The following is a 222,215-nucleotide window of genomic DNA, read 5'->3' on the forward strand; positions in this document are numbered from 1 at the left end:
CCGGATTGTTCTGCAGGATTTTTAGCGGCAGAAAGTACATCGCGTTGCCCGCATTGAGCGCCACGTCCTGGCCGTGGATGTGGTGCAAGGCAGGGTCACCGCGTCGAACCGACGCTTCGTCCTCGACGTCGTCGACGATGATCGTTCCGTTGTGAAGGATCTCGGGAATGCAAGCGTAGGGGAGATACTCTTCCGGATCCCGCATGAACGCATCGATGAATACCAGAAAGAGGACGGCACGCCAGCGTTTCCCCCCTCTATCGAGGAGCTCCCAGAGCGGATCCGAAAGCGCACACTGAATCGCCTCCGGATCGTACTCGAAGGTTGGCTCGCCGAAGTACGTCTCGAGATACGCCTCGTCGATTTCTCGTGGTAACACCTCGGTGATCGCCTCGTCGATCGCGGGCCGCCATTCGGCGAGCGTCTTCCGCATACGTTCCACCCAGACGGACAGCCCTCAAAAAGATTCAGTTCCGTTCCCGAACGTTACACATTCCTAACACACTTGAAAGACCGTTGCGTTCTCGGGACGTTCGGTATCCCGAACGTTCACGGGTCGTTCGCCTTCCCGAAGGATTACGCCCTCGAGTGCGTACGTGGGCCTATGAGTACGTGGATCGGTGAGACGTTTACGAGCGACGTCGGCTGGAACCATCTCGAGGACTTGGTCGATATCGGGAACCGAATGGCCGGAAGCGACGGGGAGCGCGAGAGCGCGGAACTAACTCGCGATAGGCTTTCAGCGGCTGGAGCGCGAAACGCGCGTCTCGAGGAGTTCGACATTCAGGGCTGGACTCGAGGCGGGAGTTCGATCAGTGCCGACGGTCTCGAACAGTCGTCGATCGCGCTGCCGCGAAGTCCGTCCGAGACCGTTTCCGCCGAACTGGTCGACCTCGAGTACGGACTGCCGGAATCGTTCTCGGACGCGGATATCCAGGGGAAGGTCGTCATGGTCAGGAGCGACATCCCGGACCACTACGAACGGTACGTCCACCGGCGGGAGAAATACTACCACGCCGTCGACCACGGCGCGGTCGGGTTCGTCTACCGCAACCACGTCGAGGGCTGTCTGCCGCCGACCGGAAGCGTCGGGACGCCGGCGGATCCGATCGGCGAGATCCCTGCTGTCGGCGTCTCGAGCGAAGTCGGCGCGCGCCTCGCTCGCCGGTTCAACGGCGACGAAGTCGAGGTCAGCGTCGAAGCCGAAACCGACGAGGCGACGAGTCAGAACGTCCACGCCGAGTTGGGTCCCGAGACCGACGACTGCGTGCTCGTGACGAGCCACGTCGACGCCCACGATATCGCCGAGGGCGCACTGGACAACGGCGCCGGGACCGCAATGGTGGTCGAAATCGCGACCGCGCTCGCTGGCCGCGAAGACGACCTCGAGACGCGCGTCGAGTTCGTCGCCTACGGCGCGGAGGAGGTCGGGCTGGTCGGTTCGGAGCATCACGCAGAGCGGGCGAATCACGACGATATCGTCGCCGTCGTCAACAACGACGGCGTCGTCGGCGATCGGACTCTCTCGCTAACGACCCACGGTTTTTCGGGCCTCAAGTCGGCGGTGGAGGCAATTTCGAGCCGGTACGATCACCCGATCGAGACGAATCCGGACCTCGGTCCGCACAGCGATCACTGGCCGTTCGTCCAGTGGGGCGTTCCCGGCTATCACGTCAAGAGCACGTCCGAAGACGTCGGCCGGGGCTGGGGCCACACCTTCGCCGACACGCTCGAGAAACTCGAGAAACGGAACCTTCGCGAGCAGGCCGTGTTGTTGACCGATCTCGTCGTCCACCTCGCGAGCGACGACGCGACGGTCGATCACAGAACCCCCGAAGCGATGGCCGACGAGCTCGAGGAACAGAACCTGGCCGAGGGGATGCAGATCACGGGCGATTGGCCCTACGACACGTAAGAAACCGGACCACATCCGCACGCTTTTGGTCGGGCCGCCGGAATTGAACCACATGGACTCCGTCGCATGGACTGCGGGCAGCGAGCCGGTTGTCGGCATCGTCGAGGCCGGCACGGATTCGTCGGACGGGAAACCAGAAACTCGAGTCTCGGATGGCCTCGAGGATCTCCTCGCCGAATACGACGGATCGGTCGTCACTGGCTCGGTCGAGACGGTCCGTGCGGCGGACCCGTCGTTCGTCGTCGCGCCGGGAGACGATTCGCTGTTCGAACTCATACAGGCGACCGATTGTTCCGAGGGCCCGATTCTTCCGGTCGATTGTGACCCGGGAATAGCCAGTGTTCCTCGAGCGGCCCTTCCGGACGCGATCAGAGCCGTTCTCGATGGAAACGTACTCGAGCACGAGCATCCGATCCTCAACGTCGATATGGGGAACGGAGAACCGCAACGAGCGCTGTACGATGTCACGTTGGCGACCGACGAACCGGCCCGTATCTCTGAGTACGGCGTCGAGAGCCGTTCCGAATCGGTCGCCCAGTTCCGCGCCGACGGCGTCGTCGTCGCGACACCCGCGGGCAGTCACGGCTACGCGAACGCCGTCGACGGACCGATACTCTCCTCGGCTGTCGACGCCGTCGTCGTGGCACCGATCGCCCCGTTCGATACGCACACGGATCGCTGGGTGCTTCCGGACGAGCGCCTGTCGCTCTCGATCGAACGAAACGAGGACGCTGTTGCTGTGTCGGTCGACGGCCGAACGCTCGAGACGATTTCCGCGGACAGACGCGTCGAAATCGCTGCTGACGGATCGCTCTCGACGCTCGTACTTTCGGATGAGGCCACTCTCGAGGAATAGTAAGAGCCGTTCCGACTGACTACATCCGCCGAGGCGCGGAAACGCTGCAAAAACGGCCAAAAACGACGCTAATTACGGAGATTCAGAGCCGTTCTCGTTAGCTGTTAAACGGTTCCTCGTCCCGATGATTGTCCGGGTTCTCGTGCTCTCGAGCGTCGTTCTCGCGTTCGACGGATTTGTGTTCGATGTCCTGGCGGCGCTGTTCTTCGTCCTGCCGTTCGCGAGCTTCTTTTTCTTCCTCGGTGAGTTCGTCGTCGTCCTCGGCCTCGGGATCCTCCTTTGCCAGTTCCACGTCTCGGCCGTGCTCGTCTTTTTCGGGCATAGTTGTCACCTCGTACCGTGAGTGTACCCTACTCCGCTGAAAAGGCCTTGGGCCTGAATGTGCAGACTCGCGTTTGATATCGGCGCTCTCGCGCCCGGTTTTCCCTCTTAGAACTCGCCCCGGCTCACCGCAAACTCGTCCCGACTCACCACGGTTCTCCGGACGCCAGATCAATCTCGCTGTCGCCTTTCTCCGACGGACAGATGTCCGCGAGCACGCAGTCTCCACAGTCCGGATTTTGGGCGGAACAGATCGCTCGCCCGTGATCGATACAGAGGTGCGTAAACTGTTGCCAGTCGTCCTCGGGAACGATTTCGATTAGGTCCTCCTCGATTCGTTCGGGATAGGTTTCTTCGGTGATTCCCAGCCGCCTCGAGAGTCGCTGGACGTGCGTATCGACGACGATCCCCTCGACGATATCGTGGCCGTGCTGAAGGACGACATTTGCGGTCTTTCTGCCCACGCCGGGTAGGTCCGTGAGGTCGCTCATCGTATCCGGAACCTCGCCGTCGTGTTCCTCGACGATCTTCTCGCAGGCGTTGCGGATGTACTCCGCTTTGTTGTTGTAGTAGGTGATCGAGTTCAGCGCCTCGGCGAGTTCCTCCTGGGGCACGTTCGCGTACGCTTCGGGGCCGTCGTAGGTTGCAAAGAGCGGCTTCGTCTCCTTGTTGACCCGCTCGTCGGTACATTGGGCCGAGAGGATAACGGCGATCAGCAACTCGAGGCGGTTCGAGTACCGAAGCGAAATCGTCGAGTCGGGGTAGGTCTCTTCTAACCGGTCGACGATCTCCTCGGCCTGCTCGGTACGAGTTTCGCGTGGCGTTCCCATAGCGACCGCTTGGACTCTCGGGCTTTCAGCGTTCGGATTTCGGGTCGGCTCGAGTCGCGATTTGCCCACTGGTTCGGCAGCCAACCTGCTAATAACGCATGAGTCGTAAACTCTACAAGATGTCTGGGGCAGATAAGCGGCTCCCGATCCGGGAAGAGACGTTCGAACTCCTCTCTCAATTCAAGGGATCTGACGAGACCTGGGATGACGTGATCCGGGACCTCATCGAGGCGCGGCAGAAACAGAACGCACAGGAGATGTTCGAACGAACCGACGACGACGAGTTCGTGTCGCTCGACGAAATTTGAGCGAATACCGTCTGCTGTCTTATCGGTCTACGAGAGGATAGCGGGTCTGTATTCGTGGCGTTTTGCAATTGACCAGGCTCATGGGTGGACTGCATCGAATGGTGTACTATTTCGCCGCAGCCGTTGCGAACGGACCATTGTCACTGACGTCATCGCCGAGTATCGGAGTCGGGACTCTCGAGCGTTCCGGCGTCGAGTTCGGCTTCGATCTCTCGAGCGGCCTGGACCATATTCTCGAGTTTTCCGAACGCGATTGCTCTCGGGAGGAGTTTCAGGCCGCAGTCTGGACTGATCGTCAGCCGCTCCGGCGGGACGACCTTGAGGCCCCGTTCGATGTTGGCTTTGATCTCCTCGACGGTTTCGATTTCGGCGGTGTGAACGTCGACGACGCCGAAGCCGAGGTTCTTGGTGAACGACGGCTCTTTGAACACCTCGAGTTGTCCGTAGTCGTCGTTGTTGAGCTCGAGGTCGAACTCGTCGACGGGGAACTCGAGGATCTCGGGATAGATCCGGGAGTAATCGCCATAGCAGACGTGCAATCCGAGGTAAACGTCCTCGGGAAGATCCCTGACGACCGTCTCGAGACACTCGCCGACGATCGCGTAGTCCTCGGGCGTCGTCGCGAGGGCGGCTTCGTCGATCTGAATGTACCGTGCGCCGGCGTCGACGAGCGTGCGAATTTCGGTGTTGACCAGTTCAGCGAGCTCGACGGCGAGTTCCGCATCGTCCTCGTAGACTTCGTTGAAACACCAGGTGGCGAGCGTGTAGGGGCCCGTAATTGGAACTTTGACCGGTCCGGAGGCGACCTCGCTGGTGAACTCGTATTCGTCGACGAGCCAGCTGTCGCCGTATTCGACCTCGCGACGCACGCTCGGCTTGTCGAAGTAGTTGTGCCCCCAGACTTTCACGAGGCCGTTGAACTCGTAGCCCTCGATTCGCTCCGCGAAGTACTCGACCATCTCGTTGCGTCGCATCTCGCCGTCGGTGACGACGTCGATGCCTGCGCGTTCGTGTTCTGCCGTGACGAGCCGAGCGGCGTCGTCTTTGGCTTGCTCCCACGCCGACCGGCCGAAGTCGTTAGCGGAGTCCTCGAACAGTTCTCGAGCGCGGTTGTGCCACGTCGGCTTCGGATGGGCACCGACGATGGTTGTCAGCAGGAAGTGGTCGTTCGGGTGATTCGCCGGTCTGAATTGGTCGCGAGGAGCGGGGGCTGTCACGGTTGTTCCTCCGGTAGTCTGATCTCTGTTGGTTCGGTTTCCGCCGGTTCGATCTCTGTTGGTCTACCCCTCGTTCGTTTGATTTTCTCCCGGTCAGTCGCTGTACGGTTCGGATAGCGATTCGGCTGGGCGATCCCGTCAGTTATCGGGTGTGAGAGCGTCCGACTTCTGGGAGCCTCCGATCTCGTTTGCTCCATACGTGTCTGACGTAGCACATAACTAAATGTAATACTAGGGGTTGAGGATATTACTAGTGCGTATCTGCCTAGTGGGTCCGGATGCTTCGCTGGCTCCCGATACTGGTCGAGGCGACTACACACTGATCAGTAAGCCACCTTCAGCCATTATTTCAGGCCAGGTTCACGACAGGAACTGCTTTCCGCACCATCCCGTGACCTTTAAGCGGCCGTCACTCACCAGTCTGGATATGAAAGCCACGGCCTTGGCCCACCCGATTCAGGGGCTGGTCAAGTATCACGGAATGCGCGACGATATCGAGCGACTTCCGTATCACGACAGTATCAGCGTCTGTACCGCACCGAGCCACACCAAAACGACGGCCGAGTTCTCGGCCGACTACGACGAGGATACGTTCGTCGTCGACGGCGAGGAACTCGACGGGCGAGCATACGAACGCGTCGACGCGGTCCTCGAGAAGGTCCGCTCGAAAGCCGACGCCGCTCACGCTGACCACCCGGTTCGACTGGTGAGCGAGAACGACTTCCAGACGAACGTCGGGCTCGGCTCCTCTTCCTCCGGGTTCGCCGCGGCCGCGATGGCTCTCGCAGACGCCGCCGGTATCGAAGCCGACCGCGAGGAAATCTCGACGATCGCTCGAGTCGGCTCTGCGTCGGCGTCTCGAGCAGTCACGGGCGCGTTCTCCCAGCTCTACACGGGGCTGAACGACGAGGACTGTCGCTCCCGCCGCATCGAGACGGATCTCGAGGACGACCTGAAGACGGTTGTCGGGCTCGTGCCGTACCACAAAGAGACCGAAGACGCACACGACGAGGCCGCCGACAGTCACATGTTCCAGGCCCGAAACGCCCACATTCACGGCCAGATCGCGGAAATGCGCGATGCGCTTCGAAATGCGGACTTCGACGCCGCGTTCTCCCTCGCCGAGCACGATTCGCTGTCGCTCGCAGCGACGACCATGACTGGCCCGTCGGGCTGGGTGTACTGGCAGCCGGCGACGCTCGAGATCTTCAACCGAGTCCGAAAGCTCCGCGAGGAAGAAGATATTCCGGTCTACTTCTCGACTGATACCGGCGCGAGCGTCTACGTCAACACGACCGAGGAACACGCTGATCGCGTGGAGGAAGAAGTCGCGGATTGCGGCGTCGAGACGATGGTCTGGGGCGTCGGTGGCCCCGCCCAGTTGCTCGAGGCCGAGGACGAGCAGTTGTTCTGAGGGGGCTCGAGAACGATACTGCCGACGACAGTTTTGGAGGTGTTGTGCTGAATACACAGCGCGTTTCGGTCACGACGCTCACCCGAGGACGCTGACGGAGACACATCGTGCCCTCAGGGTGATATCGTCGCCACTGCACCGAGTAGTCGTTGATCAATCTGGCTTTTCACTGTCATCAATCAGGGAAGAAACGATGAGCCGTTTGGTCCCACGCCGAAGGAGACCACTGGCTGCAGGTTGAGAGATATCCAGAGTAGCGGCGACTTCGCTGAGAGTTGCGTTCCGTGGGTCTTCGAAATACCCTGTGTCGAGTGCGACGAGCAGTGCCTCTCGTTGGCTATCGGTCAATCCTGCGTCCGTATCCCGTGAACTACCCCTGCCTACTCGCCAGCAGTAGCTGGCTCCTTGAGGCAGGGGCTTCCTGCTTCGACGACGCGACTTGCAGATACAGAAATTGTATCCACAGCGGTTGCAGTCTCCACAGGCGTTCGAAAATCGCTACGCGATTTTCGCAGCCCATCAGAACCGTGAGGTTCTGAGGACGTTGCTTCGGAGTGAACCACTCCTAGTTTGTCCAACCCACGCGATTTCACGTTCAACGCGGCGTTCCAATCCCGATCCACCTCGAACCCGCATGACGGACACGAGTGCTCTCGAACCCAGAGCGGTTTCTCAGTCTCTACACCACACTTGGCGCACTCTTTTGTCGTCCCATGTGGTTCGACCTCGACCACGTGACACCCGTTCTTTCGACCGTGGTGTGTGAGAACCGTGATGAAGTCACGCCAGCCGACTTCAGCCTTGTTCCGCGCATTGCCATCGGATTCGAGCATCGACTTCACGTTCAAATCCTCGACGAACACGGCGTCGTACTCCGTCGTGTAGAAATGCGCGAGTTTGTGCTTGTAATCGCGCTTCTTGTTCGACATGCGAGCGTGAACCGCAGCAACTCGACGCCGTTGCTTCTCCCAGTTGCGAGACTCGTACTGTTTGCGCGAGAGTGACCGCTGCTCGCGTTCCAACCGTTCTCGCTCGTTGGACAACTCGAGTCGTCCGATGGAGCGTCCGTCCGAGTCGTGGACGAAGTTAAGAACACCAAGGTCGAGGCCGACGGTATCTGCAGCGTCAATGTCGTCAGGGTTGGGCTTCTCGGATTCGTCTGTGCTGATGCAGAACGAGGCGTACCACGCTCCTGTAGGTTCTTTCTTTACTGTGACTTCCTTGATAGCGTCGTGCTCGGGAAGGTCACGGTGAAGGCGGATCGGAATTTCCAGTGTGTCGCCACGGACTTTCTTTAATCGGAGTATCGCTCGGTTTCGCGGGCCACTCTTCCTGTCGAGTTCGAAGCCCGACTGCCGATACGTAAAACTCCTGAACTCACGCGGCGACTTCCAGTTCAGCGAGCCAACATCGTATCCCTTGGCTTTGAGCTTGCCGAGGTTGTTGATGTTGGTTCGAATGCGTTCGACAGCTTTCTGCAACACGGTGGAGTAGACCTGTTTCAGATCGGTCCACTGTTGTTTGAGTTGCGGGAGTTCGTCTCGGACTTGCCAGACGCGCTGTCGAAGCGTTCCGTCGGCTTCTGGAATGTTGTTGAACTCGTGGAGTGCGTGGTTGTAGAGTTGTCGCACGATGTTTCGAGTCCAGTCGAGGCTCTCACGCTGTTCGGTCGTGGGAAAGAGTCTGTATCGTGGACTGTACTCCATGCAACTTGCTCTCTACTAGTGGTTGTGATTAGTTAATCGTTTTGATAGAGTTGTTTGAAAGTTGTGCGGTCGCTGTATCCCCGCCCTACTCGCTCACTCGCATATGCTCGTTCGCTCCTTGAGGACGGGGGCTTAGCGCCCTCTTTTCCAGCTAAAGATCGAAGTCGACGGGTTGCTCGAGAATCGATTCAACCGCGATCGGGCAACGGAGCCGTTCGGGATGGGCGGCGGGCTCGTCACCCGCGGACTCGGCGGTGCCGTCGAGATTGCCCGGCGAGCGCCCCTCGCCGTCATCGCCGTCGCGTTCTTGCTCGCGATCGGGGGTGCCTACGGTGCAACGGGCATCGATACGGAGTTCAACGAGGCGGATTTCCTGCCCCAGGATGCGCCGGAGTGGGCCGAATCCTTACCGGGGCCGCTGGCACCCGATACGTACACGATCGCCGACGATGTCGAATACCTCGGGGATAACTTCCGGGAACGGGGCGAAGGCACACAGACGCAGGTACTGATACGCGGCGACGTGACCGATCCGGAGACGCTCACGGTCCTCGAGGAGGCGTCCAGCGAGGCGAAGACGAACGGGACGATCCTCGAGAATCCCGACGGCGACGCCGCGATCGACGGCCCGCAGACGGCCATCCGTGAAATCGCTTCAGAAAACGAAACTGTCGCGACGGCGCTGGAGGAACGCGATTCGACCGGCGACGACCTGCCCGACGAAGACGTCGCCGGGTTCTACGACGTCCTCTTCGACGCCGATGCCGACCGGGCGAGCGAAACGATCTATCGGACGGACGACGGCGAGTACGAAACGAGCCGACTGGTGATCGACGTGCGCGGCGACGCAGCCGCACAGGACATCGCGGACGAGACGAGAAGCGTCGCAACGACGATAGAGACGAGCGGACCGGTGACGGCGATTGCCGCCGGGGGCCCAATTACGACGGCCGTCGTTCAGGATGCGTTACTCGAGACGCTCGTGCAAGCGTTCGCGGTCACGCTCGTCGTGATCCTGACGTTCCTGACGGTACTCTATTGGACCAGGCACCGCTCGCTCACGTTGGGTGCAGTAACGCTTACACCGGTCGTCGTCGCGCTGGCCTGGTTGCTCGGAACGATGGCGGTGCTCGAGGTGCCGTTCAACAGCGAAACGGCGGTCATCACGAGTCTCGCAATCGGTCTCGGCGTCGACTACAGCATTCACGTCGGTGAACGGTTCGTCGCCGAACGCGACGCTCGAGACTCCCTCGACGATGCACTCGTCGCGACGATCACCGGAACCGGCGGCGCGCTTCTCGGAAGCGCGGCGACGACGGCCGCCGGGTTCGGGGTCCTCGCGCTCGCACTCGCGCCGCCGCTCCAGCGGTTCGGACTGGTCACCGGCCTCAGCATCGTTTTTGCGTTCCTCGCGTGTCTCACCGTGCTTCCGTGTCTTCTCGTCGTCCGCGAGCGCGTGCTCGATCGGCTCGCATGACTACGCCTTCGAACCAGTCTCCCCACTCGGGGACTCGAGCGAATGGGTTTTTGAGTGATGGGGAAGCGAACCCGGCCTATGACTATCGACGATCCTGGCCGGTCGGAAACACACGGCAATTCTCCGGACGGGGGAAGTGATCCGAACTTGTCGAACCCCGACGATGTCCACCGGTTCAACTCTGATTCCGTCAATTCGGCCGAGACAAAACAGATCCGAGACGTCCAGAACGCACTCGCCGCCGCTGAAACCGTCGCGACGGAACTCTCCACCGTCGTCGATAACCGGACGATCGCCGTCCGAGACGATATCGAGGACGACGCGTTCTTTTCGACGAGCGACGGAGTCACGACGGTTACAAACCGGTACGACCTCGAGAAGGCCGTTCCGCTCGAGAAAAAGACCCAGTTTCGAGAGGTCGATCGATACTGGGTACACGAACCCTACGCGTTCGTCAGCGTCTTTCACTCGACTACCGAAAACGAGAAGAAATACTTCCTGATCGAGCCGCAGTTGAACGATCTCGAAGCAGCCGTTCTCGAGTTCCTCTCCGAAAAGCTCAGGACGTCGATCAAGTACGCCGACGAGGAGATCATGCGGAAATCGGAGAGACGTGACGTTATCAAGCGGGAAACCGGACGACTGCTAGAGCGATACGATCTCCTCGAGAGAGAAAACGACGACGGACTTCTCGAGAGTTGCCGAAACGACGCCGGGCTCCTCGAGACGATTCGATCGCTATTTCTCCGCGACCGACCGACTCGAGACCGATTGGACGACGAAGAACCGAACGAATCAGCCGAGTCGCGCGAACTTCGAGGGATCGACGTGCGTCCGGAACCGGCAGTTCTCGCGGACGATCGGGAAACGCTCAGCGAGTACCAGGTCGAGAAGCTCCACTACCGGCTGAATCGGGACTTCATTGGCTACGAGCGGATCGACGGGATCAAACGCGATCCCAACATCGAGGACATCTCAGTCGACGGCTACGACGCCCCGGTGTTCGTCTATCACGCCGAACACGAACAGCTCATTTCGAACGTCCGCCACGGCGAGGCGGAACTCGACGACTTCGTCGTCAAACTCGCCCAGCGGTCCGGAAACGGGATCAGCAGGCGACGACCACAAGTCGACGCCACGCTCCCGGACGGCTCGCGAGCGCAACTGACCCTCGGGACGGAGGTTTCGGACCGCGGAACGAACTACACCATTCGCCAATTCAACGACGTCCCGTTCACGCCGATCGATCTCGTCAACTGGAACACGTTCAGCCTCGAGGAGATGGCCTTTCTCTGGTTGGCCGTCGAAAACGGGAAAAGCTTGCTTCTGGCCGGCGGGACGGCATCCGGGAAAACGACGAGTTTGAACGCCGTCTCCCTCTTTATCCCCTCGAGTTCGAAAATCGTCTCGATCGAGGACACGCGGGAAGTGACCCTCCCGCAACGAAACTGGATCGCGAGCACGACGCGACCGTCGATCGCGACGGATTCGGCGGGAGAAATCGACGAATTCGACCTGCTCGAAGCGACGCTCCGTCAACGCCCGGACTATATCCTGATGGGGGAGGTTCGGGGCGAGGAGGGCCGAACGCTGTTTCAGGTTATGTCGACGGGTCACACTACGTGTACGACCTTCCACGCCGACTCCGTCGACGAAGTCCTCAAGCGATTTACAACGACGCCGATCGACGTCTCGAAGACGATGGTTACCGCGTTGGATCTGGTATCGGTCCAGACTCAGACTCGAGTGCAGGGTCGGACCGTCCGCCGAAACAAGGGAATTACCGAGATCAATCACTACGATACAGAAAACGACGAAATCAACGTTCAGGACGTCTACCAGTGGCGGACGGCGACCGACGACCATCGAAAGATCGGCGACTCGAACACCCTAGAGGAGATTCGCCTCGACCGCGCCTGGAGTCGAGAAAAACTCGAGAACGAACTGTTCGAGCGACGGGTCGTTTTCGCGTATCTGATCGAGAACGGACTGAACGCCTACGCGGAAGTCGCCGCGACCGTGCAAGCATTTATGACCGACTCGGACCGCGTCCTCGCTTTGCTTGCGAACAACCGACTCGAGACGGGGCTCGAAGAACTTCGCGAGATGGAGAGCGTACTAATCGACGGCAATCCAGCGGCTGACGAACGTATTACACGCCCGACACCGTCGCCGGCGACGGAGAGACGTGCGAAGCGTATTCTCGCTCGCGCCGACGAAACGGTATTCGAGGAGTATCGCGACGAAAATACGAAAGCGACAGCGAGGCGGCCATCCAAAACCGACGGCCCGGAACCGTCCGGTGGCCGGTCCCCTTCTCGGCCCCAGGCCAGTTTTCGCCCTGAACCGTCGCGCGAAGCGGGCGGGAACGAGCCATGACGGTCGAGGCAACCCGGGGTGTCGGGAAACGAGCGGTACGTCTCACGGCGCTTGAAACGAAACTCGAGCAGGCGGGGATGGCGCCAACGGCCGAGCGGTATCTCGCTCGAGCGGGAGGCGCTGGAATCGTGATCGGCCTCGTCAGCTTGCTGTTCGGTGCGGCGTTCGGTCATGTGCTGGTCGAAACGGAAACTGTCCGAAGAACGTCAACCACGGTTGCTGGAACGGGCCTCCTATTCGGAACGGCCGGCGCTGTAATCGGCTTCGGCACTATAATCGTTCGCCCGTACACCCGAGTGGCCGCCAGGAAGCGCGAGATCAACGCGCTCCTTCCCGACACCGTCTCGTTTATGTCCGCGCTGTCGGTCGGCGGCTTGAACCACCTCGAACTTCTCGAGGCGGTCGCCGACGCGGAGGACGCCTACGGCGAAGTCGCCGTGGAGTTCCAACGCATTCTGCGAGATGCGAAGCGCGTGGGGACGGATTATCGAAGTGCGATCCGAACCCAGGCACGCGAAACGCCGAGCGACGAACTGTCCCAGTTCTTGCTGGATCTGCTCTCGACGATCAACAGTGGTGGCGACATAGAGCGATTTCTCGAGGAGAAATCCGAGCGCCACGTCCAGACCGCAAAACAGCAACAAGGACGGACCCTCGACACGCTGGAGTTGGTCGGCGAACTGTATATGACGCTCTCGTTGTTCCCGCTTTTGGTACTGATCGTCGTCGTCGTGATGCAATTGATTCCGAACGCGTCTGTGACGGATCGCCTGCTCCCTCTGATCGTGTACGGACTGATTCCGGCGATCGGAATCGGGTTCTTGGTACTCGTCTCGACGGTAAAACGCGACGAGTACGGTGACGGGATGCTCGAGCTCCCGCGCACCAACCGTCGACGGGAGACCGAGGCAGAACAGGGGCTTTCGAATCCAGGAGCACTCGAGCGATTCGTGGGCGAACACCGGATCTTTACCCGGATACAGAACCGGGAGCACGCTTACAGGAGACGGAGACTCCTCGCGAAGCCACACCTGTTCTTTCGCGAGTACCCGCTCGCAACACTCGCATTGACGGTCCCGGTATCGATTCTCGTCGTCGGAGTCACGACGGGAATCGGCATCGTTGGGCTCCCCTGGGGCGGTAGTTCCGTCGATCGAATACGAGCGACGGTCGTCACCCTGTATATTCCGCTGTACCTCGTTCTGACCCCGATCGGGATATTCTACGAGTGGAACGTCTCACACCGTAACGCAATCCTCGACACCTTTTCGGAAGACCTTCGAAAGCTCTCGAGTGCAAATGATGCCGGGCAACCGCTCCTCGAGTCGCTCCAATCGGTTTCCCACACGGCTGGCGGAAGGCTAGCCACCGAGTTCAAAGTGATCCATTCCAAGGTCGCCTATGGGCGGCGTCTAGAGCAGGCGCTCATCGAGTTTGCAAACGGCTATCAGATCCCGAGGGTGGCTAGAACGACGCGGCTCGTGACCGAAGCTCAGAAAGCGACGAATCATATCACGCCAGTGTTACGGACGGCCGCAACAGCGAGTGAGAACCACGACGAACTCGAACGGGAGCGACGAGCACGGACCCGAATGCAGGTCACCATCATCGTCATGACGTTTCTGACGGTACTCGCCGTCGTTGCGATCCTGCAAACGCAGTTCGTCGAAACGATGTCGGGGCTCGAACTCGGAACTGCTACTGGCGCTGCAGGCGCTTCCGGTCAGTTGGCGGGTACCGACTCCAGTGGCAGCCTCGATTCCGGCAGGCTTTCGGTCCTCTTCTTTCACGCGGTGACTTTCCAGGCGATTCTTTCGGGATTCATCTGCGGTTACCTTCGAAACGCGGACCCGTTGAGCGGAGCGAAGTACGTGATCGCACTTTCGACCGTCGCGCTCTTCGGCTGGTCACTGGTGATTTGAGATGAACAGAACGCGATCTCTCCAGATCTCGAGCGGTGACGTGGATCGAGGCCAAACGACGCAGGATTTCGCCATCGGGATCGGAATCGTTCTGCTCGCGGTTGCGTTCGCGTTTGCGACGGTGCCAGCACTCGTCGGACCGGATGCCGTTTCGAGCGATGGCGACGCGTACGCACAAACTGATCGCGTCACAACGGTGATCGTCGACGACCTCGAGACCGGCGAAAATCCGAACGAACTCGACGGAGACCGACTCGAGAACGAGTACGAACCCGATGCGTTTCCGGAGCGGTTCGGGCTTCGAACGACCGATGGGGTTGCACTCGAGTCGGTAACGATCTCGCTGGAGACGCTCGATCGAGAAACCGAGCTCCTCAGGCGGGGAGACGGCAGCGTCGATGGGAACTCCGCAGTCACGGTCGAGCGCGTCGTCTCCGTCGATGGTGTCAGCGAGTGTGAAACAGCGTGTCGGCTCGCAGTGAGGGGAGGATACCGATGATCTCGAACCGTTCGAGGGACGACCGCGCGCAGGCGTACACGCTCGAGGGGGCCGTCGGAGCCACAATCGTTCTCGTTGCGGTCCTCGTCGCGTTTCAATCCGGGACGCTCGTGACGGCGCTCGAGGAGTCAGACGAACGCGATCGTCAAAATCAACTCCAACAGGAAGCCCAGGATGCGCTCGTCGTCGCAGCGACTGCAGACGGGAAAACGGGGGAGGATAAAACGGGTAACCTTTCGGCGTTCGTTCGCGCGTGGGATGGCACCCAGTTCTCGAGTGACGAATTCGAAAGCTACGTGCTCGGGGAGGTAGTGACCGAACAGTTCGGAGAGGCCCCACGGAACGCGGAATTTCGGATTTCCTTCGATTACGAGAACGAGAACGGTTCGATGAGTCACGAAACGGTGTACGAAACGTCCGACGAAGAGTCGGGTACGAACGCAGTCGCCGCGAGTAACGTAGTAACAGTATTTGGAGAGCAAGCGGCGACCGATGAATCTGATAGACAGTCATCGAATGGATCCGTACGTGAATCGGTCGGCGCCATCGTCGGTGTGGAGGTGCTCGTCTGGTGACCCGCTATCGAGACCGCGGGCAGTTACTCCTCGTCGGTTCCGTCGCAATCGCCGTTGTCCTCCTTGGAATGGTCGTCGTCTTCAACGGGATGGTATATACGGAGACAGCCTCCTCAAGCGCAGGAAGTCAGGACCGCGGCGCGATGCAGGCGACGGAACACGGGATAGTCGAGGGTGTGCGTCACATCGTCGAAACCGCCTGGAACGAAGACGAGTTCGAATTCGAAGCGGGCCTCGAGCGGGAGGTTACCGAGTACGTCGAACAGTATCGACGGGTCAACGCCGCCGGTGGGACGGCACTCGTCAGTGCGGAACTAGACGTAGTCGAAGACGAACGCGAACTCCGGCGATTCAGTGGAACTGAAATCGACGGGGACCTTCGGGTCGACGGCACGTTTTCGAACTTCGACATCGGGGTGGGGACGGATTCCGTTCCCGAGAAAATCGTGATTACGGTCGTTCCGCTCGAGGGAGATCCAACGGAACTCTCGCTCGCCCCGTCCGGCGACGGAGCGGTCTCGGTCGGAACGGCGGATGGGAATTCCTGTACGGTCGAAGCGAGCACCGTCGGACTCGATCTCCTCACGGGCGACGACGATTCCGAACCGCTCGGCTCGAACGACTGTGAATACGACGTCCTCGAGGCCGAAACGGCCTACGAATCCGTCACCGTCGATCCGACACACGATGCGGTGCTCGAATCGTACGACATCGTTACGGCCGGTTCGGAGACCCGAGTCCAAAACGCCGAGTCGACCGGCGTCGAGTTCGCCGAACTCACGCTTTACTACGACTCGAGTCGTCTCACGACTGAACGGACCCACACGATTTTCGGGGTCGGTGAGGGGCCGTGATCGCGTTTCGTCGCGACGGCCGGGCGGTTTCGATCGCGCTAACGTACGCGCTGACGCTCGGAATAACGACGATACTCGTCGGCGCTCTGCTACTCGGCGGTGGAACCTTCCTCGAGAACGAAACCGACCGCAGTGTGGCCGCATCACTCGAGACCACGGGCGAGCGCCTCGCAACCGAAATCACTCGCGCTGACAGACTCGGATCCACCGCCGGAACGACCGAATCGGTCACACTCTCACTGGAGTATCCTGATACCGTCGCCAATTCGCGGTACAGAGTCGGAATCGTCAACGACTGTGACGAAATCGATAGTGCACTGTCGGCGAGCGAACACTGTCTCGAGCTCGTCGCGCCCCGTCTCGGCGAGCCGGTGTACATCCCACTCGGAGTGCTTGATGCCAACGTCGATATGGAGGGCTCGGTTCGAGGTGGCGCGATTACGATCGTTCACGATGGTGACGAAGTCGGAGTCGAAAACCCATGAAACGAACTCGAAACGAGGAGGGGTGGCGAAGGGACGAACGCGCGAGTACCGAACTCGTTAGCTTCGTGCTCGTCTTCGGAACGATCGTTCTCGGAATTGCCGCGGTCTCCGTCGTCGGTTTTCAGATGGTACAACTCGAGCAGGACCACGGACAGTTACACCATGCTGACCGAGCTTTGGACGGTCTTTCGAATGATTTCGCCGATATCCTCCGAATCGACGGAGTGAGTCAGCGCGAGCACGAGTTAGCGGTTAGCGGCGGGACCATCGCTCCGGGCAAACCCGGACCGCAGATGGAGGTTGCTGTCGATCACACCGATGGAATCGATACCGAATCGTGGCATCTCGGTTCGTTTGGCTACGAAGATGGTTCCCGCGCGGTCGCGTACGAGGGTGGCGGCGTCTTTCGAACGGGAGAACCCGGAGAGCGGACGGTTCTTACGGAGCCGCGCGTCAGATGCACAGATGAGACTGCAATCATTTCGGTCATGACGATCGAGGAAGACGGCCGTTCCATCCAATCGGATGGGATCGTTTCGATCACTGCGACGGAAACGAAATCGTATCGAGAGACGTTTTCAGACATCAGTTCGTTCGAGGTCGGGATCGAGACTGATCGAACGGCCGATCGAGGTTGGGAGCGCGTCTTTGCTGACGGATGGACCGAAACCGGTGATCGCTGGACGTGTCTCGACTCGAATGGAACGGTTGTCGACAGCATTACCGTTCACGTCGTGACGATCGACATCGACTACGCACCTTCGGGATGAGTCCGTCGTCCGACTGCGTGAACGGCGAGATCCCCGTGTTCTCGACCGCTGGGGACTAGACGTTTCATACGGACGACTGTCAGTCAGTACCGGCCCACCCGGGGTTGCGGGTGGGTGCGGCGATAAACAGGGACAGCGGACCGTCTCAGTGGGGTCTCAAGCGGACCGAGGAACTCAAATCACGAGGAGTCCGGTTGATTCCGATAAATCCGGAGGTGCGAATCGGAAACCGAGAAGGCGGACTGTACCCTGGACGAAATCGTCTCCGACTTGCCGATAACGAGATAGCCGTCCGGTCGCAGCGATCGTTCGATGGTCTCGAGCATCGGGGTTTTGTACTCGCTGTCGATATAGATGAAGAGGTTTCGGCAAGTTGCGAGGTCGAACCCGGACTTGGGCTCGTCGTTTATCAGGTCGTGGCGTTCGAAGGTGACGGTTCGTTTGATCGGTTCGGTGACCGAGTAGGTCTGACCGTCTTGTTCGACGTAGTTCGAATAGTCGTCCAAAAACTCGAGTTGATCGGCCATATCGACCGTTCGGAGTTCCTCGTAGATCCCTTCTCGGGCGGTCTCGAGGGCGGGTTCGCTGATATCGGTTCCGAGGATGTCCACCGCCGATTCGTCGATTTCGGGATCGTCGTGAGCGAGCATCGCCAACGAATACGGTTCGCGGCCGTCAGCACACGCCGCACTCCAGACGCGTACGGAATCCCGACCATTCGACAACTCCCGAAGGACGGCACGGATGCCGGACCAGACGTCGGGATTTCGAAAGAAGCCGGTAACGTTGATGCTCATCGACTCGAGCAAGGCGACCTGTTCGTCGGGCGTCTTCCGGAGGTGATCCAGATACCCCTCGTACGTCTCGGAATCCGTTCGTCGCATTCGAGACGTAATCCGTCGATCCAGATAACTGTCGTTGTAGTGACTCGTCGCGAAGGAGAGTTCGGTTTCGACGTACTCGAGTAGCGCTTCGAACGGGTCCGTCGTCATAGCGTTCGGTCTCCGTGTTCGTCGCTTGCGGTTTCGATGACGAGTTCGCACGTCTCGAGGGAGAACTCGACGGTTCGTCCGTGGTTTCCGCCGACATCTTCGGCGACGAGCGAAACGCCGAGCGTCTCGAGTTCCGCTTTCGCCGTGGCGATATTCCGTTGGCCGACGCTGTCTCCGAGACTCTCGAAGTCGAACATATCGCTTCCACCGGCAATTTTGGCCTCGAGAATCGACTTGCGCCCTCCGGCCTCAATCGTTCGCCGTCGTAGCGCTCGCACTGCCGTGTCGGCGTATTTTCCCGGCTTATCACCGCTCGTCGTCGTCTCCGTACTGTCGGGTAACATTGCGTGTGCTAATCCACCGACCGCTCGGTCGCGGTCGTAGAGTGCGATCGCCAGACAGGATCCTAACCCGTAGGATTTGAAGCTATCGTCCCCGTCACCGACGATGGCATCCGAAATGCGTACCTGCCGCGGAACGGGTGCGTTCGGCTCAGGATTGGGCTGAGTCATCTGTGACCTCCGAGCAGTTGAAATCGTTCGTGACGTTCTCCGCTGCGATACGGTCACTTGTGCGTACCCGTTCAAGTACTCTTCCCTCGAAGCCGAAAAGGTAAACGGCGATTGGAGTTAGGTACCGCTAGCGTGGACCGTGCGGCGGATCGTCGTCCGACTCGTCCCCACCTTCGACGTCGAGACCCATTCGCTTTCGTCGTTCTTCTAACTCCTTGACCTGCCGGTAGTAGTAAGCGACACCGGCGCCACCGACGACCAAGACGACGCCGATCAATCCGAGAAACAGCGGAACGTCTCGCGTGTTGTAGTATCGCAACGAGATCGCGCTATCGGCGTTGTCCCACGTCAGTTGCTCCTGGTCGTCGACTACTTCCCGATCGTATCCACCCGGACTAACGCCGCCTAGCAGGAAGTTTGAGGTGCTGTGTCCCTCGGGAATGGTTACCTCGTAGCTTCCTTCCATATACATGCCTAACTGGAACGATTTGGAGTCCGAATCGCCGGAAAACGCGAGCGTTCCATTGCCGTCCGGTACCTTAATATCGGTACTCGCACTCTCCTGTTCGATATCGAGTTCCGAGCCCGTTAGCTCGGTTCCGTTCTCATGCCAGTACCGAACGGCGTGGACGTCCACAGCCCGGTCGCTATAGAGGGTTGATTCGGACAGCGAGAGTTCCTCGGTCCCGTTGAGGTCGTAAACGGCGCGATACTCGCCCCCACCGATCAGGCTCGCACCTTCGACGTCGATTGCGACATCTTTGTCACTCTCTCGCAAGTCCTCGTAGTCCTGTTCGCGGTCGAGTTCCTCGTCGGAGATGCCGCCGAAGAACATCGAACAGCCCGCAAGCGTCGCGAGCAGGCCAACGGCGACGATGCCGAGAACGAGACGTCGGTTCATGACAGATTAGGGGACGACACACCGGAGCTCTGCCGGTAGATACTCACCAATACTCGAGAGCAGGCCCGGCGGGTCGGTATCCTCCGGGCAGACCACGCTCTGCTCGAGCAGGCCGAGTCGTTCGACGGTGATGTAATCCTGGGCGTGACCGGCGCGGTTGAGCGTCGCCCGAACTTCGGCGCGGGTCGCGCTGTTGACGTTCAGCCGCCCGTCACCGCGGCTCCACTCGTAAAGCCGGTCGCGTTCGGCCTCTGCGAGACGCGAGGGCTCTGCATCTTCGTCACCGAACTCGCCGCCATAGACAAACCGTAGCGGCATGTGCTGGACGAGTCCGTACCGTTCGCGAATCTGGGTTGGAGAACCGGGACCGAGATCGAACTCTTCGGCCGGGATTCGAACCGGCTGGCCAGCGTCGAGGATGAACCCGTCTTCGTCCCACGAATCTAACGTTCCGACGTAGCTTTCGCCGGCTTCGAGATCGGGGACGATTTCACCGAACTCCTCGCGGAGGACGTTTCGCGCGACGACGGCGTCTTCACCCTCGATCGTTACCGAGGGGAAATCGTCGTGGCGCACGCCGACTTCGAACTCGACCTCGAGGTCGCCGATTTCGTTGTTGACTAGGGATCGGAGCGAATCCGTTGCTCGCTCGCGTGCATCACCGCTGACGTAGAGTTTCGTTGCGAGTATAACCATCAGGCGTCGATATTAAGTTCGTCTTCGAGGGCGGCGAGACGATCGTCCATTGCGTTTACGAGTCGGTCGTTGTCCATCGATTCGACTGGCGAGCCACATTCGGGACATTCGAAGCCGAAGTCCATCGCTTCGCCGAACTCGAAGCGGATCGAACAGATCTCGCAGAGATAGAATTCGTGGTTTCGTTCGTACTCCTGACGATCCTCGAGCGCGCCGTGGAGTCGGTGCATTTCCTCTTCTAGGTTCTCCGGGATGTTGTCGTACTGGAACGTCCAGAGGTAGGTCAGCCAGCCCGAATCCTCGTCTCGGAGGCGGCGGTAGGTCGCCAGATCGTTCTCGTACAGGATGAACAGTGCTCGACGGACGTCGTTGAGCTCGAGATCGAGATCTTCGGCGAGCTCCTCGTCGGTCACTTCCCCGTCCGGCGGTGCCGCCGCGACGGGCATCCCCGTTGGACCGACCAGCTCGTGTAAGTACTTCTGGATGACTGGATCCTCGAGCAGCTCCTCAAAAGCCATTAGCTACCCCTAATAGTATGCGACCATTAAGTCTTTTGAGCGAGGGCGCAGAGCCCGACAGCAGATGACTGGTGAAAGACGGCTGTGGTCGAAGGGGGACTTCCGAAATCACTCGTCGTCGACCGGTTCGACGCGCTTGCCGGTCGCCTGCGGGACGACCCGCCGATCGCCGTTTTCCCATTCCCGGTCGAACTCGCGGCCCTCGAAGAGCCTGTCGAGAAAGACGGCCAGTCCGGCGACTTCGGAATGTGGCTGATTGGTGACGCCGACGTTCCAATCAGCGGCTTCGTACACGTCGAAGGAGACCTTTTCGGAGCCGACGACGAGCAACAGCGGCGTTCCCTCTTGGCGGTGAGCGGTGCGAATGTCGTCTTCGACGGATTCGACGCGCTCGCCGTACATCGTCAGGTGGACGACCGAACCGTCCCAGTTCCGGATAATCGAGTTCGGAGCGTCAGTCAGTTCGACGTCGAACGGGCCGCCGAATCGATCCGTGATGTCCGCGACGGTCTCGAGTGACTGCCCGGCGTTATCGGGAAAAATCACGCGATCAGCACCGAGTGCGCGCGCCGTCAATCCGACGTGTGTCGTCATCCGTTCGTCGCGCCCGGGTCGGTGGCCGAGGCGGAGAACGGCGACTTCGGGCGATCCATCCATGGACGGCACTTGTGGCGTCGAATATATGTGGATTCGGATTGGGGCGCCCCTTCGCGGACGTACGGTTTCTCGAGCGGTGCCCGAACGCGTTTCAATCGGCGGTCGCGATCGACGCGCTCGTGATGAGCGCGTAGTAGGCGACGATTCCGGAGACCATACACAGGTAATAGGCCCACGTCGGCCCGTCGACGAACTGGAAGAGCACTTCGACGAGCGTCACCCAGACGACAGCGAACGCTAAATCGGTCAGGATACCCCAGCGCTCGTTTCGAGCCGTCTCGAGCCACTCTCGAACGCCGGTCACGATCGGCTCACCCTGGCTCTGAAATCCCCTTCGATAGTTTGTCTCATACGTGATGAATCCCGTTGTGTGTGGAAAAGCTTGCTTTCGGTGTCGCCACGATTCGTAATTCGACCCTTTCGATCCCCGCGACCGGCGAGTTATCGTCGAGACACGTGGGGTGGAGTCAGCCGCTTACGCGTCTTCGTCGCGGATGTCGACGACCATCGTCGGGATCGTCGTCGTTCGAAGCGTTCGCTCCGCGACACTTCCCAAGAGCGCGCGTCGAACCCCGCCGCGACCGGCGGAGCCCATCACGATCAGGTCCACGTCGTTGTCCTCGCCGTAATCGGCGATCTGTCGGTGGGGTTGACCGGCGACGATCGACTCGGTGACGTCGACGCCGCGTTCGGCCGCCTGCTCGGTGACCTCGCCGGTTGCGTCGCGCGCTCGCTCCTCGAGTTCGGGCATTTCGCCGAACTTTCCCTGTCGAATGCGATCGACCTGCTCGGCTCCGAGTCCGATGTCCATCGCGCTGGTATCGACGACGTACAGCGCGTGTACGTCTGCGTCGTATTTCGCCGCGAGATCGACTGCGTGGGAAACGGCGTTCTCTGCGACCGTGCTTCCGTCCGTCGGGACGAGTATCGTATCGTACATTGGTTTGATCTCGATTAATCGTCTGCTGGAGTGCCGCCGTCCGCGACGGCGTCTTCAGCTGATTCAACGTTTTGCATCGGCTCCGGACTGTGGCACTGACGAACGAGTCGTTTGACGTGCTGTGGCGGATTTTCGGTCACCAGCGACACGGCGATGATCGTCAGGAACGCCACCGGGACGCCGACGAGCGCGGACGATTCGGCGGGTATCACCGCCGCGACTTCCGGGACGATTGCCTCCTCAGCGCCGATAGCGTCGACGTACTGTGGAACGACGTCGTTCAGAATTGCGCCGAACGAGATCGCCAGACCGACGAGCATCCCGGCGATCGCGCCTTCTCGTGTGGTGTTTTCCCACCAGAGACCGAGGAAGAACACGGGGAAGAAGACACAGCCAGCGATCGCGAAGGCCATCGCGACGAGTTCCGCGATCAGTGCCGGTGGGTTGAGTGCGACGAGCGTGACGAGCACACCGAGTGCCACGATCGTCGCTCGGCCGACGATCAGCTGTTCGCGCTGACTCGCGTCCTCTTTGTAGAGGTTCGTGTAGATGTCGTGTGCTGCCGCCGAAGAACCGGAGATGAACAGTCCGGCTGTCGTCGCCAGCGCCGCAGCGACCGCACCGGCGGCGACGAGGCCGACGAGCCATTCCGGTAATCCAGCGAGTTGGGTCGTCAGGACGACGAGTGCGTCGGCTTCTTCACCGGTCATTTCAGTATAATCGCCGACGGTGTCTTCGTACAGAAGCGAGCCGAACGCACCGTATGCGGCCGTTCCCCAGTACAGCAGGCAGATGAAGAACAGGCCCCAGACCGTCGACCAGCGGGCGGTCCGCTCGTTATCGACGGTATAGAACCGAACGAGAACGTGCGGGAGCCCGCAGGTACCCACGATCAGGGTGAACGCGAGTGCGACCCAGTGGTAGTAGGTCGCTTCCGCGAACGGCTCGGTGAACTGCGCGTCGATGTCGGCCATCTCGGTCGTCTGCGCGCCGAACTCGATGTACGGAAGCACCGTTGACCAGCCTTCCGTGTAGCCGGTTGCGTAGAGGCCGATCAGGAACGCCAAGATGAGGATGACGTACTGAATGGCCATGTTCTTGGTCGTTCCGAGCATTCCCGAAAGCGCGACGTAGACGATGGTGACTCCCATCAGCAAAATTACGCCGACCTGGTAGTCGACGCCGAAGATGTACTGGGCCATCAGTCCCATCCCGCTTCCCTGGCCGATGGCGTAGACGAACGCGATCAACAGCGTGGTAAACGCCGCGATCGCGCGACCGGTCTCCGAGTAAAACCGGTCGCCGATGAAGTCGGGCGCGGTGTACTTTCCGAATCGACGGAACTGCGCCGCCATGAAGATGAGCAGGATGAAGTATCCCGTCGTCCAGCCGACGAGGTACGCCAATCCGAAGTATCCCGCTAACGCGATCGTCGACGCCACGCCGAGGTAGGACGCAGCACTCATCCAGTTCGCGCCGATCGCCATCCCGTTCTCGATGCTCCCGATAGAGCGACCGGCGACCCACAGCTCGTCGACCGCGGCAACGCGAAAGAGCCAGCCGACCGCGAGGAATAGGACCAGCATCGTGATGACCGTCAACGCCGGAACGAGTTTGAACTCACCCACGTCAAGTGCCGTCTCGAGGAAGATCGGCTCTATCATTCTTCACCTCCGTCGGCGGCCACCGCCGCGTCGGCATCGGCTTCGTTCCCGTGTTTGATCCCGTACCGATCGTCGAGACGATCCCGCTGCCAGGCATAGGCCGCCGACAGCAACAATGCACCGAGCGGAGCCATCACCGCGGTCAAGAAGTAATGAAGCTGGAAGCCCATCACCATCGTCTCGGTCATTATTTCCGGTGCGATCGCCGTTGCAGTTACCGGCCCGAAGACGAACAGGATCCAGGCGATAAACGAACCGATGATCACCTTCATGTGGTCGCGCATGAACGGAGTTGCCGGTTTGAATATGTTTATCTCCTTATCGAGGTAGTTTGCTGTCTGAACGCCGCCATCGGTTTCGAGATTCGTCTCTTCGTTCCCTTGTGAGCTATTATCTGTCATGTTTTGGTTTCGTGTTGTGTTCTCTTTGGTACGGTATCTCCAAAGAATCGAAGACGATTCTAGTCGTCTCGTCCGGCCGATGCGATTTCGTCGACAATCTCCGGATTACGAAGCGTCGACGTGTTCCCCAGTTCGTTTCCGCTCGCGATGTCTTCTAACAGTCGTCGCATGATTTTGCCCGAGCGCGTTTTCGGTAGTTCCGGCGTGAAGACGACCTCCTCCGGTTTCGCGATCGGGCCGATCGATTCGAGCACTCCTTCGACGACGCGTTCCTCGAGTTCGTCGCCCTCTTCGTATCCGTCTTCCGTGATCGCGTAGACGTAGACGGCTTCACCTTTGACCTCGTGGTCGCCGCCGACGACGGCGGCCTCGGCGATCCCTTCGACGCCGACGATCGCGCTTTCGATCTCCATCGTTCCCAGGCGGTGGCCCGAGACGTTGATCACGTCGTCGACACGGCCGAGAACGGTGATGTAGCCGTCGTCGTCGATCTTCGCGCCGTCTTCGGGGAAGTAGACCCACTCGTCCCCGTCGGGGTCCGAGTACTCTTCCCAGTACTCCTCGAGGAACCGCTTGTCGTTCTGATAGAGGGTCCGGAGCATGCCCGGCCACGGCTGGTTAACGGTGAGATAGCCCGCGTTTCCTGGCCCCACTTCGTCCCCTTCCGCGTCGACGATTCGCCCGTCGATTCCCGGAAGCGGCGGGCCGGCAGAACCGGGCTTCATCGTCCCGACACCCGGTAGCGTCGTGATCATCATGCCACCGGTTTCGGTCTGCCACCAGGTGTCGACGATCGGACACTCCTCGTTACCGATGTGTTTGTAGTACCACTTCCACGCGCGCGGATTGATCGGTTCGCCGACCGTCCCGAGCAATCGGAGCGAGGAGAGGTCGTGCTTCTCGGGATAGTCGGTACCCCACTTCATGAACGCCCGAATCGCCGTCGGAGCGGTGTAGAAGATGTCGACGTCGTTCTTTTCGACGAGTTCCCACATCCGATCCTTCTCCGGGTAGTCGGGGGTACCTTCGTACATCACCGAGGTCGTCCCGAGCGCGAGCGGGCCGTAGACGATGTAGGAGTGGCCCGTAATCCAACCGATGTCCGCCGCACACCAGTAGGTGTCCTCGGGTTCGATGTCCAGTACCGCGTGGCTCGTCCAGGCGGCGTAGGAGAGATAGCCGCCCGTGGTGTGTTTGACGCCTTTCGGCTGGCCCGTCGTTCCCGAGGTGTACATCAGGAACAGCATGTCTTCCGCGTCTCGAGAAACCGGCTCGACGGACTCTCCAGCGTGGGCTTCGACCAGTTCGTCGTAATCGTGTTGGTTGTCTGCGAGCGAGTGCTCGAGTTCGTCGCCGAGTCGATCGACCACGACGACGTCGGAGACCTCGTGGTCGACTCCCTCGAGCCCCTCGTTGGCCTTCTCGATGTGATCGAGCGCGTCCCCGCGGCGGTAGTAGCCGTCGCAGGTGACGAGGTACTCGCTGTCCGCGGAATTCATCCGCGTGGCCAGCGCGTCGGCCGAGAACCCGGCGAAGACGACCGAGTGCGGCGCGCCGATTCGGGCGCATGCCAACATCGCGATCGGCAGCTCCGGAATCATCGGCATGTACAGCGTGACGATGTCGTCCGCTTCGACGCCGAGATCACGGAGCGTCGAAGCGAACTCGTCTACTTCCTCGAGTAGTTCTTCGTACGTGTACGTGCGCGTTTCGCCGAGTTCGCCCTCCCACTCGATGGCGACGCTCTCAGCGCGTCCGTCCTCGACGTGACGGTCCAGACAGTTTTCGGAGGCGTTCAGTTCGCCGTTCGTGAACCACTCGTAGAAGGGGGCGTCGTCGTCCTCGAGAACCGTGTCGTACTCCTCGTTCCAGTCCAGAAGGTCGGCGGCTCGTTCCCAACACTCCGGCCAGTTCTCCTCGAATTCCTCGTAGATCCCCTCGTCTGCCACGTTCGCCTGTTCGACGAACGATTCCGGTGGCTCGAAGGATTCCTGTTCTTCGAGTCGCACCTCGAGATCGGCGTTCTCGTCTGTCATGGTACACCCAATCAATGATGTACCAGGGTACTAAACGGAGTATCTAGCTGTGTAAACTCGTCTCGCTAGAATATCATTATATTTCATTAATTTCTAACGCCTCACGGAACAATAATGGTGCGGATAGCCGTCGCGTTCAGCATCCGGGCGAAGCGAGAGCAAAAAACCGTCAGATAGCGTCGGGGAGCCCTTAGCGTCTGTTCGAGGAGAGTGCCACGAGTCTAGATACTTAGCACGGCAGCCGTCGACGTTCACTGAAAACGAATTCACGATCGGCGAACGCCGTTTCTCCGATCGCTATTCCCGTGGCGCGTCGAAAAACGTCCTGAGTAGTTCGTGTTGTCCCTTTCGCAGGTGGTTGTGCAAGGTCGGCGAGGAAACGCCCATTGCGTCGGCGACCTCCTCGGCGGTGCTTTCCCGAGGCCAGTCGTAGTACCCGCCGAAGTACGCGGCTCTAAGCGCAGATTCCTGTCGGTCCGTGAGTCGGTCCTCGAGTCCTTCGCGGAACTCGTGGGCGGTCTGGACGGTTCGTTCGGCTTCGCGCTTCCCGACGAGTTCCGACTCCGGAAACGCGGACCCCAATCCGTCGACGATCGTCCGCACGTCGGCCGCTCCCGCACACTCGGCGGCGATGGTTGCCGTTCCGTTGTCGACGACGGTCTCGAGAACGGTCACGCCGTACTCGGTGAGCGTCAGGGTGGGCGAGGATCCCTCGACGATGAACTCGACGCGCCAGCCGTCTTCGTAGGTCTCGATCAGACGACAGTCGTCGATACCGGGATCGGATTCGGCGAGTTCGAAAACTGACTTCGGGGATCCGTCCTGAAGTGTCACGTAGTACAGTTGCGTCGACTCCGAAACCGGAACGAACGAATCGATCTCGAATCGACAGCCGAGCTGGGACGACGCATCGACGAAAAATGATTGCTCGTCGCGACAGACGAACTCGAGTTCGACGACCGTATCTGACAACAGGAGGTCGCGACGGCGGACGGCGGCAATCGCGTATCCGACCTGCCGACCGATCGTCTCGAACCAGGCGAGTTCGTCCGCCTCGAACCCCTTTTCGCGTCCGGTCACGACCGAAAGCGTTCCGTAGACGGTATCGCCGTAGGACAGGGAGACACGTACGAGCGTCCCCTCGAAGTATTCCTCCTCGAGCGTTCCGGCGACGTCGGTTACCACAGCCTGCCTCGAATCGGCGGACTCCTCGTTCGAATAATCGGCCGAAGTAGCACTATCTGCGTCGGATTCCCCACTGTCGCTAGACTGCCAATCACCATCGGCGATCTCAGTACCCTCGGCGGACGGTGCGTCGGCTTCGTCGGAACGGACGGTATCGTCATCGGCCGATTCCGACGCAGTACGAAAGCGCTCGGCGTGAATCCGGTCGGTACCGCTTTCCCACTCGTCCGGAAGCAACCGGCTAGCCGCTTCGGGGTCGATACCGCTCGAGGTCCGCCACTCCCGTTGTCCAGCCGTTCTCGTGGTTCGGTCGATCCAGGCGAATTCGTACGCCGGTCCGTCGACGAGCGCCTGACAGCAAACGGATTCGACCTCGTCGTGTGCGGACGCCTCGAGAAGCCGGTTCGTGACTGCCCGAAATCGGTTCGTGACTTCGTTTACCCGCTCGACCCGGTCGCTTCTTGCCCGTTCGGACTCGAGTCGGTCGTGGTAGCTCGAGATGTCGTGGACGAAGAGCGCAAAGCCGTTTCGAGTACCCGTTTCGTCGCGCAGGGCAACGACGAGTTCGGTCGCACGGAACCGGCTCCCGTCCCGGTGGACGAACCAACTGTCGTCCTCGTGGGGAGAATCCGTCGTCGCCTCGGCGAGCTTGCGATCGAGCGCATCGGCGTCGCCTTCACCATCCGCGTAAAACGCCGAGACGTGCGTGCCGACGATCTCGTTGGCGTGAAAGCCAAACGTCGAAACGGCGCTTCGGTTCCACCGCTCGACGTAGCCATCGGCGTCGAGTCGGACCAGAGCACACCGATCGGTGGCGGCGAGCAACGATCTGACGATGCCGTCGTCGCCGACGCCTGTCGAGTTCCGATCGGATCTGCCCTCGTTTTCGGCCGGCTCGAACGCAGCCACGAGTTCTTCGTCCGTCGGCTCGGAAAGGTACGGTTCGAGGGCTTCGAAGCTCTGCCAGCCGCCGGCGGCCTTAACCACCCGCGGGTTGACATCGTCGCGAACCAGCGCCGACCGGGCAAAATAGTGACGCAGATCGCTCGAGGAAACGGACGAGAGAGACGAATCGTTCGCGCGTTCGCTCGCGCGGTCTGCAACGTCGGAGACGAGCATCTGGAGCCGCCTCGGCGTGACCGAAAAGATCCGTTCGGAGTCGGCGAGGTCGTTGCTCCGGACGTACCGCTCGAGATCGCGTTGGACATCGGTCGGGAGGTAGGCAGACCTCGCGGGACCGATTTCGGTCTCACCGCGATTCGCCTTTTCGCCGCTCGTCGCTTCGGGGACCCGAATCACGTACCGGGACGGATCGGTATCGACTCGATCGATATCGTCACTCGAGAGTCGGGCGAGTTCCGCAGGTCGGAGGCCTGCCTCTCCGCAGAGCCTGACGACGAGGGCTTCACGATACGTTTTGGCGGCCTCGAGAAGGCTCTCGTACTCGCTTCGCGCGAGCGTCGTTGATTCGGTCCCCGAGAGAGCCATATTTCGCGTTTTCTACGAGATCGAACATAGTTCTATTGGTATCTGTGGCCCCAGGACGGGTTTCGAGGAATAGCAGAACAGATGTTAGGATTATAGTTTCGCAAAACCAAACAGTGCGAAACACTCCTAGAGTCACGTCCCCTCCGTTACTCTCGAGAGGCGGACTGAATTTCGCCGACGATCTCGGGGTTTCGAAGCGCACTGGTGTCGCCCAGTTCCTCGCCGTTTGCCACGTCCTCGAGGAGCCGGCGGAGGATTTTTCCCGAGCGGGTCTTGGGTAGTTCGGGCGTAAAGACGATCTCTTCGGGGAGTGCGAGCGATCCGATCGCGGCTTCGATACTGGATTCGATTCGGGTACGAACGTCCGCTTCGTCGTCGACGTGGCGCTCCGTGCTCACGTACGCGTAGATCTCCGTGTCGTTCGAATCCGCCGTGCGCCCGACGACCGCTGCTTCGGCGACGCCTTCCGTATCCGCGATCGCCCCCTCGATTTCCATCGTACTCAGCCGGTGGCCCGAGAGGTTGATGACGTCGTCGACGCGACCGAGGACCGTGATATACCCGTCCTCGTCGACTCGAGCAGCGTCGCCGCTGAAGTACACCCACTCGTCGTCATCGGGTTCGGAAAACCGCCGCCAGTACTCGTCGACGAACTGCTCTGGCCCGTCGTACAGCGTTCTAACCATTCCCGGCCACGGCTGAGAGAGTGTCAGATAGCCCGCCTCACCGGGGTCGACGGGGTCGCCGCTCGCATCGACGACGCGCGCATCGATCCCCGGCAGCGCGGGTCCCGCCGCTCCGGGCTTCATCTCGGAAATTCCCGGCAGCGTCGAGACGGCGATCCCGCCCGTTTCGGTCTGCCACCAGGTGTCGACGATCGAACATTCCCCGTTTCCGACGTGTTCGTGATACCACTCCCACGGCCGGGGGCTAATTGGCTCGCCCACGCTCCCGAGCAGGCGCAACGAGGAGAGGTCGTGACGATTCGGATACTCCTCGCCCCACTTCATGAACGCGCGGATCGCCGTCGGCGCCGTGTAGAAGACGTCGACCGCGTTTCTGTCGACGATCTCCCAGAGCCGGTCGCGGTCGGGGTAATCGGGTGATCCCTCGTACATCACCGTCGTCGTCCCGAGCGCGAGCGGGCCGTAGACGATGTAGGAGTGACCCGTAATCCAGCCGATGTCCGCCGCACACCAGTAGGTGTCCTCGGGTTTGATGTCTAACACCGCGTGGCTCGTCCAGGCGACGTTCGTGAGGTAGCCGCCCGTGGTGTGGACGACGCCTTTCGGTTCGCCCGTCGTTCCCGAGGTGTACATCACGAACAGCATATCTTCGGCATCGCGGGAGACTGGCTCGACCGTTTCGCCGTAAAAGTCCTCGAGCAGATCGTGATAGTCGCGTTCGTTTTCGCCCAGTACGTGCGGGAGGTCGTCCCCGAGTCGATCGACGACGACCGTCTCGACGTCCTGATCGAGGCCGATAACTGCGTTGTCGGCCTTGCTCTTCTGGTTGAACGCGTCGCCCCGGCGATAGTAGCCGTCGCAGGTGATCAAAAACTCCGAACTCGCCGCGTCCATCCGGGTCGACAGCGCGTCGGCCGACAGTCCGGCGAAGACGACCGAGTGCGGCGCGCCGATTCGAGCACATGCCAACATCGCGATCGGCAACTCCGGGATCATCGGGAGATAGATCGTGACAACGTCGTCCTCCTCGACGCCGAGCGAGCGCAACGCGGCGGCACACTCGTTGACCTCGACGTAGAGATCCCGATAGGTGTAGGTCCGCGTCTCGCCGTGTTTTCCTTCCCAGCGAATCGCGACGTGGTTCTTGCGTCCCGACTCGACGTGTCGATCGAGACAGTTGTACGAGGCGTTGAGCCGGCCGCCGTCGAACCACCGATAGAACGGTGGGTCCCCGTCCTCGAGAACCGTGTCGTACGTCTCGTCCCACTCAAGCAATTCCGCGGCTCGCTCCCAGCATGCCGGCCAGTTCGCTTCGAACTCCCCGTACACGTCTGGGTCCGAGACGTTTGCCTGTGAAACGAAGGATTCCGGAGGGCTACGTGGTGTTCCGGTGGGTGCAGCGACGTTCCGGTCCCACCCGTTCGGATCGGCCATGTCTTATCTCAATCGACGGAAGTGAGACGAATAAACGTTCTGTCGATCTCTCCCTGTCTTGCCGGTTTCGGTCACTCGGATCGAATATCAAACGAGTGACAGTCTCAACAACAAAGAGAAAATGTGCCGCCAAATCGACGACGGTCGCCAACACCCTCGAGTCGACCCGTTGGCGGGTACAGGAGATACTGTTTAGTGTCCTCCAGTGTGATTTATTCCCATGGCAAACGCCGTTCTCGTCGCGCTTGACAGCTCCGATCCCGCTCGAGCAGCGCTCGAACACGCCTGTCGGAATCATCCGGACGCGACGATAACCGCCTTGCACGTGGTCGATCCCGCGGACCAGAGCAGTTACACCTCGATGACAGGCGCACCGACGGTCGAAACGCAGGCCACGAAACGACAGCAAGAAGAGCGCGTCGAGTCGCTGTTCGACGACGCCCAACGTCTCGCCGACGAGTACGGGGTCGTCCTCTCGACCGAATCGAGGACCGGCGACCCCGCAAACACGGTTGCGACCGTCGCGGAGGAGGGTAATTTCGACCTCATCGTCGTCGGCAGCCACGGCCGCGAGGGGATGAGTCGAATTCTGCTCGGGAGCGTCGCGGAGCGAATCGTCCGTCGCGCCCCCGTTCCAGTAACGATCGTCAGGTGAACGGATTTCGTCAGTTCGCGTGGCGAACGACGTACACGTCGTAGCGCTGATCGTTCGCGACGGGACTGCCGACGCTCGAGAGCGGTGCGATCACCGACCCTGCGTTCTCCGACCCGATGAAGACGACCGACGCTTCGATTTCTCCGGCGACCAGGCGGATCTCACGAACCACGTCCGTCGTCGCCGTTGCGGTCGGTTCGTCCGAATCCACTCGTTCCGTTCGGAACGTCGCTCCAGGTGCGACCGCGTTCGCCCGGTCGCAAATTCCGTTCGCGATAGCCTCGGGGTCGAACGGCTCTCCTCTGGTTATCCAACCCCGTTCTCGAGCGTAGTCTTCGTCGTCCGGAATCACCGTCAGGACGACGAGTTCCTCGTCCAGTAGCTCGCTGAACTCCGTCGCCTTCTCGAGCGCGCTGGTCGCCAGTTCCGATCCGTCGTACGGAACGAGTAGTGACATACAGCAGTAACTCACGACGGTGACAGTAAACCTTCGCCCTCGAACACCCCAGCTTCGACGGTTGGACCGCCCCCACCACTCTCGCTCCGCTTTTCCCGTTCGCTTCGAGGGCAACCGGGGGCCGCTAATTGGGTTCGATCTACCATCTGTATCCGGCGCTAATTGGGTTCGGTCCGAGTCCCGTCATCGTCGACCACGAGGACGGGCCGCTCCGAAAGCCGGACGACAGCATCCACCGTGCTCCCGAGCAGCGCCCGTCGGAACGACGAGCGCCCGTGGGATCCGACGACGATCAGTCCGATCTCGCGTTCGTCGGCGTACGCGAGGATTTCCTCGTGAGGCGGCCCGGTTCGAACCGACGTGGTAACCGAAACCCCCGCATCGGCGGCCGCCTGCTCGAGCGTCTCGAGCGAATCGCGGGCGTGCTCTCGAAGCCGCTGTTCGACCTCGTTGGGATCGACGAGCCCGCTGTCGTAGGCTGTCCGTGTTTCGACGACCGCGACGCCGTGGAGCGGGATATCGAGCGCTCGAGCGAGCGAAACCGCGTCCGTCACGGCGGCCGACGCGTCGTCGCTTCCGTCGGTGGCAACGAGAATCGAGTCGTACATGCCCGGAGAGATGGCCCGCGTGTTAAAAGAACCACGCGTCGATCACCAGTTCCGGGACGGAAGTTCGATGATGGCTGGTACGCGACGGGGCTACCCAAACGAACGACACCGCGACTGCGAGTCCGTCGATCGAACCGTTTTTGCAACGTCGGCGGATAGAGGTGTCCGATGGACGTACTGATCGTCGGCGCGGGATCGATGGGGACCTGGTTCGGCAGTGCCGTCGACGCCAGGGTCGCGTACACCGATGTCGACCCCGACGCCGCGGCGAAGGCCGCCGAGGCGACGGACGGTCGCGTCGCTGACCTCGAGGCCGAGGGAGGCTACGACGCAGTCTGTCTCGCCGTGCCGATGGATCACGTCGCCGACGCGATCGCGGAACACGCCCCCCGATCGGAGCGGGCGATACTCGACGTCTCGGGCGTGATGGAAGACCCCCTCGAGGCGATGAACGCCCACGCGGCCGATCTCGAACGCGTCAGTCTCCACCCGCTGTTCGCACCCGAGCGGGCACCGGGGACGGTCGCGGTCGTTCGCGAAGAACAGGGGCCGGTTACGGCGGCGGTACTTGAGGATCTGGTCGCCGCCGGAAACGACCTCCTCGAGACGACGGTGGACGAACACGACGAGGCGATGGAAACGATTCAGGCCTCGACCCACGCGGCGATCCTCTCGTTCGCCCTGGCCGCGCAGTCGGTCCCAGAGGGATTCGAAACGCCCGTTTACGACGGACTCCGAGACCTCGCCAAAACGGTGACGGACGGCACGCCACACGTGTACGGAGAGATTCAACGGACCTTCGGCGGCGCTGAGGCCGTGGCCGACGCCGCGGCGACCATCGCCGAGGCGGAAGGCGAGGAGTTCGAACGGTTGTACGAGAGCGCGGCCGAGCGGTGGCACGAGGGCGACCGAGCAAACGCGACCAGCACTGGCCCGACCGATTCGGGTCACAACGACGACAACCGAGGTGACCTCGAGTGAACGTAACCGAACGAGTCGAAGCCGTCCGATCGAACGCCAAGTATCTCCGGAACGTCAGACCGATCGATCCGGAGGAGATCTGCGAGTACATCGACGGCGCGCCACATCCCGCCGTCGTTCGACAGGACCTCCGCGAGCAGGCGGCCGACCTCGAGTTGCTCGAGCGAGACGACGGCACCTTCGTGCCGGTCGAAGACGATCCGATCCCACCTCGTCGTGAACCGGTTACTCGATTCCCCGAACCGTACGAACAACGCGTCGAGGACCACCTTGCGGATCGCTACGGGCCGAACTGGGCCGACGGTGCCTCTGGCGACCTGCTCCGGTCGACGATCCGCCGGTTCAAAGCCCAGTACCTCGAGGGTGCTCCCGTCGAGTACGACGAAGACGTCGCGGCTGGCTACGCGATTTACCACCTTCCCGGGTACTACGCCGCGACGCAGTATACGCTCGAGGAGCTGGCCGATCGCGGGTTACTCGGTCGGAATCTCCGCGTGCTCGACATCGGTGCCGGAGTCGGCGGCCCCGCGCTCGGACTCGCGGATTACCTTCCCGAGGACGCGTTGCTCGAGTACCACGCCGTCGAACCGAGCGACGCGGCCGCCGTTCTCGACGAACTGCTCGAAGAGACCGGTCGAAACGTTCACACGACGGTTCACCGAACGACGATCGAACGCTTCGATCCGGCGGCCGCGAGTAGCGACACGTTCGATCCGACTCGACCGGACGACGGCTTCGACCTCGTTCTCGCGGCGAACGTGCTGAGCGAACTCGAGGATCCGGAGACGGTTCTCCGATCCGCGCTGGAATTGATCGCACCTGACGGCGCGTTAGCGGCGATCGCACCGGCTGACAAACAGACCAGCATTCAGCTTCGCGAACTCGAGCGGACGGTCGAAGACAACTCGGTCGGTGCCGGGAACACGCTCGAGTGGTCGTCCGAGGAGGGTTCAGGTGCCGGAATGGATTCCGCTTCGGACTCCGATCCAGACTCCGACTCGGACACCATCACCGTCTACAGTCCGAGCGCCAGACTCTGGGAAGGCAAGCGACCGACCGATCGCGGGTGGTCGTTCGACGTCCGCCCGGATCTCGAGGTGCCGTCGTTTCAGCGACGCCTCGAGGACGCCGCCGACGAAACCGACGAGGCGTACTCGCCGGGCGAGTTCGTCAACGTCGACGTACAGTTTTCGTACTCGATCTTCCGGCGGGACGGCAAGCGGCGAATCGATCTCTCGCTCGACTCGAGTTCGTGGGCGAAGATGGCCGAAACGGATCGCCACGTTCCGAACCGAATCGATCTCGTCGCAGCGAAGCTGAGCCACTCGCTGAGTGACGACGACGACGGACCGAGCTCGAGCAACCCGCTGTTCAAGATCAGCGACGGGAGCGAACGCGTCGACCACTACGCCGTCTTGACCAGAGAGACCGCGATGAATCGCGCATTGTGCGAGGCCGAGTACGGCGAACTCTGCTCGTTCGACGGCGCGCTCGCGCTCTGGAACGACGACGAAGGCGCGTACAATCTCGTCGTGGACGAAGAGACCATCGTCGACCGACTCGTCTGAATCTCCCACCTCGGTTGCCATCTCGATATTGACCTATTTGTTTCGTCCAACTCGTCGGCGGGTCTCGAGGGCCCAAACGGTGGGCTTTTCGGTATCCCCTTCGAGCGAATCGATATGAGCGATTCCCTCGAGATCCTGGTAACGAACGACGACGGGATCGATAGCCCGGGCATTCGAGCGCTTTACAGCGCGCTGTCGGGGATAGCCAACGTCACCGTCGTCGCACCCGCATCTGACCAGAGCGCGGTCGGTCGATCCATCTCCCACGAAGTCGACGTGACCGAACACGAACTCGGCTACGCGGTCGAGGGAACCCCCTCCGACTGCGTGGTTGCCGGGCTCGCAGAGCTCGGCCCGAAACCGGATCTCGTCGTCTCGGGCTGTAATCGAGGAGCAAACCTCGGCGAATACGTCCTCGGACGGTCGGGAACCATCAGTGCTGCCGTCGAAGCGGCGTTCTTCGATGTCCCCGCGATCGCAACTTCGTTGTACGTCCCGACCACCCCGGATCGTCCGTTCGACGAAATCGAGGTCGAAGCTCGATCGTTCGGGGAGGCCACGCGAATCACGACATATCTCGCTGAAAACGCACTCGGGGCGGGAGTCTTCGAGCACGCCGCCTATCTCAACGTGAACGTCCCGCTTCCGGACGGACGGCCAGCGGACATCGAGATCACTCGCCCGTCGAAACGCTACGAAATGGACGCTTCCTTCAACGGAGATTCGATCCGACTTCACGACCGCGTCTGGGAGGATATGACTCCCGAGACAATATCCGATCCGGCTGGAACCGATCGAAATGCCGTCGTCAACGGGCGTATCAGCATCTCTCCGCTGACAGCGCCACACACGACGAACCACCACGAAACGCTCGAGGGGCTCGTCGAAGGCTACCGTAGCCATATTTCATAATTTCCTGATATTTTACGAGTCGCTGACAGTGGGACCAGACCCAGTAAGATTTGTAGCAGGGTCGCAAACGATTAGCCATGGCAACGGTCGAAATCGAATACTGCGTCCCGTGTGGACACCTCTCTCGCGCGATGGATATCCAGCGCACGCTCTTGACGACCTTCGGCGAGCGACTCGAGGCGGTCACGCTGAAGACGGGTGCCGACGGGATCTTCGTCGTTCGCTGTAACGGCGAAGTCGTCTCCGACAAAACGGAAGACGGCTTCGACGTAGATGAGGTTGTGCGAGACGTTCGCACACAGTTGTGACGACTGACCTGTCGGTAACGACGACCACGTAGTCACCTTGCACGTCGCAAGGCCGGCGGCTTTCGCCGTCGTGACCGTCACCGTAGGTGAGACCATTCATTGGTAAGAGAACACACATATGATACCCGAAAAACACAAAACCAAGGTAGAAGTACGTCCAACAGACGATTATCTCCGTGGAGGGTAATACGCATGGGATTTAACACACTCTGGACTCGACTGTCGTCTCTCTGGAGCGAATCCGACACGCGGACGACAGAGGATTCGTCAGCGGAAGGGGAGCGAACGCCGTCCGAGAACGCCGACGAAACGTTGAGCTACGCCGAGCAAGTCGAGTACGGAGTCGACGAACAGGAACTCCCCGACGAAGACAAAGTTCTCAGAATGCTCGTCAAACGCGGTGGGCGCGTCGACGAAAACACCGTTCTCGAGGAAACCGGGTGGACACAGGAACACCTGATGGAGGTCATCGACGGAATGGAAAACGAGGACGAGGTCAGCGCGCTGAGCGTCGGACGCAAACGCGTCATCTGCCGTCGCGGATTCGAACCCAAAGGGTACCGATCTCACTTGAACGAATAACTGGGGCCGAATTGGGCTGTATACCACGGTGCATACGAAAGGGCATTGACACGCAGACACTGAATCGCCGTCTCGATCATCTAACCGAGCATTTGAGTTGGCTGCTGACGAGCCGTATCGTATTTACACAAATATCGCGGAGAGCTATCGATTCACCCGGAAACAGCGATTCTGCAATACGAAACCGACGCCAATTGCAACGCACGCAATCGCCGTGACTATCAATTTAACGTGAATTTGAATCGAACGATACTTTCGGGAACGGTAAACGATAGCGCACTTACATGGACTATCGTTTCGAGCGCTCGGATATGTCACGACGATCAGCATCCACGAAGGCCATCGGCGTCTGTACCCACTGTGGCGCGTTCCACGCCGTTCGCAAACGCCCGAACGGCACCGTTTATGCGATTGGATCTCCGCAGGGCTGTCACTGTGGCGGGACGGAATTTAGTCTCCTCGAGGAGTGATCGAACGCCCCGCCATAGTTTGTGGCCCGCTCGAGTCGACCGCCCCACTATCGTCCGAGCCCGCTCGAAGGAGGTAACTGAACACGCTTATGCACGAGAGTTCTCTCGATACAGCTATGAACGATCGAACGGGGCGTCTCGAGTACACTCGAACGGAACTCGAAAACGCACCGACGACCAGAACGCGCGAGTACGAAAACGCCGATCTGGAGTCCGTTCATCGGAGGATCGAGGATCGTCTCGAAAATCGTTCCGAAGCGGGCGAACTCGAGGGCACCGAAGGGAGCGAGCGAGCGCCGCCGAGTAGCGTTCGATCCGAACTCACTGCTGTCGAGACGAGTGATGGTGTCCGCACGGCGGAGGGACGACTCTCCGCTATCGTCGATACCGCCGCGTATACCTCCCGTTCGTTTCGGTACAAACCGCGCGGACCCCACGGTGCCATGGCGATCATCGTCGGATTGATCGTTGCGCTGCCGACGATCTTCATTTCCCTGCTCCTCTCACTGTTCGGGTACTCCCTGTACCGATCGGAACGCGACGGAGAGATTCCGTTACGACGGTGGGAGTCGATCGACGTCCTCGTCACCGAATCGGCGAGTACCGAGACGGGAGCCGAAACCGACGGCCGCCCCGCGTCGGCCGTTCACGCAATCGGGGCAACGGAATCGTTCGTCGGTGTCGATACCGATCGACTCGTCGAGCTTCCCTGGGCCCACCGAAAGGCGATCGTCATGCAAGTCGAAGAGTGGTCGAAACAGGCACTGCAGGAAACCCCCGCGACCAGAAACGACGAAGACGTCTTCTTCGATTATCTGACGATGTGGCTCAAACGGAAGGCGAAAACGGACGTCGAGACCGTCGAATCCCTGCAGGCCGAAGTCGTTCGCGACCCGGCGGCTCGACGGGCATACACCGAGCGCGCTCTGGGCGAATCGGCCGAGCTCGAGGCCGAAGCAGGTAACGGAGACGCGCTACTCGCAGTCCTCGAGGACGGGCAGTAAGCGCGTTCGAACCAGGGCGATGATTGCGGTTCGTCTCCCGTTTACGGCACCATCACACGGCGACACCGTGTTGGGTTCTGGATCGATTTCTCGAGTTAATCGGCGTCTGTGCCCTCTCAGTTAGCGATGTAACTACTGAGCGTCCACCTGGAACAGCGATACTGTGGGATTCGAACCGAACTCAGACGTACTCGCTCACTTCGTTCGCTGTGTGCGACTGGGGGGTGCAAGAATCCCGCCACGCCTGTGCAGCCGAGCCACAGAGTGGCGAGCGAACCGGCATGGCGGGATTCGAACCACCTGAACTTCGCTCGCTATTGCTCGCTCGTTCCGTCGTTCAGGAATTCCGGGCCCCTTGCGGTCACTCACATTCGTTCGCGACCACAACGGGCGTGGCGGGATTCGAACCACGGTCGGAGCAAAGCTCCTCCCTGATTCGAATCCCGTTCCCGTCCGCTCTTCACGTCCGTTCGTCGCGGACGGGCGTGGCGGGATTCGAACCCACGATCAGAAGGTTAGGAACCTCCTGCCCTCTCCGCTAGGCCACACGCCCTACTCGAAAAAAGCGTTAGTTCGCCTCGGTTTCCGTGTCGGTTTCGACCTCGGCGTCCGTCTCGTCTTCGGACGTCACGGGTTCGGTGTCGACGAATTCCGAGTCCTCGTCCTCGTCTTCGATATCGTCGTAGGTACCCGTTTCGCGCATTTCCTCGAGTTCAGTTTCGACCTTTTCACGCCCTTTCTGGAATTCACCCATCGCCTCGCCCGTCGATCGAGCCAGCTTTGGAATCTTGTTTGCTCCGAAGAGCAAAATCGCGATGAAAAGGATCACTAATAGTTCCGTCCCCCCTGGAATGGGAGCAAACAGCGGTGCAATTTCGATTGCCATCTCTATGCGTGGCTTATCCGCTGGCAATTATAACCTTTTTGGACGACGCAGCTAGGCAAAAAACGGCTGAATTAGCGGTTCAGAAGACAGTGTCGGGGTACGACGCCTCGGGTCTCCTTTAAGATAGTGTCGAGCAAAGCGGTACGATTGTGCAATCTCACCGGCTGTGCCTCGCGGAAAAGACAGCGGGGCCGAGCTCGTTCTCCGAATCGAGACTGTCTGGGGAACGAAACTGTCTTTCCCTTCACGGTCTAAACTCCGGTGATGCCAGAAACCGGTGACACTGCACCAGACTTTACAGCACCGCTCGCCAACGGCGACATCGACTCCATCACGCTCTCGGACGCTCTCGAGAACGACGCACCGGTCGTCCTCGCGTTCTTCCCCGGCGCGTTCACCGGCGTCTGTACGGCCGAGATGTGTACGTTCCAGGACCGTCTCTCGGCGTTCGAGGACGTCGATGCGACGGTCTACGGAGTCAGCGTCGACTCCCCGTTCTCGCTCAACGAGTTCCGCGATCAGAACGACCTCTCGTTCGGCCTGATCAGCGACTTCGAAAAGGAGATCATCGACGACTACGACATCCGCATGGACTTCGAGGATCTCGGCGTCTACGGCGTCGCCAAACGCTCCGTCTTCGTGGTCAACAGTGACGGCGAAATCACCTACTCGTGGGTTACCGACGATCCGGGCGTCGAGCCGGAGTACGCCGAAGTCGAAGACGCGGTCGCTGACGCCTCCTGATCGACGCGGTCAGCCGCCCGAGACCGTTCGATCTCGACTTTCAGTAGCGTTCGAACCGTCGGAGGGCTTTTTTACTCCGCAGCCGACCACAGTGTATGAGCGAATCTTCACCTGCTGAGGACCCTCGCCGCGTCTACACCCCCGACAGGGATCACAATTTTCCTGACGAGAAGTGCAACGCAGTTCTCGAGTTTATCAAATCGGACGAAGAAATTCAGACCTACCTCGAGGCCCAGAACGTCAACGCGGTCGACAGGAAGCGATACAACGACCACGGTGCGAAACACATCGAGATCGTTCGCAACCGGGCACTCTGTCTGTACGATCTGCTCAAAGCCGGCGATGTCGATTTCAACGGCGCGCGCCAGCAAGGTCTCGACGAAGCGGACGAATCGGTGATCATCACCCTCGCCGCGACGCTCCACGACGTCGGTCACGTCGTTCACCGAGACCAACACGCCTATTACTCGATCCCGCTCGCGGCGGACATACTCGATCGGGTGCTTCCCGAGTTTTACGACGTCGCCGACAGCGTTCGTATGAAAGGCGAGATTCTCCACGCGATCATCTGTCACCACACCGCCGAAACGCCGCTGACGACCGAGGGCGGAATCATCCGCGTCGCGGACGCCCTCGACATGGAACGCGGGCGCTCGAGGATCCCCTACGAACAAGGTGGGCGCGGGATCAACACGCTCTCGAGTCAGGCGATCAAGCGCGTCTCGTTACACGAGGGCGATAGTCGGCCGGTCATGGTCGAAATCGCGATGACGAACGCCGCCGGCGTCTACCAGGTTGACAACCTCCTGAAAGCCAAACTCCGCGGGTCCGGACTCGAAGACCACATTCGCATCGTCGCGGTCAACACGAACGAAAACCACGAACAACTCGTCGAACGGATCGAACTGTAAATCCCTGCTCTCTCATTTTTCGGCGAACGTCTCCAATGTCCCCGAGACGTCGTGATACCATCCCGAATAGCGGGCAAAAACAGAATGCTGGGGCCTGCGGACTCGTGTACTTGGACCTACAGACCCTTGCTGGGACTACAGGCCGTGGCGGACTCGATTCGACTGTCGCCTGCAGAAATCCACTACTACGTCACCCGAGTCGATAGACGCCGTCGACCTTCTCGAGATGGCCGCGCTTTCGAAGCGTCTTGGTGATCGAAAGGACGGTCCCTTTATCGAGTCGAAGCCGGTCGCACAGCTCGTCGGCGGTCGCAGTTTCCCACGTTGCGACGGATAGGTAGACGAGTTTTGATTGGCCGGAGTCGATGTCGGTCGGAATCCGGACCGCTGTCGAGTCGTCCTCGAGTTGCGATTGGGTGCTCATACACGACACTCATGCAATCGACGATTATCAAACTATGTTACGACAGTTGTCGAAGTCTCGGGTCGCAGCGAGCGGGTCGAAAATTGAAACCGGCTTTATGAGCCCGTATACCGTGAAAACTGTCTCAGCAGTCGTAGAGCAATTGTCGTTTTCAATGATGGATCGTGAAAAACCGAGAACGGCGACGCGTCGATTCGATCTCGCCAGTCGCTCAACACGATATCTGCAGCCTTCGACAGGCCCTCTCTGCAACAAAAAGTGAAACCGCGTGACTACGTCAGTAGCTCCGAACCTTCGGTTCGTACTTCTTGTCCTCACCCTCGAGGATGACCGGTCGGTACCAGATCGACGGTTTGCCCGCGTTCCAGGAGACCAACGTGTGTTTGAGCCAGTTTTCATCGTCTCGCGTCTGGTTTTCTTGCCGCCAGTGGGCACCGCGGAACTCGTTTCGAACGAGCGCGCCGAGTGCGATCGTCTCGGCGACGTCGATCAGGTTCCGGGTCTCGTAGGTCATCTGCAGGTCGGTGTTGAACGTTTTCGAGGGATCCGCGACGTAGACGTCGCGGTACTCCTCGCGGCACTCGCGGATGATCTCGAGGGCCTGTTTGATCCCCTCTTCGGTTCGGAAGACGTTGACGTAGTCCGTCATCGCCTTCTGAAGTTTGGATCGGATTTCCGCGTGCTGAACGCCGTCGTCTTTGTTCATAAGCCGATCGACGCGCTCGGATTCCGTTTCGACGGCGCGCTCGAGAGCGCCCTCGGCGTCGGCAATCTGACCGGAGCCGTCGGCCGCGACGTCGTCGCCGATCGGCTCGAGGCCGGCCGAACCCGGCTGGACCGGGAATTCGGTGTCGTCTTCCTCTTCGACCGCATCGGTGTATCCGGTCTCGATTTCGGCCTCACCGAGGTCGCCACCCGCCGCGTGGTAGCCGGCTCGTTTGCCGAAGACGATCAGTTCGGGCAGCGCGTTTCCGCCCAGGCGGTTCGCGCCGTGGACCGAGACGCAGGCACATTCGCCCGCTGCGTAGAGCCCGCTAACGCAGGTTTCTCCGTTTTCGTCGGTCTCGATTCCGCCCATCGCGTAGTGCTGGCCGGGTTTGACCGGCATCGGTTCAACCAATCCGTCAGCACCTTCGAAGTCCTCCGCGAGGTGGAGGATGTTCTCCAGACGATCGATAATCCGCTCCTCGCCGAGGTGGCGCATGTCGAGGTGGACGTACTCGTCTTCGACGCCGCGGCCCTCGCTGACTTCCGTCAGCTCCGCGCGGGCGACGACATCCCGAGAGGCGAGTTCGCCGTCGTTGTTCGCGTAGCCGTGTTCGAACATGAACCGCTCTCCCTCGTTGTTGTAGAGGATACCGCCTTCGCCCCGGACACCCTCCGAGAGGAGCACGCCCGTCGAGGGAAGCGTGGTCGGGTGGAACTGGATGAACTCCATGTCCTCGACCGGAACGCCCGCTCGGTAGGCCATCGCGTGACCGTCGCCGGTACACGAGACCGCGTTGGTCGTGTGATCGAAGGCCTGACCGGGACCCCCAGTTGCGAGGATAACGCCGTCGTTCGCCTTGAAGCCCTCAATCTGTCCCGACTGGACGTCGTAGCCGACGACGCCGTGACAGGTTCGATCGTTCGGATCCGGCTCGTCGGAGGTCGCGAGGTTCATCACGTACCACTCGTCGTAGACCTGGATCCCTCGTTTGACGACCTGCTCGTACATCGTGTGGAGCAGGTGGTGTCCCGTCTCCGCACCTGCGTAGGTGGTTCGCGGGAAGGAGAGACCGCCGAACGGTCGCTGTGAGACGCGTCCGTCGTCCTCTCGAGAGAAGGGGAGACCCCAGTGCTCGAGGGTGATAGTCTCCTCGGGTGCATCCTGAGCGAGGGTCTCAACGGCTGGTGCGTCGCCCAGATAGTCCGACCCCTTCATCGTGTCGTAGGCGTGGAGTTCCCAGTCGTCGCCCTCACGGAGCGCCGCGTTGATACCGCCCTCTGCCGCGCCGGTGTGGCTCCGAACTGGGTGAAGCTTCGTGACCATCGCCACGTCCGCCCCCGCTTCGTTCGCCGCGACCGCAGCCCGGAGACCGGCACCGCCCGCACCGACCACGATAACGTCGTGTTCGTACATAGTTATTACCAGAATTTCAGGTTTTTCTTGACTGCCTCACGTTTGAGCTCCTGAATGTGCTCCGTGAGTGGGATGTCTTTCGGACACACTTCGGTGCAGGAGAACTGGGTCTGACAGCGCCAGACGCCGTGTTCCTGCTCTAAGATCCGAAGTCGGTGCTCCTTGATCTCTTCGTCCTCGCGCTCGTCCATCGCGAACTTGTACGCTTTGTTGATCGCGGCCGGACCGAGATACTGGTTGTCCCCGGCGGCGATGTTACACGAGGACATACACGCGCCACACCAGATACAGCGCGTGGACATCTTGACCTTCTCGCGGTTCTCGCGAGGCTGTCGTTGTTCCTCGAGTTCGCCCTCCGGCAGGTCCTCCTGCTGGAAGTACGGCTCGACGGCGTGCATCTGGTCGTAGAAGTGATCCATGTCGACGACCAGATCCTTGACGACCTCTTGATGTGGAAGCGGTTCGATGCGAACCGGCTGTTGGAGGTCCGAAATCTGGGTCTTGCAACCGAGTTGTTGCGAGCCGTTGATGAAGAAGGCGTCCGATCCACAGATCGCCTGCCGACAGGAGTGACGGAAGGTTAGCGACGAGTCGAACTCATCGCGCGCGAAGATCAGCGCGTCGAGGACGGTCATCCCCTTCTCGAAGGGGACGTGAAACTCGTCGAACCGAGGTTCCTGCTTTCCGCTTACTTCCGGGTCGTAGCGAAAGACCTTCAGGTGAACCGACTCGCCTTCGACGTCGGATTCGTCGACCGACTCTTCCTCGGCCAGCCCCTGTTCTTTTTTCTCGAGTCGCTCTTGCTGTGGCGACTGCTGTCCCTTCATTTCGGGATCTTTCGGTGCCTCTTGCGTTTCGGGTTGTTCTTGCTGTTGTGTACTCATTAGACGCTCACCCCGGCCATGACGATCGCAACGTAGATACCCTGGGCGACGAGTGCGACACCCGAGAGGGTCAAGACGGCGAAGACGACCTTTTTCGGGGTGCCGGAGAGTCCCTGGTTGACCAGCGCGTTGTAGATGCCGTTGATGCCGTGGAACGCGGCCGTGATCAGGAACAATACCATCGTCAGGAAGTATCCGACGTTTTCCATTCGCGCTTGGGTCCCCGCGAAGGTAACCTCTGCGGCGTGATTGACGAAGTGCAACTGGAAGAAGTGAAACGCCAGAACGACGATCAAGAACGCCGCGGTGATCCGCTGGAGCAACCAGCCGGTTCCGCCGGGCGTGAACGAAGAGTAGCGCTCTGCCATTAGAAACCCACCCCCTGAAGGAACGTCGGTACGCTCGCGACGGTAATGACGCCCGTCAATATCAGGGAGGCGTAGAAGCTCTTGTCCTGCGAATCGAGACCGATTCCCAGATCAACCATCAGGAGTCGTACTCCGTTCAAGATGTGGAAGACTGCGACCGCGAGCAGTCCGACTTCCAGTACTCGAATAATAAAGAGGCTCTCGAGTCCCTGGATCGTCCCCGTGTAGACGTTTACCTCCTCTCCGGCAAGCATCATCATCTGTCCATCCGCTGCACCGATTGCTGTGCTCAATACGGCGATGTGGGTAAACAGGTAGCCGATAAGCATCCACCCGGTGAACTTGTGAAAAATCCACGCCCACATCCCGGCCGAGAACTCCTTCCACCGACCGAAGTCCTCGATGAGACCGCGATTGTAAGACTGACTCATACACTCATGTGGTGGGTTAGCCTGCGGGGGTATAGAAGTTACTTCTTTGATTCCGAGGCAGGGACGGAAACGGGCAAAACACAACTCGGGCGAGAATGAATCCAAACCATCCCGGCTGCAAAACCGTTCCCGGGCAGACGGAGAGTTAGTTACGGATTAGGGAGAAGTCACGAATCACTCGAGGTGGCTCAACAGCGGATCGTCGTTGGTTCGCTCGCGCTCTAAGGCGGTACGAGTCTCCGGCTCGAGGCCGACGAGGTGACAGAGCGGGTTACCGGGATAGACCACGGGGTTCTCGAGAACCCCGACGATGAGGCCGGTGAACGGCGCTTCGACGAAGACGATGTCTTCTTCTTCTTTGAACGGATCCGTGATCGTACAGATCACGTCACCCTCCTGGACGAGTTCGCCGCGGCCGTGTTTCATGTCGACCATTCCGCCGGCGTCGGCGCGCAGCCACGTCTTTTCGTCGGTATCGTCGATGAGGATCCGCCAGCCGGGCCAATGAACGGACGAATCCTGGTGGAGTCCGAACTCGGCGAGTACGCTCGCGACGCCCGTCAGCGCGCGGTCGATGAGCGAGCGCTGGAATCGATGGGCTTCGCCCATCTCGATGGTGATCGTCGGAACCCCGGCATCCGTCGCTTCTCGTCGCAACGTTCCCGAGGGTCCCTGTCCGTCGATGATAACGTTCGAACTGAACGCGTTGGCGAGCCGGACGATATCGTCGTACTCCATATCCGCGCGGACGTGGAGCATGTTCGTCCGGCCTCGAGTCGACGTGTGAAAGTCTAGCCCGAGATCACAGGGTTCGATGAAGTTCGTAAAAATCTGGTGGGCCATCCGCCGAGCGCTGGTCGATCCGTCTCGGCCCGGAAACGAGCGATTGAGATCTCGGTCGTAGATCGGGAGGTACCGTTCCTGAGCCAAGAACCCGGGAACGTTCATGACGGGGAGACAAATGAGCGTCCCGTGGAGTTCCGTGTGATCCCAGTCGTGGGCGACTTCTCGAACCACTTCGATGCCGTTGAGTTCGTCGCCGTGGGCCGCCGCCGAGAGGAACACCGTCGGACCGGGGTATTGGCCGTTGACTACCGTCACGGGGATTCGAACGGGATCGCCGAGGTACGTTTCGCTGATGCCGTATCTGATGTTTACGGACTCGCCGGGGTCGACCCGACCACCGTTGTACGTGAAAACGTTGTTCGAACTGTCGTCGTCCGCATTGCCATCGGGCGGTTCGTCCGCTCGAGTGCCGGTCATGGTACCCCAGTCGGTTCCTAGTATAAAACGTCTACCGCTGTCCGAAGCCGCTCGCGAAATTTTCCATCGATGGCATATGTTTTGTACGAGGGCATGCTACTGGAGGACATGGACCTTCGTGAGGCGACCGAAGCCGACGTCGATGAGATCCGAGAGATCGCCCGAGCCTCGCTCAATTCGTTGTATACTAACTTTCTATCCGAGGAAACGATCGACGACGCGCTCGAGCAGTGGTACGGAGACTCGTTCGTCGAGGACCTAACCGACGAACACACCCTGTTCATCGTCGTCGAACGCGACGGTGAACTCGTGGCGTTCTCCCAGAGCGTGTTGGTCGGCCAGCGCTACGGCACCGGTCAACTGCTCTGGTTGCACGTTCACCCGGACTACCGCGGGAGCGGCGTAGGCGTTCGATTGCTCGTTCGAACGCGCGAGTTGCTCCTCGATGAAGGTGCGGATCAGGTCCGTTGTTTCGTCCTCGCGGACAACGAGGGCGGAAACCAGTTCTACGAGGATCACGGCTTCGAACAAGCCGGTCAGCGCGAGGTCGAAATCGGCGACGAAACGTTCACCGAGAACGTCTACGTCGAGGCCGAGATCGAGAGCGACGAGGAGTGGGACGCCGTCGATCAACTCGAAATCGACGGCGAGAACGTCTACGTAAGCTACGGCGAAGCGGCCCGCGGATCGAAATCACCGTTTTACTCCGCTTACGGGACCGACGAGTTCGAGGAACGATACGGCTGGCTCTGTGGCAACTGCGACTCGATCGACAACGCGATGGACACCATGGGCCGAATCGAGTGTAACAATTGCGGAAACCGTCGGAAAGCGACTCGGTGGGACGCCTCGTATCTATAGGTTACCGGACTACTTCTCCTCGCTTGGGCTGTAGGCGTTGCGTGTTCGCAGGTTCAAGAAATCAACCCGACTTCCGGTCGGTCCATCAGTTATCGTGGGAGTTCAATGTAGTACGATATTTCTGACTGTTGTCAGTCCATTACAATTGTCCGATCCGGACTGTGTTTCTCTATATCGATCGACCACCGGCTGGTTCAGGACGACATCTGACGGCTGGTTTACAACTGGATCGTTCGGCTGGGTCACGACTGCGTCGTACCGAACTCCACGAACTAATGAAAATATATTTGATACATGGATAGACAGGAGCACATCGTCCGAGGATTCAAAGCGACGCTCGTCGCTCGAGCCGTCTACATGGTCTCGAGCGCGCTGTTGATGCTCGTTCTCGCGAGGTATCTGCTCGACCCGGAAGGGTACGGCGAACTCTACTGGGCGATCGGCATTCTGGCGGTCGTGCAATTGTTCGCCGATGTCGGTCTCGGAAAGTCTGCGGCGAGATACGTCGCAGAGTACCGAGAAGACGATCCCGGGCAGATACCGCACTTGTTGCAGACGACCGTCGCGGCAAAACTCATCGTGATCGCTATCGTCGCGTACACGCTCTTGCTCTTTCACGACCAGATCGCAGTCGCGCTCGGCGATCCGGGAGCCGCGCCGTTTCTCGCGGCTGGCGTTGTCTACATCACAGTCAACTCTTTCAACGTCTTCGCACAGATCGTCTTTCAGGGGTACAATCAGCTCGTTTACAGCGCCGCGGTCCAAGCCATTGGCGGGGCTGCTCGGTTGGTTTTCGCCGTTGCTTTTGTCCTCGCCGGACTCGGTGCCCTCGGGGCGTTCTTCGGATACATCGTCGGTTACGCGATTGCAGCGGTGGTCGGCCTCGCGATCTTGTACTACAAATTCTATCTCCCGACCGAAGCCGCAGACGAGTACGAAGACGGACTTTCGCGTCGCTTGCTCGAGTACAGCGTGCCGTTGACGGCGACTCGAAGCGCGAACGTGATCGACAAGCAGATAGACATCGTCCTCGTCGGCTTCTTTCTCAACCCGGTCGCGGTCGCCTTCTACACGCTCGCCAAACAGATAACGGACTTCGTTCTCGCCCCGGCGGAGTCGCTGGGGTTTACGATTTCGCCGAACTTCGGGGAGCAGAAAGCCGCCGGGCAACTCGAGGATGCGCGTCAAATCTACGAAATGGCGCTGACGAACGCGATGTTACTCTACGTGCCCGCGGCGGTCGGACTCGCGCTGGTCGCGGAACCGTTCATGACGATGGTGTTCGGAAACGACTACGCGGGTGCCGTGCCGGTTATGCAGATCCTCTGTCTGTTCATCGTCCTGCAGGCGGTTACGAACCTCACGAGCGACAGTTTGGATTACCTCGGGCGCGCTCGGGCCCGCGCGATTGCGAAAGGCGCGACATCGATCGCGAATCTGGGGCTCAACATCGCGCTTATTCCGACGATCGGCGTCGTCGGAGCCGCGTTCGCGACGATCATAACGCACACCGTCTACGTGCTGGTCAACCTCTACATCGTTCACAGCGAACTGTCGCTCCGGCTCGGATCGCTTGCCCGCTCCTTCGGTAGTATCTGTGCAATCACAGGGGTAATGGCCGTTGCGGTCCTGCTGGTTACACCGTTGATATCGAGTCTGGTCATGCTGTTTGCAGCTATCTCGCTCGGTGTCGTCACCTGGGCCGTGCTCGCTATCGCGAGCGGCTTGCTCAACCCACGTCAGGTCCGATCGCTCGTCACGTGACGATCGGCGTCCGATAGATCGTTCGAATATCAACAAAGCGGTATCTAACCTCGAGACGATTTTTAATGGACGGAAAGACTATAAACGCTTTTGCAGGTAGTTACCGTTTTCCGAGTATGACTACTACGGATTCTGTCACGGTAGGAGTACTGAGCCTCCACACGAGTAAGGAAACGAAAGCGATACTCAACGCAGTCGAAGCACTCGGACACGGAACCGAGTGGCTGCGCGAGGAAAACACGAGCGTTCGGGTCGAGGATGGGACAGTCGTCCTCGAGCCCGAAGTCGACATCATCGCGAACCGAATGCTGCTCTCTAATACGGAACAACCCTGCGAGGAACTCGGCCTCATCAACACGTTCTCTCAGCTGGTTCCGATGCTCAACAGCCCCAAGTCGGTCCTTACCGCGATCCACAAACTCTCGACTGCGGGAGCCCTCGCCGCGAACGACGTTCGAGTTCCGAACGTCTTGCTCGCGCTGAGTAGCGACCGCCTCAACGCCTCGCGACACGACTACGGCGAGGAAGCGGTGTACAAGACGGCGATCGGAACCCACGGAGGCGGCACGTGGAAAGTCGGCCCCGACGATGCGGTCAACGCGAAAGTCGGTGATCGCTACGCGTTCTTGCAGGAACTCATCGGCGAACAGGACCAGCCGAACCGCGATCTGCGCGTCTACGTCGTCGACGGGGAGATTATCGGTGCGATGTACCGGTACGCACCGGACAACGACTGGCGAACGAACGTTGCCCTCGGCGGAAACGTCGAAGACGCCACGGACGACCTTCCCGAGAGCGCACGGGAGATGGCGATACAGTCCGCAAACGCCATCGATCTCGACTACGCGGGCGTCGACCTCGTCGAGGGCGACGACGGCTGGTACGTTCTCGAAGTGAACCCGACTGCCGGATTCAAGGGCCTACACGAAGCCACCCACATTAGTCCGGCACCGCATATCGCGAAACTCGCCATCGAACGAGCCGGCGGATCCGTCGACGACGAACGCGTCGAAGAGCTCAGCCGGACACTCGACGATACCGAACCGTCGGCGCGTCCGCCCGAGAAACCGGTGGCCAACGGCGAGCCGGCGACTATCGGCTACACCGAGGAAATCATCCTCTCGGGGACGAGCGGTTCGAAATCGGTTCTCGCAAAATCGGACACGGGAGCGACGCGCACGAGTATCGATACCAGTCTCGCCGCGGATATCGGTGCTGGACCGATCAAATCGGTCACTCGAGTGAAGTCGGGAAGTTCGAAAACGTCGAAGAGCCGCCCCGTGGTCGACATCGTCGTCGGCGTGGGTGGAAACCGCCATACGGTCACCGCGAGCGTCGAGGACCGCAGTCACATGGATTACCCCGTCCTCCTCGGCCGCGACATCCTGGAGAACTACCGCGTGGACGTGAGCAAACGGATCGATCGAGACGCGGCTGATACGCCCGAAGAAGAGGAAGAGTAAGGGCAATACCGATCTCGAGAGACGTAACGGACGGACTACTCGTTTATCGACCACCGCATATCCTGTTCTCTCACCCCTCGCGTATCGACCACCACTTCTGTTATTGCGTTCGGACGCGAAACTGCGAACGTGTGAGTGATCGTCGAACGGAGAGTGACCGCTGTCTCATGTGTACAACAGCGTTGGACGGATCGGCCGCCGAACCGATCACCGAGCCGTCAACCGAAACGGGTTCCGGCGATCTGTTTTGTTCAACCGGTTGTAGCGATGTCTACGACGAACTCGGTGTACCCGCCGAACGCACTAGCGCTACCGATGCCGGCGATACTACCGAAGAAGACGATCCAGCGGACGGAGGGAACGACGACCGGAGCGGAAACGAGATCGTTCGAACGTTCTTCCGCGTCGACGGGATGCACTCCGCGACGTGTGAATCGTTTCTGGAATCCGTCGCCGCGTCCCGCGACGGCGTCGAAGACGTCGCCGCGAGCTACGTAACGGAGTCAGTTCGAGTCGATCACGATCCCGCTCGTCTCTCGAGATCCGAACTTCGAGACGCGCTGAGCGGGGTCGGCTATACTGCGTATCGTCGTTCGGCGGCAACTGATGATCCGCCAACGGCGGGTGGGTGCGCTGATTCGACGGGTGGCACCCAGCGCTCGCGCGAGATGACCGGCCTCCGGAAACGCCGAACCGAAGATATGCTCGAGGTGCGCTACATCGTGGGCATCGTCTTCGGGACGTTTCTGTTGGTCCCCTACGTTGCGATCCTGTATCCGGTGTATCTCGCGTCGGTCACCGATTGGGGGATGCTATACCTGTACGAGGACGCCTTCACGAACCTCGAGGGACTGCTGTTTCTCCCCCCGTTCTTCGTGTTGACCGGTGCCGTTCTCTACTTGACCGGGATGCCCCTCCTGCGCGGGTCGTACGTCAGCCTCAAACTGCGGCGACCGAACACGCACCTTTTGGCGGCGCTCACGATAACTTGTGCGTACGTATATGGCACGCTATCGTTCCTTCTCGGGGGAAACGACGTGTACTACGATCTCACGATCATCGTCGCGGCAGTTGTGATGGCCGCGGTGTTCTACGAGGCGACGATCAAACGGCGAGCGATGAACCGACTGACCGAACTCACAGTTTCACAGGTGAACGAGGCCCGTCTGATCGAACCGGACGGGACGAGCGAGGTTCCCGTCGAGGAACTCGAGTCCGGAGACCGGGTGCTCGTTCGACGAGGCGAACGGATCCCCGTCGACGGCGTCCTGCTCGAGAGCCCGTGTACGGTGGACGAAGCGGTCGTCACCGGAGAATCGCTTCCCGTTTCGAAAGCGTCCGGCGACCGCGTCATCGGCGGCTCGGTCGTCACGAACGACGCCGCGGTCGTCCGGACGGGAGCGCGGACGACGAGTAGCATCGATCGACTGACGCAGGCCGTCTGGAACGTCCAGAGCGCGGATCACGGTGTCCAGCGACGGGCGGACAAACTCGCCGCGGTCCTCGTTCCGGTCGTCTGTGTCGCCGCCGTCGTCGTGGCCCTGGCGCACTTCGTTCTCGGAGCCAGTACGGCGACGATTTCGATGGCCGTCCTCCTGACCGGTATCGCCGCCAGCCCGTGGGCGATCGGCTTCGCGGCACCGATATCGGTCGCCTCGAGCATTCGAGACGCGACGGAACGCGGGATCATCGTCTTCGACGAGTCCGTCTTCGAACGGCTCCGCGACGTCGACGTCGTCGTCTTCGACAAAACGGGGACGCTCACGACCGGCGACATGACTGTGCTCGAGGCGGACGCTCCGGAATCGGTCCTGCAAGCCGCCGGACTGGTGGAACGTCGAGCTTCACACCCCGCAGCGGCGGCTATCGAGGCCGAGTTCGCGACAGGGTCGATAGCTCGAGAAGACGCCTCGAGACGACCCGGCGGCGGCTCCACTGACGAGCAACCGAACGAAAGCGAACGGCGAGTTCGCGACTTTCGAAGCCACGACACCGGCGTCGAGGGAACCGTCGATGGACGCACGGTACTCGTCGGCCATCCTTCTCTCTTCCGGGAACGAGGATGGGATCTCGACGAGCGACTCGAGGCTCGAGCCTCGAGCGCCCGAGAGTTCGGGCGGCTCCCCGTCGTCGTCGGCTCCGACGGGCGCGCAGAGGGAATCGTGATCGTCGGCGACGAACCCAGAGACGAGTGGGACGAAACGGCCTCCAAACTGAGCGATAACGGTATCGAGGTCGTGGTTCTCACCGGGGACGACGAAGCCGCGACCGACTTCTTCGATCGACATCCGGGCGTCGATCGGGTGTTCACGGGCGTTCCGCCGGCCGGAAAGACCGCGACGATCCAGTCTCTGCAAGACGAGAACTGCGTGGCGATGGTCGGGGACGGGACGAACGACGCCCCGGCGCTCGCCGAGGCTGACCTCGGCATCGCGCTGGGGAGCGGTACCGCGTTGGCCTCCGACGCGGCGGATCTGACGATCGTCGACGACGACCTGACCGCTGTCGAGCGGGCGTTCGCCCTGTCGACCGCCGCAGGTCGGCGCGTCACGCAGAACCTCGGGCTGGCACTGGTCTACAACGCGCTCGTGATTCCGTTGGCGGCGATTGGAGCGTTGAATCCGCTGTTCGCGACGACGGCCGTCGCGGCGAGCACGCTTCTCATCGCCGCGAACTCGTCGCGATCACTCCTCGAACAGTAGGCCGATTACTCCGCGGACCGGATTACTTCGCGGGCTAGATTATTCTGCAGATTCGTACTCGGCCCAAATATACCGCGTTGCGACAGATCGATACGGCCGCCACCGCTCGGCGATTTCACGCATTTCCGCTCGAGTCATCTCCGTGCCGTCACCGTACAGTTGTTCGATCCCGCGACGAACGGCGAGGTCGCCCAGCGGAAGGATATCCGGCCGTTCGAGGACGAACAGTAAGAACATTCGCGCCGTCCAATCACCGATTCCCTTGATCTCGGTGAGTTGATCGACGACTTCGTCGGCGGAGTGGTTCTGAAATCCCGCTCTCGAATAATCGTTTTCCTGAAACGCTCGAGCGGCGTTTTGCACGTACTCGACTTTCATTCCCGACAGTCCCGCATCCCGTAGCGCGGCTTTGTCCGCGGCGAGCACTCGAGCCGGCGTCACCTCGTCCTCGAGGAGGTCGAACACCCGCTTTCGAACGGCGGCCGCACTCGCCGTCGAGAGTTGCTGGTTGATAATGGAAATACAGAGGCGCTCGTAGGCCGTCCAGTCCGGTTCGATGTACGGATCGTGTTTGTCGACTATTTCCGCCATGACGGGATCCTGCCGCAGTACCTGTTCTGCTTCCTCCATCATCTGTGGTGAAACGGTTGGAGGGGTTGAGAAGCCAAATATGTCTCGGTAGCCGTTCCACTGCGGAGTGAGACGGGAGGAACGAGCGAGCCCACGAGTAACCGAACGATGTGGGATCTCGGTACCCCCGACTGCGTCGGATCACGATGAATCCGAACGATCGACTAGGAGAGGCATCGAACTTTTCAGCGAGAACCTCGTCGTCGAAGACGAATGCAACCGGTCGTTCACCTCGTCGTCGGCTACATCTGTTACGCCGCGTTTACGAGATGGCGCGACGGTCGAGCCCCGACGGAAGCGGGCGCGCTCGCTGCCGTCGTCGGTGCGGCGCTGGCCGACCTGATCGACAAGCCACTCGCCGCGGCCGGTGTGGTGCCGGTCGGACGAACGATCGGCCACTCGCTGCTTTTTGCCGTTCCGCTTATCGCCCTCGTCTGGGTGCTTGCCAAACGGTTCGACAGGAACGTACTCGGCGTGGCCTTCGCTGTCGGATATCTCTCACACATCGCGACGGATATCCCCTGGCACCTCGTTTCGGGGGACTACCACGAACTGGGTTTCCTTCTCTGGCCGATAACCGACATGCCGCCCTATACCGGCGTGAAGCCGCTCGGCACAGTTGCGGGCGTCGAGGTGACGACGCTCTGGCTCGAGGGGATCATCTTCGTCTTCGGTATCGGCCTCTGGTTGTCCGACGGAAGGCCGGGGATCGAGCCGATTCGTCGACGGCTCTTCGGATGAGAACACGCCAATATCGTCGTTCAGACTCCGTGTGACTTCTATTGGGGGTCGAAGCGACTTTCTGGGAGTCTCTCGCCCCCAGGCTCATCCTTCGTCAACGGCACCAGACTCCGTCTCAGGCGTCGCAGGCTCTTCGCGCGCGAGTCGCATCGCGTTGCCAGTTACGCCGAGACTCATTCCCATATCTCCGATGACGACGGCGTGGATCACGGTGACGATACCGAACGGCGCGCCGGCCGCGAGGACGGCCTTCACGCCGAGGCTCGCCCAGATGTTCTGTCGGATGACGCCGTTTGCCTTCCCCGACAGTCTGTAGAGGTACGGCAGCCGCGTCAGATCGTCGCTCATCAGCGCGATATCGGCCGTCTCGAGCGCCGTGTCGGTTCCCGCCGCACCCATGGCGATACCGGTCGTCGCCGTCGCGAGCGCCGGCCCGTCGTTGATGCCGTCGCCGACCATCGCGACGCTTCTCGAGGGCGACGAGGCCGCGAACGCTCCATCGTCGCCGGTGCCAGCGTCCGCCTCGAGGCGTTCGTCCGGCTCCGCGTCGCCGTCTCCTTTCAGGCGTCGGATCCACTCGAGTTTCTCTTCGGGCATGAGTTCGGCGTGATACTCGTCGATGCCGACCTCGCCAGCGATCGCCCGTGCGGTTCCCTCGTTATCTCCGGTGAGCATCACTACCCTAATTCCCTGTTCTTGTAACTGCGAGACGGCCCACGATGCCTCCGTCCGGACCTGATCCGCGACGGCGACGACTCCGAGCGGTCCGTCTTCCGTCCCCACGACGACGACGGTCTTTCCGTCCGCCTCGAGTTTCGGGACGACCTCGGAGAGGACATCGAGACAATCCTCGCGATCGCAGCTCGGGATCGATTCGTGGTCCCACTCGGCTCGTTCCGGTTCCGACTCGAGGACGGTTCCGCCGTCCGTCGCGTGGACGTGCTCGAGATCAGCCAGTCCGTCGAAGAGATCCGGTTTTCCGACGTAGTGCGTGACGCCCTCGAGATCCGCGCGAACTCCTCGTCCGGTGAGGGCCTCGAAGTTCGAGACCGCGAACTCGTCCGAGCTATCGGGTTCGTCGCCGACACCGATAGCGTCGGACGCCACCCCGCGTTCCGCCGCCGCCTCGACGATTGCCTCGCCAACGGGGTGCTCGCTCCGCCGTTCGATAGCGCCAGCGCGGGCGAGAACGTCGTCTTCGTCCGCCCCCTCGAGCGGAATCACGTCGGTGACGTCCAGCTCGCCGGTCGTGAGCGTTCCCGTCTTGTCCACCGCGAGGATCTCGCTTTCGCCGACCGCCTCGAGGTGGCGCCCGCCCTTGATCAGCACGCCGTTCCTGGCGGCGCTCGTGATCCCCGAGACGACGCTGACGGGCGTGCTGATGACGAACGCACACGGACAGGCGATGACCAGTAGCGTGAGTCCGCGGAGGAACCACGTGTTCCAAGACGCCGCGACCAGCAGCGGCGGGAGCACGGCGACGGCAACCGCGAGCACGACCACGATGGGCGTGTAGACGCTGGCGAAGCGGTCGACGAACTGCTCGCGTTTGGTCGACTCGCGTTCGGCGTCCTCGACCATCCGAACGATTCGGGCGATGGTCGAATCGTCGGCCTCGCTCTCGACGTCGACCTCGAGGTAACCCGATTCGGCGATAGTTCCGGCGTAAACTTCCTCGCCCGCGGTCTTATCGACGGGAACGCTCTCGCCGGTAATCGGCGACTGGTCGACCGCGCTCTGGCCGTCGGTAACCGCGCCGTCGGCCGGAATCTTCTCACCGGGCTTGACGACCACGGTGTCGCCGATTTCGAGCGAATCCACCGCGACGACTTCTTCCGTGCCGTCCGCTCTGCGAACGGTCGCCGTCTCCGGCGAGAGGCTCATCAACTCCCGCAGGGAGTCTCGCGCCCGGTCCATCGAGAACCGCTCGAGGAGCTCCGCGACGGAGAACAACACGGCGAGCATCGCGCCCTCGAAGGGATGGTGGGCCGCGACGCTGGCGACGATACCGGCGCTCATCAGGAAGTCGATATCGAGGCTCCGATTGCGCGCGGAGTAGTAACCGTTTCGAAGGATCGGAACGCCGGCGACGGCGACCGCGCCGATGAACAGCGCCTCGGAGAGGCCGTAGGTCCGGCCGAACGCGGTGATAAGGGCGGGGTCAAGCGCGGGAAGAAGGAACTCCAGTACCATCCCGACCGCGACGAAGACGGCACCGATCGCGGTTCCGAGCGCCCGCCGACTTCGCCAGACGTCTCGAGATTCGACGAGTCCGTCGTCCTCGAGCGGTTTCCCCTCGTACCCGGCGTCGTCGATGGCGTCGATGACCGCCGTCGTCTCGAGGCCGGACGCGCCGCTTACGGTTACGCGGCCGGAGGCCGGGCGGGTTTCTATTTCCTCGACACGTTCGACGCGCTCGAGCGCGTTTTCGACTTTGTTCGCACAGGAGGCACAGTCCATGTCCGGCACCGAGACGGTGAGTTCGGTTTCGTCGTCGGCAATAGCGTAGCCGGCGGCCCGCACGCGCGAACGTATCTCGCTCTCGCTCGCGAGGTCCGGATCGTACTCGACGACGAGCCGGCCGCTGGTCACCTGCGGTTCGATCGCCTCGATCCCCTCGAGGCGTTCGATACTGTTCGTCACCTTCCCTGCACAGGAGGGACAGTCCATCTCGGGAACCCGACACTCGAGGGTCGTCCTCGAGGTCGGCGACGTGGAAGGGTCGGTCATTAGGTCAGCCTAGGTGACGGTAGTGGATATTCGTTATTTGGCGTGCGCCAAATTAGAGGTTGGTTTCAGCCAAAGTGAGAACACGAATCTCGAATGCGGCTCCGAAAGAGACGGGCGACAGGTTCAGATTTCGGGTGCGAGCGCCTCGATCGAGGCGTCGGCGTCGACGAACGTCGTCGCGAGGGCGGCTTCGGCTCGTCGAAGGCGGTAGGACAGCGTCGACCGCGGGATATCCAATTTCGTCGCGAGTTCCGAGAGTTCGATCTGTCGAGGTGTCTCGTAGTAGCCGTGCTCGACGGCCGCTCGGAGGGCCGACCGCTGTGCGTCGGGCAACGAGGCTTCGGGGTCGGCGGTGGCGCGTTCGGGATCGACCTCCGTCAGCCGGATCATCTCCATCCCCGTGCACTCGCCGACCTCCTCGCCGAGCGCGTCGAAGAAGGTGTGGACGGACGCGCCGCTCGAGAGAACGATCCGCCAGCGGTATCGGTGCCCCTCGCGGTAGGTCTCGAACAGCAGTCCCTCTCCGAGGTACTCGAGCGCCAGGTGCGGGATCGACGTACAGACCGGCGTCCGATCCCAGTAGGTGTAGACGACGAGCGTTTCGTTCGAGCGGTCGAGGACCTGCGTCTCACACTCCGCGCCGCAGTCGTCTTTGACTAGACAGTCCGCGAAGTAGGTCGCATCCCGGTAGGCTTCCTCGAGTTCCTCGAGGGCCTCCGGCGACCCCGTCGCGTGATCGACTCGCCAGAGGCTATCCGGGGTGACGTGACACGAAAGCGAACGAATGGACGCGTCGGGATTGGCCGCGAGCACGTCCGCAACCGGATTCGTGTCCGGTTCGTACTCGAGGGCGAAGACGAATTCTCGCATACCTATTCTTAGGGGTCGACGGGAAAAAGGGTTCCCGGTGGTCGTCGTAGTAGGGGTGTGCTCTCGAGAACACTCGAGTGGGGCCGCGGGCTCTGGCGGTTCTACCTCGCGTACACGCAAACCGCCACGCACGCAGCGACGGCCGCGGCCTTTGCCATCTTCGGGCTGCTGGTCTTCGTCGACTCGCTCTTCGCAATCGTCGCCATTTCGGCCTACGTCGTCCCGCCCGTGGTTCTGTACGTCCTCGAGGACGAACCGCCGAGTAAGCAAGATCGACGTGCGGGCCGGGAGCCGGAACGACGCGACCAACGACACGGGGAGCAGCGACAGCCCCAGGAGCGGCCGGGTCAGGATCGAACCGTAGCGGGGCGAGAACGGACGGGAAAGCAACCGATCGGGACCTCGAGCGGAGACGCACCGTCCCAGGAGAGCGAGCGGGGTTCTCGAGTGGGATGGACCGAAGACGCCTCGAGCGCCTTCAGAGACGGGAATGGTGATACGGATTCGGACAGCGATGATGGAGATACAGACACGGACAGCGACGACGGTGACACCGACTCAGACAGTGATGACGGAGACATGGACTCGGACAGTGACGACGGGGACACGGATTCTGACAGCGACGATGGCGATACGGACTCGGACAGTGATGACGGAGACACGGACTCGGATAGCGACGACGGCGATACAGATTCGGATTCCTGACCGTATCACCCTATTAATTCACAGGATGGTCTCGACAAGTACAGGTGAAGTGCTCAACGGCTGTTTTAGTTAAAATATGCCGAAAACATCCAATATTCGGTCGATGTACTTGTCATACCTTCCTTCTTTCTCCTCATCTTCGTCGGGAGATTTTGTGCTTTTCCTGTCGCCGGTCATGGATGCACATTAGATATGAGATATCGTGACTGTTCTGGTGGTAGTCGCTGTTCACTTCACACGTTTACTCCCCTCTCGAGACGACATTATTCCTCGCCGAAAACAGTAGTTATATGACAATACAGGACGTGCCGTCAAATGGAAGCCAGAAACTCCACGGAAGGGGGCGCTCGTATTGAAATGCCCCGGGTGGTGATGACACCCGAGACGTGGCTTCCAACCCGGTCGAAGGGTTGTTGCCATGATTGGATATCTTCTCCGCGGGCTTAAACATCCCGTCCGACAGACGAATCGAAGTCGAACACACTGCGGTGGTATTCAAACTTCCAACAGAGGGAGATTGCCATGACCGCAACTACTGATAACTTGGTCGTGGACATCGTGCGAACACTCGAGGACCACGGCCTTCCTCGAGACTCCTATCAGCTCGGAACAGAGTTTGATCCGGAAGCTCTCGAACGGTTGGTTTGTTCTGCCGATCAGTCAATTGAAGTCCGGCTCGAGGTCCAGGGGATTCCGTTGGTCGTGACTCCCAACGAAACGCGGGTGCGTCGCGATGAGTGACGATGAGAAGAAGGGTGAGGCCGACGAGGCGGACTGTCCGTTTCCGCTCTGTCCCCGCTGTGGGGAACCCGTGCTTCTCGTCACGAGTCGCGGTCCGCACGACCACGAAGCCAACCCCTGTGGCTGTCGAGTGAGTGGAAACTTGCTCGAGTAGTTGGGGCCGCTCGAGGATGCTTTTTTGGGTTGGGTGGAATGTGGCTCGAGGTTTGGCTGGCAGGTGTTGGGATCGAGATCGCCGGACAGCCTTCGTGTAAGTCCCAACTGGCGGAGCCCGGCCACTGGATCGCGGCCAACCTCGCGAAGGAGATCGCGAGCAGATTGCGGTCGTGATAGACTTCGTCGATACTCTTCTCGTCGGGTGGAGGTTCTTCAGAACCCATACGCGATAGGACTCGAGGGAGTAGATCGCCATCAGGAATATCATAGTCTCGCATTGGCGAGACCACTGTTTAAACAGATTAGTGGTTATTAGGAAAGTGGACATGCCGATCCATCAGTTGGTTCAAGTTGGTAGAACGTCGGGCGGTGTTGTGCTCCCGAAGGGCGAACTTCGGTCGATGAAGAGGGTTATGTGAAAGATCATCCTGTACGGGTGACGAGAACAGATGAAGGGACGTGGGAAGTGTCAGTTATTGACCCGGATGATTTTCCGAAGAATACACTATAAGATCTAATAGAGCCAAGGTATTTTGATAAGAGAGTTTCAACAGTAACTGCATGGTTGACAAAACGATAGATGATCAGAAATCAAATACAACTGAAGATAAACAATCTACAACATACCAAAAGTCTTCAATTCAATACGAAGTAGCTCTTGAAAATGCCAATAGGGCAATTAATAGACAAGAATGGGTTCTTGAGAAATCGTATGAACATATGAATCGCCTTTATATTTTCTTAATGCTTATTGTTAGTGGATACGGTATCGTGCTACCATATGTATACGATTTCTCTGTCGATCTATCCTTATCTGAAGCAATGCTTGGTGCTATCGTAGTTCTCATCCCATTTCTGATTCTTATGCTATATATAGCAAATTCAAGGCTATTCAAATTAATACCTTTCTCACCGCAAGAGATGAGAGACGTAACACAATCTGGAAAATTGGAACCGAATATCTCTGAACGTCTTAGGACACTTGCAGCAGATGCACCCGAAGACTTCAGAATTAGACTTAAGGACAAAGCAGATATTATTTCTATAAATAATTTAAACATCCAGTATATAAAAAGGAAACTAGCTTACTTATATATATTTATTACCTTCTCTGTGCTATTGTCTCCGCTCGCCTGGATACTATCACTCTACATCTAGTACTCTGTATCCGAGATCGCTTCCTTTACAGTCAAGTGTGCCCGATACCCCAGTCTTTGAGGGCAAATTAGGGTTTCACTGAAAGTTGGGACTCGACAGGTGGGGAACGCAGAAGAGTCGGAGGCTACCTGCATAACGACATACGCCACTACAATTAACCCTACTATGGGTCCGAGTGGGAGGCCGCTCATTCCGAACACTATACTACCAATTCCAGTTTGGAGTAATCCTACCATGGTTGCTTTCAGTAACTTCGTTATTGAGCTAGCGATACTTTTGATCCAGTCATTCCTTCTGCGTGTAAGCCCCCGTGTGGATTTGAACCACCGGAACCAAGCTAACTGGTGTTGAGTATCGCGTGGCAGGTACTGGAATTGCTCTTCGTTCTACACTACTATCTTTATCTCAGAGCGACAAATATATGCTGATTACGAGTATCATCATCTCTTGTTGCTTCTCCTTTCCGGAGATCTATCCATAGAATGAAGGTGTTCGCGAAGCCGGTACTCGAGGACACTTTGTGGTGTATTGAGTCCCCTCTGCACATTTGTCTCGGCAATTACCTAGTCTGTCAGGACGAAGCTGAGTATTGGGGACAACGATTAGAGGTACTTCTCATGTCGTGATGCGACTTTTTTAGTTTCTGATTAAATTCGTCACCATCGCGACCCTCATGTACTCGTCGATGACAGTTCAGACAGAGCGCAACCACGTTCTCAGGGTCGTCAGAACCGCCATCACTCCGACGTGTGAGATGTTCAGAGGTCTTGAGGGGAAAGTGAATCACGTGATAATCGCGAGACGGGAGAAACTATGGATTTGACTGCTGATCCCTATAGCGCCTGCTATTGACTCCGATGGATTGTCACTAATGGAAAAAGATCGTGGTCCATAATACGATTTACATTTGACTTGCTTACGAACCCCGAGTCATCAAGATTGTCAAATCTGTTCTCTTGGCCAAGCAACTCGAGACATCTATCGGCAAACTCCGCCATTCGAAATGTTGATTGTTTCAAGAATCGATAAGGTTCGATAGCTGTGTGTTCGTGGATAGCTTGCATGCCATCTTCCGGATTTATGATTCCCCACTTAGTCACAGGATCATATTCTTCCTCTGAGTCAGAGAGTTGACGATAATATTTAGAAATTTTACCAATTTTATGACTATCTATCGTTTCTAAACTAATATGTTGTGAGTTCCAATCGGTTTCCCATTCCTCTTGAATAGTGTACCCGGGCCCACGGGTGATCACACCCTCTTGGTGTATTATATTGTTTCTGATTATGTGTAAAATCTCTATCATTGGATGGTTCTGATGTATATAATTATATAATTTTTCGTTGTGGTTTCTGAGTTTAGGTAGTAGGTGACGATCTCCTATTCGTAAATTAGTCTTCCTGTCAGGAATATCAATACTACACTCATCTCTTATATATAACGCAAGAACATCCGTGATACCAGTCAGGAGAGATACTCCATTATTGAAGTGGTAGCGTGTTCTCATATCTGTATGATTATCGGCCCCAGAATAGTACTGCTCTCCAACATTATCAATGGCTATAAATAGTGAATCAAATCTGTCCAGCATAGATCCTATATAGCCCTTACCCGAGCTATATTGTAAGAATATTCTTGTGAGTGACAAACTCCACAACATCAGGCCAATTTCATACGATCCGCTATGGTCATAAGAACGATAATATATGAAATCGTCTTGATTTCTCATAAATAATCCCGCTACTTCCCCTGCTTCCTTAGGCGTCACTATATGTAGTTGATCATCTGTTGATTTTCTTAGAGCACCTCCTGAAGAGGTTATATCTGATTCCAATCTCCGGCGATTTTTCAAAATCTCAGAGTTTGCTGTAATAAAAAATGCTTCTTCACCTTCTGGAAGATCACCCCTTATTCGATTGAATATGTTCACAAGTCGGAGTTCTCTACTTTCTATAGGATGCGGATTATCGATATTCTGTGTTGAATATTCTAATGGATGAAAAGACGTTGTTTCGGCTTTCTCCCCGTTCTGATCCTCATATATCACAGATATCAGATCATGACCTGATGATTCGCTTAGTGCTCTGACTCTGTTTGGTGAGTTATTGATCATAATTGGCTCAAGGGAACGAACCGATTCTCGAGTCGAGTCCGCATCAGTACGAATGAAGTTAAATTTCGGATAGTGCTTGTAATATACAAGCTTATCAAGTACATCTATCTGTGTATCATTTATCTGGTTCAGCGATTCAGCATCATACACAAAGGAAAATGAGGTCGTAGAACGTAGCAAATCTCTCGAATCCATTGATACCTATAATATACTCGTCTCAGTTAATGTTTTTCTTTATCACAAGCATCAAAATGCGCTATTTTCCCAGCCACTATGTCTGCTATCCTATTCACTGTTTTACCTTTACTGAATGTTCGCCCCTTCCAATTGATCGCACTCCGACTCATACCATTTTCGTGCTCTGCATTCAATACGCCGTCTGAAAACCCACTCAAATCGATAGAATTCTCAGCGGTCAACAAGCAACTTCACTTTGCATGATTCGATTAGAAATAGTGTGTCCGAGAACTACCGTAATCTCGGACGAAATTGACCCCTGAATCCCCTCGAGCCCCACCGAAAAAACTAGGTTTGCTCCGGTTTTTGTCCTATATGCAGAGATACCGGACACCATAAATCTCAAACAACACGAGAAGCGTGACGACATGAAGGTGTGGCTCAGTCAAGACGAAGTGACGGATCTTCTCGAGGCCGCCGATGGAACGCAGCAGCGACTCGCGTTCTCACTCGGTGCGCGGTGCGGGCTCCGCTCGCACGAAGTGCTCGATGTCGCTCCCGAAGACATTGTTGACACAGATGCAGGGACGATGCTTCGAGTCTGGCACGGGAAAGGCGATAGATTCCGTGAAACGCCTGTCCCGGGTAATCTGACGACGACAATTCGAACGATCGACGACGTTCGGGATGCTTCCTCGAGTACATCTCTCATCGAAATCGCGGGTACGCGCTCACTTCGGCGATGGGTACGATCAGTTGCAAATCAACTGCACGAAGAAACAGGTGATGCAGGCTGGTCACATCTTGGATTCCACGATCTCCGACGGACTTGGGCGACTGCGCTCGCCTCAGCTGATGTCGATGCACTGCTGGTGTGTGATTGGGGTGGATGGAACGATCTCGAGACGTTCTTCGATCATTATAGAGGAACTTATAGCCCGGAATCATAATGACGCGAACGAAAGAAAGTAGTGTGGTTATGAATGGCCGACTTCCTATCGTAACAGTACATATCAGCCCCGTAAAAGGTTACTAAATGGGGGTGCAAATCACCTACACAAGTTTAATAAGATGTGGGTGAAAGAGCCTACTAGGCCATGAGCAAGTTCATTCAACCAGAGGTAGCTGCTCTTGGTGACAACCCTGCCGAAAATAGTTTCCATGAGGTCGTTATGGTTGTTCAGGATGGTTGTGCTGAGGAGGCCCTACATCTTGTTAGCCAGAATGATGGTGAGGTTGTGAATGAACTTCCATTAGATATGTATCTAATTTCGATCCCAGAGAAAGCGATTACGCCGCTTTCGCAATCTAAATCTATTCGGAGTCTTCAATTTGAGGAAGATTTAGAGGTGCTTGCAGGGGGAAACGTATAACCCCTTCCGGTGTTGACGGTGGTGACGAAATCTACGACTTTATACTAGAGGCCCATATGTCTGAAGTTAATGCGCCAGAAACTGGTCTTAATGCTAAGAACGCGAAGATTGCCGTTATAGATTCTATATATGATGTTCCTGATTTTGTCGAACATGACTTTAGACCAACTGTTATCGATCAAGAACGGTATGTAAGTGCAACAAATCAAGATAGCACATATCATGGCACCCCTATTTTCAACATTATCTCCTCTATATCCAATGGTGCAAAGTTTTATTTGTATCAAGCTGTCAACCAGAGCGGGGAAATAAAATATGTGAATTTTTTGAAGTCTGTCGAACGAGCAATTGAAGAAAATGTTGACGTTATTAACCTTTCTGCAGGAAACCATCTACACGGCTGTAATGGTGATTGCCTATATTGTGTTGCTGCAGAAAAAGCTATTAATGAAGGAATTGCGTTTGTGGCTGCCGCCGGAAATGACTCTCCGCCTGGTCAATCTCCAAGAAATATTTTCTGTCCAGGATCACATAGCGATGTAATAACGGTTGGTGGATGTGTTACCCTCTGTGACGGATATGACGAGAATGGGGCAAAAACCACAACTAATCCAGGTCCAATCCTACTTCCAACTTTAAATGATCGCCCCAACCAATATACATTAGACAAACCACTTTGTGGGCAAAAAGGATGTACCAAGGACCCTCATTGTATCTCTTGTTCAACAGTAACTCCATGGGATGGCAACGTGTATAACACTGCAGAAAAACCAGAGGTTCTGGCACCAGTACACTTAATGGCTGAAACTGAGGAAAAGGAACCTCACTTTACTTTAGGAACAAGCTTTGCAGCGCCATTTGTGACGGGGGTTGTGGCAGCAATAATACATAAGTCAAGAACGCAATTAAATACGGAACTACAGTTAGATAGAATAAAGGAGTTACTTGTTAATACTGGCAATGAGGTCCCTAATTACCCACATCCAAAGTTAAATGCATTAGGGTGTGTGAAATCTGTAGAAGAAAAATCTGTAGAAGAAATTTCTTCTAGAACACAAAAACGTAATGTGAATGATTGACACGGATCCATCCGATTTTACTAAGAGAGTTTTTCTATTATATGGGGAGACGGCCAAGGCCGATTCTCAGCGTCAAGCCGGCCAGTAAGATATTCTTGGCCGTTGCTGGTGATCTCGTACATGCTACTTCCCTCGAAGATCGGAGCAAGCAAACCCGCTTGAGAGAGCATTTGACACCGCTCATTAACGCGCCCACGTGAAGCGTCGAATTTTATCACTCGAGACATGTGGCGCGGCGTCGACCAGGAGTCTTCCGCGAGGTGCTCTAAGATTCGCTCATCCAGCGTACACATCCAGCGGGCAGATTTCCGGTTGCTCATGATTCAGAGATCTCCGTAGCCGTTGGCCCATCTCTCAAGCCGTTCCCGTTGAGATACACCTCATTTTCAGCATCAAATTCTTCGTCGAGGTACGCTTCTCCTCGATCCGTAATCGTGTAGACTCCATTGCCGAGTGGAGTAAGTAGTCTATGCTCAGCGAGCTTCTTGCATCGCCGAGAAACGGAGGAATGTGAGATTCTAAGACCATCCTCTTCTGCTAATTCTCCTACTGGATTTGCACCTTCTTGCCGAATAATGTCGATCGCGCCGACGAAGCTCGAGACGAAATGCTCGACGAGGATCGATCTCGGATGCTCCTGAGTTACCTCGAGCGATACAGCCGCTCGAGCAGAGGCCACGTTATCGTCGCGATTCTCTGGCACACGGGAATCCGTCTCGGAGGCCTTCGAGCGATCGACCTCGACGACTACGAACCGGACGAACAGTGCGTTTGGCTACGCCATCGTCCTGAGTCGGATACGCCGCTGAAAAATCAAGGGCCGGCTGAGCGCCCGCTCGCGTTGGACGACTACTATACCGACGTAATCGACGAGTACATTCGGTTTCACCGGCACGATGTCGTCGACAAGTACGGGCGCGAGCCGCTCGTCACGAGCGACCAAGGGCGGCTCAGTTCCGGTCAGATCCGGTCGGAGGTGTATCGACTGACACAGCCGTGTCTGTACAAGGACTGTCCGCACGATCGCGACCCAGACGACTGTGAGGCTCGAGTCTACGGCCACTATTCCGAGTGTCCAAGTAGCCTCTCGCCGCATACGATCCGGCGAGGTTCGATTACCTACCAGCTTCGCGAGGACATCCCCGAGGAGATAGTCAGCGACCGCTGTGACGTTTCCTCAGATATCCTCGAGCGCCACTACGACCGACGAACAGACCGCGAAAAGATGGAACAGCGACGCGACTTCATCACCGATCTTTAAAGGAAAATGACTCACACGAACCGCGGAGTTCGCACTCCCACGAAGCGATGCATCGAAAAAGGCCGAGAGAACGTATTTCATGCGTTAGAAGGGATGAAACACTTAATTACGCATGGACTAGTTAGGATTTGAACCCGGGATTAGACGTTCCTGCTCGTTCGCTTCGCTCATTCGCGGGCTGCGAGTAATAGGGCTTCAAATCCCGGCTTCGACGACTATGTGCGCCGCTCGCGGATTTGCTCGCGGCGGAAAATAGTGGACTCGCGGGGATTTGAACCCCGGGCCTTCCCCGTGCCAGGGGGATGATCTACCACTGATCTACGAGCCCTCGTTCGCACTTACAGGTTTTCTGTGGGAATAGATAAACCCCTCGAATTGGAGAGGACTGCGCCAGTGACCCACACTCGTCTCCTCGAGCGGACCCCACCCAACGAGCCGGAGGTAGAAACCCTTTAGTCCCTAACCGAGTAGATACCAGTGGGAACCGCACGGCCGCAAATCTGACCCCGTCATCCGTTCTCTTTGGGTGACTCGAGATTGCGGAAGTGCAACCCGGCGAGAGCCGGACATATGCGGCGGTCAGTGCGTTTCCTATCCTCAACAAATGGCACGAATGCATACGCGCCGTCGAGGCTCGTCCGGATCGGACAAGCCGACGGCAGACGAACCACCGGAGTGGAGCGACGTCGACCCAGACCAGATCGAAGAGCGGGTCGTCGAACTATCGGAGCAGGGCTACGATCCGAGCCAGATCGGCATCAAGCTGCGTGACGAGGGCGTCACGGGCACGCCGATTCCGGACGTCAAACTGGCGACCGGCAAGAAGCTCACCGAGATCCTCGATGAGAACGACGCGAGATCCGAACTCCCCGAGGACCTCCGAAGCCTGATGACGCGTGCGATCCGACTGCGCGAGCACGTTCAGGAGAACCCACAGGACTACCAGAACAAGCGCGCGCTACAGAACACCGAATCGAAAGTGCGCCGACTCGTCGATTACTACCGTGGGAAGGAAGTCGAGCCCGACTTCACCTACTCCTACGACGTCGCGAAGTCGCTCCTCGAGGAGTAATCGTCCATGTCCACAGAGGGTCGTCCGACCGGAGCCGCACCCGTCACCGCCGACCTCGAGAGCGCGAGCTTCGTTCGTCTGGTCGCGCGACCGGACGGCGACGCGCTCGCCGCTTGCGGGGTCATCGCGGACGCGCTCGCCGAACGGGAGATCCCGTTTCAGGTGAGCGCCGTCAGGACGGTCGGCGAACGGACGACCCTCGCCGAGGATAGTCAGGACCGACCCCGGACCGATCGGACGCTCGTCGTCGGCGCGGTCGACGGCGACGCGTCCCGGATCGATCCGTCGGATCGACCGGCCACCCTCGAGGCCTGCGAACTCGCGCGCGAACTGGGTTCGACGCCGGATCCAATACTCGCGCTTGCGGGCGTCGTCGCCGCCGGCGTCGATCCCGGCGCCGGCGAGACCGAGTGGCTCCTCGAGGCGGCGCTCGATCGGGAGCTGCTCGAGGAACGACCGGGCGTCGCGGTGCCGACGGCGGACCCGATCGACGGGCTCGCCCATTCGACGCGAGTGCGGGCTCCGTGGTCCGGCGATCTCGAGGCGACTCGAGAGGCGTTTTCGGCGCTCGTCCCCGCGGAGGGGATCGACTCCGAAACGAGCGCGCTAGACGCGGAGACGCACCGAAAGATCGGCTCGCTCGTCGCGATCGACGCTGTCGGCACGCCGGAGGCTACCGACGGCGCTTCGAACGCGATCGCTCGAGTTCTGAGTCCGTACGCGGCGACGAACGCGTCGCCAGACGTACCGGAGTCAACTCGACAACCTGCACCCGTCTTCGAGACGATCGGCGGCTACGCTGACGTGCTCGAGGCGACGGCGCGTGGTGAACCCGGAACCGGTATCGCGTTGACGCTCGGCCACGACGCACGCGAGCCGGCGCTCGATGCCTGGCGAGACCACGGACGCGGCGCACACGCCGCGCTGGAATCCGGCTCGACCGAACGCTACGACGGCGTCTTTGTCGTCGACATCGACGACGGCCCCGTCGAGACGGTCGCCCGACTCACAGCGGCCTACAGGTCGCCTGAACCCCTTGTTCTGGCAGTCGGTGAGGGTGAGGCTGGCGTTGCAACGACCGACGCACGCCCCCTCGGGTCGGCGCTCGAGGCGATCACCCGCGAACTCGACGGCGAGGGCGTCGGGTGTGGCTACGACGTGGGCCGACGGCGCGGTTATCTGACTTACGACTCGGACGTGGACGAATCGACGATCATCGCGGCAGTACGAGGGCAGACATGACGAGGAAAGCGACGATTCGGACGACACACGACGATCCGGACCTCCTCGCTCGGGCGCTCGAGCCCGACAATACCGAGGAGATGGAGACGAGTGTCCAGCGCCGGGAAGACGGGACTCGAGCCGTCGTCACGCGGATCGAACGCGAGAAAACCGGCAGTTTACACTCGACGGTCGACGATTACGTCGTCAACCTCGACGTCGCTCGCAGTATTGCCGAGCGCACATCGCACAGTATCGACTCGCAGACAACCAACCGTCGGACGAACTCGAGCGCGGATGCGGACGAGGCGTCCCCACCCGCGACGAACTCCGACACCGACACGAAACACGAACCTAAACACAATGAGTGAACGATCAGTTTCACGCGCAAAACAGGAAAAGCGGTGGTACACCGTGCACGCTCCGGAGCAGTTCGACCGGGAAGTGCTCGGCGAAACACCTGCAGATGAACCGGACAAGGTCTACGGACGGACCATCGAAACGACGCTTGGCGACTTGACCAATACCGCCAGCGAAAACAACACGAAGCTCACGTTCAAGATCAACGACGTGGGAAGCGACAGTGCGTACACGGACTTCGTCGAACACTCCCTGACGCGGGATTACCTGCGTTCGCTGGTTCGACGCGGCGCCTCCAAGATCGAGGCCTACGTCACCGTCCTCACGACGGACGATTACCGCGTCCAGATCCAGCCGGTCGCATTCACGACGAAAAAGGCCGACGCGAGTCAGGAGAAAGCCATCCGAGAGAAGATGGTCGAGATGGTCGAGGAAGCCGCCCAAGAGCGAACGTTCGACGACCTGATCGACGGCGTCGTCGAAGGCCGACTCTCCTCGGCGATCTACGGCGAAGCGAAGCCGATCTACCCGCTTCGACGCGTCGAGATTCAGAAGACAACCCTCGAAGCGCACCCCGAAGAGGTTGCAGAGGAACAGGCGACGGCGGTCGATGTCGACGAAGAAGACGTCACGGCGGACGACTAACCAGTTCGAACCACGCCGTTGACCTCCCGTTCGATCGAATCGTTTTTTTGCGACGGGTCGGCTCGGGGCCGTTACTCGAACTCACTCAGTGACTTCGATGAATCCGACCATTCCGCCGTCTTCGTGCGGTAAGCAGACGTAGCTGTACGTTCCCGGGACCTCGAAGGTGTGCTCGAACGTTTCTCGAGTGCTAATGGCTCCGCCCATTTCGTTCCAGAACTTCTCGTCTGCCGTTTTGAAATCGTCGTACCCGCCGGAGGCAAAGTACTCCGCACCCTCTTCTTCGAATATGCGTGAATTGTACGCCGTGACCGTGTGGTCCGCTTCACTCGTGTTCTTCCAGACGACAGTCTCGCCGACGGGTATTTCGTACGTTTCGGGGACGAATTCGGTTCGAGTCATTCCGACGTCGCAGTTGTCGCCACTGCAGGGCTCTCCGAACATTCCGGATACCGTTGAACAACCCGCTAGCCCCACCGCGGGTACTGTTCCCAGGGTAGCGAGATAGGCACGGCGGTTCATAGACGTGAGTTAGTAGAGACTGAATATAAGCCCCCGGTTCGATTCCCAGTAGGGAGGTCTCGCGAATGCCACCGTTGCCCGACGCCGCTCGGCCGTCGACGAAACGAAAACACGTAAGGTAACTCCCCGTCGAATTCGGGAGTATGCTCCCCCGGTTCGTCGGTCGGCTCGGCGTCGCCGACGCAGTGACGATCGCAAACGCTGCGCTGGGCTTTGTCGCGGTCGTCGTCGCGTTCGTCGACATCGACCTCGCCGCCAGACTTATTCTCTTTGCCGCGATTGCAGACGGACTCGACGGCATTCTCGCCCGCCGGTACGGCGGAACCGAGGCGGGACCGTATCTCGACTCCCTGGCTGACGTGGCCTCCTTCGGCGTCGCCCCTGCGGTCCTCGCATTTGTCGTCGTCAGCGATGGGCTCGGGATCGGCTTCGAGACGGTCACGTTCGAGTTACTCCTCGTGACGAGCATCTGCGCGTTGTTCGTCGCGATGGCCGTCGCGAGACTCGGCATGTACACCGCTTACGATACGACGGCGAGTCACACGGAAGGGATCCAGACGACGCTCGCGGCGACGATTATCGGTGCCGCAATTCTCGCTCGCGGGCCCGCTACCGAACCGTGGGTCATTCTCGGCGTTACGGGGGCGTTCTGTTATCTCATGGTGTCCCGAATCCGGTATCCGGATTTGCTCGTTCGAGACACGCTGATCATGGGGGTCGTCCACGTGCTGGCAATTCTCGTTCCGAGTTTCGCCGGACGAACCTTCCCGTACGCACTGCTCACGCTCGGGATCGCATACATGACGCTCAGTCCGTGGTTCTACTGGCGCGAGGAGACGCAGTCGGATCCTCCCGACGCCGACGAGCCCGAAAACACGGAAATACACGGGAACGTGTAGTCGAGGTTCACGGTCCACTCTTCCCATCGAGTAACCGAACGGGTCGGTGGGCTCTGCATGGAAACGCTTAGGAGCGTGCTGACACGATGTCATCGTATGAACGCAGTCAGGAGGAAGACGGCGTCGTCCCGCCGGGTGATGGGATGAGCGACGAGGACGCTCCCGACTCCGAACCGGAACAGGCGGCTCTCGAGGACCAGATCGAATCGATTCGCGAACAGTTCGAGTCGATCGAGGCCGACATCGATCCGATCCGCGAGGATATGGAACCGGTCCGAGAAGGGATCGAACCGGCTCGCGAGACGTTCGAGGCCGCCGAGACCGAAGATGATCTCGACGACGTCGAGACGGAACTCGAGCCGGTCCGCGAAGATATCGACCCCGTTCGCGAGGAGTTCGACTCCCTGCGCGAGGAGTTCGACGATATCGAGCTTCCCGAACCCGAAACGGACGAGGAATCCGAAGCGGACGACGAGGAAGACGACGCTGACGACGAACCCACCGGACCGATCGCGGAACTCGAGACGGAACACGAAACCCTCGAGGAGGAACTCGATGCCGTCGAAGACGAGATCGACGACCTCGAAGACGATGTCGACGACATTCAGTCCGATGTCGACGACCAGCGAGGACCGTACGCCGAAGACGTTATCGGCGAGGTCGACGGTGCCAAAGGCGATATCGAGGGGACCCGCTGGACCGAAGAAGGCGAGGTGGAACTTCGCGAAGCGGTCGAGGCCGCCCTCGAGGAAATCAACGACGTTCTCGGCGCCGAAATCTCACCCGAGGACGACGAACCGGTGCTCGAGGCACTCCTCGCGACCCTCGAGACGGTCGAGGCCGAAATCGAGTCCGCCGAACTCGATCCCGACGAGGACGACGAGGAAATCGCCTCGCTCCTCGAAACGACCGACGCCCTCCAGTCGGATGTCGACGACGCGACGGCGTGGGACGACCTTCAGGTTCGCGAACAGCTTCGCCGCGAGGGGTACTACGACGTGCTCGATCACGTCAAGGATTTCCCGCCGGAGTGGCACGCGCTGAAGGTTCACGAGAAACGCGGCAACGTCGACATGGTCCTGCTCGCCCTCGAGTCGCTGGGCTCGGACTTCATGGAGGAACACTGCCTCGAGTCCCTCGAACGGATGGGCCCCGAGAAAGCGATCGAACCGATGCTCCAGCGCGCGAACCGACGGGACACCACCGCGATGTCGATCCTCGGAAAGATCGGCAAGGCCGACGAAGAAGTCGTCGAAACCCTCCTCGAGTACGTCGACTCGAATCCGCAACTCCAGCGCCCCGCGATGCGTGCGCTGGGGGAAGTCGGGAGCGAGGAGGCCGTCCAACCGATCGCAAATCAGCTGGCCGAAGACGAGGCCGTCGTTCGAAGCTCCGCCGCCCGCGCGCTCGGTCTCATCGGCGACACTCGTGCGATCGAACCGCTCGCAGAACGGCTCGAGGAGGACGACGAAGATACCGTCCGTGCGAGCGCCGCCTGGGCGCTCAACCAGATCGGCACCGAACGCGCACTCGAGGCCGTCGCCGGTGCGTCCGACGACCGAGCGTACCTCGTGCAGGCCGAAGCTGAAAAGGTCGACCTCGAGCCGGCGGCCTAACTCCCCGGTCCTAATCGTCTCGCCGTCGACCGCTGGCTGGCTCTGCTGTTTGTTCTTGCCGTCTCGGCCTCGATTTCGTCAACCAACAACCCGATCTGAGAGTTTAAATACGGATACGCGACCAGAACGAGTGATGCGCGTCCGGGCCCTGCTCGTCGCCGTCCTCGTTTGCTGTCTCTTCGCGAGCGGTTTCGCTGCCGTTCTCGTCGACATCCCCTCGATGATCGGTGATCGGCAGCCCGGAACCGATGCCGAAAGCGATACGCTCGAGGACGCTCCCGAACGGACGCAGACGGCAGTACCAACTAACGAAATACCGAGAACAGATACCACGACAACCACGCTCACGTGCCCGAAACACGCTCGAGCCGACGGCGCCCGCCGCGCCCTCGATGAGCCACGAATCGTCGAACTGTATCCCAACCCCACGACGTACGAAAACGCGGGGGAGTTTTTCGTCCTCGAGACGCCGCCGGAGACGCCGCTCGAGAATTGGACGATCACGGACGGACATACGACTGCAACGTTCCCGAACGAAACGGTCTCCGGGCGTATCGCGGTCACGACCGATGCGAGCGAAACGGCGGCGCTCACCGACGACGAACCGCTCGAACTCGACGGACATCTCCGCCTCGCGACCGAAGGAGATACTCTCGAGCTTCGAAACAGTACGGAACGGATCGATACGGTAGCCTACGACGATGCACCGGTGGCCGAGCGCTGGTATCGAAGCGACCTCGAGAAGAGTGAGACGGACACCTCGACGGCGGGAGTTAGCCAGGGCCACTGGTGGCCGCGAGATGCGACCTGTCTTCCGCGAACGAGTACCAACGCCGACGAAGCCACGGCGTTCGTCCTCCCCGACAGCCCCGATATCCCGCTCGAGACGATTCGCGCAGCCGAGGATCGGCTCGTTATCGCGGGCTATACCTTCACGTCCGAGGCCATCGCCTCGGAACTCCACAACGCCAGTGAACGAGGCGTCGACGTCGACGTTCTCCTCGAGTCGGGCCCGGTTGGCGGAACGCCGGCGCCGACCGAATCGATCCTCGAGAAACTCGATGACGGTGGCGTCGACATCCGCGCAATCGGTGGGGAGGGTGCGCGGTATCAGTTTCACCACCCGAAATACGCTATCGCCGACGAGACGGTGTTGGTCACGAGCGAGAACTGGAAGCCCTCGGGCGTCGGCGGCGACTCCAGCCGAGGCTGGGGGATCACCGTCGAAGACGAGGATCTCGCAACGAATCTCGAGACGGTGTTCACCGCCGATTTCGAGGGCTGGGATACGCAATCGGGAGCGAGCCATCGAGAAGATACCACGTTCGTCGACGACGATGACGAGGGAGCCCAAACCGATTATCCGTCGGAACATCCTCCCGAATCCGTCGGTATCGACGGCGTCGAACTCCTCGTCGCACCGGACAACGCCGAAGAGCGCGTCCGCGAACTGCTTGCCGGAGCCGAAGACGAAATCCTCGTCAAACAGGCTAGCATCGGCGGGCCGGACGTTTCGCTCGTCGAGGAAACGATCGACGCCGCCCGCCGCGGCGTCGACGTTCGTATCCTGCTCGACTCGTCCTGGTACGTCGAAGACGACAACGCCGAGTTGAAAGCCTCGCTCGAGCGAACGGCTACGGAGGAAGACCTGTCGCTCGAGGTAGCACTCGTCGAACCCGGCGACCGATTCGAGAAGGTACACGCAAAGGGAGTGATCATCGACGAGGAGACGACTATCGTGGGCAGTCTGAACTGGAACGACAATTCACTCGAGAACAACCGCGAGGTCGTTCTCGCGGTCCACGGCGATGAGCCTGCAACCTACTACCGGGCCGTCTTCGACGCTGATTGGGACGGAGAGCCGTGGTCGATTCCGATCGGTCTCAGTGTCGGTGTGATTCTGGCTCTGCTACTCGCCGCGGTCATCGGACGGCGATACGTTACGTTCGGCGATCGCGAGGTTTCGGCCGTCGGGAAACCTGACAGCACCCGAACCGACCACAACCGGTGTTCGGGGACTGAACAGCCGCACGAGCACAGCGTCCAACGGAACGGCGGTGACGTATCCGACTCGTCCCCCGTAGCCGATCGAGACGACACGGTACAGCAGTCTGATCGTCCCGAATGAGCTCCCGAAGCTGGATCGCGATTCTCCGAAGCTATCTCACCGATACCGAGTCTCGGGAGGAAGCTACCCGTCCGTATCACTGTGCGAGTTGTCACCGCCGGTTCGAACTGAACAGACAGTACTGCCCGGGGTGTGGATCGTATCGAATCGAGCGGGCCTGTTATGAGGACTTGCTCGAGACGGATTGAAAATCGGCCGAGCCGAAGTTACAGTTGTCAGTTTGCTGGCCCGCCGACTTCGAGCAGGCGACAGCAGTCGGCTTCCGGATCGAAACAGTCCGGACATTGCTCGGGGCGATCGATAATCGTATCGAGTCTGTCGGCGACTGTGTCGTCGATGACGCTCTCGAGGGCGCGTGCCTCGTCGCGAAATTCGTCGACCTCGAGGACGTTTGCGAGGAAGCGTTCGATGATACAGTACGTTTGGAGCGCCTCGTGGGCCCGATCGAGCCCCTCGTTCGTGAGACTCGCTCCCTTGTACTTTTCGTGATCGACGAGTCCCTTTTCCTCGAGTTTGCCGATCATCTCGTTGACGCTCGCGGGACTCACGCCGAGTAGATCCGCAAGTGTCCCGGTTGAAGCGGGGCCGTCTTCCATTCGCTGGGCGAGATAGATCGCCTTGAGGTATTGATCTGCTGTATTCATCGCCAAACCTTGGTACACTGCGTTAGTCGTCGATCGGTCCGACTCGCCGGTCGTTTGTAACAACTTCGTGTCCCGATCATGCTCGTCGCTCCATAATTTCTGTGACTTCCTCGACGCCCTCTTTTTCCTCCTCGCGAATCTCTCGCAACGTCTCGAGGACTCGATCTCGGTCGACAGCGAACGCCGCATCGGAAGCTTCAATCGCTTCGATGAGGTCGTCGTAGAATTTGTAGGCCGTCTCCTCGTTACACAGTTGGTCGTACAGGACGCCGTCCGTGTCCTCCGGCGGGCCGTACTGGGCGTCGACCAGCTTATTGATCTCTTCGTATCCGACCGTTTCCGCTTCGAGATCGTCGATCAACGTTTCGAGCCGATCGCGATGGTCGGCCGATTCCGTTGCGGCCTCTGCAAGTAGCTCCCTAACCTCTTTGTCGACCTCCGCGCGTTCATCGGCGGGGAGCGATTCGAGGTGATGGGCGGCGCGCGACTCGACGACTTCCTCGAGGACCACGCCAATTTGGAGGAGGCGGGTCAACTGGTGGTCGGTCGAGACACGCTGTCCCAGACTCATACACCTGTCTGGGTGGGCGTGTTACTTAACTTCCCGCTTCTTCGGTGAGACTCGTCGGGGTCCATCGCTAACTGGACGGTGTGACGAGCCACCAAGTGACGCTCCTGAAGCGATGTCGAATCTGGCGACGTGCGACGGAGAACGAACGAGCGTTCGAAAACGGCCGGGCGAAAACAAACCGCTTAGTTACGAAGTCGGGTTCGAACCAGCGACTCGAAGTCCTCCCGGAGTTCGTCGACGGCGACTTCCTCGAGGACGGGAACGAAGAAGCCTTCGACGAGCATGTTTCGTGCGGCTTCGGGCGTGATGCCGCGGGAGGTCATGTACAGAAGGTCTTCCTGGTCGACCTGCCCAACGGTCGCGCTGTGGGAGGCTTCGGTGTCGTGGTTGTTGATGATGAGCTTCGGTGAAGCGTCGGCCTCGCTCTCGTCGGAGAGCATGAGCGTGTTCTCGCGCTGATAAGAACTCGTGTCCCAGGCGTCTCGCCCGACGTCCTGGACACCCTCGTAGACCGATCGGGCGACGTTGTCGGTGACGCCGCGGGTGACGAGGTCCGCCGTCGTGTGTTCGGCGCGGTGCCAGACTTTAATGTCGAGATCGAAGTGCTGGTCGTTGTGGCCGTAGAACGCCCCGACGATCTGGCTCTCGGAGCTGTCTCCGTTGAGCTCCGTCGACGTCTCCGTCTTGGTCAGCTTCGAGCCGACGTTTCCTTCGATCCAGTTGACCGTGGAGTAGGTGTCGGCGTCCGCTCGCTTGACGGTGAAATTGTACGTCTCCTCGGAGAGGTCCTGCAGCGAACCGTACTGGACGTAGCTGTTTTCGCCGGCGGCGACCTCGACGATGCCGCTGTAATACTGTTCATCATCGAGTTCGGTCCCGGTAGACTGACGTTCGAGGATCGTCACCGACGACGATTCCTCGGTGATGACGAGCGTGTAGTTAAACAGCGACCGGGAGTTCATTTCGGTCCGGATCGTCACGTCCTCGGCGTCGACGCCTTCGGGGACGTAGATGACCGTTCCCGTGGAGAAAAGCGCGGTCGAGAGCGCCGTGAGATAGTTCTCCTGTGGGTCGACGATGGAGCCGAAGTGGTCTTCGATGAGGGCTTCGTGTTCGTCGACGGCTTCCGCCCACGAGAGGACCTCGGCGTTGTCCGGGCCGATCTGCTCTTTCTCTTCGGCGGCGTTCAGCGGATCGACGAGCGACTCGAAATCGAGCTCGTAGAGGTTGGTCCAGTTCTGGCCCGGCGTCCGGATGACGTCGGGCATGTCGAGCTCGTCGAGGGCGTCGAGGGCATCGAGACGGGTCTCTAGGAGCCAGTCGGGCTCCTCGAGGTTACCGCTGATTTCGCGTACCTGTTCCTCCGTCAGATTGGCGTGTACCTGCGTACTCATTAGTGATCTCGGAGTTATCCGAGGCTTCCCTCCATCTCGAGTTCGATCAAGCGATTCAGTTCGACTGCGTATTCGATCGGGAGCTCTTCGGTGATCGGCTCGATGAAGCCGGCGACGATCATCTTCTTGGCGTCGTCGTCGTCCAGTCCGCGGGACTGGAGGTAGAAGATGTCCTCGTCGCCGATTTTGCCGACGGTCGCCTCGTGGGCGACGTCGACTTTCGACTCCTCGATCTCCATGTACGGCATGGTGTCCGAGGTGGACTCGTTGTCGAACATCAGGGCGTCACACTCGACTGCCGTACTCGAGTTTTCCGCGCCGTCGGCGATGTGGACGAGGCCGCGGTAGTTGGTCCGGCCGCCGTCCTTCGAGACGGACTTGGACTCGATGGTCGAGCTGGTATCGGGTGCGTTGTGGTAAACCTTCGCACCGGTGTCGATGTTCTGGCCTTCGCCCGCGAATGCGATCGTGATGTGGGTGTCCGTCGCGCCGCGACCCTTGAGGATCGTACACGGATAGAGCATGGTCGCTTTCGAACCCATGCTGCCCGAGACCCACTCCATCGTGCCGTTCTCTTCGACGATGGCGCGTTTGGTGTTGAGGTTGAACGTGTTCTTCGACCAGTTCTGTACGGTCGAGTACTGAACGTGAGCGTCGTCTTCGACGAAGACTTCGACACAGCCCGAGTGAAGGTTGTGCGAGCCGTACTTCGGTGCGGAACAGCCCTCGATGTAGTGGACTTCCGAGCCTTCCTCGGCGACGATCAGCGTGTGCTCGAACTGGCCCATTCCCTCCGAATTCATCCGGAAGTACGCCTGAACGGGCATATTGACGGTAACGTCTTCTGGGATGTAGACGAAGGAGCCGCCGGACCAGACTGCGCCGTGGAGTGCGGCGAACTTGTTGTCGCTCGGGGGCACACAGGTCGTCATGAAGTACTCTTTGACGAGCTCCGGGTGCTCTTTGACGGCGCGATCCATGTTCATGAAGATCACGCCCTTCTCCTCCCACTGATCTTGCATGTTCTGGTAGACGACCTCGGACTCGTACTGCGCGCCGACGCCCGAGAGCGCGTTCTTCTCGGCCTCTGGAATGCCGAGCTTGTCGAACGTGTCTTTGATCTCGTCCGGAAGGTCCGTCCAGTCGTCGACGCCTTCACGTTTGTCGACATCCGGGCGGATGTACGGAACGATCTCTTCGATGTCGAGTTCGGTCAGGTCGGGCTGGCCGGGCCAGTCCGTCGGCATCGGCATCGCGTGGTACTGCTGTAGCGCACGCAGACGCCGTTCGAGCATCCAATCCGGTTCGTCTTTGTCCTCACTGATCAGTCGAACGACTTCTTCGGTGAGGCCTGCATCGGACTTTACGGCCGAGCGCTCTTCCTTTTTGAACTCGAAGCGCGCTTCGGTGTCAGTCTCTTTGAGGTGATCTTGTTCGGAACTCATGATTTGTATGTATTCGTGTTTACGGCTGTAGCGTTATTACCGTTGTTCTAGCTGAATTCGGTTACGCCGTCTCGTAGACCTCTTCTCGGACCCAGTCGTACCCCTTATCCTCGAGTTCTGCTGCCAACGAGGCGTCGCCGCTTTTGACGACTTTCCCGTCGAGCATAATGTGAACCGTGTCGGGTTCGACGTAGTCGAGAATTCGCTGGTAGTGGGTGATCTGGAGGATACCAGTTCCCTGCTCGTCACGAAGGGCGTTGATTCCGTTCGAGACGTCTTGGAGTCGGTCGATGTCCAGTCCGGAGTCGATCTCGTCGAGCACTGCAACTGCGGGCTCGAGGATCGCGGCCTGCAGGACCTCGTTTTGTTTCTTCTCGCCGCCGGAGAAGCCGGCGTTGAGGTAGCGCTGGGCGAACTGTTCGTCCATGTCCAGTTCCTCCATCTTCTCGGCGAGGATTTCCTGGAACTCGGCGACGCCGATTTCGCCGTCGTCGGCGGGGCCTTCCATCGGCGAGGTCTCGAAGCCTTCGTCTTCTTCCTCGGCATCCTCGGCTTCGCCTTCTTCGAAGAGTTCTTCGCGTTCTTCGATCTTCGCGTTGAGTGCCGTTCGAAGGAAGTTCGTCATCGTGACGCCTTCGATTTCGGCCGGGTACTGGAACGCGAGGAAGATACCGAGCGCCGCGCGCTCGTTTGGCTCGAGATCGAGGATGTTCCACGTGTGCTTGTCTTCTGGAATCTCGAAGTCCTCGCCGAACTCGTTTTCGTCGAGGTGGACGAGCACTTCACCCTCGGTAACCTCGTAGGCCGGGTGGCCGGCGATGACCTTTGCGGTCGTCGACTTCCCGGAGCCGTTCGGTCCCATCAGCGCGTGGATCTCGCCCGACTCGACCTCGAGGTCGACGCCGCGCAGGATCTGTTCGTCGCCCTCTGCCACTTCTGCATGCAGATTTCGGAGCTCTAAGCGTGCCATAGTACGAATACCTCTGTCGTCCAAAAGGTGGGTCGTGTGAGTGATAAGGGTTTGGTATCTAATTGGTTACGGTTCCGATTTCGGAAGATAATTTTTTGAAAGTGAAAGTGTTCCGGCGACAGCGCGCGTTTCGGCCCGAACGTTCGGCGGTCGCACAGTCACACCGCGACCCGATCACATGAAGTTGTCGAGACCTGTCTGCTCCTGTCCGGATTTGACCTCCTCCCACGAGACGTCGAGCGCCTCGAGGATCCGCTCGATCGGCCCCTTCAACGTCTTCTCGAGCATCGTATCGTAGTCGATCTCGAACTCGGGTGGGATCTGATCGTCGTACTCGAAGCAGATGACGTCCGGATCGCGCTTGAACGCCCCGTAGAGGGGATCGCGCCGCGCGTCGAACTCGTCAGCTTCCTCGAGGTTGCGGAAGAAGGACGGATCGACGCGGTCGAGATAGAGGCGTTTGGGTTTACTCCCCCGGTCGAAATTGGTTCCGAGCAGGAGGTTCGCGTACTTCGCGCCGCGCACCTGTGCGGTGTCGGTGTCGTAGTTATCGAGCCGTTTCCCGATGCCGCCCGGAATAGCGATCTCCTCGGGATTGACCTTGCCCGACTCGAAGTCCTCGATGATCCCGTTGACGTACTCCTTGACGCCCTCGATGTCGCCCTGGCGAACGATCATCTCGATGACCTGGTGTTGGACTTCCTTCGTGATCGGCGCGATGTCCGAGCGTTTGTACTCGAACCCGGTGATGTCGATATCGTCGACGTCTTTGCCCTCCTTCCAGACGATGTGGCCCGCGTAGCGTTTCTTCGTCCCGGCCTGGAAGAAGCGCCGATATAGCTTCTCGAACTCGATCTGGAAGCGGTGGAACTCTGCGTTCAGTTCTTCGCGCGCGAAGTCGTCGTATCGGTCGTTGACGTAATCTTCGATGTCGAACGATTGCTCGAGCGCCTCCTCCTTTGGGACCTCGGGACCGAGTTCCAACATGACCGAGTCCGTATCTCCGTAGGCGACGGAGTGGTCGAGTTCCTTCGATGCGGTTTCGGTAAACTCGATTACCTCGCGTCCCGTCGCGGTAATTGCCGCGGCCGCGTCCTTATCGTAGAGCCGGAATCGTTCCCAACCTGACACACCATAGAGAGAGTTCATGATAACCTTCACGGCCCCTTGTTGGCGGTCATACTGCTCGTATTCGCCACTTCCGGGTTCGTGTTCGTTTCGGAGCGATTTCTTTTCCTCTCGCTCCGCTAGAAGTTCGTTAATCATCTCCCGCATGACGCCGTCGGGCTTTTTCTGGAAGTGGGTCCCGGAGGGTGCGATATGAGTTTCACCGTCGTATTCATCGGGGTCGACCTTCGTTTCCGGCGATGCATTGATCGTCACCATACACATCGGGTACAGGCTCTTCAGGTCGAGCACGGTGACGTTCTCTTTGACGCCAGTAATCGGCTCGAAGACGGCCCCGCCCTCGTACTCCTCGCCGGCCTCCTGTTGGCCCTTCGACGGCAACGCGAACTGGCCGTGAGCCTGATGAAGAACGTACATGTCGACCGTGTCGCCGGGCGTCGGTGCGTCCTCGAGCTTACAGCCGACGAACGAGCGCACCTCGTCCCAGAAGGGAACGATCGACTGTTGGCGGTCGAGTTCGACGCAGAGTTCGACGTCCCGGAGGTTGTACTCGAGCAACCGCGTCGGGTCGTCCTCCCAGAGGTCGCCGATCGAGCCGGCGTACCGCTCCTTACCGACGCCGAGTTCGGCCTCGCCGACGGCGTCGAGTCTGTACGAATCGAGTTCCGAGAAGACCATCCGCTGGTAGGCATAGAGCAGGTCGAAGACGACGCGACCTTTCACGTCGGGGCCGCCCCAGTTGCTTCGCCAGACTTCGTTGACACGCGAGAGTCGATCCGGGTTCAGGTCGTAGTCGTGGTGAGGGCCTTCGAGTTCCTCGAGTCGGTCGAGGAAGTACGGACAGTCGAAGTCCTCGAAGTTCCAGCCGGTGAGGATGTCCGGGTCGGTTTCGTCGATGTAATCGACGAACGCCTCGAGCATCGCTTCTTCCTCCGAAAACGCGCGAACCTCGTGCTCGATCTCGCCTTCGATCGGCTCGTACTCGTCGATCTCGCTCGGAATCCGTCCCTCACCGTCCGGCGCTTCGAAGAGCCACATGATGTACTCGTCGCGGTAGGAATCGTGGCTCGTGAGACAGACGATGGGCTCTTCGCCGTCTTCGGGGAACCCGGCCCGGTCGTTGACCTCGATGTCGAACGTATTGACTCGCGGATCGGCCTCGACATCACTCGCGACTACCTCGTCGTGGGGGACGACGAGGGTCCCGTCGTCGTTTCGGCGCTCGGTTACCGTGATACCGCTGCGAATATCCTTATCGATGAGAAACCGGTTCGGGAACAACACGTCGGCCTCGAAGTGGTCGAACTCGTCTCGAACTTTCCCCACGTCTCGAGGCGTCTGTCCGAATATCTTCGTCAACTCCTCGCCGCGGATGCTTTCGTAGGGCTCGCCGTTCCGGTCGGTCTCTTCGCTATCAGTCAGCCGGTCGTACTCCTCTTCGGGCGGCTGGTCCAGCGAGGCCGTCGGTGCGTAGAAGTACGGCCGAAAGCCGAGAACGCGAACGTGCTCGAGCTCCCCGTCCGGCGTGCGCCCGAAGACGTTCATGATAACCTGCTCGTCGTCACCGTAGCCGTCGATCGTGTAATCGACCTGCATCACGGCGAGCTCGAGTTCGCCCGTGGCGTCCGGCAGGGTCTCCTCGACGACGTCGACCACTTCCGGGCGTTCCGTTCCCCCGTTACCCGCGACGGCGATCGCCTCCTCATCAGGCCGCTCGCCGGACTCGGCGGAAAACGAGTCGAGTCCGGTCTGTCCCGCGTCAGTCATGGTTGCTGATTTTGGAGCCGTCGGATAAAAACCCCCGCATACGGTTCTTCCGGCGGTCCAAAACGGGAAACAACGGCCAGCCGCTCCGATCGTCTCACCGAACGTGATATTGCTGAGGCAATAAGACATATAACTTGGTAACACATAGCATGGGCCAAGGTGATCGAAGTGTCCACCCGAGTTACCGACGAGACGACGGCCGACGCACCGAGTAGTGAACCCACGGGCACCGAAACGATCGAATCGTACGAAACGGACAACGGCGTGGTTTTTTATGACGCCGAGAACCCGCTCGCGTGGGTCGAGACGACGCGGACGCTTTCACTCAAAGAAACCGTTTGAACGGGTGCTCCGACCACGGTGCAAACAAATATCGAGTTACTGATCTGTGTGGGTGACGACGAACGCGAATCCTTTTGCCCTTCCTGTCCGTTCTCGTTCTTGTGGTGTTCGAGCGATCCGAAAACGAACCGGATGAATACGATCCGGAGGCGGAGTTCGAAGACCCAGAGAGCGACTCGATTACGATTCCCGACGTAACACCAGAAGAGCCCGAACATCCGACGGTTTCTGCGCCGGAGGTTTCGGTTCCAGAAGTCTCGACCGACGAGACGGACGTTCCGAAAGCAGTTTTTCAACACTTTTGGGCGATCGTTGTCGTGGTCAACGCCGCACTGCTCGCGTTCTCACTCGGCGTGATGTTGTTTTTCATTCAGGGAATGACGACCACCGGTGGCGTCCTCGCTGTCGGCGGCCTCGTCCTTTTCGGGCTCGCGTATCGGCGATACAGGTCTTTCCAATCCCAGGACCCCCTCGACTCAGAACCCTCCCCAGAGCGGTAACACACTACCTACACCATGAAAACCGTACGTGACGACGACGGAACCGACTACGTTCTCTTGAAACGATCGGACGATGCGAGTCTCGTCCGCGATCCGACGACCGGCAACGAATGTTACGTCCGAAACGACCGACTCGAGGCCACCGACCAGTCGCCGCTCGAGACGGCCGCGAACGCCGTCTCGAATCCAGTCCGAACGCTCGTCACGAACGTCCACGACGAGAGAACGCTCGGACTCCTGTTCGAACTCGTCGACCGAGGACCGACCCGTGTTCGGACGATCCTTGGTGATACGGACTTCTGTGAAAGCGACCTTCACGGAACGCTCGCCGTGCTCACGGCGGCCGATCTGCTCGCAGAAACGGACGTATCCGGCGAGCGCGGGTATCGCGTCACCGAAAACGGGAAGAACGCGCTCGAGGAGATTCGAACGGAGTGACGGTTGCCGGGCAAATCGCCAGTGACCCGCGCGATGAGACCAACTCGAATCAGCGCACCTTCGGAAAGCTCAGTCGGAACTGAGTAACGCGATTTCGGGCGGGTCGCCGCGCTCGAGTTGCGATCGGTTCGACGTCGCGTCTTTTTCGACGCGGACGAGTTCGTCCGCGGCGCCGACAAGTTCCTCGTCGTGGCTGACGACGACGATCTGTTCGACGCCGAGGTCGCGCATGGATTCGATCAGCGAAACGAGCTGCGTGACGTGGCCCGAATCGAGAAACACCGTCGGTTCGTCGAGGATCAGCGGCGGCATCGGTGCGGTTCCCTCGACGCCTTCGGCCAGCAGCCGGTAAATCGCACACCGAAGGCTGAGGTTGAACAGCGCGCGCTCGCCGCCCGAGAGTTGTTCGGGTTCGAGCGGTTCGCCGTCCTTCTGGTACACCGTCAGCCGATACTGGCCGTCGAGGTCGATCGACGCGTACGAATCGTTCTGATAGACCAGATCGAAGGTCTCGTTCAAGAGCCGCTCGAGCGTTTCGACGTTTCGCTGACGAAGCTCCGCCCGGAGGTCGCCGTAGGTCGCCTGGAGCGTCTCGGCTTCCTCGTACACCGACTCGAGGTTTTCACAACGCAATTCGACCGACTCGAGGCGCTCGCGCAGACGTTCGAGCTCCTCGAGTTCGTTTTCGACGCCGCCGATCGCGTTCTGTACGTCGGTTCGTTTCTCGCGTAGCACCGATAGTTTTTCGTCGACTTTCTCGAGGTAGTCCTGGGCGCTCCGCTTTTGCTCGCGAGCCTGCTCGATCCGTTGCTCGTCGAACTCGTCCTCGAGTTCGCGCTTTCGCTCACGCTTTTTCGAGAGCTGTTCGCGCCGCTCGTCGTTCATCGTCTGCCAGTCGTTGCGGCGACCGCGAGCGTTTTCGATTTCGCGGTCGATCTCCTCGCGCTCGTCGTCGATTTCGACGATCCGGTGCAAGTCCTCCAGTTCGGCCCTGATATCGCCACGCGTTCCGTTGATCTCGCCGAGTTCGCTTCGGGAGTCACCGATGGCTGCTTCGATGTCTTCTGCGCCTTCTCGCTTGTCTTCGGCCTTGGACTCGAGTTCGTCCGCGCCGTCGCGCAGTTCCTCGCATCGATCGCGCCGGTCCGAGAGCGTCTCGCGTTTCTCCTCGAGTAACTGCGCGACGTTTTCGCGGTTGTCCGAGAGCCGATCGACGTCGCGTTCGGCCTCGCGGAGCGTCTCCGCGCGATCGATTCGCTCGTCAAGCTCGTCTCGTTCCGCCTCGAGGTCCTCGCGTTTGGTCTCGAGTTCCGAGAGCGCCTCGCGTTTCTCCGCAAGCACGTCGACGTGTGGTGAATCCTCGACCGGCTGGCCGCACTCGGGGCACTTCCCTTCCTCGAGCAGCGTTTCACCCTCGTCGATCGAGCCCTCGACGGCCTTGATCTCGGCCGTCACGTCCCCGAGTTCCGAGACGATGGCTTCGCGCTCCTCGGCGATCGTCTCGCGGTGGTCGGCAGCTTCGCCGAAATCGATCGGCGCTCCCTCGAACCGCTCGCGCGCCGTTTCGATTCGCTCCTCGAGCGTCGAGAGTTTCTCCTCGCGCTCGTCGATCGCATCCTCGTCGTCGGCTACCTTTGACTCGAGGTCGGTTGCCTGTTCGCGTTTTTGCGTCGCTTCGGACTCGAGTTCGTCCGCTTCGGTTTCCAAGCGCTCTTTTTCGTTCGACCGCTCGTTGATTTCGACCCGAAGCGTTTCGAGGTCGTCGCGGAGCTGTTCGTCTCGGCCCTCGAGCGCGTCGATCCGCTCTTCGACATCGGCTGTCGTCTCGAGCGCTTGGGGCGGCTCGATCGACTCAACGGTGTCGTCGTCAGCGACAGCATCGCCGTCACCGTCGAATTCGGTGGCGTGGTCGATTCCGTCGAGGATGGTCTCGCGCTCGTCCGCGAGCTCGTCTCGACGAGTCTTTCGCTCGTCGATCGTGTCGCTCGCCTTTTCGCGTTTTCGCTCTGTTTCGTTGATTTTCGATCGAAGCGTCTCGATTTCTTCCCCGAGCGTCTCGATCTCCTCGCGCGTCTCCTCGTGGCGCTCGAGAACCTCCGTCGAAGTCTCGAGGGTGTCACTCGCGTTCTCCCGTTGGGATTCGAAGTTCTCGATCTCGTCGGTAATGTCGGTCCGTCTGGACTCGAGTTCGTTCAGTTTCTCGTGAAGTTCCTTGCCCTCCTTCTGGTCGACCTGGTTCCGGATATCCTCGAGCACGTCACGTTGGCCGTCCAGTACCGTCTTCACGCCCAATCGCGCGTCGCTCGCCCGTTCGCGGTACTCCTCGAGCGCGCCGAGTTGCAGGAGATCGTCGATCATGTCCTGCCGGTCGCTCGGCGAGGCGTGAATGAGCTTGTTTACCTCTCCCTGTCTGACGTAGGCGCAATTGACGAACGCCTCGGCGTCCATCCGCAGCAGGTTCGTCACCTTTCGGCGAACGTCGGTCGCGCCTTCGATCGTCGCGTTCGGCGTCTCGAGAACGCACTTGGTCGTCGTCGCTCGATCACCGCGGAGTTTCAGGTGGCGTTCGATTCGGTAGTCGACGCCGTCGTGGCGAAACGCTAGCTCGACTTCGGCTTCTTCCTCGCCGGTGGTGATCACGTCGTCCAGCGTGCGATTGTCCAGTGCCTTCGACCCGTAGAGCGCGAAGAAGACGCCCTCGAGGAGGGTCGATTTGCCGCTGCCGTTGACGCCGTGGACGATGGTGACCCCGCGCTCGAGGCCGAGGTCGGCGTCGCCGTAGCACTTGAAGTTTCGAAGCCGGATCCGGTCGACTTTCACGCGAAATCACCGAGTGAAGTAGTTCCCGAACCCTCCGAACCGTCCGTCGCTGATTCACCCTCTCGATCGGGTTCATCCGGCTTTTCATCGGTTTCGCCACCTCCGCAATCACCCGGTTCGCTCGAGGCATCGGCTAATTCGCTAGATGCATCGATTGGTTCGGCCGCTGTATCGACCTGTTCGCTTGATTCCGCAACGGCATTATCGTCGGGTTCACCTCCTTCGGTCGATTCGGCCTCCGGAGCGCCTTCGTCGGCATCCGCTGTATCGGTCGCATCAGTTTCGGCGGCGATCTCGTCGGCGACCGTCGTCACCTCCGAGGGATCGCGGTCCGGAGCCGGTTCGAACGCCGAACGGTCCTCCTCGAGGAGGTCTCGAACCAACCGTTCTGCGGTCTCGCGAACGTTCGAATCCGCGAGGTCGTCCCGTCTCACCGTGCGGTCGATGTTCAACGCCGCGTCGCTGAGTCCCAGGTCGCGGACCCGCTCGCGAACGGCTTCGTCGGGGTCCGCGAAGCTGACCGAAACCTCGTCGTCTTGGTCGGGAAGCTCCCGTCGGTCGTTGACGCGAGAGACCAACGCGCCCCGGTCGGTCGCCAACTCCTCGACGGTCGCGGGCGTGATCGGTCGCCCTTCTCCTTCGATAGTGACGATCACGACGGCGTCCTCGAGGTCGTACTCCCGAACGCGATCCTGGACTCGATCGATCCCTTCGCCCTCATTGAGTTCCACGTCGACGAAGACGAACGCTCGAGTATCGGCGAGACCGCGTCTGCGGATCGTCACGTCGTCCGCTCCGTCGTCTTCTGGTTTGTTCCCGTTCCCGGCGTCGAACGTGACGATGTTGTACCCTCGCTCTTCGCGCTCGCTGGCGCTCGCGCGCTCGGTGGATCCACAATAGGTCACCCACGTCTCGAGCACCTCGGCGGTATCCGGTTTGTGATTGTCGCCGAGCAAGAGGGCGTCGAAGTCGACGGTGGACTCCTCGAGGAGCCGTTCCGTATCCCAATCGGCGTGGGCGAACGGTTCGAACAGACCGTGGGTAACTAGTGCCGCGTGGTCCGTAGAATCGGGAACTGAGTCGAATTCGTACTCGAGGGCCTCTCGTCGCGATCGCGGGACGAAATCGAGTCCGTAGAGCGCGACGTCCTCGAGGACGTAGGGTTCGGTACCGAGTCGCGTCGCGAGGCCGAGGTCGGCGAACAGGTCGAGCCACTGGCCGTCGCGTTTCGACTCGTGGTTGCCGACGATCGCCAGAAACGGAATGTCTGCCTCCTTGAGCCGGCGGAGAACCTCGACCGTTCCCTGGAGATCTACCAGCCCCGGGCGTCGGTCGTGAAAGAGGTCGCCCGCGTGGATCACCGCATCGACGTCGTCTTCGATCGCGTCGTCGACGACCTCGCGAAACGCCTCGAGAAAGTCCCGTCGTCGCTCGGGTGCGTTGTACTGCTGGTACCCGATATGGGTATCACCCGTGTGTATCACCCGCGTCATCTACTGTGACGTTACTGTGGCTAGCCTAAATGGCTTCCGTGACCGGGGTAGAAGTGAACCCTGAAAGCTGATCGCAGGTAGAAATAGTAAGCTCGCCAAGAACGTCCAGAATCTCAGGATTCGATATCGAGCGTGTAAAGTCGCTTTCGTGCGTCCGAGAACGAGAACCGGGAGTCGATGACGTTTTCCTCGTCGAGTCGGTTCAACGCGTATCGAACCGTCCGTGCCGGAAGCAGAGTCTCGTCGGCGATCTGCTGTTGGGTCATCGTGTCGTTGTACTCGAGTACCTTCGCGACGAGTTTCGCACTCGGGGGGAGATCTCGAACGTCCTCCCAGCTTCCGCGGGGGTCGGCTTCCTGTCGAAACGGCTCTGAAGCGCTCATCGTAATACCCCATTTCGGATACAAGGTGATAATATTTTCTGTTTCAATAAATGCTCTAGAGTAATACAATCACCGCCAGTGTATCGACCCGAAGCCTCTTATGAACCAACACCCAAGAGTGGGTTGATGAGCGACACTGTGGACGACGTCGACCTCCCATACGACGAGGACGAGGCGTCCCAACAGGAGAAAATACAGTCGCTCGAGGACCGTCTGGAGATCCTCGAGTCGCAAAACGAGGAGATGCGTGACAAACTCCTCGACGCGAACGCCGAGAACAACAAATACCAGCAGAAACTCGAGCGACTTACCCACGAAAACAAGAAGCTAAAGCAGTCACCGCTGTTCGTCGCGACGGTGCAGGAACTGACCGACGAAGGCGTTATTATCAAACAACACGGAAACAATCAGGAAGCCCTCACCGAAGTCACCGAAGAGATGCGTGAGGACCTCGAACCGGACTCTCGAGTTGCCGTCAACAACTCACTCTCGGTCGTCAAGACCCTCTCGGGCGAGACCGACGTACGGGCTCGCGTGATGGAAGTCACCCAGAGTCCCGAAGTCGATTACGAGGATATCGGTGGACTCGAAGACCAGTTACAGGAAGTCCGCGAGACCGTCGAGATGCCGATGAAGAAACCCGGCATGTTCGATGATGTCGGGATCGACCCGCCGAGTGGCGTCCTGCTCCACGGACCGCCCGGAACGGGCAAGACGATGCTCGCCAAAGCGGTCGCCAACCAGACCGACGCCACCTTCATCAAGATGGCCGGCTCGGAACTGGTCCACAAATTCATCGGCGAAGGTGCCAAGCTCGTTCGGGATCTCTTCGAGGTCGCCCGCGAACACGAGCCTGCAGTCATCTTCATCGACGAAATCGACGCCATCGCCGCGAAACGAACCGAGTCCAAGACCTCCGGCGACGCCGAGGTCCAGCGGACGATGATGCAACTGCTCTCGGAGATGGACGGCTTCGAAGAACGCGGCGAGATCCGTATCATCGCCGCTACGAACCGCTTCGACATGCTCGATCGTGCCATCCTTCGTCCCGGCCGATTCGATCGCCTGATCGAGGTTCCGAAGCCGGACGAAGAAGGCCGCGAGCTGATCTTCCAGATCCACACTCGAGGCATGAACGTCGCCGACGACGTCGAGTTCGGTGACCTCGCCGCCGAAGCCGAGGAGGCCTCCGGTGCGGACGTCAAGGCGATCTGTACCGAAGCCGGGATGTTCGCGATTCGGGACGACCGAACCGAGATCGCGATGGAAGACTTCCAGAACGCCTGGGAGAAGGTCCAGGCCAGCTCGGACGAGACCGACGATGTCTCGAAAACGTTCGCCTGAAACGGTCTTTTGTTCCAGACAGTTCGGACGAGATCGAGTCGGTTACTGTACTAACTCGATTCCGTGCCGTGCCGATTTGCTTCCCGTGTTACTCTGATCGTCGCACCGTTTCAATTACCGCGTTTTCGACCGCCCGTCAGTCTCGACTCGATAGTATCTCTACTGTCGTGCTGGTAGCACCGATAGAACGTGTCTCGTGTAACGGAGTCGGTCGAAACGAATAGTGGTTAGCGAGCGATCGCTTCGATCAAAGCAGCGCGAAGATCTGCCACGGAATGAGAAACAGCAGGACCGTCAGGAGGACGAGAATCAGCAGATACCCCACACCCGTTCCTACTGCGGTCAGCCACGCCGGATGGTCGAACTCGCTGAGATCAACGGCCATACACGAATCCTCTTGGGAGATATGCATAAACGTACCGAATGTCCATGATCGTTACCAGCGACCTGTTTTCTGAGCCGTCGGTTGGAGGGCGTTCAAGGCCATGGCTGCAAAAAGCGGAGCGCGTTGCTCCAGGCAGTTCAGACGAGAGTTCCCGTCCGATCACCGCTCGAGCGATTGGCATCAGTTCCCAGACTCGGTTCCGGACCGTTTTTACCGCCTCAACCGCTACGTTCCGCCAATGACGAAGATCGTTGTGGTGGACAACCACGGCCAGTTTACGCACCTCGAGGATCGGGCGCTTCGCGATCTCGGCGTCGACTCGGAACTGATCGATAACGACACGCCGCCCGAAGACGTCGACGCCGACGGCGTCGTGCTCTCCGGCGGCCCGGATATGGATCGAGCGGGTCGCTCTGCGGAGTATCTCGAGAGCGACATGCCGGTTCTGGGGATCTGTCTAGGTATGCAGTTGATCGCCGAGGAACTCGGCGGCCGCGTCGGAAGCGGCGAGTACGGCGGGTACGCGGACGTTACCGTCGATCTCCTCTCGGCCGAGGACCCGCTTACGGGCTCGCTCCACCCCGAAACCCGCGTCTGGGCGAGTCACGCCGACGAGGTCAAAGAAGTCCCGGACGGGTTCGAACGCACCGCCTCAAGCGACGTCTGTGGGATCGAAGCGATGAGCGACACCGATCGGGACCTCTACGGTGTCCAGTGGCATCCAGAAGTCGCACACACCGAAGAAGGCGACGAGGTCTTCGAGAATTTCCTCGAAATCTGTACGAAAGCGTAACGTTCGCCTCGTTCCGAAATTTCGGTATTCATCGACTTCTGGTTCTGGCGGTTACGCTGTCGGCTTCCTGCCTTGGGTATTAGTCGCCCGGCTCGAGACTAACGTCGTACTCGTTGAGGTTTCTGTGCCCGTCTTCGGTAACGACCACCAAATCCTCGATTCGAACGCCGCCGACGGCGGGATCGTAGATTCCGGGTTCGATGCTGATGACGTGGCCCGGCTCGAGTTCGCCGCCGGACGGAGAAACGGTCGGCTGTTCGTGGATGTCGAGACCGACGCCGTGGCCCGTGTTGTGGATGAACCCCGTCTCCGTCGTCGGATCGCTTCGGAGGCTTTCGTAGCCCGCATCCTCGATGACGTCGCAAGCGACGTCGTGGACGGCCGATCCAGTCACGCCCGCTTCGACGGCCTCGAGCGCCGCCTCGTAGGCTTCCTCAGTCACGTCGTAGCGTCGTCGCTGTTCCTCGCTGGGTTCCCCGCGGAGGAACGTGCGGGTCATGTCGCCGAAGTAGCCCGTCTCCTTGTTCCGCGGGAAGATGTCGATGACGATCAGTTCGCCGACTTCGAGGGGCCCGCTACCGCGATTGTGAGGATCAGCGCCGTCGGCCCCGCAAGCGACGATCGTCTCGTCGAGTCCGCAGCCGTGTCGAAGGAGCGTGATTTCGATCTCCTCTTTGACGCGTTCGCTGGTCAGCGCTTCGCCCTCGTAGACGAGAATTCCGTCCTCGATATCGGCGGTCGCGATCAGTTCCTCGGCGACGGCCATCGCTTCCTCGTTGGCTCGCTGGGTCGCCTGAATCTGTTCGATCTCCCACTCAGTCTTGCTCGCGCGGATCTCCGTTTCGACGATTCCGTCGGATTCGACCGTTACCGAGAGTCCTTGCTCCCGAAGGCCGTCCGCCGTCCCCGTTGGGAAGCCCGTCGGAACGGCCACCGATTCGACGTTGTGGGACTCGAGAAACGCTGCGATGGCTCGAATATTTCCTTCGTAGGGGCCGTACTCCGCGACGAGCGCTCGATAGTCGAAATCGGCGCGGCGGGCGATCGAGTCGACCTCGGCTTCGTTTCGCGCCCGGCCGTACTCGAGTCCGGAAACCAGGAGGTGTACCCCGTCTCGTCCCCCGATATCGCTCGAGTTTCCCGCTGATTCTTCGCTGTCCGTCGTGACCAGCGTCTGGTAGGGATCCGGCGCTGTAAAGTCGGAGACGTATCGCTGGTCCGAATCCGATCCGTCCGCGTCGATGAGATAGCCGTCGATATTCTCGGCCTCGAGCACGGACCGAAGCGGTGAGAGATCGATATCCATAGCCGGAACTGTGGGGGGCGAGTACATAATTTCGAGGGTCTCGGAATCGGGAGAGTAATCGACGAATACAGAAATCTGTGCGCAGACGCTGGGGGAGTCAGTCGCCCTCGACTCGAATCCCCACTCTTATCAATAGACCATACAATCAGGATGTATGCACCGTCGACGTCTCATCGCGGCGGGAGCGACAGTCGCGCTCGCCGGTTGTTTCGAAACCACCAGTTCGGAGGAGGATCCGGCGAGTGACGAACTCGTACAGGAGGCGATCGACGCACGTGCGGAGATCGACGACCTCGCCGCCGTCCGGACGATGTCCGCCGAAACGCCCGAAGAGACCGTCAAGCGGACGGAACACCTCTACCAGCGCCCGCCGGATGCGCAGCGAAAGGAAGTCCTCGAGTCGACCGATTCGCGAGCACCGACGGGGACGGTTTCGGTACGAAACCAGGCGGTTACCTGGGACCACGATCCGACGAGAGAACGGGTTCTGGAACGACACCACCCCAATCGCATCGTCGCCGATCGGACGCGTCTCGTTCTGGAAACCTTGCTCGAGGACTACGACCTCGCATACGACGGAACCGACACGGTCGGTGACAGGGAGGCCCACGTCGTCGACGCCACGCCAAAATCGGACGACGACCTCGAACGATCCATCGAACTCCTGGTCGGTGAAACGGTCTACGTGATTCCGCTCGAAATGGCAGCCGATTCGGAGGTCGACGAGGCGGAAGTCGGCCGAACGATCTGGATCGACGACGAACATCGATACCCGATCAAAGAACGGACGCTCGTCGAAACGGACGAAACGGTTCTTCACAGTTTGACAGTCACCTACGACGAACTCGAGGTCAACGAGGGTCTCGAGGATGGAACGTTCACGTACGACCCGCCGGAGGATGCCGACGTCGAGTCGGTCGGGATGGAACCCGTCGGTGTCTATGACTCCCCGGACGCCGCTGAGGAAGTCCTTCCCTACGAGCTTCCGGAGCCGGACGTTCCCGAGGCGTTCGATCTGGATCGGATTACCGTCCTCGAGAAATCCTTCAGCACGACGGCGACGAGTTGGTACGTCGATACGAGCACGGCCGAGCGCGAACTGTTCGTTGCCGTCCGAGAATCGTCACGACACAACGAGAATGTACTCGAGCCGATCGAAATCGATGGCCACGAAGCGTATCTCCGCGACGGCGACATCGAGAGCATCTTCTGGGAGTGCGAGGAGCTGAGTTTCGAGGTATCGAGCCCGCACATTGGTGAACCGCTGGAGGATATCGCGTCGTCGATCGGCTGCCCGTAGCCGTTCGTGGAGACGGCGTATCGGTATCGGTATAGGGTGTCCACCCCACAGACCGAGCATGAACGTTACGCTCGCTCCCTCGAGTCTACGGGGAACGGCAACGGCACCGCCATCTAAGAGTTACACGCACCGTGCGATTCTCGCGTCGGGATACGCCGAGCAGGCGACGGTTCGCGACGCGCTCTGGAGTGCGGATACGCGAGCGACGGCACGGGCGGTTGAGCTATTCGGCGGAACCGTCGATCGCGACGACGACGGAACGCTCGAGATCGAAGGCTTCGACGGTACTCCCGAGATCCCGGCGGACGTGATCGACTGTGATAACAGCGGCACGACGATGCGACTCGTGACCGCGGCGGCCGCCCTCGCTGACGGCACGAGCGTACTCACCGGGGACGAGTCGCTCCGTTCGCGACCGCAGGGACCGCTTCTCGACGCGCTCACGGATCTCGGAGCCGAGGCCGAGAGCACGCGAAAGAACGGACAGGCACCGCTGGTCGTCTCCGGTCCGCTTTCCGGTGACAGCGTGTCGATCCCGGGCGACGTTTCCTCCCAGTACATCACCGCCTTGCTGATGGCCGGCGCGGTGACGCCGGACGGCCTCGAGATCGACCTCGAGACGGAGCTCAAGTCCGCGCCGTACGTCGACGTTACGATCGAAGTGCTAGCGGACTTCGGGGTCGACGCCGAAGCGACCGCAGACGGCTTTACGGTTCCCGGCGGACAGTCCTACGCGCTCGAGGGCGGTGAGTACGCCGTTCCCGGCGACTTCTCGTCGATCTCGTATCCGCTCGCGGCGGGAGCGATCGCGAGCCAGGACGGCATCCGCATCGAGGGTGCCAATCCGAGCGCCCAGGGAGACACCGCAATCGTTGACATCGTCGATCGAATGGGTGCGCATGTCGAGTGGAATCGTGACGACGGCACGATCAACGTCTCGAAAGCGCCGCTCGAGGGGATCGAAGTGTCCGTCGAAGAGACGCCCGACCTCCTGCCGACGATCGCGACGCTGGGTGCAGTCGCCGATGGGGACACCCGGATTACCAACGCCGAACACGTCCGCTTCAAGGAAACCGATCGCGTGAGCGCGATGGCCGAGGAACTCGGAAAGATGGACGTCGAGACGACCGAAACGCAGGATTCGCTGACGGTTCACGGCGACGAGTCGACGATTCGGGGCGCGACGGTCGACGGCCGCGCCGACCACCGGATCGTCATGTCGCTGGCGCTCGCCGGACTCGTCGCCGACGGCGAGACGACGATTCGAGGAGCCGAACACGTCGACGTCTCCTTCCCCGGGTTCTTCGACACGTTGTCGGAACTGGGTGCGTCCGTCGATCGATCGGAGTGATGGACCCCTCGAGGAAACCCCTCGCCCTGCTGTGAAATTCAGTCGGGAGGTGAGTTTTCGCGGCTGCTATCCACGGAGTGCGTCCGGGTTTTCTGAATCAGAAAACGGTAGACTGAGTTATATGGGTAGTACAGAAAGGAAGGAATGCCCATGAATTGGCTGCTGACGCGACCTCGGCCCTGGGGGTGCGAATGGATCGAAATTCGTCTTCTCGCGTGATACCCGAAACCACTTCCGCAAACGTTCCGAAACGAATGACAGGTTATTTTTGTACTCGAGCACTGATTGAGACTAATCGTCACCCAGCTTTCAACATATGAACGCAATCACAGCAACTGACCTCACGAAGCAGTTCGACGGCACCACCGTCGTCGACCGACTCGACCTCGTCGTCCCGCAGGGAACGGTGTACGGCTTCCTCGGGCCGAACGGAGCCGGAAAGACCACGACGATGCGAATGCTGACGACGCTGACGCGTCCGACCGCAGGGGACGCGACGATCATGGGCGAGTCGATCACCGACCGCGACGCCGTCCGATCGTCGCTCGGGTATCTGCCCGAAGATCCGCCGGTGTTCGACGAACTCACGGGTCGCGAGCAACTCGAGTACTTCGCGCGCCTCCGTGATATTCCCGCAGATACTGCGTCCGAACGGATCAATTTCTGGCTCGACCGGTTCGATCTCGCCGGTGACGCCGGTAAACGGATCGATGCCTACTCGAAAGGGATGCGCCAGAAGGTCGGCCTCATTCAGGCCTTGCTCCACGAACCTGAAGTCGTCTTTCTCGACGAGCCGACTTCCGGTCTCGACCCTCGAGCCGCACGGACGGTCCTCGACGTCATTTCCGAAGTTACCGACGAGGGCCACACCGTCTTTCTCTCGACGCACATCCTCTCGGTCGTCGAAGAACTCGCGGATCTCGTCGGCGTTCTCTATCAGGGTCGAATCGTCGAGGAGGGAGACCCCGAAAAGCTGACCGGGACGCTCGAGGCCGCCGAAGGCACGACGCTCGAGGACGTCTTCCTCTCCGTGACGACCGACCACGGCGCGCCGGTGATGGGTGAATAGGTGATGATGGTAACGCCGAAGCGATCGATACTGGGAACGGACGCGCTCGAGTCGAGACGACTGGTGAATTCGTTGTGAGTTCGGGGATGCGTTCCGCGGCGACGGCTCACGTCTGGACGATCGGTCGAACGGAGCTCCGCCGGCGGTGGCGGAGATTACGGGGTAACGAGTGGCAGTTACTTGCCATCCTCGTCGCGGTCGGCTTCGGGAGTCTGTTCGCCCTGCTGGGGATCGCAGCGCTGTTCTTTTTCGGACACAGCATTCAGGCGGGGGATATCGACGATCCGCTCGCCGTGAGTCGCATCGGCATCGTCTACGGGTGGTTGTTCGTCACGGGATTGGGCGGCTATCGAATCTACGCGACCGGATTAGATCCGGACCACTCCGACGGACTGCTGACGACGATCTCACACCGCGAACTCATCGGTGGCCTTGTCGTCGCGGAGTTGTTACTCTGGGGAATCCCGACGGTCGCTCTCGGCGGAATCGGTGCGATCGCGTTCGCCGTCGGCGCACAATCGATGTTCACCGCTCCGCTTCTCTTCGTGACGGTCTGTACGATCGTCGCACTCGGAATTCTCTCCGGGTTCGCGCTCGCCCTCGCCGTGAAAAATTCCGGCGCACGGTCGCGGCTACTCACTCGACTCCGAACGGTGTTTATCGGTCTGCTGGCAGTGGGCTACTTCGGCGTCATCTTCACCCAGTCGGTCGGTTCGGTACTCGACCCGCTCGTCATGGTGTTCGCCCAGACGCCGCTGGTCTGGTTCGGCGATCTCGCAATGCTTTCACTCAGCTCCGAGGCGTCGGTACTCCGCGGTTTCGGCGCACTCGCCATCGCCGTGGTCGGGGTGGCGATCGCACCGACCGCGCTCGGCCACCTCGCGAAGTGGCTCTGGTACACCGATCCAGTTCGCGTCGATCAGGGGAACGCAACCACGGATACACCGGCAACGGAATCGGAACCGTCGAAACTGGCGTCCATCGTTCCGCGCCCCATCTACGGGGTGGCTCGAGTCGACTGGGCTCGGGCCCGGCGCGCTCCGATCACGCTCTCGTTCGTGCTCTATCCGCTGATCCTGCTCGCGATGCCGATCACGACGACGGTACAGACCGGCAGTATCGGCGGTTCCTTGCCGATTCTCGTCGGCCTGTGTGGTGCCTGGATTACTGGAACTCTGTTCACGCTGAACGTGCTCGGAAACGAGGGGGCCACGCTTCCCGTAACGGTGCTCGGAGTCGAATCCGGTAAGACCCTGGTCGCAGGGCACGTCTTTGCCGGTACAATAATCGGCGTTCCGCTGACCGCCGCTGGGACGCTCGCGCTGGGCATCGCGAGTCCGATGTCGCCGGCGCTCGTGGCGACGTTTACCCTTTCGTGTGTCGTCCTCGCGCTCTGTGCGGGCCCGCTCGCCTCGGGGATCGGCACGCTCTTTCCGCGGTACGAAGAAGTGAGCGTCTCGCGGAGTCAGGAAGCGATCATCCCGAGTACGATCGCGTTCGCCGCGTTCTCGATCGCATTGTTCATCGTCGCGATTCCGACCCTATTCGCACATACGGGCATACTCAACGAGGCACTCGCCAATTGGCTCGGCGTGCAACCGGTCGTCCTCGGACTCGTAGGCGCGGTCGTGAGCGCCCTGATGGCGATCGTTCTCGGTGCGCTCTCGACGTACCGATCGTCTCGAGCGATCGAGGAGTTCCACTTCGACTGAGCGGATCGCTAATTTGCTCAACCGCACACGACCGCAGTTCTATGAATCCGTCACGGTCTCCGCCAGTTTATTCCGAGCAGTGATCGGCTTCGGCGTCTTCGCTGATCACGAGATCCGTTTCCGCGCCGACGAAGACGTCGGTTCGCGGGCAAGCGTCGTCGAACCGCGCTTCCTCGAGTTCGATCGGACCCTCGTCGTCGGTACGGAGGGGGTTCCCGTCCGCGGAAATCTCGAGTTCGTACGACTCCCGATCGAAGAGTTCCACGAGGACGTGCTGTTCCGGAGCAAGTCCGTATCTCCCGACGACCGACGTCTGCCCGCCAGTGTCGTCGGCGTTCCCGAGGTCGTATGCCACGGTTCGATAGTCGTCCGCGAGATTCCAGATCCGAATCCGGTGGCTCTCCCCCTCACCGAGGAGGCTGCCGGTTCGCGACGTTGCGACGGGGCCGTCGGGATCGTCCGGCGGTTCGGGCGTCGCGTCGGTGTTCTCGAAACCGGATTCGTCGTCCGGCTCGCTCTCGAGTCCGCCGTCGGATTCGTCCGAGTCGGAGCCGTTCACCGTTTCGATCCCGTCGCTCGAGTCGGTTGCTGGATCGGATTCACTATCTTCCGAGAGACAGCCGCTGACCGCGATCACTGTGCCACTGACTCCGGCGAGAAGCACGCGGCGTCGATTCATAACCCCAGGCTACAACGATGGGACGGTTATGTGTTGTGCGAATCACGCAAATTCGTGATTTTCAGGGAAGCGAATGAGTTCTCCGTGCGGATCGCTTCATCGAAACCTCGAAAATTCAGGCCAATCCTGTACCGCTAAGTGTCCGCGCCTCTGAGGTGCCGGTAATGAACGGCAACAGGTTCGGTCGCCTCTTCCAGGTGACCACGTTCGGCGAGAGTCACGGCGAGGCGATGGGTTGTACGGTCTCGGGCTGTCCGGCCGGCCTCGAGCTATCCGAATCGGACATTCAGGGGGATCTCGATCGGCGGAAGCCAGGCCAGTCGATGATCACGACGAGTCGAGGCGAAGCCGACGCCGTCTCGATCAAGTCGGGCGTCCAGGACGGCTACACGACGGGGACGCCGATCGGGATGGTCATTCAGAACAAAGATGCTCGATCCGGTAAGTACGAACCGTTCATCACCGCACCGCGGCCGTCCCACGGGGACTTTACCTACTCCGCGAAGTTCGGAACGAGAAACTGGGGCGGGGGCGGACGGTCGTCCGCGCGCGAAACCGTCAACTGGGTCGCGGCAGGAGCCATCGCGAAGAAGCTCCTCTCTGCACAGGGAATCGAACTCAAGGCCCACGTCAACCAGATCGGTGACGTGCAAGCGCCGGAAGTCAGCTTCGAAGAAATGCTCGAGCACAGCGAGGAAAACGACGTTCGTTGTGCCCATCCCGAAACCGCGGCGGAGATGCAGGAGCTCATCGAGGACTATCAAGAGGAAGGCGATTCGATCGGCGGCTCGATCTACTTCGAAGCCCAGGGCGTTCCGACCGGGCTGGGAGCACCGCGGTTCGATTCGCTGTCGGCCCGTCTCGGGCAGGCGATGATGGCCGTTCCCGCGACGACGGCGTTCGAGTTCGGGCTCGGCCGCGAGGCACGAGAGTGGACGGGGAAAGACCGAAACGACGATTGGGAGTTCGACTCAGAAGGGAACCCGACGCCGGTCGAAAACGACCACGGTGGCATCCAGGGCGGGATCAGTTCTGGCGAGCCGATCTACGGCGAGGTCACCTTGCACGCGCCTACGTCCATTCCGAAAAGCCAACAGACGGCCGATTGGGAGACGGGCGAACTCAAAGAGGAGAAAGTTATCGGCCGTCACGACCCGGTGTTGCCGCCTCGAGGCGTCCCGGTCGTCGAAGCGATGCTCGCGTTGACGCTCGTCGACTTCATGTTGCTGTCGGGCCGAATCAATCCCGACCGCGTCGACGGCCAGCCCGGAACGTACGACACAGAGTACCACCCGAGCAATCCGCAGAACGAGTAGCCCCGAGCCGTCTCGTCCTTTTACCGTCGACACTCGCTCGATAACTCGGTAACGTGTTGTCGGATTTACCTGCTATCCCGACTCGCTCTCGGTCTTCTCAAAATCAATCGATCAGTTATCTGCAAATCTATTGAACGAGTGTCCAATACACTTACGCATTCCCTGAAATTGGTTTTCGAACGGCAGGAATCTTCTACTTTTGATGAACCTTCCTAACGAATATGAGGGATTCTGGCATCTAAAGTGGATGGTTGTTCATTCTTCACGATAGATGCATGGCAATCTATAGCAAAGTCTTTAGGGACGGTAGACCGAAGAATCAAACACTGCTGGCCCACCGGCCAAGACATTACTATGAGCGATGACGAACTCATCTGGCGAATCGCAGGGGGTTCCGGGGATGGAATCGACTCGACGAGCCAGAACTTTGCGAAGGCGCTGATGCGCGCAGGCTTGCACGTATTCACACACCGACACTATCCGTCACGGATTCGCGGTGGTCACACGTACGTCGAGATTCGCGCATCGGCCGACGAGGTACAGTCACGAGGAGACGGCTACAATTTCCTGCTCGCGCTGGGTGACTCGTTCGCACGAAACCCACAGGAAGAGGCCTACTACGGAAACGAGGAGATCAAGCCGCTCTCGGAGAACTTAGACGATCTTCGCGAAGGCGGGATCATCGTCTACGACGAAGGGCTCGTTAGCGAGGAGGACGTCGCGGACCTCAATCTCGAAGAGCGTGCCGAGGAGAACGACTGGCACGTCTTCCCGATGGACCTTCGCGGTCTCGCCAAAGAACACGGCCGCGAAGTCATGCGTAACACCGCCGGTGTCGGTGTCACCGCGGCCCTGCTCGACATGGATCTCGAGCACATCGAGGACCTGATGAGCGACGCGATGGGCGGTGACGTCCTCGAGTCGAACCTCGATATCCTTCACGAAGCGTACGACATCGTTAACGAGGAGTACGAGTTCGAACACGATCTTCGCGCCCCAACCGGCGAACACGAAACCGAGCAGGCGCTGCTCTCGGGTTCGAACGCGATCGCGTACGGTTCGATCGACGAAGGCTGTCGGTTCATTGCGGGCTATCCGATGACGCCGTGGACGGACGTCTTCACGATCCTCAGCCAAAACTTCCCCGATATGGGCGGGATCGCCGAGCAGGTCGAAGACGAGATCGCCGCCGCAGCGCTCGCCGTCGGTGCGAGCCACGCCGGCGCGAAAGCGATGTCCGGTTCGTCGGGCGGCGGATTCGCGCTGATGAGCGAACCGCTCGGCCTCGCCGAGATGACCGAGACGCCGATCGTCCTGCTCGAGTCGATGCGCGCCGGTCCCTCGACCGGGATGCCGACCAAACCCGAACAGGGCGACCTCGAGTTCGTCCTCTATACGAGTCAGGGCGACTCCTCTCGGGTCGTCTTCGCACCGTCGACCATCGAGGAGTGTTACGACCAGACCCGCCTCGCGTTCCACATCGCCTACGAGTACCAGATTCCGGCGATCATCATCTACGACCAGAAGCTTTCGGGCGAGAACACGAACGTTCCCGTCGAGTTCTTCGACCGCGAGCCGAACCCGGATCTGGGTTCGACGCTCACCGAAGAGGAACTCAAGGAGGCAGCACACGACGCCTCCGGGAAGTTCCACCGGTTCGAACACGAACCCGACACGGACAACGGCGTCAGCCCGCGATCGCTTCCCGGCCAGAAGGGCGGTCGCTACCTCGCGACGGGTAACGAGCACTCGCCAGTCGGCCACATCAGCGAAGATCCCGACAACCGGGTCTTCCAGATGAGCCGCCGCATCCAGAAGCTCGACCACATCCGCGAGGAACTCGACGAGGAACACGATTCGAACCAGACCTACTTCGGAGACGAATCAGCCGACTACGGCATCATCACCTGGGGCTCCTCCCAGGGTGCAGTCGCCGAAGCCGTCGCCCGACTCAACGAGAACGGCCAGTCGGTCAAAGCGATCGGCGTCTCCGACATGATGCCGTTCCCGGAGACCGAGATGGTCGAGTTCTTAGAGAGCGTCGACGAGGCGATGGTCGTCGAGATGAACGCCACCGCCCAGTTCCGCGGCCTGATCCAGAAGGAACTCGGTCGCTACGGCGAGAAGATGACGAGTCTGCTCAAGTACAACGGGAATCCGTTCGAACCGGCTGAAATCGTCGAATCCGCCGAGATCAACCTCAACGGTGGCGAGGAAGAACCGTCCGCACAGGTACACATCGAACCCGCAGCAGGTGACTAACTCATGAGTGCATTCAACGCAATTGGCGACGAACGAGAGATCGACCGCGAGGAGTACACCCCAGGGGTCGAGCCACAGCCGACGTGGTGTCCGGGCTGTGGTGACTTCGGTGTACTCAAATCGCTGAAACAGGCCCTTCCGGAAGTCGGGCGAACCCCCGAAGAGACGCTCGTCTGTACCGGAATCGGCTGCTCGGGGAAGCTCAACAGCTACCTCGATACGTACGGCTTTCACACCATCCACGGCCGGTCGCTTCCAGTCGCCCGCGCGGCGAAGCTGGCAAACGACGGCCTCGAAGTGATCGCTGCCGGCGGAGACGGTGACGGCTACGGAATCGGTGGGAACCACTTCATCCACACGGCTCGAGAGAACCACGATATGACCTACATCGTGTTCAACAACGAGATTTTCGGCCTGACGAAGGGCCAGACCTCGCCGACGAGCCCGAAGGGTCACAAGTCAAAGACTCAGCCAGGCGGCACCGCAAAGACGCCGATCCGACCGCTCTCGATGTCGCTGACCTCGGGTGCGACCTACATCGCCCGAACCGCCGCCGTCAACCCGAACCAGGCAAAGGAGATCATCGCCGAAGCCATCGAACACGACGGCTTCGCACACGTCGATTTCCTCACCCAGTGTCCAACCTGGAACAAGGACGCGCGTCAGTACGTCCCCTACATCGACGTTCAGGAGTCCGACGACTACGACTTCGACATCACGGACCGCGGCGAAGCCGCCCAGATGATGCAGGAGACCGAAGACGTCCTCAACGAGGGGACCGTCCTCACCGGTCGCTACTACGTCGACGACGAGAGTCCGTCTTACCAACAAGAGAAGAAAGACCTCGGCCGCGTTCCCCAGGAACCGCTCGCCGAGCGCTACTTCGACGACGACGCCGAGTGGGAGCGGAGCTACGACCTACTCGAGCGCCACACGTAGAGTCCGAGCGCAAGCAGTTCTCTTTGTTTTGAACGGCAGTCAGTGAATCGGGACGTTGCGTCCTCGAGTTGCAGGTTTGCAGTCCAAATGCCCAACAATGAACAGTAGTTGAACGGCAAGCGGAACTAATTGCGAGTCCACGACTCAGTGGTGTAGTGATTCGGCGATTTCGAGCAGTGTTTCCTCCTCGAGTTCGGCGTCACCGAAGAGGTGGTAGTAGTGGCCGTCGTGTTCCCACTCGAGTTCCGTCCCCTGGTCGCTCCAACCGATCGTTGCGTCGATGTCGCCGATAGCTATTGATGAGCCGTCGACGGGTATCTCTCGAGGTCCGTCGCCGACGGCGACCTGGATATTGTGTTCACTGGCGGTTTGATAGAACTGCGTGATCTGTGTCCGATCTTCATCGAGGTAGGTCGCCCCCCGAATGGAGTAGAGGTCGAAATCGACCGGAATCGCTTCCGGATCGGGTTCAGGGACGTCGAAATCGACCGCAGCGTTGGCTTCGTCGACGCTGTCGTATCTCTCGGTTTCCGGAGGTTCGAATTCCACATGACCGGATCCTTCCGACGGTTCGAACTCGAATAGCTCGTCGTCGAAGGACTCGTCGAACGTGACGTTTTCGTAGCTCACGGAGAACTCGGTAGACTCGGATTCCATCCTGTACTCGAGCGGGAACAGCGTCTCCTCGTCGAGCCAAATCTCGATTTGCTCCGCGTGCTCGTCGCCGGCATCTTCGAGGCTCGTCTCGAGCGGAACCCGGTAAGTCGTCTCCTCGACCATGATATCGATCGACCGCTCGAGCGTTTCGTTTTGCGGTGGCTCGAAGACGACGCGGTAGGCGTCACGATCGTCAATGGTCGTCTCGTCGACCGACTGGATGTCGAATCGGTCGAAGTATCGCTCCTGTTCCTCGTAGATGCGCTCGAGGCGGCTCTGGTCGCTCGTTTGGGTCTCGTAACTCGTTACTGAACCCGTCTCGTTGTCCTGATGCCAGACCTCGTCGCCGTCGTTGACGATGACGTAGCCGGCGTCCGCTCCATCCGTTTCTCCTCCGACGGCCTCGGTTCGGCTCGTTCCATCGCTTCGGAGCCAGATGGTTTCCGTCGTCGATTTGGTCTCGGAACCGTTCGCAGTGTCCGTCGTGGTCTGCGTTTCAACCGTCGCCGAGAACGTTTCCGGTGGCTCCGTTTCGGCCAGTTCCTGTTGGACGTGTTCACCTGCGTCGTCACCGGTACCGACCAAGCCGGTACAACCGGCTGTCAGAACGACGAGTGCGAGTACGGCAAAAAGAACGATAAGACGGGACCGGCTCATGACAGGGTCATCTATGGGCGAGGGTTATTATTTCATCGAATTTGATCCCGAACGCCGGTATGAAACTCGACCGCTATCGTCGTTTGTTCTCCTCCCTTAGCACCCGATCGACTCCGCTATCGAAATGGCCGTCTCTTCGTCGAGATCCTCGGGCCCGCCGACGTAATAGCCGACTCCCTCGCACGTCCAGGTCAGTCTAACCGTTCCGATCGAATCGAGTCTATCGATGGTTCCCTCTCGGTCGCCGATCTGTATCGACTCGCCGTCGAACGCGAACGCGTCCGGGTCGTCAGTCGCTTCGACCGAAAGCAAGCTGTCGTCGGCTGTCATATAGGAACTCCGCACGTTCGTTCTGTCTTCGTCCTCGTGCTCGGAGACCGTGACCGTCTCGAGCTTGTATGACTCCGGCACGTACTCCGGGGCTTCGATGTCGAAGTCGACGGCTAGATCCGCCTGATCAACGGTTTCGAACTCCGTCTGAGTCGGAAGATTCACCTCCTCCACGGTTGTGTTTTCTGGAGGTTCGTATTCGAATTTTGTATCGTCTATATTAGGCTCGAACGTCAGGTCCTGATACTCCATCGTATAGCCTCCGTCGGCAGTCTCGAGTTCGCACTTGACCGGGAAAAGATACTCGTGGTCGAGCCACAGTTCCGTCCGCTCTGGATCGTCGGTCAGTTCCTCCGGAGTGGATTCTTCACCCGCGGATCCGACCGGAACGGAATAGATCGAGTCGCCCATCGCGATGTCGACCGAACGGTCGAGAGACTCGTTGCTCTCCGGTTCGAGGACGACGTGATACACGTCGTGTCCGTTAGCGGTCGTCTCCTCGAATTCTACGACGTCGAACTCCTCGAGTAACTGCTCGTTTGCCTCGTAGATCGCGCCGAGTCGATCCCCGAATGGGTCCTCCGAATCCATGACCCTGACCGTGTCCGCACCCTCGGTCTCCGTCCAGATCTGCGTTCCGTCGTCGACGCTCGTTACGGAGGTGTTGCCGTACTCGCTTTCACTGCGACTGGTTCCGTCCGAACGCATCCAGATCTTCTCGGTCACTTCGATCGTTTCGTTGGAGAACGTTGCTTCGGTCTCGAGCGTCGCCGATACTGCTTCAGGAGGTTCGGATTCGTTGAGTTCCTCCTGGAGTTCGTCTTCGCTCAGATCGTCGCCGATGATGCCTGCACAGCCAGCGAGGACGATCAGTCCGAGAGCGATGAGGAGAGTCGCTCGAAGCCGGGACCGTGTCATGAGGGCGAATTTGTAAGAGCAACACATTAACTATTCGACTCGTTTCTCGCTACTCTCGAGCGCCGTAACCGCGAGCGAATAGCTTCGAGACGTAACTTAGGACGAGCAGTGCGACGACCAATCCGGCGAGGGCGTACGGTTGGAAGCCGTAAATCATCTCTCGAATCGCGTAGGCAACCACGAGCACGCCCATGAGCAGAGCCGTACCGCCCGCCCATCGAGACGCGTACGCGGGATCGACTGACTCCTCGTACGCCGAGTGCAGGTCCGCACGCCCCTGAACGGCGATCAAGTAGCCGAGATATAAGATAACCACACCGCAGACGAGCCAGACGATACCGCTCACCAGATTGTAGTCGACCATTGGTTGTTCTGTGTTCACGGGAAGAATAAGTCCGACGGTGACATCACGAGCCCCAAACCGACAGAATAGGAAAATTGACTCAACATGAATGAGCCGAGGACGACTGCGACCTTCGATCATCAGCGATCCGTCGTTTCCAGATACAAAAGATATTTTTCTGCGCCAGCAAAACATACTCGTATGAGTACTCAGGGAACGCAAGATCGCATCCTCGAAGTTCTCGAGGAGGATGCGCAGGCGTCCTACGCCGATATCGCCGATCGGGCGGACGTCTCGAAACCAACCGTTCGAAAATATATCAAGCAACTCGAGGAGGAGGGTGTTATTATCGGATACTCTGCGGATATCGATCCGAAGAAGCTCTCGAGCCAAACGATCGCACTCGTCGGAATCGATGTCGCGAGCGAACGGTACGTCGAAGCGACCAACGATCTCAAAGCCCTCTCCGAAATCGAAGCGTTGTACAGCTCGAGCGGCGACCACATGTTGATGGCCGAAGTGCGAGCCGAGGACGGGGACTCGCTCGGGGAGATTATCTCGGACGAGATCCTCGAGATAACGGGCGTTACTGCGGCCCACCCGTCTTTCCTTCAGGAGCGTCTCAAGTAATTTCGACGCTGATTCGGGTAGTCACTCGTCTTCTGTCTCCTCGTTTCTGATGAATAGCGGCTTCGTCCTTTTCCCGACGGATCGCGTACGATCCCCATGGCGACCTATCAGCGAGAAACGCGGGTTCAGGCACCGCTCGAGGAAGTTTGGGCGTTTCATTCATCAGTTTCCGGGCTCGAAGCGCTCACGCCCGAATGGATGGGGCTGCGAGTCGAATCGGTAGTCGGTCCCGACGGGGAGACGGATCCGGACGTGCTCGAAACGGGAGCGGAAATTTCGCTCTCGATCCGCCCCTTCGACGTCGGGCCGAGACAGCGCTGGAGATCCCTAATCGTGACACGAGAGCGATCCGACGGCAGCGCGTTCTTTCGGGACGAGATGGTCGACGGTCCGTTCGAGACGTGGGTTCACACTCACTCGTTTTTCGCGGACGGCGAGGAGACGATACTTCGGGATCGCGTCGAGTACGCGCTTCCGTTCGGCTCCATCGGCGACTTCGCGACACCGTTTTCGTGGCTCGGCTTCGAGCCGATGTTTCGCACTCGTCACGAGCGAACGAAAGCACACCTTGAGTCCGATCGGTAATTTCGCCCCCCTTTTGAATGGATCCGGCGGCTTCGGGAGACGAACCAAACGGGTTTTGATGCCGTACTGGCTAGATATGAACTATGAACCGATCCGATGGCTGTTGGGTCTCGAGACGGGCATTCGTCGCAGTCGCCGGTGTTACTGGAACCGGCTTTCTCGCTGGCTGTTTGGACGGCGAAAGCGACGACGGAGCGGATGCCGACGGAGGATCCGGAAACGGGGACAGCGACGAGGTCATCGAACTCGTCGATCATCCAGGTGACGAGCCGATAGAACCCCCAGAAGGATACGTCTGTCCGGTCTGTAACATGCCACCAGCAGACTGGCCTGACTGGAATGCACAACTAGTCCACGGTGGTAATGAAGCCACTTTCTTTGATTCTCCTGGCTGTCTCTTTGCATATTACGCGGATCCAGAGGATCCAAACCACGGTGGACCTGATTCGGATATCACCGGTGGCTGGGTAACTGATTTCGAAACCCGCGACCTAACCGACGCAACGGAGGCCTCGTACGTTCTCGAGGATAACCATGACCGAAACAATCCACCGATGGACAGCCCAATCCCGTTCGCGGATGAAGACGATGCTATCGCATACGTCGAGGAGTACGACAATCTTTCAGAAGACGATATCGTCAGTCTCGATGCTGCTACCGGTGAAGCGGAAGGAAGGTATCCGTAACTGTTCCGTGCCCGTTTTTCTGTAATAGGGCTTTTTCCGGATTCCAGATTCTGTTTTCCAGACAATTCAATTTCGAATGCGACGTTCGGGTTCTCTCTCCAGTATTTGCCGTCATGTGTCGTTTTCGAAACGGGTTTGTTCCGACGGCGAAACCATCGAGCAGTGACAGTGCGAACGAACGTTCAGGCCACGCCGGTTGCCGCCCTCGCGTTCGCGGTGTTTGCCGCCAGTACGAGTGCGATCTTGGTTCGGTGGAGTACCGCTCCCAGTTCCGTCGCCGCCTTTTATCGCGTGCTTTTTACGACCGCCATCGTCGCGCCGATCGCGTTCGCGTCCCACCGCGAGGAGTTCGGTCGACTCTCGAGTCGTGACCTCGGATTCGCGAGCGTCGCCGGCGTCGCACTGGCGATCCACTTTGCGGCCTGGTTCGAGAGTTTGAATCACACGAGCGTCGCGGCGAGCGTGACGCTCGTTCAAACCCAGCCGATCTTCGTCGCGATCGGTGCCGCGCTCGTCCTCGGCGAGCGAGTCAACCGGCAAACGGTGATCGGCATCGTCGTCGCGCTCGTGGGAGCGACCGCGATGTCGTTCGGAGATGCGGGTCAGGCACCGCTTTCGGATGCGACCGCCTACGGCAACTCGCTCGCGGTACTGGGTGCGATCACCGTTGCGGGCTACGTTCTCGCCGGACGGTCGATTCGCCAGCGCGTCTCGCTTTTTCCGTACGTAACCGTCGTCTACACCGCCTGTGCGCTGACGCTTTTCGTCCTCGTCGGGACGCAGGGCCACGACTACGTCGCCTATCCGGCCCGCGAGTGGCTCCTCTTTCTCGGGATGGCCATCGGGCCCGGTATCTTCGGCCACACGATTATCAACTGGGTGCTGAAACACCTCGAGTCGGTCGTCGTGAGCGTCGCCTGGCTGGGCGAACCGGTGGGGGCGACCATCCTCGCGCTGGCGCTGCTCAGGGAAGTCCCCGATGCGGTCACCGTTGTCGGCGGGGTAGTCGTTCTCGCCGGAATCTACGCCACGACAGTCGAACGGGAAAAGCGACACAGCGACTCGAGCGGATAGTCTCCTGGAGCAGTTTTCAGCTCCCCCGCTCGAGTAAACCCCACCCTACAGCGTTTTGCTCCCCTTACGCTGTCCGAAATCACTTTCCTCGGCCAGGTGAAGTTGTACTCCGATCCTGTGTTCTGTCCGACAGAGGCTGGTATCGGTAATTTCCGGAACGTCCGGATACCGAGACGACGTTCGGATCGTTTCGGGACGACAATCGTTTTACCGCCGCTGAAGCCGTTCGTTGTCTCAGAGAGGCGCCGGATACAGCGTAGATACCCGATCAATAACTTACTGGGATTTTCTCGAAGGATCGGACACTCCGATGAACCGACGCACGTACCTCACGACGGCAGCTGGAATCAGCGCAGTCGCCTTCGCCGGCTGCGCCGAACTGGATAGTCCCGACGACTCTGAGGACGACGACGACGGTGACGAGCCCTCGGGCGATGACACGTCCGACGATGGAGACGAGGGCGACGACGAGACCGAGGACGTCGAAGAGTTCGACGATTTCGAGGATCTCGACGATTGGGAGACGATCGAAGGATCGCTCTCCGCGGACGAAGACCGATACTACACCGGATCGCAGTCCGCACACCTCGAAGCCGAAGCGGACGGACGAGTTACGATCGCACGCGAACTTTCCGACTCCGAAGACTTCTCAGGGATGAGCCCCGGACTCGCGGTCGAATCCGGCTCCCTTTCGGATCTCCTGATACAGTTGTTCGACGACGACGGCGACCTGTGTGCGTTTCGAAGCGAAGTCGGCGATATTTCGTTCACACGAACCAACTTCGGCGTCTCGGAAGTCGACGACGACGCGGAGCTGGCGGAGATCACCGAGATACAGATCACGATGTTGGGCGGCGAAGACGACGGCCGGGAAATTTGGATCGACGACCTTCACTTCGCCCCTCGTCCCGACGACGGGATGGTGATGATCCAACTCGACGGCGGCTACGAGAACCACTACACGGAAGCGCTCGAGATTCTCGAGGAGCACGACTATCCGGCGACCGCTTTCATCCCGCCCGGACGCATTCGCGAGGACGAGGAAGCCGAAGGCGACCGACTCACCGAGGACCAACTCGAGGAACTGGCCGACGCGGACTGGACGATCTCAAGCAACACGCACAACGCGCAGAATCCGACCGGACTGGACGACGACGAACAGGAAGAGGCGTTCGAAGACGCCGTCGAGTGGCTCGAGGATAACGGCTACGAGGACGGTGCGAAGTACGTCTCCTATCCGACCGGCAGGTACAACGAGCGGACGCTCGAGCTTTGCGAGGAACACCACGAACTCGGCTTCGCCGGTCGGTACGGGGTCGGCGGCTACGCGACGAATCCGGCGCTCTGTCCGCGAGTGTCGGATCCGTCGGCCGGAGACGTCGAGCAGTTACTCGAGTGGACCGCTGAACTGGGTGGCATTACGTCCCTGGCGTACTTCGAACTCGACGAGTCGCTCGAGGATTTCGAGGAGGCGATGGAGACGATTTCGGAGTACGAAGACGACGGCGAGATCACTGTTATTCAACCGGACGAAGTCGAAGCGGAGTACGTGATCGACGACTAGGGCCTTCTCGTATCTCGAGCGTAACGACATCTTCGCTCGAGTTGGTGTGACCTCGTCGATCCTCGGCGACGATCAGCAAGACGTTGGCGTCGATCCGTATCCGTCTCTTGTCCGACGACGGTGAAATGTGCGCTCTGCGTTCAAATCAGCGTTTGACCTACTTCGCCTGCGGCGGTTCAACTCCGCGACGCGCCGGTTGACACCCCTCGTGAAGCGGCGAGAGGAGACGGAGCGTATACACGCCAAGTATCGTCAGTCCGGCGGCGAGAGCGAAGAATACTGCTGGTCTCGCGAGACTGAAGGCCTCGAGCGTCGAGAGACCGAACCCGCCGCCGAACATCGTGAGGAGCATCCACGCGCTCATATCGTCGGGGACGGCCTCGAGAACGCGCGTGCGGTACCGCCGGGTGTACAGTACTCCACCGATGATCCCCAATGGAACCACGGGCCAGAGCCACCCCGGATGAAGCGTTCCCGTCTCCGTGGCGAGGAACCAGGCGAGAACTGGAAGGCCGACGGCGAGCGCGACGAACTCGCCCCTGCGGCCTCTGGGAACCGTCCAGTCGCCGTCTTCGTCGCGGAACCACTCGAGGAGCGGGAGGCCCATTACCGGTTGGTTCCATGCCGTCGGTGATGAAGGTTTTCGTCACGTAGGGTCGGTACACGAGCGAATCTCTCCACCATAGAATCGCCGACATGCATGTATCGCTCGAGCGCTCGTCGAATGGTTGCAGATCCGTTACTCGTCGTCACCGAAGTTCTATTACCTGTGTCGAGAGATACCGCTCGAGACTCGTAACTGTCTCTGCTGCGTCTCAGTTTCGTTCCTGTCAGAAGTTTAATTACCCACATGAGTTCTTAGGCAAAAAACTGTTCAAAAATAGCCAATATCCAGATCAGCGCGTGTGCTCCAACGACCGGAACAAGCGTTCGTCGTTTAAGATAGACGACGATGAAGATCGCAGTCACTGCTGACGTCTGTATCACATTTCCAATCGGCCATGTCGCAACGTGCGCAAGCGTGAAGACAATCCACGTGATGCCACCAGCAACGAGTGGACTTCTCGTATAGTAAAGTAACCGTTCGATTGCGTATCCCCTGTAAAGAATTTCTTCAACGACCCCGACTGTAATCGCCCACACAAGTGCTACTGCAAGGCCGGTTTCCGTATCCACAGCGGTCGTCCCTCCGGTGGCTGGGAGACCGATCGCCTCGAGAAGCGAACCAGCGAACATAAAAATCAATAGCGCTACGATGGTGACTCCGAGGAGGTATCCGAGATCAATCCACGCTGGCCGGCGAAATCCAATAGAAGAGAGGGGCTCCGACTCAACACTGAGAACGAGTCCGATTACCACGAGTGCGATCAACCAATAAAAGATAACTGCAGTCCCCAGTTGAAGTCCCGAAGCTAGTATCGAGAGAGCTGGGAGAGAAAACAACGAAATTACGAGTGTGATTGCAGTCGATACTGGCATGTTTTCGAGTGTTCGCAGTCGTCGTATACTTATCATTGGTATATCAATAACTCCAATACTGTTCAATCACGCAGAAAAACACAAATTCTGCTGGTAATTGGTTCAAGTACGAAGCCTCTTCCAACTCTTCGTCGACTCACACCGCTCTCATTCCTGACAGAAAATCGACTGCTCTATTTCGAGTCTCGACTATTGCGACTCGGTCGGCGCTTCCCCGTGAACGGGACGCTCCGCGTACGCGATCGGATCTCGAACGTCGTTGTTTCGAAACGCCTGCAGCCGGAACGCACACGAGTCACAGGTTCCGCAGGCGGGCTCGTCCTCCCGGTAGCACGACCACGTGTGTTCGTAGGGAACCTCGAGCTCGAGTCCTCGCTCGGCGATATCGGTCTTCGACCACTCGACGAACGGGGCTTCGATCGAAATCTCCGTCTCGGGTTTCGTTCCGACCTCGACGACGCGTTCGAAGGCGTCGAAGAACGCGGGTCGACAGTCCGGGTAGCCCGAAAAGTCTTCGCTGTGAGCGCCGATAAAGACGGCTTCACAGTCGTTCGCTTCGGCGTACGAAACGGCCATCGAGAGCAAGTTCGCGTTGCGAAACGGGACGTAGGTGTCCGGTATTTCTTCGCTGTCCATATCCGCGTCTTCGACGGCCATCTCCTCGTCCGTCAGACTCGAGGCCCCGATCTCGGCGAGGTGGCCCGTTTCGATCCGGAGGAAGTCCTCGACCGCGAGTTCGCTCGCGAGCCGCCGGGCGCACTCGAGTTCACGAGTCTCAGTCCGCTGGCCGTAGGAGGTGTGCAACGCGTAGATGTCGTAGCCGCGTTCGAGAGCCTCGTAGGCCGCCGTCGCGCTGTCCATGCCGCCCGAGAGGAGGACGACGGCGCGACTGCGGCGGCGGTCGCGGTCGGAAGTCGATTCGTCGGTCGCGTCGGTCTTCGTGTTGGAACACATAGTGGTAATAATAGTAATGTGCAGTTTTACGTCTCCGGGGCGTCGTTCCACAGGTCGACGTGGAGCCGCGGCGTGTATCGAAAGCCGTGATCCATCGCGAGTTCGGCGACCCGAGTCCGCGTCTCCGCGAGGCGCTCTCGAGTCGCGCCTTCGGGCATCAACAGAACGTCGTCGTCGGTGATCGGAACCGAAGATTCCGACCGAAGATCCTCGAGGAGCGACAGAATTTCGGGCATATCGTCCTCGCCCGTGACGACGAACTTCAACTGGAAGTCGGAGGACTCCAGCAGTCGGCTCATCGCCTCGAGATCGATTCGGTCGCGTTCGTGTCGCGACTCGAACTCGCCCTCGCCCTGGTTCACGACTCCCGCCTGTCGCCGTTTACCGTTCGGAGGTTCCTCCGGATTTTCGCTTCTCGGATCGCGTGCGGGCGTCGGGGTACTATTCTCGAGTTTCGGGCTGATCGACGCGAGATCGATCGGGGCGTCGCGAAAGATCGTTCCGTTGGTTTCGACCGTCGTGTGATACCCCAGTTCGTCGAACCGTTCGAGAAGCGTCACGGATTCGTCGTGAAGCATCGGCTCGCCGCCCGTGAGGACGACGTGGGTCGCCTCCTCGAAGGATTCGACTTCGGCGATAATCTCGTCCAGATCCATCCAGGCGTGAGTCGGTTCCCACGAGGTGTGATAGGAGTCACAGAACCAACACCGGAGGTTACAGCCGCTGGTGCGGACGAACACCGTTGGGACACCCGCGAGGGTTCCCTCACCCTGAAGCGAGTAGAAGAGTTCGTTGATAGGGAGCGCGTCTCCCTCCGACTTCCCGACAGCGTCCGACTCCCGCCCGGAATCGCTTTCTGCGCTCGAGGCGGGGTCAGCCTTCGAGCCCGGACCGGTACTCGAGACCGGCATTTTAGAGCTGCCCTCCGCCGCAGAGTTCGCTCGTTTCGCTCACCTGAACGGCGATTTCGTTGACCGTCTCGGGCAAGGCATCCTCGAGTCGGTTCTCGAGTTCGACGCTCATCACCTCCGCAGTTGGCGGATGCTCGAGGACGACGAGCGCGTCACCGTCGCCGGCCGACTCGAACGCCTCGACGAGCGGATCACCGGCCTCGAGCAGGAACATGTGGTCCCACTCTGAGATTACCTGGGTAATATCTCCCTTGTCGACGACCCAGCCTTCCTTGGTGAGCTGGCCTTCGACGGTGATGGCGACTTCGTAATTGTGTCCGTGAGGTCGCGAGCATTTTCCGTCGTGGTGGAGTATTCGATGCCCTGCACTGATCCTGATGGGGCGGTCGTGCCCGATTCGGAGTGTGCGTGTCGTCCCGACGATTCCGGATGTTTGGGAACGGCTCGTATTCACCGAAGCTCCGTCGGACTCGATTCGGCTGTTCATACCAGGAGATTATCTCGAGAATACTTAGTTCCTCTCCAAGCGGATTGCGGCCCAGTTGGACGACGGGTGAACGCCTTACGGGTGACGTTGGAGCGACGAGGTACCTATGGTCGCGTAGTCCGAACGAAGGGGTATGAACGCTGCAGTCGTAACGGTCGGCGACGAGTTACTCGCCGGACGGACGGCCAACACGAACGCGACGTGGCTCGCGGAGCAACTCACCGACCGCGGGGTGACAGTCGAGCGCGTGACGACGATCCCGGACTGTATCGACGACATCGCTCGAGTCGTAAACGAGTACCGCGCCGAGTACGACGCCGTCCTCGTCACCGGCGGGCTCGGACCGACTCACGACGACGTAACCATGGAAGGCGTCGCCGCCGCAGTCGGAAGCCGTCTCGAGCCACACGACGGTGCGCTCCAGTGGCTCGCCGAAGAAGGCGGCTATTCTCGCGAGGACCTGACGGACGGAACGGGATCCCTTCCCGTCGGTGCTCGGGTGCTCAACAACACGAACGGCGTCGCTCCAGGGGTAGTCCTCGAGAATATTTACGTACTCCCCGGCGTTCCAGAAGAAATGAAAGCGATGTTCGACGGGATCGTTGATGAATTCAACGGCGTCCGGACCCATCGCGAGGTCGTCGTCGCGAACGAACCGGAAAGCGCACTACTCGATCGACTCGCCGAACTCAGAGACCGGTTCGACGTCACCGTCGGGAGCTATCCCGGTGAATTCGTGCGAATAGCGATCGAAAGCACCGATCCACAAACCGTTCAGGCTGCGACGGAGTGGTTCAAAGACCGGGTCGAACAACCGGCCTAGCGATACAAAAACGCGAGCCAGACGACGGCTATGAGGAGGCTCACGAGCAGGACGCCCCAGCCGACGATAGTCATCGGGAGTGCCGGTTCCGCCTCGAGGAGCACGTGTGTCAGTGCAGTCATGCTCGATACTCCCGGCCCATCCCTCTTAACGTTTCAGAAAAGCGGTGAGCCGCGGTCGATCGGAGTGGTAGCCGGGCGAAAAGCCACACGGCTTTTGGACCCGACCCCCATATCCCGCCTATGGACTCAATCGGGTTCGTCGTCAATCCGATCGCGGGGATGGGCGGACGAGTCGGCCTGAAGGGGACGGACGGCAAACTCGAGGAGGCCCGCCGACGCGGTGCCAAACCGCGAGCGCCGGATCGTGCACGGGACGCACTCGAGGCGCTTTTTCATCTCGATTCGACGGTGACCATCTACACAGCGACGGGAAGTCTGGGCGAAGATGCGGCCAGAGCCGCTGGATTCGATCCGGACGTCGTCTTCGATCCCGACACTTCCGAAGAATCGGCGCAATCGGAACTCTCGGATACCGGCGAGACGACCGCCGAAGACACGCGGAAAGCGGTTCGGTCGTTTCTCGAGCGTGCTGTCGACCTCATTCTGTTCGTCGGCGGCGACGGGACCGCCGTCGACGTCGCCGAGGTTCTCGAGGAGGACGGCGGCGATACACCAATGCTCGGCGTCCCGGCGGGCGTGAAAATATACTCCTCGGTGTTCGCCGTTACGCCTGCCGACGCCGGTCGCGTCGCCGCCGAGTTCGACCGGGTCGAGCCGCGGGAGGTGAACGATATCGACGAAGAAGCCTACCGGGACGGCACGGTTCGATCGGAGCTAAAAGCGGTGGTCCCCGTTCCCGTTTCGCCCGAAATTCAATCTAGCAAGCAACTTGCGAGCGGTAACACTGAATCCCTCGCTGCCGGATATGCCCAAGATATCGATCCCGAAACGACCTACGTGTTCGGCCCGGGGAGCACCGTCGGTCGGATCGAATCGGAACTCGGCATTGATGCCTCCCCGCTGGGCGTAGACGTCTGGCGAAGTGGGGACCTCCTCGAGCGAGACGCAACGGAGGACGAGATTCTTGCGGTCCTCGAGGATCCGGTGACGATCGTCGTTTCGCCGATCGGTGGGCAAGGGTTTCTCTTCGGTCGCGGCAATCATCAGATTTCACCGGCCGTTATTCGGCGATCCGAAACGCTCGATGTCGTCTCTTCTGAGGCGAAACTCGACGGAATCGGGACGTTTCACGTCGATACGGACGACGACGAACTGGACGACGAACTTCGCGGTTGGATCAAAGCTCGCACCGGACGATACACTACCCGTCTCGTGAAGGTTGTTTAAGGACGAGACACGATGTTCTGAACAACACAATGATATTACGATGCAGTCGAATGTATTGAGTATATAGTCAAGATTAAGGTCGCGTCCGGCATAGGGAGCGGTATGGAAACGCGGAAAGTGCAACGACTTGGTCCGTCGACGCTCGCAATGACGCTCCCGGCCGAATGGGCGTCCGAACACGGCGTCGAGAAAGGCGACGAAGTATCGCTTCGAACGAGCGGCAAGGGAACGCTTACGGTAATGCCCGAGTCCGCCAACTCGGAAGAAACCGAAGCGATCATCCACGCCGACAATCTCGACTCCGAAGCCGTCGAACGAGCGATCGTCGCCCAGTACGTCCTCGGCCGACGAGTCATTCGAATCGAGTGCGAAGACGGGGCGCTCGAATCGGATCACATTAACGCGGTGTACCGTGCGGAAACGCAACTGATGGGCCTCGGCGTTATCGAAGAAACGCCGGAAAACATCTCCATTCGCTGCTCAGTCGATCCGGAGGACTTCACGCTGGATAGCTTGCTCGAGCGCCTCGAGCGAACCGGCCGGACGATGCGCGGCGAAGCGATCAAAGCGCTCGCCCACGGTAACCCGGACCTCGCACAGCGAGCCCTGAATCGAGAGCGCCAGGCGAACAAGATTTTCGTCCTGTTGCTCCGTCTAATCTTTACGGCCTACCAGAATCCGAATCTCGCTCGTGCGGTCGGTCTCAACAGCGGCTTCCCGCTGATCGGTTACCGATCGATCGCGAAGAACCTCGAGTTGACCGCCGACAACGCCGAAGACATCGCGGATATCGTAATGGAGACGAAGGGACACACGCTCGACATCGACAGCAGCGTCATGCGCGAGATCCGAGAACTGACCGAACTGGTCGACGAAATCACGTCCCTCGCAGTCGAATCAGCCGTCGAACGGGACTACGACAAGACGATCAGAGCTCGCAAGCTCTACCAGGACATCGCGGATCGAGAGGAAGAAATCCTCGCAGAGCTACCCGAGATGAACAACGACGATCTCCTCAAAGTTCGCGAAGTGCTGGTCAGTGTCCAACAGACTGCTGGATACGCCATGCGGAACGCAGAGATCGCCGCAAACCTCGCGCTGAACGAGGAGTCCGAACACACGACGATCAGATAAGCGAACGTCACGTTTCTCGGGGAGAAATTCGTCTTCTCCGCTTGCATTGATCCGCCCGCTGGCGAGAATCACCGCGAATGAGTGCAATTAAGAGACTTCACTCGAAACCGGTCCGATATGGCTACCCAAACGGAATCCGCGTCGGACAAAGGCGTCGGCCTCACGATGGCACTCAGCGCGCTCGTCGTCGTCGGTGCAGTTGCGATGATCGTCGGTGCGTACGAGCTCGGTGGTATCCCCGAAATCACGGCGGCTTGGGGCTTTGCCGCAGCCGTCGTATTCGGCATAATCGCAGTCGCCGGAATTCACATCTGGGATTAAACGAAGGGCGTCGCTGGACCAATCCGAAACAATCTTTCTCTCGTCCAACGCCCGAGTATCACGACGCTGACCCGTCACTGCTGGCGATTTTCAGAGTCAGAAGCTGATATCAGCCGTTAAGAGTTAAGGCCACCGACACCCTAAACGAAACACGGACGATGACCGACTACTCCGACGAAGAACAGCGCATTCTCTCCTATCTCCGTGAGAGTGCAGCCCGAGGGGAACAGTATTTCCGGGCGAAGAACATCGCCGCAGCAATCGATCTCTCTTCGAAACAGGTCGGCGCTCGTCTCCCCCATCTCGCAGAAAAATCGGAGGACGTCGATATCGAAAAGTGGGGTCGGGCGCGTTCGACAACCTGGAAAGTCACGCTCAGTTGAGTCAGTCGCCTATTTCACCGGCTTTTTACCCGTGAACCACGGAGAACACTTCACATGACAGTACGGGTCGATCGATCGTTCGAAGTCGACGCGTCCCCCGAACGCGTCTGGGAGTTCATTTCCGACCCGGAGAACCGAGCGCAATCTATCAGCGTCGTCTCCGAATACACGATCGATGACGAAGCTGACAGCAAAGCAACGTGGCACGTCGAATTACCGATCCCGCTGATCCGCCAGACGATCACCGTAAACACCGAAGACGTCACGCGAGAGCCGCCGAACTACGTCAAGTTCGTCGGCCGATCAAAAGTGATGGACGTGACGGGAGATCACAACATCGTCGAAACCGAGGACGGGGCGCGCCTCGAGAACCAATTCGTCGTCGACGGAAAACTCCCCGGCGTCGAGAAGTTCTTTAAGCGAAATCTCGACGACGAACTCGAGAACCTCCGACGCGCGCTCGAGGAAGATATTCGTTCGTCCAACTAATCCGCTATGACTGCCGATCAATCGGCAACAGATTCGATGCAAACCGACGACTCGACACCTGAATCGACGACCGAACTGGCACTCGCACAGATCGCGATCGAACCGGGCGATATCGACGGAAACGTCGAGCGAGCGAGTGCGGCGGTCGCTCGAGCGGCGTCTTCGGGTGCCGACCTCGTTGTGCTCCCGGAACTGTTCAACGTCGGTTACTTCGCCTTCGATCAGTACGAGCGCTACGCCGAACCGATCGACGGGCAGACGTTCGGCCGGATCAGGGACGCCGCCATCGATCACGAGGTCGCCGTCCTCGCCGGGACCATCGTCGAGGACCTCGGTGCAACTGACTCAGTCCCGACGCCAGCCGAGGCTGGACTCGCGAACACCGCCGCGCTGTTCGGGTCGGACGGTACCCTCGAGTTGGTCTATCGAAAACACCACCTCTTCGGCTACGAATCCGCGGAGAGTGAACTTCTCGTCGCAGGCGAACGGGTCGAAACCGCGGAAATCTTCGGATTCACCGTCGGCGTAACGACCTGCTACGATCTCCGATTCCCCGAACTGTATCGCGAACTGGTCGATGCGGGTGCCGAACTTCTCCTGGTCCCAAGCGCGTGGCCGTATCCGCGAGTCGAGCACTGGGAAACGCTCGCGCGGGCTCGAGCGATCGAAAATCAGTGTTACGTCGCGGCGGTCAACGGGTCCGGTTCCTTCGAGGACGCGGAACTAATCGGCAGATCGACCGTGTACGATCCCTGGGGCGTTCGTTTGGCCTCGAGCGGCGACGATCCGGCACTGGTATCCACGGCGGTCGATCCTGACGTCGTCGAAAGCGTCCGAACCGCCTTCCCCGCGCTTGAGGACCGTCGGCTCTAACCGAAGTAGTTCAAAAGCGGTTCGAGACGCGAACCCAAACCGAACGGAAGAACTGTAGAGCGCGATCCCAGACCGACCGGAAGAGCGGTCGAACCCGACTCCAGATGACAGATCGGGGGCGAACGACGGTCGGTTCCGAGACCGGGATCTTTTAGTTGCTCCCGCCCCGAGTACGAAATACCGGTTTACGACGCTTTTCTCGTCTTGACCGGTACTGCTCGTCTCCAACTCCGCCGAACGCCTCGAAGGACGGATCCACCGCTCGCCCACGCCTTTCGCCACCCACTCTTCGTTTCCATGATTCATCGTTCGTAGCGTGTGCGGCGGCGTCAGAAAAGCGGAATGCGGTTCGGGAAACGTGACCTGTCTATGCACCAAGCGTTCGATCCTCACTTTTGCAGATCGGCTACCTTTTCGACTTCGCTTCGGAGACGCGTCGAGTCGAATTGGTGATCGGGGCGCATTCGAATGAAATCGAGGAATTCTCGAGCCGAAAGCAGGAGTTCTGCGTTGTAGACGTTTGCCGCCTCGTCGACGGTGGCTCGGGCTCCGATCCGCGGCTCGAGGACGGCCATTGCGCAGGCGAGATCGTAAGCCGTGCTTTCCGGTAGTCGACCGTCGGAAACGCTCGTCGCGTCGATGACGTAGAGCTCGTCGTTACACAGCAGGATGTTTTCTGCGCGGAGGTCGCCGTGTGAGAGTTCGTTGGCGTGCATCGTAGCGAGCATCTCGAACAGTTCCGGCGCGTGGGGTCGGACGACCGAATCGGGCACGTCGTCGAGCGACCGGAAGTCGGGGAGGTACTCGAGGACGAGGACGCCGAGGCCGTTAACTTCGAACGACTCGATCGGCTTCGGTGCGTTGAGCCCCAGTTCTCGGATTCGTTTCGTCGCTTCGTACTCGTGTTCGACCATCTGGAGCGGCGTATCGAACCGATCGAAGAATCCCTCGGTTCCCGAGGAAAACGCCCCCACGTTTCTACCGGCCGTCAACAATCCGTGAACCAGCGCGTTCTGCTTCGAGACTATCTTGACGAACCACTCGTCGTCGATTACGCAGGGGGTCGATAGCCAGTTGTCCGCCTCGAGGAACTCGACGCGCACGACTTCTCGGTCGTACCGATCCACCAGCGTGTGGATAACACGCTCGATACGGCTCCACTCGACGGACCCACGTGCGAGCTGGCGGATATCCATGTGGTGACAGTGAGGGGTTTTGGGCTTATATGAGTCCCGAACTGTTGCCGATGGAAGATGTTTGGCCAGCGTCGACGGCCGCCCGCTTCCGGAGAGCAGGGAGCTGATTCGTTCTGTGAACGAGAGTGACCGTCATAACAGTATTATTTTCATGGTGGCGATAGAAACCCCGATCAATCATGTACGCTGTCGATGATCTCAGCGATGCGATCGACGCAACCCGCGAGTTCCTCACGCCGCTCAGAATCGGGTTCTTACTCAAACTCGCGCTGATCGTCTTCTTCGTGAGTAGTCTGGGGTTTACGGGCCCTGGAATACCGATGGGCGACATTGGCATGGTCACGGAGGACCCAACCCAAGACGAAGGCTGGGCCGAGTTCGAGGAGGAATTCGAGGCTGAGACAGGCGAGGAGTTCCCGATGGAGGAGCTGATTGCCGGCTTACTCGTAATCGGGCTGATATTCGCGGGGATCTGGCTCCTGTACGCACTCATCAAAGCGATTATGGAATTCGTCTTCATCGAATCCTTGCGTTCCGATGAGGTGCATCTCCGACAATACTTCAAAGCGAACCTCGGTCGAGGGCTTCGACTCTTCGGGTTCCAGCTCGGCGTGATACTGTTTTCGATAGCGATTGTGGCTGGGCCGCTCTACTACGTCGCAACGACCGGCGGCGGACTCGACCAGGCTTCGGGAAGCACCCTCGGCGCGTTCGTCGCCTACGGGTTCGTCGTCACGCTCATCTATAGCGCCGTTCTCCGCTTTACCTCCGAGTTCGTCGCTCCGATCATGCTCCTCGAGGAGCGGGGCGTGTTGAGCGCCTGGAGTCGCTTCTGGTCGACGTTCAAAGCGAACTGGACGGAGTACGTCGTCTATCTGGTGCTCGCATGGATCATCCTGCTGGTCATCACGATCACCGCGTGGTTCGTGATCGGCATCGCATCGTTCATACTCGCGATTCCGTTCGTGATTCTGCTGTTCATTTTGGTCGCCGTTCTCGCGGAGTTGGGCGCAATCGGCGGAATCCTTCTGCTCCTCTTCGTGATCCTCGGATTGCTCATGTTTGTGCTGGTGCTGTCGTTGGTCTGGACGCCGATTACGGCGTACTTCCAGTACTACGCACTCTTGTTGCTCGGCGATACCGACGGAGAACTCGATCTGATCCCGGACCAGCGCGCGTTGATTCGCGGGGACGTCGCAGGCGCGGCCGCCGGCGGCTCGGCAACCGGTCACGCGACGGACTCGCAGTGGGATGATACGGACGACATTTCAGACGACGCTGACGAAGACGAATTCGACGACGACGATGACGACGACCCGTGGTCGGCGTCGGACAGTCCCGACGCGGTCGACGGCGAAGACGAGTTCGAATGGTACGATTCGGGCGACTCGGACGGCGAATCCGGTCTTGACGGTGACGCCGAACGTGACGACGCCGACTCTGGCACTGACGGTGACGGTGTCGGTGGTGGATTCGGCGAGGGCGAGACGGACGCGGAAGACCCTGAAGAGTGGGACGCTGACGACTCGGACGACGCGGACGACGACGCTGAAGAATCGGACGACGCTGACGAGACAGACAACGACGACTCGGACGACCTCGACGACCGAGGCTGGTAGAGAGCTGGTCGTTCGCCGTTCTCTCAGGTCCACCGCCGCCGACTTCTTCCGGTTCCGAGCGACGAACATCACTCGAGTCGTCGGTGCGTTTATTGCTCGAGGTGGCAAGTATTGCGTATGGAAGCCGATCTGTCCGACGAGCATCGGATGATTCGAAAAACCGTCAGGGACGTCTGTACGGACGAAATCGAGCCGATTGCTCAGGAGATCGAGGACGAACACCGGTTCCCCGAGGAGATTTTCGACACGCTCGCGGATCTCGATATCATGGGCGTTCCCATCGACGAGGAGTACGGCGGACTCGGCGGCGATACGCTGATGTACGCCCTCGTCGCCGAAGAGATCGGTCGGGTTTCCGGTTCGGTAGGACTGTCCTACGTCGCGCACACGTCGCTCGCGTCGAAACCCCTCGAGTTGTTCGGTACCGAGGACCAGAAAGAACGGTGGCTTCGGCCGCTCGCCGAGGGCGAGTATCTCGGCGGCTGGGCGTTGACCGAACCCGAGAGCGGCTCGGACGCCTCCGATATGAACACGACGGCCAGAAAGGACGGCTCGGAGTGGGTGCTCGACGGGACCAAGCAGTTCATCACCAACGCGTCAGTCGCGGGTTCGATCCTCGTCAAGGCCGTAACCGATTCGGACGCCGGCTACGACGGCATCTCGACGTTCATCGTCGATCCGAGCGAAGACGACGGCTTCGAAGTAACGACGACCTGGGAGAAGATGGGGCTCAACGCCTCGCCGACCTGCGAAATTGCGCTGGACGACGTGCGTCTCCCCGCGGATCGACTGCTCGGGGAGGAAGGTGAGGGGTGGGAACAGACCAAAAAGACCCTCGACGGCGGTCGTATCTCCATCGCCGCGCTCTCGACAGGCTTGGCCCAGGGGGCCTACGAGCACGCGAAACGTTACAGTACAGAACGCGAACAGTTCGGGCAGCCGATTTCGAAGTTCGACGCCGTTCGCGACAAGGTCGTCGATATGTATCGTAAGACCGAGCGCGCGCGGTTGCTGACCCACAAAGCCGCCAGGAAGTACGATCGCGGCGAACCCGTCACGAAAGCCTCCGCGCTCGCGAAACTCGACGCGAGCGAAGCCGCTCGAAAAGTCGCCGAAGATTCGGTGCAGGTTCTGGGCGGTTACGGTTACACCACTGACTTCGCCCCACAGCGGTTCTATCGCGACGCGAAACTCATGGAAATCGGTGAAGGGACCAGCGAAATCCAGCACCTCGTTATCGGCAGAGAACTCGGCCTTTAAGCCGTTCCAGTCGATATCACGCTGTATCGATGGTGCTCATCCTCGTCGCCGGGTTGTTCTTGGTCGGACTCGGAATCGCGGGTATCCGGTACGCTCCTGCAATTCTCGAGGCACAGCGAGAACGCGGCGCGGCTCCCGCGAGGAGCGAAACGATCGATGACGACGACCGACTCCGGGCTACCAGGGGAGTCGGAGTCGTGTTCGCTGTCCTCGGGACGTCGCTCGTCGCTTATTCGCTTTTCTGAGTGGGGTTCCCAAAACTGAACGCTCGAGACTCCGAAGACGGCTTATTTTCGCCGATCGAACAACGAGAGCGCGATCGAAAGCGGCGACGAGGGGAGCGACTCGTCTTCCCTTCGGCGATACGAACGAGTCAGGTGTACCACCACCAGATAGCTGAGCGCCGAAAGCGCCACTGCGATGAGGAAGTTCCCGACGAGCAGGAACTGGATGACGGCGAATATCGTATCGATCGTCTCGTGGTCGACGAAGACGAGCTGTTCCGACCCGAGGAGAGCGCTTCCAAGTTGGAAGCTCGCGACGTACACCGCCGGTTTCACGAGCGGGTTCATACAGACGACCGCCGCGAACATCGCCGTCTTGCTCGCCCACGACCGCCAGTACGCGACTGCGATTAACAACCCGACACCGAGACCGCCCGTCGGCATCGATGTGACGAACAATCCGATCGCAAAACTCAGTGCCACTTCGTGTGGCGTATGATCCTCGGCAAACGCCGATGTGAGCTCGCGGCGAACCCGGTCGCGGTACACCGCCAGCCGATTTCGGATCATTCGGGCGTTGTAGGGTGATTCGCACCTGACGAGAAAAAGCTATCGAGTATCGAGAAAGAGCGGTCAGACAACGAACGTGAACGTCGAACGAGATGGATGAGCCGTCGAGTGAAGAAATCGGTTAGGGGAACGTCCCTGCCTCTTCGAACGCGTCGGCAACGCGCTGGACTGCGACCACGTACGCCGCCGTCCGGAAGGAATCGAGATCGTTCGCTTCGTAGGTGTCGACGAGGTCCGCAAACGCGTCGACGATGATCGCCTCGAGTTCCTCGTTGACCCGTTCTTCCGTCCAGTGGAACCGCTGTCGGTTCTGCACCCACTCGAAGTACGAGACGGTAACCCCGCCCGCGTTCGCGAGGATGTCCGGGATAATCAACACGTCTTCCTCGGCGAGTATCTCGTCGGCTTCGGGCGTGAGCGGCCCGTTTGCGGCTTCCGAGATGACGTCGGCTTGAACCGATTCGGCGAGGTCGCCGTCGATCGCGTTCTCGAGCGCCGCGGGGATCAGGAGGTCGACGTCGAGCGTGAGGACATCTTCGTTCGTAATTTCCTCGTCCGCGCCGTCGTAGCCGCTGATGCTCCCCGTTTCGTGTTTGTGTTCTTTCGTGGCGACCGGATCGATACCGTCGGAATTGTAGACGCCGCCGCTCGAGTCGCTCGCGGCGACCACGGTTGCACCCATCTCGTGGATCAGTTTCGCGGCGATCCAGCCGGCGTTACCGTAGCCCTGCACGGCGACCGTCGCCCCCTCGAGGTCTTTGTCGAGATAGTCGAACGCTTCGCGCGCGGCGAGAACGGTCGATCGACCGGTCGCTTCGACGCGCCCCTCGCTTCCCCCGGAATCGGGCGCTTTCCCGGTGATGACGCCCGGTTCGGTGGTATTCTCGAGGGTTTCATAGGTGTCTTTGATCCAGTTCATCTCCCGCTGACCCGTGTTCACGTCGGGTGCGGGAATGTCGCGATCAACGCCGATCAGCGGACGGAGTTCCTTGGCGAACGCCCGCGTGAGTCGTTCGATTTCGTCGGCGGAGTACTCGTCGGGGTCGATGACGATTCCGCCTTTTCCGCCTCCATAGGGAATCCCCACGGTTGCACATTTGTACACCATCCAGCCGGAAAGTGCCTTTACCTCGTCACGAGAAACTCCCGGGTGGTATCGAATGCCGCCTTTGTAGGGACCGCGGTCACCGTTGAACTGGGACCGAAACGCTTTGAATCGTTCGAGCGATCCGTCATCGAGTTCGACGGAGAGGTTCGTCTCGAGAACACGTTCCGGGTGTTTGAGGCGCTCAAGGACGTCGTTATCGACATCGACGTGAGAGCTAGCCTCGTCGATCTGAGATTGCAAACTTTCGAATGGGTTCGTTTGCTCCGACATGCGTAGCTATTTTTCCGAGTACGGGATAAGCGTAGCGAATATCTATCATGGGGATGAGTTACGAGATCCTCCCTTAATGCCTACATCATTGTATATTTGATAAATGGTCAGTTTTCGAAGTCTCTAGCGCCGGCTCGCTCGAGGATTCGATTCGCCCGTGCGATCAGCGGCGCGTCGATCATTTCGCCGTCGACCTCGAACACACCGCGACCGGCATCGTCGGCCTCGCGTTCGGCCGCAAGAACGTCACGTGCCCACTCGACATCCGCCTGATCAGGGACGAACGACTCGTTTATTGGGTCAATCTGGGCGGGGTGGATTGCGAGCTTTCCGTCGTAGCCCAACTGGATCGCGAATTCAGTCTCCACTCGCAAGCCGGACTCGTCTCCGAAGTCGATAAAGACGGTGTCGATGGCATCGACATCGTTCGCCGCTGCGGCGAGGACGACCCGCTCTCGAGCGTACAGGACCTCGGTTCCCTCGGCCGTTCGCGTTGCGCCGATGTCAGCCGAGAGGTCTTCGGCACCGAAGACGAGCGCCGTCGTTTGGGGTACGCTTGCGATCTCCGCCGCGGCGAGAACGCCCGCAGCGCTCTCGATAAGCGCAAATATTGGGAGTGCCGTCGCGCGCTCCTCGAGTCGATCCACGACGGACCGAACGTCCGTCGCCGAACTCGTCTTGGGAAGCATGAGACTGTCAAGCGTCAGCGACTCGTTGTCGGCACCGAACCCGGCATCGAACAGCGCCTCGAGATCGGCGTCGATCACCTCTGACTCGGCGTTGACCCTGACACAGACCTCACAGTCCGGCTCGAACTGGGAATCGGTGAGAACGTCTCCGACGTTCTGTCGGGCCTGTTGTTTCCGATCCGGTGAAACCGCATCCTCGAGGTCGAACACGATTACATCCGCACCGGAATCCGGCGCCGTTCGGAGCATCTCGGGTCGATCTCCCGGCGTGAAGAGTACGCTTCGACGAACCATACGAACTGTGTGTGAGTGGACGGATTGAAAGTATGGGTCGGAAGCCAACGGTGGACGATACTCCTCGTCGCACTACCGGCGAATTCCGCCCGGCGAACTATGGCACTACTCGGCGTGTCCTCTTGCATGTCTATCGAAAGCACGAACCCCACCACCGGCGAGACGCTTGAGACGTACGAGGGAGAATCGACCGCGGAGCGAGACGAAGCCCTCGAGCGGGCCGAGGAGGTGTTCGCGGAGTGGCGCGACGTTCCGATCGAAGAGCGACAACGGATGCTCGCGAGCGCCGGCGAGCAGTTGCGCGACAACGAGACGAAATACGCGGAACTGATGACGAACGAAATGGGCAAACCGATCGCCCAGAGCCGAGCCGAGGTCGAGAAATGTGCCTGGCTCTGTGACTACTACGCCGAACACGCCGCCGAGCACCTGCAGGACGAGCGAGTCGCGAGCGACGCGGACGCTCGAACGCTGATCAGCTACGAGCCCCTCGGGACGGTGCTCGCGATCATGCCCTGGAACTTCCCGTTCTGGCAGGCGTTTCGCTTCGCCGTTCCGAACCTCGCCGCCGGGAACGTCGGCGTCCTCAAACACGCCTCGAACGTCCCCGGCTGCGCTCGAGCCATCGAAGAGGTCTTTCGAGAAGCCGGCTGTCCCGAGGGTGCGTTCAGTTCGCTGCTGATCGGCTCCGACGAAATCGACGATGTCATCGAAGACGACCGAATCGACGCGGTCACGATCACCGGCTCGAGCGGAGCGGGCCGGTCGGTCGCCGAAACCGCCGGGAGTCAACTGAAAAAGAGCGTCCTCGAACTCGGCGGCAGCGATCCGTTCGTCGTCCTCGACGATGCGGACCTCGAGCTCGCGGTCGAGAAAGGGACCCAGTCTCGACTCATCAACTCCGGCCAGTCCTGTATCGCGGCGAAACGGTTCGTCGTCGTCGACGATGTCTACGACGAATTTCTCGAGCAGTTCGTCGAGCAGATGGACGGACGAGTCGTCGGCGATCCGATGGACGAGGAGACCGATATCGGTCCGCAGGCGCGCGAGGACCTCATGGAGACCCTCGACGAACAGGTTCAGGAGACCGTCGATCAGGGCGCGGAGCTACACATCGGCGGCGAACCGATGGACCGAGAGGGTGCGTTCTATCCGCCGACCGTGCTTTCGGACGTTCCCGAGGGCTCGCCCGCCGATCACGAAGAACTGTTCGGACCCGTCGCGACCGTGTTTCGGGTTCCCGACGAGGAGGCGGCCATCGAGAAAGCCAACGACACGCGCTTCGGGCTCGGCGCGAGCGTCTGGACCGAAGACGAGACTCGAGGCGAACGCGTCGCGAGACGGTTCGAGTCGGGACTGGCGTTCGTAAACGAACTCGTCAAATCGGATCCCAGATTACCGTTCGGCGGCGTGAAGGAGTCCGGCTACGGGCGCGAACTCGCTCGAGACGGAATCCGGGAGTTCGTCAACACGAAGACGATCTGGGTCCAGCACGGGAGTGAAGAAGACGGCGGATTAGTCGAATAATAGGCAATCATCTCGAGACTAACCGCCGGGCTCAGTTCGGCACGAAGCGCTGTTTCCCTTCACTCCGGAGAGGCGTCTCTCACTCCGAAGAAGGTACGCGATACCGTTTCGTTCCGAACCGTTGTCCACTGATCACGATCGACAGCGACGTAGAAACCAGCCCTCTGAATTGTTCATGTGACGGTGTCGCGCCGCATCCGTCCGCTTGAGTGACATCGATCAAGCTAAACTCACGATAGAGCTCTCCGGTCGCTCTGTCGAGTTCGTAATAAACGCCGCGTTGGTCGAGAACGGCGACCCGGCTGTCCGACCGGATCAGTCCTGCCGCCCTCGCAGTTCCGTCGTGACGCCAGCTTTCGGAGCGGTCGCCATCGTACGCGGTTAGCGTTCCGTCCGGTCCGCTCACGATCAGCGCGTCGTCAATCACTTCCACCACCTGATAAAATCCGTCGTCGACGTTTTCCTTGCCGTCCGCGACGCGCCCGCCGTCGAGTCTCTCTTCGATTGTCCCCGACTCGAGTTCCAGTCCGACGACGACGCCATCGTCACGAGGAATCCAGAGGTCGTCCGCGAACGAGACCGGCCTGTCGTACCAGCCGAGACCCTCCTCTAATGTGGTCTCCCACAGTTGGTCGCCCGTCTCCGGGCCGATACCGACCACTCTTCCGTCGCGGGTCGCCGCAACGACCGTTTCTTCGATCAGCGCCAGCCCCCGCGAAAGTTCGTCCGCCAGTTCGATTGTCCACCGGAGCGAACCGCCGTCCGCCGAAACGCCGACGACGAGATGGTCGGCCTCGAGATCGTTGTGGTCGGGTTGGTTCACCGCCGCAATGACGATATCGTCGTGAACGAGCACTTCCGTTCCCATATTACCGTCCTCGTCGTTACCGGCGTCGAACTCCCACTGCAGATTGCCGGTCGAGCGCTCGAGCGCAAACAGGGTATTCCCTCCGGTCGAAGCGAACACATGTTTTTCGGCTGGCCGCGGAGCACCGATTCCGCCGGAGAGTTCCCGTCTGGCCACCCACTTCAGCCCGCCCATCGAATCGATCGCAATCAGGCGAAACATATCCGTCTCGGAACTCGACCGAGAAATACCGGCACCACCGCCGATGAATACCGCCTCGTCATCCGCCACCGGCCGTGACCAACTTAGTTCAGCTGAGCCAGTATACTCCTGAGCGGGCTCGAGATACTCGGGACAGTCGGGACCGTCGTCGCGGAGGAACCAGTAGCCGCCAGCCGCCAACCCCGCGGAACCGGCACCGACTGCGCCGAGCAACTGTCGTCTATCGAGGGAGACCATACGGCAAAACGCTTCGACTCTCGTGAAAGTCTTTTGAAATTATACCGATAGATGACACCGATGGTCCGTGTATTTCAGTAGGGCTAAAAGCAGACGGTATCCGTCTACACCACGGTGGGAGAGGCGTTCTGACAGCACGAACTGTGGGGTCCCTCCGACGGTCCGGCCATGACTGACGACTCGGCGTTCGTCGTCGATACAGAGAAGGGGTTAGGCCTCTCGAAAGAAGGCGACCAGCCGTCGTTCCAGAGTTTTCCCCCTTCGACAGCGCCACATTGCCACTCTCGCGGCCCTCGAGAACGACTTGCAGTTGTCTCAACCGAGGCCACCGTGTCGAGCTTTTGCAACTGGAGGAGGTTTTACCACGTGAATTTTTCACGCCGACCCGCAACTCCTGTGGTATGAGCGGGCTGTACTACGAGGAGTTCGAGATCGGCGAGACCATCGAGCACGAGCGCCGGCGGACGATCTCCGAGAGCGACAATCAGCGCTTCTGTGATATGACGATGAACCAGCAGCCGCTACACCTCGATTCCGAATTCGCCGAGGACACTCAGTTCGGCCAGCGGGTGGTCAACGGGCTGTATACGATGTCGCTCGCCGTCGGAATCTCCATCCCGGAAACGACCGACGGAACGATCGTGGCGAACCTCTCCTACGACGACGTGGAGCATCCCGAACCCGTCTTTCACGGCGATACGATCCACGTCCAATCGACGGTAACCGAGAAGCGAGAAACGTCCGACGGCGACCGCGGCGTCGTCACGATGCACGTCGAAGTCTTCAATCAGAACGACGATCTGGTCTGCTCGTTCGAGCGAACGGTCCTTTCGAAAAAGCGCGAACAGGCTCCCTGAACGATCGGAGCGGATTGTCCTAGCCGTTCCGATCTAGCAAATCGCGAGACGAAACGTACACGACGACGGGCCGAATGGACACCATAGCAGCAGCGAGATTGAACGCACACGATGACACCTCCCAAATCAGACGAATCCGATGGAATCGTAATCAACTCGGAGCCCGCTGATTCACCCGGCTCGACGACGGATCTCGAGTGGCTGTCGCTCGAGGACGGCGAGTCAGTCCGCTGGATCGGCGGACCGGATTGGCGCACGATCACGCCGGTTGTGACAATCCTGTTACTACCGCTGAGTACGCTGGCGTTGTTCCCGTTCTCGGTATCCGCCGGGCTCGTCGCGATGGCGGTCCTGTCGATCGTGACGCTCCCGGTCGTTCTCTGGGCGGTTCTGCGCGTCAGTCGAACCGATTATGTCGTCACCTCGAGTGCGCTCTACAAGAAACGCGGCGTCTTCTCGAGGGACGTCAAACGGGTCGATTTCGAAAAGGTGCAAAACAGCTCCTACACCCAGACGGCGGTCGGGAACGTCATGGGGTACGGCCACGTCGGGATCAGTACCGCGGGCGGAGCTGGCGTCGAGATGCGCTTTGGCTCCGTTCGAGCCCCGAAACAGGTGCAGGCGATGATCAGTCGCTACCGCTCGGACGAGCAGGGAGCGGACGAACGGCCCGACGAGGAGGTTCTCGAGGAGATCCTCGCGGAACTCCGCGCGATTCGATCCGCCGTCGAAGACGCCGACGCCTCCAATGAAAAATCCCCGTCGCGCAACATCGCCGTCAGTCACGACGAGACGGAACTCGATAAGTGAACGGTAACGCGGAACCAAAACCGGAGTTACAGTTTCAACGGCGACCGCCTGATGGGGTCATAGGGTCGGTTGTGACTGTTTACCCGTTAGTCGCCAGAACGGGTGGCGACTGGCCGGAGATGACTGAGAATCCACCCTATCAGGCCTTCGCCTGCCACGTCCGAACCCGATCCGAGCTCACGCCGTCGACGCTTTCGGCGACGGCATCCGGGTCGGCATCGGAGAGGTCCGACACGTCCTCGATTCCCGCGTTCGCCAGCTTTTCGACGGTCTTCGCACCGATCCCCTCGAGCGCCTCGAGGTCCGATCCGCTGTCGGCTTCTCGAGCCTGGAACTCGCGGTAGTTACAGATCGGACAGCCGAGCTCCCACGGTTCGTCGCCGTTGTGAACGAGCAGTTCCGGAAGGTCGTGTTCCTCGCAGCGTTCGTCGGTGACCTCGATTTCGCCTCGGCGAGGGAGTGGGAGCGAATACTCGCAGTCGGGGTATCGGGTACAGCCGACGAGTCTCGAGCCGCTCTGGAGGGTTTTGACGGCGAGTTCGCCGCCCGCTTCGGCGGTTTCACCGCCTTCTCGCGACTCCTCTGGAGTCGCGCTGTCCTCTCCGCAGTCCGGACACGCCCCCAACGTCGGCCCTTCGCCGGCCTCTTCGGCCTTACAGAGCGCACAGCCGTGGACGAACGTCTGTCGACCGGCGAGCATCTTGACCTCGTTGAGGCCGTGGTCCTCGCACTCATTCTCGAGGATAAGCGGCTTACCCGTCGAGGGGAGTGGCAGTGTGTTCTCACAGTCGGGATAGCCGTCGCAGCCGACGAAATAGGAGCCGTGGCGCGAGCGCCGAACGAGCAGGTCCTCGCCGCATTCGGGACACGGACCGAGGCGCTTGTCGTCTTTGAGCGACTTGCGAAGCTGGTCGCCGATCTCCTCGCGAGAGTCCGCGAGACTCGCGAAGATATCCGCTAACATCTCTCGAGATTCGTTGGTGACCTCCTCGAGCGTGGCTTCGCCGTTTGCAATCGCGTCCATGTCGGCCTCGAGTTGGGCCGTCATCCCTTCGCTGACGACGCGGTCGGCGTAGTCTTCCGCGGCCCCGACGACGGCCATCGCGAGCCGCGTCGGCCGCGGCGGATCGCTCTCGATGTAGCCCCGATCGTAGAGCTTCTCGATCGTCTCGTGACGGGTCGACTTCGTTCCGATACCCAGATCCTCCATCGTCTCGATGAGCCGCGATTGGCCGTATCGACGCGGCGGCTGGGTTTCTTTGGCCTCGAGTTCGGCCTCGGAAAGCGAGAGTTCCCCGCCCACGTCGACGGCGGGAACGAAGTTCTCGGAGGTGTTGAAGTACGGGTAGACGTCGTGGTAGCCGGGTTCGACGAGTCGCTTGCCGTTTGCCTTGAGTCGTTCCTCGTCGTCGACCTCCGCGACGACCTTGAGGTGTTCCCACTCCGCGGGCTCGGCGACGGTCGCGTAGAAGCGCCGAACGACGAGTTCGAACACTTCCCACTCGTCGTCGCTCACGTCGCCGCCGCGGGACGGAATCTCTCCCGTCGGATGAATCGGCGGGTGGTCGGTCGTCTCCTCGTCACCTTCGGTCGGGACGATTTCTTCGTCTCCCTCGAGCAGGGATTCCGCGCTCTCGCCGAGCGTCGGGTGACCGACGAACTCGTCGAGCAAGGCGTCGGGCTCGAGATCGTCCGGGTAGACCGTGTTGTCGGTTCGGGGATAGGTAATGTAACCGGCCGTGTAGAGGTCCTCCGCGATGGACATCGCCCGCTTCGCGGAGTAGCCGATTGCGCTCGCTGCGCGAATGAATTGGGTCGTGTTGAACGGTGCCGGCGGCGAATCCGTCCGGCTTCGACCGTTGACGTCGACGACCGTGGCCGAGTCAGCGCTCGAGAGCGTCTCGTAGACTCCCTCTGCGGTCGACTCGTCCCAGACGCGTTCGGCTTCGTTGTCGTCTTCGTCGCGATAGAAGTACTGAGCTTCGAACGGCGCGGTCGGGTCCTCGCCGCTCTCGCCGTCGGCCTCGGCACCGTCGTCGCTGTCAGTTTTCGCCAGGTCGGCGACCAGTTCCCAGTAGGATTCGGGATCGAAGGCCTCGATTTCGCGCTCGCGGTCGACCATCAGTTTGAGCGTCGGCGACTGCACTCGCCCGACCGAGATGAAGTCGTTGCCCAGTTGGCCCGACGAAAGCGAGAGGAATCGTGTGAGCGACGCCCCCCAGATCAGATCGATGATCTGGCGAGCCTCCCCGGCCGCGGCGAGGTCGAAGTCGAGTTCGTCGGGTTCGTCGAACGCCGACTGAACCTCGTTTTCGGTGATCGAGGAGAACCGAACCCGGCGAATCGGGATGTCGTCGTTCGCTTCCTCGACGATCTCGTAGGCTTCCTTGCCGATGAGTTCGCCCTCGCGGTCGTAGTCAGTCGCGATCGTCGCCCGTTCGGCTTTGCGCGCGAGGATCCGAAGCGTCGCGACGATGTTCTCTTTCGTCGCGGTCTTTTCGACGCTCGCGTCGATCAACTCCTTGGGTTCGACGTCTCGCCAATCGGAGTACTCCGGCGGAAAATCAACCCCGACGACGTGGCCGGAGAGGCCGACGCAGCGCTTGCCGCCCCACTCGTAAACGTTCACTCCGTTCTTGCGACTCGAGTCCATCGACCCGCCGCTCAGGATTTCGGCGATTCGCCGCGCAGCGTTGTCCTTCTCCGTAATTATCAGCTCCACGGCCGCTCACCCCCCATAAGGAACTTCTCGAGCATGATCGCTCGGTACGACCGAGATTGGGATAACCCTTTCGACGAAATTTGCCCAAAACCGCAGGACTACGCGGGTATGCGTGCGATGTGCGCTCGCGTGCGCGAGGTGGCTCGAGATGAGGAGTACGTTCTCGAGACGGGATGCGTCGATTCACGAAATGTGAGGGGGTCGACGCCGGAACTCGAGTGCGGTTGCGGACAGTTATCCGTCTGGCATGCCTCTGCGGACCTATGACTCGCCGGATGACGGTTTCTCTCGACGACGACGCGGAGACGGCGCTCGAGACGCTCATGTCCCAGACGGACAACGGCCAGAGCGAGGTGGTTCGACGAGCGCTCGCGTTCTACGCGGCGAACTTCGAGGCCGCGAGCGGTCGCCCCAGCGACAACTTAGAGCAGTACTATCAGATGCTTTCTTCAGGCGAACACATCCTGCTCGACGTCGACTTCCTGCACTGCTTTCTCGAACACCTCTACGAGGACGGCGACCCGGATCCGGCGTTCGTCGAGGCCGCCGACCGCGTCTCGGACTACCACGCTCGCGAGTATGCAGAGCGATTCGACAGTGTGGAGGAACTCCTCGAGTGGCTGTCGTTCTGCGGATTTCTGGCCGTTCGAACCCAGGGCGAGGGCGTCTACCAGATCGTCTTCGCCTCCGAGTCGATCCGGTGGTTCATGACGCGATTCATCGAACGCAGTACGATCGACATGCCGGTCGATATCGAAATCGATCAGGGACTCTCGAAGGTGCTCATCACGGAACGATCGACGGCGGACGACGACGAGAGCTGATCTCGGCCGACGAACCTTGTGAGGCGAAGCCGAGTCGAGCCGATTCGGGTCGACAAGTCGATACCGTCCATCATACGCGTTCATACGAGTTCACAAAACTTCATACTAATCTCTCAAATACTATCGAAGAAATGCGTCCGTATGACCACTTCTCAACAATCCTTTTGTAGATTACAGAGAGGGATGTGAGTGTATCTCGTACATGGGTTTCATCGATCGGCTCAAGGCAATCGGTCCGGGAGCGCTCGTCGCAGCGGCGTTCGTCGGTCCAGGTACCGTAACGACTGCAAGTGTAATCGGCGCCGAGTACGCCTACCTCCTGTTGTGGACAATAGCGTTCTCGATTATCGCGACGATGGTTCTCCAAGAGATGAGCGCGCGGCTCGGTCTAGTCTCTCGAGAGGGACTCGGCGAAGCGCTCCGGAACGAGTTTTCGAACCCCTTCGTCAAGACGCTCACCGTCGGGTTGGTCGTCGCCGCGATCGGAATCGGGACGGCGGCGTTCCAGACCGGCAACATCGTCGGCGGTGCGGCGGGGTTGAGTACTATGACCGGCGTTAGCGAGAACATTTGGGGACCGATGATCGGTCTCGTCGCGGGCGCCTTGCTCTGGACCGGGAACTACAAATTGATCGAACGGGTGTTCATCGGGCTCGTCACCGTCATGGGGCTCGCATTCGTCGCTAACGCGATTATGGTTCGACCGGATCTCGGCGCGCTCTCCGGCGGGCTCGTGCCGACCGTTCCGGAAGGGTCAGCGTACCTGATCGCCGGACTCGTCGGGACGACCGTCGTCGGCTACAACCTGTTCCTCCACGCGAGTACCGTCCAAGAGCGTTGGGACGGAGCGAGCGACCTCGCGGAGTGTCGGACGGATACGATCGCGATGGTCGTCCTCGGCGGAATCATCACAACCTCGATCGTCGTGACCGCAGCGGCGGTGTTTCCGGAGGGGACGGCCATCGACGATGTCGGTGAAATGGCCGACCAGCTCGAGCCGGTCTTCGGCGGGTACGCGTTGACGTTCTTCGCGATCGGCTTGTTCGCTGCAGGCTTTACGAGTGCGATGAGTGCGCCGCTGGCGGGTGCCTACGCTACCGCCGGTGCGCTGGGGTGGGAGCGAGATCTCACGTCCACGCGATTCCGCGCCATTTGGGTGTCGATCCTCAGCGTCGGTATCGTCTTTTCGGCACTCGATTATAGCCCCGTAGAAGTTATCGTCTTCGCACAGGTCGCGAACGGTCTGCTCTTGCCGATCCTCGCAGTATTCTTAATCTACGCGATGAACAACGAGTCGTTGCTCGGAGAACAGACGAACAGCACGCTCCAGAACGTTCTCGGCGGCCTCGTCACGCTCGTCGTAGTTGGAATCGGTCTGCAGACGTTGTACGATCTTCTCGTCCTCTAATCGGAGCACCATCACTATCTATCCAGATCTCACATGAACGAATCAGACATGACGGACGCAGTTGAATCGCACCGAGCAACCGATGAATCAGCATCCTCGAGCCGGAACTACCATTCGAACGCGACCGACACTCGAGTCGGCGTCGACGTGGGTGGCACGTTCACCGACGTGGCGCTCTCGGTCGAGGATCGACTCGTTACCGCGAAAGTACCCACCACGGACGACCAGAGCGTGGGCGTCCTCGAGGGAATCGAGAAGGCCTGCGACCGCGCTGGCATCGAGCCGAGCGAGATCGACGAGTTCGCCCACGCGATGACCGTCTCGGTCAACGCCCTCCTCGAGCGCGGCGGAGCCAAGACCGCGCTGGTCACGACCGAGGGCTTCCGGGACGTCCTCGAGATCGGCAGGCAGGACCGACCCGACCTGTACGATCTCGAGGCCGAGAAGCCCGAGTCGCTCGTTCCGCGCCGTCGGCGGTACGAGCTCGACGAGCGAACGACGCCCGAAGGCGTCGAACGAGCGGTCGACGAGGAGGACGTTCGGGAACTCGCAGCGACCCTGCGAGAGTGCGATGTCGAGAGCGTGGCGATCTGTCTGCTTCACGCCTACGCCGACCCCGAGAACGAGCGAGTCGTCGCCGACGTGCTCCGCGAGGAACTCGAGGTGCCGGTGTCGGCTTCTCACGAAGTCCTCGCCGAGTTCCGAGAGTTCGAGCGAACCTCGACGACGGCCGTCGACGCCTACGTTCGCCCGGCGATCGACAGCTACGTCGGCCGGCTGGTCGAGGAGGCGACCGAGGCGGGCATCCCCGCGCCGCGGATCATGCAAGCAAACGGCGGCATCGCGGACCCCGAAACGGTCCGCGAGCAGGCCGTCACGACGACGCTTTCGGGACCAGCCGCAGGCGTGGTCGGTGCCGCCGCCACGGTGGACGACGACGCGGTTTCGGGGCTCGTCACCTTCGACATGGGCGGCACCTCGAGCGACGTTAGCCTCGTCCGCGACGGCGAAGCGGAACGGACGACCAACTCCGAAATCGACGGGCTCCCGATCCGAACGCCGATGGTCGACGTGAACACCGTCGGAGCCGGCGGCGGTTCGATCGCCTGGGTCGACGCGGGCAGTGCGCTTCGAGTTGGTCCCCGATCTTCGGGGGCCCAACCCGGACCGGCTTGCTACGGCCGCGGGGGAACCGAACCGACGGTGACCGACGCGAACGTCGTCCTCGGCTACATCGGCCCCGAAACTGCTCTCGGCGGGGAGTTCACGCTCGACGTCGAGGCCGCCCACGACGCCCTGGAACGGCTCGCGGACGAAGCCGGACTCGAGAACGCGCTCGAGGCGGCTCGCGGCGTCTACCGCGTCGCCAACGCGACGATGACCCGGACGATCCGCTCGGTCACCGTCGAGCGCGGCCACGACCCGCGGGAGTTCGCGCTCGTCGCCTTCGGCGGCGCGGGGCCGATGCACGCCGCATCACTCGCCGAGAGCCTCGAGGTCGACCGCGTCGTCGTCCCCCGTCCCGGCGGGGTTCTCTCGGCGTTCGGCCTGCTCGCGGCCGACGAGAGCTACGACGCCGTAAGGACGGTCGGCGTCGATCTCGAGACCGCCGATCCGTCCCGCCTCGAGGACGTCTACGACGGACTCGTTTCGGACGTGCTGGCCGACGCCTCCGATCCCGACGTGGCTCGGATCGAACGAACCGCCGACTGCCGGTACGCCGGGCAAAGCTTCGAACTGTCCGTCTCTGCAGGGGAGCAGTTCGACCCGTCCGCGGTCGCCGAGCGGTTCCACGAAGCGCACGAACAGGCCTACGGCTACGCGATGGACGAGGCTATCGAGGTCGTCAACCTGCGCGCGAGCGCGACCGTCGACGGCCCCGACCCGCTCGTCCGCCACGACGGCGAGAGCGACGCTCGGATCGGAACGCGGGACGCACACTTCCCGGACCACGGAACGCGGGAAACCGCGGTCTACGAAAGAGACCGACTCGAGCCGGGCGCGCCGGTCGAGGGGCCCGCGGTCCTCGAGCAAGCCGAGAGTACGACCGTCGTCCCGCCCGCGTGGACGGGCGAGATCCTCGAGGACGGAACGCTCGTCATGACGCAGGACCAGTCAAACGGCGGGGAATAGCTCGATGAGCCAACAGCAAACAGCCACACCGATGACCGACGACTCAATCGATCCGATCACCCTGGAAGTACTGCGAAACCAACTCGAGAGCGCCGCCGAGGAAATGGGCCAGACCCTGATCCGCGGGGCGTACTCGCCGAACATCAAGGAACGCCGCGACTGCTCGACGGCGCTGTTCGACGCCGACGGCCGGATGGTCGCGCAAGCGGAACACATCCCCGTCCACCTCGGCGCGATGCCCGAGTCCGTCGAAGCGGTGCGCGAACACGACCCGAAACCCGGCGACGTGTTCGTTCTCAACGACCCGTTCACCGGCGGGACGCACCTGCCCGACGTGACGATGGTCTCGCCGATCGCCCCAGAGGGCGAGATCGTCGGCTACGCGGTTTCTCGAGCGCACCACGCCGACGTCGGCGGGATGACTCCCGGGAGCATGCCCGCAGGGGCTCGAGAGATCTATCAGGAGGGACTTCGACTGCCGCCGATTCGGCTCGTCGAGAACGGCGAGATCCGATCGGACGTACAGTCGCTCGTCCTCGCGAACGTCCGTAACGCTCGCGAGCGCCGAGCCGACTTTCGCGCACAGCTCGCGGCGAACGAACGCGCCGAAGCGCGCGTCGCCTCGCTGATCGACGAGCACGGTCGAGATACCGTCCTGGCCGGGTTCGACGCCGTGATCGACTACTCTCGAGAACGTATCGTAAGCGAGGTCGAGGAGCTACCCGACGGCGTTTACGAGGCCACCGACGTGCTCGAGGGCGACGGGATCACCGACGAAGACATCAGAATCGAGACGACGGTCACGGTCGAGGGTTCGACGATAACCGTCGACTTCTCCGGAACAGCAGAACAGGTCGAGGGGAACCTGAACGCACCGATCGCAGTCGCTAAGAGCGCGGTCTACTTCGTCGTTCGGTGTATCACCGATCCCGAAATTCCGCCGAACGACGGCTGCTATGCGCCCGTATCCGTCGGCGCTCCCGAAGGATCGTTACTCAATCCGACCGCGCCCGCGGCCGTCGTCGGCGGGAACGTCGAGACGAGCCAGCGGGTCACCGATGTGGTCTTCACCGCGCTGGCGAAGGCCGCGCCGGACCGCGTCCCAGCACAGGGCCAGGGCACGATGAACAACCTGACCATCGGCGCTCGTGACGGCTCCTTTACCTACTACGAGACGATCGGCGGCGGGTTCGGCGCTCGATCCGGCGCGGACGGGATGGACGGCGTCCAGGTCGGGATGACCAACACGCTCAACACGCCGATCGAATCGATGGAGACCGAGTACCCGATGCGGGTCGAACGCTACGCCCTCCGGCCCGGAAGCGGCGGGGACGGGAAATTCCGCGGCGGACTCGGCCTCGAGCGCGCCGTGACGGTCGAAACCGAGTCGACGGTTTCCCTGCTCACCGAGCGTCGTCGCCACGCGCCCGGCGGCGTCGCGGGCGGCGAGGACGGCGCACGCGGGCAGAACCTACTCGAGTTCCCGGACGGTCTCGAAGTTCCTGACGGGGTCAAATTGGCTGAAAATGGCGATTCGGCAGACGAAACGGCGGTCGCCGCGAAGACGACGGTCGACGTTCCCGCCGGAACGACGGTGACGGTTCGAACGCCCGGCGGCGGCGGCCACGGCGATTCCGGCGATCGGGAGCAGGCCGCGATCGACCGCGATCTGGCGGACGAGAAAGCGTATCTCGACGCCGAGAAAGACGAGTGATTCGGACCCATATCCAACGGCGGTACCGATGACCGGAACCGCACCGGCCTGCTAGTCCCCTGGTCGAACACGACGGCGGAACCCGAGTTCGAGCGGACGACGGCCGATAGCGTCACGATCCATTTGGCGCGAATGGTCCTCGAGTCGGTCACCGTCGAGGAACTCGACGCGATAAGCGACGACGCGATCCGCGGCGGGAAACTGCTCGCACATGCCGACGTACGCGGTCGCCTACGCCTACACCATCGGCATCAGCTTTACGGGCCTGCTTCGACGGAGAACTCGAGGACCGACTCGAGGCCGATCTGGGCGTTCCCGTCGTGACGAGTACCGGGCAACGTTGTGGAATGTCGCCCGCATCGTGTCGATCGATATCGACGCGCCGGGTGCGCTCTTCGACGGAAGTTGAATCCCGGATTCGCTTTTCCAGCCGCTATTCGGCTACGGGGCTGGTCTCACCGGTTCCACGGACCCGCGGGAAGCCACTTTTCGATCGCGGGACTGAACTCGGCCGCCATCTGGGCGTCGTCATCGGTAAACGCGTCCGTCGTGAGGAGCGTAAAGACGTAGGCCGCCAGGACGACGATCGGGAGCAACGCGACGACGATGGTATCCGAGTCGATGAAATAGACCACCGGGGCCCCGGCGATCGTCGCGGGAATACCGGCGAAAATTATCTTCCCGAAGTCCTTCGTGAACGGGTGAACCCCGTCGAGATAGTAGAGTTCCCCGATGGTCAGCCCGCCGACGAGAAAGAGCGCCGTCGCCGACCCGATCGCCGCCCCCTCCATCCCGAACAGCGGGACGAGCGCCAGCGAGACGAGGAAGTTCGCGCCGAAGAGGACGAGCGTGTTCGCGAAGACGACCCGGGAGTAGCCCATCCCCTGGAGAAGCGTGCCGTCTGGTCCGCCGAAGGTGACGTTAAACAGGAACGCGAGCGCCAACAACGCGACGACCGCACTCGCCTCGCTGTACTGGGGCGTGTACAACACCGCGAGGTAGGAACTCGCGCCCAGCGAGAGCGTGATCGCGATCGGGAGCGTCAGCCCCGCAATCCACCGGGCGGCGACCCGGAACCGTTCGTTGACCAGTTCCGTGTCCTCTCGAGTCTCGGCGATCAGCGGTTTGAACACCGGAGACAGCGAGTTGAAGATGATCATCAGCCCGGAGCCGAGCATATAGCCGACTCTGTAGATCCCCACGTCGTCCGAATCGAGGAAAAAGCCGAGCACGAAGTAATCGACGTGGCCCATCAGGACGAAGACGACGCTCGTCATCGCCAACGGAACCGAGTAGGTCAACAACGGCTTCGGAGCGACGAACTCGAGTTTCGTCGAGAGCAGGTCCCAGGCCTTGTAGGTAAAGACCATCGCGCCGATCGTGATGGCGATAAACAGGCCGACGACGTACCCGGCGATCAGTCCGAGTAGGCCGAACCCGGACAACAAGAGCGCCGCGGTCACGGTAAACCGGACCAGCGGGCGAACGAGGTCGCGCATGATCACCCGGTACTGGAGCTTCTTGATGCTGTAATAGGAGGTGAGCAAGACGTTGTAGATCGCCAGCATCGGGATCGTCACGCTCAACAGCAACAGTGCGATCTGCATCGACGGCTCCTGAAAGAACTCGCCGACGTACCCGGCACTCGCCGCGAGCGTGAGCGCGACGAGCGAAGAGGTTACAAGAACCGTCGCGGTGACCTGCACGATGACGCCTTTGGCCTTCCCGTGTTCACCCTCGTCCAAGTACTGGGGAACGAAGTAGTCGATAGCCAACGGGAGTCCAAGATTGGCGAACACCTGCATGAACAGGATGACGGACGTCGCCAGCACGAATAGTCCGTACACCGATGGACTCACGAACCGCGTCATCAACATGACGATCGCAAACCCCATCGCTCCGTTGACGACGTTTCCGATGAAGGTGATACTCCCCTGTCTCGCCAGCGTCGACACGCCCGAATCGTGATCGCTCGAGCCGTCCACCCCGCCCGGGTCGCCGCTCTCCCCAGCGACAGCAAAGGAACGGTCCTCGACGTTTCGGTCCTCGAGATCCCGTTCGGCATCGTCGTTCGAGGAGTTGCCGGCTTCCGACCGGTCGTCTTCGAGATCGGTCGCGTCGGTTTCCGTGCGTTCGCCGTTTCCATTTCCGTCGGCCATCTCAGCACCTCACCCAGAGCGTCGATTTCCGGCGCTGTTTCGAAAGCGGGAACGCCTCGACGGAAGCTACCCAGACGTGGAAGCTATCACGGCTACTCGAAGGGGACCGCCCACTCGAGACTCCGGCGAAGGGTTCTTGCAATCGGGTGTGGTCCATGTGCTCGATCAGTTGTCTCTCAGACGCCGGTGACTGGCTCGAGTTCGTACTCCTCGACCTCCGCGGCGCGTTCGCCGAAATCGGGGAATTCAATTTCGAATCCCCACTCCTCCTCCGCGCTGACGTCTTCCTGAACGTTTTCGATGACGCTCTCTAATTCCTCTCCCTCGTCGTCGAAAAACGTCGCCCGAATCTCGACGTAGTTCAGCGTCCGATCCCCGACGTTTCTGGCGACTCCCCAGACGTAGACGCGTTCCTCCTCGGTTCCGGGATTGTCCCGGATCAGGCTATCCCAGATAATTTCGACATCCTCGGGGTCCTGTATCTCCTCGCCGTTGCCGACACAGCCGGGGAGACAGACCGCGAGCACGAGAAACGCGCGACGTTTCATCCTGCGGACTTTTGATCGGTGGTTCCTTGAGCGTTCTGGATACGTACTCGAGTTTTTTCGAGACGAAAACGGAATCAGCGATGAAGTGACGGTCGGCTGTCGTGTTACCGTGTGGATGTCAGGCGTTCAAAACAGCGGCAGTTCTCCGGTCACGCGGTCGACGATATCTTCTTCCGCCGGACCGACCGCCAGGGCAGTCACGGTCCCGGGCTCGAGTTGGGTGTGTCCCGCGTCGCGGACGATCGCTTGTGCGATCCCCCTATGTTCGGCGATTTCGGAGAGTTCGTGGAGTTCTCGTTCGCTGCTTCCCTTGAGAACGATCTTCTTCTGCCCGCCCGATTTCCACTCGCGACGGGTTCGTTTGTCGGCTTTCTCGTAGGCCGATAGCGAGGCGTGGGCGACCTGTGCGGCGAGTTTTCCCTGTCCCATCCCGATATCGGTCCGTGCGACGATGGCCTGTTTCATACCGTCCCTCTCGAGAGCGACCGATATAGGAACGGCGATCGGTTTCGATTCGTGCTTATCCGCCGGCCCGAACCCTGATGCTGGATCGAACCCTGATGCTGGATGCCGCTGTCACTACATATTTCACGGCGCAGTCGCTAGCGAGTACATGGATATTTCACGCCGTACGTTCACCGCAACGGCACTGACGAGCGCCGCTGTCGCCGTTGCCGGCTGTTCCGGCTCGAGCGAGGATGAAATAGCACTCGAGGGCGAGTCGGAGCTTTCGGTTCCGGTTGCGGGCGATCCGGACGCGGATGTGACCGTCATGGTCTTCGAGGACTTCTCCTGTGGCGGCTGTCGCAGTTTTAAACAAAACGTCTATCCGCAGATCCACGACGCGTACATCGAACCCGGCCAAATTCGGTACGAGCATCGCGATTTCCCCAGAACGATCGGTGACGAGTGGTCGTGGCAAATCGCCGGCGCAGCGCGGTCCGTTCAGGATCGGGGCGGCGACGACGCCTTCTGGGAGTTCACGGAGAACATCTACGGCGAGTTCGACGACTACTCGCTCGAGGCTATCGAGCGGGTCGCAGATGAAGCTGGCGTCGACGGATCCGAAGTCGTCGACGACGTGGAGGACGAGCGATTCAGAGACGAGTTAGAGGCCGAAGCGGATCGCGCCGAAGACGCGGGCGTCAGCGCGACGCCGACGGCCGTTGTCGACGGACAGACAGTCGACGAACCGACCTACGACGAGATCGAATCGGATATCGAGGACGCGCTGTAGCCCAGTAGTAACTCAGCAACATTTTCCGTCTGTTCTCTCACCCGTTGCTTCCTCGAGGCAGCCTTTCAGTGACTTTTAATCCCCTCCACTCGAGTCCTCGCACATGATCCTTTCCGACGCGGATATTCTCGAGCGCCTCGAGGAGGGCGACCTCGTTATCGATCCGATCGACGACTACGAACTCCAGATCCAGCCGGCGAGCGTCGACATGCGACTCGGACGGGAGTTCCTCGAGTTCCAGCGGACGAACATCCCCTGCATCCATCCGACCTCCGAGGGAGAAGTCGACGAGTACGTGACCGAGACGTATGTCGAGGACGACGACGACTTCATCTTGCATCCGGGAGACTTCGTCCTCGGCACGACCCACGAACGCGTCGAGATTCCCGCCGATCTGATCGCCCACGTCGAAGGGCGTTCGTCGCTCGGTCGCCTCGCGGTGGTCGTCCACGCGACTGCGGGGCTGTGCGATCCGGGGTATCGCGGGCAGATCACCCTCGAGCTATCGAACCTCGGCTCCGCACCCGTCGCGTTGACGCCGGGGATGCGAATCTCGCAATTGACGTTCACGGAACTCAAAACGCCCGCCGACCGGCCGTACGGAAGCGATCGCGGATCGAAGTATCAGGACCAGGACGGCCCGCAGGCCTCTCGAATCCAGAGCGACGACGAGTTCGGCGGCGACCAACTCGATCGAACGGATTGATGACATCGCTTGCCGTCCGAGTTTGGAGCGGTGGCCGACAGCTATTTTTCTTGACTAGTGTTTCTAGAGAACAAGAGTGATTCCTCCAGCCGACACCGACCTGCTTCAGGTTAGTGTTAATGCGCTCCCGTTCGAGGTCGCGTGGGTAGACTCCGCTGGCGTGATAATTTTTGCCAACGACTCGTGGATGGCGTTCGGAGACGCGAACAGTTCGAACCACGACACTCACTGGGTAGGCGAAAACTATCTGTCCGTCTGTCAGCAGGCCGACGGACCGACAGCTACTGCAGTCGCGGACGGCCTCGAGGCCTTGTTGTCAGGCGATCGGGAGCACTTCCGACTCGAGTATCCGTGCCATCCACCGGACGACCAGCGGTGGTTTCTCCTCGACGCGACGGCGGTAACCTACGACGGCGACCGATACGCCATCGTGAGTCACATCGATATTACGACCCGCAAGCAAGCCGAACTGCAACGGGATCGACAGATCGAACAGCTCGAAACCATCGTAAACGCGGTCTCTCACGACCTTCGAAATCCGCTCAATATCGTCGACGGCTACGCCGAACTGTTGGCGAACGAGGAGACGAACGCGGACGCAGTAGCGGCCATTCGAGAAAGTACCGACCGGATGATCGAGATGGTCGATTCGATACTCGAGTTCGCGCAGACACAACGCGTCAGCGCTCTCACACGGGTCGCGTTGGCAGATGTCGCAGCGAACGCGTGGGCACTAACGCCGACCGCCGACGCCTCGCTCGCGGTCGAATCCTCTCGCTTGTTCGTTGCCGACGAAGCCCTTCTGACACAGCTCTTCGAAGCCCTCTTTCATAACGCCGTCGAGCACGGCGGCTCGTCGGTAACTATCTGGGTCGGAGCGACCGAGGACGGAATCTACGTCGAAGACGATGGATCCGGAATTCGGCCTGCTAAGCGCGCCCAGTTGCAAAATAGCGATGTCTCGCGCGATGCGAAAACCAGATTCGGTCTCGAGGTCGTCCGAGCGATCGTGATCGCTCACGACTGGTCGCTTTCGATTACCGACGGCCGAGCGGACGGCGCGCGAATCGAAATTCGTGATATAGAGCCCACGAAAGTCGCGTGAACGGACGTTCGAATACTGGATCGTATCGGAAGGCGATCTTCGAATGACAACGAATCGGTCCGGATTCGAGCCGGCTCCACCCTGTTGGCTGGACACGAATCTCACAGCAGTGAGCCACAGTTATCCCGCAGCGCTTCCTAGGACGGGTCAACAGATGAAATTCGTCGAAGAGATAGTCGTCGAGGAGTTCTTGCCGACAGTTCGGTCGATGTTAGCCGGCGAACTTCGCGAACGGGGGCTCACACAGAGTGAAGTCGCGTCCGTACTCGGAATTAGCCAGAGCGCCGTTTCGAAGTACGCTCACGGTGACGTAACGATCAATCAGCTGGTCGCAACCGACGAGCGAGTCGAGTCACTCGTCGCCGAACTCGGGGAGGGGCTGGCGACGGGCGATACGACGCCGGTACAGGCGCTCATCGAACTCGAGATCTTGGTTCGCGAACTCGAACGCGGCGGCGACGTTCTCGCGCGGGTTCACGAGGAGGAAGTCCCGGAACTCGCCGAGTACGAATCGAGTTTTCGCGTCCACGATCCGGAAAGTGATCTCCGGGCGAGCGAACGCGTTCTCTCCTCGATCCGACGAGGGCTTCGAATTCTCGAGAACGCGAGCGGTTTTTCGGGACTGATTCCCGCGGTCGGTTCGAATTTGGTCGCGTGCACGCCCGACGCCGAGGGAGTGGACGACGTCGCGGGCGTTCCCGGACGTGTGTTCGATGTGAAGGGGAAAGCGACGGTTCCCGGCGGCCCGGAGTTCGGGGTTTCAGAACACGTGGCAACGGTGTTGCTCGCGGCGCGTCGACACGGTGCCGACGTCTCGGCCGCCGCGAACATCAAATACGATCGGGATATCATCGAGACGCTCGCATCGCAGGGACACGCGACTGCCGAGTTCGACGAGTCTTCAGACATCGCCTCGAGCATCGGTGGAGCGATCGACGCGAATCCGGATGCGACGGTCCTCTATCAAACCGGAGGAATGGGGATCGAACCGATCACGTACGTGCTCGGTCCGGACGCAGAATCAGTCGCTGATACGGTTCGCTCGTTAATTTAAGGGCGGCGGCTGACGTTGGAGGTAGACGAGGATGACCAACACGGGATCGGAAAACGCCCAGGCGTTCTACGGAAGGTGGTCGCAGTTGTACGACTTGCTCGCTCGCAAAACGCCCGGTATTACGACGCTCCGTCGACGAGCGACCAGTGCCTGTCGACTCGAGCCCGGCGATACGGTCGTCGAGATGGGGTGTGGAACGGGTGCGAACCTTCCCTTCCTTCGGGAAGCGGTCGGTCCGGAGGGCACCGTGGTCGGCATCGATTTTACCGAACCCGTCCTCCGGCGAGCTCGCGAGTTGACCGCACCGTACGATAACGTTCACGTCGTTCGTGGCGATGCGACGACGCCGCCGATCTCGGGCCCGGTCGATTCGGTACTCGCCACATTCGTCGTCGGTATGCTGTCGAATCCTGCCGGTGCGGTCGACGACTGGTGCGAACTCGTCGAGAGCGGCGGACATCTCGTGCTCGTCAATGCCGCCCGGAGTCGACGGTGGTACAGTCCGCCGGTAAACGCCGTCTTTCACGCGGTCACGGTTCTCTCGACGCCCCCGACGACGAAGCTCCGATACGACCGTCCGCCGACCGAGCGCCTGGACGAACGCATCGGAGCTGCCCACGATAAACTCCGAGAAAACGCCGTCGCAGTCGCCCACGAGACCCACGCCCTGGGTGTCGTGCGATTGACTGGTGGTCGCCTCGAATGATCCGTGCTATTCTACCGGTTCGACCGACTCGAAAACCACCGGACCTCAACCCCCTTTTTCACTCACTCCGTCGAATATTCTCGGTCGTGCTCGAGGCGACCGTGTCCCGCGACGAACTGAACCGAAACCGGTTCGCTCCGGTCGAGCAAGGCCACCATGACATCGCTAACCCGTTCGAACTCCGGGCCTCGCCCGACCAGAAACGGATCGGTTTTCCAGCGAACGAACTCGTAGTCTTCTAACACCGGCAGATGGCGGTGAACCAGTTGGGATCGAAGCTCCCGTAACTCACACTCGAGTGCGGGGGAGGTTGCGGCTTCGGGGAGTTCGACGAACTCCTCGGAACCGGCGTTCAGGAGCGAAACCAAGACCTGACGTCGTGGTTCGGCCGAGAGCGCGGTGAAAACGTGATCCCTGCGTTCGACACTCTCATTTTCATCCTGACAGGTGGATGTGGGCATAATACCTTATTGTATGATAATGACACACATAATAGTTATGTTTAATTGATTGATTTACCCGCATCTCGACGGTTGTGTCGACCCCCCTACTGAGCGAACCCGGTTCCGAGATTCATTCGAGTGACTCATACTCGAGAATCGGCTCCCGAATTTCGTCGGGGAGGGGTTCGGGTCGCTCGCTTTCCGGATCGAAATGGACGTTCGTCGTCTCGCCGGTCGCCACGACTTCCCCCTCGACGCGGAACTCGTAGGTCATCGTCCAACTCGTTTCGCCGAGTTCGGTTACCGAAACCGCGACCTCGAGGTCGTCGTCGAGCGAAATCGGTCGAGTAAACGAGAGTTCGAGATTGACGATGACGAGTTCGAACTCGGTAATGTCGACGCCTAGCACCGACTCGAGATACGCGAATCTGGCTTCCTCGAGATAGGTCGAATACACCGCGTTGTTGACGTGGTTTAGTCGGTCGATATCGCGAAACCGAACGGGGATCGACAGCGTAAATTCATCACTCATTTATAGTTGGTGACGGAGCCGTCCGTAAAATGTGCACCGGATTCACGAGACGCGAAACGGGCCGTCGCGCGGGACGCTTACCCACCCGCACAATCTGTCGTTCCGGACTCCTGATTGTGTGTTCGGGCGCGACGAACTCACGACGTCGGTATTCGGGGCACGGAAGAATTCGAGAAGCGGTCCGCCGTTCGTCCTCAGTTGAAACGCCTGTTAACTGTACAGCGATGCGTGCTCGTCACAGAAGACGGGGTCTCGAAGTTGGGCTTCGATCAAGTCCTCGTGATAGTGGGCGTTGAACAACCGGCATCCCTCCTCGTCGCAAAAGGGCTCTCCCGCCACGAGATAGTGAACCGCCTGAAGAACATACCCCTTCAGGGCGTCCGTCGTTCGGGGATCGTTCTCGATCAGAAAATCACCCTCGACGCGGTTCTCGAGCACTTCCCGCGGCGGCGTATCTCCTGAAAGCAGCGCATGGCGCTGTTGTTCCTTGTAGTAACTTTCGGGCTTTGCCGGCGCTTCGTATAGCCCCGGCACGGAGACGAGTCCGGGTTGACCGAGCACGTTCACCCGCTTGTGCCACCGGCCGTCGTGCTCTCCCCAGGTGCCGATCGCTCGATCGAGAATCGGCACGTGGAGCGTCTCGAGATCCCGTTCCTCGGGAGCCAAAGCGTCGTTGAGCGCCCGCTGGATCTGCAGGCCGTCGTAGAGTACACCCCCTGCACGGTCGGGCGACTCGAGGGCTCGCTCTTCGTATCGAATCGTGCCGAGCATCGTGTTGCCCGTGTCACGATCGTACGGAGAGAGCACTCGCGCCTCGGCGAAGCGCTCGGCAAGCTCGTCGGTGCGGTGAACGTCGAGAAATCGATCTCGCACGACGACATCTGCGCCGACCGACGACTCGAGGCGCTTCTCGAGCCAGTCTGCGATCTCCTCGACCTGCGCTTCGGCCGTCGGCACACGGTACAGGACGACTCGATTCATCGCCGGTTCAGTCGTCGGCGGGAGCCGCTCGAGAGCTCAGTTCGACGGGTTCGGCGTCGACCTCGAGCTCGTCGAGTGCGACTTGGGCGGCGCGTTTGCCGGAGACGAGCATGGCACCGAACGTCGGGCCCATGCGCGGCAGTCCGAACGTGGTCGCGGTGGCCATCCCGGTCGCGATCAGGCCCTCGTGGACGAGTCCGGTGTGTTCGACGACGGCGTCTTCGCTCTCGCCGACCCACATCGAGTCGTGGCCGGGCGAGTCGTGGCCGGGCGCGCCGTAGGTGTCGCTGTCGGTCTGATCCATGACCTCGCCGCGGTCGCGGGCGTCCTGGATGCCCGGCGCGTCGAGGACGCCGCGCTCGTCGAGCTTGGTGACCGCCATCGCGTCGTGACCCGTCGCGTCGATGACGAGATCCGCTTCGACGGCGATGGGATCGACGCAGGTGATCTCTCGAGGCAGGGCGTGGACGGGCGTCCAGTTCATGACGATGCCGCCGACGCGGTGGTTCTCTCGGATGACGATATCCGTAAACTCGGTCATGTTTTGCATCTTCGCGCCCGCGTCGCAGGCGGCCTTGATTAGACCGGAACACGCCTCCGGACCGTTCGCGACGTAGAGGTCTTCGCTGTCCTGGGACTCCTTGTAGGAAACGTCGAGTTCGTCGAGAACCTTCTGGGCCGGGCTCCGAACGGTGACCTTGTTCATCAGGAAGCCGCCGAGCCAGAAGCCGCCGCCCAGGTAGTTGTTCTTCTCGACGACCATTACCTTCACACCGCGCTCGGAGAGCTCCTTCGCGGCCGTCAGGCCGGACGGACCGCCACCGACGATGATGACGTCCGAATCCGAGAAGTCCATGAACTCCTCGGTCCATTCCTGTCCGATCGCTCGTGTTACGTCCGCTTCGCCGACGTCGCTGAATTTTTCGAACTCGCTCATACAACTAGGTAATAACACTGAGTAGTGAAAAGAGTATCGAGTTTCTCGGCCGGCAGTTCGTTCCCGGTTCTACTGCTTTCGATAACGGCCCCATCGCTTCCGAGCGGGCCTAAACGGTTTGAGAGTCGAAAAAAGGGGTCTCACTCCATCGATCCGTCGAACTCCTCGAGCGGCGGGACGGCCCCCACTTCCTGAAGGAGGCCCAGCGCGTCGTAGTTCGTCCACATCTCGGTGATTTTCCCGTCTTCGACGCGGTACATCTCCATCCCCGACACCGAAACCCGTTCGTCGGTCGGTTCGATGCCCATGAACGGTCCCTCGTGGGTCCCCTGGGCGGTGTATCGGAGCGCGACCATTTCGCCCTCGCCGATCACGGCTTCGACCTCGTAGGTGACGTCGGGGAATGCTTCTCGATAGGTCTCGACGTACCCTCTGTACTCTTCACGGCCCTGCTGTTCGTCACCCGCGGACGGATCGTGCAGGACGAACGTCTCCGCAAATATCTCGTCGATCGCATCGAGGTTTCCATCGGTCCAGATCTCCTCCGGGTCGCGCCGAACGAGCGTTTTCGGTTCTGTTGTCATTGGAATCCGCCGTCTCGCGGCCGACGCACTCGTCGGATTCGACCGACCGATTGGCGAAGCGCCGAACCGGTATCCTTCGAGTCCGCGGCCCTCAGAACGGCTCGGAGCCCTACCATCGACGAGCTTGTAAACCTAGCACGGCTCGAGCGCAGCAGGCTCGAATCACCGATTCACCAACGTCTTTTGACGTTCGAGCCGTTGGACTAACTATGATCGACGATCCGCACGGAACCCAGCCGATCGAGCGAGCCGGAGCCGACCTCGAGGAAGCCGGCGCGGCGATGATCCTCGTTCACGGTCGCGGGGCTCGCGCGCAGGGTATGCTCGAGTTCGCGAACGAATTCGCTCGCGACGATATCGCGTACCTCGCGCCGCAGGCACACCGAGGGACTTGGTATCCGAACTCGTTTCTCGCGCCGCTCGAGGACAATCAGCCCCATCTCGATTCCGCGCTCGCCAAACTAGACGACGTCCGCGAGACGGTCGAATCTGGGGGGGTTCCGCTCGAGAAGACGATACTCCTCGGCTTCTCCCAGGGCGGCTGTCTTTCGACGGAGTACGCGGCTCGAAACGCGGACCGATACGGGGGCGTCGTCGCGCTTTCGGGCGGGTTAATCGGACCCGAGGGAACGCCGCGAGACTACGACGGGTCGATGGACGGAACGCCGGTCTTCATCGGCTGCGGCGACCAGGATCCGCACATCCCCGTCGAACGAGTTGAGGAGTCGATTCGAGCCTTCGACGACCTCGAGGCCGAGACCGAGAAACGGATCTACCAAGGCGTCGGCCACACGGTGCTGGAGGACGAACTCGAGTACGTGCGCGAACTCGTCGACGATATTACGGAGTAAACGGGTTCTGCTCGCCGGCAGAGAGTGATCGGTTTTTGATCGGCGTTTTTCGTTACGGAGTCGATCGCTCCTGATACGTCACACGTGTAGCCAGAGCGCTGCACTCACGAGTATAATCGTCAATACCGCACCACCGACGATCGCCGTTCGTTCCTCGAGCGGGCCGGGGTGATAGGCGAGAAGCGGCAGTACGGCACAGCCCAGAGCAGCGCCGATCAGCGTCCCGATCCGCACTGAGCTATCGGTAACGAGCGAGACGGCGATGAACGCGACGAGCGCACCGACCATCGCGAGCAGCGTACTTCGGAGCGGAGACGGCTTCATACAAAGTGGTGAAAACGGGTCACTATATGATATGCGATATAGTTGTTACCTTCGAGCGATTCTCTCCACGTCGGATGTAGGCCGCCGCCTCGAGAACGAACCGATTTAGTCCCGGCGGCCAAAGCCGTTCCCAGTACGAACATGCGTCCTGCCCATCCAACCGAAGCCGCCGTCGGCATGGAGTATTACGTCAGCGACGCCGACGGGGTCGGCGGTCGCTTGCGCGACGCCGATGACCACTTTCGCGTGCGCGAACTCGAGCGGTTCTCGACCGAGCCCGTCGACGCGTCGACGGACGCCTATCCGCACCTCGTCTTTCGGGCGACGCTCACGGCCTGGGATACGAACGACTTCGCGTCCCAGCTCTCGGACGCGCTGGGAGTCAGCCGCGAACGAATCAACTGGGCCGGAACCAAGGACAAGTACGCCGTTACGACCCAGCTGTTCTCCGTCTACGAGACCGACCGGAACGAGTTGCCGAACGTGAACGGTGCCGAGATCGAGGTGCTCGGGAGGGCGGGCCGAGCGCTCGAGTTCGGCGACCTCGCGGGAAACGCGTTCGAACTCGTCGTCAGCGGCGCCGAGCGGCCCGAAAACGCAGCAGTGATCACCGACGAACTCGCCGAATTTGGTGGAACGAACGGCGGCGAGAAAGACGACGACGTGAGCGACGACGAAGACGGCTCGTCGATATCCGTCGCGGTCCCCAACTTCTTCGGTCAGCAACGCTTCGGAAGCCGTCGGCCCGTCACCCACAAAGTCGGCCTCGCGATCGCTCGAGACGACTGGGAGGGTGCGGTGATGGCCTATCTCGGTAATCCGTCCGAATCCGAGCCGGACGGGACCCAAGAGGCCCGTGAGTTCGTCGACGAAACGCGCGACTGGCAGGAATCGCTCGATCGGTTCCCGAACCGCCTTCGGTACGAGCGCTCCATGTTGCACGAACTGGCCGAACACCAGAGCCAGGAGTCGGGAGAGCCGGGGCCGGAGACGTACCGGGCGGCACTCGAGCGCGTGCCATCGAACCTCCAGCGGCTGTTCGTGCACGCGGCCCAGTCCTACGCGTTCAACCTGATGCTGAGCGAGCGCTTAGAGCGCGGCCTTCCCTTCGACCGACCGGTCGAGGGCGACGTCGTCTGTTTCGCCGATCGAGACGCACCCGAGGCGCTCGAATTGCCCGACGTCGATCGAGAACAGCGCGTAGACGAACGCCGCGTTCGATCCGTCACCCGCCACTGCGAGCGAGGACGAGCGTTCGTCACGGCACCCTTAGTTGGCACCGAGACGGAACTCGCCGACGGCGAACAGGGCGAGATCGAACGAGACGTGCTCGAGGAACTCGGACTCGAGCCCGGCGACTTCGATCTCCCCGGCGAGTTCCACTCGACTGGGACCCGGCGCGCGATCCTCGTTCGGACCGACCTCGCCCTCGAACGCGAGCCGTTGACGCTCTCGTTCGCCTTGCCGAAGGGATGCTACGCGACGGTCCTCTGTCGCGAGTATCTGAAAGTCGATCCAATCGAACTCGGGTAAGGTACACGAAGCAGTTCGAGAGACGACCATCCCGTCGCTTCCGAACGTGCCGTCCTTCTCGAGCGAAAGCGCGGGCGTTTTACACGAACGGCATCAAACGGGCACAGAGCCATGGAGTGTCGCCACTGCGCGTCGCCGCTCGAGAAACCCGGAGACTTCTGTCTGGTCTGTCGGGAGGAAAACACGGAGCGGATCGTTCTCGAGGCGGGTCGCGAGCGGGCGACGATCACGATGCTCACCGACGAGGCGGTTCTCGGCGAGACGACCATCACGACGGTTCCCGAAACCGGCGAGGAAGAAACTGTCGAGTTTCGGAACTTCGCGGAACTGATCGGCGACGAAATTCGGCGAAAGCGCCCGGAGGAAGTCTACGCTGCGGGCGATCGACCGGTTATCCGCGCCGTTCGAAACACCCTCCACCACACGTTCTACCGCGTCGACGACGAGGATCCCGTCGAAGCCGTCATCGAGCGAAACGGGGAGCGAGCGCTCGACGTCGTCGATTTGCCCCTCAAGGAGAAAATCGGCGGGAGCCACACGACGCTCATCGGCGGGCGAACGGGAATGCGGGCCATTCAGACCGTCGCGGGCCACCCGCACGTCAAGAAAGTTATCCCCGGACCGATCGACGCCGGCGGGAAAGGGTCGCAGTCGGGGTTGCGCGCAAAAGTCACTCGAGCCGACGACGGCGGAAACATTCGCCTCCTTTTGCGAGACGGCTCGAGCGTGCAGGAAAACCGGATCGTAACGACCGCTCGCGACCGAGAGATGGGAGAACGGGTTCGAGACGATCTCAACGACGTGCTCGACGAGGAGGAGTTTCAGTAGCTCGAGCGCGCACCGAACCACGTTGAGAGCGATCGAAGGAGTGTCAGTCGGTTTTCGCTCACCTCATCGCCGATCAATTTTCCGACTCGATGGAAGAGACAGAACCTGCTGGTTGTCAGTCACTTATCCGGCAAGCCGTAATTAGATGTAATTACGATGCTCGAGCGCGCTGACCTCATCCTGGCTGTGATTCCGATGCTCGCGATGAGCGGACTCCTCGTTCGAACGCTCATCGCCATCACCGGCATCGGAACGGGACTGCTCGCCGCACCGCTCGCGCCGGCCGGCTACCTGGCCGCACTCGGCGTCGTCGTCCGCGAACTGCTGTGGGCCCCCGTCGCGAGCGAGGAGGCGAACGGACGAGCGTGACTCAACAGCTTTATGAATCCGCTGGGGATAGTTTACGATACTATGAGCAACAACTCTGGGATCGTCGGTAGCGCTGGCCGATTCGGTGCACGCTACGGGCGCGTCGCCCGACGACGAGTGAGCGAGATCGAAGCCGACATGGAAAACGCAGCGGTTGACGGCGACGACGTTACCCGCGTCGGAACCGGGATCTGGAAGAACGACGAAACCGGCGAAGTGTTCACCGGCGGTGCCTACCGCCCACAGACGCCGGCCGGCAAAACCGTAACTCGATCGATTCGAGCCGCGCTGTCCGAAGACGAGAGCGAAAACTAACGACCTTACAGAGCCAGTTCACCATGAGCTACAAATGTTCCCGCTGTAAACGCGACGTGCAACTCGACGAGTACGGCGGCGTTCGCTGTCCGTACTGCGGACACCGAGTCCTTCTCAAAGAGCGCAGCCGCGACGTCAAAGAAGTCGACGCCCACTAACCGCGTGTCTTCTCACGGCGCAACTCTCGAGTTCGACTACGAGAGATCCTCTCGGGCGCGTATCGTCGCCGAAAGCGTTTCTCGCGAGATCGGCGAAATCGACGACGAACGATCTCGAACAACGATCTCCCGTACCGGTGGGACCGTCCTCCTCGAGATCGAAGCTGCAGACGTCGTTGCCCTTCGAGCGGCACTCAACACCTGGTTTTCGCTGATCGATATCGCGGAGGAAACCGCCACTGTCAGTGAACGATTCGTTTGACATCCCCCTCGCAGTGAACGGAGAGGGACCTTCGGTCCCTCAAGCAGTCGGGCGTAGCCCGACGACGGCGAGGCTTTCTCCTTGCTTCTCCGTAATCGAAGCCGATAGCGGCGGTCAAGACGAGGTGCAATCGATCTCCGAACGCAAAGCTTGGCTTTATCAGTCCGGAGGGCTTCGGTCGAGGTATGCAAGGCAATCTACCACCGGAAGCCCAGGAGAAAATCGAGGAACTGCAGGACCTTCAGGAGACCGCCCAGACGGTCGCCGTCCAGAAGCAGGAAGCCGAATCCTCGCTCACCGACGCCGAGAACGCACTCGAGGAACTCGAGAACATCGAGGGCGACACGACCATGTACCGACAGGTCGGCGAACTCCTCGTCGAAACCGAGTACGACGAAGCCGAAGACGACCTCGACGAGAAGGTAAACGACCTCGAGATTCGACTCGAGACCCTCGAGAAGCAGGAAGAACGCGTCCAGGACCAGTTCGAGTCCTTGCAGGGCGAACTCGAAGAGATGCTCGGCGGCGCTGGCGGCGGCATGGGCGGTCCGGCAGGCCCAGGCGGCCCAGGCGCAGGCGGCGCGTAAGAACGAATTGCGCTGAGGCAAGCGGATTCGACTCGAGACGAAATTCGGCCACGAACTCCCCAACTTTTGGGGCTTCATAACCCACAACAACTGAACCAGCAATGGACACAGATACGAAAGCGGAGTCAGAACCCGACCCGGAAACGGTCGTCCAGACTGCATCCGACGCCGCGGAAGGGCTCATTTTCTCGCGGTACAAGCAGTCGGCGGTCCGCGATTGTGACGTCACGGTCGTTTTCGAAGATGGCGTGTTAGAAATCGACGTCTACCTTGACGCACCCGAAGACGCGGACGACCCCGAAGCGGTCGCCGACGAGGCGGCACTGGCAGGACGGTCGGCAGTCGACGAGTTGTTCGAGGGGTAACTCGCGCTTTTCACCGGAGCGTCACTCTTGTCACCGGAGCGGCCTCGGCCGCATCGATCGGCGATGTCGAACCCGACTGACGGCCAACACTTATCCGCTGTTCTGTGGTGCATGGTGACGCAATGCCGGACACCCAGCCGAACGTCCTTTTGATCCACTGTCACGATATCGGTCAGCATCTCGGCTGTTACGAAGCGGATATCGAAACGCCGAACCTGGATTCGCTCGCCCGCGATGGTGCCCTGCTCGAGGAACACTACGTCAGCGCGCCACAGTGTTCGCCGAGCCGTGGCAGTTTAATGACCGGCCAAATGCCACACGTCAACGGGCTGATGGGGTTAGCACACGGAGAGTGGGAGATCGAGTCCGGTCGACGAGTGATGCCACAGTACTTTAACGAAGAAGGGTACGAAACGCACCTCTTCGGCCTGCAACACATCGCGCAGGATACCGACCGACTCGAGTACGAGTACGTCCATTCGGAAGGGAATCTCTACCCAGGCGTTTCGCCGGAGGTTCACCAGGTGAACCGCGCTCGCACGGTTTCCTCCGTCGTGTCGACGTTTCTCGAAAAGGAACTGTACGAGAACCCGTTTTTCGCGTCGATCGGCTTCTTCGAAGCCCACCGCGCCGAGGAGGAGAACGGACGATTCGGGTTCGAGACCGACTTTTACGGCTGTGACGATCCGGACGACGTGCAGCCGCTCCCCTACCTCCCCGACAGGCACGGCATTCGTCGCGACCTCGCTGCAATGCGACGGATGATATACGCCATCGACGATGCCGTCGGCACGATTCTCGACGGGCTCGAGGAGAACGGGGTCGCCGACGAAACGATGGTGATATTCACGACCGAACACGGCATCGCCTTCCCTCGAGCAAAGGGGTCCTGTTACGATCCGGGTATCGAGGCAGCCTTTCTCGTGCGATATCCCGGCGTTATCGAACCGGAGCAGCGCTACGACGAACTCATCAGTAACGTCGACGTGTTGCCGACGATTCTCGAGTGTATCGGGGCCGATATTCCCGATGACCTCTGCGGACGAAGTTTCTATCCACTTATTAGTAGAGACGGGGAAGAAACGCGAGAACGCGACGAGAGCTACGAGGAACGCGATCGGCTGTTCGCCGAGATCACCTGGCACGACATGTACAACCCGGTCAGAGCGATCCGAACGAAGCGATACAAGTATATCCGGAACTTCTGGCACCTGCCGAAAGTCTATCTGACGGCCGACATCTTCTCGAGCCTCGCGGGACGAGAAGTCCGCGAGGAGTTCGCGACCCCACTGCGAGCCTACGAGGAGCTGTACGACCTCGATAACGACCCGCAGGAGGGCCAAAACCTCATCTACGAACCGCAGTACGAAGACGTCCGTCTCCGACTCGCATCGAGGCTCCGAGAGTGGATGGAAGACACCGACGACCCGCTACTCGACGGGCCGGTTGCGCCGGGCGATTACGACGAGATGGTTTCGTGGCCGGAGCAGAACGAAAGCGACTGAGAGCGGGAGTTCGTCTGGCTCCGGCCGACTCGGTTTTCGGGATCATCCGGTTTACGAGACGCCCACGTGTACCACGAGGCGGATCACGAGACGATCCGAGTTATAGGACAATATGCTTCACCCGTCCGACCGATAGTTTCACGACTGCGTAGATCAGCGGAGACCCGATCATGAACACCCAGTTAACGGACCCTCGGACGAGCGCCTCGTACGCCAGAATTGTCACCCCGAATAGTAGCGCCTCGTACGCCAGAATTGTCACCCCGAATAGTAGCGCCTCGGCGAAATGCTCTCGCCGCTCGTGGTTTCGCATACACTGGACGTGTGATCCCACGATGATAACCGTTCGAGTCACTCGTCTGTTGGGGCAGATTCCGCAACTGAACGCACGGTCTCGACCGACAGCGACGACAGCGAGACTAATTCGCCATCCGTCTCAGCGGCGACGAGTTCCGAGAGCCCCGCTCGAGAGTCGTCTCCGGCGTCGACGACGACGACCGACGCACCGGCCGACCCGAGCCGTCGGGCCGCCCGCCGCGTCGCATCGGTCGGGCTCTCCGTTTCACCCGCGACGTTCGCGCCCCCGTCGGTGACGAGGACGACGACCGAGGCGTCGGATTCCGTCCGCTCGAGTACTGCTCGAGTCGTCTCGAGCCCTGCCGGAAGCGGCGTTCGGTCGCCGGAGGGGAGGTCCTTCAGATGGCGGGCGGCCAGCGTGACGCTGTTGGTCGGCGGCAGGAGCACGTCGGCGTCGTCTCCGGCGAACGCCACGAACGCGACCTCGTCGCGGTGCTGGTAGCTATCCCGAAGCAGGTCGAGGACGACACCTTTCGCCGTCCGCATTGCCGGGCGCATCGAGGCGCTCGCATCGACGGCGAAGACGATCGTTACCGCGGCGTCGCCGCTCCGGACGGATTGTCGGAGGTCTCGCTCTCCGACGCTGGATTCGCCGCGACTCGCCGCCGATCGAACGGATGCGGCGGCGTCGATCGATCCTGAATTCTCGTTCGCTGTTACGGGCTCAGTGCGAACGCGGGCCCCGCGGCCGTCGGTAGTTGGGGTCGTGCTCGCTCGAGAGCCGCCGGGCGCGTTTCCGGGCGTCTCGCGGGGATCGACCTCGAGATCCGGTGCGGCGGCGTCCCCGATATCTGTGCGTTGACCGGGGAGTAGCGGCGTCGCCGTTTCGTCGTCGGTCCCGTCGTCACCGCTCCTGCCGGTTCCGTCGTCACTGCTCCCGTCATTTTCGTCGTGACCGTCGTCGCCGCCACTTCCGTCTTCACCGGCCTCGGAGTCCGATTCTGTGTCGGCTTGCTGTCCAGTTGGTGTGGAAGACCCTGATTTGTTCTCTTCACCGTCGGACGAACCGTCCGCCGATGTCGGTTCCGGCGTCGATTCGGGCGTTCGCTCGCCTTCTCCGTCAGAATCGGTGTTGCAGGGAGAACCTCCTCGGTCTCGAGAGTCGCTCTTGTCGTCTCTGGACTCCTCACTTCCCTCTTTCTCGTTTCCCGCCTGCTCGTCGCTCCCTCTCTTGCTATCGTCAGAACCATCGCGATCACCGTGCTCTGCTTCCGCTTCGTCCTCACCGTCGGACGAGTCGTCGAACTCGTCTTCGAGCAACTCGTCGAGATCCGGCGTCTCCTCGAACGGCGTGCTTCGGAGCCGATGTGGGAGGGTATAGAACGCCGCCTCGTGAACGTCGGGTTCGATGACGGTCGTGCGGCCCTCGAGCGCCGCCAGCGTTCTGGCCGTTCGGGCCGTCGCGACGTCGCCGCGGTGGCCGTCGACGCCGGCCTCGAGACAGAGACGAGCGATGTCGGCTTTGAAATCGATCGGGAGTTCGACGGCCGATAACCGTTCTCTGGCGTCATCGAGGTCCCTTCGAAGCGTTCGAACGTCGTCTGCGTAGTTCGAGTTCGAGTCCGAGCTCGAGCCGTCGCCCTCGAGTCCGAGCGAGCGGTCGATAATCTCGACGCGCTCTTCGACCTCGCGACAGCCTTCGACGGTCGCCTGAAGCGCGAACCGATCTCGAAGCTGTGGCCGGAGGTCGCCCTCCTCGGGGTTCATCGTTCCGATGAGCGTGAACTCGGCGGGGTGGGAGACGCTCATCCCGTCCCGTTCGACGGTGTTGACGCCGGAGGCCGCCGCATCGAGGATCACGTCGACCAGGTGGTCCTCGAGTAGGTTCACCTCGTCGACGTAGAGGATGCCGCGGTGGGCTCGAGCGAGCAGGCCGGGATCGAAATCGGCCTCGCCGGCGAGCGCATCTTCGACCGAAAGGGTCCCGACGACGCGGTCCCGGGTGGCTCCGAGCGGGAGGGTTACGAGCGGAACCGGTCGCGTCTCGACCGGTAATCCCTCTCGAGACTCGTTCGTCCCGCGTCGGTTCGCACGCTCTCGACACTCGGTACACTGCAGACGCGGGTCATCGGGCGAACAGCCGTACGGACAGTCCGCGACGATCCGTTGTTCGGGAAGCAGGTCGACCAGTGCACGAACGGCCGTCGATTTGGCCGTTCCCTTCTCCCCGGAAACGAGCGCACCGTCGAGTTCGTCGTTGACGGCGACGGCGAGCAACACCCGCTTGAGGTCCTCCTGTCCGACGATCGCTGGAAAGGGCAGTGACGATACCTTTTTGTCTCCAGCGTTTGCAACCATGCTTGAGCTAATACAACAGAGGTTTAAAAACACGATGACATCTATCGGGATTTACACTGCGACCGAGAACGAGCTCGGCTCGATCGGCGAGGCCGCAGACCGCCTCGAGGGCGTCGACCTCGTCGTCAGGTCCGAGTCGGATCTGGACGACGAGACGTCGATCGAGGCGTTCGTCGACGAGCTCACTGAAGCGACGGCTGCGATCTTCTGGCTCCACGGTGCCGAGGACAGCATGCCGGGATACGACTACGCGACGGCCGAACTCGAGGACGCGGGCGTTCCACTCGTCGTGAAAGCGACCGGCGACGCCTACGCGTTCGAGGATACGACAGTCGGCGATTCACACCGGGATTTGGCCTACGAATACCTCGAGAAGGGAGGGACGATAAACGTCGAGAACCTGTGTCGGTTCCTCGTCTCGGAATACGGCGAGGGTGCGGATGGCGACCGCCACGGCACCTACAGCGACCCCACCGCGCTCCCGACCGAAGGGGTCTACCACCCCGACTATCCGGGAGTCGAGTACGAGGATCTCCTCGAGACCTTCGATCCGGATCGGCCGACGGTAGCCGTCTGGTTCTACGAATCGCACTGGACCCACGAGAACACGCGCTACGTCGACGCGCAGGTCCGGGCGCTCGAGGAACAGGGTGCGAACGCCTTGCCGATTTTCTGTAACCCGGCGACTGACACTGAGGAACAGGAGGACGCCGAGTGGGTAACCGATACCTGGCTCATCGGTGAACAGGGAGAACCGATCGTCGACGCTGTCCTCTCCTCGTTCATGTTCTCGCTCTCGATGGACGAGCGCGGACGGAGCGCCGACGACGAAGGGAGTTCCGCGGAGGACGTCTTCCTCGACCGCCTCGGCGTACCGGTCCTTCAGACGATCACGACGATGCGTTCGCGCTCGAGATACCAATCGAACGATACGGGCGTGATGGGCTTCGAACTCGCCCTTTCTGTCGCGCTCCCGGAGTTCGACGGCAACGTCATCACCCACCCGATTTCGGGCAAGGAACGCACCGACGACGAGGCGGGGATCGGGAGCGCGCCGAAACACCACTACCCGATCGAGGACCGGATCGACCACGCGACAAGGCTCGCGGTAAACTGGGCCGAGCTTCGCCACACGCCCAACGAGGAGAAGAAGGTCGCCGTCGTCCTGCACAACTACCCGCCGAGCGACGACGGGATCGGGACCGCGTTCGGCCTCGATTCACCCGAGAGCACGGTGAACTTGCTCGAGGAACTCGACGCCCGAAATTACGATCTCGGCGGCGAGATGCCCGAAGACGGCCAGACGCTCGTCGAGAAGCTGACCGCACAGCTCACGCTCGAGGATCGGTGGGTTGCGCCGGAGGACGTTAGGGATCTCTCGGTCGATGTCGTCTCGAGCGATCAGTACGCCGACTGGTTCGCCGACGCGGACGAGCGGTTTCGGGAAAACGTCCTTGAGGAGTGGGGCGAGGCGCCGGACCGACCGTTCGCGATTCCGGGGGTCGAGTTCGGCAACGTGCTCGTCACCGTCCAGCCCCCGCGCGGGTTCGGGATGGATCCCTCGAAGGTGTACCACGATTCTGACCTCCAGCCGCCCCACGACTACTACGCGTTCTACGGCTGGATGCGCGACACCTACGACGCCGACGCGGTGGTTCACCTAGGAACCCACGGGAGCCTCGAGTGGCTCCCCGGCAAGACCGTCGGCCTCGACGGCGAGAGCGCGCCCGACCGGTTGATCGACGACCTGCCGAACGTCTATCCCTACATCGTGAACAACCCCGGTGAGGGGACCCAGGCCAAGCGTCGATCCTACGCCGCGATTGTCGACTACCTGACGCCAGTCATGCGAAACGCGGGAACCTACGACGAGTTATCCGAACTCGAGGAACTCGCGAACCAGTACCGTGAAGCGGGGATGGAAGACGCCCGCGCGGACGACGGCGACCACCTCGAGACGCTTATACGAGAAAAAGTCGAGGAGCTCGATCTCGCGGTCGAGTTGGGGATTACGGGAACGATCGACGAGAAGGTCGACGTTCGCGGCCCCGAGGAGTCGGGAACGACGCTCGCGGAAGGCGAAGTTTCGGGTGATTCTCTCGAGATCGACGACCTCGTCGAACGGATTCACGAGTACCTCACGGACGTCAAGACCACCCAGATTCGGCTTGGACTACACACGATGTCCGAACCGCCGGAGGGTGAGCGCCTCGTCGAGTACCTGGTCGCGCTCACGCGACTCGAGAACCCGGGTGCGCCGAGCCTTCGCGAGAGCGTCGCCGGCGTGCTGGGAATCGACTACCAGACGATGCTCGACTCGCCGGGAGTCTACGACGACGACCTCGGGATGACCTACGCGGAGGCGTCGGATCGCGTCTTCGAGACCAGCGTCGGGCTGCTCGAGACGCTGGCGGAACACGAGTTCGACGTGCCCGAATCCGAAGTGGACGGTGGGCCCGATGACGAGGTCAACATGAACCTGCTCGTCGTCGACCTCGAGACGATCGGCAACGCGCGGGCGAAATCCGGCGCACACGACAACCTTCGGAAAGCGCTTTCGTACATCTGCGAGGAAGCTCAGCCTCGTGTGCAGGGGGCCGAAGACGAGATTCCGCGAACCGTAGATGCCCTCAACGGAGAGTACGTGCCGCCGGGCGGCTCCGGTGCGCCAACCCGCGGCGGCGTCGACCTGCTCCCGACGGCGCGGAACTTCTACACGCTCGATCCGCGAAAGGTGCCGGCGAAGGCCGCCTGGCAGGTCGGCAGTGAAGTCGCCGAAGGCGTGCTCGAGCGCCACTATTCGGAAACCGACGAGTATCCCGAGGAAATCGGCGTCGTCGCCTGGGGGACGCCGACCGTTCGCACCCGCGGCGAGACGATCGCGCAAGTGCTCGCGATGATGGGCGTCGAGCCGCAGTGGACCGACGCGGGTCGGATCGACGACGTAGAGCCGATTCCGCTCGAGGAGCTGGATCGACCCAGAATCGACGTGACGACGCGCGTTTCGGGGCTCTTCCGAGACGCGTTCCCCGCCGCAGCGGGCGTCATCCACGACGCTGTTGACGCCGTCGTCGACCTCGACGAGCCACTCGAGATGAACTACGTCAAGAAACACGTCGAGGAGGAGCAGGCCGAACTCGAGGACGAGGAGGGACTCGATGCGAAAGACGCACGGAAGGCAGCCAAACACCGAGTCTTCACCACAAAACCCGGCGGTTACGGTGCCGGGACGAACAAGGCCGTCGACGAGGGGAACTGGGACGACCGAAGCGACCTCGCGAGCGTCTACGTCCAGTGGGGCGGCTACGCGATGGGCTCGAGAGGGAAGGTCAGCGACGCCCACGCGTCCTTCGAGCGCCGGCTCTCGAGCGTCGACGCGACGGTCAAACTCGAAGACACGATGGAGCAAGACGAGTTCGACTCCTCGGACTGGTACGCCTTCCACGGCGGCTTTATTTCGGCCGTGAGCGAGATTTCGGGCGAGGAGCCGGCATCCTACGTCGGCGACTCCTCCGATCCGGACAACGTCGACGTGTACACGAACGAGGAGAAGGTCCGCAAGTCGATGCGGGCCCGCGTGTTGAACCCTGATTGGCTCGAGTCGATGGAAGAACACGGCTACAAAGGCGCAGGCGATCTTTCGACGACAGTCGACGTGACCCTCGGCTGGGACGCCACGACGGGTGTCGTCTCGGATACGCTCTGGGAGGAGGTCGCCGAGAAGTTCGCCTTCGACGAGGACCGCCAGGAGTGGATGCGCGACGTGAATCCGTGGGCGCTCGAGTCCATCTCGGACACCCTGCTCGAGGCGATCGACCGAGACCTATGGGACGCCGACGAGGAAACCGTCGATCGACTGCGGGACATCAACCTGAGCGTCGAGGGCGACCTCGAGGCGCGAACGACCAACGAGGTCGTCGGCGCGGAGGTGACGAACGATGACTGAGGGCGAGCGCCTCGAGTCTGACGGCGGCCAGGAGTACGCCGATCTGGGCGCGACGACCCAGAACGCGATGGACATCGCGGAGACGAGCATGAACATCGTCCGGCAGTTCGTCCCGGACGAAACCCTGGCCGATCGCATCCGCCAGAAGTCCGTCCACTCGATGGGCGACATCGAGTTCCAGCACCTGATCGAATTTACGGGGAGTGACGAACTCGGAGACGACGAAGATGCGCCGGTTCGGGCGGGTGCGAAGGCGGTTCTCGCGGAGTCGACCATCGTCACCGACATCACGATGTCCAAGGCCGGAATTACGGGCCGCGGTCACAACTGCGAGAAGCGCAAAGCGATCGGCAACGGTGCCGAGTTGGCGAAGGAGACCGGGATGACCCGGACCGCTGCCTCGGTACTCGAATTGGACAAGCAGGGTGTCTATGACGACGCCATCGCGGTCGTCGGGAACGCGCCGACCGCGGCGTTCGCCCTCGCGGACTGTATCGAGAACGGCACGCGTCCGGCCGCCATCGTCGCGACGCCCGTCGGCTTCGTCAAGGCCGAGGAGAGCCGCGTGCGGATCCGCGAGATCAGCGAGGAGTACGACGTGCCGGCGATCACCAACGTCGGCCGCCGCGGCGGAAGCGGATTGGCGGCCGCGCTGACGAACGAACTGATCCACGTCGCGAAAGACGTTCGGACGGACGACCTCGAGTTGGCCCTCAAGGCTGGCGAGAGAGCGACAGAAACGACCGACGAGGATCGATGAGCGACGAGTACGACCTCGAGGCGGGCCCGGATCCGGCGACGTTCGCCGCGGCGAGTTCGGAACCCGACATCGACGAAGAGGAGGACGAACCCGTCTACGCCGTCGGCGTCGGCCCCGGGAACCCGGAATACCTCACGCCTCGAGGACGCCGCGCGATTCGGGAGGCAGACGTGGTCGTCGGCTTTACGACCGTCGTGGAGTTCGTCGAGGAGTTCACCGACGCCGACTTGCTGACCTGTGGCTACAAGGACGAGGCCGACGCCCTCGAGGAGTTCGGTCGGCGCGTCGCGGCCGGCGAGTCCGGAACCGCCGTCGCGATGGGCGATCCGAACCACTCGGGCTACCAGTTCGTCGGGAAGGTTCAGGACGCCGTCGAGCAAAGCTCGACGAGCCCTGACTCGCACGCTCGTCAGGACGCCGTGGAACGAGTTTCCACGAGCCCTGCTTCGCAGACTCAGCAGGACGCCGTCGAGCAAAGCTCGACGAGCCCTGACTCGCACGCTCGTCAGGACGCGATAGAACGCAACTCCACCGAGATTCCGGTTCGCGTTGTCCCCGGCATCTCATCGCTCCAGATGGCCGCGAGTCGAGCCCGAACGCCGATGGAAGATACCGAGTTCGTCACGTTGCACAAGAGCGGCGACCTCGAGGCTGACATGGCTCGACTGGCGAGTGCGGTGACGACGGACGAACGACACGCGCTGGTCCTTCCCCGGCCCTACGACCGAATGCCCGGCGACCTCGCGCAGTTCCTGCTCGAGGCGGGTGCCGATCCGGATTTGGAAGCGCTGGTGCTCGAGAAGCTGACTCACGACGACGAGGAAGTCCATCGGTTCACGCTCGGCGAGCTATCGGAACACGCCGGCGGGAGCGGGAAAGCGGAGACGCCATTTTCCGATCTGGTGGTGTTAGCGGTCAGACAGCCGGTGTGCTGAAAGACAGAGCCGTTTCGGAACGCTTGGGAGATGCCCCCGAATGGAGACGCGTCTCGATATTCTCGATATTTCGACCGTAAATCGCGCCGGAGACGGTTTCTGCGAAGAAAGGGTACGATGTCTCTGGACGACGGCTCACTCGGGGACGTCGCCGACCATAATGTACTGCTCGTAGTTCGGATCCTTCCCCCACAGTACCGCGTCCATCAGGGGTTCGTACTCGACGTTTTCGAGTCCCTGCTCCGCGAGGAACTCTGCTAACTCTTCGGGCGGTCTCCCGTCGTAAAGCGGAAGGTCGTCGTGTATCTCCTCGTATCCGTCGAACGGGTCGTCGAAATCCCAGTGGCCTTCGATCAGGATTATACGTCCCCCGGGTCGGACGACGCGCCGCCACTCCTCGATCGCGTTCGGCGGGGTCGGCAGCGTCCAGATGAGGTGGCGTCCGGTCACCAGATCGAACGAGTCGTCTGATTGGGCTAACGCCTCCGCATCGCCGGCGTGGAATTCGGCCGACCGCTCTATCTGTTCGACCTTTGCTCGAGCCTGCTCGAGCATCTCCTCGGAAAAGTCGATTCCCGTAACGTCGTGACCGAGCTCCGCCAACAACAACGAGATGACTCCCGTTCCACAGCCGACGTCGAGCGCCTGTTGGGGTGGTTCGCCCGTCCACTCCTCCAAGACCGATAGCCACGCCTCGCGTTGCTCGTCGCCGTGAATTCCGTGTTGGCTGTCGTCGTCGAACGAATCGGCGCGGCCGTCCCAGTACTGCTGGACGGCCGCTTTGACTTCCTCGCCGGATTGATTCGGTTGTGTCATGAATGTGTTCCTCGCGGTCGATTTGGTCGCTGTCGCTGAAGACGGTGACCGTCTGCCTGCTGCAGAACGGTTCGTACGGACGCCTGCTGTAGGACGGTTCGTACGGGTGTGGTCTTGAACATTCGCCGCCTCGGGTCGTTCGCTAATTGCATGGTCGTCGTCGAACGGTCTCCCTTTCGCGCGAGACGGATAAGCAGGTTCGCGAAGCGGTAATATCTACACACAGAAGGTTATTACAAATAAAGCGTCGTCTAGTTAGATCTGTGTGGATAAACTGAGAGACACATCTGACACAGCAAAGCGAAGCCGTCGGCATCGTCACTCGTCCTGTGTGTATTCGCGCAACACCGCCGACACCGTCTTCGAAACTTCCTCGAGCGCGACGTCGTTCGTCTTTCTGAGGTCGCCGTCTCGAGCCTCGTTGATGTGCTGAAGCGCTTCTTGAAGGTGATATTCGGTTTCGTCTTCGGTTTCTTCGGTCATTGTGATCGGAACAGTCGTAACCGATCGGTTCCCTTACGTTCGTCGGTAGTGTAAACCAGTCACACGATTTACGCCTTGCAGCCTCGATGATTGTGCGAGGGGCACTTCATCGGCTGTCGATTTCAGTTTCCCTGCTTGAATTCCGTTTCGTCAGTCGATGTCCATCCGAATTCGAGCCACGCGACGCCGGTGGCGAACAGCACCATCCCGATCACATCCGCCAACCCACTCCCGTGAGCGACGATGGCGATCGGTGCGCCACCGAGTAAGACGAGGGGGACGAGCGGGGCACCCGAACGGCGCAGTACAACGCCGATAGCGACGACTGCGAGAAGGATTCCGATGGTCCCGAGTAGGGCCAGTACCCCGATCACTCCGTTTATCGGCTCCGTAAAAATCACCTGAAGGACGGCTTCGACGCCCTCCTGCTGTTCGGTGGAGAGGTTCTGTGACTCACGGAGGAGGATTCCAGTTGCGATGCCAGCGATCGATTCGAACGCGATATAACAGACGAGGTATCCCGCGATTCCGATCCGTCCGATGGTCGCAGTGGTACCCCGATAACCGGCTAGAAGTACGTAGAGGACGACTCCGAGCAGGCCAAAGAGAGGCAAGAGGAGGATGTGAATGTAGAACCACGTGTCAGCAACCGGTTCGAGATTGGAGTACACCTCTTCGCCAGCGGCCGGATGAAACCACAACACCGCTGCGAGTGCGAGCGGGGTGCCCAGAAGGAGTAGCCACCGACCGACGAGTTTTAGAGAAGCAGTCGGTCCAGCGTCTTTTAGCGATCCCACAGGTTGTTTAGTTGTCATGTATACAAACATCTAATGCCAAATAATATAAAATGTTTCGGGTAGTTATCCAAGCCCCTCGTAAACGTCGGATCCACGGTGGAGCCAAGCGAGAGACTCGGTACTGTATCGGGACGATTACTGTACCCAATTAAAACGGACAGTCGCCCATTATATCGAACTCGCTGGCGCTATCGGCGGCCTCACCGACGGATTCAAGTTCGGTTGTCCGAACGCAACCACAATGATGAACGGATTCGTCCTCGGCGGCGTCAGTTCCGGAGTCGGGAAAACAGTCGCAACCCTCGCAATCGTCCAGGCCCTCGAGGATGCGGGTCACGAGGTTCAACCCGCCAAAGCCGGCCCGGACTTCATCGATCCGAGCCATCACGAAGCGATCGCGGGTCGGCCGTCTCGAACGCTCGATCGCTGGCTCTGCGGCGAGGAGGGTCTCCTTCGGAACTACCGGCGCGGCGAGGGAGATATCTGCGTCGTCGAGGGCGTCATGGGCCTCTACGACGGCGACGGCTCGAGCACGGCCATGGTTGCCGAAGCCCTCGACCTTCCCGTCGTGCTCGTCGTCGACGCCAAGGCGGGGATGGAAAGCGTCGCGGCGACGGCGCTCGGGTTTCGGGAGTACGCGGACGCAATCGGTCGTGACGTCGAGGTCGCAGGAATCGTCGCCCAGCGCGCCCACGGCGGCCGCCACGAGCAAGGCATTCGCGACGCCCTTCCCGACGACCTCGAGTTCTTCGGGCGGATTCCCCCGAAGCCGGACCTCGAGATTCCGGATCGACACCTCGGTCTCGAGATGGGCGAAGAAGCGGCGCTGCCGAGAGAAGCGCTTCGGGAGGCTGCGGAGCACTTGGAGGCCGAGCGGTTAGTCGACGTTGCGAGCGAACCGCCCGAACTCGAGACCGCCGCGGCCGAGACCGTCGCCGGCGCAGGGGGGACAGATCCGTCGGTCGACGCCAGAATCGCCGTCGCCGACGACGCCGCTTTCTGTTTCCGGTATCCCGCGACCCTCGAGCGCTTTCGCGAACGCGCGGAGCTGGTCGCGTTCTCACCGCTCGCGGGCGACTCGGTTCCCGACTGCGACGGCGTCTACCTCCCCGGCGGCTACCCCGAACTCCACGCGTCGGAACTCGAGTCGGCGGGAACGCTCTCCGAACTCGGGAGGCTGGCGAGCGAAGGGCTCCCCGTGCTCGGCGAGTGCGGCGGGCTGATGGCGATGAGCGAGTCGCTGACGACCGCCGAGGGCGAGACAAGCGAGATGGCCGGCATCCTTCCTGCGGACGTGACGATGCACGACCGCTATCAGGCGTTGGATCACGTCGAACTCGAGGCGATCGATGGAACCCTGACGGCCGAGGCCGGCGAGACGATTCGGGGTCACGAGTTTCACTACTCGAGCGCCGACGTGGCGGGCGACGCCCGCTTCGCGTTCGAGACGGTTCGCGGGGACGGTATCGACGGCGATCATGATGGATTGGTCGAATATGAATCGCTCGGCACGTACGTCCACGTCCACCCCGAAAGCGGGGCGTTCGATCGGTTCCTCGAGTCGGTCGGGAATTGAAGCGGCTCTCGAGTTGTTCGGGAATTGAAGCCGATAGCAGATCGGGTCGCTCTCGTTACTCGAACGGATTGTCAACCGTCTCGAGCCGTGCAATTCCCTCGACGGCGTCGAAGTCGTCGTCGAACGAATAGAGGTACTCGATGTCCTGTCGTTGCATCGAGGCCGCAATGACGCCGTCGGTCAGCGATAAGTTTTCGTAGCGTCTAAACAGCGACCGCCCGGCGTCGAAATCGGTTTTCGGCGTGTGGACGATCTCGAAGCCGCCGCTCTCGATAACTGCGTCGAGCGTTCGCACCGCGATCTCGTGTGACCCTCTCGCCTGAAGGTAATTGCTGACTTCTTCGAGGATGTCGCTCAAGATGAGCGCCGTCGGCAGTTCGTTTTGATCGAACGCCTGCGAAAGCGCGAGCGCTCGATCGTGATCCTGATCGCGCGACAATCGCGCGGCGATAAGCACGTTCGCGTCGACGACGACTCGCGCCATCAGCTGTCCCTGGCGACGAGATCGTGGTCGTCGGCCGCGTTCGTGTCCACTCCGATATCCACCGGCTTGAGTTCGGAGAACGCGCCGTACCGTTGTTTTACGACTTCGATCGAGAGGTTTTGCTCCTCGTCGACGCGCCACCGGAGTTTATCGCCCGCTTCGATGCCCGCTTCTCGTCTGACCGCTGCCGGCACCGTGATGGAGTAGCTGTCGTTGATCGTCGTCTCGTCTTCGACACCACGGGACATAGCGATACGTAGCGCCTCGGCCGGGAAATAATTTGCCTCGCAATTTCCGTTCCGCGCTCAACCGCAGCACACCACAACACCACTTGATCTACTCCAAACAAAATTGTTTTAGGGGTGGCTTCTGTTCCATCCGGTGATGCCACCCATCGCGCTTCCACACGATGCGAAGGCCGGGCCGACGAAGTCGGAGGTCCGCGCCGTCGTCCATTCGAAACTCGCCCTCGAGGCCGACGACCACTTCGCGGAGGTCGGCTCCTGTACGGGAGCGATCACCATCGAAGCGGCTCAGCACGCTGGGCGAGTGACCGCTCTCGAGCGGAAGGCCGAACGACTCGAGACGACGGAGAAGAACCTCGCCGCGAACGAGGACTCGATCCGAGCTGATGTCGAGCTCCGGAACGAGGAAGCTCCCCAGGGGCTTCCCGACGACGCCGATGCGCTCTTTCTGGGCGGGAGTCGGAACTTCGAATCCGTCCTCGATCACGCCGTCGAGACCGAAATCGATCGCGTGATCATGAACGTCTCGAGACTCGAGGTCGCCGGTCGCGCAACGGAGGCGTTTCGAGAGCGGGACCTGCTCGAGGATGTCGTCCAGTTCCAGGTGAGTCACGGCTACGAACTCGCCGGGGCGACGAGTTTCAATTCGGACAACCCGGTCTACATGCTGGTCGGGAGCGCGACACCCGACCACGAGACCGACGATGGCGAAAAAGTGGCCGCCGACGGAGGGAGCACTCTTCGATGACGCTCTACGGAATCGGCCTCGGCCCCGGCGAAGCCGACCTCGTGACGGTCCGCGGAAAGCGAGTGCTCGAGGAAGCCGACGTGGTCTACTCGCCCGGTCGCCTGTCGCGGTCGGTCGCGCTGAACCACGTCGACGAGTCGAAGATCGGCGATCTGGACTTTCCGATGACCAAAGACGAAGAGAAGCTCCGCTCGGCCTGGAAGGAAGCCGCCGCGGAAGTCGCGCCTCGAGCCAGAGAAGGCGACGTCGCGTTCGTCACGCTCGGCGATCCGAACGTCTACTCGACCTTCGGCCACCTGCGCCGGACGATCGACGCCTTCCACGACGGCGTGGACCTCGAGATCGTTCCCGGCGTGAGCGCGGTGACGGGTTTTGCGACCGCGATGGGGGTCGAAATCGAGGCCGGCGCGGGGCTCTCCCTTCGCGAGGCCGCGGACGGGGCGAGCCCGACCGGTCCGGATCGGATGATCCTGTTCAAAGTCACCGACGCGCCGGCGACCCACGAGGGGCTCGTGGAGGCGGGGTACGACGTGACCTACGGCCGACGGCTGTTCATGGAACAGGGCGAGACGCTGATTACGGACGACCCCGCCGACATCGACGAACGGGACTACTACACGCTCGCCTACGCCGAGAAAAAAGACCTCGAGATCGAATCGGCGACGGCTGCTTTTCAGACCGATGACGAGGCAGGATCAGACGAGACGACTGCAGGCGGCGAGCCGGTCGCGGACGGCGGTCGCGACCGGCGCGACGACGAACTGGTCGAACTCGAGCACACCGAAGGCTGTGAAGGCGGCGACTGTGGAGGACACCGATGACTGACGATAACACGCACAACGACCCGCAGGATGCAATCGATTCGCAGGGCGAGCGCCGCCGCGAGGAACTGGACGACCGAATTTTCGACCACAGCGCGGGAGACGACCAGGAGGGTATCCCCTTCGTCGGAGCCGGTCCCGGTAATCCGCGACTACTGACCGTGGCCGGAAAGGAACTGCTCGAGGAGGCGGACCTCGTCGTCCACGCCGGCTCGCTGGTCAACAGCGAGCTGTTGGATGAGTACTGCGCACACGCGGAGTTGGTGAACTCTGTCGGAAAGGACCTCGAGGAACTGATCCCGCTAATGCGCGACTCCTACGAGAACGGCGAGAACGTCGTGCGGCTCCACAGCGGCGACCCCGCGATCTACGGGGCCGCCTTGGAGCAGATGGACGCGCTGGAACACGAGGGCGTGCCGACGTACTTCGTGCCGGGCGTCACCTCGGCGTTCGCGGCCAGCGCGACCCTTCGGACCCAACTGACGTTAAATGAGGTCTCGAACCACGTCGCGTTCACCCGGCCGCAGGGCAAGACCCTGACCGAGGAGGAAGACCACATTTCGGAGTTCGTCGAGATGGGCGACGTGACGACCTGCATCTACCTCGGCACCCACGCGGTTCGGGACACGATGGATCGCCTGCTCGAGGACGACCACGATCCAGAGACCCCGGTCGCGGTAATCTACCACGCCTCCTGGCCCGACGAGGACGTGATTATCGGCTCGGTCGGGAACATTGCCGATAAAGTCGAGGAAGCCGGCTACCGGGCCTCCGCGCTGGTCGTTATCGGCGATGCGGTGACGGGAGCGGGCTACGAGCGATCGTTCCTCTACGGCGACTGGGCTAATAGGGGGTCCTCGGGGAGTTCGACTGAGAACGCGAGCGAACCGGAGGCGAGTGATGACTAGAATGACTTCGAACAGACACAACTCGAGCAGCAACCGCAGAATAGCGGGTGAAAGCCCCTTTCGCTGTCGGCTCCCGGGCCTCGCTGCGCGCTTCGGTCGCTCACTTCGATCGCTCCCTGCAGTGCTTACGTCGTCCGGGTTCGCCCACAGCGAAAGCCCCTTTCAGTCCCACCCCCGCGGTGGACTGGACGGGTTGGTTAGACGTGGAGAATTCGGTTTTGCTACGAGAGAGGTTTCAACATGAGTTCAGGAACTGAGAACGCGGACGGGACGGACGACTCGAGTTCGAGTACAGATTCCGGCGGTCACTGTTCGACGGCGGATTCGGACGGCGAGGTCGCCGAGGAGATCGCGATCGTCTCCTTCGGTCGGAAGATGGAGACCGCCGAGGAGATTCAGGCGGAGATCGGCGACCGCTACGAGGGTATCGATATCATCGAGTACCACGGCGATGTCTTCGAGGAGCACTGGGGCGAGTACGACTGCTTCATCGGCCTGATGGCTTCTGGGATCGCGATGCGAAAGACGGCCCACCTGCTCGACGACAAGTGGGAGGACCCCGCGATCTGCGTCGTCGACGAGGAACTCACCTGGGCCATCCCGATCACGGGCGGCCACCACGGTGCGAACCAGGTTGCACAGGACCTGGCGACGATGGGTGCGGTTCCGGCGATGACCACCGCGAGCGAGGCCGCCGGCAAGCAGGGCGTCGAATCCCGCGCGAAGGCGATGGACGCCCACGTGGTCAACGGCGACTCGACGGTGAAGACGAACCTCGCCGTGCTGGATGAAAATCTCGGCCCCGTGGCGCGACTCGAGGGGCCGAAGGCCGTCCTCGTCGGCGACGACGTCACCGTCCTCAAGCGAAACAAGGACGACGGCATCGTGCTGGGCACCGGAAGCGTCTCGGGTGCGAGCAAAGAGGCGTTCCTCGCCGCCTGGGAACAGGCGCTCGAGGAAACCGACTATAGCTTCGACGACGTCGAGTTCGTCGGCACGGCGACCCGTAAGGAAGACGAAGAAGGACTGCTCGAGGCCGCGGACGAGCTCGATCTCGGCGTCGTCGTCTTCGACAAGGAAACGCTCCTCGAGCACGAGGGGCCGACGCCCTCGCGGTCGAAGGACCTGATCGGCTGGCCGGGCGTTTCGGAGGCGAGTGCGATCGCCGGCGGGGCCGAAAACGAACTCGTCCTCGAGAAGCTCGGCTACGAAAACGAGGTCACGGTGGCGATCGGCAGATGAGCGGCGCTGAGAGCACTGCAGACGAAGCGGGTTTGGGAACCCCCGAAGAGTACGGGACCCTCTACGTGGTCGGTATCGGGCCCGGTCTGCCGGATCACATGACCGCGAAGGCGAAGGCGGTGATCGAATCTGCCGATTGCGTGATCGCCTCCGATCTCTACCAGGAGTTCCTTCGCGACGACGGAACGCTTCCGCCGGAGGAGGCGGTGGACGACGAGGGGATCGCGACTCGAGAGAATGGCACCGCAGCGCGAGCCGAAGGTGACCGCGAGGACGGCTTCGAACAGCAGATCGTCCGCTCGACGATGGGTCGCCAGATCGAACTGGCGAAGGAAGCGTTCGACCGCGTTCGAGAAGGCGAAGATGTCGCCCACGTTTCGGGCGGTGACCCCTCGGTCTACGGCAAGTCGGATCTAATCTTCCTGATGGCCGAAGAGGAAGACGCGAACGACATCCCCGTCGAAATCGTCCCGGGGCTGACCGCGGCGCTCGGCGGCGCGGCCAACGTCGGCGCGCCGCTGTGTAACGACTTCTGTACGATTTCGCTCTCCGATAAGTGGCGTGGCTGGGACGAAATCGAGGAGAAGCTCCGCGCGGCGGCGATCAGTGGCTTCGTGATCGTCCTCTACAACTGCTGGCGAAACTACGAGAAGGCGGTCGATATCGTCCGCGAAGAACGGACCGACGACGCCTACGTGGCCATCGTCAACGACGCCGGCCGCGAAGACGCTGGCCGCAACGGCGAGGATCACTTCATCACCAGCCTCGGCGAGGCGACGGATCACGACGACAGGGTCTCGGGCATGGGTACCTCGCTGATCATCGGGAATCACGAGACCAAGACCTGGGAGAACGACGACCGAACGTACCTCGTCACCCCCCGCGGCGGGCGTGACGTCGACAATTTCTAACAGACAATGAGTACTGACACCAACGCAGACGAGACCGAATCGGCATCCAAATGCGGCGCGTCGACGACGGAAACTGAAGAATCGTCTTCGAAGTGCGGGGCGAGTTCCGCTTCCTCGAGCGGCTCCTCGTCCTCAAGCTCGAAATGCGGGGCATCCTCGTCTTCCTCGAGCGACTCGTCATCCGACTCGAGTTCCAAGTGCGGCGCGAACTCGGGCGCTTCGAGCAAGCAGGAGAAAACGGACGAGAAGGTCGGCTCCACGGTCGAGGACTTCGAGGCCGATCCCGGACAACTGATCGCGGTCGGGCTCGGTCCCGGACACCCGGAGGGGATGACCGAACGAGCGAAGGCCGCACTGCTCGAGGCCGAACACATCGTCGGCTACACGACCTACATCGACCTGATCCCCGACGAGATTACCGAGGAGGCCGACGAGCTGTACGACACGCCGATGTGCGGCGAAGTCTCGCGCACGGAGGAGGCGATCGACCGCACGCTCGCGGGCAACGACGTGGCGATCGTCGGCAGCGGCGACCCCAACGTCTACGCGCTGGCGGGACTCGCCCTCGAGATCATCGAATCCAAGGGTGCGACGGCGTCGATGCTTAACTTCGAGGTCGTCCCCGGGGTTCCGGCGGCCCAATCCTGCGGAGCCCGTCTCGGTGCTCCCCTCGTAAACGATACCGTCTCGGTTTCGCTCTCGGATCACCTGGTTCCAATGCCCGAAATCGAGTCGCGACTGCATTCGGTTGCGAGCGAGAGCTTCACAATCACGATCTACAACCCGTGGAGCCGCAAGCGCCGCGAGAACTTCCAGAAGTGCTGTGAGATACTGCTTACCCATCGTGACCCCGACACGCCGGTCGGCATCGTCCACGGCGCGGGCCGCGAGGACGAGCAGGTGATGATCACCGAACTGGCCGAACTCGAGGATCTCGGCGAGAGCGAGATCATCGACATGACGACGACCATCGTCGTCGGCAACGAGGAGACCTACGTCTGGGACGACCGGATGGTCACGCCGCGGGGCTACGAGACGAAATACGACTACTGACCATGCCAGCCTACGAGATCACCATCGAGAAAGACGCCTGCGACGGCATCTTCGCCTGTCTGACACGCGATCCGCGGTTCGTCGAGGGCGAGGACGGACTGGCGACGGTCGATCCCGACGCGGATCCCGTCTACGACTGCGAGGGCGAGGTGACCGATACGACCGAGCGGGTCGTCGCGACGTTCGACGACGACCGGCTCGACGAGGCCCAGCAGGCCGCCGCGGCCTGTCCGACCGACGCTATCATCGTCCAGGAGGTCGGCGAATGAGTGGAGAGGTGGGCGAATGAGCGACGCCGCCTCCGGATCCGACGGCCAACCGCTCGAGATCGAGGTTCCCGCCGATCCGCTCGCGGGTCACCCCGCGTCGGCCTACCTCTGGGGACATATCGCCGGGAGCGGCGACGTCGGCGACGGCACCGTCGAAGTCGTGACCAACGACGAGGCGTCCGCAAAGGTTCTCGCGGCGATCGCCGGCGGCGAGATCGACCACGAGACGACCAGCCGCGAGTACGCCCACGACGCGTCGATCACCCGAACAGAGGACGAGTACACGCTCGAAATCGGCGAGAGCGGCGCAGACGACGGTGCGGCGAGCGGTGAGGGCGAGACCAGCAACGCGGACGGCGGGCTGTTCGGACGCAGCGGAACGCTCGGATTACCCGTCGACGGACGTGGGAACTACCGCTTTTCGGCGTTCTCGAGCCACGATCGAGAACTGCTCCGGGGCATCCTCGAGGGCTGTGGAACGATCTGTTTCAAGTCGGGGAGCGGGACCGTCGGCATCTCGTTCGTCCACGACGACGAGGCGCTTCTCGAGGCGACTCGAGAGCTGATCGAGGACTGCCCGATTGGGGCACCAATGGGGGATCTCTCGGCGACTTCTTCGGGCGGCTACTGGTTCGGCGTCGACGACGAAGCCGCCCCCGAGTTCGGCACGTGGCTCTACGAGGACTGCGAGGAGACGGGGCTGTACGCGCCGAGTCGCGAGCGAAAGTTGCGAAAGAGCCTCGAGCAGGCCGGATCGTACGATTGACCGCTATCGGGGTGCGGAGAGAGCGAACCAACCGACGAATACGCGACGAAAACACGCATGAGCAAAACCGACGACATCGCGTTCGCCTTCGACGACGAGGCCGTCCTGCTGGTCGGCCACGGCTCGAGGCGCGAGCGCTCGAACGAACAGGTTCGCGAGCTGGCGGCCGACCTCGAGTCGCGACTCGGGATCCCCGTCGACGCGGCGTTTCTCGAGTTGGCCGAGCCGGCCATCGACGAGGCGTTCGAGACGTTATCCGCGGTGACGAGCCAGGTCACCGTCGTCCACTGCTCGCTGTTCGCCGCGAGCCACGTCAAAAACGACGTGCCGCTGGCGATCGATCAGGCTCGAGCCGCCTACGACATCGGGATCAACAACGGTGCGCATCTGGGAATACATCCGGCGATTCTCGATCTGCTCGAGGACCGCGCTGGGACCGTCGAACGCGAGTTGGATGTCGATCGCGCCGCGGACGATGTCGCGGTCGTCCTCTGTGCGCGGGGCTCGAGCGATCCGGACGCCAATGGCGACGTGCACAAACTGGCCCGACTGCTCTACGAAGGTCGAGAGTTCTCGAGGGTCGAAGCGTCGTTCGTCGGCGTGACGGAACCGCGACTCGAAGAGTCCCTCCACGGGCTTTCGAAGCACCGACCCGACGCCGTCGTAGTCCTCCCGTACATGCTCGGTGACGGCGTGTTGACCCAGCGCGTGCGCGACTGGACCGACGAGTTCGACGCGGACTACCCCTACGTCGAGGCGGCCGCCGGCGACCCGCTCGGCACGGACTCGAGACTGCTGGACGTTTTCGCGGACCGCTGGCAGGAAGCCAGGTCGGACAGCGTGGAAATGTCCTGCGATACGTGCAAGTACAAAGTCGACCTCGAGGGCTACGAGGAGGATCGGGGCGGCGCTCGAGCGATGCTGCGGGCGCTGGCCCATCAGGAGAGTCACGCGGACCGCGAGAACGTCGACGACGACCCGCACAGCCACAATGCGCCGGGAAAGCACGTCGCCGTCTGCACGAATCGAACCTGTTCGGAGATGGGCTCGCCCGCCGTCCTCGAGCGCCTTCGACAGGAGGCTCGAGACTCCGAGCACTGCGACGCCAGAATCACCAGATCGTCGTGTCTCGGCCGCTGTGGCGACGGGCCGATGGTCGCCGTCTACCCCGACGGAATCTGGTACGGCGACGTCGACGCGGACGACGCGGATCGAATCGTTTCCGACCACCTAGACAGGGATCGCATCGTGAGCGATCTCGTCGACCAGACGTTATAATAGTACTACCGCTATGAGCTGTTACGAAATCGAAGCGCTGAAACTCGGATTGATGAACGTCCTCGGCGTCGGGGACCGACACGCCCGCGAACACGCGGAGAACGACCTCGAAGGCCACCTCGAGGGGCCGATCGAGGCGCTGACCGAAGCCGAAAGCCTCACCGAAATCGAACGCCATCTCGACGCCGCGCTCGTCGATTTAGAGGAGACGGTCGCGACGATGGACGAGGACGATCCCGAATACAACTACACGCGGGGTCGTCTCCTGGCCGTTCGCGACGCCGAGCGCGCCGTCCACCGACTAACTGAGCAGGGCGAGAGCATCTTCGAGGGACTCGAGGACGCTCACGACCTGCTCCACGAGACGTTCCCGGAGGAGTGAGCATGGCGGCAAACGAAACGGAGCGATCGGCGGGGTTTGAAAAACGCCAACTGGGCGACATCGAGAGCGCCCGGAGTCGGCACATGTGGACCCGCTCGAGCGTTCACGCGACAGACTCACTCGTCATTGCGGGCGAGTGGGACGGTATCGTCACCGCATTCGACCGAGAGACGCTCGAGCCGCGGTGGTCGGTCGACCACCCCGAACACGCGGTCGGCCTCGAGACGCTCGGCGATTCCCTCGTCGTCGCCGGTCGCGGCGAAATCGGGACGGTCGCTTCCTACGACCTCGAGACGGGCGAGCGGGAGTGGTCCTACGACACGCGCAAAGATGTCGGAGAGGCTTCGAGGGAGAGCATCTTCTACCTTCCCTACGTCGTCGGCCTCGAGGCGGGCTCCGTAGGAGACGGCGAAGGAACGGTCGCCGATCAAACGGAGCCCGCGCTGTACGCGGCCGCGCGGCGCTACGAACGCGACGGAGAGCACCGCGAATGGTACAGCACCGTCTACGCGTTCGACGCCGACGGAACGGTTCGCTGGCGCTACGAAACCGACGCCTCGCCGATTTCGATCGACCTCGACGACGCCGGAGACCGACTCGCCGTCGGCTACAATCGGTGCATGGGCGAGCACGACAACGGTCTGGTCGTGCTCGAGACCGATTCCGGGTCGCCGAGTTGGACATGGGACCCCGGAACCGAGGGAGACCGACGCGTCGGTGACGTGTCCTTCGACGGCGACCGAATCGCCGTCTCGAGTCACGGCGATAAGCGGGGCTACGTACTCGGCTCCGGCGGGAAAGAACTGTGGCGCGTCGACCTCGCGACCGAGACCGAAATCGACGGCGAGACGCTGTACGCCTATCCGAACCACGCCCACGCGAACGACGGCCGCGTCGCGTTCGTGACCGGGAACACGTACGCGATCGAGAGCCGAGAGACGGAAAATCGCCATCCGAACGAGCACCGAATCGCCGCCTTCGACGCCAGAGGGGACCCGCTCTGGGACGCGAACGTCGGCGGGTTCGTCCACGGCCTCGAGGCGGTCGGTGAGACGCTCGTCGCACCCTGTGCGCAGAACTTCCGAGTTCGAGATCCCGACACGCACGGCGTTCGATGCTTCTCTCTCGATGACGGCGAGCAGGCCCTCGAGCGGTTCGAAGGGATCGCGACCGCAGCAGCCGTTCGCGGGGGGACGGTCGCCGCGATCGAAGAGCCGGTCGAGTACCACGACGAAGACCGGACGCGAGGGAAGTACGCCCTTCGCGTCGGTTCGCTCGAGTAACGACAGCGTGGGGCGGAAATCGGATTCGAGCAGAGTGAAGCTACCTGAGGGGATTCGTCGATCGGAGACGGATTCCTTTCGTCCGACACGTACCCGTTCACGATCTCATCACCTATCGACATCGCTAGATTGGAGCGTTCGTCCGAGTGGTCCCAACGGTCGCACACGCAAGGGAAACCACCACAACGGTCTTTCTCGTGTATGTTCACGTATAATGACAGACGGGTTAGCCGGTGATGGCTTCGAGGATCATCCGGACTCCGGATGCGTCGGTGCCACCTCGAGCCATCACCACGACGAACGACAAACGGCGAGGAGAGTGATGACCGATGGCGGCCAGGCGGAAGTTTCCGAAGAAGGCGACGAAGACGAAGGATCGGAAACCGATGGAGAGACCGCCGAGTCAGAAGAGACATCCACAACAGCGGATGATGAATCCGAGGACGGCGGCCAAGAGGATGCACAATCAGACGAGTCAGACGGTGCGGACGGAGAGATGGACGACGAAGAGACGGCGGAACCGGGAGACGAGAGCGAAGAACGTGAGACTGACGACGACGAGGAATCTACTGATGCGGACGACTCCGACGAGGATGAGGGTGAAGGTGATTCCCACGAAAGCGACGGCGGGGATGATTCCGATGAGAGTGACGGTGAGGCCGATTCTGACGAGGGTGACGAGGAGGACGAATACCACGTCGAGGACGCCGAAGACGTCTACGAAGGCGACGACGCCTCCGGCGTTCTCCACCTCGATCTCGACGGCCTGTTTCTCGACCTGCTCGGGCTCGAGGTCAACCTGAATCCGGTCACGCTCGACGTGTCGGCTCGGCCGGGCGAGAACAACCTGCTGGGGAACCTGTTATCCGCCGTAACGGGGCTCCTCGACGGTCCCAAGGCGATGCTGAGTGGGGCCCTCGACAAAGCAAAATCCCTCCTCGAAAAACCGAAGGCACTGCTCGGGTCGTTGCTCGAGAAGCCCAAACAGTATCTCGGTAGCCTCTACGGAAAGGTGACGAATCGACTCAAAAGCCTGCTCGGGAAGCCGAAGGCCTTCTTCAGTAGTTTGTTCGGCAGTTTATTCGGTACCGAAGATAGCGGCGAGCAGGAGGATGACGGCGAGGAGAGCGACGAAGGCGAACCGAGCGACGACGAAGCATCCGGCGGTCGGCTCGCAGCCGCTGGCAAGTGGCTGAAGGAGAAACTCGTCGGTCTCGTTCCCGGTCTCCCCATCGAGGAACTCGTCGCGACGATCGTCAGCGAAATTATCCGGCAACTGGCCGAACAGATCGAACCGCAAAGCAGTCAGGACGACTCGAGCGAACAGTCCCAGTCCGAATCACCGACGCAAGCGGAATCCCAATCATGAGTGAACAATCAGTTACCGAGCGAATCGATTACGAGAAGATCACGGAAAACATCGATATTCAGGAACTGCTCGAGGGAACCCAGTGGGAAGGCGAAATCAGTGAGGACGAACCGCTCGGCGAGGCGCTGGGAAGACAGATTGGTGCGTTCGTCGGACGAAAGATCGGCGAGTCCGTCGGTCGGACGATCGGTGAACTCGTCGTCGAGGAGTTAGTGACTTCCGACGAGGCGGAGGAAGAAGACGCCGAGGAGGAAGCGGACGATGGGGAGAGCGATGGCGAGGAAACCACTGAGGATGAGGCCGAAGACGAAGAAAGCGATGACGAGGAAGCCGCCAAGGATGAGGAAGAAGACGAAGCGGAGGGCGAAGGCGACGCGGAATCTGAAGACGAGGACGCAGAATCCGAAAGCGAGGGAGCGGGCGACGAGGATGAGGACGAGCAAGAAGACGAGAACCAACAAGCGGACGAGGAAACCGGTGACGACGAAGAGGAAAGTGAGAATGATCAGGAGTCCGAGGAGGAGTAGTCCAATGGGAGCGAGTCGCCCAGCCGCGGTCGGAGAGTATCGGGGTGGGGCGGATGAGTGACGGGTCGGATCTGAAACAGCTCGTCGCCGACGAAATCAGCGAACAGGTCGACGTTGCCGATATGATCGGCGACGGATCGCTCGAGGACAGCATCAATGGCGACGAAATCGGAGCGTCCGTCGGTCGCGAGTTCGGCGACAGAATCGGCCGCGAACTCGGCGGTGCGATCGGCCGCGAGGTTCACGAAACGGTCAGCGAGGGACTCGAGGAAGAAAAAGACCGTTCGGAACTCCGCTCCGAGCTCACGACCGCGATCAAAGACGCCTTCGCCGATACCCTCGAAGACCTCGAGGCCAGCGACTCGGTAGCCTCGCTGGCGGAAGGGATTACTGAAGGGAGCAGCCTCGAAGGCGTTCTCGAGAGCGAGGACGAGGAGGACGACGAGGATGGTGAGGCCGAAGAGGTGGACGAGGAGGACGACGAGGATGGTGGGGTCGAAGAGGTGGACGAGGAGAACGGCGAGAGAGAAGAGGGTGGTGAAGTGGCGGACGAGGACTCGACGAGCGACGACGAACAGGATAGCGACGAGGGTGATGAACCCGATGCTGGCGACCTCGAGGGGCTTCGCAAAGAGACTCTCGAGCAGTTCCTCGAGATCATGTCGTATTCGGACCTCCAATCGGTCGCCAAAGATGTCGGCGTGAAGGCGAATCTCAGTCGCGAGGAGATGACCGAACGGATCGTCGAAACCGTCTCGGAATCGGACGACGAGGAGTTTGCGACGGTGTCGAACGGGAGCTGAGTACGGGCTTCGGCACGAACCCACGACCAACACGAACCATACCGAACCATCCAGTGAAAGACAATGAGCAACGATATCGGCGACCGTCTCTCGGAACTGCTCTCCTCGACACGGGACGAACTCGAGGCCGACGCCGCTCTCGAGGACGTCTTCGACGCCCCGCTCGAGGAGCTCGGCGAACAGGACGAACTGACCGAACCGGGCGATCCGAGCCCGCTTCTCGAGAACGCCGCGGACGCACGGGAGATCATCGAGACGAACGATCCGGAAGCGGTTCTCGAGGCGGTCGGGCTCGCCGAACTCCCAGACGGAAGCGAACCAGCATCGATTCCCGAAGCGATCGCGAAGGCTCCCGAAGACGAGCTTCGAGAACTCCACGCGCTGGTCACGCTTGCAACCGTCGCGGATCTCCTCGAGGAGAGTGGTGCCGGTAGCGACAGTGATGAGGGCGGAGACGACCGGCGAGCGACACTCGAGGAGAACCTACACGACCTCCGCCAAACGCTTCAAGCGGGCGGGGACGACAGCCGGCGAGACACTGAATCAGCACCAGATTCCGATGGCGGACCAGGTACCGAGGACGGGGCGGATGGTGAGGCCGACTCAGAGGGGGGATCGGATGGTGAGACCGGATCGAGTGATGAGGCCGATTCGGAAGACGAGTCGATGCTCGGGTCGACGCTCGAATCCGTCGCCGGAACCGATGTTGAGGGATTTAGCGACGAACTCGAATCGCTCCAGGCTCGACTCGAGGGGCTTCGTGGCGGTGAGACAGACAGTAGCACCGACGAAGACCACGGCGACCGGGAAGTTGACGATGAGGAGGCCGAACGCGAGGAATCGGACCAGCAGGAGGACGAGGACGGGTTACTCGGCGGGGAATTGGTTGGCGGCAGTGATGAGGACTCTTCACCGGGTCGCTCGACGAGGCATTCGACGATGCCATCCTCGGGTCGCCCGGATATGAACGCCGTTGCTCGGCCATCGACGATGCCGGATCGGAACTGAGATCACCTCGTCCGCTTGGAGCTAAAATCAACTCAACTCGTCTGCTCGTCTCCTGCTCGGCTGTCTCTTCGAGAACAGATCGATACTGAGAGACGGAAAAGTAGCGGTTAAGGGCAATACCACTCGCCATTTCTGCAAAGTTAGCCCGGGGCCTTACTGGTTTTTGAGCCACGACTCTGCCTCGCCTCGATCGCTGAATATCCGCGATTTGTTCTCGTTGGATCCGAACTCCTGGACGAGGTTTTCGACGGACATGTTTGCGACGACGCTTTCCGGCTGAAGCACCGCGATAGTCGAGAGCGAGGTTTCGAACGCTTGAGGATGCCACTCTTCTTGTGTCCACTCCTGATCCTCCTGGGTCACGGTCCCGAGATCGCGGAGATCGGCGAGCCAGTTTTCGGCTCGTTTTTCTTCGACTAACTCCAGGCCCTTCTCAAGTCCGTCTCGATATTGGTCACCTTTCGCGAAGTTGTGCCAGTCCATCACGACGGCTTCTACCGTTGAATCCCATTCGATCGTCAGCGCATCTGATTCGTAGTAACTCATACTCAAATAGTTGAGTTGTGTTCTACATAAGCGTTCTTGCCAAGTGTCAGGTATGGCGACCTGAATTTACAGAACGCCTCAATGAGGTGCGTTTAGCGCTATCGTGACCTCAATCATCATAGTGAATAACTAACTAAGGAGGAATTATCATTCAAATAGACGTGTCTTATGTGGGTTATTTACATGCAACTACGAACGCCGATCAGAATCGCTATCTGTTGTGAGCCGAAGCGATAGTCCATGAAGCTAGTCGAAAACGACGTTGCAGTCATTACGGGTGCGGCATCCGGAATCGGGCGAACCACGGCAAAAACGTTCGCCGACCACGGCGCGTCAGTCGTCGTCGCGGACGTAGACGAGGACGGTGGTTCGAAAACGGTCGCCGATATCACCGAGAGCGGCGGCGAGGCGACGTTCGTCCGGACGGATATCTCCGATCCGGACGACGCAAAATCGATGATCGAAACCGCCGTCAGTGAGTACGGTGGATTGGATGTTCTCTTCAACAACGCGGCGATCGAAGGCCCGGTCGCACGACTCGGAGAGTACGACAACGACGCCTTCGAGCAAGTGATCGATGTCAACCTGAAAGGCGTCTGGTACGGCATGAAATACGGCATCGAGGCGATGCTCGCGGACGACGGCGGCTCGATCATCAGCGCCTCCTCGATCGGCGGCGAAGTCGCCGTTCCCCAGTACAGCGGCTACGGTGCCGCGAAAGCGGCTGTCGGCCAACTGACGAAGTACGCCGCACTCGAGTACGCGGAGGACGGTATCCGTGCGAACGCAGTTGCGCCGGGAATCGTCCGAACCGAGATGATCGAACGGACGGTCGAGGAACACCCCGAAATGGAAGCGCAGTTCCTCGAGACGGAACCGATGCCCGGACTGGCCGATCCCGAGGAAATCGCAAACGCCGTTTTGTTCCTCGGATCCGATATGTCCTCTCGAGTCACGGGAGTTACCCTCCCCGTCGAAGGCGGCTATCTCGCGCAGTAGGGTCGTCCTCGGTTCCGGCCGGAGTGGGTTTACAGTCTTTTTCGAGAACGGGTGGACGGTTCGCCGAAGGAGTACCGGTTCGTGCGCACCGAGCGTCAGCGAACGACGGATCCTCTCTCGGACCGCCTGCGTTCGTTGGGTGTGATAGGTTTTTGATAGCACGCGGTGCGGCGGTGATCGTCTTCGACAAAACCGGACCCCTCACGAGGGGACGGATGACCGTCGATCGATGTCGTTCGCCAGCCTGTCGAAACACTCGGTCCGAGACATCTCCGGAAACCTCGTTCCCATCGTTATTCTGGGATTTTCACCGTCTGGATCGGTCTCGAGGGCCCGTGGGAGTGGGACCTTCTAACCGTCGTCATCGTGTACGGGCTGTTCGTCGGTCTAGGGGTCTATTTCGCCGTAACCTACGTGACCGCGCTCTCGACCGTCGCGACCGCGTTTCTCGTCCTCTTCGTCGGGTGGGAATGGGCGCTCGTCAAAGCAGTGGAGGGACAACTGGCCGGGTGGATAGAGATCGGGCTGTACGCGGGGCTAATCCTCGTTTTCGTGCTCGCGATGGCCGTCGTCTGGATCGAATTCTCGAGGATCGATAACGACCGGGATTGAGGTAGTTTGTTTCCGGTCTCCCCTTCCACGGGTTTGAGCGGCGTGAGCGGAAGGTTTTCGACCGAACGGGGATCAAGCGAACCCCTTCAGCTTCAACGAATTTAAGCCGTCATCGTGGCCAATGCGCGTGATTGATACCTATTTGGCTTCATTCAGTGAGAAAATATACAATTTCTATATGTCATTTTGTGGTCGTCGTACCCATGGGAAGCTCGCAAACGAAAGCGGAGAGCGGCGAACGCGGTAGTGCACTGCTGAGTCGACGGACGACATTACTCGGCGTCGCCGGGGTCACCGGCGGCGGGCTGCTCGGCTATCGAGCGTTCCTCTCTAATGACGAGCCGGCGTTCGCGTTCAGCAACCTGGAACTCACGGGAGAAGGGGTCACGATCGACACGATCGACGGCGGCGTCGAGTCGGTGTTTATCGACGGAAGCGAGACCGAAATAGCGTACGAATACATCAATTTCCAAGAAAGTCAGGTCGGTGACGGCGAGGACGAGTTCGGCGTCGAACTCGACCTCGAAGTGAACGAAGACCACCTTACTGCATCGCCGGAGACGATATTCGAAACCGCAATCGACGCCGGCGAGTTGCCCGCCGATGAAATTACGAACGAGTTGGAAGCCGATCTCGGCGTGGAGAGTCTCGACATCGACGACCACTCCGAGATCGACCTCGAGGACTTCGAGCCCGACGACGGCGTCGGCGAGTCGCTGACGACGACGTTGGAGTTTACGCTCCAGGTCGAAGCGGAGAGCTACGAGGACGTATCCGGGCAGGACGAAGTCGATCTCGACGTGACGGTCACCACCGTCGACGAAGACGACATCGAGGTCGAAGTTGGGGGCCACATCGTACTCGACGGCGAAGCCGAGAACGCGCCCGCGGAAAGCGATTGATTCCTAGACGCGTCCCACGACGAGAACGACCGACCACCCATCAGCTCGAAGCGTTGTGATATGACGACAGACAAGGAACTGCTCGAGAAGTACGGTATCTCTCGGCGAAACGCGCTTCTCGGAGCGGCAGGAGCCGGAACGGCCGCTATCATCGGGTTCGGACACCTGCTCTTGACCGGAACCGACGAAGACGGACCGGCGGTCACCGTCGACGCCGGTTTTCCGTCCGACGACGTCGTCGTCGGAACGCGAGACGATACCGTCGATCCGGTTACCATCCCCGGCGAGACGACCGATATCCGGATCGACTACGAGAACTTTCGCCGCGAAGCGGGGAACGAAGCCGAGTTCGACGTTACGCTGTCGGTGAGGCCAGCGTTCGCCGACGAAGCCGAGCCGCTGGTGTCCGGAACGATAGACTCGGGAGAAACGCCCGACGATACCGTTTCCGCGCCGCTTCGATCGGATGCATTCGACCGAAAGTCGATCGATCTCGCCGATCATTCGGACGTTTCCGACGACTACGCCGAATTTGGGCCGGCCGAAGGAGGCGACCGGGTCGAGACGGACCTCGAGATCGAAGTGATCGCCGAATCCCGAACGTACGAGGCGACCGCGTCGGAAACCTACACGCTCACGGTAACCGTGCTACGGGACGTGAGCGTTACGGTCACTACCGATTCGGTGCACGAGAGTCTCGTCATCGACGCCGAAAACGGGACCGTCGATTCGATCGCTATCTCGGGCCCCGAATTCCCCGTGACCGTCGCGTACGAGGGGTTCGACGACGTCGACGAGCGCGCCGCGTTTACCGTCACCGTTCTCGTGCGACCCGCATTCGCCGAGCACTTCGAGTCGGTCGCGACGGGAGCGATCGGCGTGAGCGAGACTCCGGCCGATTCCGTCGAGGGCGTCGTCTACGATGGACTAATACGGCTCGCCGAGCACTCCGCCGTCTCGTCGTCGTACGCGGCGTTCGAATCGACTGGCGACGAGAAAGCGGGCACCGCTATCGAGGTGATCGTCCGCGTCGAGGGCCCTGGATATAAGGCGTCTGACGAATCGGCGGATACCGTCGTGCTGACGGTGACAGAAGACGCGGTCACGAAGAAACCGATTGAGCAGAAGAAACCGCGTGATCCGTCGAAGCCGTCCGACGAGGGGTCGGTATCGTCTGGAGGAACGATCGTAGTCGACGGAGCGGCGACGAACGAACCAACCTAACTGACAATGAGAACAACTGAGCAGTCGTCACCCGGAAACGAAGCGATATCGCGGCGAGCCGCGATGGTCGGGGCCGTCGGAACCGCTCTGGGATCCGCGTTCGGATACGAGCGGTATCTGCAATCCGACGAACCGGCGTTCGCCGCCGACCTCGAGTTGGAAGCTGATGATCTCCTGCTCGAGACGGGCTGTGGTATCGTCAGAAACGTCGCCGTCTCCGAAACGTCCGAGATCACGCTCGAGTACAGTAACGTCACCGCCGGGGCGCTGGACAACCAGTTCAGTATCACTCTCGAGGCCGACCCCCACGTCGGCGGCAGGGACGAACGCGGTCTCGCGGGATGGAGCGAGCCCAACGACGAGGAGCCGGACGATCTGGCGGCGGTTCTCGACGAGATGGCCGGAGACGGGTCAACGGCCAACCCGTACACAGTGACGAACGACCACGAACTTCAGGCGATCAACGAGGAGCTAGATGCACAGTACGAACTCGGCAACGACATCGACGCTACGCAAACGGGAGAATGGAACGGCGGGGACGGATTCGATCCGCTCGTCGACCTCGACGCGGACGAGGCGTTCGAGGGAACGCTCGACGGGAACGGGTATCGGATCTGTGGGCTCACGATCGACAGGGACGCGGACGGGGTGGGACTGTTCGGGGTGAACGCGGGGACCGTAGAAGACGTCGGCATCGTCCACGGGGACATTCAGGGCGGTGACGCTGTCGGTGCTGTCGCGGGGGTGAACGTCGGAGCGATCGGGCGATCGTACGCGATCGAAAGCGAGGTTGAAGGGACAGAACTCGTCGGCGGATTCGTCGGAGCAAACGTGCGGGAAGAGGGTGAAGACGACCAAGGGCTAATCGATCAATCGTACGCGGACTGCACCGTTTCGGGAGAAGGATTCGTCGGCGGATTCGTCGGGCTGAACGTCGCCGATATCGAGGACGCGTACGCGAAGGGAACCATAGACGACGGAGAGTCCGTCGTCGGTGGTTTCGCGGGATCGAACGCGCTGGGGGGAGGCGAGGACGCTGGTCTCATCGAGGGGCTTCTCGGAATCGTCCTGGACTTACTCGACGGGATACTCGGCATCGTCGGAATCGACGGCGACGATATCGCGGAGATCGGCGCGATAGACGCATCGTATTCCGTCGTCGACGTTCCGGACGACGATAACGCGGCGGGGTTCGTCGCCGTAAACAGCACCGACCCGATACAAATCTGCGTGTTGATCGTCTGCATAACGATCGGCGGCGACTCCGGGACGATTACCGATTCGTACTGGGACACGGATGCCTCCGGCCACGACGACGGAATCATCGAAGCGGAAGGCGACGAAGGGTTGACGGGCCTTCCGACGGGTGATATGCGGGGAACTGCGGCCCAGAACGAAATGGTCGGCTTCGATTTCGCGGATACCTGGGATACCATCACGGACCCGGACGACTACCCCCAACTCGTCGAGACGCCAGAACCCCATCACAGCGGGAGCACCCCTTCGGACGATAGTACCGCCCTCGAGGCGCTCGTCGACGATCACACGATCGGCGCGGAAGAGTTGTTAACCGAGGAAGACCTGCCACACGGCACCACGACGGCCTCGTTTACCGATCTGGGTATCGACGCTGTCCCCCTTTCCGAGCACTCGGAAATCGACGGAGATTTCGGGCAACTGGAACCCGACACGGACGTTACACAGATACTGACGAATGTCGAATTCGATCTCAGAATCGACCTCCGAGACGGGGACGAACCGATAACGACGGCCGACGCGGACCCAGCGGTCGCGACCGTGACCGTCGATGTCAGCTAACAACTCCATGAACCGAACACTTCTCCTCGCCGTCTGTGGCTTTTTGGTCGCGCTCGGAGTGCTGTACGGGCTTTCGTTTTTCCTCGCCGTCCATCAGGTGCCGACCGACAGCATGGAGCCGACGATAGAACAGGACTCGCGGATCGTCGTCACCGATAGCGGGTCCTACGAAGATCTCGAGGACGGAGAAGTGATCGTCTTTCACGTTGACGGGGACGAATCGGACCGACTCGTGGTTCACCGAGCGGTGACCTCCGTCGAGGAAGGCGACGACTGGGTGGCAGCTCTCGAGTCCGACTCGAACTCTTCGCTCACGTGCGACGAAGCGGTCCACTGTCCGGCTCCGAACGAGGGCTATATCACGAAAGGAGACAACAACCCGTCGTACGATCAGGAGAGCGGACTCGCACGGCCGGTTGCACCGGAGTGGATCGAAGGCACGCACTGGCGGTCGACACGTTGATCGATCGGACAGTTCCACATCATGTTGTACCGCTCTATAGCTGTCTACGGCTCTCCTAGAACGGGTGAAGGGAGGTCGTATCGATGGGAAAGACGTGTCGTCGATGATCGCGGCAAACGACTCGGAGTGTTTCCTGTGATCAGTCCATGAGCGTACTGGTCGTACTGCTAATATGGTCGTTGATCGGCCTCTTTTATCTCGGCTTTTTCTTTGCAGTCGGCGAAGACGGCGACCTCCCTTATTAACCGACCCGATACCCGCGGATCCGAGCGCTCGAGAACGGACGTTTCGCTGGCTTCAAACTCCGACTTCAACTCGGACTCGCGGCCGTTTCAGCATAGCTGAGTGTCGCGCTCACGACCGGAGGCTCCGAAGCGGTCGCTTTCGTATCGTACTCGAAAACGAATCGGTTGTGAGTCAGGGTCAGGATTTGCTCTCCACGTCCGTTCGTCGCAACTCACGGGCGTTACAGTCTCGATTTTATGGTCGAGACGTACTCGATGAGTGACGTGAATAACTCGTCCGATACGTTCTAACATGGAAAAACGGGGGGACGTGTTTGCGGTTCTAACCTACGAGGTGCAACAGCCCACCGAGAGCTAACCGATAGACCTCCTCTCTCTTACTACTGACGAACAGAGGAAAGATGTCTGCCAATCGATTTCGTTTACGAAAGAAGCGAGGCGAATACGGTCGTCATCTCCCATAAATCATTTGGTATATTGTACTGAACTTGATTAGTTCGAAACCCTATCTATCGGTTGTCCAGTCGCGAGTGATTTGGAAAGATGACGCGGTCGATCGCCTTCGGAACTGCGACGATGTACTTCTTCCGCAACCAGACGTTGTGCCCGAACTGGATGTCCGTTCCACCGTACGAGAGCGCACACTGGATTCGACGCGCTCCCGAAGCAACGAAAGGCGCCCAAACGACGCGAATTACTGGCGCCTCGAGTTCAACTCACGGGCGAAATCCGTCGAGCCCGAACCGATTGCGGAGAACATCGTCCGTCTGGTCCTCGGGGAGCCGCTGCTTTTCCTTCGTTCCGTCTATCGTGGTGGTGAGGACGGTGTCCGAGAGGGTGATGCGGCCGGCTTCGGTCGGGAGCGTCGCGAGCAACTCGCCAGTGAACGGGGAGTCAGTGGACGTCGCGTGGTACGCCGCCATCTCCGCGAACTCGTCCAGAGATCGGGGCGTCGTCTCGAACCGGTACTTGTCTCGCCACCCGTCGTCCGTTCGCGTTTGGACGGCGTGCTCGTCGTCGACGTCGACGACGCGATACGTCCCGGATACGTCGGTCCGGGGTTCGCCATCGATCGGAAGCGGCTGCCTGGCGAAGTCTCCGAATCCGACGTCGATCAGGTGATGGTCGACGAGGAGCGCGAGGTGATCGAACGCGGGGCCGTACGAGCCATCCTCGTGCATCGGTCGTGCGGAACAGCGGGAAACGTCGAATCCGAGCTCATCGAGGAGCCACGCGAACGCCCCGTTGCAGTCGTAACAGAGACCGCCGCCGCCACCGGCGATTCGCGGAACGACCACGTCCGGGTCGAGCGACGTTCCGTGACCGTTCCGAACGAAGACATTGGTGAAGGGAACCGAGAGGAGGTGACGACGCTGTACCTCGAGGAGAAGCTCCCAGTCGGCACGCGACCGACGGTTCGATTGGACGCCGATTCGCTCGAGGTACTGATCGACCTCGAGCCGGTGATCCGATGTCATATGGCCGGTATCGACGGGACGAATCGTAGCCGTTCCGGTCGAAGCTCGCCCGGCACCGATCTTGGGGTGGGATCGACGAAACGGGTGCCGTTCAGAACGCTTCGAAGGACAGCTCCGCGTTGACAGCGGCTCCCGTTTCGCTGCCTTCGGCCGCGGCGAGAACGAGCGATGATTTCCACTTGAAGTTCGGATCGTATTCCTGCTCGGCTGCCAACGCAGGGTCGAGTGCAAGGACGATTCGGATCGTTTCGCCAGTTGGAATATCTAGTGGATCATCGGTCATCCGTCGCGTGATCAGCCACTCAAAATTCACCTTCTAGACGCCACACTCGGTTCAATCTTCGATAATGAAGGAACGTACGAACTCGCCGGAACGGCACCACCGTGTTTCAGAATCGTTCGGAAAACGGCTGGGCGCTGCAAGATTTGAACCACGGTCGCAGCGAAGCTGCTCCCTGATTCAAATCCTTCGCAGTCCAGTATCTGTCGCTCACGGATTTGTTCGCGACAGAAACATGGGCGCTGCAGGATTTGAACCCGCGACGGTTTGGTCCGAAGCCAAGCACTCTGTCCAGACTGAGCTAAGCGCCCTCACCTGTTTGTTCCCGACGGCTCCGTATAAGTTACTCGATTTGCACCCGCCTCGAGCGACCGCCGCCCGACCCGGAGTATCGCTGGTTCTCAGTCGGTGAAAATTTTCAGACGGGTCATTAGCGAGGCGTTCGAAGACCGAGGTGAGTCATGATGACGAACGAACCCTCCATCCCAAATGCGGATGAGCACGCCGGCGACGTCCTCGAGTTGTTGACCGAAGAAGACGAGACGTGGACCGCGGTGCCGGGGCGGTCACACGACGACGAGAGCGAAGGACAGTGGATTTCCGTGCCGGCCGATTCGCTCTGTGACCTCGAGGACTGGCGATAGAGGGGTGTTATTTTGCCGCGATCGGCAAGCAAGTTGAGAGCGGCTGGGAAGGCTGTATCGGATTGTTTATCTCTCGGGCCTGACCATGGCGGGATATGACAGCGGCGGAGACGGCACGTGGGTTGCTCGAGCTAACGCGTCCCGTGAACGTGATCGCTGCCAGCGTGCTCACGTTTATCGGGGCGTTCGTCGCGGGTGGGCTGACAGGGGAGCCGATAGCGGTCGGCGCGGCCGTCGGTGCAACCGGGTTGGCCGTCGGTGCCGGGAACGCGATCAACGATTACTTCGACAGAAAGATCGACCGGATCAACCAGCCCGATCGGGCGATTCCTCGCGGAGCCGTGAGCCCGCGCGGAGCGTTGATCTTCAGTATCGTGCTGTTCGTTATGGCGGTCGGGTTAGCGCTCTTGCTCCCGCCGCTCGCGATCGCCATCGCGGGGATAAACCTGCTCGCGCTGATCGCCTATACGGAGGTGTTCAAGGGGTTACCCGGAATCGGCAACGCGCTCGTGGCCGCCCTCGTCGGGAGCACGTTCCTCTTCGGGAGCGCCGCTGTCGGCGACATCGAGTCGGCGATAGTGCTCTTCGTACTCGCCGCGATAGCGACCCTTACGAGGGAGATCGTCAAAGACGTGGAGGATCTCGAGGGTGACCGCGCTGAGGGGCTGAACACGTTGCCGATCGCGGTCGGCGAGCGGCGGGCGTTGCTGATATCGCTCGGGTTACTCGCGATCGGCGTCCTCGCGAGTCCGCTCCCCTACCTGCTCGGGTACTTCGGACTTGCCTACCTTGTCGTCGTTATTCCGGCGGACCTGTTCATGCTCTACGCCGGTGTGAAGAGCTTCGAGGATCCGACGAGCGGCCAGTCGTTGCTCAAATACGGGATGTTCCTCGCCGCGTTGGCTTTCATCGTCGGGCGTGCGGACGAGTTGTTGGGCGTCTTTTGAACGCCTCCGTCTGTCGAACGCGCTCTCCAAAATCGTCGCAGTCCCACAGAGGTTTACTGACGGGAGTACTACACTGACGTATGCCAGTCGAGACTGACGAAGAACTCCGAGCGATTCTCGAGAACGAGTCCGTCGCCGTCGTCGGCTGTTCGAGTTCGCCGGGCAAGGCGGCTCACGACGTGCCGGCGTATTTACTCGAGCACGGCTACGATATCCACCCCGTCAACCCGTTTGCGGAGGAGATATTCGACCGGCCCGTCGTCGATTCGCTGTCCGACCTCGAGTCGGAGATCGACATCGTCTGCGTCTTTCGGCCGAGCGACGAGGTCGACGGGATCGTCGACGAAGTCCTCGAGCGCGAGGACGTCGACGTGGTCTGGACGCAGTTAGGGATTAGCGACGATGACGCCGCGGCACGCGTCGAAGCTGACGATCGGGAGGTCGTCCAAGATCGGTGTATGAAAGTGGAGCACCGACGGCTCGCCGGGTAACTTCGGAATCGACCTGCTATACTCGGGGGCCTGCTATACTCGGTTGGGGCGGTGCGATCTGCTTCCGGTCGTCAGCGCTTGTCGACTCGTTCCGGTCAGTTATTCGTTTCACCGTCTTCATCGTCGCCGTTTGTATCATCGTCGCCGTTTGTGCCGTCGTCGTCTCCCGCGTCATCACCTGCTCCGTCGTCCCCGTTGATCGCGCCGTCGTCGTTTTCGTCGTCCTCCTCACGTTCTTGACCGTTCCCCGTTCCCTCTTCGGATTCGGGTTCCTCGTCGTCGCCGCAACCGGCGACGAGCGCCATCGTCGCCGACGCACCGGTGATTCGGAGGACGGTCCGTCGCGTCCACGTCCGTTCGGTTGCCATACGTCGAAAACGGCTCGAGCGCGAATAAGTGGCCAGCCGACACTTGCGGGGTGACCCGTGTTTAGCAAGCCCAATTTCCTGTTCGAATCCGTCCCGGACGACACCATTCGTTACAACCGTTCCGGGATTCCCGTTAGTTCTCCCACTCATCGAAATCCCGATAGATCCCCTTCGAGAGATATCGTTCGCTCGAGTCGGGAAACACCGTCACGACGGACTCGTGTGGGACGTCGATTTCGCCGGCGGCGATTTCTCGTGCGACGGTTTTCGCGGCGGCACTCGCTGCGCCTGCACTCGAGGCGACGAGGTGACCCTCCTCTCGAGCGAGTCGCCGGAGCTCCGCGTGTGCGTCTCGGTCGGGAACGGCGTAGATGTCGTCGACCAGTTCGGGATCGAAGAGCTCGTTCGTTTCCGTGTTGTGGGTACCGATCCCTTCGGTTTTGTACTCCCCTTCCTCGCGATTCTCGGCGAAAAACTCGCCGTACAGAGAGCCCTCAGGTTCGACGGCCGCGACGTACGTCTCCGGGGTTTGCTCGCGTGCGTACGACGCGATTCCCATCAGCGTTCCCGCGGTGCCACAACCCGCGACGATCGCACCGACTTCGTCGCCGAGCGCCTCGTAGATCTCCGGTCCCGTCGTCGCGTAGTGGGCCTCGACGTTCAGCGGGTTCGAGAACTGCTGTGGAACGACCGCATCGTCGAGTTCGTCCGCGAGTTGGTGGGCTCGCTCGATCGCACCGTCCATGCCGTCCTCGGTCGGCGTGTTGATCACTCTCGCGCCGAGAGCGTCCATCAGTTGCTGTTTCTCGAGGCTGAACCGTTCGGGGACGACGAAAATAGCGTCTAGCCCGAGTTGCTCGGCCGCGATGGCGAACCCGATTCCCGTATTGCCCGCGGTGGGTTCGATCACGGTGCCGCCCGCTGAAACGTCACCTCGTTCGAGCATCCGCTCGAGCATGTACTGTCCGATACGGTCTTTGACGCTTGCGCCGGGATTGAACGACTCGAGTTTCGCGTAGATCGGAACGCCGCTGGGGGCGTCGTGAATCCGCACCAGTGGCGTTTCGCCGATCGTCTCGAGTACCGAATCCAACGGTTTCCCGTGGGTCGTCATCGTGTTGGCAAATGTTGCCCCTGTTGTTAGTGTTATCGACAACAGGTGCACTCGACTCGACAAAGACTCGTTCGACGGACAGTTCGAATACCGCCGCTACTGTTCGGTCTGTGGTGCGGATCCTTCGGCGGGTTCGCTTCCGGCAGATTTAGTGCTCTTCGTATCCGGTTTGGCTTCTTCGTCCGCAGTTTCCGCCTCTTCTGCCTCGTCGATGGCGGCTTCGGCCAGGATCTCCTCGCCGTCGATTCCCCGTTCGTCGGCGATCGCGAGCAACAACTCCCGCTGTTCGGTCAGCTGATGATCGAGATTTTTGACGGTGTCGTGGGTGTCGTCGACCTCATCCTCGAGGTGTACAATACGCTGTTGAAGCTGCTGTACCTGCTTGTACATCTGTTCGGCCTTATCCGACATCATCTGGATCTTCTTTGCAGTGCTTCCGAGTCCCATGGTCGCGTATTTGGCCCCTACCTAGTTGTTCTTTTCCTCTCATGCCCCCCAGCGACGAAAATTCCTCCCGACCTGCCGGTTCCGACTGTCCAATTCCAACCTGTCGGTACCGATCCACCGAACGGCGCCGTGAAGCCGAACAATCACGGCCAAGAACGATTATCGTCGGCGTCGAAGACAGCAGTCTAGCCCGATGAACTCGACACACGCTTACAACGGACGGAATACTCGGTTCGGTGGTCGACCGTGCTCAACTTGAGGCGGCGACTCGGCATCTACGTCGGATCGCTTCTCGTGTTTTTGGTGCTGTACACCGTCGCCTACAGGTTCGGAATGGCCTCGCTCGAGGGCGAACCCCGGAACTGGGTGCAGGCGTTCGAAATCGTCGTTCAGTCGATGACCACCACCGGCTACGGTCAGGATGCTCCCTGGCAGAGCCTCGAGATGACGGCGCTGATGATCCTCATTCAAATGACAGGGATCGCGTACATCTTCGTCGCGTTTCCCGTGCTCGTCGTTCCATGGGTAGCCGATCTCATCGAACCGACACCGCCCCAACAGATCGACGAACTCGAGGACCACGTCATTATCGTGGGCTATACCGAACTGTCTCAAACGCTCGTCGAAGAGCTCGAATCGAGCGCAACGCCGTACGTGATCGTCGACCCGTCGTCGGACCGAGCCCAGAAACTTCACGAGAGCGGATACGCGGTCCTTTATGGTGACCCATCGTCCGAGGAGACACTCGACAACGCACGGGTCGACGCCGCGAGTACGGTGCTCGTCGATGCATCGGTACACGAATATATTCGCGTCGTGCTTGCAGCCGAAGAACGCAATATCGACGCAACAATTCTCGCGCTCGTCACCGACCCGTCTCGAGCCCAGTATCTTCGGTACGCGGGTGCAGACGAAGTGTTGTCGCCAAAGCACCGTCTCGGAAAGTCCCTCGGCGATAAGGTTCGAAACGTGATAGAACTTCCCGAAGACACCTTCGAGCGCGGCGAGGAACTCGAGATCGTCGAACTCCCGGTCGGCCCCGACGGCGACCTCTACGGGGAGACGCTCGACGCTGCCCGCCGTCTCGAGCAAAGTGGCGTAACGGTGCTCGGTGCCTGGGTTCGCGGCGATTTTCTCGCATCGCTGCCAGCCGACGTTCACGCCGACGAAAATACGACCCTGCTCGTCGTCGGCAACAGCGACGACCTCGAGGCCGTCGAAGACGTCGTCGGCTCGACCGGCTATCGGTACGACACCGTTCGCGGACCCGTCGTAATCGTCGGTGCCGGAATCGTTGGCAGAACGGCCATGGGAACGCTCGAACGGGCTGGCGTCGAGACGAGACTCGTCGACGAGGAGGATGGCTCGTTTGTCGATATCGTCGGCGACGCCACGACCGTGGAGACGCTCACCGAAGCGAACCTCGAGGACGCGAAGACGTTGCTCGTCGCGCTCGACGATGACGACGACGCGATACTGACGACGCTCGTCGCCCGATCGCTTACCGACGAACTCGAACTCGTCGTCGCGAGCGACAGGGAAGCGAGCGTGAGTCGACTCCGAACGGCCGGTGCCGACGACGTGCTCAGCCTCCCGAACGTCGCGGGGCGGATGATCACACTTCGAGTGTTCGATCGGGAAATTATGACGCTCGGCGAGCGGGTGACGTTGACGCGGGTCGAGACATCGGAGACTGCGATTGATGCGCTCGAACAACTCGATCCCGCGGAGTTTCGCGCGCAGACCAACTGTTCGATCGTCGCACTCGAAGACGACGGAGAGTTCATCACGAACATCGGAGATCGGCCGCTCGATCGGAGCGACGCTCTCATTATTGCCGGTTCGGAAACTGATGTCGCCGACCTTCTTGAGTAGTGCACTCGACGGAGTTTCCCCGCCCGATACTGAACCCACGTGTTGCTCGAGGGACCGACTCCATCTGTTCGGCTAGCGGGACAGTTCGAAATGGGAACTCATGGAAAGCAAGTCGTCCGTAGAACCCGTATCGGTCGGTATGAGCGACGGAACGACCGACTTCGACCCCGAGGATCCTTCGGAAAAAGAGATCGGTCGGGAGATGATCGAGCAGAGCACCGGCCTCGGTTCCGTCGCGGCGCACCTGTACCGCGGCGAAATGGAACGAACCGTCGGATGGCGTGACCGGCTGGATACGACCACCAACTGGGCGGTTACGGTTATGAGTGCGATCGTCGCGTACTCGTTCTCCGGCGAGGTGTCTCACGCGGTGATTCTCGCGGGGCTCATCATGGGAACCATCTTCCTCTTTATCGAGGCGCGGCGGTTTTGTGATTACGATATCTGGCGCTCGAGGGTCCGGACGCTCCAGGAAAACCTCTTTGCGAACGCGCTGGATCCGTCTCAGGGCGTCGAAACCGACGCTTGGCGAGCAGAACTGAGTCGGGATTACCGAGAGCCGGTTTCGAAGATCAGTTATCGCGGTGCCGTCAGTCACCGTCTCCGTCGGGTGTACCTCCCGCTGATAACGGCGATGTTACTCGGATGGGTGTTTCACCTCTGGGCGTTCAACCCCGACGACTCCTTCGTCGAGAGCGCCTCGCTTCCGGGTATCGACGGCACGGTCGTCGTCGCCGCCGTGGGGCTTTATTACACGACTTTGCTCGTCGTTGCGATTCCACTCACGTCAAAAGAACGTGGTGAATCCGGCGAGGCGAATCACGGCGAACTCGAGTGATCGATCACCTTCGAACGGATGGAGCGAAAGGCCCTTAAGCCAATGGCGGCTAGAAGGAAGTGGACTAGGTCGGGCAGTTAGGCCCTGCTCGTTACCCGCACTATGGTCTTTAGCGGGGGCCGATCCCCGTGGGCGTCCGGTCAGACCGACCGGGGCCCCGGGAGCCAACAGAGAAGCCTCGTCCGTCGGGGACAGCGGGCCACGATGGCCGTCCGCAGGGACGTCCCATCGTGGCTAATCGGCGACAGCCCATCAGGCGCGGAAGCGAGCAGTGGACCGCCGGACACCTGTCGCTCGACGGGTCGCGGGGTGGAGGAGGCAACTGGGATTCCCCCGGTCGGAACGCCGGGCAACCACGGGTGTCCACATTCATACTTTCATTCCGATACTCACAGTTCCGAGCGACGGCGCTGGCTTTTCGCCGAATCGAGGCAAGTACCTCGTCTGCTCGAGCGGAATCGCGATACTCCCTCACGGGACGACCGAAACCACACCATGAAGATGAAACCGCCGTACGAGAGTGGGATACGCACAAAATCGCCGGACGGAACGTCGTAAGACAACTCCGGGAGACGCGATTCACCCAACGGTGCCACCCACCATATTTATTTCGTCGTACAATCAGACGGAATTTGTCTGACAGGGGTTTATACTATTCCCCGGTATAGACTGTGATCCCTATCAGTGTCCAAGACAGTCAACTGAAGGGAACTGAACGCATGACTGCATCAAGAGAGCACACTCCGATAGACGCATCAACGCCGGGAGCGGGAATGACGTTCTTCCAGTACGACTGGGACGAACACGATTCGCTCGCAGTCGAAATCGTGACGACGATCGCCGAGATAGTCGACGAGCCACCCGAAGCACTCGAGTCGATCCACAACGTGGTGGATTCGGACAGCCTCGAGACGATATTCGAGCCGCGGTCGGTACAATCCCGTCGCGACAACAACCACATCTGGTTCGCCTACGAGGGATTCGGGATCACCATCTACGGAAACGGGTTCGTGATTATCCGTCGATTGAACTGATACCCGTGAGCCGATCAGATCCGGCGGCTCACCGCTAGCAGTTCTTATAGACGCGTTTACTGGGAGTTCCCACGGTCCACCGTACTTACATCGAGTTCGCCCTCGAGGTACGCCACTCCCCGCGCAGAAATCGTATAGCTGAACCCGTCGTTCTCGAGTAACCCCGCGTCGTCGAGAATCTCGAGACGCTTCTGGAGGTACACAGCGCGGAAATCGAGCGCCGCGCTCCGTTCGGCCAACGCAGAACGGAGTTGGCGCGGTCGATGCGATCCGTGTCGAGCGAGATGCTCGAGTATCCGGTCGTCGTTTTTCGACATCCAGGATGCGTGCGTTCGCAGCGGTACCGTCATCGTGTGGCGAGCTGTTTGTCGGTCGTCGGTTCGTTCACCGTTGGTTGGGCGTGTTCGTCGCACAGTTTGACTGCGGTATCCGTCTCTTCGAGCGAGACAGTGGAGACGACTTTGTCGTCCGTTTTCTCGAGCGACGGCACCCATCGCGGAAGGGCGAAGTGGCCGTCCCGCTCGCAGAACGCACATTGGCGCGGCTCGTTTCGAGCCACGTAGGAGAGACACTCCCCGTACTGTTCTTTCTCACAGTTCATACACAACCCCCCGATCTCGGCCCCACTGTATAGTTCGGCGACCAGTCGATTGTATCCGGCATCGTTTCCGCAGCGTACACAGTTCATGATTCGATCCGTTGAAACGTGGTAGAGATTGACGAGTAAGAACGGATTTCGTATAAATGTCTTCACCAAGATGAAACTAGATGATAGTGACTGATTGTTGACTATGGTTTGATTTGTGAGGGCTCCATTCACGTCTGCCATTATATACCACCGTTTCGGATGGATCAAGTCCGCAGATCGAGACGTTTGTTTTATTACTGTGATTGACTGCCCAGGTGGCAAGATCATATTAACCCGCTTCAGTATGGCGATTCGATAGGTATCTTCCACGAGAAACGAGTGTCTGTCACCGAGACGGAGGTGTGTTTCAGTGATTTTGACCCCCGTTCGGTTCAACTGTAGTAAATCAATCATATTATACACAGTATTGTCCATAGTATATTGCAAGAACACATTAGTAAATCGGTACTTTCATCTGTATTTGGCCGGCCAAGGGGTGTGAAGAAACTATGCCTCGATTGTCTGTCTCACGGATATCCGTAATTCAGTTCCATCTTCTAACCTTCCCGTCTGTGTCAGTCCTCACTCACACCCCATCGTTTCCTCCCATTGAACCATACGTCTCCAGTGCTCCCTCAGCCGCCAATCGACCACTACGCCCTCAGCTATCGACCTAGCATCACGTCCAACGGTCTAACCCGGACTGAACGGCGCTCTCTTCGATTCGTTCGAAGCCGCGCTCGACCTCGTTTGCATCCACGCCCCATTCGTCGACGACGTACGCTCGAGCGGCCTCGACATCCGGCTCGAGACTCGTTTCGAACTCGTAGTCGTCGGTGACGTTCGGCTCCCGGAACAGCTGTCGGACGCGGTCGCCGTACTCGACGCTGTCGCCGCGAGCTTCGAGGACGTTCCACATGTCGCCGTGTTCGGCAATTGCTTTGAGCGCCGTCTTTGGTCCGATCCCCCTGACGCCCTCGTTGAAGTCCGTACCGATGAGAATCGCGGCGTCGATGAGTTGTTCGAGGGTCAACTCGTGGTGGGCGAGCGTCGCCTCGAGATCCATCAGCTCGGGGTCGCCCTTGCTCGTCAGTTGGCGAAGCGTCAGCGGTGAACCGAACAGCAGTGCATCGTAATCCTCGGAGCCGACGTAGTCGGCGTCGCCGCGGCGAACCATGTGTGCCGCCTGCGCCTCCCCCTCGGCCGGTGCTTCGACGACGGGAACGTCCAGAAGCTCGAACAGTTCGCGGCTCGTCTCCTGAATGGTTTCTGTAAGCCGCTGGGTCCGCGACTCGAGTTGTGCGATCGCAACCTGATCGCCCTCCTCGCGCGCGACTTCCAGTTGATCCTCGTAGGTCTCGCGCTGATCCCGGCGGGATTCGATCTCGTCCGATTTGAGTTCCGAGGGCCCGCCGTCGAAGACCATTACGGGGACGATATCGTTCTCGAAAAACTTCGGAACGCCCTGAACGATCCCGAGCAGGTTTGCGACCTCCGTCCCTTCGGCCGTCGTGTACTTTCCGCTCGAGGTCCACTTGACCGTCGTCGTCAGGTAGCGGTACAACCAATTGTGTGCGTCGACTGCGACGACTCCTTCGATATCATCGAAAGGAATCTCATCGATGACGGCGATATCCCGCAATGCTGCGTTTCCCATTACCCCTGTATTGGGGACCCAGGGTTTGAATCGTTGTGTTTCTCACAGCGAGAGCCGCATCCGAGCTGCGCCTAACCATCATTCGAGTCGCTCCTCGAGAAACGATTCCTCCTGTGGGGAGAGGTCGCGTTCCCGAAACTGCTCGAGTCCGTCCTGATAGTCTCCTGACCTCCGGACGGGAGGGGAGCTCGCCGAGCGTTCGTTCGCTTCACTCTCGGCGGTTCCGTCATCGGGGTTGTACTCGAGGACAAGTTCCGCCAATCCGGTCGTCTCGCCGGTGAACCGAAATCCGGTCCGGTAGAGCGCTTCGTAGGCGAACGGGTTGTTGACCGCGATACGAACTCGAGCGTAGCCGCGATCGATCGCCCTGTCGCGGACGAAACCGAGCAACTCCGGACCGATTCCTTCTCCTCGCCGCGACTGTGCGACGGTGACATACCGTATCCAAAGCGTTTCGCCGTCGGTTCTGTCCTCGTTAAACGACGCCGCCGCGAGCACGTCGTCGTCCCAATCGTCGCTTTGATCGTCGGTTGCCTCCTCGCCCTCGGCGGTACTTCGAGCGGCGCTTTGACCGCCATCTCCGTCCCCGCTCGCTCTCGCGACCGCCTTGCCCGTATTCGTCATGACGAACTTCCCGGCGTAGCTAAATCGCTTGTAATCGAGACGGAGTTTCGGTCCGTCAGGTGGCCAGCCGAGTACCTCGAGTTCCACAGTGCCCTCGATTCGATTGTGGAGACACTAAGATCCTCGTTTCATCGTCGACACTGGAATCCGAACCGCTTCTCGAGAGACTGATGCCGGACGAACGCTTTTGGGTCAGTTCGTGGTAGGGGCCGACACTATGAGCGCCGAGTCTGAAGAAAGGTCCACGTACGGTATCGAGAGCCGTCTCGGCTGGCCGGTCGGCGGTTTGATCGCAGGAGCGGTCGCCGCAGCCACGTTCGGTCTCGTCATGTGGCTATTCGACCCGGGTATCCTACAAGTCGCGATTCCAGCCTTCTACGGCCTCGAGGCCGGTGGCGTTGTCGGCTGGGCGATTCACATCGCTCACGGTGCTGTACTCGGATTGATTTTCGGATTTATCGTCACCAGAGAGATGGTTCTGGGCATTATTCGAACGAATCCCGAAACGGAAGCGCTCTCGGAGACCGGAGTCATGCTTCGAATCGTCGGCGCGGGGTTCGCGTTCGGGCTGGCGGTCTGGGCGATTCTTCCGTTAATCGTCTTGCCCACGCTAGCTGGGCAAGTCGGCGGCGAAGCCGCGGCCGAATTCCCGGGGACCGCCGTCGAAAGTCTCGCCGGTCACGCGCTGTTCGGGCTCGTCCTCGGCGCCATCTTCGCCGTCATGATCGACGTCTACCAGCAACCCGCCGATTCGCCCCTCGAGGAGTAACACAGCTGTTTGCACGTTCGATAATCCGTCCACCGATAGCTGTTTCAATTGCTCGGAAATACGCCCCTTCTGCAAGCCAAAGAGTGACTTGAGCGGAGATCCTTCACTAGAGAGTGACCGCCGATGATCAACAACTCACAGCACTCCGGCCGAGAAGCTGTTGGTCCCGACGCGGTCGATAGCGTTTTCGATGTTCTTCGAGAGCGTGATCGTCGGTACGTACTCTACTTTCTCCTCGAGCACGACCGCGTCACGCTACCGGAAGTCGCAAACGTGGTTACCGGATGGGTGCACGCGAACGCGGCCGAAGTGGCGGACAAAGGCGATCGAGACGACGTTGCCACAGACCTTCGACACCGCCACCTGCCGGTGCTTATCGACTCGAATTTCGTCGAGTACGATCGGTCGACGGAATCGCTCTCGCTGTCACCGTGTCCGGAGCCGATTCGAACGATTATCGAACGATCCTGTCGCGAAGAAACCGGGTCCTGAGCATGTCACTCCCCGAACAACCACACGCTCGAAAAACACAGATCGACCTGCTCGAGATCGATGCCCCTTTCTGACTTTCTCGAGCGCGTCGAAGGCGCTAGCCGGTCGATTGAAATCTACGCGCCACAGCCGGCGACGGAACTCGTCGATCAGTTCGAACATCGAAACATCACGACCGAGTATCGGTCGCTTCCGGACGCCAGCGACGACGGCTTTCTCATCGTCCACGAAAACGGAACGTTTCAGGCGTCGATAGAGCTCTCTGCGGCCCGAGAGTTCCTCGATCCAGCGATCTCCGAGCCGTGGGACGAGTATTTCGTCGGGACCGAGTACAGTCGTTTACTCGAGATTCTCGAGAATACGCTTACGCATCCGCTTAGCAGACGCCAGCTGCTCGCGACCGCACGAGATATCGAACACCGCGCCTGGCATATCGGAACCGGAATCCTTCGAGCGGGCTTCCAACAGCTAACCGCGTTCGATCACCAGCTTTCCGTCTACGACCGACTCGCACGCGAAACGGAACTCGAGATCCACGTTTACGGACAGTCCGACTGGACCGCCCCGATTGCGCTGGTACCGACGATTCACACCGAGACGGCCGCCGAAATCGGCGAGTTCTGGTTTCTCGTTTACGACGGCGGCGACGATCCGCTCGGCTCCTACGCGTTGCTCGCCGAAGAAGGATCGCACGGCGAATTTACCGGCTTCTGGAGTTCGGATTCGCAACTGATCGCCGATCTCGATGCGTACCTTCTCGAGACGTACGGGTAAACTCGAAGCCCGTTATTTCTTCGCGTGGTCAGGTGGTGCTCTCGAGAGCGGCGGCCGCGCTCATCGGTGGTTCGCCTATTCCACAGGGCTGCTCGGCCACTGTCTGGCTCGAGAAGGGGCGTTACGAGGATCCGGCGTGAACGTCTGGGCTGAGAGTTTCGCCACTCGAGGAGTGGGTTCACAGAAACTCGCGGACCGGGATTTGAACCACCTGAAGACGGCCTCGCTCGTTTCACTCGCGAGCGTGCGTCTTCCGTAATTCAAATCCCTCGAGCGATATTCCACGCTCGCGAATTTGCTCGCGTGAAAATATGCGCGGACCGGGATTTGAACCCGGGCCATGAGCTTGGAAGGCTCAGGTCCTACCACTAGACCATCCGCGCTCTATCAGGCGATTGGAGATACTTCCTTAAGTGCCTTCCTTTTTCGATTGTCGACTGCGAGCGGGGGCTACGACCGTCCAACGGTCGCGTAGCAGTTGCCACTCGAGAGTTCGAACTCGAGTATCTCGAGGTTGCTGGCCTCAAGCGCGGCTTCGAATGCGTCGGGCGAGTAAATGTGATAGAACCGATCGACCGTCTCACCGCCCGGGAGAGTCCACTCGACGGTGGTGTCGAACGCCTCGGTTTCGTCGAACTTGTCGTGAGCGGTCGACCACGTGCTCACGAGCGCTTGCCCACCGGGTGCGAGCACTCGAGCGAGTTCGTCCAGACTGTTTCGTCGACTCGTTTCGGTGGGTAAGTGCTGGATCGTGGCGACGTAAACCGCGAGATCGATCGCATCGTCACGGAGGGGGAGCCGTGCGGCATCTCCCTGGAGCAAATCGACGTCAAAACTGCGTTCGGTCGCTCTCGTACGCGCCGTTTCGAGGAGCCCCCCGCTCGCGTCGAGCCCGATTACGCGATCGGTTCGATCGGCGAGGAGTTCCGCGTGCCGGCAGTTTCCACAGCCGAGGTCGAGGCCGACGCTCGAGGGTGGTGCACCTTCGACGAAGGTTTCGACCTCGGGCCAGGCGTACTCGCGCGTCGAGGCGAAGTGATCGGCGATTCGGTCGTACGTGGCGCGGACCTCGGCGCGATTACTCATTCGGTGATGGTCTCTCCGATCAGGACGGGCAAAAGACGTTCGAACCGGTCTGGAACATCGACATCGATGGATGGTACGACGGACGACCCCCTCACGAAACGGGAAATAATACCCTCGCGTCAGTCGGTTACGTTTCGGTCTGTCAGATACTGCGTGCGTTACGTTCATACCGTGTGAGGCCCAAACGATACTCACGGAATGAGGCGCGAGCACTTCACGTTAGATGTCAGTGATGTCGATTGGGTCGAGACCGATAGCGAACCCCGAAAGCCGCAGGTATCGATCGAGTTCACCGGCCCGACGACGGATCTTCGCGAGCGCCTGACAGGACCGACTGGCGACCTCCTCGAGGCAAACGAAACCGATGCGTCGCTTCGACTCCAGTCCCCGCTCGGTGGGGACGATGAAGCGGCCGGGGTTGTCAGTGTCACGAACAGGGTGACCGGCGAGTTCATTCTCGAACTCAACGAGGATGCGTCCGACGTCCTGAAGTTCATTCAGGCCGCGCGAGGGTACGGCGAACAGACAGCCGACGACGAGGGTCGCTACGAAGTGGAAATCAGTATCGACGGCGATCCGTTCGTCAGCTATGATAAGCGGACGTTCCTCGTCTACGACGACGAGGGAAGTCTTCTCCGCCAGCATAGTTTGATCCCGAGCGGCGTCGAGTTGTAACTCGGTTCCGCCTGGTTGACGAGTGCAGTCGACGGGCCACCCGACCTCCAACGAAGCGGACGGATCGGTAATTATAAGTATTTTAGGCACCCCTAAACTAGGTGAATACCGGTATTTCCGGGGGAGATAATGTCGAACGGACAACTGGTAACAACGACGGGTGAGGAACGCACTCAAGAACGGACGACGACGGATACGGTCCTCGAACTGGACGGGATCGGAAAACAATACGCGAACGAAGAGGTGATAGCCGATCTCTCCTTGTCCGTTCGGGACGGCGAGATTTTGACGTTACTCGGTCCGTCCGGTTGCGGGAAAACGACGACCCTCAGACTTATCGCGGGCCTCGAGAAGCCGAATGCCGGGGAGGTTCGATTGAACAGCGAACCGGTCGCAGGTCACGGGCAGTTCGTTTCGCCGGAGCACCGCGGTGTCGGTGTCGTTTTTCAGGAATTCGCACTCTTCCCGCATATGACGGCCCGCGAAAATATCGCGTTTGGACTGCAAGAGTGGGCCGAAGCAGAACGTGACGCTCGAGTCGATTCGCTGCTCGAACTCGTCGGCCTCAAATCCCACGGCGAGCATCACCCGGAGGAGCTTTCCGGCGGTCAGCAACAACGGATCGCACTCGCGCGTTCGCTCGCTCCCGAACCCGAAATGCTGTTGCTCGACGAACCGTTCTCTAACCTCGATGTCGACTTGCGCGTGGAAATGCGCGAGGAGGTGCGCCAGATCATCAAGGAAGCTGGCGTTACGGCCGTTTCGGTCACCCACGATCAGGAGGAGGCGCTCTCGATTTCCGATCGGGTCGCGGTGATGAACGACGGTGACATCGAACAGATCGACACGCCGGAACAGATCTTTCAGCAGCCCGAGTCGCGTTTCGTTGCCGGTTTTCTGGGCCACGCGAGCTTTCTCTCTGGAGAAGTCCACGGCGATCACGTCGACACGGCAGTCGGCCGAGTGCTTCGAGACAACGTTCACGGCCTCGCCACCCAGTACGACGGGACCGGGATCGATTTGCTCGTCCGACCCGACGACGTGACCGCTTATCCTGCGTCCGAGCCGGAGTCGAACGGGACCGTCGTCTACCGACGGTATCTCGGTCCGACGGTCCTCTATCGGATCGAACTCGATTCCGGCGAGACTATCGAGTGCATGCACAATCACTCCGATCATATCGACCTCGACGAACGCGTCGCCGTCCGCGTTACGGCAGAACACGAACTCGCCTGGTTCCCGGCGGGTCAGCGAACGGCGGCCCAGGAAACGACGGACGACCCGTCCCCCGACGCCTAATCGAACGACGCCGCGGGCCTTGTTCCCGTCTGGTCGGCACCATACTCTCGTAGTTGTCCAGGTACGTTCGATACCGGTTGGCGAACAGTCGGGCCCGTATTCCTTCTCGGACCTCTCCCAACTCGTTCGCTTTTCGTGAGTGGTTTTCTGACGTATCCGTCCGGATACTCCTTTCGTGACGGTTTTGGGAGCAAATTGCACAAAACTCTTAAATCGAAACCGTTCGTACACTGGCTCATGCACAAAGACGAACTCCTCGAGCTCCACGAAGAACTCGTCGTTATCATGGAGTATTTTTCCCAGCGTGAGAACGTCGACGCGGAGTTGTTCGATCCGTACCGGGAACTGGATGTCGATCCGTCTCACGTCCACAAATCGAAAAGCGAACACAAACACGCGGTTTTCGTCCTCGGAAACGCCCTGGCGAGTGCGATGAGCGAAGACGAGTTCTCGAGCGCCGGTCGAATCGGCAAGCGGATGGCGGAGCTCGCGGACGACGCGGAATCGAAAATATAGGCGAAACGTATTTGTCCCGGTTACGGCATGTTGGACTATGGACTCGCGCACGCAAGAGCGCGTTGAACGGTGGGATTCTCGTCCCTTTACTGGCGGCTACAACGAACTTTCGACACTCGCCGATAACGGCTTTTCTGGCGTCGTTACCGCAAGCGAGACGTGGCTGTTCATGCTGAACGGCCGAGTCGTTGGCGTTGTCGACGGCGAGATTGAAGCGTTCGAGCAGGCGTCCGGAACGATTTACGCCGCTCCGCACGCTTCGCTTCCGCTTCTTTGTTCGATGCACGCACAGGGAGGAGACACGCGGGCGAATTACTACACGAACGACACGCCGCTCACTGAGGTCGACCAGACCTTACAGGACGGCTCGTTTACCGGCTATATCGAATTGAGCGAACAGGTTCTGAGCGGCGACTACTATGCCGTCTACTACGGTGGTCGGCGGATGGCCGCGGCGTACATCGGAAACGCTGAACGTCTGCTTACGGGAGACGAGGCCTTCGAACGCGCCGCCGACGAGGTCGGCATCTACGAAGTGGTCGACGTCAAAATCGACGTAACAGATGTCCCAGAAAGTAGTGAGACAGCATCGGCATCGACGACGCCCGACTCCGGTTCTCGAGAGGGGGCGGCCCCGCAACCGCCGGCCAACTCCAACGCCGACCCGGCGGAGGAATCGACACCGCCTGCAACTGACGGATCAGCGACGGGCGCGGAAACGACCGAGACGATCGCACGGGCGGATGCGTCCAGTTCCTCGCCGGAATCGACTGCCGACCCGGATCCGGACGAGTGGGCTGACTCGAGCGACGAGGCCGTTTCGGACGACGCAACCCGGCCGGCGTCCGCATCGGAACTTCGCGAGACGTCCGACCTGACGGATCTCTCTGGGGCCAATACCGCCGATTCACAACCCGGTCAGGAATCTGCCACGAATGCGCCCGATCACTCCTCGGCTGTTAGATCTCACGGCGAATCCGAGGTGACCGACGCCGACGCCGGACGAACCGAACCGAACGACGCCGACGAATCACCGGGTCAACAATCGTCGCGGAGTTCCGCGCCCGAACCCCAATCTCCAGAGACCGCATCTGATCCGGACGAACGGAGCCCTTCGTCGGATCCTGACGCGACATCGGCCGAGCCCTCGTCCGAAAGCGAACCCAGTGAGCAAGTCGTAGACGAGACGAAGCAGTCCGACTCGGAAGCCCAATCGGGTCAATCTGAATCGGTAACGTACGACGAGGACGAAGAACACGACGAAGCAGTATCCGAGTCCGAAGAGAACGGCGAACTTGATGCACGGCTCAAACAAGAAGAACGCTGGCGTGAAACCCGAAGCATTCCATCGATCGACCCCGAGAATTCCGAACACGTCGAAGCAATTCGACAGCAATCCGGACAGCAACCGCCCGAGCGTCCACAGGTGGACGATGCAGCGAGTAATGAATCGAACGCATCGGAGTCACGTGACCGACCGACGACGGACGCGTCGACGGCGACGGAAGCGACACAGGATTCGACCGCAGCGGTCGAGCAGGAAACGACGAGTCGGTCCAGCGCACACTCACCCGTTAGCGAACAGGAGTCGGTCGAGCCGGAGGGTGAGTCACTCGAGGCGGCCATCGACGAGTACGAACAGCGAATCGAGACGTTGACCCAGCACGCTCGAGACCTCGAATCGCGACAGGAGGTCCTCGAGACGGAAAACGCGAATCTTGAATCCGAACACGAACGGCTACAGGCGGAAAACCAGGAACTTACTGCGACGGTCGAGCGACTTCAATCGAAAATAGAGGACCTCGAAGCCGAGTGTGAACGGCTCCGTAATGCGGAAACGGTCGGTGCTGGTGAGACGGCTGGGTTCGGCGGGCAGAATTCGGAACGCCAGCTGTCAGCACACGAGGCACTCGCGGGGACGAACCTATTCGTTCGGTACGCGTCGAAAAGCGACTCGACGCTTCAATCGGCTCACGGCGGCGACGGTGATCAGGAGTCGGTGGCTTCGAACCTCCAACTCGAACAACACACGTCCTTCGATGCGTCCGACGTGACCGTCGCGGGTCGGCCCTACGAGGAGTTTCTCACCGACACGATAGAGTACACGTTCGTCGACTGGCTCGTCGAGACGCTGCTGTTCGAAATCCGGGACACGGGCCATGGAAACGGACTCGCCGACCTCTACGATGCGATCCCACAGATCGATCGAGCGGAGCTTCACGCGACGATTTCGCTCGAGGACGACGAGACTGAGGATGTCCCTGAGGAAGTGACGTTCGACGTCGTCGCGTTCGACAAGATGGGGAACCCGCTCATCGTCGCCAATCTCAACGACTCGCGCGACCCGGCGACCGAACGGATGCTCGCCGAACTCGAGGAAGCGGCCTCCGCAGTCACCGCGAATTACCCGGACCTCGGCGCTGCGATGGTCGTCACCTCGAGTTACTTCGAACCCGGCGCGCTCGAGGTAACCGAGCAGGCGACGAGCAGCGGCTTTCTCAGCCGCGGCTCGAAGTTGAGCTACGTCAACCTCTCGCGAAAACAGGGGTACCATCTCGCGCTCGTCGAATCACGATCTGGCGGCTTCCATATGAACGTTCCAGAACTCTAAACGCGAAGTATAACTACGTTATCCTTCGATCTCGGTCGCGTCTTCGATCTTCATTCCGTCAAGCTTTTCGACGATCTCGTCCATTTTGCCGTCGAGTTCGTCGACGAACTCGACCGTCCGTTCGGTCTTGATCGCGCCCTGGCTCGAGGGTTCGATGAGGTTTTCTTCTTCAAGCACGCGCAGCGAGTAGCGCACTTTGTGGTGTGGGTAGCCCGTTTCGTTCGACATCTTGACGATCCCGATCGGTTCGTTTTCGATAACCATCTTCAGGACCTGCAGATGTCGTTCCAGCATATCGACTTCCTTTTCAAGTCGGTCTATCATGGCATTTGTTAACTTGTCTTTCCGCCTTTTAAAAGTTACTCTCCGAAACCGGACGGAACACGTTCAATTCGATGATAGTTCTTGCGAGTAGTTAACGGTTCGTGTTTCGGATCCCCTCACCGATACGTTCGCTCTCGGCTGAAGGGGCGAGCCGGACGGTTGCGAGACAGCCGCGCGAAGCGTTCGTCGGCCGTTGACGCGCCACCGAGTACGTTGACTTGCTAAAGTTGGCGGTAAAACGCGCGGATCTATCCACGAAGCTGTACAACTTCTCTGGATCGGCCCGGCAATACCGTAATCTGTTTATCGGCCGGGCAAGAATCCGCCGCTGTTATGACCGTCACAATCGTCGGGTCCCAACTCGGCGACGAAGGCAAAGGCGGAGTCGTCGATATCTACGGCGACGCCGTCGACGTCGTCGCTCGGTATCAGGGTGGCGACAACGCTGGACACACCGTCGTTCACGACGGCACGAAGTACAAACTTTCACTCGTTCCCTCCGGTGCGGTTCGGGGGAAAACTGGCGTTCTCGGGAACGGCTGCGTCGTCAACCCCGAAACGCTGTTCGACGAAATCGATACGCTCCGCGAACGGGGCCTCGAACCGGACGTTCGGGTCGCCGAGCGAGCCCACGTTATCCTTCCGTACCATCGCGCGCTCGACGGTATCGAAGAAGACGAAAAAGACGACCTCGCGGCCGGGACCACCAAGCGCGGCATCGGTCCGACCTACGAGGACAAAGCCGGCCGACGGGGCGTCCGTATCGGCGATCTCGTAGAGCCCGACGTCCTCCGCGAACGACTCGAGTACGTCGTCCCCCAGAAGAAAGCGCTCGCCGAGGAGGTCTTCGGAAAAGAGACCGGCGAGAAATTCGACATCGATCACCTCTTTGAAACCTACCGCCAGTACGGCGAGCGCCTCGCCGAGGAGGACATGACCGTCGACTGCGGGACCTACCTTCAGCAGAGAATCGACGATGGCGATAACGTCATGCTCGAGGGTGCACAGGGAACCTCGATCGACATCGATCACGGGATCTACCCTTACGTCACCTCTTCGAACCCGACCGCGGGCGGCGCGACGGTCGGAAGCGGTCTCGGCCCGACGGTCGTCGGGCAGGGAGAGGTAATCGGAATCGTCAAAGCGTATCTTTCTCGCGTCGGCACCGGCCCGCTCCCCACGGAGCTAGGCGGCGTCGAGGGACAGACGCCGAACTACGACGAGGCCGCTGGAGCGGACGGAGACGCCGAAGAACTGGCGAAATACATCCGCGACGAAGGTGGGGAGTACGGAACCGTCACCGGTCGCCCGCGCCGCGTCGGTTGGCTCGACATGCCGATGTTGCGCCACGCCGCGCGCGCGAACGGCTTCACCGGGCTCGCGATAAACCACATCGACGTACTCGCCGGACTCGAGGCAGTCAAAGTCGGCCACAGTTACATTCTCGACGGCGAGGAAACGCTCACGATGCCTCCGACGACCGAGGCGTGGGGCCGCTGTGAGGCGACGCTCGAGACGTTCGACGGCTGGTCGAACGTCGACTGGGAGGCGGTCGCGGCCGAAGGCTACGACGCGATTCCGGAAAACGCCCGGACCTACCTCGAGTACGTTTCGGACGAACTCGAAACGCCGATTTACGTGGTCGGCGTCGGACCGGGACGAGAAGAGACCGTTATCGTCGAAGATCCCTACGAGTAGGCCATTCCGTTCGAGCGGGGCCCTTCGACGGCAGCTTTTTCGACACTCAGGCCTCGAGAATTTCGACCAGATTCCCCTCCGGATCGAGCAGAAACAGTATCTTTGTCCCGCTCGCGGTCGTTTTTGGTTCGCTCAGCGTCTCGACAATCGTGGGAAGTCCCTCCGCGAACGCGTCGAGGTCGTCCACCGCGAAACCGACGTGCGTCGCACCCGGCTGGTTGATCGACTCCGCTCTGCTCGCGCGCGCTTCTGGTTCGTATTCGATGAGTTCGATGCGAACGTCACCGTCATCGGACTCGAGGTGTGCGAACGAACCCGCTGCGCCCGACACGTCCACGGCGTCTTCGAATGCGTCCCCGGAAACGTCGAACGTGTCGACGACCGAGAGACCGAGCACGTCGCTGTAGAACGAACGAACCGTCTCGAGATCACGAACGGTGATCCCGATGTGATGGGTCGTTTTAACTGGCATAGATAGGCACAGTAACTCCCTTCACAGAAAGAGTTTGTCGAACCGTCGACGGTTGCCCCGCGGGTAAAACGGAACACGGCGACGGCTATCTCGAGTGAGGTGGCGGTGATGATCGTCGTCTCGAAGGTGTATCGATCGGTTTCCCGAAACCTTTTGCTCTCGGCCGATAGCCTTCAACTATGAAGGAGTCGCTGCTTGAGATCCTCTGCTGTCCGCTCGATAAACACGACCTGGAACTCGAGGACGCCGAATACGACGGCGACGAGATCGTTTCGGGAGACCTCGTCTGTTCCGAGTGTGGACAACGCTATCCGATCGAAGACGGAATCCCGAACCTCCTGCCGCCGGATATGCGCGAAGAGACGCCAGCCTAGGTGATTGAAACCGTGTCCGGGCCTGCACTCATCCTCGAGATCAACCGCGAGTCGGGAGAGTCACTCGAGGCGAATTCGACGACGATCGAAACGGAGGGATCGTTCGGTATCCTCCTTCGCGGCCACAACGTCCCCGCACACGCTCACTGTCGGCTCGAGGGCGAACTCTCCCGTATCGGCTCTCTCGAGCAACCAAACTATTACGTCGAGCCGGGCGAGGAAAAAGCAGTCCCGGTTTCGGTTCCGGAGATAGACGACCCGATTACGGGAACGCTCGAGGTTTCGATCGGGTACGGTGCAGAAACCGTCGCGATCGATATCGAAGTCGTTCCCGGCCCGCCGGAAGTCGACGTCGACGAGTCACTCGGCGAGCCACAGCGACCGGATCCCGAGCCGTCCGCCCTCGAGGAGTTCTCGAGCGTCGGCGGGGTCGAGCCGGCGACGCTCGGGGTCGTCGCACTCGCGATTATCGCCCTTTCCGTAGCGGCCCTCACCGCGGGGTCTATCGGCGGCCCGATCGCAATCGTCGGTTTTCTCACAATTGTGGTCGGGATCGTCGTCGCCGCGGGACTTTTGTTCTACTGATCGGTTTCGCTCGATTCGACGGCGTCCAACGCGCCGTTCTCGAACCGCTTCGCCCGAAGGTATCGCGCCCGGTAGCGGTTGGCTCCCTCGTTGACATCCGCTTCACGAATGTCCTCGACTCTCCCGTCGGCGACCGCGTCGATTAGTTCCTCGAGCTGGTTGAGCTCGCTGGTGGTTAACTCGAGTTCGTAGGTTTTCTCCGATTCGGACTCGAGGATCGCCCACTTGCGGGCGGCGGCGATCACGACCGAGCAGGGTTCTCGACAGGGGAAGGTTCCGTCCCCGCCGTCTACATCGAGTTCATCTCCCTCCTCGTAGTGCCACTCGCGCCGTCGGAGACACTTCGAGTCGACACAGCAGGCCTCGGTCATCCACTCGACGGCTTCTCGCGGGAGCTCGTCGATAACGTCGTAGATCCCGGTTTGGCGTTCGGCGGTTTCAGTCCAGTGGTCGACGTCGAGCGATCCCTCGCGCTCTCTGTGCCAGTTGGCGACCGTCGCCGGATAGAAGAAATCGACCGCGTCGACGAGATCCGACCCGGAGAGACCGGTGAAGGCCCAGCCGGTGCGAAGCGTGGGTGCCGTCTTCAGCGGCCGATACCGACCGTCCTCGTCGTATGTAGAGAGCTCTCGAGCCTCGCGAGGGTCGTCGTAGACCTCGAGTTCCGATAGCGGCGTGTCGGCGTCGTCGACGTGCCAGAGGTCGTAGACGCGCTCGCCGTTGGGTTCGTCCACGTCGAGGAACCGTGCCGTGAGACGAAGTTGGCCCCACGTTCGATCGATCCCGTCTCGAAGTGCTTCGTATCGGCCCGGCACCGGACGGCGATCTGCGTTTTCATCCGCTTGAGGTGGTGCGCGTTCACACCACCGGAGGAACGCCCATCTTGCCGTTCCGTCGCCGCCGACGGTTTCTTCCCAGTACCGCCAGTTCGTGACGTACTCGTCGACCGCTTCGAGCGCGGTTCGGAATTCGGCCTCCGTAAGCTCGGTCCGGGATTCGACCGGCGTCTTGAGGACGTAGCCGTCGGCCGTGCGGTCGAGTCGAAGTCCGTCGAACTCAAGGCCGTCTTCGCTCGCCGTTCGAAGGTGCTCGAACTCGTGGTCTCGAAGTTCCACGGATCAGTCACCCGCGACGTCGGCGTTTGTCCGCCGTGGTTCCGTTCGGTCGCGATCGATTTGTTGTTCGATATCGGCTCCGGCGTCGGCCGCTCGCTCGAGAACCACGTCGGCCAGCAAGTCCTCGGTACCGACGGCGCCGGTGTACCAGATTCGGTGGCCGTCGACTTCGCCGGGGACGTCCCAGCCGGTTCGGAAGTCGTCGGTGAGACCCATATCTTCCGGAATATCCTCTTGGGTGTGAAACCCGTCGGCGATGAACAGCGGGACAACGACGATATCCTCGCTGTCGAAGTAGTCGGTGACGTCGTCAACCTCCGGCTCCTCGTCCATGAACAACGCCCGAACCTCGTCGAAGCGGTCCATCTCGCGGATCCGGTCGGAGTGGTATTCGATGGCCTTCGCGGAATTCTCGTTTCGGTCGGTCCCGTGACCGACCACGGCTAATCCGAACCCGTCTCCGACGTTCGGATCGCCCGTCACGCTCTGGGCCCGGCCGACGATTACGTCGGTCATCGCGTCGTGCGTGCCGACCGGCCCGCAGTAATGGACGGTCGTCTCGGCGTCGGTCGCCTCGAGCGTCGCTTGCGAGGCGTCAATCCCGTCCGACTCCCACAGATCGGGATCCCATCCCTCGAGACGGAGCTCTCGCGGAATTACTTGCTCCGTGAAGTACCCCTCGCTGATAAACAGCGGGACGACGAATATCTCGTCGGCGTCGATCGTCCGGACGACTTCCCGAAAGTGCGGTTCTTCCTTCCAGAACGTTTCGCGAACGACGTCGAACGCGCCCGTCTCGCGGATCGCATCCGCATGGGCGTACGTCGGATTCGACGCGTCCGGGTTGAGGTGTGACCCGTGTGCCGCGATGACCAGCGCTTGCATGTCCGTCGGTTAGGAGTCGAACGGTTTATCCACTTCGCTGTCGGCGACGGTCGCCGCGGCCCGTGACGGCGTGCAAGCCGAACCCGTTCGACTTGAGAGCGCTACGCCTATACGAGATCGGTTCGAACGGAAACGCGTGCAACTGGTCGGCTACGATCGAACCGGAAACGGCTCCTCGTTGATTTTGAGCGACGGCACCGACGTGAGTCGCCGGTCGCTCGAGCCCGGAACCAGCCTGTCGTACACGCTCGGCGATCGCCACTGTGCCGGAGTGCTCGACGGCGACGAGCACATTCCGTGCGACCGACCAAAAGCCCCCCACTGCGAGTTCCATACGAGCACGTGGGTCTGCGCTCGTTGTACCGGAACCTGCCTGAAAGACGAGATGGACTGCTACGACGAACACGCCGTCTATATCGCCGCATTTGCGCCGAACACGTTCAAAGTGGGCGTCACGAAACGCCGGCGACTCGAGACGCGACTGCGCGAACAGGGTGCCGATCTCGCAGCGCACATTCACACGGTCTCGAACGGGCAAATCGCCCGCGAGATCGAAGCCGAAATCGCCGAGGAGCTGGTCGATCGGTTTCGAACGCCGACGAAAGTCGCGTCGCTCGCGTCGACCGTCGACGCGGACGCCTGGAACGACCTTCTGAAAGAGTTCGACGTGATCGACCGATACGCGTTCGACCACGGTATCGACCTCGAGAGTCGACCAGTTCGGGAGACGATCGCAACCGGCACCGTCGTCGGACTGAAAGGACGACTGCTCGTCCTCGAGCGAGGGGGGACGACCTACGCCGTCGACCTTCGGGATCTGGTCGGATACGAACTCGAAATCGGCGGCTCCGAACGGCGGCTCCAATCGTCGCTCGGTTCGTTCGGCTAGGTTGAAACTCGACTCCGGACCACCGACGGGCGATAGGTCACAATACTTTTCCGAGCACGGGCTGAATCCAGAGCCATGACAGACGAAACCGAACCCGACGCCGAGGACAACGGTCCAGAGGCAGACGACGAATCGAAGTCGTTCCGCGAACGTGTCGAAGAAATTCGAGAGAAACGAGCCGAAGAAGGTGAAGGCGAGGGAGAGCCACCAGAGAGTCCATTCGGTGGCGGCGGCGGTGGCCCGGGCGGCCCAGGCGGGATGGGCGGTGGCGGCGGCAACCCATTCGCACAGATGATGGGCGGCATGATGGGCGGCGGCGGTCCCGGCGGCCCCGGCGGCCCACCAGGTGCCGGTCCAGGTGGACGCGGCGGCGAAGAGGTCGGCAACGAAGAGCTCGTCCAGGAAGTCCGACAGCTCCGCGACGAAATGCGCGACCAGACGCGAGCGCTCAAGCGCATCGCCGACGCGATCGAAGACGAGTAACGACCAGAGTTCGGTTCCGTTTTTTCGCGGTCGCAACTCTCGTAGAGCGTGCTCTACGCGCGTTACAATCCGTATCGTCTCCCTACCGGTTACGGAACTTCGAAAGGCGACCGCTTAGGGCATCCGCGAGTGACCATCGGCCGACGAGGTGTTTCGAGAGCACGACGCTTACGTATGCGAGGCCGATCCCCGCGATAACGTCGATCACCCAGTGAATTCCCAGGTACATCGTCGAGATCGCGACGCTGATTCCGAGGACCAGCGCGAGCGCGAACCACTTCGGATAGTCGTCGCGGGTTCGGTAGGCCATGAACGTGACCGTCGTAGCGAGCGAGGTGTGAAGCGACGGGAAAACGTTCGTGTTCCGGTTGACCTCTCGAGTGAGGTGTTGGTATCGCGGATACGTGTCGTAGAGCAACGCGTCGACGAGCTCAGGCATCACGTTTCGCGGCCCGTACGCGATGATGAAGGTGTAGAGTACGAGCCCGAGCGTGTAGTTCAACGTGTACGCCGAGAGGAGTTCGCGGAGCGATCTGGTATCTGAGAGCGCGAAGTATGCGATAACCGGGAACACCAGCAAAAAGACGTACCCGTAGATGTAGATGAACGAGAAGTAGGCGGTGATCTCCGGGGTTGCCTGATTTTGCATCCAGAGGATGAACTGCCCCTCGAGTTCGTAAATCGGCGAGGTAAGATTCCAGTCGATTATCCACGATATTTCTGGAACGACCTGTCTGGCGATGCTGTTGAACCCCAGAACGATTCCCAGGACGACCGTGACCGGTGCCATTGCTCTGACTCGAGCGCGCCATTCGGTTCGAGTTTCGCTGAGACGGCGCCGGCCGACGAAGACCACAATAGAGAGGAAACTAAGCAGTGTCACGACCACGGCCAGTTGTACGAGGACTTGCCTCAACATCAGCGTCTCACCAGGAGATCACCGTCTTCGTTGTGCCGGAATCCGCTTTCGGCGAACGCCGCTCTGGCTACTTCGACATCGACCTCGCCGTCCGAGCCGAGGAATGGCGTCTCGACCGCGTCCCCGTCCCACTCGAGGTGTTCTGGCACCCACTCGTCGATCACTGGCGTTTCGGTTGGCCGCGCATATCCTTCGAAGATCTCCGCTGCAACCTGTTCCCTGTCGACCAACCGAGCACAGAGCTGACGGAAGTGGGGATTACTAAACGGCGCGTTTCGAGCGTTGAACCCGAGGTGGTAGAACGTCCACGAGTCGTCACTTCGTAGCTCGACGCCGTCACCTTCGGTCACTTCATCGACCGCGTACGTCTCGAGCGTCGAGAGCGTCATGTCCGCGTCGTCGTTTTCGACGAGTTCGATCGCCGAGGTACTACGCGGATCGATACCTGCGTACAACTCCTCGACGCTGGCTTCCGGAAGGTCGGCGGAGTCCCGGCGCGTGAAGTGATCGTCGAACCGCTCGAGGGTGAGGTGCTCGCGTTCGGCTCGATCGGCGAACGCGAACGGGCCGCTACCGATGGCTGGAACGTTATCCGTGACGAGCGCATCGGTCGTCCCGTCCGCGACCTGTACCCCCGGAAGATCCGCAGTTCCCGTGCGGTCATCCCAGACGTGTTTCGGGAGAATCGGAACGGTTAGGGCCCGTTCGGCGACGGCCTCCCCCGTTTCGGCGGTGAGAGTCAGCTGGTGACGGGATTCGACGGTAATCTCGTCGATAGCGGAGACGAGACCGCGATAGATCGGTGCGGGAGATGGCACGTTGCTTTCGCCCATCGAGGTGTCCGCGAGAAAGTCGTACGTGAACTCAACGTCCTCGGCGGTGAGGGGCTCCCCGTCGTGGAAGAGACAGTCCTCGCGGATCGTCACCTCGAGCGTCTCATCGTTCCACTCCCAAGACTCCGCGAGCCACGGCAGCAGTTCGGTTGTCGTCGCGTCGCTCTCGTCGGTCTCGTCCTGAGTCGTTTCGGCTCCGTTCTGGATCCAGTTTTCGGTCGCCAGCGAATCGTACAACAGATCCACGAACGTCCCTCCGTTGCGATACTCTGCCGCCAGCGGGTTGAGATTCTGG

The 222,215-nt window shown here is 60.5% G+C and carries 229 protein-coding genes, 4 tRNA genes, 1 other RNA gene and 3 pseudogenes (2 of these 237 only partly in view); 137 read left to right on the forward strand and 100 right to left on the reverse strand.

What is annotated here, in order from left to right:
- Positions 1–433: the 5' end (the start) of a polyprenyl synthetase family protein gene (locus ACZ5C7_RS13435; protein ID WP_464376807.1), read on the reverse strand. Its footprint begins 632 nt before the window's first position; the window shows 433 of its 1,065 coding nt (coding positions 1–433); it begins with the start codon at positions 431–433; its stop codon lies beyond the left edge, outside the window.
- A 171-nt stretch (positions 434–604) separates the two neighbouring features.
- Here ACZ5C7_RS13435 and ACZ5C7_RS13440 point away from each other — a divergent pair, with 171 nt between their 5' ends.
- Together ACZ5C7_RS13440 and ACZ5C7_RS13445 are read left to right on the forward strand one after the other, a co-directional pair.
- A complete protein-coding gene (locus ACZ5C7_RS13440) occupies positions 605–1,915 on the forward strand; it encodes a M28 family peptidase (protein WP_464376808.1) in 1,311 nt (436 codons plus the stop codon).
- Between the two features lie 52 nt (positions 1,916–1,967).
- Complete coding sequence (locus ACZ5C7_RS13445) at positions 1,968–2,771, forward strand: NAD(+)/NADH kinase (protein ID WP_464376809.1); 804 nt, start codon at positions 1,968–1,970, stop codon at positions 2,769–2,771.
- A 97-nt stretch (positions 2,772–2,868) separates the two neighbouring features.
- Here ACZ5C7_RS13445 and ACZ5C7_RS13450 read toward each other — a convergent pair whose 3' ends face one another.
- On the reverse strand, positions 2,869–3,093 hold the full coding sequence (locus ACZ5C7_RS13450; protein ID WP_464376810.1) for a hypothetical protein: 225 nt from the start codon (positions 3,091–3,093) through the stop codon (positions 2,869–2,871).
- A 145-nt stretch (positions 3,094–3,238) separates the two neighbouring features.
- Entirely contained in the window at positions 3,239–3,922 is a 684-nt protein-coding gene (gene nth, locus ACZ5C7_RS13455) for an endonuclease III (RefSeq protein ID WP_464376811.1), read from the reverse strand.
- A gap of 119 nt (positions 3,923–4,041) precedes the next feature.
- Here nth and ACZ5C7_RS13460 point away from each other — a divergent pair, with 119 nt between their 5' ends.
- Positions 4,042–4,230, forward strand: coding sequence for an antitoxin VapB family protein (locus tag ACZ5C7_RS13460; RefSeq protein WP_464376812.1), 189 nt, complete (start codon positions 4,042–4,044; stop codon positions 4,228–4,230).
- 149 nt (positions 4,231–4,379) lie between these two features.
- Here the strand turns inward: ACZ5C7_RS13460 and ACZ5C7_RS13465 are convergent, their stop codons facing one another.
- Complete coding sequence (locus ACZ5C7_RS13465) at positions 4,380–5,447, reverse strand: methionine synthase (RefSeq protein ID WP_464376813.1); 1,068 nt, start codon at positions 5,445–5,447, stop codon at positions 4,380–4,382.
- Positions 5,448–5,874: 427 nt separating this feature from the next.
- Between ACZ5C7_RS13465 and mvaD the strand changes: the two genes are divergently transcribed.
- Positions 5,875–6,861: a phosphomevalonate decarboxylase MvaD gene (gene mvaD / locus ACZ5C7_RS13470; protein ID WP_464376814.1), complete on the forward strand. Its 987-nt coding sequence runs from the start codon at positions 5,875–5,877 to the stop codon at positions 6,859–6,861.
- 153 nt (positions 6,862–7,014) lie between these two features.
- Here mvaD and ACZ5C7_RS13475 read toward each other — a convergent pair.
- A pseudogene (locus tag ACZ5C7_RS13475) lies at positions 7,015–7,224 on the reverse strand (helix-turn-helix domain-containing protein); the annotation flags it as partial.
- 17 nt (positions 7,225–7,241) lie between these two features.
- Positions 7,242–8,567 (reverse strand): RNA-guided endonuclease InsQ/TnpB family protein, encoded by a 1,326-nt coding sequence (locus tag ACZ5C7_RS13480; RefSeq protein ID WP_464376815.1) that lies wholly within the window; start codon positions 8,565–8,567, stop codon positions 7,242–7,244.
- A gap of 151 nt (positions 8,568–8,718) precedes the next feature.
- Between ACZ5C7_RS13480 and ACZ5C7_RS13485 the strand changes: the two are divergent.
- From ACZ5C7_RS13485 to ACZ5C7_RS13520, 8 genes and pseudogenes are all read left to right on the forward strand, one after another.
- Positions 8,719–10,044 (forward strand): annotated as a pseudogene (locus tag ACZ5C7_RS13485) (efflux RND transporter permease subunit); the annotation flags it as partial.
- A 126-nt stretch (positions 10,045–10,170) separates the two neighbouring features.
- A pseudogene (locus ACZ5C7_RS13490) lies at positions 10,171–12,339 on the forward strand (type II/IV secretion system ATPase subunit); the annotation flags it as partial.
- Between the two features lie 80 nt (positions 12,340–12,419).
- A complete protein-coding gene (locus tag ACZ5C7_RS13495; RefSeq protein ID WP_464376816.1) occupies positions 12,420–14,345 on the forward strand; it encodes a type II secretion system F family protein in 1,926 nt (641 codons plus the stop codon).
- Between the two features lies 1 nt (position 14,346).
- Positions 14,347–14,844, forward strand: coding sequence for a DUF7287 family protein (locus tag ACZ5C7_RS13500; protein ID WP_464376817.1), 498 nt, complete (start codon positions 14,347–14,349; stop codon positions 14,842–14,844).
- Positions 14,841–15,419 carry a DUF7288 family protein gene (locus tag ACZ5C7_RS13505; RefSeq protein ID WP_464376818.1) on the forward strand — a complete coding sequence of 193 codons (579 nt, stop codon included), beginning with the start codon at positions 14,841–14,843 and terminating at the stop codon, positions 15,417–15,419. Before ACZ5C7_RS13500 ends, ACZ5C7_RS13505 begins: the two co-directional genes overlap by 4 nt.
- Positions 15,416–16,273: a DUF7261 family protein gene (locus ACZ5C7_RS13510; protein WP_464376819.1), complete on the forward strand. Its 858-nt coding sequence runs from the start codon at positions 15,416–15,418 to the stop codon at positions 16,271–16,273. Before ACZ5C7_RS13505 ends, ACZ5C7_RS13510 begins: the two co-directional genes overlap by 4 nt.
- Positions 16,270–16,758 carry a DUF7266 family protein gene (locus ACZ5C7_RS13515; RefSeq protein ID WP_464376820.1) on the forward strand — a complete coding sequence of 163 codons (489 nt, stop codon included), beginning with the start codon at positions 16,270–16,272 and terminating at the stop codon, positions 16,756–16,758. The genes ACZ5C7_RS13510 and ACZ5C7_RS13515 overlap by 4 nt, the downstream gene beginning before the upstream one ends.
- Positions 16,755–17,528: a DUF7289 family protein gene (locus tag ACZ5C7_RS13520; protein WP_464376821.1), complete on the forward strand. Its 774-nt coding sequence runs from the start codon at positions 16,755–16,757 to the stop codon at positions 17,526–17,528. Before ACZ5C7_RS13515 ends, ACZ5C7_RS13520 begins: the two co-directional genes overlap by 4 nt.
- 179 nt (positions 17,529–17,707) lie before the next feature.
- On the opposite strand, the gene ACZ5C7_RS13525 is transcribed toward ACZ5C7_RS13520, so the two are convergent.
- From ACZ5C7_RS13525 to acs (ACZ5C7_RS13585), 13 genes are all read right to left on the reverse strand, one after another.
- Positions 17,708–18,520, reverse strand: coding sequence for a CheR family methyltransferase (locus ACZ5C7_RS13525; protein WP_464376822.1), 813 nt, complete (start codon positions 18,518–18,520; stop codon positions 17,708–17,710).
- The gene (locus ACZ5C7_RS13530; protein WP_464376823.1) at positions 18,517–19,032 is read right to left on the reverse strand and encodes a chemotaxis protein CheD; all 516 of its coding nucleotides are present in this window, start codon (positions 19,030–19,032) and stop codon (positions 18,517–18,519) included. The genes ACZ5C7_RS13525 and ACZ5C7_RS13530 overlap by 4 nt, the downstream gene beginning before the upstream one ends.
- Positions 19,033–19,159: 127 nt before the next feature.
- Complete coding sequence (locus tag ACZ5C7_RS13535) at positions 19,160–19,933, reverse strand: DUF5803 family protein (RefSeq protein WP_464376824.1); 774 nt, start codon at positions 19,931–19,933, stop codon at positions 19,160–19,162.
- Positions 19,934–19,939: 6 nt separating this feature from the next.
- The gene (locus tag ACZ5C7_RS13540; RefSeq protein ID WP_464376825.1) at positions 19,940–20,629 is read right to left on the reverse strand and encodes a DUF2110 family protein; all 690 of its coding nucleotides are present in this window, start codon (positions 20,627–20,629) and stop codon (positions 19,940–19,942) included.
- Positions 20,629–21,147: a transcription factor gene (locus ACZ5C7_RS13545; protein ID WP_464376826.1), complete on the reverse strand. Its 519-nt coding sequence runs from the start codon at positions 21,145–21,147 to the stop codon at positions 20,629–20,631. Before ACZ5C7_RS13545 ends, ACZ5C7_RS13540 begins: the two co-directional genes overlap by 1 nt.
- A gap of 108 nt (positions 21,148–21,255) precedes the next feature.
- Complete coding sequence (locus ACZ5C7_RS13550; RefSeq protein ID WP_464376827.1) at positions 21,256–21,804, reverse strand: tRNA (cytidine(56)-2'-O)-methyltransferase; 549 nt, start codon at positions 21,802–21,804, stop codon at positions 21,256–21,258.
- Between the two features lie 91 nt (positions 21,805–21,895).
- Complete coding sequence (locus tag ACZ5C7_RS13555; protein WP_464376828.1) at positions 21,896–22,108, reverse strand: hypothetical protein; 213 nt, start codon at positions 22,106–22,108, stop codon at positions 21,896–21,898.
- A 171-nt stretch (positions 22,109–22,279) separates the two neighbouring features.
- Positions 22,280–22,744 (reverse strand): universal stress protein, encoded by a 465-nt coding sequence (locus ACZ5C7_RS13560; protein WP_464376829.1) that lies wholly within the window; start codon positions 22,742–22,744, stop codon positions 22,280–22,282.
- Positions 22,745–22,758: 14 nt separating this feature from the next.
- Positions 22,759–24,408 carry a VC_2705 family sodium/solute symporter gene (locus ACZ5C7_RS13565; protein WP_464376830.1) on the reverse strand — a complete coding sequence of 550 codons (1,650 nt, stop codon included), beginning with the start codon at positions 24,406–24,408 and terminating at the stop codon, positions 22,759–22,761.
- Complete coding sequence (locus ACZ5C7_RS13570; protein WP_464376831.1) at positions 24,405–24,809, reverse strand: DUF4212 domain-containing protein; 405 nt, start codon at positions 24,807–24,809, stop codon at positions 24,405–24,407. The genes ACZ5C7_RS13565 and ACZ5C7_RS13570 overlap by 4 nt, the downstream gene beginning before the upstream one ends.
- Before the next feature lie 59 nt (positions 24,810–24,868).
- On the reverse strand, positions 24,869–26,845 hold the full coding sequence (gene acs / locus ACZ5C7_RS13575) for an acetate--CoA ligase (protein WP_464376832.1): 1,977 nt from the start codon (positions 26,843–26,845) through the stop codon (positions 24,869–24,871).
- Between the two features lie 297 nt (positions 26,846–27,142).
- Positions 27,143–29,518, reverse strand: a complete 2,376-nt coding sequence (locus tag ACZ5C7_RS13580) for a bacterio-opsin activator domain-containing protein (protein WP_464376833.1) — start codon at positions 29,516–29,518, stop codon at positions 27,143–27,145.
- A 146-nt stretch (positions 29,519–29,664) separates the two neighbouring features.
- Positions 29,665–31,638 carry an acetate--CoA ligase gene (acs, locus tag ACZ5C7_RS13585; protein WP_464376834.1) on the reverse strand — a complete coding sequence of 658 codons (1,974 nt, stop codon included), beginning with the start codon at positions 31,636–31,638 and terminating at the stop codon, positions 29,665–29,667.
- A gap of 220 nt (positions 31,639–31,858) precedes the next feature.
- On the opposite strand from acs (ACZ5C7_RS13585), the gene ACZ5C7_RS13590 reads away from it, so the two are divergent.
- Complete coding sequence (locus ACZ5C7_RS13590; protein ID WP_464376835.1) at positions 31,859–32,293, forward strand: universal stress protein; 435 nt, start codon at positions 31,859–31,861, stop codon at positions 32,291–32,293.
- Between the two features lie 10 nt (positions 32,294–32,303).
- On the opposite strand, the gene ACZ5C7_RS13595 is transcribed toward ACZ5C7_RS13590, so the two are convergent.
- A complete protein-coding gene (locus tag ACZ5C7_RS13595) occupies positions 32,304–32,750 on the reverse strand; it encodes a universal stress protein (RefSeq protein WP_464376836.1) in 447 nt (148 codons plus the stop codon).
- 158 nt (positions 32,751–32,908) lie between these two features.
- Positions 32,909–33,358 (reverse strand): universal stress protein, encoded by a 450-nt coding sequence (locus ACZ5C7_RS13600; protein ID WP_464376837.1) that lies wholly within the window; start codon positions 33,356–33,358, stop codon positions 32,909–32,911.
- Between the two features lie 168 nt (positions 33,359–33,526).
- On the opposite strand from ACZ5C7_RS13600, the gene ACZ5C7_RS13605 reads away from it, so the two are divergent.
- The 7 genes from ACZ5C7_RS13605 to ACZ5C7_RS13635 all read left to right on the forward strand — a co-directional run bounded on the left by ACZ5C7_RS13605 (position 33,527) and on the right by ACZ5C7_RS13635 (position 39,183).
- Positions 33,527–34,339: a prephenate dehydrogenase/arogenate dehydrogenase family protein gene (locus ACZ5C7_RS13605; RefSeq protein ID WP_464376838.1), complete on the forward strand. Its 813-nt coding sequence runs from the start codon at positions 33,527–33,529 to the stop codon at positions 34,337–34,339.
- Positions 34,336–35,907 (forward strand): small ribosomal subunit Rsm22 family protein, encoded by a 1,572-nt coding sequence (locus tag ACZ5C7_RS13610; protein ID WP_464376839.1) that lies wholly within the window; start codon positions 34,336–34,338, stop codon positions 35,905–35,907. Before ACZ5C7_RS13605 ends, ACZ5C7_RS13610 begins: the two co-directional genes overlap by 4 nt.
- Before the next feature lie 114 nt (positions 35,908–36,021).
- The gene (gene surE, locus ACZ5C7_RS13615; protein WP_464376840.1) at positions 36,022–36,819 is read left to right on the forward strand and encodes a 5'/3'-nucleotidase SurE; all 798 of its coding nucleotides are present in this window, start codon (positions 36,022–36,024) and stop codon (positions 36,817–36,819) included.
- 77 nt (positions 36,820–36,896) lie between these two features.
- The gene (locus ACZ5C7_RS13620) at positions 36,897–37,127 is read left to right on the forward strand and encodes a SelT/SelW/SelH family protein (RefSeq protein WP_464376841.1); all 231 of its coding nucleotides are present in this window, start codon (positions 36,897–36,899) and stop codon (positions 37,125–37,127) included.
- Between the two features lie 192 nt (positions 37,128–37,319).
- Positions 37,320–37,709 carry a helix-turn-helix transcriptional regulator gene (locus tag ACZ5C7_RS13625; RefSeq protein ID WP_464376842.1) on the forward strand — a complete coding sequence of 130 codons (390 nt, stop codon included), beginning with the start codon at positions 37,320–37,322 and terminating at the stop codon, positions 37,707–37,709.
- A 311-nt stretch (positions 37,710–38,020) separates the two neighbouring features.
- Positions 38,021–38,179: a hypothetical protein gene (locus ACZ5C7_RS13630; protein ID WP_464376843.1), complete on the forward strand. Its 159-nt coding sequence runs from the start codon at positions 38,021–38,023 to the stop codon at positions 38,177–38,179.
- A gap of 116 nt (positions 38,180–38,295) precedes the next feature.
- Positions 38,296–39,183 (forward strand): hypothetical protein, encoded by an 888-nt coding sequence (locus ACZ5C7_RS13635; protein ID WP_464376844.1) that lies wholly within the window; start codon positions 38,296–38,298, stop codon positions 39,181–39,183.
- Positions 39,184–39,663: 480 nt separating this feature from the next.
- Here ACZ5C7_RS13635 and ACZ5C7_RS13640 read toward each other — a convergent pair.
- Together ACZ5C7_RS13640 and ACZ5C7_RS13645 are read right to left on the reverse strand one after the other, a co-directional pair.
- Positions 39,664–39,736, reverse strand: a tRNA-Arg gene (locus ACZ5C7_RS13640).
- A gap of 15 nt (positions 39,737–39,751) precedes the next feature.
- Positions 39,752–40,069 (reverse strand): twin-arginine translocase TatA/TatE family subunit, encoded by a 318-nt coding sequence (locus tag ACZ5C7_RS13645; RefSeq protein WP_464376845.1) that lies wholly within the window; start codon positions 40,067–40,069, stop codon positions 39,752–39,754.
- Positions 40,070–40,333: 264 nt separating this feature from the next.
- On the opposite strand from ACZ5C7_RS13645, the gene ACZ5C7_RS13650 reads away from it, so the two are divergent.
- Both ACZ5C7_RS13650 and ACZ5C7_RS13655 read left to right on the forward strand, forming a co-directional pair.
- Complete coding sequence (locus ACZ5C7_RS13650; RefSeq protein WP_464376846.1) at positions 40,334–40,813, forward strand: redoxin domain-containing protein; 480 nt, start codon at positions 40,334–40,336, stop codon at positions 40,811–40,813.
- 95 nt (positions 40,814–40,908) lie between these two features.
- A complete protein-coding gene (locus ACZ5C7_RS13655; RefSeq protein WP_464376847.1) occupies positions 40,909–41,724 on the forward strand; it encodes an HD domain-containing protein in 816 nt (271 codons plus the stop codon).
- Positions 41,725–41,914: 190 nt separating this feature from the next.
- Here ACZ5C7_RS13655 and ACZ5C7_RS13660 read toward each other — a convergent pair whose 3' ends face one another.
- The 6 genes from ACZ5C7_RS13660 to ACZ5C7_RS13685 form a co-directional block, all read right to left on the reverse strand.
- Positions 41,915–42,148 carry a MarR family transcriptional regulator gene (locus ACZ5C7_RS13660; protein ID WP_464376848.1) on the reverse strand — a complete coding sequence of 78 codons (234 nt, stop codon included), beginning with the start codon at positions 42,146–42,148 and terminating at the stop codon, positions 41,915–41,917.
- A gap of 277 nt (positions 42,149–42,425) precedes the next feature.
- Positions 42,426–44,270 (reverse strand): FAD-binding protein, encoded by a 1,845-nt coding sequence (locus ACZ5C7_RS13665; RefSeq protein WP_464376849.1) that lies wholly within the window; start codon positions 44,268–44,270, stop codon positions 42,426–42,428.
- A 5-nt stretch (positions 44,271–44,275) separates the two neighbouring features.
- Complete coding sequence (locus ACZ5C7_RS13670; RefSeq protein ID WP_464376850.1) at positions 44,276–45,154, reverse strand: succinate dehydrogenase/fumarate reductase iron-sulfur subunit; 879 nt, start codon at positions 45,152–45,154, stop codon at positions 44,276–44,278.
- Positions 45,154–45,522 (reverse strand): succinate dehydrogenase/fumarate reductase transmembrane subunit, encoded by a 369-nt coding sequence (locus ACZ5C7_RS13675; protein WP_464376851.1) that lies wholly within the window; start codon positions 45,520–45,522, stop codon positions 45,154–45,156. The genes ACZ5C7_RS13670 and ACZ5C7_RS13675 overlap by 1 nt, the downstream gene beginning before the upstream one ends.
- Positions 45,522–45,953, reverse strand: a complete 432-nt coding sequence (gene sdhC / locus ACZ5C7_RS13680; RefSeq protein ID WP_283834227.1) for a succinate dehydrogenase, cytochrome b556 subunit — start codon at positions 45,951–45,953, stop codon at positions 45,522–45,524. The genes ACZ5C7_RS13675 and sdhC overlap by 1 nt, the downstream gene beginning before the upstream one ends.
- A 174-nt stretch (positions 45,954–46,127) precedes the next feature.
- The gene (locus ACZ5C7_RS13685; RefSeq protein WP_464376852.1) at positions 46,128–47,216 is read right to left on the reverse strand and encodes a succinylglutamate desuccinylase/aspartoacylase family protein; all 1,089 of its coding nucleotides are present in this window, start codon (positions 47,214–47,216) and stop codon (positions 46,128–46,130) included.
- A 108-nt stretch (positions 47,217–47,324) separates the two neighbouring features.
- On the opposite strand from ACZ5C7_RS13685, the gene ACZ5C7_RS13690 reads away from it, so the two are divergent.
- The 4 genes from ACZ5C7_RS13690 (at position 47,325) to ACZ5C7_RS13705 (ending at position 54,006) form a co-directional block, all read left to right on the forward strand.
- Positions 47,325–48,077: a GNAT family N-acetyltransferase gene (locus tag ACZ5C7_RS13690; protein WP_464378450.1), complete on the forward strand. Its 753-nt coding sequence runs from the start codon at positions 47,325–47,327 to the stop codon at positions 48,075–48,077.
- Positions 48,078–48,371: 294 nt separating this feature from the next.
- Positions 48,372–49,841 carry a flippase gene (locus ACZ5C7_RS13695; RefSeq protein ID WP_464376853.1) on the forward strand — a complete coding sequence of 490 codons (1,470 nt, stop codon included), beginning with the start codon at positions 48,372–48,374 and terminating at the stop codon, positions 49,839–49,841.
- A gap of 116 nt (positions 49,842–49,957) precedes the next feature.
- Positions 49,958–51,304: an ATP-grasp domain-containing protein gene (locus ACZ5C7_RS13700; protein ID WP_464376854.1), complete on the forward strand. Its 1,347-nt coding sequence runs from the start codon at positions 49,958–49,960 to the stop codon at positions 51,302–51,304.
- Positions 51,305–51,471: 167 nt separating this feature from the next.
- The gene (locus ACZ5C7_RS13705) at positions 51,472–54,006 is read left to right on the forward strand and encodes a heavy metal translocating P-type ATPase (RefSeq protein ID WP_464376855.1); all 2,535 of its coding nucleotides are present in this window, start codon (positions 51,472–51,474) and stop codon (positions 54,004–54,006) included.
- A gap of 39 nt (positions 54,007–54,045) precedes the next feature.
- On the opposite strand, the gene ACZ5C7_RS13710 is transcribed toward ACZ5C7_RS13705, so the two are convergent.
- Entirely contained in the window at positions 54,046–54,639 is a 594-nt protein-coding gene (locus ACZ5C7_RS13710; RefSeq protein ID WP_464376856.1) for a DNA-3-methyladenine glycosylase family protein, read from the reverse strand.
- Between the two features lie 210 nt (positions 54,640–54,849).
- Between ACZ5C7_RS13710 and ACZ5C7_RS13715 the strand changes: the two genes are divergently transcribed.
- Positions 54,850–55,377, forward strand: coding sequence for a metal-dependent hydrolase (locus ACZ5C7_RS13715; RefSeq protein WP_464376857.1), 528 nt, complete (start codon positions 54,850–54,852; stop codon positions 55,375–55,377).
- Positions 55,378–55,461: 84 nt separating this feature from the next.
- On the opposite strand, the gene ACZ5C7_RS13720 is transcribed toward ACZ5C7_RS13715, so the two are convergent.
- Entirely contained in the window at positions 55,462–58,107 is a 2,646-nt protein-coding gene (locus ACZ5C7_RS13720) for a heavy metal translocating P-type ATPase (protein WP_464376858.1), read from the reverse strand.
- A gap of 123 nt (positions 58,108–58,230) precedes the next feature.
- Positions 58,231–58,977, reverse strand: a complete 747-nt coding sequence (locus tag ACZ5C7_RS13725) for a helix-turn-helix domain-containing protein (RefSeq protein ID WP_464376859.1) — start codon at positions 58,975–58,977, stop codon at positions 58,231–58,233.
- Between the two features lie 57 nt (positions 58,978–59,034).
- On the opposite strand from ACZ5C7_RS13725, the gene ACZ5C7_RS13730 reads away from it, so the two are divergent.
- The 5 genes from ACZ5C7_RS13730 (at position 59,035) to ACZ5C7_RS13750 (ending at position 61,737) form a co-directional block, all read left to right on the forward strand.
- Positions 59,035–59,682, forward strand: a complete 648-nt coding sequence (locus ACZ5C7_RS13730) for a hypothetical protein (RefSeq protein WP_464376860.1) — start codon at positions 59,035–59,037, stop codon at positions 59,680–59,682.
- A gap of 522 nt (positions 59,683–60,204) precedes the next feature.
- Positions 60,205–60,423: a HalOD1 output domain-containing protein gene (locus tag ACZ5C7_RS13735; protein WP_464376861.1), complete on the forward strand. Its 219-nt coding sequence runs from the start codon at positions 60,205–60,207 to the stop codon at positions 60,421–60,423.
- Entirely contained in the window at positions 60,416–60,577 is a 162-nt protein-coding gene (locus tag ACZ5C7_RS13740; RefSeq protein ID WP_464376862.1) for a hypothetical protein, read from the forward strand. Before ACZ5C7_RS13735 ends, ACZ5C7_RS13740 begins: the two co-directional genes overlap by 8 nt.
- 38 nt (positions 60,578–60,615) lie before the next feature.
- Entirely contained in the window at positions 60,616–60,753 is a 138-nt protein-coding gene (locus ACZ5C7_RS13745) for a hypothetical protein (protein ID WP_464376863.1), read from the forward strand.
- 387 nt (positions 60,754–61,140) lie between these two features.
- Positions 61,141–61,737: a hypothetical protein gene (locus tag ACZ5C7_RS13750; protein ID WP_464376864.1), complete on the forward strand. Its 597-nt coding sequence runs from the start codon at positions 61,141–61,143 to the stop codon at positions 61,735–61,737.
- A gap of 571 nt (positions 61,738–62,308) precedes the next feature.
- Here the strand turns inward: ACZ5C7_RS13750 and ACZ5C7_RS13755 are convergent.
- A complete protein-coding gene (locus ACZ5C7_RS13755) occupies positions 62,309–62,524 on the reverse strand; it encodes an HNH endonuclease (RefSeq protein WP_464376865.1) in 216 nt (71 codons plus the stop codon).
- A 58-nt stretch (positions 62,525–62,582) separates the two neighbouring features.
- Positions 62,583–64,046: a hypothetical protein gene (locus ACZ5C7_RS13760; RefSeq protein ID WP_464376866.1), complete on the reverse strand. Its 1,464-nt coding sequence runs from the start codon at positions 64,044–64,046 to the stop codon at positions 62,583–62,585.
- 377 nt (positions 64,047–64,423) lie between these two features.
- Between ACZ5C7_RS13760 and ACZ5C7_RS13765 the strand changes: the two genes are divergently transcribed.
- The 3 genes from ACZ5C7_RS13765 (at position 64,424) to ACZ5C7_RS13775 (ending at position 66,480) form a co-directional block, all read left to right on the forward strand.
- Entirely contained in the window at positions 64,424–64,978 is a 555-nt protein-coding gene (locus tag ACZ5C7_RS13765; RefSeq protein WP_464378451.1) for a tyrosine-type recombinase/integrase, read from the forward strand.
- 147 nt (positions 64,979–65,125) lie between these two features.
- Complete coding sequence (locus ACZ5C7_RS13770) at positions 65,126–65,401, forward strand: hypothetical protein (protein ID WP_464376867.1); 276 nt, start codon at positions 65,126–65,128, stop codon at positions 65,399–65,401.
- Positions 65,402–65,457: 56 nt separating this feature from the next.
- Positions 65,458–66,480 (forward strand): S8 family peptidase, encoded by a 1,023-nt coding sequence (locus ACZ5C7_RS13775; protein WP_464376868.1) that lies wholly within the window; start codon positions 65,458–65,460, stop codon positions 66,478–66,480.
- 316 nt (positions 66,481–66,796) lie between these two features.
- On the opposite strand, the gene ACZ5C7_RS13780 is transcribed toward ACZ5C7_RS13775, so the two are convergent.
- Complete coding sequence (locus ACZ5C7_RS13780) at positions 66,797–67,102, reverse strand: MarR family transcriptional regulator (RefSeq protein ID WP_464378452.1); 306 nt, start codon at positions 67,100–67,102, stop codon at positions 66,797–66,799.
- On the opposite strand from ACZ5C7_RS13780, the gene ACZ5C7_RS13785 reads away from it, so the two are divergent.
- The gene (locus ACZ5C7_RS13785; RefSeq protein ID WP_464376869.1) at positions 67,046–67,741 is read left to right on the forward strand and encodes a site-specific integrase; all 696 of its coding nucleotides are present in this window, start codon (positions 67,046–67,048) and stop codon (positions 67,739–67,741) included. The two genes, ACZ5C7_RS13780 and ACZ5C7_RS13785, sit on opposite strands and share 57 nt — an antisense overlap.
- 256 nt (positions 67,742–67,997) lie before the next feature.
- Here the strand turns inward: ACZ5C7_RS13785 and ACZ5C7_RS13790 are convergent.
- Positions 67,998–68,069: transfer RNA gene (locus ACZ5C7_RS13790), tRNA-Ala, on the reverse strand.
- Positions 68,070–68,345: 276 nt separating this feature from the next.
- Between ACZ5C7_RS13790 and ACZ5C7_RS13795 the strand changes: the two genes are divergently transcribed.
- The 4 genes from ACZ5C7_RS13795 to ACZ5C7_RS13810 are packed head-to-tail and all read left to right on the forward strand — an operon-like array spanning position 68,346 to position 71,039.
- Positions 68,346–68,813, forward strand: a complete 468-nt coding sequence (locus ACZ5C7_RS13795; protein ID WP_464376870.1) for a 30S ribosomal protein S15 — start codon at positions 68,346–68,348, stop codon at positions 68,811–68,813.
- A gap of 6 nt (positions 68,814–68,819) precedes the next feature.
- Positions 68,820–70,055 (forward strand): exonuclease, encoded by a 1,236-nt coding sequence (locus ACZ5C7_RS13800; protein WP_464376871.1) that lies wholly within the window; start codon positions 68,820–68,822, stop codon positions 70,053–70,055.
- The gene (locus tag ACZ5C7_RS13805; protein ID WP_464376872.1) at positions 70,052–70,405 is read left to right on the forward strand and encodes a KEOPS complex subunit Pcc1; all 354 of its coding nucleotides are present in this window, start codon (positions 70,052–70,054) and stop codon (positions 70,403–70,405) included. The genes ACZ5C7_RS13800 and ACZ5C7_RS13805 overlap by 4 nt, the downstream gene beginning before the upstream one ends.
- Positions 70,398–71,039, forward strand: coding sequence for a 30S ribosomal protein S3ae (locus tag ACZ5C7_RS13810; protein ID WP_464376873.1), 642 nt, complete (start codon positions 70,398–70,400; stop codon positions 71,037–71,039). Before ACZ5C7_RS13805 ends, ACZ5C7_RS13810 begins: the two co-directional genes overlap by 8 nt.
- 81 nt (positions 71,040–71,120) lie before the next feature.
- Here ACZ5C7_RS13810 and ACZ5C7_RS13815 read toward each other — a convergent pair whose 3' ends face one another.
- Entirely contained in the window at positions 71,121–71,561 is a 441-nt protein-coding gene (locus ACZ5C7_RS13815; RefSeq protein WP_464376874.1) for a cupredoxin domain-containing protein, read from the reverse strand.
- Between the two features lie 143 nt (positions 71,562–71,704).
- Between ACZ5C7_RS13815 and ACZ5C7_RS13820 the strand changes: the two genes are divergently transcribed.
- The 3 genes from ACZ5C7_RS13820 (at position 71,705) to ACZ5C7_RS13830 (ending at position 76,204) form a co-directional block, all read left to right on the forward strand.
- Complete coding sequence (locus tag ACZ5C7_RS13820; RefSeq protein ID WP_464376875.1) at positions 71,705–72,460, forward strand: protein sorting system archaetidylserine synthase; 756 nt, start codon at positions 71,705–71,707, stop codon at positions 72,458–72,460.
- Between the two features lie 86 nt (positions 72,461–72,546).
- Entirely contained in the window at positions 72,547–74,076 is a 1,530-nt protein-coding gene (locus ACZ5C7_RS13825; RefSeq protein WP_464376876.1) for a HEAT repeat domain-containing protein, read from the forward strand.
- A gap of 133 nt (positions 74,077–74,209) precedes the next feature.
- On the forward strand, positions 74,210–76,204 hold the full coding sequence (locus ACZ5C7_RS13830; RefSeq protein ID WP_464376877.1) for a phospholipase D-like domain-containing protein: 1,995 nt from the start codon (positions 74,210–74,212) through the stop codon (positions 76,202–76,204).
- Positions 76,205–76,419: 215 nt separating this feature from the next.
- Here the strand turns inward: ACZ5C7_RS13830 and ACZ5C7_RS13835 are convergent, their stop codons facing one another.
- From ACZ5C7_RS13835 to ACZ5C7_RS13860, 6 genes are all read right to left on the reverse strand, one after another.
- On the reverse strand, positions 76,420–76,848 hold the full coding sequence (locus ACZ5C7_RS13835) for a metal-dependent transcriptional regulator (RefSeq protein WP_464376878.1): 429 nt from the start codon (positions 76,846–76,848) through the stop codon (positions 76,420–76,422).
- A 76-nt stretch (positions 76,849–76,924) separates the two neighbouring features.
- Entirely contained in the window at positions 76,925–77,419 is a 495-nt protein-coding gene (locus ACZ5C7_RS13840) for a ferritin-like domain-containing protein (protein ID WP_464376879.1), read from the reverse strand.
- A 182-nt stretch (positions 77,420–77,601) separates the two neighbouring features.
- Positions 77,602–78,813 carry a Fe-S cluster assembly protein SufD gene (gene sufD / locus ACZ5C7_RS13845; protein ID WP_464376880.1) on the reverse strand — a complete coding sequence of 404 codons (1,212 nt, stop codon included), beginning with the start codon at positions 78,811–78,813 and terminating at the stop codon, positions 77,602–77,604.
- 14 nt (positions 78,814–78,827) lie between these two features.
- Positions 78,828–80,258: a Fe-S cluster assembly protein SufB gene (sufB, locus tag ACZ5C7_RS13850; RefSeq protein ID WP_464376881.1), complete on the reverse strand. Its 1,431-nt coding sequence runs from the start codon at positions 80,256–80,258 to the stop codon at positions 78,828–78,830.
- Positions 80,259–80,319: 61 nt separating this feature from the next.
- The gene (locus ACZ5C7_RS13855) at positions 80,320–81,228 is read right to left on the reverse strand and encodes an ATP-binding cassette domain-containing protein (protein ID WP_464376882.1); all 909 of its coding nucleotides are present in this window, start codon (positions 81,226–81,228) and stop codon (positions 80,320–80,322) included.
- A 174-nt stretch (positions 81,229–81,402) separates the two neighbouring features.
- A complete protein-coding gene (locus tag ACZ5C7_RS13860; RefSeq protein WP_464376883.1) occupies positions 81,403–84,123 on the reverse strand; it encodes a DNA-directed DNA polymerase in 2,721 nt (906 codons plus the stop codon).
- 159 nt (positions 84,124–84,282) lie between these two features.
- Here ACZ5C7_RS13860 and ACZ5C7_RS13865 point away from each other — a divergent pair, with 159 nt between their 5' ends.
- The 3 genes from ACZ5C7_RS13865 to ACZ5C7_RS13875 all read left to right on the forward strand — a co-directional run bounded on the left by ACZ5C7_RS13865 (position 84,283) and on the right by ACZ5C7_RS13875 (position 85,403).
- Positions 84,283–84,465: a DUF7331 family protein gene (locus tag ACZ5C7_RS13865; protein ID WP_464376884.1), complete on the forward strand. Its 183-nt coding sequence runs from the start codon at positions 84,283–84,285 to the stop codon at positions 84,463–84,465.
- A gap of 101 nt (positions 84,466–84,566) precedes the next feature.
- Entirely contained in the window at positions 84,567–84,965 is a 399-nt protein-coding gene (locus tag ACZ5C7_RS13870; protein ID WP_464376885.1) for a DUF7322 domain-containing protein, read from the forward strand.
- A gap of 15 nt (positions 84,966–84,980) precedes the next feature.
- Positions 84,981–85,403, forward strand: coding sequence for a DUF7346 family protein (locus tag ACZ5C7_RS13875; protein WP_464376886.1), 423 nt, complete (start codon positions 84,981–84,983; stop codon positions 85,401–85,403).
- Between the two features lie 69 nt (positions 85,404–85,472).
- On the opposite strand, the gene rad50 is transcribed toward ACZ5C7_RS13875, so the two are convergent.
- The 3 genes from rad50 to ACZ5C7_RS13890 all read right to left on the reverse strand — a co-directional run bounded on the left by rad50 (position 85,473) and on the right by ACZ5C7_RS13890 (position 90,099).
- Complete coding sequence (rad50, locus tag ACZ5C7_RS13880) at positions 85,473–88,223, reverse strand: DNA double-strand break repair ATPase Rad50 (RefSeq protein ID WP_464376887.1); 2,751 nt, start codon at positions 88,221–88,223, stop codon at positions 85,473–85,475.
- On the reverse strand, positions 88,220–89,716 hold the full coding sequence (gene mre11, locus ACZ5C7_RS13885; RefSeq protein ID WP_464376888.1) for a DNA double-strand break repair protein Mre11: 1,497 nt from the start codon (positions 89,714–89,716) through the stop codon (positions 88,220–88,222). Before mre11 ends, rad50 begins: the two co-directional genes overlap by 4 nt.
- Positions 89,717–89,829: 113 nt before the next feature.
- Complete coding sequence (locus ACZ5C7_RS13890; RefSeq protein WP_283834165.1) at positions 89,830–90,099, reverse strand: MarR family transcriptional regulator; 270 nt, start codon at positions 90,097–90,099, stop codon at positions 89,830–89,832.
- Between the two features lie 126 nt (positions 90,100–90,225).
- Between ACZ5C7_RS13890 and pan1 the strand changes: the two genes are divergently transcribed.
- Positions 90,226–91,443: a proteasome-activating nucleotidase Pan1 gene (gene pan1, locus ACZ5C7_RS13895; protein ID WP_464376889.1), complete on the forward strand. Its 1,218-nt coding sequence runs from the start codon at positions 90,226–90,228 to the stop codon at positions 91,441–91,443.
- A 247-nt stretch (positions 91,444–91,690) separates the two neighbouring features.
- On the opposite strand, the gene ACZ5C7_RS13900 is transcribed toward pan1, so the two are convergent.
- On the reverse strand, positions 91,691–91,828 hold the full coding sequence (locus ACZ5C7_RS13900) for a hypothetical protein (RefSeq protein WP_464376890.1): 138 nt from the start codon (positions 91,826–91,828) through the stop codon (positions 91,691–91,693).
- Between the two features lie 238 nt (positions 91,829–92,066).
- On the opposite strand from ACZ5C7_RS13900, the gene ACZ5C7_RS13905 reads away from it, so the two are divergent.
- Positions 92,067–92,621 carry a GMP synthase subunit A gene (locus tag ACZ5C7_RS13905; RefSeq protein ID WP_464376891.1) on the forward strand — a complete coding sequence of 185 codons (555 nt, stop codon included), beginning with the start codon at positions 92,067–92,069 and terminating at the stop codon, positions 92,619–92,621.
- A 79-nt stretch (positions 92,622–92,700) separates the two neighbouring features.
- Here the strand turns inward: ACZ5C7_RS13905 and ACZ5C7_RS13910 are convergent, their stop codons facing one another.
- The gene (locus tag ACZ5C7_RS13910; protein ID WP_464376892.1) at positions 92,701–93,927 is read right to left on the reverse strand and encodes a M24 family metallopeptidase; all 1,227 of its coding nucleotides are present in this window, start codon (positions 93,925–93,927) and stop codon (positions 92,701–92,703) included.
- 154 nt (positions 93,928–94,081) lie between these two features.
- Here ACZ5C7_RS13910 and ACZ5C7_RS13915 point away from each other — a divergent pair, with 154 nt between their 5' ends.
- From ACZ5C7_RS13915 to ACZ5C7_RS13930, 4 genes are all read left to right on the forward strand, one after another.
- Positions 94,082–95,227 (forward strand): LolA family protein, encoded by a 1,146-nt coding sequence (locus ACZ5C7_RS13915; RefSeq protein ID WP_464376893.1) that lies wholly within the window; start codon positions 94,082–94,084, stop codon positions 95,225–95,227.
- A 58-nt stretch (positions 95,228–95,285) separates the two neighbouring features.
- A complete protein-coding gene (aroA, locus tag ACZ5C7_RS13920; protein ID WP_464376894.1) occupies positions 95,286–96,578 on the forward strand; it encodes a 3-phosphoshikimate 1-carboxyvinyltransferase in 1,293 nt (430 codons plus the stop codon).
- 316 nt (positions 96,579–96,894) lie between these two features.
- The gene (locus tag ACZ5C7_RS13925; RefSeq protein ID WP_464376895.1) at positions 96,895–97,647 is read left to right on the forward strand and encodes an ABC transporter ATP-binding protein; all 753 of its coding nucleotides are present in this window, start codon (positions 96,895–96,897) and stop codon (positions 97,645–97,647) included.
- Between the two features lie 74 nt (positions 97,648–97,721).
- Positions 97,722–99,359 carry a hypothetical protein gene (locus tag ACZ5C7_RS13930; RefSeq protein WP_464376896.1) on the forward strand — a complete coding sequence of 546 codons (1,638 nt, stop codon included), beginning with the start codon at positions 97,722–97,724 and terminating at the stop codon, positions 99,357–99,359.
- 67 nt (positions 99,360–99,426) lie between these two features.
- Here ACZ5C7_RS13930 and ACZ5C7_RS13935 read toward each other — a convergent pair whose 3' ends face one another.
- Positions 99,427–100,038 carry a hypothetical protein gene (locus tag ACZ5C7_RS13935; RefSeq protein ID WP_464376897.1) on the reverse strand — a complete coding sequence of 204 codons (612 nt, stop codon included), beginning with the start codon at positions 100,036–100,038 and terminating at the stop codon, positions 99,427–99,429.
- A gap of 164 nt (positions 100,039–100,202) precedes the next feature.
- On the opposite strand from ACZ5C7_RS13935, the gene aroC reads away from it, so the two are divergent.
- The 3 genes from aroC (at position 100,203) to ACZ5C7_RS13950 (ending at position 104,555) form a co-directional block, all read left to right on the forward strand.
- Entirely contained in the window at positions 100,203–101,354 is a 1,152-nt protein-coding gene (gene aroC, locus ACZ5C7_RS13940; protein ID WP_464376898.1) for a chorismate synthase, read from the forward strand.
- A 354-nt stretch (positions 101,355–101,708) separates the two neighbouring features.
- On the forward strand, positions 101,709–103,616 hold the full coding sequence (locus ACZ5C7_RS13945; RefSeq protein WP_464376899.1) for a 2-oxoacid:acceptor oxidoreductase subunit alpha: 1,908 nt from the start codon (positions 101,709–101,711) through the stop codon (positions 103,614–103,616).
- Between the two features lie 3 nt (positions 103,617–103,619).
- Positions 103,620–104,555, forward strand: a complete 936-nt coding sequence (locus tag ACZ5C7_RS13950; RefSeq protein WP_464376900.1) for a thiamine pyrophosphate-dependent enzyme — start codon at positions 103,620–103,622, stop codon at positions 104,553–104,555.
- 144 nt (positions 104,556–104,699) lie between these two features.
- Here ACZ5C7_RS13950 and ACZ5C7_RS13955 read toward each other — a convergent pair whose 3' ends face one another.
- The 3 genes from ACZ5C7_RS13955 to ACZ5C7_RS13965 form a co-directional block, all read right to left on the reverse strand.
- Positions 104,700–105,869 (reverse strand): LolA family protein, encoded by a 1,170-nt coding sequence (locus ACZ5C7_RS13955; protein WP_464376901.1) that lies wholly within the window; start codon positions 105,867–105,869, stop codon positions 104,700–104,702.
- 96 nt (positions 105,870–105,965) lie between these two features.
- A complete protein-coding gene (locus tag ACZ5C7_RS13960) occupies positions 105,966–107,117 on the reverse strand; it encodes an outer membrane lipoprotein-sorting protein (protein ID WP_464376902.1) in 1,152 nt (383 codons plus the stop codon).
- Between the two features lie 49 nt (positions 107,118–107,166).
- A complete protein-coding gene (locus ACZ5C7_RS13965; protein ID WP_464376903.1) occupies positions 107,167–107,481 on the reverse strand; it encodes a hypothetical protein in 315 nt (104 codons plus the stop codon).
- A gap of 180 nt (positions 107,482–107,661) precedes the next feature.
- Between ACZ5C7_RS13965 and lrpA1 the strand changes: the two genes are divergently transcribed.
- The 5 genes from lrpA1 to ACZ5C7_RS13990 all read left to right on the forward strand — a co-directional run bounded on the left by lrpA1 (position 107,662) and on the right by ACZ5C7_RS13990 (position 111,999).
- Complete coding sequence (lrpA1, locus tag ACZ5C7_RS13970) at positions 107,662–108,090, forward strand: HTH-type transcriptional regulator LrpA1 (protein ID WP_464376904.1); 429 nt, start codon at positions 107,662–107,664, stop codon at positions 108,088–108,090.
- 96 nt (positions 108,091–108,186) lie between these two features.
- A complete protein-coding gene (locus ACZ5C7_RS13975) occupies positions 108,187–108,675 on the forward strand; it encodes an SRPBCC family protein (RefSeq protein ID WP_464376905.1) in 489 nt (162 codons plus the stop codon).
- An 83-nt stretch (positions 108,676–108,758) separates the two neighbouring features.
- Complete coding sequence (locus ACZ5C7_RS13980; RefSeq protein ID WP_464376906.1) at positions 108,759–109,361, forward strand: nitrous oxide reductase accessory protein NosL; 603 nt, start codon at positions 108,759–108,761, stop codon at positions 109,359–109,361.
- A gap of 168 nt (positions 109,362–109,529) precedes the next feature.
- The gene (locus ACZ5C7_RS13985; RefSeq protein ID WP_464378453.1) at positions 109,530–110,435 is read left to right on the forward strand and encodes a DMT family transporter; all 906 of its coding nucleotides are present in this window, start codon (positions 109,530–109,532) and stop codon (positions 110,433–110,435) included.
- Between the two features lie 310 nt (positions 110,436–110,745).
- Positions 110,746–111,999 carry a polysaccharide deacetylase family protein gene (locus ACZ5C7_RS13990; RefSeq protein ID WP_464376907.1) on the forward strand — a complete coding sequence of 418 codons (1,254 nt, stop codon included), beginning with the start codon at positions 110,746–110,748 and terminating at the stop codon, positions 111,997–111,999.
- A gap of 157 nt (positions 112,000–112,156) precedes the next feature.
- Here the strand turns inward: ACZ5C7_RS13990 and ACZ5C7_RS13995 are convergent, their stop codons facing one another.
- The 5 genes from ACZ5C7_RS13995 to ACZ5C7_RS14015 all read right to left on the reverse strand — a co-directional run bounded on the left by ACZ5C7_RS13995 (position 112,157) and on the right by ACZ5C7_RS14015 (position 115,830).
- The gene (locus ACZ5C7_RS13995) at positions 112,157–112,606 is read right to left on the reverse strand and encodes a hypothetical protein (RefSeq protein WP_464376908.1); all 450 of its coding nucleotides are present in this window, start codon (positions 112,604–112,606) and stop codon (positions 112,157–112,159) included.
- 251 nt (positions 112,607–112,857) lie between these two features.
- Positions 112,858–113,478, reverse strand: coding sequence for a CPBP family intramembrane glutamic endopeptidase (locus tag ACZ5C7_RS14000; protein ID WP_464376909.1), 621 nt, complete (start codon positions 113,476–113,478; stop codon positions 112,858–112,860).
- A gap of 189 nt (positions 113,479–113,667) precedes the next feature.
- On the reverse strand, positions 113,668–114,432 hold the full coding sequence (queC, locus tag ACZ5C7_RS14005) for a 7-cyano-7-deazaguanine synthase QueC (RefSeq protein ID WP_464376910.1): 765 nt from the start codon (positions 114,430–114,432) through the stop codon (positions 113,668–113,670).
- A 26-nt stretch (positions 114,433–114,458) separates the two neighbouring features.
- On the reverse strand, positions 114,459–115,343 hold the full coding sequence (locus tag ACZ5C7_RS14010; RefSeq protein WP_464376911.1) for a 7-carboxy-7-deazaguanine synthase QueE: 885 nt from the start codon (positions 115,341–115,343) through the stop codon (positions 114,459–114,461).
- 1 nt (position 115,344) lies between these two features.
- A complete protein-coding gene (locus ACZ5C7_RS14015; RefSeq protein WP_464376912.1) occupies positions 115,345–115,830 on the reverse strand; it encodes a 6-pyruvoyl trahydropterin synthase family protein in 486 nt (161 codons plus the stop codon).
- Between the two features lie 133 nt (positions 115,831–115,963).
- Between ACZ5C7_RS14015 and ACZ5C7_RS14020 the strand changes: the two genes are divergently transcribed.
- Entirely contained in the window at positions 115,964–116,653 is a 690-nt protein-coding gene (locus ACZ5C7_RS14020; RefSeq protein ID WP_464376913.1) for a competence/damage-inducible protein A, read from the forward strand.
- Here the strand turns inward: ACZ5C7_RS14020 and ACZ5C7_RS14025 are convergent.
- Entirely contained in the window at positions 116,650–116,775 is a 126-nt protein-coding gene (locus tag ACZ5C7_RS14025; RefSeq protein WP_464376914.1) for a hypothetical protein, read from the reverse strand. The genes ACZ5C7_RS14020 and ACZ5C7_RS14025 overlap by 4 nt on opposite strands.
- Before the next feature lie 120 nt (positions 116,776–116,895).
- Here ACZ5C7_RS14025 and ACZ5C7_RS14030 point away from each other — a divergent pair, with 120 nt between their 5' ends.
- The 6 genes from ACZ5C7_RS14030 (at position 116,896) to ACZ5C7_RS14055 (ending at position 121,202) form a co-directional block, all read left to right on the forward strand.
- A complete protein-coding gene (locus ACZ5C7_RS14030) occupies positions 116,896–118,002 on the forward strand; it encodes an ATP-NAD kinase family protein (RefSeq protein ID WP_464376915.1) in 1,107 nt (368 codons plus the stop codon).
- Positions 118,003–118,104: 102 nt separating this feature from the next.
- Positions 118,105–119,136, forward strand: a complete 1,032-nt coding sequence (locus ACZ5C7_RS14035) for a PhoU domain-containing protein (protein WP_464376916.1) — start codon at positions 118,105–118,107, stop codon at positions 119,134–119,136.
- Between the two features lie 117 nt (positions 119,137–119,253).
- On the forward strand, positions 119,254–119,457 hold the full coding sequence (locus ACZ5C7_RS14040) for a DUF7525 family protein (RefSeq protein ID WP_464376917.1): 204 nt from the start codon (positions 119,254–119,256) through the stop codon (positions 119,455–119,457).
- Between the two features lie 158 nt (positions 119,458–119,615).
- Positions 119,616–119,840, forward strand: coding sequence for a DUF7123 family protein (locus tag ACZ5C7_RS14045; protein ID WP_459885012.1), 225 nt, complete (start codon positions 119,616–119,618; stop codon positions 119,838–119,840).
- A gap of 54 nt (positions 119,841–119,894) precedes the next feature.
- Positions 119,895–120,329: an SRPBCC family protein gene (locus ACZ5C7_RS14050; protein WP_464376918.1), complete on the forward strand. Its 435-nt coding sequence runs from the start codon at positions 119,895–119,897 to the stop codon at positions 120,327–120,329.
- 36 nt (positions 120,330–120,365) lie between these two features.
- Complete coding sequence (locus tag ACZ5C7_RS14055; RefSeq protein ID WP_464378454.1) at positions 120,366–121,202, forward strand: carbon-nitrogen family hydrolase; 837 nt, start codon at positions 120,366–120,368, stop codon at positions 121,200–121,202.
- 389 nt (positions 121,203–121,591) lie between these two features.
- Here ACZ5C7_RS14055 and ACZ5C7_RS14060 read toward each other — a convergent pair whose 3' ends face one another.
- Complete coding sequence (locus ACZ5C7_RS14060) at positions 121,592–122,398, reverse strand: RIO1 family regulatory kinase/ATPase domain-containing protein (RefSeq protein WP_464376919.1); 807 nt, start codon at positions 122,396–122,398, stop codon at positions 121,592–121,594.
- Between the two features lie 179 nt (positions 122,399–122,577).
- Between ACZ5C7_RS14060 and ACZ5C7_RS14065 the strand changes: the two genes are divergently transcribed.
- From ACZ5C7_RS14065 to ACZ5C7_RS14075, 3 genes are all read left to right on the forward strand, one after another.
- Positions 122,578–124,017, forward strand: coding sequence for a DUF7544 domain-containing protein (locus ACZ5C7_RS14065; RefSeq protein WP_464376920.1), 1,440 nt, complete (start codon positions 122,578–122,580; stop codon positions 124,015–124,017).
- A 117-nt stretch (positions 124,018–124,134) separates the two neighbouring features.
- A complete protein-coding gene (locus ACZ5C7_RS14070) occupies positions 124,135–125,277 on the forward strand; it encodes an acyl-CoA dehydrogenase family protein (protein WP_464376921.1) in 1,143 nt (380 codons plus the stop codon).
- A gap of 29 nt (positions 125,278–125,306) precedes the next feature.
- Positions 125,307–125,522: a hypothetical protein gene (locus tag ACZ5C7_RS14075; protein ID WP_464376922.1), complete on the forward strand. Its 216-nt coding sequence runs from the start codon at positions 125,307–125,309 to the stop codon at positions 125,520–125,522.
- 42 nt (positions 125,523–125,564) lie between these two features.
- Here the strand turns inward: ACZ5C7_RS14075 and ACZ5C7_RS14080 are convergent, their stop codons facing one another.
- The 3 genes from ACZ5C7_RS14080 to ACZ5C7_RS14090 form a co-directional block, all read right to left on the reverse strand.
- Positions 125,565–126,071, reverse strand: coding sequence for a DUF2062 domain-containing protein (locus ACZ5C7_RS14080; protein WP_464376923.1), 507 nt, complete (start codon positions 126,069–126,071; stop codon positions 125,565–125,567).
- Between the two features lie 121 nt (positions 126,072–126,192).
- Positions 126,193–127,449, reverse strand: a complete 1,257-nt coding sequence (locus ACZ5C7_RS14085) for a Glu/Leu/Phe/Val family dehydrogenase (protein ID WP_464376924.1) — start codon at positions 127,447–127,449, stop codon at positions 126,193–126,195.
- Positions 127,450–127,556: 107 nt separating this feature from the next.
- Positions 127,557–128,432 (reverse strand): HpcH/HpaI aldolase/citrate lyase family protein, encoded by an 876-nt coding sequence (locus ACZ5C7_RS14090; RefSeq protein WP_464376925.1) that lies wholly within the window; start codon positions 128,430–128,432, stop codon positions 127,557–127,559.
- Positions 128,433–128,558: 126 nt separating this feature from the next.
- Between ACZ5C7_RS14090 and ACZ5C7_RS14095 the strand changes: the two genes are divergently transcribed.
- Entirely contained in the window at positions 128,559–129,959 is a 1,401-nt protein-coding gene (locus ACZ5C7_RS14095; RefSeq protein WP_464376926.1) for an NAD-dependent succinate-semialdehyde dehydrogenase, read from the forward strand.
- 79 nt (positions 129,960–130,038) lie between these two features.
- Here ACZ5C7_RS14095 and ACZ5C7_RS14100 read toward each other — a convergent pair whose 3' ends face one another.
- Positions 130,039–131,265, reverse strand: coding sequence for an outer membrane protein assembly factor BamB family protein (locus ACZ5C7_RS14100; RefSeq protein WP_464376927.1), 1,227 nt, complete (start codon positions 131,263–131,265; stop codon positions 130,039–130,041).
- Between the two features lie 401 nt (positions 131,266–131,666).
- On the opposite strand from ACZ5C7_RS14100, the gene ACZ5C7_RS14105 reads away from it, so the two are divergent.
- Together ACZ5C7_RS14105 and ACZ5C7_RS14110 are read left to right on the forward strand one after the other, a co-directional pair.
- Positions 131,667–132,122: a MaoC family dehydratase gene (locus ACZ5C7_RS14105; protein ID WP_464376928.1), complete on the forward strand. Its 456-nt coding sequence runs from the start codon at positions 131,667–131,669 to the stop codon at positions 132,120–132,122.
- Between the two features lie 111 nt (positions 132,123–132,233).
- Positions 132,234–132,932: a PH domain-containing protein gene (locus ACZ5C7_RS14110; RefSeq protein WP_464376929.1), complete on the forward strand. Its 699-nt coding sequence runs from the start codon at positions 132,234–132,236 to the stop codon at positions 132,930–132,932.
- A 139-nt stretch (positions 132,933–133,071) separates the two neighbouring features.
- Here the strand turns inward: ACZ5C7_RS14110 and ACZ5C7_RS14115 are convergent, their stop codons facing one another.
- The gene (locus ACZ5C7_RS14115) at positions 133,072–135,654 is read right to left on the reverse strand and encodes a DNA topoisomerase I (protein WP_464376930.1); all 2,583 of its coding nucleotides are present in this window, start codon (positions 135,652–135,654) and stop codon (positions 133,072–133,074) included.
- Between the two features lie 263 nt (positions 135,655–135,917).
- Between ACZ5C7_RS14115 and ACZ5C7_RS14120 the strand changes: the two genes are divergently transcribed.
- From ACZ5C7_RS14120 to ACZ5C7_RS14135, 4 genes are all read left to right on the forward strand, one after another.
- Positions 135,918–136,478 (forward strand): CopG family transcriptional regulator, encoded by a 561-nt coding sequence (locus ACZ5C7_RS14120; protein WP_464376931.1) that lies wholly within the window; start codon positions 135,918–135,920, stop codon positions 136,476–136,478.
- Between the two features lie 202 nt (positions 136,479–136,680).
- A complete protein-coding gene (locus ACZ5C7_RS14125; RefSeq protein ID WP_464376932.1) occupies positions 136,681–137,886 on the forward strand; it encodes an Nramp family divalent metal transporter in 1,206 nt (401 codons plus the stop codon).
- Between the two features lie 48 nt (positions 137,887–137,934).
- On the forward strand, positions 137,935–140,019 hold the full coding sequence (locus ACZ5C7_RS14130) for a hydantoinase/oxoprolinase family protein (protein ID WP_464376933.1): 2,085 nt from the start codon (positions 137,935–137,937) through the stop codon (positions 140,017–140,019).
- Positions 140,020–140,050: 31 nt separating this feature from the next.
- Positions 140,051–141,733 carry a hydantoinase B/oxoprolinase family protein gene (locus ACZ5C7_RS14135; protein ID WP_464376934.1) on the forward strand — a complete coding sequence of 561 codons (1,683 nt, stop codon included), beginning with the start codon at positions 140,051–140,053 and terminating at the stop codon, positions 141,731–141,733.
- A gap of 51 nt (positions 141,734–141,784) precedes the next feature.
- Here ACZ5C7_RS14135 and ACZ5C7_RS14140 read toward each other — a convergent pair whose 3' ends face one another.
- On the reverse strand, positions 141,785–141,946 hold the full coding sequence (locus ACZ5C7_RS14140) for a hypothetical protein (protein WP_464376935.1): 162 nt from the start codon (positions 141,944–141,946) through the stop codon (positions 141,785–141,787).
- Here ACZ5C7_RS14140 and ACZ5C7_RS14145 point away from each other — a divergent pair.
- On the forward strand, positions 141,945–142,142 hold the full coding sequence (locus ACZ5C7_RS14145; RefSeq protein ID WP_464376936.1) for a hypothetical protein: 198 nt from the start codon (positions 141,945–141,947) through the stop codon (positions 142,140–142,142). The two genes, ACZ5C7_RS14140 and ACZ5C7_RS14145, sit on opposite strands and share 2 nt — an antisense overlap.
- 46 nt (positions 142,143–142,188) lie before the next feature.
- Here the strand turns inward: ACZ5C7_RS14145 and ACZ5C7_RS14150 are convergent, their stop codons facing one another.
- From ACZ5C7_RS14150 to pth2, 3 genes are all read right to left on the reverse strand, one after another.
- A complete protein-coding gene (locus ACZ5C7_RS14150) occupies positions 142,189–143,892 on the reverse strand; it encodes a flippase (RefSeq protein WP_464376937.1) in 1,704 nt (567 codons plus the stop codon).
- Between the two features lie 176 nt (positions 143,893–144,068).
- On the reverse strand, positions 144,069–144,440 hold the full coding sequence (locus ACZ5C7_RS14155) for an FxLYD domain-containing protein (RefSeq protein ID WP_464376938.1): 372 nt from the start codon (positions 144,438–144,440) through the stop codon (positions 144,069–144,071).
- 126 nt (positions 144,441–144,566) lie between these two features.
- Positions 144,567–144,905: a peptidyl-tRNA hydrolase Pth2 gene (gene pth2, locus ACZ5C7_RS14160; RefSeq protein ID WP_464376939.1), complete on the reverse strand. Its 339-nt coding sequence runs from the start codon at positions 144,903–144,905 to the stop codon at positions 144,567–144,569.
- Positions 144,906–145,053: 148 nt separating this feature from the next.
- Here pth2 and ACZ5C7_RS14165 point away from each other — a divergent pair, with 148 nt between their 5' ends.
- The 5 genes from ACZ5C7_RS14165 (at position 145,054) to ACZ5C7_RS14185 (ending at position 149,248) form a co-directional block, all read left to right on the forward strand.
- Positions 145,054–145,677, forward strand: coding sequence for a thioredoxin domain-containing protein (locus ACZ5C7_RS14165; protein WP_464376940.1), 624 nt, complete (start codon positions 145,054–145,056; stop codon positions 145,675–145,677).
- Positions 145,678–145,780: 103 nt separating this feature from the next.
- The gene (gene dcd / locus ACZ5C7_RS14170) at positions 145,781–146,383 is read left to right on the forward strand and encodes a dCTP deaminase (protein WP_464376941.1); all 603 of its coding nucleotides are present in this window, start codon (positions 145,781–145,783) and stop codon (positions 146,381–146,383) included.
- Positions 146,384–146,459: 76 nt separating this feature from the next.
- Positions 146,460–147,488, forward strand: coding sequence for a PAS domain-containing sensor histidine kinase (locus tag ACZ5C7_RS14175; protein ID WP_464376942.1), 1,029 nt, complete (start codon positions 146,460–146,462; stop codon positions 147,486–147,488).
- 154 nt (positions 147,489–147,642) lie between these two features.
- Positions 147,643–148,542: a thiamine-phosphate synthase family protein gene (locus ACZ5C7_RS14180; RefSeq protein ID WP_464376943.1), complete on the forward strand. Its 900-nt coding sequence runs from the start codon at positions 147,643–147,645 to the stop codon at positions 148,540–148,542.
- A gap of 31 nt (positions 148,543–148,573) precedes the next feature.
- Complete coding sequence (locus tag ACZ5C7_RS14185) at positions 148,574–149,248, forward strand: class I SAM-dependent methyltransferase (RefSeq protein ID WP_464376944.1); 675 nt, start codon at positions 148,574–148,576, stop codon at positions 149,246–149,248.
- A 62-nt stretch (positions 149,249–149,310) separates the two neighbouring features.
- Here ACZ5C7_RS14185 and ACZ5C7_RS14190 read toward each other — a convergent pair whose 3' ends face one another.
- The 5 genes from ACZ5C7_RS14190 to ACZ5C7_RS14210 form a co-directional block, all read right to left on the reverse strand.
- Positions 149,311–149,709, reverse strand: a complete 399-nt coding sequence (locus ACZ5C7_RS14190) for a hypothetical protein (RefSeq protein ID WP_464376945.1) — start codon at positions 149,707–149,709, stop codon at positions 149,311–149,313.
- Between the two features lie 112 nt (positions 149,710–149,821).
- Positions 149,822–150,223 carry an acyl-CoA thioesterase gene (locus ACZ5C7_RS14195; protein ID WP_464376946.1) on the reverse strand — a complete coding sequence of 134 codons (402 nt, stop codon included), beginning with the start codon at positions 150,221–150,223 and terminating at the stop codon, positions 149,822–149,824.
- Between the two features lie 210 nt (positions 150,224–150,433).
- Complete coding sequence (locus ACZ5C7_RS14200) at positions 150,434–151,204, reverse strand: DUF7001 family protein (protein WP_464376947.1); 771 nt, start codon at positions 151,202–151,204, stop codon at positions 150,434–150,436.
- 7 nt (positions 151,205–151,211) lie between these two features.
- The gene (locus ACZ5C7_RS14205) at positions 151,212–152,141 is read right to left on the reverse strand and encodes a sulfide-dependent adenosine diphosphate thiazole synthase (RefSeq protein ID WP_283834107.1); all 930 of its coding nucleotides are present in this window, start codon (positions 152,139–152,141) and stop codon (positions 151,212–151,214) included.
- Positions 152,142–152,281: 140 nt separating this feature from the next.
- Positions 152,282–152,725, reverse strand: a complete 444-nt coding sequence (locus ACZ5C7_RS14210) for an ester cyclase (RefSeq protein ID WP_464376948.1) — start codon at positions 152,723–152,725, stop codon at positions 152,282–152,284.
- A gap of 209 nt (positions 152,726–152,934) precedes the next feature.
- Here ACZ5C7_RS14210 and ACZ5C7_RS14215 point away from each other — a divergent pair, with 209 nt between their 5' ends.
- Positions 152,935–153,576, forward strand: a complete 642-nt coding sequence (locus ACZ5C7_RS14215) for an alpha/beta hydrolase (protein ID WP_464376949.1) — start codon at positions 152,935–152,937, stop codon at positions 153,574–153,576.
- Between the two features lie 78 nt (positions 153,577–153,654).
- Here the strand turns inward: ACZ5C7_RS14215 and ACZ5C7_RS14220 are convergent, their stop codons facing one another.
- The gene (locus ACZ5C7_RS14220; protein WP_464376950.1) at positions 153,655–153,900 is read right to left on the reverse strand and encodes a hypothetical protein; all 246 of its coding nucleotides are present in this window, start codon (positions 153,898–153,900) and stop codon (positions 153,655–153,657) included.
- A 141-nt stretch (positions 153,901–154,041) separates the two neighbouring features.
- Between ACZ5C7_RS14220 and truD the strand changes: the two genes are divergently transcribed.
- The 9 genes from truD to ACZ5C7_RS14265 all read left to right on the forward strand — a co-directional run bounded on the left by truD (position 154,042) and on the right by ACZ5C7_RS14265 (position 159,822).
- A complete protein-coding gene (gene truD / locus ACZ5C7_RS14225; RefSeq protein ID WP_464376951.1) occupies positions 154,042–155,433 on the forward strand; it encodes a tRNA pseudouridine(13) synthase TruD in 1,392 nt (463 codons plus the stop codon).
- Positions 155,434–155,544: 111 nt separating this feature from the next.
- Positions 155,545–156,261 (forward strand): DUF2103 domain-containing protein, encoded by a 717-nt coding sequence (locus ACZ5C7_RS14230; RefSeq protein WP_464376952.1) that lies wholly within the window; start codon positions 155,545–155,547, stop codon positions 156,259–156,261.
- Positions 156,262–156,417: 156 nt separating this feature from the next.
- On the forward strand, positions 156,418–156,630 hold the full coding sequence (locus tag ACZ5C7_RS14235; RefSeq protein WP_464376953.1) for a hypothetical protein: 213 nt from the start codon (positions 156,418–156,420) through the stop codon (positions 156,628–156,630).
- A 42-nt stretch (positions 156,631–156,672) separates the two neighbouring features.
- Positions 156,673–156,945, forward strand: a complete 273-nt coding sequence (locus tag ACZ5C7_RS14240) for an eL43 family ribosomal protein (protein ID WP_464376954.1) — start codon at positions 156,673–156,675, stop codon at positions 156,943–156,945.
- Positions 156,946–156,968: 23 nt separating this feature from the next.
- On the forward strand, positions 156,969–157,103 hold the full coding sequence (locus ACZ5C7_RS14245; RefSeq protein WP_283834098.1) for a DNA-directed RNA polymerase subunit P: 135 nt from the start codon (positions 156,969–156,971) through the stop codon (positions 157,101–157,103).
- 4 nt (positions 157,104–157,107) lie between these two features.
- Positions 157,108–157,365 carry a KEOPS complex subunit Pcc1 gene (locus tag ACZ5C7_RS14250; RefSeq protein ID WP_464376955.1) on the forward strand — a complete coding sequence of 86 codons (258 nt, stop codon included), beginning with the start codon at positions 157,108–157,110 and terminating at the stop codon, positions 157,363–157,365.
- Between the two features lie 185 nt (positions 157,366–157,550).
- Positions 157,551–157,952, forward strand: a complete 402-nt coding sequence (locus ACZ5C7_RS14255; RefSeq protein WP_464376956.1) for a prefoldin subunit beta — start codon at positions 157,551–157,553, stop codon at positions 157,950–157,952.
- Between the two features lie 101 nt (positions 157,953–158,053).
- On the forward strand, positions 158,054–158,317 hold the full coding sequence (locus tag ACZ5C7_RS14260; RefSeq protein WP_464376957.1) for a DUF3194 domain-containing protein: 264 nt from the start codon (positions 158,054–158,056) through the stop codon (positions 158,315–158,317).
- Positions 158,318–158,439: 122 nt separating this feature from the next.
- Positions 158,440–159,822 carry a sulfatase family protein gene (locus tag ACZ5C7_RS14265; RefSeq protein WP_464376958.1) on the forward strand — a complete coding sequence of 461 codons (1,383 nt, stop codon included), beginning with the start codon at positions 158,440–158,442 and terminating at the stop codon, positions 159,820–159,822.
- Between the two features lie 100 nt (positions 159,823–159,922).
- Here ACZ5C7_RS14265 and ACZ5C7_RS14270 read toward each other — a convergent pair whose 3' ends face one another.
- Together ACZ5C7_RS14270 and ACZ5C7_RS14275 are read right to left on the reverse strand one after the other, a co-directional pair.
- Entirely contained in the window at positions 159,923–160,135 is a 213-nt protein-coding gene (locus ACZ5C7_RS14270; RefSeq protein WP_464376959.1) for a hypothetical protein, read from the reverse strand.
- A gap of 38 nt (positions 160,136–160,173) precedes the next feature.
- Positions 160,174–162,477, reverse strand: a complete 2,304-nt coding sequence (locus ACZ5C7_RS14275; RefSeq protein ID WP_464376960.1) for a VWA domain-containing protein — start codon at positions 162,475–162,477, stop codon at positions 160,174–160,176.
- 34 nt (positions 162,478–162,511) lie between these two features.
- Between ACZ5C7_RS14275 and cobN the strand changes: the two genes are divergently transcribed.
- Genes cobN through ACZ5C7_RS14290 form a run of 3 tightly spaced genes read left to right on the forward strand, consistent with a single transcriptional unit; the run spans position 162,512 to position 168,118 of the window.
- Positions 162,512–166,423, forward strand: a complete 3,912-nt coding sequence (cobN, locus tag ACZ5C7_RS14280) for a cobaltochelatase subunit CobN (protein WP_464376961.1) — start codon at positions 162,512–162,514, stop codon at positions 166,421–166,423.
- Complete coding sequence (locus ACZ5C7_RS14285) at positions 166,416–167,183, forward strand: precorrin-8X methylmutase (RefSeq protein WP_464376962.1); 768 nt, start codon at positions 166,416–166,418, stop codon at positions 167,181–167,183. Before cobN ends, ACZ5C7_RS14285 begins: the two co-directional genes overlap by 8 nt.
- Positions 167,180–168,118, forward strand: coding sequence for an SAM-dependent methyltransferase (locus tag ACZ5C7_RS14290; protein WP_464376963.1), 939 nt, complete (start codon positions 167,180–167,182; stop codon positions 168,116–168,118). The genes ACZ5C7_RS14285 and ACZ5C7_RS14290 overlap by 4 nt, the downstream gene beginning before the upstream one ends.
- Before the next feature lie 135 nt (positions 168,119–168,253).
- On the opposite strand, the gene ACZ5C7_RS14295 is transcribed toward ACZ5C7_RS14290, so the two are convergent.
- From ACZ5C7_RS14295 to ACZ5C7_RS14305, 3 genes are all read right to left on the reverse strand, one after another.
- Entirely contained in the window at positions 168,254–168,934 is a 681-nt protein-coding gene (locus ACZ5C7_RS14295) for a class I SAM-dependent methyltransferase (RefSeq protein ID WP_464376964.1), read from the reverse strand.
- 318 nt (positions 168,935–169,252) lie between these two features.
- Positions 169,253–169,417: a hypothetical protein gene (locus ACZ5C7_RS14300; protein WP_464376965.1), complete on the reverse strand. Its 165-nt coding sequence runs from the start codon at positions 169,415–169,417 to the stop codon at positions 169,253–169,255.
- A gap of 122 nt (positions 169,418–169,539) precedes the next feature.
- Positions 169,540–170,232, reverse strand: coding sequence for a hypothetical protein (locus tag ACZ5C7_RS14305; protein WP_464376966.1), 693 nt, complete (start codon positions 170,230–170,232; stop codon positions 169,540–169,542).
- A 226-nt stretch (positions 170,233–170,458) separates the two neighbouring features.
- On the opposite strand from ACZ5C7_RS14305, the gene ACZ5C7_RS14310 reads away from it, so the two are divergent.
- Positions 170,459–171,790, forward strand: a complete 1,332-nt coding sequence (locus ACZ5C7_RS14310; RefSeq protein WP_464378455.1) for a cobyrinic acid a,c-diamide synthase — start codon at positions 170,459–170,461, stop codon at positions 171,788–171,790.
- 55 nt (positions 171,791–171,845) lie between these two features.
- On the opposite strand, the gene ACZ5C7_RS14315 is transcribed toward ACZ5C7_RS14310, so the two are convergent.
- Positions 171,846–172,274: a type II toxin-antitoxin system VapC family toxin gene (locus ACZ5C7_RS14315; protein ID WP_464376967.1), complete on the reverse strand. Its 429-nt coding sequence runs from the start codon at positions 172,272–172,274 to the stop codon at positions 171,846–171,848.
- Positions 172,274–172,522, reverse strand: coding sequence for an AbrB/MazE/SpoVT family DNA-binding domain-containing protein (locus ACZ5C7_RS14320; protein WP_464376968.1), 249 nt, complete (start codon positions 172,520–172,522; stop codon positions 172,274–172,276). Before ACZ5C7_RS14320 ends, ACZ5C7_RS14315 begins: the two co-directional genes overlap by 1 nt.
- A 136-nt stretch (positions 172,523–172,658) precedes the next feature.
- Here ACZ5C7_RS14320 and cbiT point away from each other — a divergent pair, with 136 nt between their 5' ends.
- The 15 genes from cbiT (at position 172,659) to ACZ5C7_RS14395 (ending at position 185,887) form a co-directional block, all read left to right on the forward strand.
- A complete protein-coding gene (gene cbiT / locus ACZ5C7_RS14325) occupies positions 172,659–173,267 on the forward strand; it encodes a precorrin-6Y C5,15-methyltransferase (decarboxylating) subunit CbiT (protein WP_464376969.1) in 609 nt (202 codons plus the stop codon).
- The gene (locus ACZ5C7_RS14330) at positions 173,264–174,088 is read left to right on the forward strand and encodes a cobalt-factor II C(20)-methyltransferase (RefSeq protein WP_464376970.1); all 825 of its coding nucleotides are present in this window, start codon (positions 173,264–173,266) and stop codon (positions 174,086–174,088) included. Before cbiT ends, ACZ5C7_RS14330 begins: the two co-directional genes overlap by 4 nt.
- On the forward strand, positions 174,085–174,996 hold the full coding sequence (locus tag ACZ5C7_RS14335) for a cobalt-precorrin-4/precorrin-4 C(11)-methyltransferase (RefSeq protein ID WP_464376971.1): 912 nt from the start codon (positions 174,085–174,087) through the stop codon (positions 174,994–174,996). The genes ACZ5C7_RS14330 and ACZ5C7_RS14335 overlap by 4 nt, the downstream gene beginning before the upstream one ends.
- 240 nt (positions 174,997–175,236) lie before the next feature.
- Positions 175,237–176,238, forward strand: coding sequence for a cobalt-precorrin 5A hydrolase (gene cbiG / locus ACZ5C7_RS14340; protein ID WP_464376972.1), 1,002 nt, complete (start codon positions 175,237–175,239; stop codon positions 176,236–176,238).
- Positions 176,235–177,149, forward strand: coding sequence for a precorrin-3B C(17)-methyltransferase (locus ACZ5C7_RS14345; RefSeq protein WP_464376973.1), 915 nt, complete (start codon positions 176,235–176,237; stop codon positions 177,147–177,149). Before cbiG ends, ACZ5C7_RS14345 begins: the two co-directional genes overlap by 4 nt.
- 6 nt (positions 177,150–177,155) lie before the next feature.
- A complete protein-coding gene (gene cobJ, locus ACZ5C7_RS14350; RefSeq protein ID WP_464376974.1) occupies positions 177,156–178,202 on the forward strand; it encodes a precorrin-3B C(17)-methyltransferase in 1,047 nt (348 codons plus the stop codon).
- Positions 178,203–178,204: 2 nt separating this feature from the next.
- Positions 178,205–178,471 carry a ferredoxin gene (locus ACZ5C7_RS14355; protein WP_464376975.1) on the forward strand — a complete coding sequence of 89 codons (267 nt, stop codon included), beginning with the start codon at positions 178,205–178,207 and terminating at the stop codon, positions 178,469–178,471.
- A 16-nt stretch (positions 178,472–178,487) separates the two neighbouring features.
- Positions 178,488–179,237, forward strand: coding sequence for a cobalamin biosynthesis protein (locus tag ACZ5C7_RS14360; protein ID WP_464376976.1), 750 nt, complete (start codon positions 178,488–178,490; stop codon positions 179,235–179,237).
- A gap of 57 nt (positions 179,238–179,294) precedes the next feature.
- Positions 179,295–180,515: a CbiX/SirB N-terminal domain-containing protein gene (locus tag ACZ5C7_RS14365; RefSeq protein WP_464376977.1), complete on the forward strand. Its 1,221-nt coding sequence runs from the start codon at positions 179,295–179,297 to the stop codon at positions 180,513–180,515.
- A 13-nt stretch (positions 180,516–180,528) separates the two neighbouring features.
- Positions 180,529–180,897, forward strand: coding sequence for a DUF3209 family protein (locus ACZ5C7_RS14370; RefSeq protein ID WP_464376978.1), 369 nt, complete (start codon positions 180,529–180,531; stop codon positions 180,895–180,897).
- A 2-nt stretch (positions 180,898–180,899) separates the two neighbouring features.
- A complete protein-coding gene (locus tag ACZ5C7_RS14375; RefSeq protein ID WP_464376979.1) occupies positions 180,900–182,180 on the forward strand; it encodes an outer membrane protein assembly factor BamB family protein in 1,281 nt (426 codons plus the stop codon).
- A 214-nt stretch (positions 182,181–182,394) separates the two neighbouring features.
- On the forward strand, positions 182,395–183,549 hold the full coding sequence (locus ACZ5C7_RS14380) for a hypothetical protein (protein WP_464376980.1): 1,155 nt from the start codon (positions 182,395–182,397) through the stop codon (positions 183,547–183,549).
- Positions 183,546–184,076, forward strand: a complete 531-nt coding sequence (locus tag ACZ5C7_RS14385; protein WP_464376981.1) for a hypothetical protein — start codon at positions 183,546–183,548, stop codon at positions 184,074–184,076. The genes ACZ5C7_RS14380 and ACZ5C7_RS14385 overlap by 4 nt, the downstream gene beginning before the upstream one ends.
- Before the next feature lie 53 nt (positions 184,077–184,129).
- On the forward strand, positions 184,130–184,879 hold the full coding sequence (locus tag ACZ5C7_RS14390) for a hypothetical protein (RefSeq protein ID WP_464376982.1): 750 nt from the start codon (positions 184,130–184,132) through the stop codon (positions 184,877–184,879).
- A gap of 63 nt (positions 184,880–184,942) precedes the next feature.
- Positions 184,943–185,887 carry a hypothetical protein gene (locus ACZ5C7_RS14395; protein ID WP_464376983.1) on the forward strand — a complete coding sequence of 315 codons (945 nt, stop codon included), beginning with the start codon at positions 184,943–184,945 and terminating at the stop codon, positions 185,885–185,887.
- Between the two features lie 153 nt (positions 185,888–186,040).
- Here the strand turns inward: ACZ5C7_RS14395 and ACZ5C7_RS14400 are convergent, their stop codons facing one another.
- The gene (locus ACZ5C7_RS14400; RefSeq protein ID WP_464376984.1) at positions 186,041–186,433 is read right to left on the reverse strand and encodes a hypothetical protein; all 393 of its coding nucleotides are present in this window, start codon (positions 186,431–186,433) and stop codon (positions 186,041–186,043) included.
- Positions 186,434–186,673: 240 nt separating this feature from the next.
- On the opposite strand from ACZ5C7_RS14400, the gene ACZ5C7_RS14405 reads away from it, so the two are divergent.
- The 6 genes from ACZ5C7_RS14405 to ACZ5C7_RS14430 all read left to right on the forward strand — a co-directional run bounded on the left by ACZ5C7_RS14405 (position 186,674) and on the right by ACZ5C7_RS14430 (position 192,451).
- Complete coding sequence (locus ACZ5C7_RS14405; RefSeq protein WP_464376985.1) at positions 186,674–187,432, forward strand: SDR family NAD(P)-dependent oxidoreductase; 759 nt, start codon at positions 186,674–186,676, stop codon at positions 187,430–187,432.
- Positions 187,433–187,798: 366 nt separating this feature from the next.
- The gene (locus ACZ5C7_RS14410; RefSeq protein ID WP_464376986.1) at positions 187,799–188,044 is read left to right on the forward strand and encodes a hypothetical protein; all 246 of its coding nucleotides are present in this window, start codon (positions 187,799–187,801) and stop codon (positions 188,042–188,044) included.
- A gap of 203 nt (positions 188,045–188,247) precedes the next feature.
- Positions 188,248–188,946, forward strand: coding sequence for a hypothetical protein (locus tag ACZ5C7_RS14415; RefSeq protein WP_464376987.1), 699 nt, complete (start codon positions 188,248–188,250; stop codon positions 188,944–188,946).
- Between the two features lie 60 nt (positions 188,947–189,006).
- Entirely contained in the window at positions 189,007–190,170 is a 1,164-nt protein-coding gene (locus tag ACZ5C7_RS14420; RefSeq protein WP_464376988.1) for a hypothetical protein, read from the forward strand.
- Between the two features lie 6 nt (positions 190,171–190,176).
- On the forward strand, positions 190,177–191,988 hold the full coding sequence (locus ACZ5C7_RS14425) for an autotransporter outer membrane beta-barrel domain-containing protein (RefSeq protein ID WP_464376989.1): 1,812 nt from the start codon (positions 190,177–190,179) through the stop codon (positions 191,986–191,988).
- 7 nt (positions 191,989–191,995) lie between these two features.
- On the forward strand, positions 191,996–192,451 hold the full coding sequence (locus tag ACZ5C7_RS14430; RefSeq protein ID WP_464376990.1) for a S26 family signal peptidase: 456 nt from the start codon (positions 191,996–191,998) through the stop codon (positions 192,449–192,451).
- Positions 192,452–193,412: 961 nt separating this feature from the next.
- Here the strand turns inward: ACZ5C7_RS14430 and ACZ5C7_RS14435 are convergent.
- The 3 genes from ACZ5C7_RS14435 to ACZ5C7_RS14445 form a co-directional block, all read right to left on the reverse strand.
- Positions 193,413–194,174, reverse strand: coding sequence for an arylamine N-acetyltransferase family protein (locus ACZ5C7_RS14435; RefSeq protein ID WP_464376991.1), 762 nt, complete (start codon positions 194,172–194,174; stop codon positions 193,413–193,415).
- 91 nt (positions 194,175–194,265) lie between these two features.
- Positions 194,266–194,457, reverse strand: coding sequence for a hypothetical protein (locus ACZ5C7_RS14440; protein WP_464376992.1), 192 nt, complete (start codon positions 194,455–194,457; stop codon positions 194,266–194,268).
- A gap of 233 nt (positions 194,458–194,690) precedes the next feature.
- Positions 194,691–194,765 (reverse strand) — tRNA-Arg (locus ACZ5C7_RS14445).
- Between the two features lie 153 nt (positions 194,766–194,918).
- Between ACZ5C7_RS14445 and ACZ5C7_RS14450 the strand changes: the two genes are divergently transcribed.
- The 3 genes from ACZ5C7_RS14450 (at position 194,919) to ACZ5C7_RS14460 (ending at position 196,536) form a co-directional block, all read left to right on the forward strand.
- Positions 194,919–195,098 (forward strand): DUF7511 domain-containing protein, encoded by a 180-nt coding sequence (locus tag ACZ5C7_RS14450; RefSeq protein ID WP_464376993.1) that lies wholly within the window; start codon positions 194,919–194,921, stop codon positions 195,096–195,098.
- 95 nt (positions 195,099–195,193) lie between these two features.
- Complete coding sequence (locus ACZ5C7_RS14455; protein ID WP_464376994.1) at positions 195,194–196,045, forward strand: geranylgeranylglycerol-phosphate geranylgeranyltransferase; 852 nt, start codon at positions 195,194–195,196, stop codon at positions 196,043–196,045.
- An 80-nt stretch (positions 196,046–196,125) separates the two neighbouring features.
- Positions 196,126–196,536: a CoA-binding protein gene (locus ACZ5C7_RS14460; protein ID WP_464376995.1), complete on the forward strand. Its 411-nt coding sequence runs from the start codon at positions 196,126–196,128 to the stop codon at positions 196,534–196,536.
- Positions 196,537–196,631: 95 nt separating this feature from the next.
- Here ACZ5C7_RS14460 and ACZ5C7_RS14465 read toward each other — a convergent pair whose 3' ends face one another.
- The 3 genes from ACZ5C7_RS14465 to ACZ5C7_RS14475 form a co-directional block, all read right to left on the reverse strand.
- Complete coding sequence (locus tag ACZ5C7_RS14465) at positions 196,632–196,904, reverse strand: hypothetical protein (protein WP_464376996.1); 273 nt, start codon at positions 196,902–196,904, stop codon at positions 196,632–196,634.
- 133 nt (positions 196,905–197,037) lie between these two features.
- Complete coding sequence (locus tag ACZ5C7_RS14470) at positions 197,038–198,018, reverse strand: PLP-dependent cysteine synthase family protein (RefSeq protein WP_464376997.1); 981 nt, start codon at positions 198,016–198,018, stop codon at positions 197,038–197,040.
- Between the two features lie 96 nt (positions 198,019–198,114).
- On the reverse strand, positions 198,115–198,465 hold the full coding sequence (locus ACZ5C7_RS14475) for a DUF5798 family protein (RefSeq protein WP_464376998.1): 351 nt from the start codon (positions 198,463–198,465) through the stop codon (positions 198,115–198,117).
- A 246-nt stretch (positions 198,466–198,711) separates the two neighbouring features.
- Here ACZ5C7_RS14475 and ACZ5C7_RS14480 point away from each other — a divergent pair, with 246 nt between their 5' ends.
- From ACZ5C7_RS14480 to ACZ5C7_RS14495, 4 genes are all read left to right on the forward strand, one after another.
- Positions 198,712–200,340 carry a potassium channel family protein gene (locus ACZ5C7_RS14480; protein WP_464376999.1) on the forward strand — a complete coding sequence of 543 codons (1,629 nt, stop codon included), beginning with the start codon at positions 198,712–198,714 and terminating at the stop codon, positions 200,338–200,340.
- A 139-nt stretch (positions 200,341–200,479) separates the two neighbouring features.
- Positions 200,480–201,178, forward strand: coding sequence for a DUF2270 domain-containing protein (locus tag ACZ5C7_RS14485; protein ID WP_464377000.1), 699 nt, complete (start codon positions 200,480–200,482; stop codon positions 201,176–201,178).
- 57 nt (positions 201,179–201,235) lie between these two features.
- An RNA gene (gene ffs, locus ACZ5C7_RS14490) (signal recognition particle sRNA) lies at positions 201,236–201,547 on the forward strand.
- Positions 201,548–201,897: 350 nt separating this feature from the next.
- Positions 201,898–202,212, forward strand: coding sequence for a HalOD1 output domain-containing protein (locus ACZ5C7_RS14495; protein ID WP_464377001.1), 315 nt, complete (start codon positions 201,898–201,900; stop codon positions 202,210–202,212).
- A gap of 56 nt (positions 202,213–202,268) precedes the next feature.
- Here the strand turns inward: ACZ5C7_RS14495 and ACZ5C7_RS14500 are convergent, their stop codons facing one another.
- The 4 genes from ACZ5C7_RS14500 to ACZ5C7_RS14515 form a co-directional block, all read right to left on the reverse strand.
- Positions 202,269–202,529, reverse strand: coding sequence for a hypothetical protein (locus ACZ5C7_RS14500; protein ID WP_464377002.1), 261 nt, complete (start codon positions 202,527–202,529; stop codon positions 202,269–202,271).
- 29 nt (positions 202,530–202,558) lie between these two features.
- Positions 202,559–202,813 carry a hypothetical protein gene (locus ACZ5C7_RS14505; protein ID WP_464377003.1) on the reverse strand — a complete coding sequence of 85 codons (255 nt, stop codon included), beginning with the start codon at positions 202,811–202,813 and terminating at the stop codon, positions 202,559–202,561.
- 706 nt (positions 202,814–203,519) lie between these two features.
- Positions 203,520–204,497, reverse strand: a complete 978-nt coding sequence (gene fen, locus ACZ5C7_RS14510; RefSeq protein ID WP_464377004.1) for a flap endonuclease-1 — start codon at positions 204,495–204,497, stop codon at positions 203,520–203,522.
- 78 nt (positions 204,498–204,575) lie between these two features.
- Positions 204,576–205,208 (reverse strand): GNAT family N-acetyltransferase, encoded by a 633-nt coding sequence (locus ACZ5C7_RS14515; RefSeq protein WP_464377005.1) that lies wholly within the window; start codon positions 205,206–205,208, stop codon positions 204,576–204,578.
- Between the two features lie 130 nt (positions 205,209–205,338).
- On the opposite strand from ACZ5C7_RS14515, the gene ACZ5C7_RS14520 reads away from it, so the two are divergent.
- From ACZ5C7_RS14520 to ACZ5C7_RS14530, 3 genes are all read left to right on the forward strand, one after another.
- Positions 205,339–205,890, forward strand: a complete 552-nt coding sequence (locus ACZ5C7_RS14520; RefSeq protein WP_464377006.1) for a hypothetical protein — start codon at positions 205,339–205,341, stop codon at positions 205,888–205,890.
- A 123-nt stretch (positions 205,891–206,013) separates the two neighbouring features.
- Positions 206,014–206,382 carry a DUF7344 domain-containing protein gene (locus tag ACZ5C7_RS14525; RefSeq protein ID WP_464377007.1) on the forward strand — a complete coding sequence of 123 codons (369 nt, stop codon included), beginning with the start codon at positions 206,014–206,016 and terminating at the stop codon, positions 206,380–206,382.
- 60 nt (positions 206,383–206,442) lie between these two features.
- Positions 206,443–207,156, forward strand: coding sequence for a DICT sensory domain-containing protein (locus tag ACZ5C7_RS14530; protein ID WP_464377008.1), 714 nt, complete (start codon positions 206,443–206,445; stop codon positions 207,154–207,156).
- A 312-nt stretch (positions 207,157–207,468) separates the two neighbouring features.
- Here the strand turns inward: ACZ5C7_RS14530 and ACZ5C7_RS14535 are convergent.
- Both ACZ5C7_RS14535 and ACZ5C7_RS14540 read right to left on the reverse strand, forming a co-directional pair.
- Positions 207,469–207,539 (reverse strand) — tRNA-Gly (locus ACZ5C7_RS14535).
- Positions 207,540–207,606: 67 nt separating this feature from the next.
- A complete protein-coding gene (locus ACZ5C7_RS14540; protein WP_464377009.1) occupies positions 207,607–208,242 on the reverse strand; it encodes a class I SAM-dependent methyltransferase in 636 nt (211 codons plus the stop codon).
- A 198-nt stretch (positions 208,243–208,440) separates the two neighbouring features.
- Here ACZ5C7_RS14540 and ACZ5C7_RS14545 point away from each other — a divergent pair, with 198 nt between their 5' ends.
- From ACZ5C7_RS14545 to ACZ5C7_RS14560, 4 genes are all read left to right on the forward strand, one after another.
- Positions 208,441–208,917: a DUF5793 family protein gene (locus ACZ5C7_RS14545; protein ID WP_464377010.1), complete on the forward strand. Its 477-nt coding sequence runs from the start codon at positions 208,441–208,443 to the stop codon at positions 208,915–208,917.
- Positions 208,918–209,046: 129 nt separating this feature from the next.
- Positions 209,047–210,216: an ABC transporter ATP-binding protein gene (locus tag ACZ5C7_RS14550; protein ID WP_464377011.1), complete on the forward strand. Its 1,170-nt coding sequence runs from the start codon at positions 209,047–209,049 to the stop codon at positions 210,214–210,216.
- A gap of 237 nt (positions 210,217–210,453) precedes the next feature.
- Positions 210,454–210,732 carry a UPF0058 family protein gene (locus tag ACZ5C7_RS14555; protein WP_464377012.1) on the forward strand — a complete coding sequence of 93 codons (279 nt, stop codon included), beginning with the start codon at positions 210,454–210,456 and terminating at the stop codon, positions 210,730–210,732.
- A 37-nt stretch (positions 210,733–210,769) separates the two neighbouring features.
- Entirely contained in the window at positions 210,770–213,343 is a 2,574-nt protein-coding gene (locus ACZ5C7_RS14560) for a DUF7527 domain-containing protein (protein ID WP_464377013.1), read from the forward strand.
- An 18-nt stretch (positions 213,344–213,361) separates the two neighbouring features.
- Here the strand turns inward: ACZ5C7_RS14560 and ACZ5C7_RS14565 are convergent, their stop codons facing one another.
- On the reverse strand, positions 213,362–213,667 hold the full coding sequence (locus tag ACZ5C7_RS14565) for a hypothetical protein (protein WP_283834038.1): 306 nt from the start codon (positions 213,665–213,667) through the stop codon (positions 213,362–213,364).
- A 333-nt stretch (positions 213,668–214,000) separates the two neighbouring features.
- On the opposite strand from ACZ5C7_RS14565, the gene ACZ5C7_RS14570 reads away from it, so the two are divergent.
- Entirely contained in the window at positions 214,001–215,365 is a 1,365-nt protein-coding gene (locus ACZ5C7_RS14570) for an adenylosuccinate synthase (RefSeq protein WP_464377014.1), read from the forward strand.
- 46 nt (positions 215,366–215,411) lie between these two features.
- On the opposite strand, the gene ACZ5C7_RS14575 is transcribed toward ACZ5C7_RS14570, so the two are convergent.
- Entirely contained in the window at positions 215,412–215,837 is a 426-nt protein-coding gene (locus ACZ5C7_RS14575) for a VOC family protein (protein WP_464377015.1), read from the reverse strand.
- Between the two features lie 179 nt (positions 215,838–216,016).
- On the opposite strand from ACZ5C7_RS14575, the gene ACZ5C7_RS14580 reads away from it, so the two are divergent.
- Entirely contained in the window at positions 216,017–216,211 is a 195-nt protein-coding gene (locus ACZ5C7_RS14580; protein ID WP_464377016.1) for a methytransferase partner Trm112, read from the forward strand.
- Positions 216,212–216,223: 12 nt separating this feature from the next.
- On the forward strand, positions 216,224–216,796 hold the full coding sequence (locus tag ACZ5C7_RS14585) for a DUF7524 family protein (protein ID WP_464377017.1): 573 nt from the start codon (positions 216,224–216,226) through the stop codon (positions 216,794–216,796).
- On the opposite strand, the gene ACZ5C7_RS14590 is transcribed toward ACZ5C7_RS14585, so the two are convergent.
- Positions 216,790–217,911 carry a DR2241 family protein gene (locus ACZ5C7_RS14590; RefSeq protein WP_464377018.1) on the reverse strand — a complete coding sequence of 374 codons (1,122 nt, stop codon included), beginning with the start codon at positions 217,909–217,911 and terminating at the stop codon, positions 216,790–216,792. The genes ACZ5C7_RS14585 and ACZ5C7_RS14590 overlap by 7 nt on opposite strands.
- A gap of 3 nt (positions 217,912–217,914) precedes the next feature.
- The gene (locus tag ACZ5C7_RS14595; RefSeq protein ID WP_464377019.1) at positions 217,915–218,796 is read right to left on the reverse strand and encodes a CbiX/SirB N-terminal domain-containing protein; all 882 of its coding nucleotides are present in this window, start codon (positions 218,794–218,796) and stop codon (positions 217,915–217,917) included.
- Positions 218,797–218,932: 136 nt separating this feature from the next.
- On the opposite strand from ACZ5C7_RS14595, the gene ACZ5C7_RS14600 reads away from it, so the two are divergent.
- Positions 218,933–219,685: a DUF2797 domain-containing protein gene (locus tag ACZ5C7_RS14600; protein WP_464377020.1), complete on the forward strand. Its 753-nt coding sequence runs from the start codon at positions 218,933–218,935 to the stop codon at positions 219,683–219,685.
- 75 nt (positions 219,686–219,760) lie between these two features.
- Positions 219,761–220,168 carry a hypothetical protein gene (locus ACZ5C7_RS14605; RefSeq protein WP_464377021.1) on the forward strand — a complete coding sequence of 136 codons (408 nt, stop codon included), beginning with the start codon at positions 219,761–219,763 and terminating at the stop codon, positions 220,166–220,168.
- 82 nt (positions 220,169–220,250) lie between these two features.
- Here the strand turns inward: ACZ5C7_RS14605 and ACZ5C7_RS14610 are convergent, their stop codons facing one another.
- Both ACZ5C7_RS14610 and ACZ5C7_RS14615 read right to left on the reverse strand, forming a co-directional pair.
- Complete coding sequence (locus ACZ5C7_RS14610) at positions 220,251–221,087, reverse strand: phosphatase PAP2 family protein (RefSeq protein WP_464377022.1); 837 nt, start codon at positions 221,085–221,087, stop codon at positions 220,251–220,253.
- On the reverse strand, positions 221,087–222,215 hold the 3' portion of the coding sequence (locus tag ACZ5C7_RS14615; protein ID WP_464377023.1) for an ABC transporter substrate-binding protein. It continues 677 nt past the right edge of the window; the window shows 1,129 of its 1,806 coding nt (coding positions 678–1,806); its start codon lies off the right edge, out of view; the stop codon is at positions 221,087–221,089. The genes ACZ5C7_RS14610 and ACZ5C7_RS14615 overlap by 1 nt, the downstream gene beginning before the upstream one ends.

This window comes from Halostagnicola alkaliphila, assembly GCF_055379965.1.

What these genes read in the sequence shown, in the direction of transcription:
- ACZ5C7_RS14155 (WP_464376938.1), bottom strand. Translation starts at nt 144,440, where the DNA reads ATGAAACGTCGCGCGTTTCTCGTGCTCGCGGTCTGTCTCCCCGGCTGT.
- ACZ5C7_RS14370 (WP_464376978.1), top strand. Translation starts at nt 180,529, where the DNA reads ATGAGCTGTTACGAAATCGAAGCGCTGAAACTCGGATTGATGAACGTC.
- ACZ5C7_RS13495 (WP_464376816.1), top strand. Translation starts at nt 12,420, where the DNA reads ATGACGGTCGAGGCAACCCGGGGTGTCGGGAAACGAGCGGTACGTCTC.
- ACZ5C7_RS14180 (WP_464376943.1), top strand. Translation starts at nt 147,643, where the DNA reads ATGAAATTCGTCGAAGAGATAGTCGTCGAGGAGTTCTTGCCGACAGTT.
- ACZ5C7_RS14455 (WP_464376994.1), top strand. Translation starts at nt 195,194, where the DNA reads ATGACAGCGGCGGAGACGGCACGTGGGTTGCTCGAGCTAACGCGTCCC.
- ACZ5C7_RS14405 (WP_464376985.1), top strand. Translation starts at nt 186,674, where the DNA reads ATGAAGCTAGTCGAAAACGACGTTGCAGTCATTACGGGTGCGGCATCC.
- ACZ5C7_RS14470 (WP_464376997.1), bottom strand. Translation starts at nt 198,018, where the DNA reads ATGACGACCCACGGGAAACCGTTGGATTCGGTACTCGAGACGATCGGC.
- ACZ5C7_RS14310 (WP_464378455.1), top strand. Translation starts at nt 170,459, where the DNA reads ATGAACGGATTCGTCCTCGGCGGCGTCAGTTCCGGAGTCGGGAAAACA.
- ACZ5C7_RS13660 (WP_464376848.1), bottom strand. Translation starts at nt 42,148, where the DNA reads ATGAGCACCCAATCGCAACTCGAGGACGACTCGACAGCGGTCCGGATT.
- pan1 (WP_464376889.1), top strand. Translation starts at nt 90,226, where the DNA reads ATGAGCGACACTGTGGACGACGTCGACCTCCCATACGACGAGGACGAG.
- ACZ5C7_RS13670 (WP_464376850.1), bottom strand. Translation starts at nt 45,154, where the DNA reads ATGAGTACACAACAGCAAGAACAACCCGAAACGCAAGAGGCACCGAAA.
- ACZ5C7_RS13810 (WP_464376873.1), top strand. Translation starts at nt 70,398, where the DNA reads ATGAGTGAACGATCAGTTTCACGCGCAAAACAGGAAAAGCGGTGGTAC.
- ACZ5C7_RS14575 (WP_464377015.1), bottom strand. Translation starts at nt 215,837, where the DNA reads ATGCCAGTTAAAACGACCCATCACATCGGGATCACCGTTCGTGATCTC.
- ACZ5C7_RS14315 (WP_464376967.1), bottom strand. Translation starts at nt 172,274, where the DNA reads ATGGCGCGAGTCGTCGTCGACGCGAACGTGCTTATCGCCGCGCGATTG.
- ACZ5C7_RS14195 (WP_464376946.1), bottom strand. Translation starts at nt 150,223, where the DNA reads ATGAGTGATGAATTTACGCTGTCGATCCCCGTTCGGTTTCGCGATATC.
- cbiG (WP_464376972.1), top strand. Translation starts at nt 175,237, where the DNA reads ATGAGTTCAGGAACTGAGAACGCGGACGGGACGGACGACTCGAGTTCG.
- ACZ5C7_RS14095 (WP_464376926.1), top strand. Translation starts at nt 128,559, where the DNA reads ATGTCTATCGAAAGCACGAACCCCACCACCGGCGAGACGCTTGAGACG.
- ACZ5C7_RS14595 (WP_464377019.1), bottom strand. Translation starts at nt 218,796, where the DNA reads ATGCAAGCGCTGGTCATCGCGGCACACGGGTCACACCTCAACCCGGAC.
- ACZ5C7_RS13525 (WP_464376822.1), bottom strand. Translation starts at nt 18,520, where the DNA reads ATGACGACGGACCCGTTCGAAGCGCTACTCGAGTACGTCGAAACCGAA.
- ACZ5C7_RS13580 (WP_464376833.1), bottom strand. Translation starts at nt 29,518, where the DNA reads ATGGCTCTCTCGGGGACCGAATCAACGACGCTCGCGCGAAGCGAGTAC.
- ACZ5C7_RS13805 (WP_464376872.1), top strand. Translation starts at nt 70,052, where the DNA reads ATGACGAGGAAAGCGACGATTCGGACGACACACGACGATCCGGACCTC.
- ACZ5C7_RS14475 (WP_464376998.1), bottom strand. Translation starts at nt 198,465, where the DNA reads ATGGGACTCGGAAGCACTGCAAAGAAGATCCAGATGATGTCGGATAAG.
- ACZ5C7_RS13995 (WP_464376908.1), bottom strand. Translation starts at nt 112,606, where the DNA reads ATGGGCCTCCCGCTCCTCGAGTGGTTCCGCGACGAAGACGGCGACTGG.
- nth (WP_464376811.1), bottom strand. Translation starts at nt 3,922, where the DNA reads ATGGGAACGCCACGCGAAACTCGTACCGAGCAGGCCGAGGAGATCGTC.
- ACZ5C7_RS13825 (WP_464376876.1), top strand. Translation starts at nt 72,547, where the DNA reads ATGTCATCGTATGAACGCAGTCAGGAGGAAGACGGCGTCGTCCCGCCG.
- ACZ5C7_RS14305 (WP_464376966.1), bottom strand. Translation starts at nt 170,232, where the DNA reads ATGACAACTAAACAACCTGTGGGATCGCTAAAAGACGCTGGACCGACT.
- ACZ5C7_RS14400 (WP_464376984.1), bottom strand. Translation starts at nt 186,433, where the DNA reads ATGAGTTACTACGAATCAGATGCGCTGACGATCGAATGGGATTCAACG.
- ACZ5C7_RS14345 (WP_464376973.1), top strand. Translation starts at nt 176,235, where the DNA reads ATGAGCGGCGCTGAGAGCACTGCAGACGAAGCGGGTTTGGGAACCCCC.
- ACZ5C7_RS13710 (WP_464376856.1), bottom strand. Translation starts at nt 54,639, where the DNA reads ATGATGGAGGAAGCAGAACAGGTACTGCGGCAGGATCCCGTCATGGCG.
- ACZ5C7_RS13835 (WP_464376878.1), bottom strand. Translation starts at nt 76,848, where the DNA reads ATGAATACAGCAGATCAATACCTCAAGGCGATCTATCTCGCCCAGCGA.
- ACZ5C7_RS13750 (WP_464376864.1), top strand. Translation starts at nt 61,141, where the DNA reads ATGGTTGACAAAACGATAGATGATCAGAAATCAAATACAACTGAAGAT.
- ACZ5C7_RS14255 (WP_464376956.1), top strand. Translation starts at nt 157,551, where the DNA reads ATGCAAGGCAATCTACCACCGGAAGCCCAGGAGAAAATCGAGGAACTG.
- ACZ5C7_RS14040 (WP_464376917.1), top strand. Translation starts at nt 119,254, where the DNA reads ATGGCTACCCAAACGGAATCCGCGTCGGACAAAGGCGTCGGCCTCACG.
- ACZ5C7_RS14015 (WP_464376912.1), bottom strand. Translation starts at nt 115,830, where the DNA reads ATGAACAGCCGAATCGAGTCCGACGGAGCTTCGGTGAATACGAGCCGT.
- ACZ5C7_RS13715 (WP_464376857.1), top strand. Translation starts at nt 54,850, where the DNA reads ATGCAACCGGTCGTTCACCTCGTCGTCGGCTACATCTGTTACGCCGCG.
- ACZ5C7_RS13700 (WP_464376854.1), top strand. Translation starts at nt 49,958, where the DNA reads ATGACTACTACGGATTCTGTCACGGTAGGAGTACTGAGCCTCCACACG.
- ACZ5C7_RS13540 (WP_464376825.1), bottom strand. Translation starts at nt 20,629, where the DNA reads ATGGTTATACTCGCAACGAAACTCTACGTCAGCGGTGATGCACGCGAG.
- ACZ5C7_RS13450 (WP_464376810.1), bottom strand. Translation starts at nt 3,093, where the DNA reads ATGCCCGAAAAAGACGAGCACGGCCGAGACGTGGAACTGGCAAAGGAG.
- ACZ5C7_RS13595 (WP_464376836.1), bottom strand. Translation starts at nt 32,750, where the DNA reads ATGTCACTACTCGTTCCGTACGACGGATCGGAACTGGCGACCAGCGCG.
- ACZ5C7_RS14075 (WP_464376922.1), top strand. Translation starts at nt 125,307, where the DNA reads ATGGTGCTCATCCTCGTCGCCGGGTTGTTCTTGGTCGGACTCGGAATC.
- ACZ5C7_RS14555 (WP_464377012.1), top strand. Translation starts at nt 210,454, where the DNA reads ATGCACAAAGACGAACTCCTCGAGCTCCACGAAGAACTCGTCGTTATC.
- ACZ5C7_RS13840 (WP_464376879.1), bottom strand. Translation starts at nt 77,419, where the DNA reads ATGAGTCTGGGACAGCGTGTCTCGACCGACCACCAGTTGACCCGCCTC.
- ACZ5C7_RS14000 (WP_464376909.1), bottom strand. Translation starts at nt 113,478, where the DNA reads ATGCCAGTATCGACTGCAATCACACTCGTAATTTCGTTGTTTTCTCTC.
- pth2 (WP_464376939.1), bottom strand. Translation starts at nt 144,905, where the DNA reads ATGAAACAGGCCATCGTCGCACGGACCGATATCGGGATGGGACAGGGA.
- ACZ5C7_RS13605 (WP_464376838.1), top strand. Translation starts at nt 33,527, where the DNA reads ATGGACGTACTGATCGTCGGCGCGGGATCGATGGGGACCTGGTTCGGC.
- aroA (WP_464376894.1), top strand. Translation starts at nt 95,286, where the DNA reads ATGAACGTTACGCTCGCTCCCTCGAGTCTACGGGGAACGGCAACGGCA.
- ACZ5C7_RS14140 (WP_464376935.1), bottom strand. Translation starts at nt 141,946, where the DNA reads ATGTGCGAGCAGTTTCCCGCCGCGGATCGCGTCGTCGCTTATCGCGTC.
- ACZ5C7_RS13990 (WP_464376907.1), top strand. Translation starts at nt 110,746, where the DNA reads ATGAACCGACGCACGTACCTCACGACGGCAGCTGGAATCAGCGCAGTC.
- ACZ5C7_RS13855 (WP_464376882.1), bottom strand. Translation starts at nt 81,228, where the DNA reads ATGGCACGCTTAGAGCTCCGAAATCTGCATGCAGAAGTGGCAGAGGGC.
- ACZ5C7_RS13745 (WP_464376863.1), top strand. Translation starts at nt 60,616, where the DNA reads ATGTGGCTCGAGGTTTGGCTGGCAGGTGTTGGGATCGAGATCGCCGGA.
- ACZ5C7_RS14060 (WP_464376919.1), bottom strand. Translation starts at nt 122,398, where the DNA reads ATGGATATCCGCCAGCTCGCACGTGGGTCCGTCGAGTGGAGCCGTATC.
- ACZ5C7_RS13925 (WP_464376895.1), top strand. Translation starts at nt 96,895, where the DNA reads ATGAACGCAATCACAGCAACTGACCTCACGAAGCAGTTCGACGGCACC.
- ACZ5C7_RS13900 (WP_464376890.1), bottom strand. Translation starts at nt 91,828, where the DNA reads ATGGCCGTTGATCTCAGCGAGTTCGACCATCCGGCGTGGCTGACCGCA.
- ACZ5C7_RS14215 (WP_464376949.1), top strand. Translation starts at nt 152,935, where the DNA reads ATGATCGACGATCCGCACGGAACCCAGCCGATCGAGCGAGCCGGAGCC.
- ACZ5C7_RS14530 (WP_464377008.1), top strand. Translation starts at nt 206,443, where the DNA reads ATGCCCCTTTCTGACTTTCTCGAGCGCGTCGAAGGCGCTAGCCGGTCG.
- ACZ5C7_RS14430 (WP_464376990.1), top strand. Translation starts at nt 191,996, where the DNA reads ATGAACCGAACACTTCTCCTCGCCGTCTGTGGCTTTTTGGTCGCGCTC.
- ACZ5C7_RS14385 (WP_464376981.1), top strand. Translation starts at nt 183,546, where the DNA reads ATGAGTGAACAATCAGTTACCGAGCGAATCGATTACGAGAAGATCACG.
- ACZ5C7_RS13720 (WP_464376858.1), bottom strand. Translation starts at nt 58,107, where the DNA reads ATGACCGACCCTTCCACGTCGCCGACCTCGAGGACGACCCTCGAGTGT.
- ACZ5C7_RS13965 (WP_464376903.1), bottom strand. Translation starts at nt 107,481, where the DNA reads ATGGTCGACTACAATCTGGTGAGCGGTATCGTCTGGCTCGTCTGCGGT.
- ACZ5C7_RS13480 (WP_464376815.1), bottom strand. Translation starts at nt 8,567, where the DNA reads ATGGAGTACAGTCCACGATACAGACTCTTTCCCACGACCGAACAGCGT.
- ACZ5C7_RS14045 (WP_459885012.1), top strand. Translation starts at nt 119,616, where the DNA reads ATGACCGACTACTCCGACGAAGAACAGCGCATTCTCTCCTATCTCCGT.
- ACZ5C7_RS13960 (WP_464376902.1), bottom strand. Translation starts at nt 107,117, where the DNA reads ATGACACGGTCCCGGCTTCGAGCGACTCTCCTCATCGCTCTCGGACTG.
- ACZ5C7_RS14070 (WP_464376921.1), top strand. Translation starts at nt 124,135, where the DNA reads ATGGAAGCCGATCTGTCCGACGAGCATCGGATGATTCGAAAAACCGTC.
- ACZ5C7_RS14200 (WP_464376947.1), bottom strand. Translation starts at nt 151,204, where the DNA reads ATGAATCGAGTCGTCCTGTACCGTGTGCCGACGGCCGAAGCGCAGGTC.
- ACZ5C7_RS14135 (WP_464376934.1), top strand. Translation starts at nt 140,051, where the DNA reads ATGACCGACGACTCAATCGATCCGATCACCCTGGAAGTACTGCGAAAC.
- ACZ5C7_RS14230 (WP_464376952.1), top strand. Translation starts at nt 155,545, where the DNA reads ATGGAGTGTCGCCACTGCGCGTCGCCGCTCGAGAAACCCGGAGACTTC.
- ACZ5C7_RS14080 (WP_464376923.1), bottom strand. Translation starts at nt 126,071, where the DNA reads ATGATCCGAAATCGGCTGGCGGTGTACCGCGACCGGGTTCGCCGCGAG.
- ACZ5C7_RS14415 (WP_464376987.1), top strand. Translation starts at nt 188,248, where the DNA reads ATGGGAAGCTCGCAAACGAAAGCGGAGAGCGGCGAACGCGGTAGTGCA.
- ACZ5C7_RS13625 (WP_464376842.1), top strand. Translation starts at nt 37,320, where the DNA reads ATGGGATTTAACACACTCTGGACTCGACTGTCGTCTCTCTGGAGCGAA.
- ACZ5C7_RS13535 (WP_464376824.1), bottom strand. Translation starts at nt 19,933, where the DNA reads ATGAACCGACGTCTCGTTCTCGGCATCGTCGCCGTTGGCCTGCTCGCG.
- ACZ5C7_RS13890 (WP_283834165.1), bottom strand. Translation starts at nt 90,099, where the DNA reads ATGAGCGCTTCAGAGCCGTTTCGACAGGAAGCCGACCCCCGCGGAAGC.
- ACZ5C7_RS14550 (WP_464377011.1), top strand. Translation starts at nt 209,047, where the DNA reads ATGTCGAACGGACAACTGGTAACAACGACGGGTGAGGAACGCACTCAA.
- ACZ5C7_RS14460 (WP_464376995.1), top strand. Translation starts at nt 196,126, where the DNA reads ATGCCAGTCGAGACTGACGAAGAACTCCGAGCGATTCTCGAGAACGAG.
- aroC (WP_464376898.1), top strand. Translation starts at nt 100,203, where the DNA reads ATGAACGGCAACAGGTTCGGTCGCCTCTTCCAGGTGACCACGTTCGGC.
- sdhC (WP_283834227.1), bottom strand. Translation starts at nt 45,953, where the DNA reads ATGAGTCAGTCTTACAATCGCGGTCTCATCGAGGACTTCGGTCGGTGG.
- ACZ5C7_RS13725 (WP_464376859.1), bottom strand. Translation starts at nt 58,977, where the DNA reads ATGCGAGAATTCGTCTTCGCCCTCGAGTACGAACCGGACACGAATCCG.
- ACZ5C7_RS14395 (WP_464376983.1), top strand. Translation starts at nt 184,943, where the DNA reads ATGAGCAACGATATCGGCGACCGTCTCTCGGAACTGCTCTCCTCGACA.
- ACZ5C7_RS13935 (WP_464376897.1), bottom strand. Translation starts at nt 100,038, where the DNA reads ATGAATCGACGCCGCGTGCTTCTCGCCGGAGTCAGTGGCACAGTGATC.
- ACZ5C7_RS13645 (WP_464376845.1), bottom strand. Translation starts at nt 40,069, where the DNA reads ATGGCAATCGAAATTGCACCGCTGTTTGCTCCCATTCCAGGGGGGACG.
- ACZ5C7_RS13820 (WP_464376875.1), top strand. Translation starts at nt 71,705, where the DNA reads ATGCTCCCCCGGTTCGTCGGTCGGCTCGGCGTCGCCGACGCAGTGACG.
- ACZ5C7_RS13915 (WP_464376893.1), top strand. Translation starts at nt 94,082, where the DNA reads ATGCACCGTCGACGTCTCATCGCGGCGGGAGCGACAGTCGCGCTCGCC.
- ACZ5C7_RS14365 (WP_464376977.1), top strand. Translation starts at nt 179,295, where the DNA reads ATGAGCAAAACCGACGACATCGCGTTCGCCTTCGACGACGAGGCCGTC.
- ACZ5C7_RS14380 (WP_464376980.1), top strand. Translation starts at nt 182,395, where the DNA reads ATGACAGACGGGTTAGCCGGTGATGGCTTCGAGGATCATCCGGACTCC.
- ACZ5C7_RS14485 (WP_464377000.1), top strand. Translation starts at nt 200,480, where the DNA reads ATGAGCGACGGAACGACCGACTTCGACCCCGAGGATCCTTCGGAAAAA.
- ACZ5C7_RS13530 (WP_464376823.1), bottom strand. Translation starts at nt 19,032, where the DNA reads ATGACTCAGCCCAATCCTGAGCCGAACGCACCCGTTCCGCGGCAGGTA.
- ACZ5C7_RS13675 (WP_464376851.1), bottom strand. Translation starts at nt 45,522, where the DNA reads ATGGCAGAGCGCTACTCTTCGTTCACGCCCGGCGGAACCGGCTGGTTG.
- ACZ5C7_RS13795 (WP_464376870.1), top strand. Translation starts at nt 68,346, where the DNA reads ATGGCACGAATGCATACGCGCCGTCGAGGCTCGTCCGGATCGGACAAG.
- sufD (WP_464376880.1), bottom strand. Translation starts at nt 78,813, where the DNA reads ATGAGTACGCAGGTACACGCCAATCTGACGGAGGAACAGGTACGCGAA.
- ACZ5C7_RS14545 (WP_464377010.1), top strand. Translation starts at nt 208,441, where the DNA reads ATGAGGCGCGAGCACTTCACGTTAGATGTCAGTGATGTCGATTGGGTC.
- truD (WP_464376951.1), top strand. Translation starts at nt 154,042, where the DNA reads ATGCGTCCTGCCCATCCAACCGAAGCCGCCGTCGGCATGGAGTATTAC.
- queC (WP_464376910.1), bottom strand. Translation starts at nt 114,432, where the DNA reads ATGTGTTCCAACACGAAGACCGACGCGACCGACGAATCGACTTCCGAC.
- ACZ5C7_RS14265 (WP_464376958.1), top strand. Translation starts at nt 158,440, where the DNA reads ATGCCGGACACCCAGCCGAACGTCCTTTTGATCCACTGTCACGATATC.
- ACZ5C7_RS14450 (WP_464376993.1), top strand. Translation starts at nt 194,919, where the DNA reads ATGACGAACGAACCCTCCATCCCAAATGCGGATGAGCACGCCGGCGAC.
- ACZ5C7_RS14495 (WP_464377001.1), top strand. Translation starts at nt 201,898, where the DNA reads ATGACTGCATCAAGAGAGCACACTCCGATAGACGCATCAACGCCGGGA.
- ACZ5C7_RS13635 (WP_464376844.1), top strand. Translation starts at nt 38,296, where the DNA reads ATGAACGATCGAACGGGGCGTCTCGAGTACACTCGAACGGAACTCGAA.
- cobJ (WP_464376974.1), top strand. Translation starts at nt 177,156, where the DNA reads ATGAGTACTGACACCAACGCAGACGAGACCGAATCGGCATCCAAATGC.
- ACZ5C7_RS13815 (WP_464376874.1), bottom strand. Translation starts at nt 71,561, where the DNA reads ATGAACCGCCGTGCCTATCTCGCTACCCTGGGAACAGTACCCGCGGTG.
- ACZ5C7_RS14130 (WP_464376933.1), top strand. Translation starts at nt 137,935, where the DNA reads ATGACGGACGCAGTTGAATCGCACCGAGCAACCGATGAATCAGCATCC.
- ACZ5C7_RS14090 (WP_464376925.1), bottom strand. Translation starts at nt 128,432, where the DNA reads ATGGTTCGTCGAAGCGTACTCTTCACGCCGGGAGATCGACCCGAGATG.
- sufB (WP_464376881.1), bottom strand. Translation starts at nt 80,258, where the DNA reads ATGAGTTCCGAACAAGATCACCTCAAAGAGACTGACACCGAAGCGCGC.
- ACZ5C7_RS14570 (WP_464377014.1), top strand. Translation starts at nt 214,001, where the DNA reads ATGACCGTCACAATCGTCGGGTCCCAACTCGGCGACGAAGGCAAAGGC.
- ACZ5C7_RS13980 (WP_464376906.1), top strand. Translation starts at nt 108,759, where the DNA reads ATGAACCGATCCGATGGCTGTTGGGTCTCGAGACGGGCATTCGTCGCA.
- ACZ5C7_RS14320 (WP_464376968.1), bottom strand. Translation starts at nt 172,522, where the DNA reads ATGTCCCGTGGTGTCGAAGACGAGACGACGATCAACGACAGCTACTCC.
- ACZ5C7_RS13735 (WP_464376861.1), top strand. Translation starts at nt 60,205, where the DNA reads ATGACCGCAACTACTGATAACTTGGTCGTGGACATCGTGCGAACACTC.
- ACZ5C7_RS14025 (WP_464376914.1), bottom strand. Translation starts at nt 116,775, where the DNA reads ATGACTGCACTGACACACGTGCTCCTCGAGGCGGAACCGGCACTCCCG.
- ACZ5C7_RS13550 (WP_464376827.1), bottom strand. Translation starts at nt 21,804, where the DNA reads ATGGATGGATCGCCCGAAGTCGCCGTTCTCCGCCTCGGCCACCGACCC.
- ACZ5C7_RS14120 (WP_464376931.1), top strand. Translation starts at nt 135,918, where the DNA reads ATGACTCGCCGGATGACGGTTTCTCTCGACGACGACGCGGAGACGGCG.
- ACZ5C7_RS13520 (WP_464376821.1), top strand. Translation starts at nt 16,755, where the DNA reads ATGAAACGAACTCGAAACGAGGAGGGGTGGCGAAGGGACGAACGCGCG.
- ACZ5C7_RS14360 (WP_464376976.1), top strand. Translation starts at nt 178,488, where the DNA reads ATGAGCGACGCCGCCTCCGGATCCGACGGCCAACCGCTCGAGATCGAG.
- ACZ5C7_RS13740 (WP_464376862.1), top strand. Translation starts at nt 60,416, where the DNA reads ATGAGTGACGATGAGAAGAAGGGTGAGGCCGACGAGGCGGACTGTCCG.
- ACZ5C7_RS13705 (WP_464376855.1), top strand. Translation starts at nt 51,472, where the DNA reads ATGTGTACAACAGCGTTGGACGGATCGGCCGCCGAACCGATCACCGAG.
- ACZ5C7_RS14165 (WP_464376940.1), top strand. Translation starts at nt 145,054, where the DNA reads ATGGATATTTCACGCCGTACGTTCACCGCAACGGCACTGACGAGCGCC.
- ACZ5C7_RS14030 (WP_464376915.1), top strand. Translation starts at nt 116,896, where the DNA reads ATGGACTCAATCGGGTTCGTCGTCAATCCGATCGCGGGGATGGGCGGA.
- ACZ5C7_RS13905 (WP_464376891.1), top strand. Translation starts at nt 92,067, where the DNA reads ATGACGAAGATCGTTGTGGTGGACAACCACGGCCAGTTTACGCACCTC.
- ACZ5C7_RS13955 (WP_464376901.1), bottom strand. Translation starts at nt 105,869, where the DNA reads ATGAGCCGGTCCCGTCTTATCGTTCTTTTTGCCGTACTCGCACTCGTC.
- ACZ5C7_RS14020 (WP_464376913.1), top strand. Translation starts at nt 115,964, where the DNA reads ATGAACGCTGCAGTCGTAACGGTCGGCGACGAGTTACTCGCCGGACGG.
- ACZ5C7_RS14240 (WP_464376954.1), top strand. Translation starts at nt 156,673, where the DNA reads ATGAGCAACAACTCTGGGATCGTCGGTAGCGCTGGCCGATTCGGTGCA.
- lrpA1 (WP_464376904.1), top strand. Translation starts at nt 107,662, where the DNA reads ATGAGTACTCAGGGAACGCAAGATCGCATCCTCGAAGTTCTCGAGGAG.
- ACZ5C7_RS14105 (WP_464376928.1), top strand. Translation starts at nt 131,667, where the DNA reads ATGAGCGGGCTGTACTACGAGGAGTTCGAGATCGGCGAGACCATCGAG.
- ACZ5C7_RS13690 (WP_464378450.1), top strand. Translation starts at nt 47,325, where the DNA reads ATGGACCTTCGTGAGGCGACCGAAGCCGACGTCGATGAGATCCGAGAG.
- ACZ5C7_RS14205 (WP_283834107.1), bottom strand. Translation starts at nt 152,141, where the DNA reads ATGAGCGAGTTCGAAAAATTCAGCGACGTCGGCGAAGCGGACGTAACA.
- ACZ5C7_RS14150 (WP_464376937.1), bottom strand. Translation starts at nt 143,892, where the DNA reads ATGGCCGACGGAAATGGAAACGGCGAACGCACGGAAACCGACGCGACC.
- fen (WP_464377004.1), bottom strand. Translation starts at nt 204,497, where the DNA reads ATGGGAAACGCAGCATTGCGGGATATCGCCGTCATCGATGAGATTCCT.
- ACZ5C7_RS14145 (WP_464376936.1), top strand. Translation starts at nt 141,945, where the DNA reads ATGCCGACGTACGCGGTCGCCTACGCCTACACCATCGGCATCAGCTTT.
- ACZ5C7_RS14100 (WP_464376927.1), bottom strand. Translation starts at nt 131,265, where the DNA reads ATGGTCTCCCTCGATAGACGACAGTTGCTCGGCGCAGTCGGTGCCGGT.
- ACZ5C7_RS14465 (WP_464376996.1), bottom strand. Translation starts at nt 196,904, where the DNA reads ATGGCAACCGAACGGACGTGGACGCGACGGACCGTCCTCCGAATCACC.
- ACZ5C7_RS13665 (WP_464376849.1), bottom strand. Translation starts at nt 44,270, where the DNA reads ATGTACGAACACGACGTTATCGTGGTCGGTGCGGGCGGTGCCGGTCTC.
- ACZ5C7_RS14390 (WP_464376982.1), top strand. Translation starts at nt 184,130, where the DNA reads ATGAGTGACGGGTCGGATCTGAAACAGCTCGTCGCCGACGAAATCAGC.
- ACZ5C7_RS13655 (WP_464376847.1), top strand. Translation starts at nt 40,909, where the DNA reads ATGAGCGAATCTTCACCTGCTGAGGACCCTCGCCGCGTCTACACCCCC.
- ACZ5C7_RS14425 (WP_464376989.1), top strand. Translation starts at nt 190,177, where the DNA reads ATGAGAACAACTGAGCAGTCGTCACCCGGAAACGAAGCGATATCGCGG.
- ACZ5C7_RS13685 (WP_464376852.1), bottom strand. Translation starts at nt 47,216, where the DNA reads ATGACCGGCACTCGAGCGGACGAACCGCCCGATGGCAATGCGGACGAC.
- ACZ5C7_RS13590 (WP_464376835.1), top strand. Translation starts at nt 31,859, where the DNA reads ATGGCAAACGCCGTTCTCGTCGCGCTTGACAGCTCCGATCCCGCTCGA.
- ACZ5C7_RS14245 (WP_283834098.1), top strand. Translation starts at nt 156,969, where the DNA reads ATGAGCTACAAATGTTCCCGCTGTAAACGCGACGTGCAACTCGACGAG.
- ACZ5C7_RS13860 (WP_464376883.1), bottom strand. Translation starts at nt 84,123, where the DNA reads ATGACTGACGCGGGACAGACCGGACTCGACTCGTTTTCCGCCGAGTCC.
- ACZ5C7_RS13560 (WP_464376829.1), bottom strand. Translation starts at nt 22,744, where the DNA reads ATGTACGATACGATACTCGTCCCGACGGACGGAAGCACGGTCGCAGAG.
- ACZ5C7_RS13945 (WP_464376899.1), top strand. Translation starts at nt 101,709, where the DNA reads ATGAGCGATGACGAACTCATCTGGCGAATCGCAGGGGGTTCCGGGGAT.
- ACZ5C7_RS14580 (WP_464377016.1), top strand. Translation starts at nt 216,017, where the DNA reads ATGAAGGAGTCGCTGCTTGAGATCCTCTGCTGTCCGCTCGATAAACAC.
- ACZ5C7_RS14520 (WP_464377006.1), top strand. Translation starts at nt 205,339, where the DNA reads ATGAGCGCCGAGTCTGAAGAAAGGTCCACGTACGGTATCGAGAGCCGT.
- ACZ5C7_RS13445 (WP_464376809.1), top strand. Translation starts at nt 1,968, where the DNA reads ATGGACTCCGTCGCATGGACTGCGGGCAGCGAGCCGGTTGTCGGCATC.
- ACZ5C7_RS14435 (WP_464376991.1), bottom strand. Translation starts at nt 194,174, where the DNA reads ATGACATCGGATCACCGGCTCGAGGTCGATCAGTACCTCGAGCGAATC.
- ACZ5C7_RS14540 (WP_464377009.1), bottom strand. Translation starts at nt 208,242, where the DNA reads ATGAGTAATCGCGCCGAGGTCCGCGCCACGTACGACCGAATCGCCGAT.
- ACZ5C7_RS13800 (WP_464376871.1), top strand. Translation starts at nt 68,820, where the DNA reads ATGTCCACAGAGGGTCGTCCGACCGGAGCCGCACCCGTCACCGCCGAC.
- ACZ5C7_RS13460 (WP_464376812.1), top strand. Translation starts at nt 4,042, where the DNA reads ATGTCTGGGGCAGATAAGCGGCTCCCGATCCGGGAAGAGACGTTCGAA.
- ACZ5C7_RS14610 (WP_464377022.1), bottom strand. Translation starts at nt 221,087, where the DNA reads ATGTTGAGGCAAGTCCTCGTACAACTGGCCGTGGTCGTGACACTGCTT.
- ACZ5C7_RS14375 (WP_464376979.1), top strand. Translation starts at nt 180,900, where the DNA reads ATGGCGGCAAACGAAACGGAGCGATCGGCGGGGTTTGAAAAACGCCAA.
- ACZ5C7_RS13770 (WP_464376867.1), top strand. Translation starts at nt 65,126, where the DNA reads ATGAGCAAGTTCATTCAACCAGAGGTAGCTGCTCTTGGTGACAACCCT.
- ACZ5C7_RS13650 (WP_464376846.1), top strand. Translation starts at nt 40,334, where the DNA reads ATGCCAGAAACCGGTGACACTGCACCAGACTTTACAGCACCGCTCGCC.
- ACZ5C7_RS13500 (WP_464376817.1), top strand. Translation starts at nt 14,347, where the DNA reads ATGAACAGAACGCGATCTCTCCAGATCTCGAGCGGTGACGTGGATCGA.
- ACZ5C7_RS14605 (WP_464377021.1), top strand. Translation starts at nt 219,761, where the DNA reads ATGACAGACGAAACCGAACCCGACGCCGAGGACAACGGTCCAGAGGCA.
- ACZ5C7_RS13950 (WP_464376900.1), top strand. Translation starts at nt 103,620, where the DNA reads ATGAGTGCATTCAACGCAATTGGCGACGAACGAGAGATCGACCGCGAG.
- ACZ5C7_RS14260 (WP_464376957.1), top strand. Translation starts at nt 158,054, where the DNA reads ATGGACACAGATACGAAAGCGGAGTCAGAACCCGACCCGGAAACGGTC.
- ACZ5C7_RS14295 (WP_464376964.1), bottom strand. Translation starts at nt 168,934, where the DNA reads ATGACACAACCGAATCAATCCGGCGAGGAAGTCAAAGCGGCCGTCCAG.
- ACZ5C7_RS13600 (WP_464376837.1), bottom strand. Translation starts at nt 33,358, where the DNA reads ATGTACGACTCGATTCTCGTTGCCACCGACGGAAGCGACGACGCGTCG.
- ACZ5C7_RS14270 (WP_464376959.1), bottom strand. Translation starts at nt 160,135, where the DNA reads ATGCGAAACCACGAGCGGCGAGAGCATTTCGCCGAGGCGCTACTATTC.
- ACZ5C7_RS13440 (WP_464376808.1), top strand. Translation starts at nt 605, where the DNA reads ATGAGTACGTGGATCGGTGAGACGTTTACGAGCGACGTCGGCTGGAAC.
- ACZ5C7_RS13760 (WP_464376866.1), bottom strand. Translation starts at nt 64,046, where the DNA reads ATGGATTCGAGAGATTTGCTACGTTCTACGACCTCATTTTCCTTTGTG.
- ACZ5C7_RS14290 (WP_464376963.1), top strand. Translation starts at nt 167,180, where the DNA reads ATGAGCGACGAGTACGACCTCGAGGCGGGCCCGGATCCGGCGACGTTC.
- dcd (WP_464376941.1), top strand. Translation starts at nt 145,781, where the DNA reads ATGATCCTTTCCGACGCGGATATTCTCGAGCGCCTCGAGGAGGGCGAC.
- ACZ5C7_RS13570 (WP_464376831.1), bottom strand. Translation starts at nt 24,809, where the DNA reads ATGACAGATAATAGCTCACAAGGGAACGAAGAGACGAATCTCGAAACC.
- surE (WP_464376840.1), top strand. Translation starts at nt 36,022, where the DNA reads ATGAGCGATTCCCTCGAGATCCTGGTAACGAACGACGACGGGATCGAT.
- ACZ5C7_RS13695 (WP_464376853.1), top strand. Translation starts at nt 48,372, where the DNA reads ATGGATAGACAGGAGCACATCGTCCGAGGATTCAAAGCGACGCTCGTC.
- ACZ5C7_RS14065 (WP_464376920.1), top strand. Translation starts at nt 122,578, where the DNA reads ATGTACGCTGTCGATGATCTCAGCGATGCGATCGACGCAACCCGCGAG.
- ACZ5C7_RS14420 (WP_464376988.1), top strand. Translation starts at nt 189,007, where the DNA reads ATGACGACAGACAAGGAACTGCTCGAGAAGTACGGTATCTCTCGGCGA.
- ACZ5C7_RS14035 (WP_464376916.1), top strand. Translation starts at nt 118,105, where the DNA reads ATGGAAACGCGGAAAGTGCAACGACTTGGTCCGTCGACGCTCGCAATG.
- ACZ5C7_RS14085 (WP_464376924.1), bottom strand. Translation starts at nt 127,449, where the DNA reads ATGTCGGAGCAAACGAACCCATTCGAAAGTTTGCAATCTCAGATCGAC.
- ACZ5C7_RS13975 (WP_464376905.1), top strand. Translation starts at nt 108,187, where the DNA reads ATGGCGACCTATCAGCGAGAAACGCGGGTTCAGGCACCGCTCGAGGAA.
- ACZ5C7_RS13830 (WP_464376877.1), top strand. Translation starts at nt 74,210, where the DNA reads ATGCGCGTCCGGGCCCTGCTCGTCGCCGTCCTCGTTTGCTGTCTCTTC.
- ACZ5C7_RS14565 (WP_283834038.1), bottom strand. Translation starts at nt 213,667, where the DNA reads ATGATAGACCGACTTGAAAAGGAAGTCGATATGCTGGAACGACATCTG.
- ACZ5C7_RS14275 (WP_464376960.1), bottom strand. Translation starts at nt 162,477, where the DNA reads ATGGTTGCAAACGCTGGAGACAAAAAGGTATCGTCACTGCCCTTTCCA.
- ACZ5C7_RS14010 (WP_464376911.1), bottom strand. Translation starts at nt 115,343, where the DNA reads ATGCCGGTCTCGAGTACCGGTCCGGGCTCGAAGGCTGACCCCGCCTCG.
- ACZ5C7_RS13630 (WP_464376843.1), top strand. Translation starts at nt 38,021, where the DNA reads ATGTCACGACGATCAGCATCCACGAAGGCCATCGGCGTCTGTACCCAC.
- ACZ5C7_RS14235 (WP_464376953.1), top strand. Translation starts at nt 156,418, where the DNA reads ATGCTCGAGCGCGCTGACCTCATCCTGGCTGTGATTCCGATGCTCGCG.
- acs (WP_464376834.1), bottom strand. Translation starts at nt 31,638, where the DNA reads ATGGCCGATCCGAACGGGTGGGACCGGAACGTCGCTGCACCCACCGGA.
- ACZ5C7_RS14560 (WP_464377013.1), top strand. Translation starts at nt 210,770, where the DNA reads ATGGACTCGCGCACGCAAGAGCGCGTTGAACGGTGGGATTCTCGTCCC.
- ACZ5C7_RS13565 (WP_464376830.1), bottom strand. Translation starts at nt 24,408, where the DNA reads ATGATAGAGCCGATCTTCCTCGAGACGGCACTTGACGTGGGTGAGTTC.
- ACZ5C7_RS14440 (WP_464376992.1), bottom strand. Translation starts at nt 194,457, where the DNA reads ATGACCGATGATCCACTAGATATTCCAACTGGCGAAACGATCCGAATC.
- ACZ5C7_RS14110 (WP_464376929.1), top strand. Translation starts at nt 132,234, where the DNA reads ATGACACCTCCCAAATCAGACGAATCCGATGGAATCGTAATCAACTCG.
- ACZ5C7_RS13620 (WP_464376841.1), top strand. Translation starts at nt 36,897, where the DNA reads ATGGCAACGGTCGAAATCGAATACTGCGTCCCGTGTGGACACCTCTCT.
- ACZ5C7_RS14505 (WP_464377003.1), bottom strand. Translation starts at nt 202,813, where the DNA reads ATGAACTGTGAGAAAGAACAGTACGGGGAGTGTCTCTCCTACGTGGCT.
- cbiT (WP_464376969.1), top strand. Translation starts at nt 172,659, where the DNA reads ATGCCACCCATCGCGCTTCCACACGATGCGAAGGCCGGGCCGACGAAG.
- cobN (WP_464376961.1), top strand. Translation starts at nt 162,512, where the DNA reads ATGACATCTATCGGGATTTACACTGCGACCGAGAACGAGCTCGGCTCG.
- ACZ5C7_RS14050 (WP_464376918.1), top strand. Translation starts at nt 119,895, where the DNA reads ATGACAGTACGGGTCGATCGATCGTTCGAAGTCGACGCGTCCCCCGAA.
- acs (WP_464376832.1), bottom strand. Translation starts at nt 26,845, where the DNA reads ATGACAGACGAGAACGCCGATCTCGAGGTGCGACTCGAAGAACAGGAA.
- ACZ5C7_RS14210 (WP_464376948.1), bottom strand. Translation starts at nt 152,725, where the DNA reads ATGACAACAGAACCGAAAACGCTCGTTCGGCGCGACCCGGAGGAGATC.
- ACZ5C7_RS13775 (WP_464376868.1), top strand. Translation starts at nt 65,458, where the DNA reads ATGTCTGAAGTTAATGCGCCAGAAACTGGTCTTAATGCTAAGAACGCG.
- ACZ5C7_RS14285 (WP_464376962.1), top strand. Translation starts at nt 166,416, where the DNA reads ATGACTGAGGGCGAGCGCCTCGAGTCTGACGGCGGCCAGGAGTACGCC.
- ACZ5C7_RS14330 (WP_464376970.1), top strand. Translation starts at nt 173,264, where the DNA reads ATGACGCTCTACGGAATCGGCCTCGGCCCCGGCGAAGCCGACCTCGTG.
- mvaD (WP_464376814.1), top strand. Translation starts at nt 5,875, where the DNA reads ATGAAAGCCACGGCCTTGGCCCACCCGATTCAGGGGCTGGTCAAGTAT.
- ACZ5C7_RS14185 (WP_464376944.1), top strand. Translation starts at nt 148,574, where the DNA reads ATGACCAACACGGGATCGGAAAACGCCCAGGCGTTCTACGGAAGGTGG.
- ACZ5C7_RS14335 (WP_464376971.1), top strand. Translation starts at nt 174,085, where the DNA reads ATGACTGACGATAACACGCACAACGACCCGCAGGATGCAATCGATTCG.
- ACZ5C7_RS14355 (WP_464376975.1), top strand. Translation starts at nt 178,205, where the DNA reads ATGCCAGCCTACGAGATCACCATCGAGAAAGACGCCTGCGACGGCATC.
- ACZ5C7_RS13545 (WP_464376826.1), bottom strand. Translation starts at nt 21,147, where the DNA reads ATGGCTTTTGAGGAGCTGCTCGAGGATCCAGTCATCCAGAAGTACTTA.
- ACZ5C7_RS14190 (WP_464376945.1), bottom strand. Translation starts at nt 149,709, where the DNA reads ATGCCCACATCCACCTGTCAGGATGAAAATGAGAGTGTCGAACGCAGG.
- ACZ5C7_RS14525 (WP_464377007.1), top strand. Translation starts at nt 206,014, where the DNA reads ATGATCAACAACTCACAGCACTCCGGCCGAGAAGCTGTTGGTCCCGAC.
- ACZ5C7_RS13875 (WP_464376886.1), top strand. Translation starts at nt 84,981, where the DNA reads ATGAAAACCGTACGTGACGACGACGGAACCGACTACGTTCTCTTGAAA.
- mre11 (WP_464376888.1), bottom strand. Translation starts at nt 89,716, where the DNA reads ATGACGCGGGTGATACACACGGGTGATACCCATATCGGGTACCAGCAG.
- ACZ5C7_RS14500 (WP_464377002.1), bottom strand. Translation starts at nt 202,529, where the DNA reads ATGTCGAAAAACGACGACCGGATACTCGAGCATCTCGCTCGACACGGA.
- ACZ5C7_RS14220 (WP_464376950.1), bottom strand. Translation starts at nt 153,900, where the DNA reads ATGAAGCCGTCTCCGCTCCGAAGTACGCTGCTCGCGATGGTCGGTGCG.
- ACZ5C7_RS13505 (WP_464376818.1), top strand. Translation starts at nt 14,841, where the DNA reads ATGATCTCGAACCGTTCGAGGGACGACCGCGCGCAGGCGTACACGCTC.
- ACZ5C7_RS14055 (WP_464378454.1), top strand. Translation starts at nt 120,366, where the DNA reads ATGCAAACCGACGACTCGACACCTGAATCGACGACCGAACTGGCACTC.
- ACZ5C7_RS14300 (WP_464376965.1), bottom strand. Translation starts at nt 169,417, where the DNA reads ATGACCGAAGAAACCGAAGACGAAACCGAATATCACCTTCAAGAAGCG.
- ACZ5C7_RS14125 (WP_464376932.1), top strand. Translation starts at nt 136,681, where the DNA reads ATGGGTTTCATCGATCGGCTCAAGGCAATCGGTCCGGGAGCGCTCGTC.
- ACZ5C7_RS13910 (WP_464376892.1), bottom strand. Translation starts at nt 93,927, where the DNA reads ATGGATATCGATCTCTCACCGCTTCGGTCCGTGCTCGAGGCCGAGAAT.